Source organism: Sciscionella marina DSM 45152 (assembly GCF_000379465.1).
GTDB classification, from domain to species: Bacteria; Actinomycetota; Actinomycetes; order Mycobacteriales; family Pseudonocardiaceae; genus Sciscionella; species Sciscionella marina.
This window is the reverse complement of record NZ_KB905381.1, coordinates 573442-804127: the sequence shown is the minus strand read 5'-3', so window position 1 is coordinate 804127 and position 230686 is coordinate 573442. Positions and strand designations below refer to the sequence as shown.

Sequence of the window (230686 nt, the reverse complement as noted above, 5' to 3'; positions counted from 1 at the left end):
AGGCGCCACAGCGTTTGGCGCGCAGCATGGCCGCTCCGATCCCCCGCTGCGCGCGCACCTTCTCGTACAGCGTGACCAGTTCCGCGGGCAGTTCACCGAGCAGCTGCTCGCGGTCCTCGTCGCGGCGCGCCTGTTTGGTGTCCAGTTCCTCGAGCGCGGTGTCCCTGCGTTCGTTCGCCTTGCCGATGTCCTCCTCGGTCGCGGTCAGCTGGGCCTGGCTGTGCTTGACGTCGGCTTCGACGGCCTCGCGGCGTTCCATGAGCTCGAGCAGATCGTCCTCGAGCGCGGACTGGCGGCGGTGCAACGTTTCCAGTTCGTGTTCCAGATCCGTCTGCTGTTTTCCGGGAAGCCCGGAATCGAGCAGTTTGCGGTCCCGTTCCTCGCGGGCGCGCACGCTGTCGATGTCCTTCTCCTGCCGGGCAGAATCCGCGTCGAGATCGGAAAGCGCCGTCTCAGCCTTGATCACGGCATCCCGGCGCTCGCGCAGGGTCGTCTCCAGTTCGCTGAGCGCCTCGAGCTCGGGCAGGTTTCGCCTGCGGTGCTCGATACGGCCGAGTTCGGCGTCGGTCTCGGCCAGATCAAGCAGCCGGGCCTGCACCGCTGGGTCAACCTTCACCGTGTCGCCTCCTGTATGCCGTGTGTCGTCCATGGGTCCGTCCGCAGTCCGGACACCAGGGTCTCGACCGTACCCGCCGCAGCGTCGCGGATGACGTCGGCCGCCTGTGCGCACCACGGCCACTCGCTGGCCCAGTGCGCCACGTCGACGAGCGCGGGCGCCCCGGGAACCGCGAGGTGCTCGGCGACCGGGTGGTGACGCAGGTCCGCGGTCACATAGGCGTCCACCCCGAGCTTGCTGGCCAGCCCGAGATACGAGTCCCCTGCGCCACCGGAGACCGCGACGGTGCGGATGGGCCGTTCCGGGTCCCCCGCCCCGCGCACGCCCCAGGCGGTGGCGGGCAGGGCGGCTCCGATCCGCCGCACGAAGGCGGCGAACGGCTCCGGTTCGGCGAGCGTGCCGATCCGCCCGATCCCGGTGCGGCCGTTCTCCTGCGCGGCGAGCGGACCGGTCACCCGCAGCCCGAGCGCGGCGGCGAGCGCGTCCGAGACACCGGGATCGGCCGCGTCGGCGTTCGTGTGCGCGCAGTAGAGCGCGACACCCGCACGGATCAACCGGTGCACCAGCGCGCCCTTGGGGTCGTCCGCGGGCACCCCGTGCACCCCGCGCAGCAGCAGCGGATGATGCGCCACGAGCAGTCCGGCCCCGCGCTCGATCGCCTCCTCGACGGTCTCGGCGACCGGATCCACGCAAACCAGGGCGCGCTCGATCTCGGCGCCCGGATCACCGCACACCAGCCCGACCGCGTCCCAGGATTCGGCGAGTTCGGGCGGATAGGCCCGTTCGAGCGCGCTGATCACCTCGGCGAGTAACGGCACAGTTCCTCCTCCATGGCCTCGAGAAGCCGGGACGCGAGTGCCCGCTCGCGCACGGCGATACGCAGGTGATCCGGGCCGAGACCCGGGAAGGTGTCGCAGCGGCGCACCGCGATCCCCTTGTCCCGCAAGGAAAGCCGCATCCGTTCCCCGTCCGGGACGCGTAGTAGCAGGAAGGGGGCCACACCGGGCTCGCAGACCTGCACTCCGAGTTCGGTCAGCCGGGCGGTGAGCCATTCCCGCTCCGCGGTGATCTCCCGTGCCTCGAGCTCGGCCGCGCGGACCGCCCGTTCGCTCGCGCATTCGGCGATGGCGGCCAGGCCCAGCGTTCCGACCGGCCACTGTGGACGGTGCGCGTGCAACCGGGCGAGCAGTTCCGATTCGCCGAGCAGATACCCGGCCCGCAGCCCGGCGATGGCGAAGGTCTTGGTGAGGCTGCGCACCACGAGCACCCCGGGAATGCCTTGCGCGGCAACCGATCCCGGTTCCCCTTCGACGGCGTCCGCGAACGCCTCGTCCACCACGAGCAGCCTCCCGGGCCGGGCGAGCTCGGCCACGTCGTGGTGCAGCCGCCCGGTCGGATTGGTCGGGTTGCCGAGTATGACCAGGTCGGCCTCGTCCGGGATCAGGTCGGGACGCAGCGCGAAGCCCTCGGACTCCTCGAGCACGACCCGGTGCACCGGGATGTCCGCGGCCCGCAGGGCCGCCTCCGGTTCGGTGAACGAGGGATGCACGACCACGGCGTGCCGCGGATGCAGCCGGGGCAGCAGCGCGAAGGCCTCCGCCGCCCCGGACAGCGGCAGCACCTCCTCCGGTTCCCTGCCGTGCCGCGCGGCCACCGCGACACGGGCCGCTTCCTCGTACCGCGCCGAGGGGTAGCGCGCGAGACCGGGCAGTTCGGCGGCGAGCCGGTCGAGCAGCCAGCGCGGCGGTTCGGTGGCACGCACATTGACCGCGAAATCGAGCAGGCCGGGCTCGGCCTCGGCATCCCCGTGGTGCCGCAGTGGGTCGGCGGGCGCGGATTCCCGGATTTCGCGAGTCATAGGAGCCTCAGTCTAGGTAACCCCGCACCATCCGCTGAGACGGCGGCGGCGCGAACGCGGAGACGGCTACCGTGACTGCCATGACGACACCATTCGACGAAGCCACCCGTACGCTGCTCGACGGCCGGATCTTCCCGAGCGTGGCCACCCTCGGACCCGATGGCGCGCCCCGGTCCTCGGTGGTGTGGGCGCGCCGTGACGGCGACACGGTCGTGTTCGTCACCGGCCGCGACGCGCGCAAGGGCCGCGATCTCGCCCGCGATCCGCGGATCAGCCTCGCGGTCACCGATGCCGAGGATCCGTACAAGGCGGTGGAGATCCGCGGAACGGCGAAGCTGACCGAACAAGGAGCCGATCAGCTGATCGCCGAGCTGGCGCACAGCTACACCGGCAAGGACTATCCGACCGACGGCGCCGCGCTGGTCACGGTGCGCATCTTCCCGGAGAAAGTCGTCAAGTTCGGGTTCTAGGCGGGACACCGCACACTCACGGTTCCGCGACCGCGGTCGGGGCGAGCTCCTCGAGCATCTCCACGGCGGCCGCGACTCCCGGGTGCCCGCGCGCTCCCCTGCGGGTGGCGGTGAGCAGTTTGCGGCTGGGGTTGCCCGCGCACGGCACGCGAACCACGGGCAGGTGCGGCGGGATGTGCACCATGCGCGGTACGAGCGCCACACCGAGACCGTTCGCGACCAGTGCCCCGGTGGCGAACCATTCCACGGCCTCGTGCGCGATCGTCGGGGTGAACCCGGCCGCCGTGCACGCCGCGAGCGTCTGGGCCCGGCACGGCACGACCTCGGGCGGCACGATCCAGTCCTCGTCGGCCAACTCGATCAGGTCGATCCGGTCCCGCCCGGCCACCGCGTGATCGGCGCGCACCACGAGGTCGAACGGGTCGTCGAGCAGCGGGCGCTGATCGAACCGCGGATCCCCCAGCGTGGGATTGTCCGGGGTCATCTCCACCACACCGAGCTCGACCACACCCTCGAAGAGCAGGTTGAAGGTCTCGTGCACCGGGTCCTCACGCAGCCGCACCTGCAGCCGCGGATGCCGTTCGCGCAGCCGCGCGCAGGCGGGCGCGAGCAGGCTGGACAGCGCGGTGGGAAACGCGGAGAGCCGCAGCAGTCCGGCCGCCTCCTGCCATTCGGAGTGCAGTTCGATCTCCGCCCGTTCCCACCGTTCGTGGATCGCATCGGCGTGCGCGAGCAGGCTGAGCGCGCTCGGGGTGAGCCGGACCTTGCGCCCCGCGGGCTCCAGCAGGGTCACCCCGAGCTCCCTGCCGAGCTGGCGGATCTGCTGCGAGGCAGCCGAGGGCGTGAAGTGCAAGGCATGCGCGGCCGCGGTCACCGAGCCGTAGTGGTCGACCGCGCGCAGCACGTGCAACCTGCGCAAATCGATCATGTAGCCGATGCTTCACGGTACTGACAAAAAAGTCAACCTGGACGTTCACGGTCTGCGGGCACAGTCTGAAGGCATGAGTACCGTCCTCGCCGTCTTCGCGATCGAAACACTGCTCGGCCTCGCGCTCGCCGCCCTCGCGGTCCGCTGGGCACGGGCCTGGGCGGACAAACCGACGCGCGCGCAGCGCAGGCTGGCTCGTGCGGCCCGGATCCGCCCGGGCGTGGACCTGGTCGAGCCCTGCATGATGGGCGATCGCCGGTAGCGGAGCCGAGCGTCCGTGCGCTCCCGCCGGTATCCATCCGGTGCCTCCGTACCCGGCAAGTGCCTTCTTCACACGAGAAGCCGGGGCGAGCAGGATCGGAGTCATGATCCTGGTCACCGGAGCGACCGGAAAAGTCGGCGCGGAAGCGGTCCGGATGCTCGCCGCGCGGCAGCACCCCACGCGTGCGCTGGTCCGCGATCCGTCCCGCGCGAGCTACGAGGAGGCGGCGGAGGTCGACATCGCCGTCGGTGACTTCGACCGGCCCGAGACCCTCGACGCGGCCATGCGCGGCGTCGACACCGTCCTGCTCGTCACCCCGTCCCGGCCGGATCAGGAGATCGCGGTCATCGACAGCGCCGTCGGCAACGGGGTGACGCACCTGGTCAAGGTCACCAATCACAAGGCCGCGGCCGACTCCCCGGTCGAGCGCCGCCGCGACCACGCGCGGATCGAGGCACACCTGGCCTCGACCGGGCTCGCGTACACGCTGCTCGCCCCGAACCTGTTCATGCAGAACCTGTTCGCCATCGCACCGACGATCGGGCAGACGGCCGGATTCACGATGTCGGCAGGCGACGGCCGGTTCGCGATGGTCGACGCCCGCGATGTCGGTGCCACCGCGGCGGCGTGCGCCGCCACGCCGGAAAAGCACGCGGGCCGGACCTATCTGCTCACCGGCCCCGAACTGATCGGCTACACCGAGGTCGCCGAGGAGCTGACCCACGCGCTGGGCCGGGAGATCGAGTACCGCCGCATCTCCCCCGCGCAGCACCGCGAGGCGATGATCGAGGCGGGCGTTCCCGAGGCCGTCGCGAGCTCCAACGCTCAGGTGTTCGGCCTGATCGCCGACGGCGATGCGGCGTGGCGCACCGATGACGTCGCCGCCATCACCGGAACCCCGCCACGCAGCCTGCGCGCCTTCCTCACCGAGAACCTCGCCGCCTTCCGCTGAGCGGTTCCCGGATCCCGGTGCTCAGTGGAAGAAGTGCCGGGTTCCGGTGAAGTACATCGTGATCCCCGCCTTGCGCGCGGCCTCGATGACCGCCTCATCGCGTACCGAGCCGCCCGGCTGCACCACCGCGCGCACCCCGGCCTCGGTGAGCACCTCGAGCCCATCCGGGAAGGGGAAGAACGCGTCCGAGGCGGCGACCGAGCCGTTGACCCGTTCCCCCGCGCGCTGCACCGCGAGCCGCGCGGAGTCGACGCGGTTGACCTGTCCCATGCCGACACCGACGGTGGCCCGGTCGGCGGCGAGCAGGATGGCGTTCGACTTCACCGCACGCACCCCGCGCCAGGCGAACTCGAGATCGGCAAGGGTGGCCGCGTCCACGGCCTCCCCACAGGCGAGCGTCCAGTCCTTCGCCGTGTCCCCCTCCGCGTCGATCGCGTCGGCCGACTGCACGAGCAGCCCACCGGAGATGCGCCGCTGCTCGGCGGCCAGCGGGCTCCGGGTGGCGCGCAGTATGCGGATGTTCTTCTTGCGGGACAACACATCCACCGCACCCTCGGCATAGGAAGGCGCGACGATGACCTCGGTGAAGATCTCGGCGACCTGTTCGGCGAGCGCCACGCTCACCTCGCCGTTGACCGCGATCACTCCGCCGAAGGCCGAGGTCGGATCGCAGGCGTGCGCCTTGCGGTGCGCCTCGGCGAGGTCCTCGGCGACGGCGATACCGCACGGGTTGGCGTGCTTGATGATCGCCACGCACGGGTCCGCGTGGTCGAAGGCGGCGCGCCAGGCGGCGTCGGCGTCCACGTAGTTGTTGTAGGACATCTCTTTGCCGTGCCACTGTTCCGCACCGGCGAGACCGGACCCGCTGCCATCGGTGTAGAGCGCGGCAGCCTGGTGCGGGTTCTCCCCGTACCGCAGTTCGGCGCTGCGCTGCCAGGTCGCCCCGGTCCACGAGTCGTCCTCGAGGACCTGGCCGAACCAGTTCGCGACCGCCACGTCATAGGAGGCGGTGTGCCGGTACGCGTCCGCGGCCAGCGCCCGGCGCTCCTCGAAGGAGAATCCGCCCGCGCGCACCCGGTCCAGCACCCAGTCGTAGCGCCCCGGATCGACCACGACGGCGACGTTGCGGTGGTTCTTCGCGGCGGCGCGCACCATGGCCGGACCACCGATGTCGATCTGCTCCACGCAGTCCTGCTCGCCCGCCCCGGAGGCCACGGTCTCGGCGAACGGGTAGAGGTTCACCACGAGCAGTTCGAAGGCGGCGATGTCCAGGCGCTCGAGCTGTTCGCGGTGCGCGGCCTCGGTGGTGTCGGCGAGCAGCCCGGCGTGCACCCGCGGATGCAGGGTCTTGACCCGGCCGTCGAAGCTCTCCGGGAAACCGGTCAGCTCCTCGACCTTGGTGACCGGGACGCCCGCGTCGGCGATGGTGCGCGCGGTGCCCCCGGTCGAGACGATCTCCACACCGGCGGCGTGCAGTCCGGTCGCCAGCTCGAGCAGTCCGCGCTTGTCGGAGACCCCGATCAGCGCGCGCCGTACTTCGGTCACGGGAATTCCACCCTTCGTCCCTTGATCGTGCAGCCTTCGTGCACGAGTCGTGTCACGGTCGCCACGAGCAGCCGCCGTTCGGCGGCCTTGATCCGGTCGTGCAAGGTCTGTTCGTCATCGCCGGGTGCGATCGGGACGGGTTCCTGCGCGAGGATCGGACCGGTGTCGGTTCCGCCGTCGACGAGGTGCACCGTCGAGCCCGTCACCCGCACACCGTAGTCGAGCGCCTCGCGCACCGCGTGCGCACCGGGGAAGGCGGGCAGCAGCGCCGGATGCGTGTTGATCACCCGTGGCGCGAACCGGTCGAGGAACACCGACCCGAGGATCTTCATGAACCCGGCCGAGACGATCAGGTCGGGTTCGTGCGCGGCGACCGCCTCGGCCAGCGCGGTGTCCCACCCTTCCCGGCCGTCATGATCGCGGAGCCGGGTCACGAACGTGGGCACCTCCGCCCGCCGCGCCCGCTCCAGGCCCTCGATCCCGGGCCGGTCCGCACCGACCGCGACCACGCGCACCGGAAGGGAGGGGTCGTCGAGCAGCGCCTGCAGCAGAGTTCCCGAACCGGAGACCAGCACGACGACCCGAGCGGTCGGCGGCAGCACGATGGTGCCGTCGGCCAACTGGGTCTGCACGTACCTAACCCTATGTGGTGACCGGGACCGAGCCGAACCGGGTGGCCAGCGCGGCCTCGAGTCCCGCGCGCTCACCCGCCCAGTGCACGTATCCGTCCGGGCGCACAAGCACCGCCTCGGCCTCCAGTTTCGGAGCCTCCTGCGCGGTGAGGGCGACCCATTCTCCGCTCCGCATTCGTTCGAAGGTGCGCCCACCGTCGGCGAGGTCGTAGTCGATCAGCCGCTGCCCGGCGAGTTCGTGCCCGCAGTCGCTCGGGTACCGGATGTCCAGCCCGGAAACCATCCCGGCCAGGTACCGGTTCACCTCGGGGAACTCCATCAGGGTCGTGAAGGTCTCGCGCAGCGCCGTGCCGTCCGGATCCCTGGCGAGCCCGATGAGGATGCCCTGCGCCCTGGTGTTCTGCAGTACTCGCGCACCGACCGGGTGCCGCTCGGCGTGGTAGCTGTCCAGCAGGGTTTCCGGAGCTTCCCCGCGCAGCACCGCGGCGAGCTTCCAGCCGAGATTGACCGCGTCCTGCACGCCGAGGTTGAGCCCCTGACCACCGGCGGGCAGGTGGATGTGGGCCGCGTCGCCCGCGTAGAACACCCGGCCCTCACGGTAGTTCCGCACCTGGCGGTTGGCGTCGGTGAACCGCGAACCGATGAGCAGCTCACCGAGGGTGACCTGATCGCCGTGCACCGCGGCGAGCCCTTCCCGGATCTCCTCCTCGGTGACCGGATCGTCCTTGGCCGCCCGCTGCTGGCGTTCGCCGATGAGCATGATGCGGTACTTGCCGCCGCCGATCGGGTACAGCGGCGTCCAGGTCTCCACGGTTCCGGTGAACGCGCGCATCGACCGGAACTCGCTCGGCAACGTCTCGGCACCACTGGCAAGCGTGATGTCCGCGACCACCGCGCAGGTCCGGGCGTCGCGGCCGTCGAACGGGGTGCCGAGCAGTTTGCGCACCGTGCTGCGCCCGCCGTCCGCGGCGACCAGCCAGCGCGCGGTCACCTCCTCGCCATCGGCCAGCTGCACGGTCACCTCGTCCGGCCCCTGGTCCAGCCCGGTCAGCTCGCGGCCGCGCCGGACCACCTCGGCCACGGCCGCCTCGAGTGCCCGCTCGGTGTCGGTCTGGGCGATGCCGACCTGGTGATCGTGCCGGGTCCGCCAGCCCCCGTACCGCAGCGGTTCGGGCAGCGCGGCGAAGTGCCCGTCCGCGATGTTGCCGAACGACCGCTCCAGCAGCGAATCGAGCAGCCCGCGCATATCGAGCACCTCGGCGGTGCGCGGCTGCAGGTTCAGCGCCTTCGACTGGCTGCTGCGCTCGGTGCTCCGCTCCAGCACGGCCACCGAAACCCCGGCCAGCCGCAGCTCATGGGCGAGCATCAAACCGGTCGGCCCCGCCCCGATGATCGCGACATCCACCTGCATTGCCCCTCCAACATGCCGAACTTAACGTTGTTAAATACACCTTAACGCCGTTAAAGTGGGATCGTCAACCACGATCGGAGTCGGAAGTCATGTCCAGTTCGGCGGCGAAACTCACCCGCGAGCAGATCGTGCGCACGGCACTGCGCCTGCTCGACGAGGTCGGGCTCGAAGGCCTCACCCTGCGCCGCATCGCGACCGAACTCGGCGTGCAGGCGCCCGCCCTGTACTGGCACGTGAAGAACAAGGAGCAGTTGATCGACGAGCTCGCGAGCGCGGTCCTCGACGAAGCGGCCGAGCAGGTCGAATTCGACGCCCCGCACCGGGACTGGCGCACCGAACTGCGGGAGGCCGCGCGGTTCCTGCGCGCGCTGATGCTCGCGCACCGGGACGGGGCCAAGCTGGTCTCCGGCACCTTCTACACCGGAAAGACCTTCACGAGCGCGCCGGACAAACGGATCCTGCCGATCCTGCGGGCCGCCGGATTCGGCACCGAGGACGCCACGGACCTGATCATGGCGATCTACCACTACACGGTCGGCTTCGTCATCGAGGAGCAGGAGGTTTTCCCCACGCCCGGGCAGCGGGATCCGCGCTATGCCATGGAAAAACTCCTCGCCCGCGCCAAACGCGATCCCGCGGCGGTCGAACGGCAATTCTCCGGGGACTCGCTGGAGCACCAGTTCCACTCCGGGATCCGGTTCCTCATCGACGGCGCCGCGGCGCGTATCGCCGAGAATCCGCTACCGCCGGACGCCGAGGCATGATCGGATAGCGCGGTGCGCGTCCTGTTCCTGTGCCTGCTGCTGTGCGCGGCCTCCCTCGCCGCCGGGCCCGCCGCCGGTTCCCCGCGGATCGCCTGCCCGCAGCTCGCGGGCACCGGATTCCCGCAGGCACGCGTGAGCTCGGCGGAGACCGAGGGTTCGTACTGCGTGCTGCGCGGTGTGCTGGAACCGGGCACCCACTTCGAGATCCGGCTGCCCACACACGGCTGGCGTGGCCAGTATCTGCAGCGCGGTTGCGGCGGGCTGTGCGGGCAGATCCCGCTCGAACCGGCGCAGTGTGCGGCACCGGCGAATTCCGGCTTCGCGGTCGCGGCCGATGATCAGGGACACCGTTCGGCGGACCCGTCCGACGGCCGCTGGGGCGCGCACGATCCGGAACTGCGCCGGGTGTTCGGGCTGACCTCGGAGCACAGCACGGCGCGACTGGCCAAAGCGGTGATCGCGCGCTTCTACGGCCGCGCGCCCGCGTACTCCTACTACGAAGGCTGTTCCGGTGGCGGGCGCGAGGCGATGATGCTCGCCCAGCGTTATCCCGATGACTTCGACGGGATCGTGGCCGGTGCCCCGGCGAACAACTGGGCCCCGCTGCTCGGGCTCTACCAGCCCTGGCTGGCCAGGGTGAACACCGACGCGAACGGGCGGGACATCCTCGGCGCGGAGCAACTGCCCGCGCTGCACCGGGCGGTACTCGAAGCCTGCGGGAACGGCAACGGCGGGCTCGGCGTGATCACCGATCCGCGGCACTGCGGCTTCGATCCGGCGAGCCTGGCCTGCGCGCGGGGCACCGACTCCCCCGGCTGCCTCACCCCGGCCCAGGTGCACACGGTGCGCGAGCTCTACCGGGGACCGCGGGACGCGGCCGGGCGGAACCTGTTCGACGGCGGCGAACCCTACGGTTCCGAGCTCGCCTGGCGCGAATGGCTCATCGGTGGCGCGCACAGCACCGCGGCCCGGCTCGGCCTCAACTACCTGAAATACCTTGCCTACCAACACAATCCGCCCGCCGGTTTCGGACTCGCGGACGTGCGGTTCACCGCGGCGGAGTTCACCGCGCTCAACCGGCTCGGCGACCGGATCTACAACGCTAACGACCCGGACCTGTCCCGGTTCCGCGCCCACGGCGGCAAACTGCTGCTCTACCACGGCTGGGCGGACCAGGCGATATCCCCGTGGTCGAGCATCGACTACTACGCCGCACTCGAACGCTCGGCGGGCGGATTCGCCGCGAGTCAACGGTTCTCCCGGTTCTACCTCGTGCCCGGGGCACACCACTGCCTCACCGGGGCGGGCACCAAGGTCGATACGGACTTCCTCAACCCGGTCGTCGACTGGGTACAGCACGCCAAGGCCCCGGAGGCGATCCGCACCCCGATCGTGCGCGACTCGGACGGGGCGCAGCTGGTGGACCAGACGATCCGCCCGCACGACGCGCTCGCCCCCACCTATCCGAACAGGGCGAGCCTGAACACCGGCTACGACTACGTGGGCACCTACCGATAACCGGTGACCTCGGCCGGTCTGCCCGCGTCCTGCGCCTCCGTGACATCACGCCGGCAATCCGGGCTGCTCCCGTCCGGATCGGTGAATCCGTAGACCGTGGCGAGCCCGCCGCTGGACAGCGAATGCCGTTCCACCGCGCGCGATCGGGGTCGGCGGCGAGCGCGGCCACGGCCCTGCCGACGAACGCCGGGGTCTCCGAGATCCCGAAGTGCGGGGACCGTTTCGTGACCTCGACGACCAGTCCGCCCGGCTGCCGCAGCAGCAGCAGAATGGCGCAGTGGCTGGTGATCGCGTGCGCGTCCGCGGCGAGCCGCAGCAGGTGCGGGCCGGCCTCGAGCGAGCACTCCCAGGGCGGTTTGCCCCACTCCATATGGGTCGGCCCGGCGATGTCGTTCACCGGAAGGTGCGGCGCGTCCTGTTCACGTTCGATCCGGGCCACGAGCGCGCGGTCTGCTCGATCGTCCGCGGCCGGTTCATCTCCGAGACGCAACCCTGTCCGGACCGGTGACGTACACGGTCGCGCCCGCGGCACCGCGCCGCACCGCGATCCCCCGCCCCCGCCATGGGCTACTCCGGCCCGGAGTCCGGTTCCTCCTGCACTGGCTCGGCGGGCTCCCCGGCCTCGGCGGACTCCTCGATGTCGTCGAACTCACCGGGGAGATCCGGCTCCTGCTCGTCCTCGGCATCCGGCACGGGACCGGGCACGAGACTCGGGCCCGCGAACCAGGTCACGGCACCACCGACGAGCCCTATCCAGCCGAAAACGGCGAGCGCGAGCCCACCGGCGGGCACCACGACCGGACCGACCGCGCCCGCGCCGAGCGCGCCGCCCGCGAGTGCCGCGAGGACGAGCACGACGACCGCAGCGACGAGCGCGGCGATGGCGATGATGCGCAGCCGCTGTATCGGGGACTCGTCGAGCGTGCGGGCCAGCCAGCCGATCGCGGCACCCGCCGTCAGGGGGAGCGCGAGAAAGACCAGCCACCAGACGGAAAAGTGTTCGGGCAGCGCGGCGAGCAGCGGGATCGGGGGAACCGCGCCACCGTGGAATCCGACCGGGCTCGCGGAATACGTGCCGAGCGAGAATCCGGGCCCCGCGGCGAAGGACAGTCCCCCGATCGCCGCGTTGGGCAGATATCCAAGGCACAGCAGCAGCATGCCGAAGCCGCTTCCCGCGCCAGGTGCGGCGAGTTCGAACAGGCTCTTCCCGGTCCCCGCGCACACCAGGGAAGCGAGCGCGAAGGTCACCGCGCCCGTGGCGAACAGCCCGAACACCGCGAGGATGCCCAGCCGCACCCCGTGGGTGCCCAGCGGGCCGAGCCGGTCCCGGATCAGGTCCAGGATCCCGCTGTCCCACAGCACCCCGAACAGCGCGGCGAGGCCACCGAGCACGGCACAGGCGAGGAAGGCCGCCACCGGGGAGGCACCGCCGACGCATCCGGCGATCACCGCGCCGACGATCGCGTTCGCCCCGGCCATCGTCGCGCATACCACGCCACCGTGCGCGGGATCGCGGGTTTCCCTGCGGCGCACCGTGGTCCGGGCCGCCCGGGCGAGGAACCAGCCGAACAGCAGGGTCAGGGCGAGCGGGAGGACGCCGAGCTCGGCGCCGGAGAGGGTGAGCGGGACGTGGTTCGCGCCGAGCCAGACCAGTAGCGCGGACCCGAAGCTCAACCCGGCCGAGAACGGGGCGTTCGGCGCGGCCGCGAGCACCACCGCGACGATCGCGGCGCACACCGCGTACCCGGCGAGCAGGGCACCGAGGTAGGCGAGCCCCGCGGAACGGATCAGCACCGGGATCGAGGGACGCGGGGCGCGCAACAGCTCATCGGGCCGGTTCGCCGTGCGGCGTGCCCGCGCTACTCCGGTTTCTCGCTCGATGGTCGCCCGTGACATGGGTCAACTATGCCCGCGGACCGTCAGTGGCCCGCCGTGCCACGCCGGGCACGGCGGCGCCGCATCGGGTGAACCTGTGACCGAGGATCAACCGTTCGTGTTCGGCGGGCTGAACTGCTTGGTGCCGCTGTCCCCCGCGACCGGTGGGAAGGCACCCGATTCGAACAGGTTCGGGTCGAAGTTCCCGACTCCCTGCTGCTGGGCCGGCTGCTGCTGGGGCTGTGCGGTTGCGGGCGGCTGCTGGCCGGCCTGCGGCTGCTGGTATGCGGCGTTCGGCTGGGTCGTGCCCTGCCACGGCTGGGCCTGCTGGGCGGCGGGCGCGACCGGCTGGGCGGGCCGGGCCGGGCGCGGCGGCGGCATCGTGACCAGGCCGTACTCGAAGAGCACCGCGCCGACCCCGGCGAAGAGCTGGAGCACGACCAGGATGAACGAGACCACGCCGATCGCGTCTCCGCCGAAACCGGTGTTCACCGCGGCAGTGATGGCGAGCAGGCCACCGACCGCGGCAGCGGAACCGGCGAACGGCAACACCTTCGGGGCCTTGTCCTCACCGGGCAGCAGCACGAGCAGGCCGAGCACCGCCGCGCCGAGGGTGAACGCGAGGCTGATCGGCGCACCGCCGAACAGCGAGAGGATCCAGGCGAGCAGCCCGGTCACGACCGTGGCCAGCGCGAGCCAGGTGGACATCTGCAGCGAGGCGAACGGGCTCGGCGCCGCGGGCTTGCGGTAGTCGGCGGGCTGCGGCGGAACCCGCGGCGACTGCTGTTGCTGCTGTTGCTGTTGTGGCTGCTGTTGTGGCTGCTGTTGCGGTTGCTGTTGTGGCTGCTGTTGCCATGGCGGCACCTGGCCGGACTGTCCCGGCGGGAAACCGGGCTGCTGCTGGAACGGGCCGGAAGCCGACTGGTTCTGCGGGTACTGGCCCTGCCCCTGCTCGGCCGGGTTGAAGGTCATGGTCTCTGCTCCGGTTTTCGGCTCGATCGCCTGTCGTTTACGGGTGACACGGTAGCTGGCCCGGCGGCATTCGTGCTCGGGCGCGCCACAATCGCCCGAACGGCCATGGGTCCGTACGACACAACGGCCGGGCACCGCTGTGGGTGCCCGGCCGCCGCGGAAAATTCCGGGAATTCCCAGACGCGTTCTTTACTTGCCCTGCATGATCTCGCGCATGAGCAGCGCGGTCTCGGACGGCGTCTTGCCGACCTTGACCCCGGCCTCCTCCAGCGCTTCTTTCTTCGCCTGGGCGGTACCGGAGGAACCGGACACGATCGCGCCCGCGTGCCCCATGGTCTTGCCCTCCGGAGCGGTGAACCCGGCGACGTAACCGACGACCGGCTTGCTCACGTTGGCCTTGATGTACTCACCGGCGCGCTCCTCGGCGTCCCCGCCGATCTCGCCGATCATCACGATGGCTTCGGTCTCCGGGTCGTTCTGGAAGGCCTCGAGCGCGTCGATGTGCGTGGTCCCGATGACCGGGTCCCCGCCGATGCCGATCGCGGTGGAGAAGCCGATGTCCCGCAGCTCGTACATCATCTGGTAGGTCAGGGTGCCGGACTTGGAGACGAGCCCGATCTTGCCGCCGCCGGTGATGTCCGAGGGGATGATGCCCGCGTTGGACTCGCCGGGGGTGATGATGCCGGGGCAGTTCGGGCCGATGATCCGGGTTTTGTTGCCCTTCGCCACCGCGTGCGCCCAGAAGTAGGCGGAGTCGTGCACCGGGACGCCCTCGGTGATCACCACGGCGAGCGGGATCTCCGCGTCGATCGCCTCGATGACCGCGTCCTTGGTGAACTTCGCGGGCACGAACAGCACCGAGACGTTCGCCCCGGTCTCCTTCATGGCCTCTTCCACGGTGCCGAACACCGGGAGATCCTTGCCCTCGATGGTGACGCTGGTGCCCGCCTTGCGCGCGTTCACCCCGCCGACCACGTTGGAGCCCGAGCGCAGCATCTTGGTGGCGTGCTTGGTGCCCTCCGAGCCGGTCAGGCCCTGGACGATGATCTTGGAGTCTTCGTTGAGGAAAATAGACATGTTCACGCACCTGCCGCGGCGAGCTCGGCGGCCTTGTCGGCCGCGTTGTCCATGGTGTCGACGACGGTGACGAGCGGGTGGTTGGCCTCGGCGAGGATGCGCCGGCCCTCCTCCACGTTGTTCCCGTCGAGCCGGACGACGAGCGGCTTGGTCGCCTCGTCGCCGAGGATCTTCAGCGCTTCGACGATGCCGTTGGCGACCGCGTCACAGGCGGTGATGCCGCCGAACACGTTCACGAACACCGAGCGCACGTCCTGGTCGCCGAGGATGACGTCCAGACCGGCCGCCATGACCTCGGCCGAGGCCCCGCCGCCGATGTCGAGGAAGTTCGCCGGCTTGACCCCGGAGTGCTTCTCCCCCGCGTACGCGACGACATCCAGGGTGGACATGACCAGCCCCGCGCCGTTGCCGATGATCCCGACCTGGCCCTCGAGCTTGACGTAGTTGAGGTCCTTCGCCTTGGCCTTGGCCTCCAGCGGGTCCTCGGCCTGCTTGTCCACGAGCTCGCCGTGCGCCTCGTGCCGGAATCCGGCGTTCTCGTCCAGGGTGACCTTGCCGTCCAGGGCGATCACCTTGTCCTGCGGGTCCCGCACCAGCGGGTTCACCTCGACCAGGCTCGCGTCCTCCGCGGTGAAGGTGTCCCACAGCTTGACGACGACCTCGGCGGCCTCGTCCAGCACGGCCGCCGGGAACTTGCCCTGCTTGAGGATCTCGGTCGCCTTGGCCTTGTCCACGCCCTCGATCGGGTCGACGGCCACCCTGGCGAGCGCATCCGGGCGCTCGACGGCGAGCTGCTCGATCTCCACGCCGCCCTCGGCCGAGGCCATCGCCAGGAAGGTGCGGTTCGACCTGTCGAGCAAGAACGAGAAGTAGTACTCCTCGGAGATGTCCGAGGCCGCGGTCACCAGCACCCGGTGCACGGTGTGGCCCTTGATGTCCATACCGAGGATGGCCTTGGCCTTCTCCTCGGCCTCCGCCGGGTTCTCGGCGAGCTTCACACCGCCCGCCTTGCCCCGGCCACCGGTTTTGACCTGCGCCTTCACCACGACCTGGCCGCCGATACGCTCGGCGACCGCCCGCGCCTCGGCCGGCGTGGTCGCTACCTCGCCCGGAAGGACCGGGACCTGATGCGCGGCGAAGAGGTCCTTCGCCTGGTACTCATAAAGATCCACTGATGAGTCTCCTGCTCTGAGTCGTCTGCTCGAAGCTCAGGGTTCACTGATCGTCAGGCCCACGCTTGGGCATGGATTCCGGCGATCTGCTGACAGACGGCTTCGACCCTAGTCACTGCGAGGTCATCGGCGCACATCAGGGCTGGTGAACTCGATCACGGGAAGGGTTAAGAGCCAGTGAGGATTCTCTCAGCGAGGCGTTCAGCGGCTTCCGAAGGCGTGCAACGACGCGCGAACGGCGCTCAGGCCTGCGCGCCCGCCTCCGCACCGCGCACGTTCTCCCGCACCCAGTCCACGATCTCGGCGGTGGGCGCGCCCGGGGTGAACACCTTCGCCACACCGAGTTCGGCGAGCTGCGGCAGATCGTCGTCCGGGATGATCCCGCCGCCGAACACCACCACGTCCTCGGCGCCCTGTTCCTTGAGCAGTTCCACGACCTTGGCGAACTGGGTCATGTGCGCCCCGGAGAGCACCGAGAGCCCGACCGCGTCCGCGTCCTCCTGCAGTGCGGTGGCCACGACCTGCTCCGGGGTCTGGTGCAGCCCGGTGTAGACGACCTCCATACCGGCGTCCCGCAGCGCACGGGCGACCACCTTGGCGCCCCTGTCATGGCCGTCGAGGCCGGGTTTGGCGACGACGACGCGAATCCGACCAGTCATGCCGGGGAGCTTACCCGTCCGCGCACCGGCGCGGCGACCGTACTCAGCAGCGCACCGACGGCGAACACGAGCACCGCGAGCAGGCAGGCCCAGAAACCGAAGCCGATCGCCGGGTCGTTCACGATGCCCTCGCCCATCGGGTATTCGAGCGCCCGCACCACGAACACCAGCGCGGAACCGGTCAGCAGCGCGGCGGCCCGCTGCGGCCTGCCGTACCCGGCCAGGATCACCGCGACGAGCACCGCGAGCAGGGCGAGGACCATCCCCCATGAGCTGATCCGGAAATCGGTGACCAGACCGGCGGGCAGATAGTCGCGCCCGGTGAGCACCGGGAACGCGAAGCCGAGCAGGCCCGCGAGGAATCCGAGGATCCCGGTGCCGAGCACGAGCGGATTGACCGAACGCCTGCTCATGTCCACGTCATCGCGCTCGATCCCGCCGACGAAGGCCGCCGCGATGACCGCGACCACGATCGCGAGCAGCGCGACCACCAGCAGCCACACCCAGCCGGTGACCCCGATGCCGAGGTCGACCACGCTGGTCGCGGTGGAGATCCCGTCCGCGGCCGCGGCGAGGGCGAGCGGCAGCGCGACGGCCGCCACCTCGAAGACGGGCCGGGCCCAGGCCGCGCACGCCGGGATGAGCAGGGCCAGCGAGGCGAGCGCGACCACGATGGCCGCGGGCAGCAGGATGGTGTGCGCGGTCGTGTCCAGCTCGGCGAACATCGGCGGCAGATCGAGCACCGGGACCGCCGTGGCCAGCGCGGCGCACGCCGCGGCGAGCAGTCCGCCGATCCCCGCCGTGACCAGCAGCCTGCGCTGGCCGGGCAGTTCGGCCCCGCGCCCCGGCGCACGCTCCGCGCGCGGGGTGCGCAGTCCACGAATCCCGATCGAGAGCAGCGCCAGCACGCACAGCAGGTAGACGAACTGGTACCACTCCGGGCTCAGCCCGTCCACCGCGAAACCGGCCACGAACTGGGGCACGGCGAACTGCGCGAACCCGAGCGCCGCACCGAAGGCCATCCCCGCGCCGAACAGCCGCGATCGCGCGAACGCACCGAGGATCGGGGCCAGCGTCACCCCGAGCACGAGCACGACGATGCCGGCCGCTTCCAGTGCCGGCCGGTCCAGCAGCGTGTTCGCCGGGATACGCGGATCGGTCGAGGCGAACGGGGCGGCGAGCAGGAACCCGCCGAGAATGACCAGGCCGAGGATCACCGCCTGTACGGTGACCCGTTGCGGCGAATCGCGGCCGTCCGGTTCCCGGTCGTTCTCCTGCCCGGCGAGCGGGACCAGCATCAGCCCGGCGATGATCGCGAGCACCGAGCCGCCGAGCAGCAGCCAGCTGCCCGCCGTGGGATGCAGGATGACCAGGCTTTCCTCGCGCAGCAGTTCCGGGCGCAGCGTCGCGTTCGGCGCGGTGAGCAGCTGCGCCCCGCTGATCAGCTGACCGAAGGCGAGCATCCCGGCCCCGGTCAGCAGGCCGGCCGCAACAGCCGGTCTGCCCGTCGCGAGGAACCCGAGCGCGGTGAGCGCGGGCAGCGCGAACAGCACCACGAGCAGCACCGACGAGGCGAACCCCGGCGGGGCGGCCGGCGTGGTGAGCCCACTGCCGAGTCCGACGGCCGCGAGGACCACCCCGGCGACGGAGAGTACGAGCGCGAACACCACTCGCGCGGGCACGGCGCGCGGCGGGGCGCTCATCGGGTATTTCACGGAACGGGACACCGTGCAAGACGGTAGCAACCCCGGCAGCCGCCCGCGGCCGCTGCCGGTTTCCGACACGCTCGGAGGTGGGGGGTGTTGGCGGGTACGTCCGGTTTCCGCTACTGTGCCCTCCGTCCGTTGTCACGGCTTGATCACTTGTACCGCTGCGGGAATGGGTCACCTCCCCGAACAGGACCCACCGAGTTCCCCGACTCGGTTCCCGAGGCACGACGCGGTCGCGATCAGGCTCCCCGAACACGGAGGAACGTGTTGGCCAGGCACAGTAGCTCTGGTGAACGCGGCGCTGCCTGCCCCGAGGCCGCGCCGCTCGGATTGACAGCGCCGCTTGGCACAGAAGAGGCGCTCACTCCCGCACCACGCCGATCCACGAGCACCACCAAGGGGCGGATCATGATCGCCGCCTTCGCCGCGGGCGCGTTCGCCGCGGCGGGCGCCGGCCAGGCATGGCAGTCCGGATCCGAGGACGCCCAGGCCGGTAAGGCGAGCATGAACCTCTCGCCCCGCGCACTGCACCAGCCCCTCGCCGAGGGCGCGAACGCCATGGGCGGCGGTGAACCGACCTCCCCGGACCTGCTGCTCACCGCGCGGGACACCAGCGCATCCGCGGCGGCCGCGCAGGTCCGGGACAACCAGCGCGCCATCTCCGCGGTCGAGGCCGAGCATGCAGAGGCGAACCGGCCGAAGTACGTCAAGCCCGCCGACGGCCGGTTCACCTCCGGTTTCGAGGCGCGCTGGGGCACCTTCCACTACGGCATCGATCTCGCCGCCGCCCCGCATTCGCCGATCTACGCCGCCGCGGACGGCGAGGTCATCGAAGCCGGCCCGGCGAGCGGTTTCGGCCTCTGGGTGCGCGAGCGGCTCGACGACGGCACGATCCTCGTCTACGGGCACATGTACGACTTCTCGGTGCACCCCGGCCACCGGGTCAAGGCCGGGGAACAGATCGCCCGGGTCGGTATGCGCGGCGAGTCCACCGGATACCACTGCCACTTCGAGGTGTGGAACCCGAGCGGGAAGAAGATCGACCCGCGGCCTTGGCTCGCCGAGCACGGCGTGCACGTCTGAGCCAGGGCAGCACTGAGCACGCCGCTCAGTGCCGGGCCGGTGGTTGCCGGTTCCCGTGTTTGCCCGGTGCCGCGCTTCCGGTGTATTCGCCGAGGTCGGAGACGAGTCCGGCGATGTCGGGTTGGGCTTCGAACCGGCGCCGGTGAATCTCGGCGATCTTGGCGCCGATCTCCGGATCCGGGTCGTCGGTGATGTCGTAGGAGACGAAGGTGTCGATGAGGGGCAACCCGGCGCGATCCATCGCGAGGTGCGCGGGGTGGTTCATGTATTCCGCGTAGCCTTCGATGTCTTCGAGCACGGTGACCGCGCCGTAGTCGTATTCCCCGCCGAACTCGGCGCCGACGATACGGGATCTGATGGCCGGGATGGCCTGGCTGTGCCTGCCCATTTGGTCGAGTGCGGCTGCCTTGGCCTGCTCGGAGATTCCGGGTTTCGTGGTGAACCGGATGCAGTGGTAGATCATGGACGGACCCTTCGGTGCGGGTTGTTCGTGCCGGTATTCAGGCGGGGAGGAAGGCGCTGGCGTAGTCGCGGGCGAACTCGGTGACATCGCGGGCGGGGTGCCCGGTGAGTTCGGGGACGGCGGTGTGCACCTGGTCGGCTTCGCCGCGGGCGTAGTGCGCGTAGTCCTCGACGAGGCCCTCGAGCTGCCATGCCGGGAGCACCCCGGCGAGCGCTGCGGTGAACTGCTCGGCGGGGGCATCGAGGAAGGTGATGTCCCTGCCGGTCTCCGCGGAGAGCGCGGCGGCGATCTCGTCGTGGGTCACGGCGCGGGGCCCGGTCAGCGTGTAGGTGCGGCCGGTGTGTCCTGGGCTGGTCAGTACGGTCGCGGCGGCGTCGGCGATGTCTCTGGTGTCGATGGCGCTGACGGCGGCCTCGCCGATGGGCGCGGCGAACCAGCCCGCGGCGATGGTGCCCGCGAAGCCGAGCAGCGCCTGCAGGTAGAGGTTGGGGCGCAGCACGGAGTGGTCGAGACCGATCTCGGCCAGGTGTGCTTCGACTTCGGCGTGCCAGCGCAGGAACCGCACCGGCGAGTCGGCGCGCGCCGCGTACTGGGAGAGCAGCACGAGCCGGTCCACCCCGGCCTGCCGCGCCAGGTCGGCGAACCGTATCTGCAGCGCGGCCGCGTCGGGTTCCGATGGGCTGTTGAGAAAAGCGGCGTCGACACCGTTCAACGCGGCGGCTACCGATTCCGGGTCCCGCAGGTCGGCTATGACGTTCTGCAGGCCGGGGATACCGCGATCGGCTTCGCGGGTCATGGCGCGGACGGTGACACCGCGTGCTTGCAGCGCGGGGACGAGTGCGGACCCGACGGTTCCGGTCGCACCGGTGACGAGCACGGTGAAGTCGTTCATGGGACGTCCTTTCGGAGTTGTTCCAGGGTTGTCGCTGCCGGGGTTGTCACTGCCAGGGTTTGTCGCCGGGCCGGTCCCCGGCGGGGTCTTCTCGGGGCAGCGCGTGGTGACCGGGGCCGGTGCCGTCCTGGCGGAAGGGATGAGGGACAGCAGGAGGGCGATGAGGATGAAGGCGGACTCGCCGAGGAACGCGGTGGTGAACCCGATGCCGCCGCTCGTACCCGCGGTGCCGATGGCGATCCCGGCCAGCGCGGCGAGCCCGACCGCGCCACCGAGCTGCTGTGCGGCGTTGATCAGCCCGCTGAGCAGTCCCGATTCACCTTCGGCGCTGTTGCGCACGCCCATGGCGGTAGCGTTCACGAGGCCGAGCCCCATACCGGCGCCGATCAGCAGGAACGCGCCGAGCAGGCTGACCGAGAACCCGCTCGTGGTCGGGTCGAGCACCAACCACACGAACCCGGCCAGCAGGATGATCAGCGCGAGCGGAAGCGCGCGGGTCAGGCCGATGCGCTTGGCCACCAGTGGCGCGACGACGCTGCCCACGATGATCATCCCGGCCAGGGGCAGCTGGGCCATCCCCGTCCCGAGCGGGCTCATCCCGAGCACATCCTGCTGATATTGCGGCAGGAAGAAGAACAGACCGGTCAGCGTGCCACCGATCAGCAGGACCACGAGATTCGACGTGACCACGGGCTTCTCGGCGAACACGCCGAGCGGAACGAGGGGATGCGCGCAACGCCGCTCGACGAGCACGAACGCGAGCAGGCACACCAGACCGGCCGGGAGGCCGATGAGCGTGACCGGCGAATCCCAGCCGGAATCGGAGGCGGACACCATGCCGAGCGCGAGCGCGGAGATGCCCGCGGTGATGGTGAGCGCACCGAGCGCGTCGAACCGGCCGCCCCGGCCCACGGTCGGCGCGGCCCCGCGCCACGCGATGAGCGCCCCGATGAGACCGAACGGCACGGGGGTCAGGAACAACGCCTGCCAGCCGAGCAACTGGGTCAGCGTGCCACCGAGGAAGACGCCGACGAGGCTGCCCGCTCCCGCGACCGCACCCCAGACACCCATGGCGCGAGTGCGTTCGGCAGGCGTGGGATACAACGTCAGCACGAGCGCGAGCGCGGCGGGCACCACGGCCGCGGCCCCGATCCCCTGCCCGATTCGCCCGGTGATCAACAACCCGCCACTGGTGGCCAGCGCACAGAACGCCGATGCCGCGAGATAGACGGCCATGCCACCGAGGAACACCTTCCGGGCACCGAGCACATCGGCGAGGCGGCCGCCGAGCAACAGCAGACCGGCGAAGGCCACCAGATAGCTGTCCACCACGACCGTGAGGCCGGTGGCCGTGATCCCGAGGCTTGCCCGGATCGTCGGCCCGGCGAGATTCACCATCGAACTGTCGAGGATGACCAGGAACATGGCGGTCGCCAGCCCGCCCATGGTCACCCCGCGCGGCAAACTGGTTCGGACCGTTTCCGACACCGCTTGATCACTCATCACGTCGTCCTGGTCTTGTTGGCATCGGCCGGTTTCCTCATGCCACGAGGATCGCGGGCAGCGGCCGTCCTTCGCGTCCGGAACGACTACGTAGTTCGGGCGTTTCCGGCTACGTAGGCGCAGTAGGGTTCCGGGCATGACCGCAGCGGCGCCGCATTCGCTTGTCGGCAGACACGAGGAAATCGAGCACCTCCGCGCGCTGCTCGATTCCGCCGCCGACGGTGCGGGCGGCGTGCTCGTGCTGCACGGTGAACCGGGCATCGGCAAGAGCGCACTGCTCGAGCAGGCGGCTCGGGCGGCAGGCGAGAAATTCCGGATCATCCGCGCTTCCGGGGCGGAATTCGAGGGCGAGCTGCCGTTCGCGGCGCTGCATCAGCTGTGTGTGCCGGTGCTCGCGCACCTGGACGCGGTGTCGGACCCGTACCGCGACGCACTGCTCGTCGCGTTCGGCTTGGCCGACGGCGCACCGGACAAGTTCCGGGTCGGCCTTGCCGCCCTGGCGCTGCTCGCGGAGGCCGCGGCGCAGCGACCGCTGGTGTGCCTTGTCGATGACGCGCACTGGATGGACACCGCCTCGGCGACAGCGCTGACTTTCCTGACCAGACGCATCGCGGCCGAGCCGATCGCGATGATCTTCGCGGCCCGCGAACAGGACGGCGCTGCGTGGCTCGACGAGCTGCCCGGACTGACCGTCGGCGGCCTGAGCCCGGAGCACGCCCGTGCGCTGCTCGCCGAGGAACGCACCGGGACGATGGACGAGCGGGTGCGCGATCGCCTGCTCGCCGAGGCACGCGGAAACCCGCTCGCGCTCATCGAGTTGCCCAAAGCCGGGGGTTTCGCGCTGCCGACGCCGTCACCGGTCGCCGGGCGGATCGAGCGGAGCTTCCAGACCAGGATGGCGGGACTGCCCGGGGACGCACGACTGTTGCTGATCCTCGCGAGCGCCGATCCGACCGGCGACTCCGGTCTGCTCTGGGCCGCCGCGCGAGGACTGGACATCGATGTCGCCTCGGCGAGCGCCGCCGCCGAGGCCTCCGGGCTCGCGCGGTTCGACATCCGCGTGCGGTTCTGTCACCCGCTGGCGCGCGCGGCCGCCTACCGCAGCGCCGAGCCGGAACTACAACGCGCCGCGCACCGGGCGCTCGCCGAGGTCACCGATCCGGTCACCGCGGGCGACCGGCTGGCCTGGCACCACGCCCAGGCCAGCACCGGTCCGGACGAGCGGGTCGCCGCGGAGCTGGAGTCCTCGGCCTCGCGTGCGCAGGCGCGTGGTGGTGTCGCCGCGGCCGCCGCGTTCCTCGAACGCGCCGCAGCACTGTCACTCGACCGGCACGAGAAGATCGAGCGCACACTCGCGGCCGCGCGGGCGACCCTGGACACCGGCCGGGCACACGCCGCGGCGGACCTGCTCGCCAGCATCGACACCGAGATCCTGGACAACCCCGAGCACGCCCGGGTCGAGCTGCTCCGCGGACAGATCGCGTTCGCCGAAGGCGCGGACGGATTCGTCCGCGGACCCGAACTCATCCTGCGGGCGGCGAACCGGATCGCGGACGAGGACCCGGACCGCTCGCGGGCCTGTTTCGTGACGGCACTGGAGATGGGGCTCGTGGTCGGCAGGGCGGCGGGCGTGCTGGACCGGGTGCTCGACGCGGCCCGCTCGGCCCCACGGCCATCCTCGCGCATCCCCGACCTGCTCGACGCGCTGGTGCTGCTGAACACCGAGGGACACCGCGCCGGTGTGCCCGCGCTGCGCCGGGCGCTCACCGGCGATGGGGCGGGCTGGATTCAGGCACCTGCCTTGGCCACCGTGCTCGCCGGTGAACTGTGGGATCCCGAGCTGCATGGAACCGTCGTCGACTGGCTGGAGCGCACCGGCCGGGAAACGGGGGCACCGATGACGATCCGGCTCGGCCTGTCCCAGGTGGCGTTGTCCGCGGTGTTCAGCGGCGAACTCGGCAAGGCGATCGCCGCGATCGCCGAGGAGGAAGCGATCGCCGATGCCCTCGGGGACGAACCACAGCTGTACCCGAGGGTGCATCTGGCCGCCATGCGCGGCCGCCGAGCGGAAGTGCACGAGCTGTTCACCGAGGTGATGGGCCGGCGCACCGGTCCGTTGACCGCGAACATCCACTGGGCCACGGCCGTGTTGGGCAACGGCATGGGCGACTACCGGGCCGCGTTCGAGGCTGCGACGACGGCCGTGGCCAGTGGCGATCTCTTCCTGACCGGTATCGCGCTGCCCGAACTGGTGGAGGCCGCGGTGCGCTGTGGCGAGCGCGCGGCAGCGGAATCGGCACTGGAGTCCCTCCTCGAACGCACCGAATCCGCGGGAACCAGCTTCGCCCTCGGCGTCGCGGCAGGGGCGCGGGCACAGATCAACGACACCGAACAGGACTACCTGGCGGCACTCGAACACCTGACACCGAGCCCGTTCACCCCGTACCTCGCACGGGCGCACCTGCGGTACGGGGAATGGTTACGCCGCGCGGACCGCCGTCGGGAAGCCCGCGAGCAGCTGCGCATCGCGCACGAACAGCTCTCCGGGATCGGGATGGAAGCGTTCGCGAAACGGACCGCGGACGAGATCCGCGCGACCGGAGAGGTAGCTCGCAGCCGCTCCGAACACACCTTCGACCGCCTGACCATGCAGGAGATGCACGTCGCACGCCGAGTCGCGGCCGGAGCGACCTCGAAAGAAGTCGCCGAAACCCTGTTCCTCAGCCCCCGCACCGTCGAAACCCACCTGCGCAACATCTTCCGCAAACTCGGTATCACCTCCCGCAGGCAACTGCGGGACACGCCCGGTCTCGGCTGAGAGTGGATCCGATGACTCTCGTCCGTCGTGGGCAGGTGCGAGCGTGGGTGCCGATGTCCCGCAGGACACCGGCACCCGAGGCACAGGGCTCAGCCCATCGTCTTCTGCCCGTCGATGGTCTCCCGGATGATGTCCGCGTGCCCCGAGTGCTGCGCGGTCTCGGCCAGGATGTGCAGCAGCGTGGTGCGTGCCGACTGTTCACCGGGCTCGTTCCAGGGAGCCTTGGGCAGCTGGTGAGCGAGCTCCAGATCCGGCAGCGCGCGCACGACCTGCTCGGTGCGCTCCGCGACCCGCTCGTACTCGGCGAGGATCCCGTCCAGGGTCTCCCCCGCGAGCAGCCGGAACCCGTCCGCGAACTCCTGCATCTGCGGTGAGTCGAAGCCCTGGAAGTCGTCCTCCGGGGAGGAGCCCTCCTGGATGAACCGCGCCCACGTGTCCTCCACCGCCGTGACGTGCTTGATCAGCCCGCCGACGCAGCATTCGCTGGCGGTGGGGGTGAGCTTGGCCTGTTCATCGGTGAGTTCGCGCGCGGTGTGGCGCAGGAAGCCCCGCTGCTTGGCGAGCTCGGCGAGCAGCGCGGTCTTCTCGGTCTCCTGGTGTTCGATCGTGGTCATCTCGGTCCTGCCTCTCTCTGCGAATCGGTTGGCTCCGACACTAGAAGGCACAGCGGCCAGTTTTTGACCGCTTTGCCGACTAATCTGGAAACATGGCGAACACCAGCTCACGGACGCTCCGGCTGCTGTCCCTGCTGCAGACGCACCGCTTCTGGCCGGGCACCGAACTCGCCGCGCGGCTCGGGGTCTCGCCGCGCACCCTGCGCCGCGATGTGGACCGGCTGCGCGAGCTCGGTTACCCGGTCGAGGCCTCCCGCGGGGTGGACGGCGGATACCAGCTCGCGCCCGGTGCGGTGCTGCCGCCGCTGGTGGTGGACGACGAGGAGGCGGTGGCCATCGCGGTCGCGCTGCAGGACGCCGCGGTGTCCGGGGGACTCACCGGGATCGCCGAGTCGAGCGTGCGCGCGCTGAGCAAGGTGATCCAGGTGCTGCCCGGGCGGCTGCGGCGCCGGGTGGACGCGCTGCGCACGATGACCGTGTCCACCAGCCTCGGATCGGTGGCAGCGGCCGTGGACACCGATGCGCTGACCACGCTCGCCCAGGCCTGCCGGGACACCGAACGGGTGCGGTTCGAGTACACCGCGCCCAACCGGGAGCCGGGCACCCGCAGCGTCGAACCGTACCGGCTGGTCTCCATCGACCATCGCTGGTATCTGGTCGGCTACGACCTGGACCGGGGCGACTGGCGCAGCTTCCGGATCGACCGGCTCACCGGGCCACGGCGCACCGGGGCCCGGTTCCGGCAGCGCGAACTGCCTGCCGGGGACGCGGCGGAGTTCGTGCGCGCGGGCCTGCGCAAGCGGCCTGGCACCTACGCGGTCCACGCCACCGTGTCCGCGCCGCGGGAGTCGGTGCAGTCCAGGATCGGCCGCTGGTGGGAGGTCGGCCCGGACGACTCGGGCGATCCCGGCCGGTGCACGGTGCACATGGAAAGCGACTGGCTCGACTGGCCCGCGATGGCACTCGGCACGCTCGGGGCGGAGTTCGAGGTACACTCCCCCGCCGAGCTGCGCGAGCTGCTGCGGGACTGGGGCGAGCGGTTCACCCGGGCCGGTACCCGTCCGGGCGGCTGAGCAACACCCCTTCCCCGCCGGTGCAGCCGGGCAGCCTGCGCCGGAACCCGGCGAGCTCGGCGACCGGGATCGTGCCGGTCACCCGGGTGATCCCGGCCGCGACCCCGGTGTCCTCGATGATCCCGTCCGCCTTCGCGAGCGCGGCGAGTGTCCGGCTCGCCGCCGCCTCCGGGAACTCGAGCTCGAAACGGTGCACCGGCCGGTACACCACGAGACCGGCCTGTTCGATCGCCTCCCCGAACAGTTTCCTGGTCAGCGCGCGGAAATCCCCCGCGGTGCTCACCGGGCTCGCGTACCCGGCCGCGGTCAGCGTGATCCGGCAGTCGGTGATCCGCAGTTCCGCGGCCGCCTCGTGCACCGTTTCCTCGATCGCGGTGTAGAAGGCACGCGGCAACAGGCCGCGCTGCACGCCGATCCGGTAATCGACGCCCGTTCCGGGTTCCACCTCGAGTCCGATGGTCGCCCAGTACTCGTTGCGTTCCCGGGAGTCGATGCTGCGCCGCGCGCTCCCGGTCCCGCGTGGGCGGTGCACGAGTACCGGGGTGACCGGGGCGAACCACGCCCGGACACCGAACTCCTCGCGCAGCCGCGCTTCGAGCACCTCCTGCTGCACCTCGCCGTGGATGCGCACCGAACCGCTCCCCCGGTCGAACCCGATCAGCGGGTCCGCGTCGGCCAGTTCGGTGAGCGCGGCGAACAACCGTGACCGCGCGCCCGCGCGCACCGGAGTCACCACACTCTCCAGCGGGGGCGGGGGAAAAGCGGGCTGGGCATCCAGACCGGCCGCGCTGCCGAGCTGATCGCCGACCCTGGCTTCACCGAGTCCGCGCACCCAGCCGATCGCGCCCGCGCCGAGCACCCCGGCCGGTTCGGTCCCGCGCGGGCTGATCCGGCGCAGCCCGGTGATCCGCGCCTTGTGCTCGCCGATCCCCTGCCCGGTACGCCGGTACACGGTGACCATCGCGCGTTCGGCGAATTCCCCGGCATGGACCCGCACGAGCGCCTCGCGGGGCTTGCCCTCGATCTGGAACACCGTGGCGCGCGGTGGTTCCGCGCCCGGTTCCGGGACCGGGATCAGCTCGCGGATCGCGGTGACCAGTCCGGGGATCCCGGCACCGCTCGTCGCCGAACCGAACAGCACCGGGTGCGCCTGCGCCCGCGCGGTCTGCTCCCGCAGCGCACGCGCGAACCGGTCCCGGTCGGGCACGCCCGCCAGGTAGTCGGCGAGCACCCTGTCGTCCCGTTCGGCGAGCACTTCGAGGCTGCGCTCCTCCTCCGGCCCGGTGACCGCGGTCGCGGTGAGCCGGGCGCGCACGGCGGTGAGCAGTTCGGTGGCCGAGTACGGCGAGCTGTCCATCTTGTTCACGAACAGCAGCGTCGGCACCCGCATCCGGTGCAGCGCGCGCAGCAGGATCGTGGTCTGCGCCTGCACGCCCGAGGTCCCGGAGACCACGAGCACCGCGCCGTCCAGCACCCGCAGCGCGCGCTCCACCTCCGCGATGAAATCCGGGTGCCCGGGGGTGTCGAGGATGGTGATCGCGCACCCGCCCGCTTCGAAGGCGGCGACGCCCGCGCGGATGGTGATGCCGCGGGCGCGTTCCAGTTCGGAGGAATCGGTGCGGGTGGTGCCTTCGTCCACGCTGCCGAGCCGCCGGGTCGCGCCCGCATCGAAGAGCAGGCGCTCGGTCAGGCTGGTCTTACCGGCGTCGACATGCGCGAGAATACCGATATTGATCGTTTCCACGGGAATGCGTTCCCATCGTCGGGGCGGCCTTGGTCACGAGGACTTCGGACGCCCGGCGCATGCGGAAACTCCCTCGAACAGAAACGATCAGTACGGCAACCAGCCTAGCACCGTTCGGGTTCCGGCCAATCCCAACCGAGCTGGGCGAACATGCCGAGGCGGTCGGAGACCGCGCGGATCTCGGTGACCCGCCCGCCGGTGACAGTGAAGATCCAGATCTGCTCCACGTCGAAGCGCCGTCCGGTCGGCTCCGGCATACGCGGATGCGGGCCGGTGTGCCGACCGGAGACGCGCAGCCGCGCCACCACCCGGTCCCCCTCGGCGATCAGCTCCTCCGCGCGGAACGCGGTCTCGGTCAGCGCATCGAGCTGACGGCGGAACCCCTCGAAGGCCGCGCCGGGCTCCTCCGGCTCCCCGAAGATGATCTTGTTGTGATCGCGCACATCCGCGGCGAGGAAGTCCCCCAATGCCGCGATCCGGCGTTCGTCCAGCGCGGCGATCAGTCCGCGCACCACGTTCTTGTGTTCCTCGGCGGTCATGCCCGGCAGCTTACTCTTACACTGTAAGAATGAGTCGTTCCCAGGGCGAGCGGGCCGGACTGAGCAGGGTGGGGATCCTCGACGCGGCGCTGCGGATCGTGGACGAGCAGGGGCTGTCCGCCCTGACCATGCGCAGGCTCGCCACCGCGCTCGGGGTGGAGGCGATGACCCTCTACCACCACGTGCCGGGCAAGGACGCGCTGCTCGACGGCCTCGTGGAACGCGTGTGCGCCCCGCTGGCCGAGTCGGTTCCCCGGCGCGCACCCGCCGAGTGGGCGCGGGCGCTGCGGGAGTACGCCTGCGCACTGCGCGCCGCCCTGCTCGCCCATCCCGCGCTGATCGGGCTCATCGCCGAGCGTCCGGCGAGCACCCCCGCGCTGCTGCGCGCCGTCGAGCAGGGGCTCGGGTTGCTGCGTGCCGCGGGTTTTCCGCTCGGGCGGGCACTGCACCTGCTGAACGCGCTGACCTCGTTCGTGCTCGGGCACACCCGCAGCGAGGTGGCCACCGCGGAGCTGACCGGACCCGGTTCCCGTACCCGGCTGGCCGAGCTCGACGAGGCGGAGTTCCCCTTGCTGGTGACCGCGGCACGCACCGGGGACGGGACCGCGGACGAGGAACGGTTCACGCTCGCGGTCGAGGCCATGCTCACCGGGTTCGCCGGGTGACCGAGCCCAGCACGGCACCCGCGGTGACGGCGAGGCACAGCCAGGCGAACCAGTCACCGAGCGCGGTGTACGGCGTGGCGCCCGGTCCTTCGGGAACCTCGGTGACCACCCGGCGCAACGCCCCCGCCCCGCCGGTCACGGTATCGGTGCGCACCCGTCCGTAGCCGTCCGCGGCGAGCAGCCTGCTCGCCCGCCCGGACCAGGCGATCGCGAACCCGTTCTCCACTCCGCGCAGTACCCCGTTCCTGCTGTGCTGCCAACCGTTCTCACCCTCGTCGGAAGCGGGAACCGCGAGCAGCCGCGCACCCGCGCCCGCGTATTTCCCGCTCGGATTCGGGTGGTCGAGGTCGGCACAGATCGCCACCCCGGTCCTGCTGGCAGGCACGAAGGTCAGCGAGTGACCGGGCGCGCCGACCGCGTCGTGCTGTTTGCGGTAATCACGCGTGGTGCCGTCCGGGGCGACCACGACCGCCAGCTGATAGGTCGGGTTCTTGTGCGCGAGGCCGACCACGACGCTCACCCCCTTGGCGCGCGCCACCCCGGCAAGCGGTCCGGTCAGCGCACCGCGGTTCGCCTCGGTCGAGCCGAAGGCCCCTTCGGGGAGCACCGCGGTGCGCACCCCGGCGGGGAGTGCGGCGATCTCGGCGGTGTAGTCCCGGATCAGCGCACGCCCCTCGGCACTGGCCACATCGATCCCCCAGCCCGCGTGGTTGTGCACGATGAGGGCGATCCGCTGCCGTTGACCGTCCGGCTTGGCGAACGGCCCCGTCCCGGAGAGCCGCAGTGCCCCGAAGCCGAGCACCAGCCCGAAAACGAGCACCGCCACGACCCCGGTGCGCAGCCGCGCACCTTTGGCGACCCCGGGAGCGCACAGCGCCGCGAGCGCGGCGGAGGCGAACACGACCAGGAAATCCGTCCCCCAGGCGCCGGTCACCGAGGCGATCTGCAGCAGTACCGGGGAGCCAGCCTGGGTGGTGGCGAGCGTGCCGACGATCCCGAACGGGTTCAGCGAGATGAGATACACCGCGCCGGTCCAGAGCGCAGGCGCGGCGAACGCGGCGAACATCGCCTTGCCGCGCAGCACGAGCGCGCGGAACACCAGCACCGCGAGCGCGAAGGTCACCGCGAACGAGGCGCTGATCAACAGGCCCATCGGCAGCGGAACATCGTAGGAGCGGGTGTAGAAGCCCCAGCTGTTCGTGCTGCCGATCATCGAGGCGAGAAAGGCGATCCCGAACACCGGAACGGCCCGTTCGGCGGGCGCGAGCAACAGCACCGGAAGCGGAGCGAGCCAGGTCAGTGCGGCGATGGGCGCGAAACCGGTGCCCAGGTACCAGAGCAGCGCGGAGGCGGCCAGCGCGGCGAGGGCCAGCACGATTCGGCGAGCGCGGAAATCCATGCCCCCGATCCTTCGCGGCCCGCGTCCGCGCCGAAACGGGGAACGCCCCCGGTTTCTCCCTGCGGATATCCCTAGGTGGGGGCCTTCACCCTTACCGATTCAACGACCACGGTAGGCGTGCGCGGTGATCGACGCGGACAATGAGCACGCTACGTTCTTCCTCATCGAGTCGAACGAAAACACGGTAATCGCCCCTTCGTGCGCTGCGATAATCCGCGAGCTCATTGCGCAACGGTTTAGTGAGTCTTGCCGGGTTGTCTGCCAGTTGCCCGGTGATGAACTCGACGATAGCTATGGCGATTCTGTCCGGAAGCCTGCGTAAGTCCCGGTGGGCAGCGCTACTGACAACAACGTGCCATGCTGCACCGGTCACGCCGGAGGCAACCCATACTCGGCACGCAATTCGTCACCACTCGCGACCTCGCCATTGGCATATTCACGCTCCGCGTCAGCAATAGAATCGTGAACCCCGGGCTGCGACAGCCAATACAGTGTTTCGTGTAGCGACGCGAGGTCATCCGCGGACATCATCACCGCAGCAGGACGACCATGCCTCGTGATCGTGATGATCTCGTGCGTCTGCTCGGCCTCGTCGACCAAGCCGGCCAGCTTGTCCTTGGCTTCGGTGAATGGAACAGTCCGCATGAGTCCACTAGCCAGATTTATGGCCATCCACTAGCCGGTTTTCTGGCCAGTCGAACTAGGTGCGCCTCACAGCTTCTGCATCGGAACCCCACCGATCAGCATGAGCTTGATCGTGGAGCCGCCGCCGAAGTCGATCGTGGCGGTCGCGTGCGGGCCCGATCCGGCCGTGGCGACGACGGTGCCGAGCCCGTACTTGTCGTGGTTGACCCGGTCGCCGACGTCGAGCTTGAGCGGGGGCAGTTTGCTCGCCGCCGCCTGTTTCGGGGACTCGCGCCGTCCGAAGCCGAGCCCGCCGCCACGCGAACCGCCGCCCCAGGTGGTCGCCGAGGACGGGCCGGAGCGTTCGGGTTCGCTGCGCCGCCAGTCGAGCAGTTCGGCGGGAATCTCGTCGAGGAACCGGGATGCGGGGTTGCTCACCGGCTGTCCCCACGCCGAGCGCACGAGGGCCCGGGATACGTAGAGCCGCTGGCGGGCGCGGGTGATCCCGACATAGGCGAGCCGCCGTTCCTCGGCGAGCTCGACCGGATCGGACAGCGCGCGCAGGTGCGGGAAGGAACCGTCCTCCATACCGGACAGGAACACCACGGGGAACTCCAGGCCCTTCGCGGTGTGCAGGGTCATCAGGGTGACCACGCCCTCGCCGGAGTCGGGCACCTGGTCGGTGTCCGCGACCAGCGAGACCCGTTCGAGGAAGGCGGGCAGCGAGCCCTGCTCATCCTCGGGCAGTTCCTCGGTGAACTCCCGGGCCACGGTGATCAGCTCGTTGATGTTCTCCAGCCGGGTCGCGTCCTGCGGATCGTCGGAGTCCTCGAGCTCGGCGCGGTACCCGGTGCGCGCGCAGACCGCCTCGGCGATCTCGGCGACCTCGGCCCCCTCCTCGACGAGCTCGGCCAGCCCGTCCCACAGCTCGACGAACCCGGTGATCGCGCGCACCGAGCGGGTGTTCAGCAGCGGGACCTTGCCCTCCACCGCGGCACGCAGGGCCGCGGCGAACGAGATCCGCTGCTGCTCGGCGTAGCTCGCCACGCAGGATTCGGCGCGTTCCCCGATCCCCCGCTTGGGCACGTTGAGGATCCGCCGCAGCGAGACGGTGTCCTCCGGGTTCGCCAGCACCCGCAGATAGGCGAGCACATCGCGCACCTCGCGCCGTTCGTAGAAGCGGACCCCGCCGACGACCCGGTACGGCAACCCGAGGCGGATGAAAATTTCCTCGAACACCCGGGAGGCGGCGTTGGTGCGGTAGAACACCGCGACGTCCCCGTAGGTCGCCGCGCCCTCGTCGTGCAGCTTGTCGATCTCCCCGGCGACGAACGCGGCCTCGTCGTGGTCGTTGTCGGCGACATAGCCCACGATCGGCTCGCCCTCGCCGAGATCGGTCCACAGCCGCTTGTCCCTGCGCCCCGCGTTGCGCGCGATCACCGAGTTCGCCGCGGACAGGATGGTCTGCGTCGAGCGATAGTTCTGCTCGAGCATGATCGTGCGCGCGTCCGGATAGTCCCGCTCGAACTCGGTGATGTTGCGGATCGTGGCACCGCGGAAGGCGTAGATGGACTGGTCCGCGTCACCGACGACGCACAGTTCGGCCGGTTCCACCCCGGACTCGGTGGTCTCGGTGCCGACCAGCTCGCGCACCAGCACGTACTGGGCGTGGTTGGTGTCCTGGTACTCGTCCACGAGCACGTGCCGGAATCGCCGCCGGTAGTGCTCGGCAACCGCAGGATAGGTCTGCAGGATCTGCACGGTGCGCATGATCAGGTCGTCGAAGTCGAGCGCGTTCGCCTCGATCAGCCGCCGCGCGTACTCCTCGTACACCTCGGCGACCCGGCGCTCCAGATCGTTGCCCGCGCGGGACTTGGCCTCCTCCGGCCCGAGCAGCTCGTTCTTCAGGTTGGACACCTTCGCCGCGAGCATCCGCGCCGGATAGCGCTTCGCGTCGATCTCCAGATCCCGCGCGACCAGGGTGATCAGCCTGCGCGAGTCGTCCGCGTCGTAGATGGAGAAGTTCGAGTTGAACCGGCCTGCCTCACCCGTCTCGGCCAGCATCGCCGACAGGGTCTTCGCCTCGTAGCGCAGCAGCCGCACGCACATCGAGTGGAACGTGGAGACCCACATGACCTTGGCCCGGGACCCGACGAGCTCGGTGACCCGTTCCTTCATCTCCGCGGCGGCCTTGTTGGTGAACGTGATCGCCAGGATCTGGCCGGGCTGCACCCCCCGTTCCCCGAGTAGATAGGCGATCCTGCGGGTGAGCACCCGCGTCTTGCCCGAGCCCGCGCCCGCGACCACGAGCAACGGGCCACCGCTGTGCGCGACCGCGTCCGCCTGGGCGTGATTGAGCCCGGAGAGCAGGTCGTCCTCGCTGCCCGGCTGTTCGGACACCACCTCGAACAAGGTACTCATCGCCTGCCCTCCTCGCGGAGGTTCGGCGCGACGCGGAGATACAGTGTCGATGATTCACTCGCAAGCTCGCTCATTGTGGAGTCACGGTACTCGCCATGCCCGACATGGCGGCGAAGGCCGGACCGTGGCAAGATGAAGGGCGTGCGAGTACATGCTTACGTATTTTTCTACGGGAACCGGACTCCGGCTCCCGTGAATCGTTAGCACCGCACGCGACCACGAAGCCCCGGAGTCGGCCGACCCGGGGTTTTTTCAGGTCCGGGCGAGTCGGCACCGCACGAAACGCTAGGGAGCAACGCAGTGACCACGAACCCGGACGAAACCGCGGCGCACGACAACCCCCCGGCCGCCGCCGAGGAAGTCGACCAGTTGCGCCAGGAGATCGACTGGCTCGACGCCGAGATACTCCGCCTGGTCAAACGCAGGACCGAGGTGTCCAAGAAGGTCGGCGCCGCACGCATGGCGGCCGGCGGAACGCGGATCGTGGTGAACCGCGAGATGAAGGTGCTCGACCGGTTCCGCGAGCTCGGTCCGGAGGGCCGCCAGCTCGCCATCACCCTGCTGAATCTCGGCCGCGGCCGGCTGGGCCACCGCTGAGGCCGACTCCCTGAGTCCGCTGGCGACCGGATGACCCCGGCCGCCGGGAAAATCAGGGATGTCACCGATGCGCGTTCGTAGCCGACTTCGTGGACACTGGACATATGGAATGGATCTTCGGTCTCGTGGCGTTCATCGCGGCCCTCGGCGGCCTGGTCGCCGCACTCGGCCACGGCGGCTACGTCTACATGCTCGGCTCGGTGGCCAAGAAGAAGGGCGCCGGCGGTGAGCCGATCGCGAAGTTCGCCCGCGGCAGGTACGGCATCGCCGCGGCGGGAGTCGGCGCGGGCATCATCGGATTGCTGTTCACCCTCGGCGACAGCTTCGGCGTCGACCTCGTCGGGCTGCTCATCGGGCTGGGCACCATCGGCGCTTCCACCAAGGCACTGCAGACGTCCAAGGAAGGGCTCCGGCTGGGCGGGCGCACACGGTAGCGACACACCTACGGTGCCGCGCCACATCGTTGCCGGGTCAACTATCCTGAGGCGATGGTTCCCGAGTCGGACGTCAGCAGGGTGCTCGTGGTCGCCGCGCATCCCGACGACGTCGACTTCGGCGCTGCGGGCACGGTAGCCCGCTGGACCTCGACCGGCTCCGAGGTGGCGTACTGCATCTGCACCAGCGGCGACGCGGTCGGAATCAGCGGGCTCGGGCGCGAACAGGTCGGCCAGGCCCGCCGCAGGGAGCAACTCGCCGCGGCGGGCGAGGTCGGGGTGGCCGACGTGACCTTTCTCGGTTATCCGGACGGCCGGGTGGAGCCGAGCCTCGCGCTGCGCCGCGACATCACCAGGGTGATCCGCAAGCTGCGCCCCGAACGCGTACTCACCTGGTCGCCGGAGATCAACTGGCAGCATTTCGTGACCGCGCACCCGGACCACCGGGCGGTCGGCGAGGCGACCATCGCCGCGGTCTACCCGGACGCGCGCAACCCGTACGCGCATCCCGAGTTGCTCGCGGAGGAAAGCCTCCGCCCCTGGGTGGTCCCGGAGCTGTGGATCGCCGACCCGCCTGCGCACCTCCGCACCCAAGCGGTGGATGTGACTGACACTTTCGGGGCAAAATTGGCCGCTTTACGGGCGCACCGCTCGCAGACCGGCCACCTCGACTCACTCGAGAGCTCACTGCGCGGGTACCTTGAACAGACCGCACAACGACATGGGTTGCCCGCCGGGCGGCTCGCGGAGGCGTTCCAAGTGGTGCAAACGGGTTAATCTGATGGACCCAGGCGTCACCGGGCGGGAAGGAAACGGTCTCCCCACCATGGACGGTGGAACGGACATCATCGGTCAGACAGGCGACGAGCACGGTCGGCACAGCAGGGCCGCCGACCGTGCCGATACCAGTGCGTGGACACCCGCCGTCGACCGCCCCGCCGAGACCCCCGCCAACTACGGAAGACACGCCGCGCAGAACGTCCCCGCCCAGCGCGGACCGGGCACCCCGATGCGCGGCGAGGATTACCTGCCGAACCTGCGGCCGAGCAAGCACGAGGCCGGGCCCGAACCGGTTCCGGTACTCGAACCGGTGGAGTACGACCGCCCGCCGGAGGTGGATCCGCTCGCCGATACCGACTCGTTCGGCCTGCGCAAGTTCAACCTCGGCAGCGTGCCCGCCTCGGTGACCCCGCCGCGCACCTGGCGCAAGGCCGCCTGGTTCTCGGTCGCCGCCTCCGGTGCCGCGCTGACCGCGCTCGTGGCCGTGGCCAGCGCTTTCGTCGGCAAGGGCGAGCGGACCACGATCGACGCGCTGCCCGGGCTGCCGAGCGCCCCGCTGTCCACCGAGCAGCAGCCCGACCAGGGCACCGGCAAGCACACGCTGCGCGAGACCGCGCGGACCACCGAACGCACCGGGCCGGACCGGCGCACCACCACGATGGTGGACGCCAACCACGACGGGGTGTTCGACTCCTCGGTGGTCAACGGGCCCGTCGCGGCAGGCAACCCGGTCTCCTCGGCGAACCCGGACAGCGCGAGCAACGGCTCCGGATCGAGCAGTGGGTCCACGAACTCGAGTTCCTCCACGATCACCGCCAAGCCGCTGCCGCCACCTCAGGAGAACACCGAGGTGGAGATGGCGCAGCCGGAGATGTGGAAGGCGGCCGCCGGGGACACCACCGACCCGAAACAATCCAACAGGGTGACCCAGTCCTTCTACGAGACGGTGGCCGACAATCCGAGCGGGGCGCTGAGTTCCTACGCCGCCGACTCGATGAGCAGTGCGCAGCGCAAGGCGATCAAGCAGCGGTACGCCGATGTCCGGTACATCCGGGTCTCCTACCGCTATGTCGATCCGAACGCGCACACCACGACGAACACCATGAAGCTCTACTACAAGGACGGCACGGTCCGCGTCGTACGGCACACCCTGACCTTCACCACGGGCGATCATCCCAAGATCATTTCCGAATCCTGATCACGAAGGGGCTGACGATCGCGACCGCGGGTGAACCAATAACCTAGAGTCGTGACGAATACCGAGACGGGTGGCACAGCAGCGTCGCTCGCGAAGCCGACGGGCGTCATGACCGAGCTCGCGGGGTCACCATTGAGCACAGCAGCGTCGCTCGCGAAGCCGGTGGGCGTCAGCGAGGAGGATTCGTGACCGAGCTCGCGAGGTCACCGATAAACACAGCAGCGTCGCTCGCGAAGCCGACGAGCGTCAGCGAGGAGGATTCGTGAGCGGTCAGGGCACGCTCATCGCCGGCCGGTACCGGCTCGAACGCAAGATCGGCAGCGGCGCCATGGGGGTCGTGTGGGAGTCGCTCGATGAGCGGCTGAACCGCACCGTCGCGGTGAAGCAGCTGTTGCTGCAGCCCGCGCTCGAGCCGAACGAGCGGGACGAGGCCGTGGAGCGCACGCTGCGCGAGGGCCGGATCGCCGCGCGCCTGCACCATCCGAACGCGATCTCGGTGTTCGATGTCGTGGACAACGACGGGGTGCCCTGCCTCGTCATGGAGTATCTGCCCTCGCGCAGCCTGGACGACGTCATCCGGGAGCGCGGCTCCATCTCCCCCGGCGATGTGGCCACCATCGGCGCCCAGGTCGCCGCCGCGCTGGCCGCCGCGCACGATGCCGGAATCGTGCACCGCGACATCAAGCCGGGCAATGTGCTGCTCGGCAGGGGCGGCCAGGTCAAGATCACCGACTTCGGCATCTCCCGGGCCACCGACGACATCACCGTCACCAAGACCGGGCTGATCGCGGGAACCCCCGCCTATCTGGCCCCCGAGGTCGCGGTGGGCCGGGAACCACTTCCGCCCTCGGATGTGTTCTCCCTCGGTTCCACGCTGTATGCCGCGGTCGAGGGCGAGCCGCCGTTCGGGCTCTCCGACAACACGCTTTCCCTGTTGCACGTGGTCGCGCGCGGGCAGATCAACCCGCCGCGCCAGGCGGGCCCGCTCACCGAGGTGCTCGAGGCCCTGCTGCGCGCCGATCCGGATTCCCGGCCGACCGCGCGGGAGGCCTCCGGCATGCTGCGCGCGGTCTCCCAGGGCCAGGCCCCGGACGTTCCGCCGGACCCGAACGGGGGCACGACCGCGGTGATGGCCGGCCAGAACCCGGCGACCCGCGCGATGACCTCCGCCCTCCCGGCGCAGGGCACCCAGGTCCGCCCGGCCGCCGAGGAGGAGCAGGTCGGCCCGCCGCCGCGCAAATCGCGCAAGGGTCTGTGGCTGAGCCTGCTCGGCCTGATCGTGCTCGCCGCGATCGTGCTCGGGCTCTGGGCCGGGGGTGTGTTCAACGCGGGCGACAAGAAGCCGCAGCTACCTGCACCGTCCGCCCCGTCGAACACGGTCGAGCTGCCGACGACGACACCCGAGGACACCACGGTGGAGAACACCACGCCGCAGGAGCCGACGCGGACCCGCGAGCACCGGGAGACGGTCGCGCCGACCACCACCCGGGAACGGCAGACCACGACCACCGAGGCACCCACGACCACCGAGGCACCGACCACCACGCCGAACCAGACGCTGCTACCCGGCGGGGGCGGCGACAACAACGGCGGCGGAGGCGGCGCCCAGGGCGGCCCCGTTCCCGGCGGGCACAATCGCGGCGGGAACAGCCAGTAGGCGTGGCTACTCAGGGAGTGCTGATCGCCGGTCGGTACCGGCTCGGCGAGCGGATCGGGAGCGGCGCGATGGGCGTCGTGTGGCAGGCGACCGATGAGCGGTTGCAGCGCACCGTCGCGCTCAAACACGTGTACATCTCGCCGGGGCTGTCCGCCGACGACCGGGAGACCGCCAACGCGCGAGTACTCCGGGAGGGCCGGATCGCCGCGCGGCTGCACCATCACTGCGCGATCACCGTGCACGATGTCGTCGAACACGAGGGCGATCCCTGGCTGGTGCAGGAGTACCTGCCCTCGCGCAGCCTCGCCCAGTGGCTCGCGGAGAGCGGCCCACTGGACGCGCGGGACGCGGCGACCGCGGGGGCAAGTGTGGCCAGCGCGCTCGCCGTCGCGCACGCGGCCGGAGTGGTGCACCGGGACGTGAAACCGGCCAACATCCTGCTCGGCGACGACGGTTCGGTGAAGATCACCGACTTCGGCATCTCCCGGGCGAGCGGGGATGTCACGCTCACCTCCACCGGGCTGATCGCGGGCACCCCCGCCTACCTGTCGCCCGAGATGGCGCGCGGACAGACCCCGGCGCCGCCCTCCGATGTGTTCTCCCTCGGCTCCACGCTGTACGCGGCCGTCGAGGGGCGGGCACCGTTCGGTTCCGGTGGTTCGGAGAACCCGATCGCGCTGCTGCACACCGTCGCGGCCGCCGAGTTCGAACCGCCGCGCAACGCGGGCCTGCTCACCGCGCTGATCATGCGCCTGATGCGGGCCGACCCCGCGGAACGCCCGACGATGTCCCAGGTCGTCGACGCGCTCAACGAGATACGCCAGGGCCATACCGTGTCCGCCGAGGCACTCGAGCCCCCGCCGCTGTCACCGGAACCGAGCACCCCGCCGTCCGGGCAGCCGACCCAGCGCATCCAGCCGATGCCACAACGCCCCGCCGCGCCGCAGCCGACCACCCAGCAGGCAGGCACCCAGCCGCCGAGCCCCCAGCAACCGAGCACTCCGCCGCGCAGCGTTCCGCAGCAGAGTGCCGTCCCACAGCAGAGCGCCGTCCCGCAGCCGACCCGCCAGCACCTGCCCGCCGTGGCCACGCGCAGGCCCGGTTCCGGGCTCGACACGCGCACCGTGGTGCTCTCGGTGCTCGCGGTGCTGGTGGCGATCGCCGTCGGGATCGGTGTCTCCAGCCTGCTCATGCAGCTCGCCGGTTGACGCTGGGCCGGACATCCTCGGCACGTGCCCGGACGCGTCAGTTCCCGATCCCGGCGTCCGCCTCGCCCGCGACCTTGTGCAGTGCCCGCAACATCTCCTGCACGGCGGGCCGGTCGGCGACGGCATCGCGCACCACGGCGTAGATGGAGCGCACCGGCGCGGGCCTGCGCACGTGCCGTACGACGATTCCGTTGTGCACGGCGCCGAGCGCGATCTCCGGAACGAGGGTGACACCGAGCCCGGCTGCGACGAATCCTTGCGCGGTAGGGAAATCGTCACCCTCGACGACGAAGTTCGGGGTGAACCCGGCCGCGGTACAGGCTTTCATCATGATCTGGCGGCACAGCCCGTGCGGCGCCTCGGTGTCCACCCAGGGTTCCTCGGCGAGCGCGGCGAGGTCGAGGATGTCCCGGTCGGCGAGCGGATGATCCTTGGGCAGCACCGCCCGGTACGGATCGTCGAGCAGGTGCACCGGGGTGAATCCGGGCTGGGCGCTCGCGAAGTCCTCGTGCAGCACGACGATCTCGATATCGGCCGGATCATCGGCGGCCCCGCGCACGACATAGGCGGGCTCGTTGAGCTTGAGGTCCACCCGGACATCGGTGATGTGCCTGCGGAATTCGGCGACGGCCGGTGGGACGAGGGTGGCACCGGCGGTGGTGAAGTAGGTCATCCGCAGCGGCCCGAAGTGTCCCTCGCGCAGATCGATGAGCGCACGCTCGGCCTCGACCAGTTTGGCCATGATCTCCTCGGCGTATCCGGCGAGCAGGGTTCCCGCCGGGGTGGGGCGCACCCCGCGCCCGTCCTTCTCCAGCAGTTCGGCACCGGCCTCCCGGGTCAGGGCGGCGATCTGCTGGCTCACCGCGGACGGGGTGTAGCCCAGATTGACCGCGGCGGCGCTGATCGAACCACTGGTGAGCACCGAGGAGAGCACGCGTAACCGGCGAACGTCGAGCATACGGTGATCTTACAGTCTGACTTAAGCGTCATGAAGCAGATTTCGATTGTGCTAACGAATAACCGGCCGGATCATCGGTGCGGGAAGGAGATGTCGATGACTCGGTCGCACGGACTGCGCAGCCTCGCGCGGATGGGTTTGCTCGCTTGTCTCTTCGGGTCCAGTTTCCTCTGGATCAAGCTGGCGCTCGGTGGTTTCGAGCCGCTGCAGCTGGTGTTCGGGCGGCTGGTGCTCGGCGCGCTCGTGCTGTTCGCGATCGTCAAGGCGACCGGGAAGCGGCTGCCTCGCACGCCGGGGATGTGGCTGCGCATCCTGGTGCCCGCCGTGGTGGGGAACGCGATCCCGTTCTGCATGTTCGCCTTCGGGGAGCGCACGGTCGATTCCGGGCTCGCCGGGGTGCTGAACGCGACCACCCCGCTGTGGGCGCTGCTGATCGGGTTCCTGCTGGGCAGCGAACGCCTCTCGAACATCACCAAGACGATCGGGCTGCTGCTCGGTTTCGGCGGGGTGCTGGTGATCTTCGCGCCCTGGCAGGCGAGCGGGATCGCCTCCTGGGGAGCCGCGGCCTGCCTGCTCGCCGCGGCGAGTTACGCGGTCAGCTACACCTACATCGCCCGGGTGCTCAGTGGAAAGATCGCGCCGACGGTGCTCGCAACCGGTCAGCTCGGCATGGCCGCGGTGCTCATCGCGGTGACCCTGCCGATCGGCGGCGAGCTGAAGGTGCACCTGTCCCTTGGGCCCTCGATCGCGCTGGCCGTGCTCGGTATCGCGGGCACCGGGCTGGCCTTCTGGCTGAACAACGTGATCCTCGTGGAGGAGGGCGCGGTCGCCGTGGCCAGTGTCGGCTACCTGCTGCCCATCGTGTCGGTGCTGCTCGGCGCCATCGCGCTCGGCGAGCCATTGAACTGGCGGGTGGTCATCGGCATGGTGATCGTGCTCGCCGGGATCCTGCTCACCCGGCTCGACCAGCTGCTGCCCGGCCGGGCACTCACACGAGGCGCCGGTCGGTCGCCCAGCGGGACAGCTCGTACCGGTTCGACAGCTGAGTCTTGCGCAGCACGCTCGACACATGCGTCTCCACGGTCTTGACGGAGATGAACAGCTCCGAAGCGATCTCCTTGTAGGCGTACCCGCGGGCGAGCAGCCGGAGCACATCGCGCTCCCTCGGGGTGAGCAGGTCCAGCTCCGGATCGGAGATCGGGGCCGCGCCCGGCCGGTCGGCGAACGCGTCGAGCACGAATCCGGCCAGCCGCGGGGAGAACACCGCGTCCCCGTCCGCGACCCGCTTGATGGCGCCGACCAGATCGCTCGAGGAGATCGTCTTGGTGACATAGCCCCGCGCGCCCGCCCGGATCACGGCGATCACATCCTCGGCGGCGTCCGAGACCGAGAGCGCGAGGAACACGACGTCCGGCTGCTCGGTGTGCACCCGGCGCAGTACCTCGGCCCCGCCCCCATCGGGCATGTGCACATCGAGCAGCACCACCGCGGGTGCGAGCTTGGCGATCCCGGCGACCGCCTCGGCCACCGAACCGGCCTCCCCGATGATCTCGACCTCGCCACCGGAGATCGACTCGAGCTCGGCGCGCACCCCGGCGCGGAACAGCGCGTGGTCGTCGACCAGGAATACCCGCACAGCGTCAGTCATGCACCGTACTGTACCGCCCGGCGTGCGGCGCCCGGGGAAATTCACCTCCCCGCGACGACGGCGCGCGGCATGCGCAACTGCACCTCGGTGCCCTCGCCGAGACCGGTGCGAATGCGCACCTCACCCCCATTGCGCGCCATCCGGCCCTTGATGGAGTCGGCGACCCCGTGCCGGTCCTCGCTCACCGCGTCCGGATCGAAACCGGCACCACGGTCGCGCACGAACAGGGCCACTGCATCGTCCTCCACCTCCGCGTACAGGCTCACCTGGCGCACCCCGGCGTGTTTGGCGGCGTTGACCATGGCTTCCCTGGTCGCCTGCACCGCGGCCCGCAACCGGTCGTCGAGCTCGCAGTCCCCGACCGCGACCTGTTCGACCTCGATCGCAAAGGTGTCCTCGACCTCGCTGACCGCCTGCTCGAGCGCGGCGCCCAACGTGTCCGGCTCGGCGCCCTCGGCGGCACCCGGTTCGGTCGGCACCGATTTGCGCCCGTAACCGTCCGGCCCGTAGAGCCAGGTGCGCAGTTGCCGCTCCTGTCCCCTGGCCAGCCGGGCCACCTCGCGCGGGGACTCCGACTGCTTCTGGATGAGCGCGAGCGTCTGCAGCACCGAATCGTGCAGATGCGCGGCGATCTCGGCGCGTTCCTCGGTGCGAATACGGGCCCGGCGTTCCTCGCCCAGTTCCCGGACCATGCGCAGCCACCACGGCAGAGTCAGCACCGCAACCCCGAGCAGCGCCACGACCACGGCGAGCACGACGAACTGCGTCAGCCCGAGGCTGCGCCCGTTGATCAGCACGAGCACCAGTCCGCCGAGCACCAGCAGGGTGCCGAACGCGACCCGTAGGGCCCCGCTCGTCCCGCCCTTGCCGACGACCCCGCTCGCCCACCGTTTGCGCTGCGCGGCATCCGCCTCACGCCAGACGACGGCGGCACCGGCGAGCACGATGATCAGTGGCGCGCCGTATCTGCTCACCGCGGGACCGGCGAAGTTGCTCAGCGCGAAGGCCAGCGCGCAGGCGAGCACGAGCAGCGCGATCGCCTGCTGGCGGCCGCGCCCGGAGTCCTCGTGCACCGGGGCGTCCTGGCTCTCCTGGCGCACGAACAGCCACAGCATCGCGTAGGCGGCGATCCCCGCTCCGCCGAGCGCGACCAGGACCGCGAACACCGCGCGCACCCACAGCACGCGCACCCCGAGGTGCTCGGCGATCCCACCGGCGACCCCGCCGACGATGCGCCCGGTGCGGTGCCGGTACAGCTTCGGCGGGCCGGTGTTCTCCTCCTCCTCGCGGCGCGCCGGTGGCGGCACACGCAGGTCATCGGCTCCCGGACTCACGATCGCATCGTCCCACGTGATCGACGGGTGTTTCATCGGGGAATAACCCGGAGCCGCGATTTCAGGGGCGTCCCCGATACCGCGGCCGAGCGGTCTTCCCGCATGCTGGAGGCCATGGAATCCAGCAAGCCGGTCGGGCGCCGCCTCGAGGAGAGCCTGCGCGACTTCTGGGCGACACGACCCGAACGGCCGCTGGTCGGGCGCCGGTTCGCCGGGGTCGCCGCCGCCCTCGGCAATCGGTACTCCATCGATCCGACGCTGATCCGCGTGGTCTTCGTGACCTGCACCGTGTTCGGCGGTTCCGGGCTGGTCTGCTATCTGCTCGGCTGGTTGCTGCTGCGCAAACAGGGCGACCGGGCCTCGGCCTTCGGTTCCATGGTCGGCCGCGGGACGAGCTCGGTGTCCAGCCTGTTCACCGTGCTGCTGTGCCTGGCCCTGATTCCCGCCAGCGGGGTCATGCTCGGCGGGAACTTTCTGCTCGGCGGGCCGCTCGGGGGCCCGATCGGGTTCGCCGGGCTGCTCGTGGCGCTCTATCTGCTGCACGGTTCGCGCGCGCAACTCGCCGTGGCACCGCAACCGGTCGGCCGGGCCGAGGAGACCGCCGCGCGCCGGGGCACCGCCACCGCCCCGGTCACCGATCCGGCGTCCTGGGACGCGTTCGGGGCGGCCCCGTTCGCCTGGGACCTGCCCGAACCCGCGCGGGCCCCGCAGCAAGCGCCCCCGCCGCCGCGCAAGCCGCGCAAATCCAAGAAGGTCGGGCTCATCGGGCTCCTCGTCACGCTGCTCGCGATCGCCGGGTGCGTGCTGTTCGCCGCTGCCACGGACGGCTGGATGACCCCGGCGCACGCGGCGGCCATCGTGCTCGCAGCGGTGGGCACCACGATGATCCTCGGTTCCTTCGCCGGTGGCGGGCGCGGGCTCATCGTGCTCGCCGTGCTGTTCGCGGCCGGTTCACTGCTGGCCATGCGCGCCGACCTGGGCGGAACGCAGAACGAACGGTTCACCCCGGCGCGGACCGACCAGGTCCAGGCCGAGTACCGCAACGATCTGGGTTCGCTGCACCTCGACCTGACCCGGCTCCCGGAAAGCGGAACGGTGCACACCTCGGTGACGACCAGACTCGGCGCCGCGACGGTGATCGTGCCGCGCACCGCGGACGTCACCGTCAACTGCGAGACGCGGCTGGGCAAACTCGACTGCCTCGGCACCAAGAGCAGCGGCACCGGCCCCAGCCCGGTGTCCAAAGTGGACAACGGAACGAACGGAAAGGGCGGCCTGGTGATCGACCTCGACGCGAACACCGACCTCGGCACCGTGGAGGTGCGCCGTGGCTGACCGGAACTCCCCGGAACACGCACCGGAGCGCGGGCGAAAGCTGGACCCGGTGACCCTGGTCGCGGGGATCGCCTCGGTGCTGATCGCGGCCTATGTGCTCACCGACGAGCAGTTCGGGGTGCCGTTCCTCGAAGGCCGCTGGCTACTCGCCGGTGGAACAGCGGTCGTCGGCGCGCTGCTGCTGCTCAGCTCCCTGCGCCGGAAACGTTGATCACTCCCACTCGATGGTGCCCGGCGGCTTGCTCGTCACGTCCAGCACCACCCGGTTGACCTCGGCGACCTCGTTGGTGATCCGGGTGGAGATGCGTTCGAGCACCTCGTAGGGCAGCCGTGTCCAGTCCGCGGTCATCGCGTCCTCACTGGACACCGGCCGCAGCACGATCGGGTGGCCGTAGGTGCGCCCATCGCCCTGCACCCCGACCGAACGCACCTCGGCGAGCAGCACGACCGGGCACTGCCAGATGCTCCCGTCCAGTCCTGCGGCGGTGAGCTCCTCACGGGCGATCGCGTCCGCACTGCGCAGCACCTCGAGCCGGGACTCGGTGACCTCGCCGATGATGCGGATCCCCAGCCCGGGACCGGGAAACGGCTGGCGGTTGACCATCGGTTCGGGCAGGCCGAGTTCCACACCCACCTTGCGCACCTCGTCCTTGAACAGCGCGCGCAACGGTTCGACGAGGGAGAACTGCAGATCCTCGGGCAGCCCGCCGACATTGTGGTGGCTCTTGATGTTCGCGGTCCCGGAACCACCACCGGACTCGACCACATCCGGGTAGAGCGTGCCCTGCACCAGGAACTCCGCCCCTACTCCCACGCCGACGTCGTTGCGCAATTCGCGCGCCGCGGCCTCGAAGACCCGGATGAACTCCCGGCCGATGATCTTGCGCTTCTGCTCCGGATCCGTGACCCCGGAAAGCGCGGTGAGGAAACGCTCGCGCGCGTCGATGGTGCGCACCTCGACCCCGGTCGCGGCGACGAAGTCCCGCTCGACCTGGGTGCGCTCCTCGGCCCGCAGCAGGCCGTGATCGACGAACACACAGGTGAGCCGGTCCCCGATGGCCCGCTGCACCAGCGCGGCGGCCACGGCGGAGTCCACCCCGCCGGAGAGCGCGCAGATCGCGCGGGCATCCCCGATCTGCTCGGTGATCCGCGCGACCTGTTCGTCCACAATGGACGCAACCGTCCACTGTGGACGGATACCGGCGACCTCGTAGAGGAAGCGGTGCAGCACCTGCTGACCGTGCGGCGAGTGGTGCACCTCCGGGTGGTACTGCACCCCGGCGAACCGGCGCGCGGTGTCCTCGAAGGCGGCGACCGGGGCACCCTCGCTGGCCGCGGTCACGGTGAATCCCTCGGGTGCCTCGGTGACCGAGTCCCCGTGACTCATCCAGACCGGCTGACGTTCGGGGAGCCCGGCGTGCAGTACCCCGGTGTCCGCGCCCGTCTCACCATCCGTACCGACGTGGCAGCGCAGTTCGGTGCGGCCGAACTCCCGCGCCCCGGTGGGCGCGACGGTACCGCCGAGTGCGCGCGCCATCACCTGGAAGCCGTAGCAGATGCCGAGCACCGGAACACCGAGCTCGAACAACTTCGGGTCCAGCGAGGGCGCGCCGTCCTCGTAGACGCTCGACGGGCCACCGGACAGGATCAGGGCGAGCGGTTCCCGTTCGGCGATCTCGGCGACGCTTGCCGTGTGCGGCACCACTTCCGAGTAAACCTGCGCCTCGCGCACCCGGCGCGCGATGAGCTGGGCGTACTGGGCACCGAAGTCGACAACGAGCACTGGCCGCATGCTGGTATCCGTCACGCGCCCAGCTTAAAGCAGCGATTACCTGCCCGTTCACCTCGGCACCCGGTCCACGAACCGCGTCGTGTAGGTCTTGGCCAGATCGATCCGGTCCTTGCGTGGTTTGACGTTCACCGAGAACTCGGAGAGCACGTTCAGCACATTGCGCGCTCCCTCGGGGTTCATCCGCCCGTCGCCGTTGAACATCCGCACCGAATCGGCGATCGAGCGCTCGTAGAGCTCCTTGCCGCCGGAGGCGAACGAGGGCGGCATCTTCGCGGCGATCTGTTCCGGGGTGTGCGTCTTCATCCAGCGCAGCGTGCCGACCAGGGCGTTCGTCAGCTTCTGGGCGATGTCCGGATAGCGCTGCACGATCTGGCAGCTCATGTACAGCGAACTCGCCGGGTAGAGTCCGCCGAGCGCGGCCCTCGTGCCCTGCTCGGTGCGCAGATCGGTGAGGATCCGGCCCTTTCCGGTGCTGGTCAGCCTGGCCACCGTCGGATCGGTGGTCATCCCCGCGTCGATCGCCTGGTTGTCCATATTGGCGATGAACGTCTGCCCCGCCCCGACCTTGACCGGGGTGAACTCGTCCGGATGCACCCCGGCCCGGTTGGCCAGCGCCTTGCTGAGGAAATCGGTCGAGGAACCGAGCGAGGTGATGCCGAGATTGTGCCCGCGCACATCCCGCCAGCCGCGGATCCGGCCGGCCTTGTTCGCGGCGACCATCTCCACCTCGCCCGGCACGTTCGCGAACTGCACCACGCTCTTCAGGCACTGATCCTTGGCCTGCAGGTCGATCGTGTGGTCGTAGAAACCGACCACCCCGGCCACCTCACCGGCGAGCAGGGAGGTCTCCGCGGTGGCCCCGTCCGGCTGGGACAGCAGGCTCACATCGATTCCCTGGGCGCGGAATCCACCGAGCCGTTCGGTGAGCATCGCGGGCAGGTAGATGACCTTGTCCAGGCCGCCGACCATGATGGTGATCTTCGGTTTGCCGTCCGCGCCCATGGGCAGGGTGCGCGAATCCCGGCAGCCGGCCACGCTCGCGCACAGGGCGAGCAGCACGGCACACAGTGCGATGGTCCGTTTCATGTCACAACTCCGATACCGCGCTGCCGGAAACCTTGGGACGCCAGCGCAACAGCCGGTTCTCCGCGGTACCGATGAGCCATTCGGCGAGCAGGGCCACCACGGTGATCACGATCATCCCCGCGTAGATGCCCGGGGTGTCGAAGGTGCCCTGCGCGTTGGCGATCAGGAAGCCCATCCCGGATTTCGCACCCGCGTACTCCCCGACCACCGCGCCGATGAGCGCGAAGCCGAACGCGATGTGCAGCGAGGAGAGGATCCAGGATGTCGCGCTGGGCACCACGATGGTGCGCAGCACGGCGATCCGGCTCGCGCCCAGGATGCGGGCGTTGTCGATCAGGTTGCGTTCCACCTCGCGGGCCCCGGTGAAGGCGTTGAAGAACACCGCGAAGAACACCAGCACCACCACGGTCGCGACCTTGGAGCCGAGCCCGAGGCCGAACCACACGATGAACAGCGAGGCGAGCACGATCCGCGGTACCGCGTTGGCCGCCTTGATGAACGGATTGAGCACCTCGGCGAGATAGGTGCTCCGGCCGAGGATCACCCCGAGCAGCACCCCGAGTACGGCTCCGATGAAGAAACCGAGCACCGATTCCTCGACGGTGGTGAGCAGATTCGCCCAGATCGAACCGAAATCGGTGCCGATGGTGAACCATTCGTAGAGCCGGTTCGCGATCGCCGAGGGTTTCGAATAGAAGAACGGGTCGATCCAGTATGTCGCGGCCAGTTCCCAGCTGCCGAGCCAGACCACGATGATCGTGAGCCGCAGTCCCCACACCCTGACGGCTCGTTTACGTTTGGCGGCACGTACCGAATGAGTGAGGAATTCTTCGCTCTGCACGGTTTCGATCGTCATTTCCGATCCCCCATTTTCCGGGTCTTGTCCACTTCCTCGGAAAGCGAGGACCACACCTTGCGATAGATGGCGAGGAATTCCTCGGTGATGCGCAACTGCTCGACATCCCGCGGGCGGTCCAGCTCGATCCGGAATTCGGCTTTCACGGTTGCCGGTGCCGCCGTCATCACCACGACCTTGTCCGCGAGCGCGATCGCCTCGTCCAGGTCGTGGGTGACGAAGACGACCGCCGCGCCCGTACCCTCCCACAGGCGCAGCAGCTCGCCCTGCATCAGCGCCCTGGTCTGCACGTCGAGCGCGGAGAACGGCTCGTCCATCAGCATGATGGACGGGGAGGTCACCAGCACCTGGGCGAGCGCCACGCGTTTGCGCATCCCACCGGAGAGCTGATGCGGGTAATAGTTCTCGAATCCGGCGAGCCCGACCCTGGCCACCCAGTCCCGCGCCTGTTCGCGGGCCTCACGTTTGCCCGTCCCCCGGTAGCGCGGACCGGTGGCAACATTGTCCAGCACCGAACGCCAGGGAAGCACCGCGTCGGTTTGGAACATGTAACCGATCCCGTCCGGGATACCGGTCACCGGGGCACCGCGCACCGAGACCGCGCCTGCCGAGGCGGGTTCGAGTCCGGAAACCAGGGAGAGGGTCGTGGATTTCCCGCAGCCGGTCGGCCCGACGACGGCGACGAACTCACCGGAGTCGACGGACATGCTCAGCTCGCGGACCACGGTGTGGATCCCACCGGTCCCGGTGGGGAACCGTTTGGTCGCACCGCGCAACTCGATCAACATCTCGCTCTCCTCATTGAGGGCACTGCGGGCATCGGCGCCGCTGCGGGCCGCTGGTCACCGGCGACCGTAGGGAACCGGGGCGAGGGAGCCAAGTTTGTGTGCGATCTTCGCGGACAACTGAGCATTACCCGCGTTCTGCGCATTTCGCTCGGGAACGGGTACGGTTCGCCCGTGGCAGGACTGCAGGCGCGGAAACCGGTGCGGTTCACCTGGCAGATCCTGCTTCTGCAACTGCTCGTAGTCCTGGTATTACTCGGCGCAGGGATCGGGTTCGCCTTCCTGCTGCTCGGTTCGGAGGCTTCGCACGAGGCGGGCAGCAAGGCGCTGGCGATCGCGCGCACCGTGGCGAGCGCGCCCGGGGTGCCCGCCGCGGTGGCCGAACGCCGCTCCGCCGGTCCGTTGCAGCACTATGTCGCCGCGCTGCGCGACCGGTCGAACGTGCTGTTCGTGGTGATCACCGACGACAAGGGCATCCGGCTGGCCCACCCGGACCCGGAGCGGATCGGCGAACCGGTGAGCACCGACCCCTGGCAGGCGCTGGCGGGCAAGGAAGTCGTGAACGTGCACCAGACCGGGACGCTCGGCGCCTCCATCCGCAGCAAGGTTCCGGTGCGCTGGCAGGGCCGGGTGGTCGGCGAGGTCAGTGTGGGATTCGACAACGACGTACCCCAGGAAGTGCTCTCCCGCAGGCTCGGCGTGTTCCTCGCGTTCAGCGCGGCGGCCCTCGGCCTCGGTCTCGGCGTGGCCGCGCTGCTGACCTGGCGATTGCGCCGCCAGACGCTCGGTCTCGAACCCTACGAGCTGACCGGACTGGTCAGCGAGCACGAGGCCGTGCTGCACGGGATCGGCGAGGGGGTGCTCGCGCTGGACCCGGCGATGCGGGTGACGGTGCACAACGCCGAGGCGGCCGAGCTGCTCGGAATCACACCGCGGGACGGCGCCCCGTACCGCGAACTGGAACTGCCTACCAGGCTCGCCGCGGCGATCGAGGAAGGCCAGGAGGTCGACAATCTGGTCACCATCGCGGGAGCCCGGGTGCTGCTCGCCCGGCTGCGCACCGTTCGCCGGGGCACCCGCGATCTCGGCATGGTGATCACCCTACGGGACCGCACCGAGGTCGAAACGCTGACCAGGGAACTGGATTCGGTGCGCGGGCTCACCGACGCGTTGCGCGCGCAACGGCACGAGTTCACCAACCGGCTGCACACCCTTTCCGGGCTGCTCCAGATCGGACACACCGAGGAGGCCGCGGCCTATCTCGGCACCCTCACCGAAGGCGCCCCCGCGGGCGAGGTGGTCGAGGCCGAACGGGTCGCCGATCCGCATCTGCGCGCCCTGCTGTACGCAAAAACCGTTGCCGCGCAAGAGAAGGGCGTCGAGCTCGGAATCGGTGACGCGAGCCTGGTACTCGGCCGGGTCACCGATCCGCTCCGGGTGACCACGGTGCTCGGCAACCTGGTGGACAACGCGATCCGCGCGGCCGCGCTCGGACACCGCCGCCCGCGCCGGGTCGAGGTGGATGTGCTCTCCGAGGGGGAGACCCTGCATCTCGCGGTCGCCGATTCCGGAGACGGGGTGCCGGAATCCTTGCGAGCGCGGATCTTCGAGGAGGGAACGTCCACAAAGGACGGTCCGGGTCACGGTATCGGGCTGACCATCGCGGCGCGCGCGGCCGCCGTGCACGGGGGAGCACTGCGGCTGGCCGAGCCCGATTCCGCAAACGAACCGGGTGGCGCGCTCTTTCTCGCTGTACTGCCGCATATCCTGGCACCGGAGGTACCGAAATGATCAGGGTGCTCGTGGTCGACGACGATTTCCGGGTCGCCGGCCTGCATGCCGAGTTCACCGCGAGCGTGACCGGATTCCACGTCGAGGGTGTGGCGCACAGCGCGGCCCAGGCGTGGGCCCGGATCACGGAGACCCGCCCGGACCTGCTGCTGGTGGACATTTATCTGCCGGACGGTTCCGGGCTCGAACTGGTGCGCACCCACCAGGGCGACACGATCGTGGCCTCCGCCGCCGACGATGCCGACACGGTGCGCGCCGCGCTGCGCGCCGGTGCCCTTGGCTACCTGATCAAGCCGTTCGCTGCCGAAGCGCTCACCGCGCGGCTGCGCGGTTATCGTGCGTTCCACGAACAACTCACCGGCCCGCGCCTCGGGCAGCAGGCCGTGGACGCCGCCCTGCGCTCCCTGCACGCGAGCGAGACCGGCGCCCGGCGGGCCTCCCCCGCGACGACCGGACTGGTCGCGGAACTGCTCGAACGCGCCGGGGCGGCCCTTTCCGCGGCCGAGGTGGCCAGGGAACTCGGCATCGCCCGGGCCACCGCACAGCGCCACCTCGGCTCGCTCACCGAACAGGGCACGGTCCGCATGGGGCTGCGCTACGGTTCCACCGGCCGCCCCGAACACGAATACACCTGGGCCGGTGCGCATGGGTGAGTCCAGCGATGTGCCCGCACTGCGCAGGGGTCTGGCCATCCTGCGCCTGCTCGGCAGCCACGTGAACCCGATGACCGCCTCGGCCATCGCGGGCACCCTCGAACTGCCCCGGTCCACGACCTACCACCTGCTCGCCGAACTCACCGAGGCCGGATTCGTGACCCACCTCCCCGAGGAGAACCGCTACGGGCTCGGCCTGGCCACCTTCGAACTCGGTTCCGCCTACGTGCGCCGCGATCCCCTCGAACGGCTCGCCCGGCCCCTGCTCCGCGGGCTCGTCGAACGCACCGGGTACACCGCGCACCTCGGCATCCTGCACGGCGCCGAGGCGCTGTACCTCGCCCGCGAACAGCCGGCCACCACCCAGGGGCTGGTCACCGCCGTCGGGGTGCGCCTGCCCGCCGCGCTGCCCGCATCCGGTCGCGCCGTGCTCGCCGGGATGCCCGCCGCGCAAGTGCGCGCCCTGTTCCCGAACGCCGATGCCTTCGTGGACCGCACCGGGCGAGGCCCCAAGAACCTGCCCGCACTGCGCGCCCTGCTCACCGAGGAGGCCAGGCTCGGCTGGTCCATCGAGGACGGCTTCGTCAGCGAAGGTTACGCCTCCGTCGCCGCGCGGGTGCACGACCACGACGGGCGCCCGGTCGCCGCGATCAGCGTGACCTTCCGGCACGTCTGCGCCGGGGACTGCGCGAACACCTGGCCGGAACTGGCCGCCGAGGTCCGCGCCGCGGCCGGTGAGCTCACCGCGCGGATTGGGGGGCGCGGTTGAATTCTATCCAGTCGGTGTGATTCCCGTTCCACCGATCATACGACCGCACATAATACACTACGTGATACAATTTATGTTATGACTGGAGCTACAGTGAGTTTCCGGGCCGACGAATCCACTGTCGAAGCAATCGAATGGCTGCTGGAGAACACGGATGGCAGCGACCGCTCCGAGGTGATCCGGCGTGCGATCCTCGATGAGGCACGCCAGCTCCAGCGCGACCGCATTCGCGCCCAGGCCGAGGCAATCGCGGCTGACGAGGACGACCGGGCCGAAATGCGTGCGGCCCGCGCTGACCTGGACGCCATCCGTGCGTGGTGACGTCTACCGGCTGAGGGCACCCAAGAACACCCGAGGACATGAACAGCGCGGCCGGCGGTACGCGGTCGTGCTGCAATCCGACCTCCTGCCGTTGTCGACGTGGTTGGTCGCACCGACATCGACCAGCGCACGCGCAGCTGACTTTCGGCCCGAAATCGAGATCAGCGGAAAATCCGCTCGCGTACTCGTCGAGCAGACGACCGCGGTCGATCCCGAGCGGCTCGGTGACATGGCCGGGCACCTCACAACCGGGGAACTGCTCGCGATCGATCGCGCCGTCCGAATCGTGTTCTCCCTGACCTGATCGCGCCTCGGCCGGTGAACTCACCGCGCGGATTGCGGGGCGCGGTCGGGTTTCTCTTCCCGGGCGAAGAAGGCGCGCGCCGGGCGGCGGCGCAACAGGACCAGCAGCGTCAGGGCGACCAGGGCCTGCGCCGCGAACAGCACCGTCACCCAGGCCGGGTACTGGCCGGAGAAGACGAGGTAGCCGTAGACGACCACGCCGATGGCGGCGACCACGTGCGCCCGGATGTAGGCGCGGCGCTTGCCCCGGTACAGGTCGCGCACCACGAAGGCGTACACGAGCGTCATGACCGCGATCGTGCCCGGCCGGGACCACAGCTGGCCGGAGAGCATGTCATGGGTCTGCTGCCATTGCGCGGGTGGCACGGCGAGTGCGTGCAGCTGGTGGTTCAGGATCTGCTCGCGGAACAGGATCGTGAGCACCGCGACGAGGGCGCCGATACCGAGGTTGACGAACAGCACGCGGACGATCGCGTGCGCGGGATTCGATCGTGTTGACATGCCACCATTGCACAGCAGCGTCCCCCTGCCGCGACACGGCGAAAAGCAGCCGCAGCCCCCTGCGAAAGTCGAACCCCCGCGACACTTTCGCCGCTGTCACACGAGGCCGTCACATGAGTTTGTTGGCGCGCAGGAATTCCTCGGCGATGTCCACCGGATCGCGTTTGGCCACGGTGTACTCGTCGTCGAGCTTGGCGAGCTTGTCGGTGGTGAGTGCGGCGGAAAGCCGGTTCAGGATGCCCCGTTCCCGTTCGGTCAGCGCGCCCTTGGCCACCAGCGGGACGATGTGCTGGGCCGGGAACAGGTGTTTCGGATCGGCGAGCGGAACGAATCCGTTGCCGGCGATCCGCGAGTCGGTGGAGAACATGTCCACCACCTGCGCCTTGCCGGATTTCAGTGCGGCCACGGTGACCGGTCCCCCGGTGTCGGTGGTGGTGAGCTGGCGGAAGGTGCAGCCGTAGCGCTTCTTGATCTTGGCCTCCCACCGGTCCGGCCACTGCCCGGGCCCGCCGAACACGAAGTCCCCGCAACGCGGCCCGAGGTCGGCCAGCGAACGGATCCCGGTGTCCGCGGTCTCCTTCTTCACCACCAGGACATCCTTGTCCTCGGCGGGCGCCTGTTCGAGCACGTCGAGCGAGGGCGGAAGCGCCTTGCGCAGTTCGCGGTAGACCTGGCCGGATTCGGTGGCCTGATTGGGTTTGTCGAAGTACTGCAACAGGTTTCCGCTGTAGTCGGGGGTCAGCGAGAGCGACTTGTCCTGCAGCGCCTTGACCACGACCTCGCGGCCGCCGACCGGTGGGCGGATGACCACGTTGCGCGCCCCGCCCTTGGTCAGCGCGGTCGCGTAGAGCTGCGCGATGACCAGGTTCTCCGGGACATCGGAGGAGCCGATGATGATCTCCCCCCGGTTGCCGCCCTCGCCGCCGCCCTTGAGCGGATCACCGCAACCGGCGAGCAGGGCGGCCGCGCACAGCACGACGAACAGTTTGCGCTTCATGCGGGCGCCTCCGCGGTGGCCGGCTTGGTCTCCATGCTGCGTCCCGCGGCGACGGCTGCGGCGACCCGCAGCCCGTACGGCACGATGATGCGCTGGATCCCGGCGAGCACGAGATCGGCTGCCATCGCCAGCAGCGCGGTGAACAGGGCCCCGCGACGACCTTGGGATAGTCGAGCACCGCCAGCCCGTCCAGCAGCAGCCGTCCGAGGCCGCCGAGCCCGACGTAGGCGGCGACCGCGGTGGTCGCGACCAGTTGCAGCATGGCGTTGCGGATCCCGCCGAGCAGCAGCGGAATCGCGATCGGGAACTCCACCTGGAACAACCGCTGCCAGCCGGTCATGCCGACCCCGGTCGCCGCGTCCAGCGCGCGCTCGTCCGCGGAGGCGATCCCGGAGTAGGTTCCGGCCAGGATCGGCGGAATGGCCAGCACCACGAGCCCGATGATCGTGGCCGGCTTGCTCTCGGTGAAGATCAGGAACAGGAAGGTCACCAGGCCGAGGGTCGGCAGCGCACGCACGATGTTCGCCAGGCCGACCAGCACCACGCCGCCGCGCCCGGTGTGCCCGACGAAGGCACCGAGCGGAACCGCGATCACGGTCGCGATGCCGAGCGCGAGCAGGCAGAACCCGAGATGCTCCCAGAGCCGGGGCCAGATCCCGTTCGGCCCGGTCCAGTGCGCCGGATCGCCGAGCCAGGAAACGATATCGCCGATCATGTGCTCACACCTCGCTGCCAGGGGGTCAGGAATTTGCGCATGGCGACGAGCACCAGGTCCACGACGAGCGCGAGCAGCAGGGTCAGCACGATGCCCACGATGATCGGGGCGAAGTACTCCCGCGCGAACCCGTCGGTGAACAGCACCCCGAGCCCGCCGGTTCCGATGATCGCGCCGACCGTGACCAGGCTGATGTTGCTCACCGACGCGACCCGGACCCCCGCGGCGAGCACCGGGACGGCGAGCGGGAGCTGGATCGCGAAGAATCGGCGCAGCGGGCGGTACCCCATCGCGGTGGCCGCGGCGACCACGCTCGCGTCGATCGAGTCGAGCGCTTCGATCACCGGGCGGATCAGCAGCGCGGTCGTGTAGAGCGAGAGCGCCACGATCACGTTCACCGGGTCGAGGATCCTGGTGCCGATGATGCCCGGGATCACCACGAACAGCGCCAGCGAAGGCAGTGTGTAGATCAGGTTCGCCGGTACCAGGAAGAATCCGCGCAGCCGCCGGGTCCGGTGCGCGACCGCGCCGATCGCGATGGCCAGCACCACCCCGACCACGAGCGGAAGCAGTGCCAGGTACACGTGCTGGCCGAGGTCACCGAGAATGGCGGCGCGGGTGTTCGCGCTGCCCAGGAATTCGCCCAGTTCGTCAAACATCGGCTGCTCGTTCCGGTTTGCTGCCCTCGATGGTCTCCAGCACCGTCTGCGAGGGCACCACGCCCCGGAAGGTCCCTTCCCCGTCCACGACGACCGCGAAGTTCGCCGGGCTGGACAGTGCCGAGTCCAGCGCCCCGCGCAGCGGGGATCCCTCCAGATACAACGAACCGTTCGGGCTCAGCGCGGACTGGGTGACCACGCCGTCCGGCACCGTTCCCGGGGCCAGCCAGCCGCGCGGGCGGTCCTGCTCGTCGAGCGCGAGCGTCCAGTCCCGGGTCGGCCCGTCGAGTGGTTCGCCGAACCGGGTGGTCGGCACGGTCTGCAGTGTGAACGCGCCCGGTTCCACGAAGGACAGCCCGCGATAGCCGCGGTCCCGGCCGACGAATCCGGCGACGAACTCGTCCGCGGGCTGGCGCAATACCTTCGAGGGCTCGTCGTACTGCGCGAGCTTGCCACCCTCCCGGAACACCGCGACCTTCTCGCCGAGCTTGACCGCCTCGTCGATGTCGTGGGTGACGAACACGATCGTCTTGTCCAGCTCCGCCTGCAGCCGGAGCAGCTCGTCCTGCAGCTCGTCGCGCACCACGGGGTCGACCGCGGAGAACGGTTCGTCCATGAGCAGGATCGGCGGATCGGCGGCGAGCGCGCGGGCCACCCCGACCCGCTGCTGCTGCCCGCCGGACAGCTGCGCGGGATAGCGCTCGGCGAGCTCCTCGGAGAGGCCGACGACGTCGAGCAGCTCGCGGGCCCTCGCGCGCGCCCTGGGTTTCTTCTCCCCGGAGAGCATGGGCACGGTCGCGATGTTGTCCAGCACGTTGCGATGCGGGAACAGCCCCGAATGCTGGATGACGTAGCCGATCCCCCTGCGCAGCAGCGCGGGATCGGACTCCATCACATCCTTGCCGTCGACAAGGATCCGGCCCGAGGTCGGATCGAGCATGCGGTTCACCATCCGCAGCGAGGTGGTCTTCCCACAGCCGGACGGGCCGACGAACACGGTGATGCTGCCTGTTTCGACGCGCAGGTCGAGATCATCGACCGCCGTCGCGCCATCGTCATAGCGTTTCGTGACGGATTGGAATTCGATCACTGGTGCCGTCCGAGGTCACGACGGCCTCCCTACAGCCGCCTGCGCTTCTTTTCCCGACCCTAACCCGAGCCGCCGACAAACCGGGCCGATTCCACTATGTTGAGACCGGCTATTCCTGGATGAGGGCCCGGAACTCGGCCGCGGGCAGCGGCCGGGAGAACAGCCAGCCCTGATATTCGTCGACTCCCTCGGCACGCAGTGTCTCGAACTGCTCCACCAGTTCGACACCCTCCGCGACGCACCGGCGCCCCATCGCGTTCGCCAGGTCCACCACCGCGCGCACTACCGCGGTGTCCGAGGTGTCGTGGTTGACCCCGGCGACGAATTTCCGGTCCACCTTGATGATCTGCACCGGCAGATCCTTGAGCCGGGCCAGCGAGGAATATCCGGTGCCGAAGTCGTCCACGGCGAACTGCACCCCGTCCGCGACGAGTTCGCGCATCACCGCGATGCCCTCCGCGGGCAGCGTGACGAGCGAGGTCTCCACGAGCTCGAGCACCACCCGCGACGGATCGATCCCGGTCTCGGCGAGCACCGCGCGCACCGTCTCGTCGAATTCCTGGGTTCCGGGCAGCAGTGCGGAGAGGTTCACCGCGACCCGCACCGGGCGCCCGCTGTCCGGCCAGCGGCTCGCCTCGGCGAGCGCGCTGCGCAGCACCCAGTTGTCCAGCGCCCGCAACAGATCCGCCTCCGCGGCGACGGTCAGGAATTTGTCCGGGGACAGCATTCCGCGCTCCGGGTGGTTCCAGCGCACCAGTGCCTCGGCACCGACGACGACGCCCTGAGTGTCCACAATGGACTGGAAGTGCAGCACCAGTCCGGAATCCGGGTCCGCGCCCGCCAATGCCTGGCGCAGCTGGGATTCCAGTTGCAGTTTGCCGCCCATCGACTCGATCAGCGCGACGCCCGCGACCGAGAAACTGCCGCTGCCCCCGCGCTTGCTCTCGAACATGGCCGCGTCGGCGAAACGCAGCAGATCGACCTCGTTGTCCAGGCCATCGCTCGGTACCGCGGCCCCGATGGACACCGAGACCTGCACCTGCTGGCCGTGCACGACCGCGGGCTGCCCGAGCAGTTCGCTGATCCGCTCGGCGAGCCGGTCGAGCCCGCCGACCGCGCGCACATCCGAGCACACCACCACGAACTCGTCCCCGGAGTGCCGCGCGGCGGCACAGTGCGGGGGCAGTTCGGTGCGCAGCCGCTCGGCGAGCGCGATGAGTACGTCGTCGCCGAAATCGTGACCGAGCGAATCGTTGATCCGGGCGAAATTGTCCACATCGCAGAACAGCACGGCCAATTGCGCGGCGTGCCCGTTCGCGAGCAGTGCCCGCAGCTCGGCCTGTACCCCGGCACGATTGAGCAGCCCGGTCAGCTCGTCCACCCCGCGCGGCTTCGCGTCCGCTCCCTGCTCGCCGACGCCGGTGTACATCATCACCCAGAACGTGCGCCCGTCGTCCTGCACCGAGGCCGCGGTGCGCACCTCGCACGGCACCCCGGAACCATCCGCCCTGCGCACCGTGTACCGGCGGGGCTGACCGCTGGAAGCCTCCGCGTACTCGAAGAAGGACTCGTAGGAGCAGGGCTGGTCGTCATCGTGGGCCAGTTCGGTGACCGCCGTGCCGACCACCTGCTCGCGGGCGGTACCGAGCAGTTCGCACAGCGCCTCGTTCACATCGGCGATCCGTGCCTGGTCGTCCACCAGCGCGATCCCCATCGGGCTCGCCGCGACCAGGTCGGCGTAGCGCTGCCCGGACCGTTCCACCTTCGTCTCGGCCAGCCACTGCTCGGTGAGGTCGTAGGCGGAGCCGACCAGCCGCCGGTTGCCCTCGGCATCGGTCTTGCGCTCGGCGAACACGTGGATCTTGTGCGGATTCCCGTGCATATCAGAGAACCGGGTCTCGAACTCGGCGGCCCTTCCGGTCCGCAGCACCGTCCGGCACTGCTGCCAGACCCGCCTGCGGTCCTCCTCGTGCAACCGCTCGATGAGGTCCTCGGTTCCCGGCTGGTCCTCCACGGCGAACCGCCACAATTCCCGCAGCCGCGCGGACAACTCCACCGTGTTCGCCCCGGCGTCCCAGGACCAGGTGCCGATCTCCAGCACCCGGTTGAGCCCGGCGAGGCGGGTCTCGCCCTCCTCGACCGCCTGCTCGAGTTCGCGCAGCCGGGTCAGGTCGTGCACGTTCCCGACCAGCCACTGCTCGCCGTTCTCGTCGGTGATGCGTTCCCCGTAGACGTACACCCGCTTGTAGTGATCCTCACCGTCCCGGTAGCGCAGCTCCACCTCGCCGCTGCCGACCGGCCCGAGCACCCGGGAGATCGCCGCCTCGAGCTTGGCCTTGTCGTCGGCGTGGATCCGTTCGAGTGCCCGCTCGAAGGTACCGACCCGCTCGGCGTCCAGACCGAACACCTCGTAGGCCTCCGCGCCGATCTCCAGTTCGGACGAACCGACCCGCCAGGCCCAGCTGCCGATCCGCGCGGTCCGGCGCGCCTCGGCCAGCTGCACCCGGTCGTGCGCGACCTCCCGCTCCAGTTCGCGCAGCCGGGTCAGGTCGTGCACGGTGCCGATGATCCGCCGGTAGGTGGCCTCCGGATTGCTGGCCACCTCGCCGTATACGCGCAGCACCCGGATCGCGCCACCGGGCTGCACCACGCGGCATTCCACATCGGCGCGCAGCGGTCCGTCGGTGTAGCTGAGCCTGCCGAGGCTGTTCGCCACCGCGAGCCGGTCGTGCCGGTGCACGACGTGGTTGAGCCGTTCCCTGGTGATCGGGTTGCCGTCGTTCGCGATGCCGAGCAGGTCCCGCAGCGCGGGGCTGCAGTCGACGGCTCCCGTCGCGCCGTCCCAGGACCAGGTCGCGACCCCGGTCACCTTGCCGGCCCCGGAAAGCAGCGCCTCGTGTTCGGCGAGCTGGCGTTCCAGGACCCGCTGCTCGGTCACGTCGTGGGTGGTCCCGATGAACCGGCGGGCACCACCCGGCCCGATGGTGACCTCGGCGTGCATCCGCAGCACCCGCCACTGCCCGTCCGGCAGCGCGGCGCGGAACTCCAGATCGGTGACCACCGACTGATCCGGATCGGTCGCGTTCGCCATGTACAGCGCGATCCGGTCCCGGTCGTCGGGATGGATCACGTCGAGCACATCCCGGGTGCGCACCGGTCCCGGCCGGTCCGGGAAGAACAGCCCGCGGAATCCGACCGAGAACGTGATGAGCTCGGCGATCGGATCCCATTCCCAGGTGCCCAGGTCCATGATCCGGCCCGCGCCGGGAGCCCGCAGCTCGTCCGCGATCGCGCGCTGGCGCAGTTCGCGCAGGCTCGTCACGTCGTAGACGGTGCCGACCATCCGCATCGGCCCGCCCATGTTGTCGGTGACGATCGTGAGGTAGTTGCGCAGGGTCCGTACCTCGTCGCCGAGCAGGATGCGGAACTCCGTCTCCGGGGCCACGACGCGGCCCTCCCGCACACTCTGCGCGTACTGCGCGGCGACCGTCTCACGGTCCTCGGGGTGCAGGATCCGCAGCACCCGTTCGAGGGTGATCTCCTCCGCGCGGCCGAAACCGAACATGTCCCGCAGGGTGTCGCTCGGCTCGATGCGGGCGGTGGTGGTGTCCAGCGTCCAGGCCCCGATCCCGGGAGCGCGGTCGAGGGAGAGCAGCGCGTCCTCGTCGGCCAGCCTGCGCTCCAGGGTCCGCTGCCTGGTGATGTCCCTGGCCAGGCCGAACACGATCCGGTGGCCCTGGTGCTCGAACCAGTCGATGTGCACGGCGAGGATCAGTTCCTCGCCGTCCGGGGTGACCATCGGGAACTCGACATCGGTCTTCGGCGGCCGACCCCCCTCGAGCTGTTCGACGAGGCGGAACAGGCCCTCCCGCTCGGCTTCGGGCACCCGCTCGCCGAGGAACTGGTCGATGTAGAGCACATCCCCGCCCAGTTTGAGCAGCGCGCGCAGCTCGGGGGAGACCATGATCTCGCGCTGCGTGGTGTCCCACTGGAAGGAGCCGACATCGCCGAAACTGACCACGCCGCGCCAGCGCGCCTGGTCCTCGCCGACCTTGCGCTCGAGCTTGCGCAGATTGGTCAGGTCCCGGCACACCCCGCGGACCACCCGGGTGCCGTCTTCGCGCGCGATCGCCTGGATGCTCGACTCGATTACCCGCTGCGCCTCGCCCGCACCGATGCGCAGCTCGATGTGCGTCGGTGTGGTCACCGAAGGATCGGCCCACCGCCGGATGGTGTTGTCCAGCGTGTTCCGGTCGTCCTCGTCGAGCAGCGCGTAGAAATCGCTGATCGGCAGTGGCCCGCCCTCCGCGACCCCGGTGATCATGCTGATCATGCCCCAGGTGTGGCAGACCTCGCTGCCCGGCACCCACTCCCAAACCCCGGCCTCGATGTGGCTGGCCAGCCCGCGCAGCCGCTCCTGGTCCTGAGCGTGTTCGCGCTCCAGCTCGCGTACCTCGGTCACGTCCCGCACGGTCGCCCTGGCCAGCGGGATCCGGCCGGGACGCTCGAGCACGCTCACCCGCACCTCGAGGGTCCGGTACCGCTGCCCGTCCCAGACCCGCATCTCGGTGTGTTCCACGGTCGGGATTCCCGGCTCCGGCCACCAGTCGAATTCCGCGGCCAGTCGCGAACGGTCCTCCGGATGCACCGCCTCGAGCAGATCGCGGATGCTGGTGCGGCCCTTCTCGTCCGAGCCGAGCAGCTCGTGCAGGATCCCCCAGCAGGTGAAGGTGTCCGAACCGCCCTCGCGCTCCCAGAACCCAATCCGCGCGCCGGCCGTGAGCTCACGCAACCGTTCCCGGTCCTGGGCGTGTTCGCGCTCGAGCGCGCGCACCTCGGTGACATCCCGCACCGTGCCGCGCAGCAGCAGCACACCGTCGGCGCGCCTGCGGGCCTCGATGCGTGACTCGATGATCCGGTAGTCCCCGCGCTCCCGGATCCGGAGATCGAGCTGGCCGGTCGCGGGTGGTTCCCGGCCGCTCAGGTCCCCGACCAGTTCGGCGAGCGCGGCCCGGTCCTTGGGGTGCACGAGCGCGTAGTACACGTCGACCGCGGCGACCCCGTTCTCGTCCGCGCCGGTGACCTCGCGGGCGAGCCCCCAGCAGCTGAAGGTCTCCGCGCCGGGAACCCATTCCCAGACCCCGATCCCCTCGCGGCTGGTGATCTCGCGCAGCCGCTCCCGGTCGTCGGCGATCTCGCGCTCCAGTGCGCGCATCTTCGTCACGTCCCGGCAGGTCGCCCGGACGAAGCAGGGACCGTCCGGGGGCTCGTTGAACTCCAGATGGGTCTCGATCACATAGGTCCGGCCGTCGAGCACGCTCCGGAAATCGAAGGGGCCCGGGATGCGCTGGCCCTCGCGGATCCGCCGGAAGATCTCCCACGCGGTGTCCCGCTCCCCCTCGGGAATGAAGCCGAGCAGGGTCGCCATGGGGACCACGCCGCTGCCGTCGGCGGTACCGCTGGCGCGCTCGCGCAGGATCCCATAGAGCACGCAGTGGTCCTTGTCGATCTCCCATTCCCAGCCGCCGACCTCGGAGTAGCGGGCGATATCGCGCAACCGCTCCCGATCGTCCCCGATGTGCTCGCGTTCCCGCACGGAGCCGGTGATGTCGCGTACCGTGCCGACCAGCCTCGGCGGGCCGTTCTCGTCCACGAACCGGCCGATGACCCGCAGCAGCCGCGTCGATCCGTCCTCGGCGAACGCCCGGAAGTCCAGTTCCTTGTCGTCGTTGCTGCCCTTGACCAGTCCGGCGCCGAATTTCCGTACCCGTTCGGTGTCCTCGGGATGGATCCGCCCCTGGGTCACGGTGATGTCCAGCGGCCCGGACGGCAGCCCGAACGCTTCGAAGACCCCACCGGTGAGTTCCACCAGTTCGCTGTCGAAATTGACGGTCCAGGTACCCGTGTCCGATGCGCTGCCGAGGCCACCGGCGCGCGCCCGCTCATCGGTGAGCTCGCGCTCCAGTTCCCGCAGCTCGGTCATGTCCTGCACGGTGCCGAACACCTGGTACCCGCCCTCGGCGGTCTGCCCGCCGAACTGGCTGTTCCAGCGCAGCCAGCGCACCGCGCCGTCCGGGCGCACCAGCCGGCACTCCACCTCGGGCGCCAGCACCTCCAGGTCCTCGTCCGTCCGGTCGACCACCTGGGCCACGGCTTCCCGGTCGTCCGGGTGGATCATGGCCCGCAGCACCGACCTGTCCAGCGCCCCGGCCGGCTCGATCCCGAGCAGCGCGCAGGCCTGCGGGGAAAGGTGCACCACATCGCCCCCGGTCACCCGCTGCCAGGTGCCGATCCCGGTGGACTGGCTGAGCCCGCGCAACTGCATCCGCTGCTCGGCGACCTGGCGCTCGAGCGCGCGCAGCCGGCTCACGTCCTGCACCGTCCCCCCGATACCGACCACCTCGCCGGTGTCGTCGAGTTCCGGGTAGGTGTGCACGAGCATGCACCTGTCGGCCTCGATCGAGCGCAGTTCCATCCGGTGCGGACCGGGCAGTTCCCCGGCGACGATCGCGTCGAGCTGGCGCTGCGCGGCCGGGCGGTCCTCCGGATGTACCGCTTCCAGCATGTGCGCGGCGTCCCGGTGCGCCGGTTCGAGCGCCTTCGCCGCGCGACCGCTCGTGCTCAGCGTGCCGGTGCGCAGGTCGATGTGCCAGTGCCCGATCTCGGCGGCCTCCTGCGCGCGCCGCAACAGCTCGCTGTCCTGCTCGGGCTTGCCGTAGAACTCGTCGATCTCGGAGACGTAGCCGACCGTCAACCCCTGCTCGACCCGTTCGGCGACGCAGCACACCCGGGTGATGCCGCCGTCGAAAGCGAGGCAGCGGGCCACGAACAGCATCCGTTCATGGGTACGCAGATGCCCGCGCCAGGCATCGCGGGCACGAGCCACATCGTCCGGGTGCAGCAGTTGCACCAGCGCGTCGAGCCCGGTGGAGAGCATGCCCGGCATGAGCCCGAGTACCGGGTAACCACTCGGCAGCCACTGGGTGGTTCGGGTGCCCGGCTCGTAGGTGAAGGCCGCGGTGTGCGAGATCCTTAGCAGCTCGAGATACCGCCGGACCAGGGCGGCCCGGGCCGCGACCCGCTTGGACCGGTCGGTGAAGCAGACGTGGAACAGCTCACCGCTCTCGGCGGGCAGCCGGGTCGCGCGTACCGGGATCCGGGCCCCGTGGGCGAGCCGGAGCAGCGGCGCACCGCGATCGTCGGCGCTGAGCAGATCTTCGAGGTGCTTGCCGCGAACCGTGTCCTCGTCCGCCTGGTAGAGATCGGTGAACGCCGCATTACAGCGCACGACCCGCCCATCGGCCGCGCAGGTGAGCGCGGCCTGTTCCGGCAGATCAACGGGTGCGGAGACCCGAGTGGGAACATGCGCTCGCGTATCGGTCACCGTCACCTCGCTCTCGGCGCGCACACCCACGCACGTCGTCGGTCGATTAGAGCAGTTTGCCCCGCTCAGGGCTCCGATCGGGGGACAACACGTTAACTATGTCTCACTCGACTCGGTGATACCGTAGCGTCTTCATCGACGCCGCGCAGCTCTGATCGCCGGTCTCGACATGCATCTTGCGCGCACCGAGAGCTTAGTGACCGGTCACCGCTGGTGTGGGATCGCCCCATCCTCCTCCGCCGCCTCCGCGACCGCGCGCGCCACTTCGACCGACACCCGCGGGTCGAGCACACTCGGCACGATCCGGTCGGCGGCGAGATCCTCCTCGGCGATGGCCGCGATGGCCTTCGCCGCGGCCAGGTTCATGCCGTCGGTGATCCGCCGCGCTCCCACGTCCAGCGCACCGCGGAAAATCCCCGGGAAGGCGAGCACATTGTTGATCTGGTTCGGGAAATCGCTCCGCCCGGTCGCGACCACCGAGGCATAGCGCCCGGCGATCTCCGGGTGCAGCTCCGGGTCCGGGTTCGACAAGGCGAACACGATCGGATCGGCGCCCATCCGGGCCAGGCAGCGCTCGTCGATGGTGCTCCCGGACAGGCCGAGGAACACGTCGGCACCGTCCAGGGCTTCCTCGAGGCCCCCGGTGAGCCCCCGCGGATTGGTCTCGGCCGCCAGCTTGGCCTTGACCTCGGTGAGCCCGTCCCGGCCGAGGTGCAGCACGCCCTTGGAGTCGAGCACCACGACCTCGGCCACCCCGGCCGCGGCGAGGATCCGCGCACAGGCGACCCCCGCGGCACCCGCGCCGTGGATCACCACGCGCAGATCCCCGATGCGCTTGCCGACCACACCGGCGGCCCCGCGCAGCGCGGCGAGCGTGACCACGGCCGTCCCGTGCTGGTCATCGTGCATGACCGGGCAGTCGAGCGCCTCCACGAGCCTGCGCTCGAGTTCGAAGCAGCGGGGCGCGGAGATGTCCTCCAGGTTCACCGCGCCGAACGAGGGGCGCAGCCGCACCAGCGTCTCGACGATCTGGTCCACATCGTTGGTGTCGAGCACCAGCGGGATCGAGTCGAGCCCGCCGAAGGTCTTGAACAGGGCCGACTTGCCCTCCATGACCGGAAGCGAGGCCGATGCGCCGATGTCCCCGAGACCGAGGACCGCGGAGCCGTCGCTGACCACGGCGACTACCCGGGAAGCCCACGTGTAGCGCTGCGCGAGCCCGGGCTCCTCGGCGATCGCGGTGCACACCTTGGCGACACCGGGGGTATAGGCGATCGAGAGCGCGCGGGCGTCCGCGAGCGGGGCCGTTACCGAAACGCCGAGCTTGCCGCCCTCGTGCGCGGCGAAGATCTCGGAGTCGTCGGGCTGAGCCTTGGCGTGTTCTTCCATCGTGGTCATAGCGTCCCTCCCAGGGGAGCGAAATTCCTTCCGGCGCGCTTAGTGGCGGGAAAATACGCCGACGGTGGCGCCGAACAGCGGTTTCCGGGCGGATTCCCCTCGCGCCCGATCGGCGCGTGACCCGTCTCCGGCCGGCCGTGGGCACCGGTCGGGCACCACGACCATGGACGCATGGATCGCATCAGTGTGCCACCTCACGGCCGCACTGTCTCGCCCCGGGGGTGCACGTCACACCTCGCAGCCGATCGCCCCCCACCGGACCGGCCCCATTACGCTCTCCGATCGTGGCACGTCAGCTGAGCATCCCCGAAGCGTACGAGTTCACCCCGAAGGTCTTCCCGGACCAGCGGGGCGCGTTCACCTGCCCGTACATCGCGGCCGAGTTCGCCGAGGTGACCGGGTACGAGCTCAGTCTCGCCCAGGTCAACCACAGCCGCTCGGCGCGCGGGGTGATCCGTGGGCTGCACTTCGCACAGCTGCCACCGAGCCAGGCGAAGTTCGTCTACTGCTCGCGCGGCTCCGGACTGGATGTGGTGGTCGACATCCGGCTCGGCTCCCCCACCTTCGGCCAGCACGACGCCGCACTCATCGACGCGGAACGGTGCAATGCCGTGTTCGTCCCCGAGGGCCTCGGGCACGCCTTCTTCGCGCTCGAGGAGGACACGGTGCTCACCTACCTCTGCTCGACCGGGTACGCACCCGAGCGCGAGCACGGCATCGATCCGCTCGACCCCGCGCTCGGGCTGCCCTGGCCTTCGGACATTCCGATGATCCGCTCGGCCAAGGACGCCGAGGCGCCGAGCCTGGAGCAGGTCCGCGAGCAGGGCGTGCTCCCGGACTACCAGGCCTGCCTCGACTGGTACTCCTCGCTGCGCAGCTGAACTACGCGGCCCGGCGCACGTCCTCGGCGAGCACCCGCTCGATATCGCGTTCGGCCGGCGCGGTGATCGTGACGAAGGGGTTCACCCCGAGGTAGCCGGGAACGAGCGCGCCATCGGTGGCCGAACCGAGCACGCAGCCACCGAGCGGGTGGTAGCAGAAGTCGTCCGCGAAGGCCCTGTTCTGCCCGAACAGGTCATGCCGGTACACGGTGCGGTTCACCGCGTTGAGCGAGTCGAACAGTGCCGTGGCCTTGGCCACGTGCACCTGACTCTGTTCCTGCCGCCAGCCGGGCCACAGCCCGTCGCTCGTCCGGTCGTAGCCGAACGCGGCGCGGTCCTCGCCTGTTCCCTTGCCATATAAGAGAAGTCGTAGGTGCTCGGGACGAAGGTAGTGGACAGTCCCGCCTTGCGCGCGGCCTTCCGGGAGACCCCGGCGTGCTGGTAGCACTCGGCGTCCTCGAACCAGTCCGGGGCGATGTGGTGCACCCCGAGTCCGGCCCGGGCGCGCGGCACACGGCGAGCGTAGAACTCGTCCGCGTCGATTCCCCGGAATACGGCCTCGAAGTTCTCCCGCTTCGGGGCCACCGCCATGGCCCCGTTCACCAGAGCCCCGTTCACCAGGGAGCTGCCGCCGACGCCCCCGGCCGACGTAGACATCCATGTGGTCGAAATGCACCCCGGCCTCCCCGAGCCGCAGCGCGGTGGCCGCCGCTCCATAACCGGTGCCGACGACGGCGGCGGGAACCCACTCCCGTCCCACCGCCGCTACCGGTTCCGCGGACACCAGGCTGAAGCCGGTCGCGGCCGCCGCGCTCATCGCCGCCATTCCCGGCGCCGCTCTGCCGAGGAAGCCGCGCCGTGTGCAATTGTCGATCACGAACGGAGAGGTTTCCCAGGTGAGGCCGCATTGCCCAGTCCCTGAATGCGGCAACCCGGCCACCCGTTCGATGCAGCGCGTACCACCGAGACGTGACGCCGCTATTTCTTCTCCGTCACATAGATCGTGATCGTCGCGCGCACCACCTCGGTCCCGGCGGTGTCGTAGACCCGCACCATAACCGGGATGTCCTGTGCCGCACCGAAAACCGGCGGCTCGGCCGGTTCGGCGACCGCGCGCAGGCTCGTCTTGGCCTTGGCGAGGTATTCCACGGTCATCCCGCGCGGCAGCCAGCGATGCGTACCGGGAACCGTCGCCTCGGCGAGCATGCCCATGGCGACCTCCGCGAGATTGCACGCGGCGATCGCATGGAAGGTGCCGATGTGGTTGTGCACGCCCCACCATTTCGGTGCGCGCACCTCCGCGTGTCCCGGGCGCAGTTCGGTGACCGTGGGCAGCACCGTGCCGAAATACGGGGCGCGCAGCGAAATGGCCGCGGAGAACAGCCGGTTGCCGAGCGGAAGGGCGGACAGCCGCTCCCACAGGCGAAGCGTCGATACCATGCCCTCGAGATTACCCTACTCGCTAGTAACCGGACTTATCCCACAACACACTGCGCGGCCGCCCCGACGCTCGTACGATGCGCCGCATGTCGCACGAATCGGCGGTCTACCTGCTCCGGCACGGGGAGACCGAATGGTCGCGGTCCGGCAAGCACACCGGGCGCACCGATATCGCACTCACATCCGAAGGCGAGCAGCAGGCGCGCAGGGCTGGCGGTGTCCTCTCCGCACTGCGCGCGACGAGTGTGCCGCCCGCGCTCGTGTGCAGCAGCCCCCGCTCGCGGGCGGTGCGCACCGCGGAGCTCGCCGGGCTCGAGGTGGACAACCAGACCGAACTGCTCGCCGAATGGGACTACGGCGAGTACGAAGGCCGCACCACCGAGGAGATCCGGGAAAAGGTGCCGCACTGGACCGTCTGGTCGCATCCCGTCCCGGGCGGAGAGAGCGCCCAGGACGTGCACAAGCGTGCACTGTCCATTGTGGACAAGGCCAGGGCGATCCTGCCGCGCGGGGACGTGGTACTCATCGCGCACGGTCATTTCCTTCGGGTGCTGATCGCGACCTGGCTCGGCGGGCAGCCCGAGGACGGGGTGCACTACGGACTCGAGCCGGCCGCGGTGAGCGTGCTCGGCTACGAGCGCGGGATCGAGCAGATCAAGGCGCTCAGCGTGCCGCCACTGGAGACCGTGGACTAGAAGCCGGTCTGGACGGCGGAGCCGTCGATCCCCGGCCGTCGACGCGCACCGCGGCGGGTTCTCCGGTGTTTCCTCGCGAGGACAGCGCCGAAGGTTCCGCCACCGGACCCACCACGCGAGCCGGTTCGAACAGCTCCTATTCCTGCTCGTCCTCGTGCGAGTCCTGGTTCGGTGTCTCCCGGCTCGGTGTCCCCCAGACCCAGTCGCGCGAGGCGCGCACGAACAGCAGCACGATCACCGCGATCGCGACGGCGACGACCGGAAACGCGATCTCCGGCCGGGACGCGCCGTTGAGCGCGTAGTAGGCGACGCCGACCAGCAGGATCTGCAGCACCACCGCGGGGGTACGGGCCCAGCGCGCGCCGCGCAGCAAGCCGATCGCGACGGCGATCACACCCGCCGAGAGCAGCGTGAAATATCCGGCCTCGGCGAGCCGGTTGGTGATCGACTGCGCCCCGCCGGCGAGCACCCCGACGATGAACGCGATCCCGGCCAGCCCCTCCACGGCGACGAGCACGCCCGCGAGGCGCACCGTCCTCGGCACGGCTGGTGCGGACTCGGCGCTGGCCACCACATCTCCTCCTAGCAATGCAATTACGCTGCTTCCATCGTAGGTGAGAGCACACATGGGGGTTCCATGTCCTGCTGCGCTGTAGCTTTGGCGGCGTACCGCCGCGAGACAACCTTGGCGGCATATCGCCGCAAGACGTCGGCGAAGTACCTTCGCAGGCGATATCGGCACCTCGCCGCGAGAGCACCACAGCTGGCGTCATGGCTCAGTCCTCCGCCTTGCCGATCTCGGGCGCGGGCGTTTCCCGGCAAGGCACCCGCCGATCTGGCTCCCGCTCGTGACGGCTGGGAGGCCTCCAGCGCGCTCCCAGCCGATCCGGCGGCCGCCGCGTACCGTATAGCTCATGCGCGCGCTGCTCATCGTCAACCCGAAGGCGACCTCGACCAGTCGTGGCGGCCGGGATGTGCTCCGCCACGCGCTCGCCTCGGACACGAAGCTGGAGGTCGTGGAGACCTCGCATCGCGGGCACGCGATCGCGGCCGCCGAGTACGCCAAGGGCAACGGAACCGAGCTCGTGGTGGTGCACGGCGGGGACGGCACGGTCAACGAAGTGGTCAACGGGCTGCTCGCCACGGGCCCCGGCCCGGATGTGCCGACGCTCGCGGTCGTCCCCGGCGGCCAGGCCAATGTGTTCGCCCGCGCGCTCGGCCTGCCCAGTGATCCGATCGAAGCGACGGCGCGCCTGCTCACCTCGATCGAGGAGGGCGGCCGCCGCCGGATCGGGCTCGGCAGGGCGGGCGAGCGCTGGTTCACCTTCAACGCCGGGCTCGGTTACGACGCCGATGTGATCGCTCGCGTGGAACAGCGCCGGAGCAAGCGGGCCAGCCAGCTGCTCTATCTCCAGTCCGGATTCGCCAACTATCTGCGCGAGTCGCTCGGCGGCCGGGCGAGCCTCGAGGTGCGGCTGCCGGGCAGTGAACCGGTGCCCGATCAGCGGCTGGTCTTCGTTTCCAACACCGATCCGTGGACCTATCTCGGTCCGCGGCCCGTTCGGCTGAATCCGGGCGCCTCGTTCGAGACCGGGCTCGCGGTGTTCGCCACTTCCCGGCTCGGCCCGATCGATATCACGCGCACCGTGACGCAGGCCTTCCTCACCAAGAATGGTGTGGCCGGCAGGAACTTTTTACGTACCGATGACGTTGATTGGGTACGTGTGAGTTCGCGGACTCCTGTTCGTCTCCAGGTCGATGGCGACCTCGTCGGGGAACGGACCGAGGTGCGCTTCGAATCGATGCCGGACGCACTGACGGTAGCGGTATAGCGCGGACTCACCGGCGCAGAACCGAATAGGTGGCTAATTCGCGACCCCGGCCGCGGCTATTACCCGGAGCTGACACGCGCACTGGTAACTGGGTGAAACCGCTGGTCAGCGATCGTCTCCCGAATGGGTGAGTTCGCTCACCGATCTTTGGAAACCCCCTTGACATCCTGCGCAATCGTGAAAGTATTCACGGGCACCCCGAATGACTGTAGTAACGACTGGCGCACTCGCGCGCCTATTGAGGAGCATGTAGCAATGGACTGGCGCCACGACGCGGCCTGCCGTGACGAGGACCCGGAACTGTTCTTTCCCGTTGGAACCACTGGGCCCGCACTGTTGCAAGTCGCCGAAGCGAAAGCCGTTTGCCACCGCTGCCCGGTCGCTTCCTCCTGCCTGAGCTGGGCATTGGACAGCGGCCAGGACTCCGGTGTGTGGGGCGGTATGGACGAGGACGAGCGGCGCGCGCTCAAACGTCGCACCCGGATGCGCACCTCGGCGAGCGCCTGAGCGCACTCGCCGAATAGGCACAAAGAAAGGGAACCCGGCCGGGTTCCCTTTTTTGTGTGCCAGCATTAGTCAATGTGACCGATACCGTTGTGAGCGCGATCGCTGTGGTCGCGCTCAACCGAATCGGCACACCGCTCAGTTCGACCGTAAAGGAATGCGCAAGCTCGCTTCGGTTCCCTTGTTTTCCTTGCGCCCCAAGGAGATCGAGCCGGACAGCTCCGACTCGACGAGAATGCGGACGATCTGCAGACCCAGCCGGTCGGTGCGTTCGATGCTGAATCCCTCCGGCAATCCGATTCCCTCGTCGGACACCGCGATGTTGAGCCATTTCGCGCTGCGGTTCACCGCGACCGTGACCACACCGCCCGCCCCCGGCGGGTAAGCGTGCTCGAAACAGTTCTGCACGAGTTCGGAGAGCACGAGCACCAGTGGAGTGGCCACCTCGGCGCGCACGATTCCGAATTCGCCTTCCCGGCGCACCGTCACCACGGTCTCGGTGGTGGACACGTCCCCGAGGATCGGGAGCACCTTGTCCAGCACCTCGTCGAGGTTGACCTCCTCGTTGACCGACATGGCCAGGGTCTCGTGCACGGTGGCGATCGCGTCCACTCGGCGCACCGATTCGGCCAGCGCCTCGCGGGCCGGTTCGGTGTCCATCCGCCTCGACTGCAGCCGCAGCAACGCGGCCACGGTCTGCAGGTTGTTCTTGACCCGGTGGTGGATCTCGCGGATCGTGGCGTCCTTGGACATCAGCGCCCGGTCCCGGCGCTTGACCTCGGTGACGTCCCTGATCAGCACGAGCGCCCCGGAGGGCTTGCCGTACGGGGTGAGGGCGAGCGCGCGGAACAGCACGGCCGCTCCCCGGCCCGCGTCGGTCTCGAAGCGGTTGCTGGGTTCCCCCGCGAGCGCGCTGGTGATGCGCTCGGCAACCTCGGCCGCGTCGAACGGGTCCGGGATGAGGCTGCGGGTCAGCGGGATCAGCTCCGCGCCCAGCAGATCGGCGGCCGAGCCCATGCGGTGATAAGCCGACTGCGCGTTCGGGCTCGCGAACACCACGAAGCCGCGCTCGTCCACCCGGATCAGCCCGTCGCCGACCCGCGGGCTGGTGTGCACATCCGCGGCCAGTGCCTCCGAGGGGAAGGTCCCGTCCACCACCATCTGGCACAGGTCGGTCGCGCAGCCGAGGTAGGAGATCTCCAGCTTGCCCGGCACCCGAGGGGTACCGAGGTGGGTGTCCCTGCCGAGCACCGCGATCAGCTCGCCGCGCCAGCACACCGGGATCCCCTCCCTGCGCACCGGCACCGTGTCGTGCCACTGCGGGCTGTCGTCCTGGCTGATCGTGCGCTCCGTGCAGGCCCGGTAGAGCTGTGGTTCGTCGACCACGAGGGCGCGCTTGCCGACCATGTCCCTCGGGTGCGCCGTGGCCGCGGTCGTCGGGCGCGCCTGCGCCACACAGATGAATTCGGAGCGTTCGCTGAGCTCTTCGACCCCGCCGACCGGGATCCACATCAGGAAGTCCGCGAAGGACAGGTCGGCGAGCAGCTGCCACTCCCCGACGACCCGCTGCAGCTGGCCGACCTGAGCCCCGGACAGCGTCGTGTACTCGTCGAGCAGATCCGCGAGTGTGGACATGACTACCCGCGCACCTCCGCCCCTGTCTGCCCGGTCTCCCTGGTCAAGGCCGCCCTCCCAGACGCACTCTGGCTCGATTCCGATCGGCCTCCATCCAACCATGACCGGGGGTGCGCATCATCGCCAGGAGAGCGCGTGCGACACTCAATCTGCGGAAGCTGTGGCCGACCGGTCTTCGTGGGTGCGCACGTCAGAACGTTCGTTGGCCACAGCTGCCGCGTATGTAGCCGGGGACGGCTGAACGACCAAGGAGCGAGCATGTCCAAGCGCGCACGCAAGCGCCGCAGCAGGAAGAAGAACGGCGCCAACCACGGCAAGAAGCCGAACTGCTGACCTGAAAGAACCCGGCAAGGCGATCCGCCCGGCCGGGTTCTTTTTCGTGCTCGAAGCACTACGGAAGGTAGCTCAGCCCTCACGCTCGATTTCGATCGAGGTGAACGAGGTGTATTCGCGGATCGAGGCCTTCAGCCGGTCCCGCAGCTCGCTCGGCGCGTGATCCCCACCGCATTTGCGGTGCAGCAGCTCCTTGAGCTGGCGTTCGATGCCATACCGCTCCAGGCAGGAGCCGCAGTCGTCCAGGTGACGCTGCACCACCTCCTTGCGCTGGCCGTCGCACTCATGGTCGAGATAGACATAGATATCGGCGAGCACCTCGGCGCAATCGGCCTCGGTCGGCTTGCGTTCCTCGTTCATGAGCCGGCCACCTCCTTGGCTTTGCCCCGGCGGATGACGCCGCGTTCCACCGCCACATCGGCGAGCAGGTCACGCAGCTGCCGCCGCCCGCGGTGCAGGCGCGACATCACGGTGCCGATCGGCGTCTCCATGATGTCGGCGATGTCCTTGTAGGCGAAGCCCTCCACATCGGCGAGGTACACCGCGAGGCGGAACTCCTCGGGCAGCTGCTGCAGCGCCTGTTTCACATCGGTGTCCGGCAGGTGGTCCATCGCCTCGACCTCGGCCGAGCGCAGGCCACGCGAGGTGTGCCCGGCGGCCTGGGCGAGCTGCCAGTCGGTGATCTCCTCGGTCGGCGACTGCTGCGGCTGCCGCTGCCGTTTGCGGTAGCCGTTGATGTAGGTGTTGGTCAGGATGCGGTACAGCCACGCCTTGAGGTTGGTACCGCGGCGGAACGAGGCGAACGCGGAGTACGCCTTCAGATAGGTCTCCTGCACGAGGTCCTCGGCGTCCGCTGGATTGCGGGTCATCCGCAGCGCGGCCGAGTAGAGCTGATCGAGCAGCGGCATCGCGTCGCGTTCGAACCGCGCCACGCGCTCCTCGGGTGACTCCTGCGGCTCCTCCTCGGACACCGCCTCATCGGTCACGGCTGTCTCGGTGACCGCCGTCGCCTCATGTTCTTCGGCACTAGCGCCAGGCACCTGGCTCCCTCCGATTGCACTCCCTGTGCTCGTTTCGGGGCCTGCCTCGGCCCTCGCGGCCAAGGATACTCGCCGTGGACGCGGTGCCGTGCACGTGCGCGATCCGCTCGCCAGTTCGGTCATCACGTCTGCGGAAACACCCGACCGGCCACGCGCATTCCCACTCCCACCGGCTGGCATGCACGTCTTACAGTACGGACATGGCGGGAAAGGCTACGCAGGCCACGAAGGTGCTCGACCGCGCGCGGCTGCGCTATACGCTGCACGGCTACCCGGTCGAGCAGGACGGCGAGTCCTATGGGGCGAAAGCGGCGACCGCACTGGGCATCGAACCGGAGCGGATGTTCAAGACCCTGGTCGCCGAGGTGGACGGGGCGCTGCGGATCGGGGTCGTCCCGGTCTCCGGCAAGCTCGACCTCAAGGCGCTCGCCGCCGCGGCCGGGGGCAAGCGCGCGCGGATGGCCGAGGTCCCGGACGCACAGCGGGCCACCGGCTCTGTGGCGGGCGGGATCGCCCCGCTCGGGCATCGCCAGCGCATCCCGGTGACCGTCGACGAGTCCGCGCTGGCCTTCCCCACGATCTACTGCAGCGCGGGCCGGCGGGGGCTGTCCATGGAACTGGCCCCCGCCGACCTGGTGCACGCCGCCGGGGCGAGCACCGCCCCGATCGCCGGCTGACGGAACTACAGCGCTTTGGCGAGCCGCTCGGCCAGGATGTTGGCGAACCTGGCCGGTTCCCGCACCTCACCGCCCTCGGCGAGCAGCGCCATGCCGTAGAGCAGTTCGGCGGTCTCGGCGAGGCCCTCGGCGCCGTTGTCCTCCTCGTACGCCTTGCGCAGCCCGGTGACCAGCGCGTGCTTCGGGTTGAGCTCGAGGATGCGCTTCACGGTGGGGATCTCCTGGCCCATCGCGCGGTACATCTTCTCCAGGGTCGGCGAGACGTCGAAGGTGTCCCCGACGATGCAGGCGGGCGAGCTGGTCAGCCGGGAGGACAGCCGGACCTCCTTCACCTCGGCGTCCAGCTTGCCCTGCATCCAGGTGAGCAGATCGGCGTACTCCGCACGCTCGCTCTCGGTGTCCGAGTCCTCGGAGTCCTCCAGGTCCACCTCGCCCTTGGCGATCGACTGGAACTGTTTTCCGTCGAATTCACCGACCGAACCGACCCACATCTCATCGACCGGATCGGTGAGCAGCAGCACCTCACGGCCCTTTTCCCGGAACGCCTCCATGTGCGGGGAGTTCTCGATCTTGGCGCGCGACTCACCGGTGATGTAGTAGATCTGTTCCTGGCCTTCGGGCATGCGCTCGATGTATTCCCGGAGCGTCGTCTGCTTTTCGGCGTCGTCGGTGGAGTCGAACGAGGAGCATTCCAGGATCAGCTCGCGGTTCTCGGTGTCGTCGAGCAGCCCTTCCTTGAGCGCTTTCCCGAACTGCTCCCAGAACGTGGTGTAGCGCTCCGGATTCTCGGTCATCATCTCTTTGATGGTGCCGAGAACCTTTTTCACCAGGCGCCTGCGCACCGCGCGGATCTGGCGGTCCTGTTGGAGAATCTCCCGCGACACGTTGAGCGAGAGATCCTGCGCGTCCACGACGCCCTTGATGAACCGGAGGTATTCCGGCATCAGCGCCTCGCAGTCGTCCATGATGAACACGCGCTTGACGTAGAGCTGCACACCGCGTTTGCGTTCCCGCATGAAAAGGTCGAACGGCGCCTGCGCGGGAATGAACAGCAGCGCCTGGTATTCGAAGGTCCCCTCCGCCTTCATGTGAATGGTCTCGAGCGGATCGAGGAAATCGTGGCTGATGTGCTTGTAGAATTCCTTGTATTCGCTTTCCTCGACCTCGTCGCGGGACCGGGCCCACAGCGCCTTCATCGAGTTGAGCGTTTCGACCTCGGTCGATTTCTCACCTTCGGAGTCGGTCTTCTCGACCGTCATGCGGATCGGCCAGGAGATGAAGTCCGAGTACTTCTTGACGATATCGCGCAGCACCCGTTCCTGGGTGTAGTCGCGCATCTGGTCTTCCTCGTCGGCCGCCTTCAGGTGCAGCGTGACCGAGGTCCCCTGGGAGGCGGACTCCACCGTCTCCACGGTGTAGGTGCCCTCCCCGGAGGACTCCCATCGGGTCGCCTCGGTTTCCCCCGCCTTGCAGGTGACCAGGGTCACCTTGTCCGCGACCATGAAGCTCGAGTAGAAGCCGAGGCCGAACTGCCCGATCAGCTCCTGCGCGGCCGCCTCGGTCGTGCCCGAGTCCTGCGCGGCGCGCAGCTCGGCGAGCAGTTCCGCGGTCCCGGACTTCGCGATCGTGCCGATCAGGTCCACGACCTCGGCACGGGACATCCCGACGCCGTTGTCGGTGACGGTCAGGGTGCGCGCCTCCGCATCCGCGGACAGCTCGATGTGCGGATCACTCGTGTCCACCTCGAGGTCCTTGTCCTGATACGAGGCGAGGCGCAGTTTGTCGATCGCGTCCGAGGCGTTGGAGACCAGCTCACGGAGAAAGGTGTCCTTGTTCGAGTAAATCGAATGGATCATCAACTGCAGCAGCTGCCGCGACTCCGCCTGGAATTCGATCGTCTCTGCCTGCGGGCTCACTTGAGGTTCCCTCCATTGACTTGCGGAAAAATCGTGACCACCAGTGTCGCCGATTATAGGACGGGCAGGATCCGCTCGAGCCATTCACCGATGACCCTGCCGACCCCCGCGGTGTCCGCCTTGAGCGAATGATCCCCGGCAAGGGTCACCAGCTCGGTCCGTCCGCTCGCCGCCGGACGGCCGAACGGGTCCCGCTCACCCTGCACGACGAGGGCGGGCACCTCGACACCGTCCAGCTCCTCCTGCCTGCTGCGCTCCGGTTTCCCCGGCGGGTGCTCGGGAAACGCGAGGCAGAGCACCGCGCCGGCCCCGCCGTCACCCGCCGTGCGGCAGGCCACCCGGGCGCCGGAGGACCGCCCGCCGAACAGCATCGGCAGCCCTTCGTCACGCAGCCGCCCGGCCACGGCGAGCCAGGCGGTATCGAGCTGACGTGCCGGAGCCGGTGCGCGCCGTCCCGCGACCCGATAGGGCTGCTCCACCTGCGCGACGCTCACCCCGGCGGCCAGCGCCGCCTCGGTGGCCGCGATCAGATCGGGCGCGCCGAAGCCGCCGCCCGCCCCGTGGCCGAGCTGGAGCAGGGCGCGCGGGCGCTCGGCCTGGTGCCGGTAGACCCGCGCCGGTCCGTGCGGGGTCTCGATCTCGATAGCGGTCATCGCTCTCGCTCCCCGGGGGAGCTCGGCGCTTCCTGCGGGCGCTGTATCGATGATTCGCTCACCAGACCACTCATAGCTGCTCGAACAAGCTCGCCGGTGCTTCCGGCTCGTGCCGCTCGACCAGCGTGGTGTCGTTGTTGCGCACGCTGTTCACCCGCGCGCTCACCGGGCGCAGCTCGAGCTGTTCGGCATAGCCGGTGTCCGGGTGCCGCAGCAGCTCGGTCACCTCGCTGGTGTCCGGATCGAGCCAGTGCGCGAGCGCGTCCGGCCCGAGCACGAGCGGCATCCGCTCGTGGATCTCGGTGAGCGCCCCGGTGGCCGCGGTGGTGAGCACGGCCGCGGTCAGCAACAGGCCACCGTCGGGGGCGTGCCAGGTGGACCAGATCCCGGCCATGGCCAGGCTCGCGCCGTCCTGGCGGGTCAGGAAATAGGGCTGTTTGACGAGCTTGCCGTGCTCGTCGAGGTCCTTGCGCCACTCGTACCAGCCGTCCGCGGGCAGTACGCAGCGCCTGCTGGCCAGGGATGCCTTGAACGCCGCCTTCTCGTGCACCGATTCGGCGCGCGCGTTGATCATCCGCGCGGCACCCTTCGCGTCCTTGGCCCAGTGCGGGACCAGTCCCCAGCGCAGCACCCGCAGCGAGCGCTGCACCGCGGACGGATCCGCGACCCCGTGCTCATCGCGCGGATGCCGGTCGACCACCGCGACGACCGGATCGGTCGGGGCGATGTTGTAGTTCTCCGAAGGCCCCTGTTCCCCGGTCCGGTCCACCGCGGCGAACTCGTTCGCCAACATCGCCGGGCTCTTCGCGGCCGCGTACCTGCCACACACATTTCCATCGTGGCACGTGGCACCCTATGGCGGCGAGCATGGGATCATGTGCCCATGCAGACCGCATGGCCAGCCCCGACCGCACCGGCACCGGTACGCGCGACGGTGACCGTCCCCGGTTCGAAGTCGATCACCAACCGGGCGCTGCTGCTCGCCGCCGCCACCGCGGGCACCTCCACCGTCTCCGGGGCGCTGCGCAGCAGGGACACCGAGCTGATGCTCGACGCCCTGCGCGGGCTCGGGGTGGATTGCGCGGGCGCGGACACCGAGCTGACCGTGACATCCACCGGCAGCCCTTCGGCACCGGCCGCCGTCGACTGCGGGCTGGCTGGAACCGTGATGCGGTTCGTTCCGCCGTTCGCCGCGCTCGCCGAGGGCGCGGTGACCTTCGACGGGGACCCCTACGCGCGGCAGCGCCCGCTCGGCACGGTGCTCGGCGCGCTGCGCGAACTCGGCGCCCGGGTCGAGGGCTCGGCACTGCCGTTCACCATCACCGGTGCGGGCACCCTGGCCGGCGGCGAGGTCACCATCGACGCCTCGGCCTCCTCCCAGTTCGTCTCCGGGCTGCTGCTGTCCGCACCCCGGTTCGAGAAGGGCATCGTGGTGCGCCACGACGGCAAACCGGTCCCCTCGCTGCCGCACATCGATATGACGGTGGCGATGCTGCGCGAGGCCGGGGCCGAGGTGGACGACGGCGAGCCGAACACCTGGCGGGTGGAACCCGGAGCGCTGCGCCCACGGGACTGGGTGATCGAGCCGGACCTGTCCAACGCGACACCGTTCCTCGCCGCGGCGGCCGCGACCGGGGGCAGCGTCACCGTTCCCGGCTGGCCAGCGGAGACCACGCAACCGGGCCAGGGCATCCGGGCGATCCTGGAACAGATGGGGGCGAGCGTGCGGTTCGCCGACGGCGCGCTCACCGTGACCGGTCCGCGCGCGCTGTCCGGGGTGGATGTCGACCTGCACGAGATCGGCGAGCTCACCCCGACCGTCGCCGCGCTCGCCGCGCTCGCCCGAACCCCGTCCGAACTGCGCGGGATCGCGCATCTGCGCGGGCACGAGACCGACCGTCTCGCCGCGCTCGCCGCCGAGATCCGCGGGCTCGGTGGCGTGGTGCACGAGCGCGAGGACGGGCTGCGCGTGGAGCCCGCCCCGCTGCACGGCGGCGCCTGGCACGCCTACGACGACCACCGTATGGCCACGGCGGGGGCGATCCTCGGGCTGGTGGTGCCCCGGGTGGACATCGACGACATCGGTTCCACGGCCAAGACGATGCCCGAGTTCCCGAAGCTGTGGCGGGGCATGCTCGCGTGAAGAACCGGGACTGGCGCTCGATCGACGAGTCCGATGTACGGGTTCGCCCCTCCCGGGGCACCCGTCCCCGCTCCAAGCGCCGTCCCGAGCACGCCGATGCGGTGCCCGCACTGGTCACCACGGTCGACAGGGGCCGCTGGTCCTGCGCCGTGGACGCGCAGCAGGACCGGGAGGTCGCCGCGATGCGGGCCCGTGAGCTCGGCAGGACCCCGATCGTGGTCGGCGACCGGGTGGACCTGGTCGGTGACACCTCCGGACGCCCGGGCACCCTGGCCAGGATCGTGCGGGTGGCCGAACGGTCCAGCGTGCTGCGCCGCACCGCCGATGACACCGATCCCTACGAACGGGTCGTGGTGGCCAATGCCGAGCAGCTGGTGATCGTCACCGCGCTGGCCGATCCACCACCGCGCACCGGGTTCATCGATCGCTGCCTCGTGGCCGCCTACGCGGGCGGGCTGCGGCCGCTGCTCTGCCTGACCAAATCCGACCTCGCCGACCCGTCCGAGCTGCGCAGTGCCTATGCCGAGCTCGAGGTGCCCACCGTGGTCACCCGCGCCGACCGGGCGAACACCGAGCTGGCCGAGGCACTGCACGGCACCGTCTCCGCACTCGTCGGGCATTCCGGGGTGGGCAAGTCCACCCTGGTCAACCAGCTCGTGCCGGACGCCGATCAGCGCATCGGGGCGGTCAGCGCGGTCGGCAAGGGGCGGCACACCTCGGTGGCCGCGCTCGCACTCCCGCTGCCCGGCGGCGGATGGGTCGTGGACACCCCGGGCGTGCGCTCCTTCGGGCTCGCGCACGTCACCCCGGAGGACATTCTCACCGCCTTCGAGGAGTTCGCCGAGGCCGCCGAGGAGTGTCCGCGCGGCTGCGGCCACCTCGGCCCGCCCGGCGATCCCGGCTGCGCGCTCGACTCGATCGTCACCGAGGGCAACGGCAGTCACGGACGGTTGCTTTCTCTGCGCAGGCTGCTCGCGTCCCGGGCGGGCATTGCCGGATAATGGTAGGGTCCGGCTCGGTTGTCTTTGGTTAATCGGCAATTCTCGAACACTGTCATAGCGGAGCCGATAGGAAGATAAATGGTGCGCAAACAGGGACTCACGATCGGCGCGGGAATAGCCACGCTCGCCCTGCTCGCCGGCTGCGGCTCGGCGAATGAAAACGCCATGCAACATCCGGGAAACAATGCCGCGAACGCCGATCTCAGTAACACGTTCCGGGATGTGGCGACGTTGGTCGACACGGTTTCCTACAAGCAGAACACCGCGAAGACGAGCAAGGTGAAGCTGTCCGGGAACGTGATGGGCCAGCAGCTCACCGGGCAGGGCGCGATCGACCTGTCGAACATCGGTTCCCCGGCGATGAACATGACCGTGAACGCCATCGGCAAGCAGATGAGCATGGTCTTCAAGAACAAGGCCATGTACGTGCACCTGCCCAAACCCGAGCGCGCGGCCGCGGACAAGTCCTGGGCGAAGATCGATGCGAATGGCAATGATCCGCTTTCCAAGACCATGGGCAAGATCTTCACACAAATGGGCGATTCCGCGGATCCTTCGAAAACACTCGAACGGATTAAATCAACCGGGCGCCTCATGGGTGCCAAGCAGGAAAGCGTTAACGGCCAGCGAACCACGCATTACACCATTCGGATGGATACGCGTAAACTTTTCAAACAGCAGGTCGACGAGTTGAGCAAATCGCTCGGAAGCGGCATGCCGAAGCAGGCGGAACAGGAACTGAACAAATCCACCGCGCGCATGCCGAAAACCATGCCCGCCGATCTGTGGCTCAACGAGGGACAGCTGCCGGTCAAGTTCACCATGACGCTGCCCTCGGCAAATACGGTCGGCGGCCACGCCACACCGGTAAAAGTGAACGCGAATTACTCCGACTGGGGTAAGCCGGTCAGCATCCAGGCGCCCGCCCGGAATCAGGTGACGGACTTCGGCGCGATGCTGCGCGCCGAGCTCGGCAAGCTGTCGATGGCCATGCCGCGCGGCGGCAAATAACCTGGCAAACGGCCGGGAAGAGCACGGCCCCTCAGGACGGGCCGTGCTCGAACAGTTCGAGGAAGAACGGGAGCTCCTGCGGGGCGTACCAGGACAGCTCGTGGCCCTCGGTGGAGCCGACCGCGAACTCGGCGTCCCCGTCCCCGAGATCGGCCGCGTCGATGACCTCGGCGGCCTTCGTCACATCCCCTTCGGCCTCCGCATCGTCCACGTGCACCGCGGCCACCGTGCTCAGCGCGACCGGGCCGGCGAGCCGGACCGCGGCGAGGTCCAGATCGGCGCGCGGGGTGGCGTCCTCGACATCCGCGGCGATCACCGCCCGGCGCCGGGGCGTCTCCTCCTCGGCGGACAGCAGCCGCAGCGCGGCCCGCGCCGCCTCGAGCAGCGCGGCGTACTCCAGCTCTTCGGTGTTCCCCGAGGTGTAGGACTCGCGCAGCGCCGGGGTGAGCGCGAAGGCGGTGCCGCCGACCGCGGTCAGCTCGGTCTTGTCCACCAGTTCGCGCAGCATCGGGATGGTCGCCGGCAGGTAGATTCGCATTTCGGTCCTGTCCTTCGTCGGTATCAGTTCGTCAGTTCCGCGGATTCCAGCTCGGCCGTCCACCGGTGCAGCTCGCCGAGTTCCGTCTCGATCAGCCCGGCCAGCTCGCCCACATCGGCCAGCGCGGCGCGATCGGCGTTGAGCCCGAAGTAGACACCGCCGTCGTAGGAGCTCACCCCGATCGCGAGGGCCTGGTTGCGCAGTAGCGGGACGACCGGGTACATCTCCACCATCCGTGCCCCCGCGGCGTAGAGCGGGACCTGCGGGCCCGGGACGTTGGTGATCACCAGATTGAACACGTGCCTGGTGAACCCGCTCGCGGTGCGCGAACCGAGCGCGTGCAGGGTCGCCGGCGCGAGGCCGTGCGCGTGCAACAGCACCCGAGCCGCCACCGAGTGCCCCGATTCGGTGTGCGCCCGCAGCTGGTTGCGCACCTGGCGCAGCCGCCCGAGCGGATCCGGTTCACCGACCGGGAGATCGACCAGATACGGAGTCACCGTCTCGTCCTGGTCCTCGTTCGTGGACAGCGGGACGAGCGCGCGCACCAGGCTGCCCTGGTCCAGCGGTTCCCCGCGCCCGGTGAACCAGCTCCGCAGCGCCCCGGCGACCACGGCGAGCACCACATCGTTGACGGTGGCGCCGACCCGTTCGGCGATGTCCCGGTAGGCACTCAGTTCCGTGGCCCCGCCGACGAACCTGCGGTGCGGGCCGAGGGTGGTGTTCAGCGGCGAACCGGGCGCGGGGCGGGTCAGCGCGCTGGTGAGCGCACCGAGCGCGTCCCGGCATCTGCGCACGCTCGTGGCGAGGTCCCCGACCGCGAGCCGGGCGGTGTCCAGCAGCTCGACCGGGCTGGCCAGTGCCTCGCGCAGGGCGTCGAGCAGCAACCGGGGACCGCTCGGCGCCGCCCGGGGTGACCAGGACCAGCGCGCCTCGGCGCCTTCACGCGGACCGGGATCGAGGATGGCCTGGCCGATCTCGATCGCGTCGATCCCGTCCACGAGGGCGTTGTGCGTCTTGGTGATGATCGCCAGCCGGTCCTCGGCGAGGCCTTCGACGAGATAGACCTCCCACAGCGGGCGTTCCCGGTCCAGCGGCCGGGACATGAGCCGTCCGGTGAGCTCGCGCAGCTGCTCGGCCGAGCCCGGTTCGGGCAGCGCGGAACGGCGCACGTGGTAGGTGATGTCGAACCGCTCGTCGTCCACCCACACCGGGCGGGCCAGCTGCAGCGGAACCTCCAGGACCCGCTGCCGGTAGCGCGGGATCAGGGCGAGCCGCCGTTCCACCAGATCGACGAGCGATTCGTAGTCGAAGCCGGTGCGCGGGCGCACGAACACCGCGACACTGCCGATGTGCATCGGGGTCGCCGTATCCTCGGCGAAAAGCAGCGAGGCGTCGAACGCGCTGAGCCGGTCGGGCATGGGACCGATCGTCGCACATCCGCGCGGCACAGCGCCCCGAGCCACCTGGGGCGCCGCCTGGGAGACTGACCGGCGTGACCGACAAGCAGCGCTCGCCCCGGGACCGGTTCCTGACCGTCTACGGGCGCAAACCCGTGCTCGAAGCACTCGGCGATCCGGAACTGACCGTGGACAAGGTGGTGCTGGCCGAGACCGCGCGCGGGGAACCGGTGCGCACCATCCGCGCGGCCGCCCGCGCGCGCGGCGTCCCGGTGCACAGCGCGAGCGAACACCGGGTCAAGGTGCTGGCCGGGAACGGAAAACAGGACCAGGGCGTCCTCGCCGATGTGCTCGCGCCGCGCATGCGCCCGCTCGCCGAAGCGCTCGAGTCCGGAACCGGGCGGCTGGGCCCGGTGCTGCTGCTGGACGGGATCACCACCCCGGCGAACGTCGGCATGATCCTGCGCACCGCGACCGCGGCGGGCATCGCGGGGATCGTGGTGCCGCACAAGGGCGTTGCCTCGCTCGATCCGCTCGTGGTGAAGTCCTCGGCCGGGATCGCCTTCCACGCGCCGATCCTGCGCGCCCCGACCGCGGCCGATGCCGCAGAACAGCTCTCCGAGGCCGGGTACCGGCTGTTCGGGCTCGCCTCGGACGGACCGGAAGGACTGTTCGAGGCCCGGTTCCCGGATCGCGCGGCGTTCGTGCTCGGCGGCGAGACCTCCGGGGTTTCGGCTGCCGTGCGCGCACACATCGGCGACTGGCTCTCGATTCCGATGCCCGGCGAGGCCGAATCGCTGAACGTCTCCGCGGCCGCCGCCGTGCTGTGCTTCGAACTGGTGCGCCGCGATCACACCGGCGGGTGAGTTCTGTCCGGACCGGGGCCGCGATCCGCACTGTGCATGCGTACCGGATCGCGCCACGGGACAGGGAGGTTCACCGTGTTCGCCATACCCCGACCACGACCACGACCACGAAGACTGCTCGCCGAGGCACCCGACGGCGAGCCCGAGACCGGTCGCCTCGGCGTGGCCGACCCGCCCGGTGCGGACGGGCCCGGTGTCCCGGCCGCGGTCCGCCCGCTCGACCGCCGCTTTCCGGGGCAGCGCACCCTGGCCGCGCTGCTGCGGGCGCTGCTCGAAGTGCTCGACGGCCGCCGCCCGCTCGGCGCGCTGGGGAACCGGGCCTTCGACGGGCTGCTCGCCCCCGCGGTGACCGCGGGAATCACGAACCGCATCCGCACCAGGGGGTTCAGCGCGGAGCGGATGCTCACCGGGCTCGCCTTCGCCATGACTCACCGGGCGAACGCGCTGGAGATCTGGGGCAGCGCGCGGGAACCCGGTTCCGGGCGCACGGTCGCGCTCGCCGCGCGCGTCGAACTGTGCGGCGACCACCTGCCCTGGTGGTGCACCGCCTTCACGGTGCTGGACTGAGCGGCACCAGAACGACCAAAGCGGCACCGCGGGAGCGTGTCCCGCGGTGCCGCCCTGTCCGAGCCGGATCGGCCCGGCTCAGCCGCGCTTGGCGGCCTTCTTCTGCTTTTTCGCCCGCTCGCGCTCGGCGGCCCGCCGTTCCCGCCGGGTGACACCGCCCTGCTCGTCCTCATCCTCATCGCGGCTGTGCCGTGCCTCGGCTTGCCCGTCCTCGTTCGGCCCGGACAGGGTCAGCTGCGATTCGGCGGGCTCGTCGAGGCCCTTGCCGCGCAGCGCGGGCGGCACCTGGCTCTCCTCCGCGGCGGGCGCCGCGTCCTGCTGCGCGGCCTGGCCCTCTTCGCCCTCGGCGGCCTCGACCTGCAGGTTGAACAGGAAGCCGACCGATTCCTCCTTGAGGCCGTCGAGCATGCCGTTGAACATGTCGTAGCCTTCGCGCTGGTACTCGATCAGCGGATCGCGCTGGGCCATCGCGCGCAGGCCGATGCCCTCCTTGAGGTAGTCCATCTCGTAGAGGTGTTCCCGCCATTTGCGGTCCAGCACGGAGAGCAGCACCCGGCGTTCGAGTTCGCGCATCGCGCCCTCGCCGACCATGCCGTCGATCTCGGTCTCGCGCCGCTCGTAGGCCGTCCGCGCATCGGCGACGAGCACCTCGCGCAGCGACTCCGGGGTGAGGTCGTCCACGTTGCCGGTCTCTTCGTCGGCGATGCCCTCGGTCAGCTTCTCGTGGTCGAGGGCGACCGGGTACAGGGTGCGCAGCGCGGACCACAGCTGCTCGAGATCCCAGTCCTCGGCGTACCCGTCGCTGGTCGCGCCCGTCACGTAGGCGGTGACCACATCGGTGATCATGTGCCGGATCTGCTCCTGCAGATCCTCGCCCTCGAGGACCCGGCGGCGCTCGGTGTAGATGACCTTGCGCTGCTCGTTCATCACCTCGTCGTACTTGAGCACGTTCTTGCGGATCTCCATGTTCTGCGCCTCGACCTGGGTCTGCGCGCTCTGGATGGCCTTGGAGACCCGCTTGGAGGTGATGGCCATGTCGTCCGGGGTGTTCAGCCAGTTCATGATGCTCTCGACCAGCTGCGCGTTGAATCGGCGCATGAGCTCGTCGGTCAGCGAGAGGTAGAACCTCGACTCGCCGGGGTCGCCCTGACGCCCGGAGCGGCCGCGCAGCTGGTTGTCGATGCGCCGGGACTCGTGGCGCTCGGTGCCCAGCACGTACAGCCCACCGGCCTCGCGGACCTCATCGGCCTCGGCCTGCACCGACTCCTTGGCCTTCTCCAGTTCCGCGGGGTAGGCCTGCTGCCACTGGTCGAGGTGCTCGACCGGGTCGAGACCGCGTTCGCGCAGCGCCCGTTCGGCGATCGTCTCGGGGTTGCCGCCGAGCATGATGTCGGTACCGCGGCCGGCCATGTTGGTGGCCACGGTGACCGCTCCCCTGCGTCCGGCCTCGGCCACGATCAGCGCCTCGCGGTCGTGGTGCTTCGCGTTGAGCACCTCGTGCGGCACCTTGCGCTCCACGAGCAGCTTGGACAGGTACTCGGAGCGCTCGACCGAGGTGGTGCCGATCAGTACCGGCTGGCCCTTCTCGTAGCGCTCGGCGATGTCGTCGGCAACCGCGGCGAACTTGACCTCCTCGGTCTTGTACACCACGTCCTTGCCGTCCATGCGGACCATCGGCCGGTTGGTCGGGATGCTGACCACGCCGAGCTTGTAGGTCTGGTGGAATTCGGCGGCCTCGGTCTGCGCGGTACCGGTCATCCCGGAGAGCTTGTCGTAGAGCCGGAAGAAGTTCTGCAGGGTGATCGTGGCCAGCGTCTGGTTCTCGGCCTTGATCTCCACGTGCTCCTTGGCCTCGATGGCCTGGTGCATTCCCTCGTTGAACCGCCGCCCGGCGAGCACCCGGCCGGTGAATTCGTCCACGATGAGCACTTCGCCGTTGCGGACGATGTACTCCTTGTCCTTCTTGAACAGCTCCTTGGCCTTGAGCGCGTTGTTCAGGTAACCGACGAGCGGGGTGTTCGCGGACTCGTAGAGGTTCTCGATGCCGAGTTGGTCCTCGACGAAGGTCACCCCGGCCTCGGTGACACCCACGGTCCGCTTGCGCTCGTCGACCTCGTAGTGCAGGTCCTTGCTCATCAGCGGGGCCAGCCTGGCGAACTCGGTGTACCAGCGCGCGGACTGCTCGGCGGGCCCGGAGATGATCAACGGGGTCCGCGCCTCGTCGATGAGGATCGAGTCGACCTCGTCCACGATCGCGAAGTTGTGCCCGCGCTGCACGCACTCGTCGATGCTCCAGGCCATGTTGTCGCGCAGGTAGTCGAAGCCGAACTCGTTGTTCGTGCCGTAGGTGATGTCGGCCTGGTAGGCGGCGCGCCGCTCCTCGGGCTGCTGCTCGGCCACAATCACGCCGACGGTCAGGCCGAGGAAGCGGTGGATGCGGCCCATCCACTCGGCGTCCCTGGAGGCCAGGTAGTCGTTCACGGTGACGACGTGCACGCCCTTGCCGGCGATGGCGTTGAGGTAGCAGGGCAACACCGCGGTCAGCGTCTTGCCCTCACCGGTCTTCATCTCGGCGACGTTGCCCAGGTGCAACGCGGCACCACCCATGAGCTGCACATCGAACGGCCGCTGGCCGAGCACCCGCTTACCGGCCTCCCGGGCCGTGGCGAAGGCCTCGGGCAGCAGCTGGTCGAGGGTCTCCCCCTCGGCGTAGCGCTCGCGGAACTCCTGGGTCTTCGCGGTGAGCTCGGCATCGCTGAGTCCGGTGAAGTCCTCCTCGATGCTGTTGATGTGCTTCGCGATATTGCTCAGCCGATTGAGCATCCTGCCTTCGCCCGCGCGAAGTACCTTCGAAAGGACCATCAGGTCGACCTCACTCGCTTTCGCCTGTTCACCAGTACAGCCATGCAGCCTTCTCTCGAGCAGTCATGGTAGGCGTCCGGGCAGACCGGAGCCCCCACGGCCCGCAAGGACAACGTGGGGGCTCCGGAAATCGTTCCTCGGGGCGGCTCAGCTCAGCCTGATCACCCCGTAGTCGAAGCCTCGCCTGCGGTAGACGACGCTCGGCCTTCCGGACGTCACATCCGAGAACAGGTAGAAGTCGTGACCGACAAGTTCCATCTCGTAAAGTGCCTGGTCAACGGTCATCGGCTCGGCGGAATGCTGCTTCTCGCGCACGATCCGGCCGGGCAGGTTCTCCTCGTCACCGGCTTCGAGGCGTTGCTGGGGGATCTCCCCGTTCACCTCCTGCTCCCGCGCCGGCGCCTCGAGCACGGCCGTGGCCAGCGCCCCGGCCCGGCCGTCGAACTTGGCGACATCGGGAACCATGCGCGGCATCTCGCCGTTCGTCGCGGCCGCGACCGAGGCCGGGGTGCGCCTGCCGTGATGCACCTTCCGGCGGTCGTGCGCCTTGCGCAACCGCGACTCCAGCTTGGCCACCGACGCGTCGAGCGCGGCGTAGAAATCGCCTGCACACGCCTCGGCGCGAACGATCGGCCCTTTCCCCCTTGCGGTGATCTGCACTCGCTGACAGTTCTTCGCCTGCCTGCGGTTGGGCTCGTGAATCAGTTCGACATCGCACCGGATGAACTTCTTGTCGTACCGCTCGAGTCGATCCAGCTTCTCCGCTACGTGCACCCGGTAATGCTCGGGGACCTCCACGTTGCGGCCCTTCACGATGATGTCCATACACGACCTCCATCACTTGGTGCAGGGGCTTTCGAACACCACGCGCTGCGCCTCGGCCGGCTCGGTGGGTTCGAAATCGAATCGGTATGGCGCCGGACCCGTCAGCTCATCGCGGCGTCGGCGCCAGGAACATGGCGGTTCGCCTCCCTCCCGTCGCTGACTTCAGCGATTGCGGTGCACGGTAGTCGGATCGCGACGGTTTCGACAGCCCCCTGGGAGGCTGAACCACCGTCGATACGCAGCGTGGTTCGCTACTGGGAGAACTTCGGCCGGTCCGGATTCCGGCACCCGTTCGTGCGTAGCCGAGCGCCCTCGAGACCATCGATCGGGTGCCCGTTTCGCCTCGCACATCCGACCAACGGACGAGTAACAGGATGGGTTCCCACCTCGCATTTCACCCGACAGAGTGACACGTTCACGGTCGTGCCGGGGAGGTCAACGCGAGCGCGGCGACCGGGCGGACTCCGTGTGAACGCAGCGCCCTGGCACATGCGGTCACCGTGGCCCCGGTGGTCACCACGTCGTCGAGCAGCACGACCGCCTCGTCACCGCCGGGCAGGTCCTCCCCGGTCAGCCGGAGGTGCCCGGTGAGGTTCGCCAGCCGGGCGCCCCGGTCGAGCCCTACCGAGTCGCGCACTCCCCTGGTCAGCGCGAACGGCTCGGCGACCCGTGCACCCTCGCCGAGCAGTACGGCCACCTCCCGTGCGATCCGGCTCATGTGCGCCCCGCCGCGGGCCACCGAGGCCTGCCGCGCCGAGGGCGCGGGCACCAGGCACACGCTGCGCCGGTCGGTTCCGTGCTCGGCACCGCGCACCCCGGGCACCGCGGCGGCGAACACCCCGGCGAGCTCGCGGGCCAGGTCGCGACGGTTGCGCTCCTTGTAGGCGAGCACGGCGGCCCGGGCACTGCCGGTGTGCCCGGTGATCGCGTACACGCCGAGCCGGGCGAGCCTGCTCGGGCCGGGCAACCGCGCCGGGCGCGCGCATCCGGCCCGGCAGCGCGCGCACCAGCCGTGCCCCCGCGCCGCGCAGCCGACGCAGGTGCGCGGTAGGACGAGGTCGACGAGTTCGGCGAACGGCATGCGGTCATGGTGCACCGCGGCACCGACAGTTCCGGCCCGCTGCGCGCTCCGGTCAGCCGGGATAGAAGGGGTCGGCGCCCTTGCTCGAGGAACCGAGTGGCACCCAGGAATCCCCGCCCTGGGTCGAGCTGAACGTGGACCCGCTGGCGACCGCGAGGAACTGCTGGCCGGGGGCGGCCGCGATCCGCTGCACCGGCGGCGACATGTTCGTGGTGGACAGGTTGTGCACGTAGAGCCCGTCCGCGCTCACCGTGGTCAGCGAGTCCGCATTGCGCCCGGAGACCACGACCAGCTGGGTCTGGCTCACCCAGTCCAGATCGCTGACGTTCGCCAGGTTGTAGCCGATCTGGGTGGGCGCGGACAGCTGCGCCTGCCCGTCGGCGTTGCGCAGCACCGTGCTCACCACGAGCTTGCCGTCCACGATCGCGGCCGCGTGGATGCCGTCTCTGGACAGCCGCAGATCGCTGATGGCCGCGCCCTGGCCGAACTGGTCGAACAGCTGGCCCGCGTCGACCTCGGTGACCTGCCAGCTCTCCCCGTCCCGGTGCAGGCGCAGGATCCGGTGCCCGTCCGCCACGGTCCACACCTCGTAGCCGACCTGGCTCTGTGGGCTGCCTGCGGTCCAGGTCGGCCTGGTGAACTCGGTCTCGGCGAGATCGGGCACCTCGCGCACGCTCTTGCCGAAGGTGCCGATCCGGATCCGTTCGCGCTTGTCCCGCCCGGCACACACCATGGCGAGCTGGTCCCCGTCGAGCGAACGGGCCCCGGAGACGGCTTGGCAGTCGGAGAGCCCGGCCGTCGCATCGATCTTGCTCGCGTCGTCCTTGCCACCGGCACCCGAATCGGAGGAGGGGGTGAACGCCTTGAGCACCCCACCGGCCACGTACAGCGGTCCCGCGTCCTGTGAGGGAGAGAACAGCGAGTACGAGGGCAGGTCCGAGTACTTGTAGTACTGCTTCTTCGGATCCAGTGGCGCGCCGTCACTGCGCACCTCGACCTGGCCGCCGACCACCCCGCGCAGCGAGCGCACGATCTGCTCGGCCATGCCCCTGCGCTGCGCCTCGCTCGCCGTGCCGACCGGCGGGAGGTTCACCGTGACCGAGTCCGGATTGGTCGCCTGCACGGTGGCCTGCTGTTCGGAGTCGATGGTGGTGAAGTTGTTGCGCACGGCGGGCTGCAGCGCGGTCGATGGCCCCTGGATGAGGTCGTTCACGATCCGGCTCGCGATCTCGGGGGCCTGGCCACGCGGCAGATAGCGCACATCCGGAATCGGGGCCTGCAGCTTCGGCTCCATGAAGTCGAGCGTGACCTGCTGGAAGGCGCGCTGGAAATCCGAGACCCGGATGATCAGCCCGTCCGCGACGGTCCGGATCCGCCATTCGTTGTCCCGGTCCTTCGCGACGGTCATGTTCTGTTCGTAGCTCTGGTCGTTGCCCTGCGCGGCGAGGAAGCTGCCGTCCGCGGCGAGGGTGCCGATCTTGCGGGCGCGCAGCAGCACGCTCTGCTGATCGGGATCGCCGGGCACCTCACCGGGGTTCGGATTGGTGCTGAAGTCGTCGGCGATCACGGTGATCCGCCTGCCCGGGTTCCAGGTCTTGGCGCGCTCCCCGGCGATGAACGAGCGCGGCACCGTGTGCCCCTTCGCGGTCTGCGCGTTGGCCCGGACGAAGGAGCGCACGAGGGCCCATTGGTCCTCGCCGGGCTTGGGCCCGTCGATGGTGGGACCGGAATCCCCGATCGGTTGGTTCTGCACCGCGACCGGCTGGCTCTGGTCCTGGATGCTCGCGCAGCCGGCCAACAGCAGCGCGACGAGCAGCACCGGAAGCGCCGAACGCACACCACGTCTCACTGCTCGGTCACCTCCTCGCCCCCGGAACGCGCGGTCACCCGCTCGGGTTCGGTCTCGGGCGCGTCGGGGTGCCCGGATCCGGCCGGTGGCAGCCCCACCGGGCTCGCGGTCAGTTCCGCCTCCGGAGTGCGGGGCAGGGTGAGCCGGAAGCAGGCGCCCTGATCGGGGCGGCCCCATGCCTCGAGCCAGCCACCGTGCAGCCGCGCGTCCTCCAGGCTGATGGCCAGCCCGAGACCGGTCCCCCCGGTGCGCCGGTTCCTGGACGGATCGGCGCGCCAGAACCGGTTGAACACCCGCTCCTCCTCCCCTTCGCGCAGGCCGACCCCGTAGTCACGCACGGCGATCGCGACCGCGTCCCGGTCGGCGCGCACCACCACGCGCACCGGTTTGCCCTCGCCGTGGTCGACCGCGTTGGCCAGCAGATTGCGCAGGATCCGTTCCACCCGGCGCGCGTCGATCGAGGCCAGGGTCTCGTTCTCCGGGACATCCTGCACGATCTCGGTCGTGGTGATCCCGGCTATTCCGCGCACCGAATCGACGGCGCTGCGCACCACGCCGAGCACGTCGACCGATTCGATGGACAGTTCCTCGACCCCCGCGTCCAGCCGGGAGATCTCCAGCAGGTCGGTGAGCAGGGCCTCGAACCGGTCCAGCTCGTCGACCATCAGCTCGGTGGAGCGCGCGAGCCCGCTCGGGAACTGTTCCCGCGAGGCGTAGAGCACGTCGGCGGCCATCCGCACCGTGGTCAGCGGGGTGCGCAGCTCGTGGCTGACGTCCGAGGTGAACCGGCGCTGCAGCTGACTGAACTCCTCGAGCCGATGGATCTGCTCGGCGATGTTGTCCGCCATGGAGTTGTAGGACTCGCCGAGCCGGGCGACATCGTCCTCTCCGACCACGCGCATCCGCTCGGAGAAGTCCCCGGTCGCGAACCGGTCGGCGATCTCGGCGGCCTGGCGTACCGGGCGCACGACCTGGCGCAGCACCAGGTTCACGATGCCCGCGAGCAGCAGCACCAGTACGAGCCCGGCCACGAGCACCGCGACCTGCACGATGCTCAGCGTCTGTTTCTCCGAGGTGAGCGGGAACAGCAGATACAGCTGCACCGGGCTGCTCGCACTGGTCAGCGAGGTACCGACGACAAGGAAGGTGGTCGGCCCGCTGCGCCCGCTCAGGGTGATGATCTGGGTGGCAGTCGTCCCGCCCTCCACCAGCTGGCGCAGTTTGGCGGGCACCTGCTTGGCGTAGGTGCCGACCGGGTCGATCCCGGTCGCCGAGATCACCGGCTCGAACTCACCCGCCCCGGAGCGCCCGTCGTGCAGGCTGCCGCCCCGGGCGGACACCAGCTGATCGAGCGCGTCGGAAAGAGACGGGCCGAGGGTGTCCTGGCCCGGGCTGGTCTTGGCGAGGATGTCGCGCAGTTCGCCCGCCGAGGACGCGGTCTGATCGATCGCCGCCTTACGCTTGGTGGTGACCAGCTGGTCGGTGATCTGCACCTGCAACAGCATGCCGAGCACGAACACGACCGCGGCGGAGAGTGCGAGACAGCTGGTGACCACGCGTACCTGCAGCGAGCGCCGCCAAGCGGTCCCGAACCGCGCCGAGCACCTGCGCACCCAGGCGGCGAACCGTTTCGCCCGCTCCGTCACCGTCGTCGCCACGATCCCTCTCGGGCCAGCTCGCTCACGGCCTCACCTCACCGGCGCTCGGCTCGGCCGTGCCCGGACGCTGCATCCATGGTTCGCTCGCAAGCTCGCTCACGGTGGCCCGGCCTTGTACCCGACCCCGCGCACGGTCAACACCACCTCGGGATGCTCCGGATCGCGCTCGACCTTGGACCGCAGCCGCTGCACGTGCACGTTGACCAGCCGGGTGTCCGCGGCGTGCCGGTAACCCCAGACCTGTTCGAGCAGCACCTCTCTGGTGAACACCTGCCTCGGCTTGCGGGCCAGGGCCACCAGCAGATCGAACTCCAGCGGGGTCAGCGAGATCGGTTCCTCGCCCCTGGTCACCTGGTGACCGGGCACGTCGATGCTGAGGTCACCGATCACCAGCGACTCGGCCGGTTCGGCATCCAGCCTGCGCAACCGGGCCCGCACCCGGGCAACCAGTTCCTTGGGCTTGAACGGCTTGACGATGTAGTCGTCGGCGCCGGACTCGAGCCCGAGCACCACGTCCACCGTGTCGCTCTTGGCGGTGAGCATCACGATCGGCACGCCGGACTCCGCCCGGATGGCCTTGGCCACATCGATCCCGTTCATCCCGGGCAGCATCAGATCGAGCAGCACGAGGTCGGGCCGCATCTCACGCATCGCGGGCAGGGCCTTGGTGCCGTCCCCGACGACCGCCGTCTCGAACCCCTCCCCGCGCAGCACGATGGTGAGCATCTCGGCGAGCGCCGGATCATCGTCAACGACGAGCACACGTGCCTTCATGTGTCCATCGTCCCATCACACGTGTGGTTCTCGACGTGCGGCCCGACCGTTACCGCGTGATTCACCCGGATGTCGCACCTTCGGGGACCACCCGTTCGGCCTGTGCCTGCACCGGGATGGTCGGCCCTTCGGAGACCGGGACGAACCGCCGGGTTTCCTCGTCCATAGTGAGCAGCCGCCCGCTCGGGATGTCCAGGAACATGCCGACCAGCTGCAGCTTCCCGGTGGCGACCGCGTCCGCGACCACGGCATGGGTGTGCAGGTTGCGCAGCCCCTCGGCCACGTTGATCATCGCGAGCTGGTCGAGCTCGCCGAAGCCGTCCTCGGCCGCCGCCTTGGCGATCGGATCGCCGTCCCGCCAGCGCGCCACGGTGGGAGCGGCGGTGGCCAGCCAGTCACCGAGCGGGCCGTCCGCGGGCCGGCCCGTGCTCAGTACCTGCATGGCACCGCAACCGGAGTGCCCGCACACCACGAGCACCGGTACCTCCAGCACTCCGACGGCGAACTCGAGCGAGGCGGCGACCGAGGCATCCGTCCCGGAATCCCGCGCGGGCACGACGTTTCCGATGTTGCGCACGGTGAACAGGTCCCCGGGGCCGCTCGAGGTCAGCACATTGGGCACCACCCTGCTGTCCCCGCAGCCGATCCACATCGCCCGCGGGCGCTGCCCCTCGGCGAGCTTGGCCATGTGCGGGCGCATCAGTTCCCGCGAGCGGATCTGGTACTCCCGGATGCCGTTGAGCACCACATCGAGCGACCGCGAATGTTCCGCGGTCCCGGCGCGCTGTTCCTCGGGGTGTTCGATGCGCTGCCAGTGCGACCACGGGGTGAACCAGCGCGGCAGATGCCTCGTCCGGGCCTCCCGGCCGCGCTGGAGGGAGGACTCCAGACCGGCCTGGCCGATCTCGTCAACGAGCACGGTACCGCCGGCCGCCTCGTGCCGGGTGACCCAGCCGTGCAGATACTCGTAGGCGGCGTGGTCGAGGTACTCGGTGATCAGCTCCACGACCACGTGCGAGTTCGCCGGGATCCGCCCCAGCTCGTGCGCCAGCCGTGGGATGGAGAGGAAGGAGAGCTTTCCGTGCACCGCGAGCCGCCAGGTGTTGTCATCGGCCTGCTGCGCGCGGATCGAGGCGATCACCACCCGGTACACCACGAGCAACAGGGACAGCGCCAGCCCGATGAGCACTCCCTCGAGCAGATTGAGCAGTACCACCGCGACCACGGTGACCGCGTACACCAGCGATTCACCGTGCCGGTGCAGCCGTTTGATCTGGCCGAGGTTGACCAGTTTCGCGCCCACGTGCACCAGCAGTCCGGCCAGCGCGGCCAGCGGGATCAGTTCGACGACCGAGAACAGCAGCGAGGAGAACAGCAGCACCCAGACCCCGTGCAGGATCGCCGAAGCACGGGTCTTCGCCCCGGCCGTCACGTTCGTGGAGCTGCGCACGATCACGCCGGTGATGGGCAGCCCGCCGATCGCTCCGGAGACCGTGTTCGCCGCGCCCTGGCCGATCAGCTCACGGTTGAGGTTCGCGCGCTTGCCGGTGTGCATCCCGTCCACCGCAACCGCCGAGGCGAGGCTTTCCACACTGGCGATCAGGGTGATGGTCAGTATCGCGACGATGAGCGCGCCGAGGTCCCCGGTCGGCAGCACCGGAGCGGTCAGCGAGGACAGGATGGAGCCGGGCAGGTCCACCCGGGGCGCGTCCGATCCGGCGAGCACCGCGATCAGCGTGGCCCCCGCGATGGCCACCAGCGGGCCGGGCACCACCCGCACCTTCTTCGGCAGCAATGGCCAGAGCAGCAGTACCGCGATCACCCCGAGACCGAGCAGGGTCGCGTCCCCGTGCAGGTTCGCGATCTGGCCGGGCAGCTCGGTGAGGTTGTCCACGAAGCTGCTGCCCGCCGTGCCGCCGAGTACCACGTGCAGCTGGCTGAACACGATGGTCAGCCCGATTCCGGCGAGCATCCCGTGCACCACCGAGGGCGAGATGGCCAGCGCGGCCCGCGCGGTGCGGGACAGGCCGAGCAGGATCTGCAGCAGACCGGCGGCGAGCGTGATCGCACAGGTCGCCTGCCAGCCGAACCGGTTGATCAGATCGGCGACGACGACCGTGAGCCCGGCGGCGGGCCCGGAGACCTGCAGGGGTGATCCGCCGAGTGCCCCGGCGACGATCCCGCCGATCACGGCGGCGATCAGGCCGGCGATCACCGGCGCTCCGGAGGCGACCGCGATCCCGAGGGAGAGCGGTACCGCGATGAGGAACACGACCAGCGAGGCGGGTACATCGTGTTTCAGGAATCTGGTGGCAGCGGCCAAAGCCGTCCCCTCTCGTACGTCGAGCCGGAAATGCGCGATTCAGGCATACGAGACGGGAACGAACCCGCGTTTTAGTAAAGTTCCGTTTACTTAGCGAGTTCACCCGTTGTTAACCGAATGTCACCGATCGGTAGCGTGAATCAACTGTCCGAGACGTTCCGCTTCCGCTTCGGTGCCCTCCGTGATCCCCGCGACCACGCGCCAGGGCGAGACCCAGTTCCGCGCGGCGAGGTCCCGGTACACCTCGAGGCACCGGCGCTGCAGGCCGCCATCGGATTCGTAGCTGTCCCGCACGCGGTCGCTCTCCACCGATTCGCGGTGCTCCGCCCGCCCCTGCGCGGTCTCCGCGTCCACGTCCAGCAGCACCTGCAGGTCCGGGGCACGCAGACCGAAGCGGTCGAGTTCCAGTGCGCGCAGCCACTCCACGAACTCACCGTCCGCGCCCTGGCCGAGTCGCGCCGCCGAGTAGGCGGCGTTGGAGGCGAGGTACCGGTCCGCGAGCACCACGTCGTGGGTGGTCAGCGACTTCTCGATCGCTTCCCGCGCGCCCCTGCGGTCGAGGGCGAACAGCAGCGTCATCGCGTACACCGAGTCGGCCAGATCCCCCAGCCGCCCGTGCAGCGCGTCCGCGGCGAGCTCGGCATGGATGTCCTCGCCGTAGCGCGGGAAGGTCAGGTGGGTCACCCGCGCCCCACGCCGTTCGAGTTCGGCGGTCAGTGCGGTGGTCAGCGTCCGCTTCCCCGCCCCGTCCAGCCCTTCGATGGCCACCAGTCTGTGCATGCCTGCAGGTTATCGGGCGCGAAACGCACCGAGCCCTGGCACGCTCATGGCGTACCAGGGCTCGGTAGTCAGTGCCTCAGTTCGGCGATCCGGCTCAGTACCGGTAGTGCTCCGGCTTGAACGGGCCCTCCACGTCCACGCCGATGTACTCGGCCTGGTCCTTGGTGAGCTTGGTGATCTCACCGCCGAGCGCGTCGACGTGGATCTTGGCGACCTTCTCGTCGAGCGCCTTGGGCAGCCGGTAGACCTCCTTGTCGTACTCCGCGTTCTTGGTGAACAGCTCGATCTGCGCGATCACCTGGTTGGAGAAGGAGTTCGACATGACGAAGCTCGGGTGCCCGGTCGCGTTGCCGAGGTTGAGCAGCCGTCCCTCGGAAAGCACGATGATCGAGTGCCCGTCCGGGAAGATCCACTGGTCGACCTGCGGCTTGATGTTGACCTGCCGGATACCGGGAATGCGGGAGAGCCCGAGAATGTCGAGCTCGTTGTCGAAGTGGCCGATGTTGCCGATGATGGCCTGGTTCTTCATCAGCTGCATGTGCTCGGCCATCACCACGTCCTTGTTCCCGGTCGTGGTGATCACGATGTCGGCCTCGCCGATGGCGTTCTCCAGCTTCTTGACCGGGTAACCGTCCATCAGCGCCTGCAGCGCGTTGATCGGGTCGATCTCGGTGACCGTGACCCGCGCGCCCTGCCCGCCGAGCGATTCGGCCGCACCCTTGCCGACGTCACCGTAGCCGCAGATCAGCGCGCTCTTGCCGCCGATCATGACGTCGGTGCCGCGGTTGATGCCGTCGATGAGCGAGTGCCGGATGCCGTACTTGTTGTCGAACTTCGACTTGGTGACCGAGTCGTTCACGTTGATCGCCGGGAACAGCAGTTCACCGGCGGCGGCGAGCTGGTAGAGCCGCAGCACGCCGGTGGTGGTCTCCTCGGTGACACCCTTGACGGACTTGCCGATCCCGGTCCACTTGGCCTTGTCCTTGGCCAGGGACTCGCGCAGCACCGAGAGCACGACCTTGAACTCGTCCGGGTCGTCGTCCTCGGCGTTCGGCACGACTCCGGCCGCCTCGTACTGGGTGCCCTTCTGCACCAGCATCGTGGCGTCCCCGCCGTCGTCCAGGATCATGTTCGGCAGCTTGTCACCGGGCCAGGTGAGCATCTGCTCGGTGCACCACCAGTACTCCTCGAGCGTCTCGCCCTTCCAGGCGTAGACGGCGACACCCTGCGGGTCCTCCGGGGTGCCGTGCGGGCCGACGACGACCGCGGCGGCCGCCTCGTCCTGGGTCGAGAAGATGTTGCACGAGCACCAGCGCACCTCGGCGCCGAGCGCGACAAGCGTCTCGATCAGGACCGCGGTCTGCACGGTCATGTGCAGCGAACCGGAGATCCGTGCGCCCTTGAGCGGCAGGGCTTCGGCGTACTCCCGCCGCAGCGCCATCAATCCGGGCATCTCGTGCTCTGCGAGCCGGATTTCCTTACGGCCGTATTCGGCGGCCGCAAGATCGGCCACCGCGAAATCAAGGCCGCCGATGTTACGTGCGTACTTGCTAGCGGTGTCGTTCGAGATGTCCTTGACGGTCATCGCGTTTTATCCTCCACTGGATCTCGATGGGCATCCCTACCCTAGGGCCATTGCGGTGCCGGGTGGAACCGCCAAGATGCCCTGTAACTGTCGAATCCGTCACCGCTCGCGGCTTGTGGAAGACGCAGAGTAGCGGCACGTTTACCCGTCTTCGGGTGTTTTTCGCGGCGAGCCGGACAATTCGGTACGCAACAGATCCGGTTCGAGGTAGATCCACCGCGCGGTCGGCACTCGTTCCCGCAGCCGTGCCTCGGCGTCGTCGATCGCCGCGGCGACTTCCGCCATTCCCGGTTCGCCGTGCAGCGCGATCTTGGCCGCGACCAGCAATTCGTCCGGGGCGAGGTACTCGGTACGCAGGTGGATCACGGTGCGCACCGCACCGGATTCGAGCTCGGCCACGATGGTCCGGTACAGCGCCCGGTCCACGCCCTCCCCGATGAGCAGGCTCTTCATCTCGACGATCAGCACGATCGCGATCACCGCGAGCAACGCCCCGATGGCCAGGGTACCGATCCCGTCCCACACCGGATCACCCGTGAGCACCGAGAGCCCCACCCCGGCGAGCGCGAACACCAGACCGAGCAGCGCGCCGCTGTCCTCGAGCAGCACGACGGGCAGATCGGGGTCCTTGGCCGTGGTGATGAATCGCCACCAGCCGCGCCCGCCACGCACCTTCGCGGTCTCCCGCATCGCCGTGGTGAAGCTGTAGCCCTCCAGCGCGAGCGCCACGACCAGGATGATCACCGCGACCAGCGGGCTCTCCAGCTCGTGCGGCTCGGCGATCTTCTCCACGCCCTCGTAGATGGCGAACAGCGCGCCCAGGCTGAACAGCAGCAGGGCGACCACGAAGGCGTAGAAGTAGCGGTTGCGCCCATAGCCGAAGGGGTGCTCGGCGTCCGCTTCCCGGTCCGCCGCCTTCCTGCCGAGCAGCAGCAGTCCCTGGTTGGCGGTATCGGCGAGAGAGTGCACACCCTCGGAGAGCATCGAGGAGGAACCGGTCACCGCGAATCCGGCGAACTTCGCGACCGCGATCCCCGCATTGGCACTGAGCGCGGCGATGATCGCTTTGGTACCCCCCTCGGCCGACATGCCGTGCTCCTCTCACTGAACGCTTGGCAGGCTCGCACGGTAGACGGTGGTGCGAATGTTCTCCTCGACCGGGGTGACCGAAATGTCCCCGTCCTTGGCGGGCGACCACACCGCCTCTCCCTTGCTCAGTACCCGCTCGTGCCCGCTCGCCGCGCGCAGCAGCGCGGTCCCCTCGGTGCACAGCAGGATCTGCGGGCCGCATGCGGTGAGCACCGCCCTGGCCGCGGCGCCGTCCAGCTCGGCGACGGTGAGCTCGAACTCCTCGGCGGAGGTCTGGTAGCGGCGCACCGCACCGTGCTGTTCCCCCTTGAGCACGGGCATCTCGTCCGCGGCGAAGTCGAGCACCCGGAGCAGTTCGGGCACATCCACGTGCTTCGGGGTCAGCCCGCAGCGCAGCACGTTGTCCGAGGCGGCGAGGATCTCGATGGCGGTCCCGCGCAGATAGGCGTGCAGGTTCCCGGCCGCGATGTGGATGGCCTCGCCCGGTTGCAGCACCAGCCGGTTGAGCAGCAGCGCGGCGAGGATCCCGGCGTCACCGGGATAGCGTTCGGCGAGCTCCAGCGCGGTACGGCACTCCAGATCGAACTCCCCGCGCTCGCGCACGTGCCGCACGCAGGCGTCGACGACCGCGGGAAGCAACTGTTCCAGCGCGCTGGAGGGCAGCGTGACGAAGGTGGTGAACAGCGCGCGCAGCCCGTCCTCGTCCGGCTGCCCGGCGAGCAGTTCGGTGTAGGGCCGCAGCGGCTCGCAGTCGAGCGCGCGCAGCAGTTCGGTGCTGCGGCGCGGTCCGCGGAACCCGGCGAGCGCGTGGAACTCGGAGAGCGCGCACAGTAGCTCGGGCTTCGCGGTCGGGTCGGGGTAGTTCCGCTCCGGCGCGTCCCGCGGGATCCCGGCGGCCTCCTCCCGCGCGTACCCCTCAGCGGCGAGCCCGGCGGAGGGATGCGCCTGCAGAGAGAGCGGTTCGTCGGCGGCGAGCACCTTGATCAGGAACGGCAGCCTGCCCGCCCAGCGTTCGGTGATCCGGGTGCCGAGGTGCCCGTGCGCGTCGAGTTCGAGCAGTTCGGTCAGCGCCGTGCCGTCCACGGTCGAGGGGCTGGCCGGGTGGGCGCCGAACCACAGTTCGGCCTCCGGGTGCGGGGCAGGCGATGGGTTGCCGGTCAGCTCGGCGATCGCGGTTCGCGAGCCCCATGCGTACGGCCGCACGGTACCCCGCAGCAGTTCCAACGTCAGCTCCAACTCGTCCGATCAGACCCGCGACGGCGCGAGCGTGCCCTCACCACCGAGCACACCGGTGGCGAGCCCGAGGTAGATGGCGGCGAATTCCAGGCGCACGGTGAGCACCATCGCGGCACAGGCACCCACGTGCCGGCCTGCCTGAGCGGTCAGTTCCTCCGCGCTGGAGAGCACGTCGATACCGGTGAACGTGCGCTCCGCGGCCTGCGACACCTGCTGGGTCGCCTCGTCCTCGGCCACCGTGAACAACAACGGACGAACCGGCGGCGCGGTTCCGATCTCATCGAATTCGGGGTCGGCGAAGATGTCCGTATCGCTGCTGTCCCGCAGCGCGGCGGCGCGCAGCGCGGGGCGTTCGACCACCGCGCGCACATCGCAGACATCGGCGACCACTCCGGCGTGCGCGGCCAGCGCGGAACCGGCGTGCGCGGCGACCGCGGTCGCGACCGGATCGGTGCCCCACAGCAGCGGGGTGCGCCCGGCGAGGCGCTGGGCGAGCAGTTTCGCCGGGTTGACGAAGGATTCGGCGCCCGGCTGATCGCGTTCGGCCTCCCCGTCGAGCGCGTCCGCGAGCACGGCGAGCAGGTCGGGTTCCCCGGTGCCGAACAGGCCGAGTGCCCGCACCGTGGCCAGGGCGGCCGCGACCGCCCTCGGGAAGGCGAAACCGTGCGGCATCGGCACCCGGGCGGGCAGCAGCCGCGCCTTGCCCGCGGCAGCGGCCGCGACCGGTCCCTCGTCCGGGGCGGCGAGCACCACGCTCGCGCCGCGGCGGGCCGCGAGGTCGATCGAGAGCGCGAGTTCCCGGTCCCCGGGGTCGTCGGTGCTGGCCAGCACCACATCCAGCGGGCCGATCCAGGAAGGCGCCTGCTCGGCGGCCACCACCGGAATCGGACAGGCCGCGCCGAGCAGCGCGGCCACCAGGCGGGCGGTGTCCGTGCTCGCCCCGGGCCGGGTGAGCAGCACGAGCGCGCGCGGGCTCGAACCGTGCAGGTCTTCGATCCCGGTCTCCGCGGCGGCCTCGGCGGTCGCCCGTACCTGGGCACCGGCACCCGCGGCGGCACGCAGCAGCCCGCCCCGGTCGACCTCGGCGAGCTTGGCCGGATCGTCGAGCAGCGCGTCGTCGAGCAAGGCCATCACTCCCGCGCTCATCTAGACTCCGTCCGTCCCACCGCTCGCCTCATCGAGGAGCAGCACCGGGATTCCGTCCCGGACCGGATAGCTGCGTCCGCACCCGGTGCAGGTCAGCGCCTCGGCCCCGGGATCGCCCGGCGCACCGGGACGCAGTGGCGCGTGGTCCGGCGCCGGGCAGGCCAGGACTTCGAGCAGCCCATCGTCGAGCCGTACCGTCATCCTCGCTCCCTCCTCAGCCGCGCACGATGGCGAGCACATCGTCGCGCAGGATCTCCATCGCCTCGGTAGTCGGCGCCTCGACATTGCACCGCAGCAGCGGCTCGGTGTTCGAGGCACGCAGGTTGAACCACGACCCGTCGGACAGGCTCACGGTGAGCCCGTCCATCTCATCGATGCGCACACCCTCGCGCGCGCCGAAGCTCTCCTTGATCGCGGCGAGCTTGGCGTCCTGGTCCACGACCGTCGAGTTGATCTCCCCGGAGGCGGCGTAGCGGACGTATTCGCTGGTCAGTTCGGACAGCGGACCCTGCTGTCCGCCGAGCGCGGCGAGCACGTGCAGCGCAGCGAGCATCCCGGTGTCCGCGCGCCAGAAGTCCCGGAAGTAGTAGTGCGCGGAGTGTTCCCCGCCGAAGATCGCGTTCGTGCGCGCCATCTCGGCCTTGATGAAGGAGTGCCCGACCCGGGTGCGCACCGGCTTGCCGCCGTGCTCGGTCACGATCTCCGGGACCGCCTTCGAGGTGATCAGATTGTGGATGATCGTGGAACCCGGGGCCTTGCCCAACTCACGCACCGCGACGAGGGCGGTGACCGCCGAGGGCGCGACCGGTTCGCCTCGCTCGTCGACCACGAAACAGCGGTCCGCGTCCCCGTCGAAGGCCAGCCCCGCGTCCGCGCCGAGCTCGCGCACCTTGACCTGCAGGTCGACGATGTTGGCCGGATCGAGCGGATTGGCCTCGTGGTTCGGGAAGCTGCCGTCCAGTTCGAAGTACATCGGCACGACCTCGACCGGGAGGCCGTCGAACACCCGCGGCACCGTGTGACCGGCCATGCCGTTGCCCGCGTCCACGACCACCTTCATCGGGCGCACCCCGGAGAGGTCCACCAGATTGCGCAGGTAGTCGGCGTAGGCACCGAGCAGATCGCGCTCGCTGACCGTGCCGCGCCCGGCACCTTCCCGGGTGACCCCGCGCTCGACCTCGGCGCGGATCTCGGCGAGCCCGCTCTCCTGGCCCACCGGGGCGGCGCCCGCACGGCAGAGCTTGATGCCGTTGTACTCGGCCGGGTTGTGGCTCGCGGTGAACATCGCGCCGGGCATGTTCAGGTACCCGGAACCGAAGTAGAGCATGTCGGTGGAGCACAACCCGATGCTGACCACGTCGAGCCCGGCCTCGGTCACCCCGCGCGCGAAGGCCTCGGCCAGGCCAGGCGAGGACTCGCGCATGTCGTGGCCGACGACCACGCTCGCCGATTCGCGCCGGACCAGATTCGCGAACGCCGTACCGAACTCGGCTACGAGCTCGGCGTCCAGCTCCGTACCGACCACGCCACGGATGTCGTAGGCCTTGACGATGCCGGAGAGGTCACGGCTTGACGCTTCCTGCTGTGGCAATGCTCGTGTCCTCACTTGTCCGAACCCGTCCGGCCCGCTCGATCGATCCTCGCCTTTCACGCGGAAAGCCTACCGTCGGGGGTTCGGTCAGTCACCCGGCGGCGTCGGCAGGGCGCGCAGGTGGCCCCGCCGACCACCCGAGCGATCCGCGGGGTTCGCGGGCGGATCCGCCCTGTCGTCGAGCCTTTCGGCCATCCCCGCCTCGCGCACCGCCTCGGCGAGCGCGGTCAGGTCGTCCTCGGACGTCTGGTCCGGACCGAACTCACCCTCGTAGCGGACCACTTCCCAGCCACGGGGGACGGTCAGCTTGACCGCGTGCTCCTCGCAGAGGTCGTAGCTGTGCGGTTCGGACGCGGTCGCCAGAGGCCCGAGCACCGCGGTCGAATCGGCGTACGCGTAGGTCAGCGTCGCTACCGCCGGGCGCTGACACCCGGCCCTTGAACACGTTCGCTGGCTTCGCACGGGAAGCGACGATAGCCCCACGGTCCTGGCCCGCACATCCCGACACGCTCGAACCACCCGTGTGGTCGTGTCTCGCCGAGGTCCGCGACCCGTCCAGGCGTGGCGAACTACAGTGGACTGATGGCACGCGCGCACAGCACAACGGCACGGCCGGCACGACGGCGACGCAGGGACCGCAGGGGACGGGGCGTGCGCGGCCCGCTGTTCCCCTCGAGCCTGCCCGCGGCAAGCAGCCGCTCGGAACGGTTCGACACGCTCGTGCTCGACGCACTGGAGCCCATCGAGCGGCGCTGGCGCACCCAGCTCGCCGACCTGGACATCGCCGTGGACGAGGTGCCCGAACCGACCAGGCCGGGGGCGGACGGGGTGATCACCGACCGGGATGTCCCGCTGGCCAGGCTGGTGCCCGCGGGCATCGACGGGCGGGGCATGCCCACCAAGGCGCGCATCGTGCTCTACCGGCGCCCGCTCGAATCGCGCACCAAGGACGCGATGGAGCTCGCCGAGCTGGTCGGCGAGATGCTGGTCGAACAGATCGCCGCGTACCTGGGTATCGATCCGGACTCGGTGGTCGGCGAATAAGCCCGGGCAGGCGCCTTTACCGCCCACGCGACCACCGTCGGCGCCACCACGAAGGCCGGTACGACGAGTCCCTCAGCGGCGCCGGATGGGGATCGCGGTGAGCAGGGTCAGCAACACGGCGGCACCCTGCACCAGTAGCAACACGTTGCGCAGCGCCGAGGAGTAGCTGATCCGTACATCGGCCCCGTTCTCCGGGACCGAGACGCTGACCTGGTGTTCCCACGCCCTGGTCAGCGGTGCCTCACGGCCGCCGATCGTGGCCCGCCAGCCCGGTTCGAGCTCCGCGGCGACCACGAGCAGGCGGCCCCTGGATCCTTCGGCCACCCGCACCGCCACCTCGGGCGGCCGGGAGGCGACCGTGGTCACCGCGTTCTGCTCCGGCCGGGCGGGCGGTTCTCCCCCGGTCACGGCCAGCTTGGCCAGCGCCGGGGCGATCAGCGTGGCCGGCGCGCTCGCCTGGCGCAGCCGCAGCACCGGGCGGCCGTCGCTGCTCGGGCGCACCCGGTCGAGCAGTTCCGGTGCGGCCTGCCGGATCTGCCCGGCCTGCTGCCGATCCGCCGTGACCACGTAGCCGACCCCGGACTGCGCGGCCTCACCGACGAAGGCGCGCACCGTGCCCGGTTCGGGGGTGCGCAGGGTGTGGCTCCACTCCGCGAGCCGCTGCCGCGCGCTCGGCACCGCGGGCAGATCGTCGTCGCCGAACCAGGGGGTGTCCCCGGCGCGCAACCGGGTCGGTTGCCCGTGTGTACCGAGCACGAGCACGGAGGTGTCGGTCGCGGCGAGCTCGGCCTGCTGGGCTTCGGCGAGCCGGGTGCCCCCGCCTTCGCGCACCGGTCCCTGCGCGCCGGAGGTGAGCGCGGAGGCGGCGAGCGCGGCCACCCCGAGCGCCCCCACGGCGGCGAACACGATCCGGAAACTCGCCGCCCAGTGCATCCGGCCCGGGGCACTGGCCCGGGCGATCATCAGGATCGCGCCCGCCCCGGCGAGCAGCAGCGGACCACCGGCCCAGGCGCGCACCGGTGCGCCACCGTCGATGCCGGGCACCGGGAAGACCACCGTGGCGATCGTGCCGAGCGCACCGAACACCAGCACCACGAACCCGCTCGCCAGCCACTTCCCCGGCCGCAGCACGATCGCGAGCAGCGCGGCGAACAGCACGAGCGCGCCGACGAGCGGGAAGCTGCCCGGCCCGCCTGGATCGAGCGTGGCCAGTCCGGTGATCGTGGCATGCGCACCGCCGAGGTCGGCACCGATGCCGTGCAGCAGCACCCCGGGATGCTGCACCAGCACCGCGGGCCAGGGCAGCAGCAGAGCGACCGGCAGGAGCACGAGCACGATCAGCGAACCCACTCGGCGCCGGGCGTCACCGTGCGCGGCGGGCACCACGACGAAACCGACGAGCCCGAGCGCCAGCAGCAGCAGATAGACCAGCGGGGAGAACGCGCCGAGCACGGCGAGCCCGAGCGCGCACAGTGCCGTTGCAGGCAGCCAGTTCGCCCGACCGGCGATGCGCGCCTCCGGGAGCAGTACGGTGCGCAGCCCGGCGAGCACCAGGGGCAGCAGGATGTGCACCCCGACCGCGTCGAGTCTGCCCTGAGCGACCGCGGTGGTCGCGGCGGGCAGCAGGGCGTACCCGGCGGCGAGCAGCGCGCGGATCCAGCGCTTCGCGGGCAGCTTGCGCATCGCGAAGTAGGCGGTCAGCCCGGCCAGCGGGAAATCGAGCAGCAGCAGGAGCGAGACCGCGACCGCGGGCCCGCCCGCGAACCAGAACGGCGCACCGAGCACCCCGAGCACCGCGAGCACGGCCGGTGCCTGCCCGCCGGTTCCACCCGCGACGGGATGCCAGCCGCTGAAGTACTCCTGCCAGGTGGCCGCGAGATCGGGTACCGGGAGCAGCCGCCCGCCCGCGAGGTCGATACCGAGCCGGTCCCGGTTCGCCAGCAGGGCCACCGCGAGCAGGCCGACGCTCAGCAGCAGTACCGGGGCGAGCAGCACATGCCGCAGTACCTGGGCCCGGGAGAGCTCCACGAGCACCAGGTCCTCGCGGGGTGCGGGCGCGTCCCGCGGATGCGGGGAGGGCCGCCCTTCGCGGGGAACCACCACGGTGTTCACGGGCAGCCTCGGTCCCCGGCGCGCGGCGAGTTTGCCGTAGTTCACCGAGGAAGCGGGGATCGCCTGGCGGCGCGGTTCGGCGGGGATCACGGTCGGCGCCGCGGTATGGGGCTGTTCGGTGACCCGGCCCAGTGCCCCGGGTTCGGCGAGCCCACGGCGTACCAGGGCGGCCACGATCCCCCGCAGCCCGGCACGCAACCGCCTGCGCCGGGTGGTCAGCAGCCCGCGGGGGTCCCCGTGGACACGTGCGGCGCGCGCGGCACGCAGGCCACCGCCGAGCGCTCCGCGCAGCGCACGCAATTCCGCGCCCGCGTCGGCGAACCTGGCCAGCAGGGTGAACGCGAGCGCGCGCAGTACCGCGAGCACCGCGAGCCTGGGCACCCCGAGCAGATATCCGAAAGTCCCGATGTTGGCCAGGAAGGTGCGCATCCCCGAGGCCCGGTCGGCCAGCCGGGCATCACGGATGCGGCGCGGCGCGGCGCGCGCGTGCCGCAGCCGGGCGGCGGGCACCACCAGCACCAGGTGACCGGCGGCGTTCGCCCGCCAGCCGAGGTCGATGTCCTCCCCGAACAGCCGGTAGTACTCGTCGAATCCGCCGAGCTCGTCCCACACCGCGGTGCGCACGAGCAGCCCGGCACTCGATACCGCCAGTACTTCGGTATCGCGCTCGAATCCGGCGTCCCCGCCGCTCGCCCAGCCCGGATCGGCGGCCAGTACCCCGCTCTGCCGGTGTCCCGAGGCATCCGTGGACAGCCCGGCCTCGACGATCAGCCTCCGGTCGGTCCAGTCCAGCTGCAGCGGACCGAGTACAGCGGCCGAGCGGGCCGGTTCGGCGGACGCGAGCAGCGCGCCGAGACAACCGGGATCGGGCGCGGTGTCGTCGTGCAGCAGCCAGATCCACTCGGATGCGTCACTCCAGCGTTCCCGCGCGTGCCCCACCCCGGCATGGACCGCGGCCGCGTAACCGGTCTCCCGATCGAGCGTGAGTACCTCGTCCACGACCGCGGACGTCTCGAGCAGCCCGGCGGTGTCGTCCACCGAGCCGGTGTCGACGGCGAGTACCCGCAGTGGGCGGGGGCGCGACCGCGCGATCGCCTCGAGAACCTCGGGCAGCCATTCCTGTCCGTCGTGGCATACGAGGACACAGAGCACGCTCGCGGTATTCGCCGGTCTCGGCCGAGGCTTCGTCGCGCGGTCGGAATTCACGCCCTTACCCTACTGAGCGGTAATCGTCATACGGCGCGGCGCTTGAGCTTTCTCCGCTCCCGTTCGGAGAGACCGCCCCAAATGCCGAACCGCTCGTCCTGGGCGAGCGCGTACTCCAGGCACTCGGCGCGCACTTCGCACACCGAGCAGATCCGTTTCGCCTCGCGGGTCGACCCACCCTTCTCCGGAAAGAACGCTTCCGGATCCGTTTGCGCGCACAGGGCGCGCTCCTGCCATGTTTGCTCTTCAGCTTCATCGAACAGCTCGGAAAAGCCATCCAACGCGTCGACCGGAGTCAGGAACTCCTCGTCCCGCACTGGCTCGTTCTCCTCCATGCCCGTCCGCCTCCTACGCAATCCGCACTCCCGGGCTGGCTGACGGACGCCATTCCCCCGACAACCGAGTCGGAACCGATACTCGACACGACGACGAGAATGACACCGATGTGATTACACATGTGTTATCCGCCTCGGTCAAGTTGGGGCCCCGCGAACGAGTGGTCCACTCACCCCGAACTCACACCTGCGGGTTCCCACGACGGCCCGTTCGCGCCCCGAGAGCACCGCGAGCCGGACTACTGGGACACTAACCCGGTGAGCGCAACCAGCAAGATCAGCCCGGTCTTTCTCGCCCTGCTCGGCGTGACCGTCCTCGGTGGGCTGCTGTGTGCCTTCGGCACCGCGAACAAGTTCCTGCTCGGCCTCGGCGCGATTCTGCTCGTGTTCGGCGGCTACGTGGTCACCCTGTGCCTGCACGAGTTCGGCCACGCGATCACCGCCTTCCGCGGCGGCGACTGGGCGGTGCGCGGCAAGGGCTACCTCAACCTGGATCCACGCCGGTACACCGATCCGGTGCTGTCCCTGCTGCTTCCGCTGCTGATCCTGGCGATCGGCGGCATCCCCCTTCCGGGTGGCGCCGTGTGGATCAATCACCACGCGCTGCGCAACAAGAAGGTCGAGTCCGCGGTATCGGTCGCCGGGCCCGCAGCGAACCTCGTCGTGGCGATCGTGCTCACCCTTGCCGTCGCGCTCGGGTTCCGCAGCACCACCCTGAGCTTCGGCAGCATCTCGCTCGGCGCCGCGCTGAGTTATCTGGCGATGCTGCAGATCCTGACCTTCATCATCAACATCCTGCCCATCCCCGGACTGGACGGCTGGGGCGCCATCGAACCGTGGTTGCCTTACCAGGCTCAGGAATTCGGCCGGAAGGTCCGCCCCTGGGCGCCGCTTGGCCTGTTCGTCATCCTGATCGCCATCCCGCCCGCGGTCGGCGTGCTCTACCAGATCGTGGGCTTCATCCTGCAGGCCTTCGGCGGCAGCTACGAGCTGGCGCTGATCGGTCAGCAGCTGGCCATGCCCTGGCGCTAGTCAGCGCGATTTCCGCGATTTCCCGGTCGGTGCGGTCCCCCGTCAGCCCGGTTTCCTGGCGAAGAACCGCACCCGCCGCTTCGGCACGTGCTGCACGTGCACATCGGTGAATCCGGCCGCCCGCAGCCGCATCGGCAGCCGCTGCGGATCGAGCACCACCATCGTGTCGCCCAGGTGCAGCAGCCGGAATCCGAGGTTCGCGAGGCTGTCCACGCCCGCGAACACGCCACCGGGCTCGACCACCCGGAAGGCCTGCGCGAACAGTTCGTCCTGGGCCGCGACAGACGGCACGTGATGCAGCATCGTGAAGCATACGACCGAGCTGAACCGGCCGTCGGTGAACGGCAGCCGCGCCCCGTCCCCGTGCACGATCTCCGCGCGCCCGGCGAACTTCCGCTCGAGCAGCCGCGCGCTGGCCTGGTCCACCTCGACCGCGGTCAGTTCCGGTACCCGCCCCGCGAGCACCTCGGTCGTCGCCCCGAACCCCGGGCCGATCTCCAGCACCCGCTCACCGAGCGGGAGCGGATCGAGCACCTGCGGAAGTTCGCGGGCCACGGCCTTGGCCCACAGCCGGGAGGAGCAGAGCGTGCGGTGCACCCGATTCATCATGGCTCGACGCTAACCGGGTGTGCGCCTGTCTCACAGTCGCTAGGCTGCCATTCGATGTCGGGATTCGGACAGCCATCCGGGGCCTTCGTGGCCAGTTTCGAACTGCGCGGCGGACAGTGGTTCGACTGGCACGAGCACCCCGCGCACCAGCTCGCGTGGGCCGAGCACGGCGTACTCCAGGTGCACACCGCCGAGGGCACCTGGGTGCTTCCGCCGAGCCTCGGGCTGTGGCTGCCCGCGCAGACCAGGCACACCACCGGTGCCACCGCGAACGCCCGGCTGCGCAGCCCGTACTTCTGGCCGGAGCACACGCCCGCCACCCCCGCGCACACCACGGTGGTGGCCATCGACGGCCTGTCCAGGGAACTGATCAACTACCTCGCCGAGGGCGCACCGGAGACCGAGACCCGGTCCTGTGCCGAACACCTGCTGCTCGCCCGCCTCGCCCCGGTCCGGGTCCCGGTGCTGCGGGTGCCGGTGCCGCGCGACGAACGGGCCCGCGTGGTCGCCGAGGCGCTGCTCGCCGATCCGGCACGCGCGGAAAGCCAGCAGCAGTGGGGCCGGATCGCCGGGGCGAGCGCGCGCACCCTCGCCCGGCTCTGGCTCGCCGAGACCGGGCTGAGCTTCGAACAGTGGCGCACCCAGGCCCGGATCCAGGCCGCGCTGTCGCTGCTCGCCGAGGGACACCCGGTCGCCACCGTCGCGCACCGAACCGGGTACGCCACCGCGAGCGCGTTCACCGCTGCGTTCCGCCGCCACCTCGGTGTCCCGCCGAGTTCCCTGTTCCCCGGTCGGCAGCGATGAGGACTGCGCAGCGGTGAGGACTGCTTCGCCGGCCGGACGGGGCGAGTGCGAGGATCGGGTACGTGAAGGTTGTGGTTGTGGTCGGCGGGGTCGGCGGCGCGCGGTTCCTGCTCGGGGTCAAGGCGGCACTCGGTCTGCCGCCGATCGGCGAGGGCACCGGGGAGCACGAGATCACCGCGCTGGTGAACACCGGTGACGATGTCTGGATGCACGGGCTGCGGATCTGTCCGGACCTGGACACCTGCATGTACACGCTCGGCGGGGGCATCGACACCGAACGCGGCTGGGGGCAGTCCGGGGAGACCTGGGCGGTCTCCGAAGGGCTGAAGGCCTATGGCGCGGATCCGGACTGGTTCGGGCTCGGGGACAAGGACATCGCCACCCATCTGGTGCGCTCCCGGATGCTGCGCGCGGGTTATCCGCTCTCCGCGGTGACCGAGGCGCTGTGCGATCGCTGGCGTCCCGGGGTGCGGCTGCTCCCGATGACCGACGATCGGGTGGAGACCCACGTCGTGATCGACGATCCGGACGGCGGTGAGGGGCGCAAGGCGATCCACTTCCAGGAGTGGTGGGTGCGCTATCGCGCCGAGCTGCCCGCGCACCGAATCCTCGGGGTCGGCGCGGAGGAGGCGAGCCCGGCACCGGGTGTGCTGGACGCGATCGCCGACGCCGATCTGGTGCTGCTCGCCCCCTCCAACCCGGTCGTCTCGGTCGGCGCGGTGCTCGGGGTGCCCGGCATCCGGGACGCGCTCGTCGCGGGCCCCGCCCCGGTGATCGGGGTTTCCCCGGTGATCGGCGGGAAACCGGTGCGCGGCATGGCCGATGCCTGCCTGCAGAGCATCGGGGTGGAGACCACGGCCGAAGCGGTCGGCACGTTCTTCGGCGCCCGGACGGACGGCGGGCTGCTCGACGGCTGGCTCGTCGCCGAGGGCGACGAAGCCGAAGTGGCCGGGGCGCGCACCCGCGCGATCCCGCTGCTGATGCACGATCCGGAAACCACCGCGGCTATGGTGCGCGCGGCGTTCGAACTCGCGGAGGTTGGTCTTGGCTGAGATCTTCGAGCATGCGGCAAGCGGCCCGGTCCAGCTGTTCGGTGTGCACGGGATCGGTGAACTCCGTCCCGGAGATGATCTGGCCGAGGCGATCTGCACGGCTGCGGACTGGCTCGCCGACGGGGACATCCTCGTCGTCACGAGCAAGGTCGTGTCCAAAGTGGAGGGACGACTGGTCACCGCGCCGGAGGATCCGGAGGAACGCGAGGAACTGCGCAGGCAACTGGTCACCGAGGAATCCACCCGGGTGGTCGCGCAGATCAAGAACACCCGCATCACCCAGAACAAGCTCGGTATCGTGCAGGCGGCGGCCGGAGTGGACGCGTCCAATGTGGACTCCCGTGAGATCGCGCTGCTGCCGCGGGATCCGGACGCCTCGGCCGCACTGCTGCGCACCGCGATCGCCGAACGGCTCGGGGTCCGGGTCGGCGTGGTCGTCACCGACACCATGGGCCGCACCTGGCGGGTCGGGCAGACCGACGCGGCGATCGGCTCGGCGGGCCTCGAGGTGTTGCACCGCTACGCGGGCCAGGTGGACAAGCACGGCAACGAACTCGCGGTCACCGAGGTCGCGATCGCCGACGAACTGGCGGCGGCCGGGGATCTGGTCAAGGGCAAACTGCACGGGGTACCGGTCGCGGTGGTGCGCGGACTCGCGCTGCCGGACGACGGATCGAGCGCGCGCGAGCTGGTCCGGCCGGTGGACGAGGACCTGTTCTCGCTCGGCACCGCGGAGGCGATCGCCACGGGCCGCAAGGAGGCCGTGCTCACCCGGCGTTCGGTGCGCTCCTTCGCGCCGGATCCGGTTCCCGAGGCCGACATCCGGACCGCGATCGGTTCCGCGTTGTCCGCACCTGCACCACACCACACCTTCCCCGCACGGTTCGTGTGGCTGCGCTCGGCCGAGAAACGCGTGCGGCTGCTGGACGCGATGCGCGAGGCCTGGGTCACCGATCTCGTCGAACAGGACGGGCGCGATCCGGGGTGGGCGCGGCGGCGCACCGAACGCGGCCGGCTGCTCTACGAGGCCCCGGAACTCGTGCTGCCCTTCTGGGTCCCCGATGGCGCGCACGCCTATCCCGACGAGCGCCGCCAGGGTGCCGAGGCGAACATGTTCTCGGTCGCGGGTGCCGCCGCGGTGCAAGGACTGCTCGTTTCCCTTGCCGCGCACGACATCGGCTCCTGCTGGGTCTCCTCGACGATCTTCGCCCCGGAGGTGGTGCGTGAGGTGCTCGAGCTGCCGGAGGACTGGACCCCGCTCGGCGCGGTCGCGATCGGGTATCCGGCCGATGGGCCGCTCGAACCACGGCCACCGAAGGACACCACGAAGGGGCTGGTGGAGCTGTGAACGTGCACGCCGACGCACTGGCTACCCTGCGCGATTGGCGTCCGGAGTCACGCGGCCAGGAATCGCTACGCGAGGCGTTTCTCGGGTTCCTCGAGGCACGCGAGGACTCCTGCTCCCGCGAGTGCGCGGCGGGGCACGTCACGGCATCGGCGCTCGTGGTGGACGCCGGGGGCAGCGACACGCTGCTCACCCTGCACCCGAGGGTCGGCGCCTGGCTGCAGCTCGGCGGGCACTGTGAGCCCGGGGACGAGAACCTGCGCACGGCCGCACTGCGCGAGGCGAGCGAGGAATCCTCGATCACCGGGCTGGAGATCTCCAAGGAGCCGGTGCACATCGACGTGCATCCGGTCACCTGCTCGCTCGGGGTGCCGACACGGCACTTCGATGTGCGCTATCTGGTGCGTGCCCCGTCCGGAGCGCAGGCGGTGCGCAGCGAGGAGTCCGACGACCTCCGCTGGTGGCCGCTGGACGCGCTGCCCGGCACCGAGGTGAGCGCCCTCGCGGAGGCCGCCCGTTCGGCCATGTGGTGGTAGACGCCCGCAAACGCGCTGGACAGAATTACCCCGGAACGAAGGGGTGAGGACATGAATCCGGTGAGTAGGCGGCGATTTCTCGCCACGAGTGGTGCGGCGGCCGCGGCGCTGGCCTTCGGGGGCACCGCAGGGGCGACGGGCCTGGACCGGGCGCTGCGGGAGACGCGCCGCCGGGCGATCGCTCCGGCGGGCACCACCCTGGAGACGGTCGCGGCCCAGCAGGGGAGCTCCGGCTACCGCAAGCTGACCGCGGGCCCGGGCTGGCCGCTGGTCACCCGCACCGAGCTGAGCACCGGCGCCACGGGACGCGATGACCGCCGCCGGGCGCTGGCCAGTTTCGTGCAGTTCACCGACATCCACATCGTGGACGCGCAGAGCCCGATGCGGTTCGAGTACCTGCATCCGTTCACCGGATCCGCGCACCGTCCACACGAGACGCTGACGGCCCAGGGCGGAATGTCCCTGGTGCGCAGGGTCAATTCGCTGACCACGGGTCCGTTCACCGGGCGGGCACCCGATTTCGTGGTGTGCACCGGAGACAACACCGACAATCACGAGCGGATCGAGCTCGACTGGTATCTGACCATGCTCTCCGGTGGGACCATCGTGCCGAACACCGGGAACGCCGGCGAATACGAGGGCGTCCAGAATTCCGGAGCCACGCTGTACTGGAATCCCGGGAATTCCATGAAGGACATGTACAAGGACAAGGGATTCCCGTATCTCCCGCACCTGCTTTCCACGGCCATCCAGCAGTTCGACAGTCCGGGACTGCGCATTCCGTGGTACGCGGTGTTCGGAAACCACGACGACAGCGTCTCCGGAACCCTTCCGCCGGGACTCCCCTTCGTGGACGCGATCTACACCGGAACGCTGAAACTCGAAGGACTCTCCTCGAGCAGCGAGGCCGAGAAGCTCGCCGGGGCCATGCGGGACGATCCGCGCGCCGCAGCGGACGCCCTGCCGCATCTGGACGGGCCGGTTCGGGTGGTCGCCGCCGATGAGCGCAGGAAACCGTTCACCCCGAAGGAATTCGTCAGCGCACACCTCGCGGAGGGGGTCACCGGAAAAGGACCGTTCGGGCACGGTTTCAGCGAGCGCAATGTCGAGGAGAATTCCGGTTACTACACCTTCCCCATCGCCGAAGGCGTGGTCGGGATCAGTATGGATTCCACCTGCCGCGCCGGATTCGTGGACGGCGCCATCGGAACCGCGCAATTCGAATGGATCGAGCGGGTGCTCACCAAGGGCAGCTCACGCTATTACGATTCCGAAGGGAAACTCGTCAAACAGGACGCGAGCGATACGTACTTCCTGTTGTTCAGCCACCATACCTCGGACACCATGGACAACGGCGTTCCCGATCCCGAGCGGCTGTTCGAGAAACGACACACCGGGGCCGAGCTCGTCGCCCTGTTGCACCGATTCCCGAACGTGCTGGCCTGGGTCAACGGGCACACCCACCGCAACGAGATCAGCCCGCGCCCCGGAGACCGGCCGGAGCAGGGATTCTGGGAGATCAACACCGCCTCGCACGTGGACTACCCGCACCACGCGCGGATCATCGAGCTCGCCGACAACGGTGACGGCACCCTCTCGCTGTTCACCACGCTGATCGAGGCGGAGAGCCCGTACGAGACGAATTACGCGGACACCAGCCCCCGTGGGCTCGCCTCCCTGTACCGCGAACTCGCCTACAACGACATCCACCGCGATCAGGACTTCCTCGGCGCCGCGAAGGACCACAACACCGAGCTGCTGCTGACCGATCCACTGGGCGCGCGACAGTCCGGCCGCTGATCGGTGTTCGTCGGCGGCGCAACCGCTCTTACCACTCGCACCGCGGCGGGTTCTCCGGTGTTTCCTCGTGAGGACAGCGCCGGAGGTTCCGCCACCGCACCCGCTCGGCCCCTAATCCTTGTGCAGGCCGTCCAGGACCAGGCCGGAGGACCAGGCCTGGTCGATGAGCCTGCCGACATCGATCCGCATCAGCGCCGCGGCCCGCTCGGAGCGCACCAGCCGGTCGATGTAGCCCTTGGTGTGCTCGCGCACCTCGGCGTCCACATTGCCCACCCGCTGCAGGGTGCGTGCCACCATGCCGGGCAGCGCCAGCTGCAGGGAGATGTCCTCCTCGGCCATGTCCGCGATGTCGATGACGATCAGCAGCGGGGCGACCAGCCGCAGGGTGATCCGGTTCGTGTTGAGCATCAGCGCCTCGAACCGCACGGTGCGCCCGGCCACCCGCACGCTGATGTGCACATCCACCTCGGTGTGCACATCGACCCGCGTCCCGTCGCCGCCGCGTGGCTCGCCGTGCACGAACCGCACCTTCCCGGTCGCCTTCGCGGTGGCGATCCCACCGGGACCCACCGGAACCGGGCCGAACTCGATGTGGTCACCGACGAGGTCGCGCACGATCGCGGCGATCCGGTCCGGGCTCGCCGCTCGGCGCAGGAACTCCGCGGCGAACCCATCGGGCGACAACGCGGTGTCGGGCTCCATACGCACTACGGTAATGACCGGCACCCCGCCCGTGTGTCACCCCCACCCGTTCAAGGAGGCGTCATGGACCAGATCGATGCGCAGGCAACCGAGGCGCTGCACCAGCTCATCCCCTTCGCGGGGCACCTCGGTATCGAGGTGATCGTCAACACACCGGAGCAGGTGCGCGCCCAGTTGCCCTGGCAGGAGCGGCTGTGCACGGCGGGCGGCATCTTCCACGGCGGCGCGCTGATGGCGCTCGCGGACACCGTCGGCGCGATGTGCGCGATGACGAACATCGAGACCAGGTCCCCGGGCTCGGGAACCGCGACCGTGGAGTCCAAGACGAACTTCCTGCGCCCGGGAAAATCGGCGAACGCGACCGCCAGGACACTGCACACGGGGAAACGCTTCGTGGTCGTGGAAACCGAAATCCGTGACGATGACGGGAAACTCGTGGCGAAGGTGACGCAAACCCAGGCCGTCTTGTAGGCGAACTGTTTACACCGCGCGCGTGCTGGGTGAAAATCACCCGCATGCGTGCGAGAAGGATCCTGCTCACCCTGCTCGGTGCGGTACTGCTCGCCACGAGCACCACGACCGGCCAGGCCCTCGCACAGCAGCGAACGGTCGACTACCACCAGTGGGCCTCGGCTCGGGGTTTCGCGCAGGGGCACGCCGACGGGGTGCGCGCCGAGGGAGGGGGGATCGCGTTCGCGAAGCCGACCGGCAGCCGGGACTACGAGGGGCACCGCTACGAGTCCGCGAACTGGACCTCGCCGCGCTACTCCCCCGGTGTTTCCGCCGACCAGATCGTCACTTCGTGGAACGCGCACACGCCGAAGGGCACCTGGCTGGAGGTCGGGCTGCGGGTCACCGGTACCGATGGGCGCAGCAGCGGCTGGTACTCGATGGGCCGCTGGGCCTCCGGGGACACCGACATCAAGCGCACCAGCGTCAAGGATCAGTCCGACCCGGTCGGTTCGGTGGACACCGACACCTTCTCCACCGCGGACGGGGTGCGGGTCGGCTCGTACCAGTTGCGGGTCTCGCTCTATCGCGCCGCGGACACCACGGCGAAGCCCAGCGTGTCCCTGCTCGGCGCGATGGCTTCGGCGGTCCCGCCGCGGTTCGAGGTTCCGCCGTCGAAACCGGGCGTCGCGCGCGGTGTCGAGCTGAAGGTGCCGCGCTACTCGCAGGACGTACACAAGGGCGATTTCCCGCAGTACGACGGCGGTGGCGAGGCCTGGTGCAGCCCGACCTCGACGGAGATGGTCGTCGAGTACTGGGGTCACCGCCCGTCTCCCGCCGAGATGCGCTGGATTCCGCGCCCGCACCCGGATCCGAGCGTGGACTACGCTGCGCGCTACACCTACGACACCGCGTATCAGGGCACCGGGAACTGGTCGTTCAACGCCGCCTACGCGGGCCGTTACGGGCTTTCCGCGCACGTGACCCGGTTGCGCTCGCTCGACGAACTCGAACGGTATGTGCGCGCCGGGGTCCCGGTGATCACCTCACAGTCCTTCCTGGAGTCCGAGCTGCCCGGGGCGGGCTACGGCACCGCGGGGCACCTGATGGTCGTCATCGGCTTCACCGAGAACGGCGATGTGATCGCCAACGACCCGGCGAGCCCGAACGACAAGGCGGTGCGCCACGTGTACCCGAGGCACGCCTTCGAGAACATCTGGCTGCGCACCAAGCGCCATGACGCGGACGGCAAGCTCGCTTCCGGAAGCGGCGGAACCGCCTACCTCTACACGCCGAAGGGATGGTCGATTCCCTAGAGACTCCCCGGCCGGGTGCTGCCCCCCGAACCGCCTGGCCGGGACGATTCGGTGGCCGGGCAAATCCGTGGCTTTCACGGGTTGCCCGGTCACCGGTGTGTCGGTGATCATATGCGGGCATGCGTACCTGCTAATCAAGGAGCTGGTCATCGTTGTCCCAACACGTCAAGGGTGTCGTAGTACGGGAAAAAGACGCCCCGGCAACCGTCGAAACGATCGAGATTCCTGATCCCGGTCCCGGTGAGGCGGTCGTCAAAATCTCCGCCTGCGGGGTCTGCCATACCGACCTGCACTACAAACTGGGCGGTATCTCCGACGAGTACCCATTCCTGCTCGGACACGAAGCCGCGGGTGTCGTCGAGCAGGTCGGTGCGGGGGTCGCCGACCTGGAACCCGGTGACTACGTCATCCTGAACTGGCGTGCGGTCTGCGGTGTCTGCCGGGCCTGCAAACGCGGCAGGCCGTGGTATTGCTTCGACACCTTCAACGCGGCCGAGCCGATGAAGCTCGCCGATGGCACGGCGCTCTCCCCGGCACTCGGGATCGGTGCGTTCGCCGAGAAGACTTTGGTCCATAGTGGACAGTGCACGAAGGTGGACCGGCGCGCCGAGCCGGAAGTGGCCGGGCTGCTCGGCTGTGGCGTGATGGCCGGGCTGGGTGCGGCCATCAACACCGGCGGGGTCGGCCGCGGCGATTCGGTCGCGGTGATCGGCTGCGGCGGGGTCGGCAACGCCGCGATCGCGGGTGCCCGGCTCGCCGGCTCGAATCCGATCATCGCGGTCGATCTGGACGAGCGGAAGCTCGGCTGGGCCCGCGAACTCGGCGCGACCCACACGGTCAACCCGAAGACCGATGGCGATCCGGTCGAGGCGATCCGGGAACTCACCGGTGGTTTCGGTGCGGACGTGGTCATCGACGCGGTCGGCCGCCCGGAGACCTACAAACAGGCCTTCCATGCTCGTGACCTCGCGGGAACCGTGGTACTCGTCGGCGTCCCCACCCCGGAGATGCAGCTCGAGATGCCGCTGCTCGGTTTCTTCGAACGCGGTGGTTCGCTGAAATCCTCGTGGTACGGCGACTGCCTTCCCTCGCGCGATTTCCCGATGCTCGTGGATCTGTATCTCGAGGGGCGGCTGCCGCTCGACAAGTTCGTCACCGAAAAGATCGGGATCGACGATGTGGAATCGGCCTTCGAGAAAATGCATTCCGGCGAAGTACTGCGCAGCGTCGTGATGTTCTGATCGGTGTGGTGTCCGTGCGGGGCCGCCCGCACGGACACCACCCTCAGCGCGGAACGGTCAGGCCGTAATCGGCCAGCGTGATCGTCTCGGCGGCCTCGGCGATCCCTCCGGTGAACCGCTCCTTTCCGGGCAGGTACGGCATTGCCCTGATGAACAGCGTGCGCAGGCCGATCTCGATGCGGTTCGGCGGCAGGAATCCGCGCACCCCACCGGGCGGATCGGTCGTCGCGGCCTGGACGAAGGGCCGCATGATCCGCTCGTACTCGGCGAACGCTCGCCGGTGCTCTCCCTCGGCCCGCGCGAGCTCCCCGGCGAGCACGTAGGCGCCCACCAGCGAGGTACTCGTGCCAAGCCCGAAGGAACCAGCGAAGGCCGAATCGCCGAGCAGCACGGTCCGGCCGCGCGAGTAGGAATCGATGCGTACCCGGCCCGCCCTGGCCAGGTAGATGTCCTCTCCTGCGTCCAGCCGGCCGAGCAGATCGGGAACCTCCCAGCCCGCACCGGCATAGACCCGGCGCAGCAGGGCCAGGCGTTGCTCCGCATTCTCCGGCAGGTGCGGCAACGGCGGCCCGGCGAAGGCGAACATGGCACGCGCCTCGCCCTGTTCGCCAACCGGATAGAGCACCGCGTTCCGCCCACGGAAACCGTTGCCCGCGGGCAGGCTGTAGAACAGCTCCCAACCGTGCAGCGGCTGCCGTAGCCGGGCGGGGAAATAGCAGGTGTGATACCCGCGATCGGCGACGAATTCCCGGTACGGGCCGAAGGCAAGCGACCGCACCCGCGAACCGGTCCCGTCCGCGCCCACCACGAGGTCGAAGGTCTGCGCGGGGGCGTTCGCGAACTCCACCTCGACCCCGTGGGCCCGCTCGGTGAGCGCGGTGATCGTGTCCCCGTAGCGGTATTCCACCCCATCCTGCGCGGCCTCGGTGAGCAGCCGGACCAGATCGCCGCGCACGATCTCCAGGTCCGCGATCACCCCACTGTCCCCGAAGTCCGCGTTGGTCATCCGCGCCTGGTGCCGCCCACGGGAGTCCACATAGGCGATGCCGTGCACCCCGGTGTGGTGTGCACGCACCGCGTCGAGCAGGCCCATTCGCTGGATCACCGTGCGTGCCGTTCCCCGGATGTCGATCGCCTGGCCGCCGAGCCGCGGTTCCGGGGCACGTTCCACCACGGTCACCGCGAAGCCGTGCTCACGAAGCCAGTACGCCAGAGCGGGACCGGCCACACCGGCCCCGGAGATCAGTATCGTTCTGCTCTTCATGAGAACAGCGTACGAACGGATAAGCCATCCTGGCCGGTAAAGCTAGTACACTTATCCCGTAACCACGGATATTGGCCGAACTGTACTAGTACGGAGTCGATAATGCGCGAACCGCCACCGTATCTGCGCATCGCCACCGACATCCGGGCACGCATCGAGAGCGGTGTACTGGTCACCGGCGACCGGGTGCCCTCGACGAGGCAGCTGACCCGGCAGTACGGCGTGGCCATGGCCACTGCGACCAAAGCGCTCGATGCCCTGCGCGCCGAGGGAATCCTGGAGTCGAAGCCCGGATCGGGCACCGTGGTGCGCTCCGTCCCGCACCGGAAACCGGAAACCGGACCCGCGACCGGACGGGAGGCAATCGTGCGCGCCGCGGTCGAGCTCGCCGATTCCGACGGGCTCGACGCACTGTCCATGCGCCGGGTGGCCGCCCGGCTCGGCGTCGCCACGATGACCGTGTACCGGCATGTGCGCGGCAAGGAGGACATGCACCTGGCCATGCTCGATGCCGCGTTCGCCGAATTCCCGCTGCCCGCGGCGTTCTCCGGTGGCTGGCGGCCACGGCTCGAGTTCGCGGCCCGCCGGATGTGGGAGGCGCTGCACGCCCATCCCTGGGCCGCCTCGCTGGTCTCCATGGCCCGCCCGCAGATGGCCCCGCATCTGGTCGGCTACACCGATTTCGTCATGCGCGCCCTGCTCGAGCACGGCGTCAGCGCCGAAACCGCGATGTACGTGCAATACAACCTGTTCAACCAGGTGCGCGCTTACGGGCTGACGCTCATCGACGAGTCGGCGCACCATCTGGACACCGGGATGGACACCGACACCTGGGCCGAACACAGCAAGCTCGCCGACTCCGTGGATCTGGATCGCCTTCCCGGTCTCGGCGCCCTCGTCTCGGCGGGGTTCGACTTCGATCTGGACCGGCTCTTCGAGTTCGGTCTGCGAAGGTTGCTCGACGGCGTGGAGATCTACCTCGCATGAACCGGGTCCCTCTCGGCGCGTCTTTCCGGTTGGGAGATCGAAAGGGGTGCCAGGGATGGGAATCAGCCGCAGAGGAGCACTGACCGCGTTCGGGGCGGGAATGGCGGGCGTGACCGTCGGCGGATGCGCGAGCGCGCAGGGCCGGGCGGCCGCGCCACAGGCAACGTCCGCACCGGTGCGGACCGCGGCCACGTCGACGGCCGCGTCCACACCGGATCTCGGCGCTCTCGCCACCTCGCTCGGCGCGCGGCTGGTCCAGCCGGGTGCGCGCACCTACGAAGCTGCGCACCAGCTGTTCAACCCGCTGTTCGACAACCGGAAACCCCGTGCCGTGGCCCAGATCGCGAACGAATCCGAGGTGGCCGCCTGTGTGCGCACGGCCGCGGCGGCACGGCTGCCGATCGCCGCGCGCTCCGGTGGGCACAGCTACGCCGGATACTCCGCACCGAACGGGGCCCTTGTCGTCGATCTGGCCCGGCTCGCCGGGGTGCGGGTGCACCCGGACGGCACCGCGGTGATCGGGGCGGGCGCGCGGCTGGGTTCGGTGTACTCCGCGCTGGCCAAAGCGGGGCGCGCACTGCCCGCGGGATCCTGTCCGACCGTGGGGATCTCCGGGCTCACCCTCGGCGGCGGGGTCGGCGTGCTCACCCGCAAGTACGGACTGACCTGTGACCGGTTGCGCTCGCTGCGCATCGTCACCGCGGACGGCACCGTGCGCACCGCCTCCGCCGAGCGGGAACCGGATCTGTTCTGGGCGCTGCGCGGTGCTGGCGGGGGCAATCTGGGCATCGTCACCGAACTCACCTTCGACACCGTGCCCGCGCCCCGGCTCACCGTGCTCACCATGAGCTTCCCGCCGGGCAGCGCCGCGAAGGTGTTCGACGCCTGGCAGCGCTGGCTGCCCGGCGCACCGGCCGAATTCTGGACCAAGTGCACCGTGACCAGTGCTGCCGAACCGGCCGCCCGGATCGCCGGATGCTTCACCGGGAACGCCAAGGCATTCGCCCCGCTACTCGCCGAACTGCGCAAGCGAATCGGGATCGCCCCGAAAACCGTGCACACCGAGGAAAAGGACTACGGCGCCGCGATGCGGTTTTTCGCCGGATCGAGTGCGCGAGAAACCTTCCACGCCACGTCGGCCGTGCTCACCGCACCGCTGGACGCCGCGCGGCTGACCCGGCTCGCGAGCGGAAAACCCGGGGTCGCGGTGATGTTCGACGCGCTCGGTGGGGCCGTTTCCGCGATCGGTGCCTCGGAAACCGCCTTCCCGCACCGCACCGCGCTGGCCACCGTGCAGATCTACAGCGGGACCGACCAGGCTCGGGTACGCGCCGTCCGGGACGGACTTGGCCTGCCCGGGAGCTACGTCAACTACATCGACCCCGGCCAGCCGAACTGGGCGCAGGCCTATTACGGCGGCAATGCCGGGCGGCTGCGGACGATCGCCGCGCACTACGACCCGCACCGATTGTTCGACTTCGCCCAGGGGCTCGGCAGAATCTGAGCTGCACCGGCAAGACTGTCTGGGATCCCAGACAGAACGCGGCACACCCCGCTCGCGGTACCCGCCGCGAAGGGGTGGAATGACCGCATGGCAATCATCACCCTCGACGCCGGCCGCCCGCTCGCGGCGAGCGAGGTGGCCGCGGTCGCCCGTGGCGGCGCGTCCATCGAGCTCAGCGAGGCCGCGCGCACCGCGGTCGGCGAGACCCGCGAACACATCGACAAACTCGCCGACGCCACGGAACCGACCTACGGGGTCTCCACCGGGTTCGGCGCGCTCGCCGTGCGCCACATCCCCACCGAACGGCGCGCCGCACTGCAGCGTTCGCTGATCCGCTCGCACGCCGCGGGCGCCGGGGAACCGGTCGAGCGCGAGGTGGTCCGTGCCCTGATGCTGCTGCGGCTGCGCACCCTCGCCTCCGGGCGCACCGGGGTGCGGGTGTCGACCGTGGACAAGCTCGCCGCGATGCTCAACGCGGGGATCACCCCGGTGGTGCACGAGTACGGATCGCTGGGCTGTTCCGGGGATCTCGCCCCGTTGTCTGCGGTCGCGCTCGCGCTCTGCGGTGAAGGCGAGGTGCACGACGCCGAAGGCGACCGGGTCGCCGCCGCCGATGCGCTCGCGCAGGCCGGGATCGAACCGGCGCGCCTCGCCGAGAAGGAAGGGCTCGCGCTGATCAACGGCACCGACGGGATGCTCGGCATGCTCGTGCTCGCGGCCGCCGATCTGCGCCGCTGCCTGGACATCGCCGACGTGACCGCGGCGATGAGCGTGGAGGCACTGCTCGGCACCGACCGGGTGTTCGCCCCGGAGCTGCACGAACTGCGCCCGCAGCTCGGCCAGGCCGAGTCCGCGCGCCGGATGCTGGCGCTGCTCGCCGGTTCACCCATCGTGGCCAGCCATCGCGGACCGGACTGCACCCGGGTGCAGGACGCCTATTCACTGCGCTGCGCGCCCCAGGTGCACGGCGGAGCACGGGACACCCTGGCGCACGCCGAATCGGTCGCCGAACGCGAACTCGCGTCTACAGTGGACAACCCGGTCGTGCTCCCGGACGGACGGGTGGAGTCGAACGGGAACTTCCACGGCGCCCCGATCGCCTATGTGCTCGACTTCCTCGCCATCCCGCTGGCGGACCTGGCCTCCATGGCCGAGCGGCGCACCGACCGGATGCTGGATGTGTCCCGCTCGCATGGGCTTCCGCCGTTCCTCGCCGAGGATCCCGGGGTGGACTCCGGGCTGATGATCGCCCAGTACACCCAGGCCGCGGTGGTCTCCGAGCTCAAACGCCTCGCGGTGCCCTCCTCCGTCGACTCGATTCCCTCCTCCGCGATGCAGGAGGACCACGTGTCCATGGGCTGGTCGGCAGCCCGCAAACTCCGCAACGCCGTGCGCGGACTGGAGACCGTGCTCGCCGTCGAGCTGCTCACCGCGGCGCGCGCCCTCGACCTGCGCGCCCCGCTCGAACCCGGCCCGGCGACCGGGGCAGCGCGTGCCCTGCTCCGCGAGCGGGTCGAGGGCCCCGGACCGGACCGGCACCTCGCCCCGGACATCGCCGCCGCCGAGGATCTCGTGCGCTCGAACGCCATCCCGGAAACCGTCTCGACCTACCTGGAGAAGCGATGACCATGCCAGCCCGATCCGGCCCATCCTGCGCTCCTCAGTCGCTAACGCTCCCTACGATGCTCGGAAAGGACCGGCTCTCATGACCATCCGCTCCGCCCGCGGCACCACGCTGACCGCCAAGAGCTGGGAAACCGAAGCACCGCTTCGGATGCTGCACAACAATCTGGATCCCGAGGTCGCCGAGCGGCCCGAGGACCTCGTGGTCTACGGCGGCACCGCACGCGCCGCGCGGGACTGGCCGAGCTTCCACGCCATCGGCCGTGAGCTGTCCACTTTGGATGGTGACGAGACGCTGCTCGTGCAGTCCGGAAGGCCGGTCGGCGTGCTGCGCACTCACGAATGGGCACCGCGGGTGCTCATCGCGAACTCGAACCTGGTCCCGGACTGGGCGAACTGGCCGGAGTTCCGCAGGCTCGAATCGCTCGGCCTGACCATGTACGGGCAGATGACCGCGGGTTCCTGGATCTACATCGGCACCCAGGGCATCCTGCAGGGCACCTACGAGACCTTCGCCGCGGTCGCCGAGAAGCGTTTCGGCGGCAGCCTGCGCGGCACGCTCACCGTCACCGCGGGGCTCGGCGGGATGGGCGGGGCGCAGCCGCTCGCGGTCACCATGAACGACGGTGTCGCGCTGTGCATCGAATGCGACCCCTCCCGGGCGAAGCGCCGAGTGGAGCACCGCTACCTCGACGAGCTCGCCGACGACCTGGACGACGCCATCGCGCGGGTGACCAAAGCCAAGGCCGGGCGGCGCCCGCTCTCGGTCGGGGTGATCGGGAACGCCGCCGAGGTGTTGCCGGAACTCCTTCGCCGCAACGTGGATGTCGACATCGTCACCGACCAGACCTCCGCGCACGACCCGCTTTCCTACCTGCCGCGCGGGGTGGACCTCGGCGACTGGGGCGACTACGCGGAGAAGAAGCCCGACGAGTTCACCGATCGTTCGCGCGAATCCATGGCCGAGCACGTGGACGCGATGCTCGGTTTCCTCGACCGGGGCGCCGAGGTCTTCGACTACGGCAACTCGCTGCGCGGGGAAGCGAAGCTCGGCGGTTGCGAACGCGCCTTCGACTACCCCGGTTTCGTGCCCGCCTACATCCGGCCGCTGTTCTGCGAGGGCAAGGGCCCGTTCCGGTGGGCGGCGCTCTCCGGGGATCCCGCGGACATCGCCGCGACCGATCGCGCGATCCTGGACCTGTTCGGAGACAACGAATCCGTCTCGCGCTGGATCAAGATGGCCGGGGAGCGCGTCGCCTTCCAGGGCCTGCCCTCGCGCATCTGCTGGCTCGGCTACGGGGAACGCAACCTCGCCGGGCAGCGGTTCAACGAGATGGTGGCCTCCGGGGAACTGTCCGCTCCGGTGGTCATCGGCCGCGACCACCTGGACTGCGGATCGGTGGCCTCCCCGTACCGCGAGACCGAGGGCATGGCCGATGGTTCGGATGCGATCGCCGACTGGCCGCTGCTCAACGCCCTGGTGAACACCGCCTCCGGGGCGACCTGGGTGTCCCTGCACCACGGCGGCGGGGTCGGCATCGGGCGCTCCATCCACGCGGGCCAGGTCACCGTCGCCGACGGCACGAAGCTGGCCGGGCAGAAGCTCGAGCGGGTGCTCACCAACGATCCCGGCATGGGTGTGCTGCGGCATGTGGACGCCGGATACCCGGAGGCCGAGCGGGTCGCCGAGGAACGCGGCGTGCACATTCCGATGCGGGACGGCCAGTGATGCTCGACCAGATCGCCGATATCGGCGCCGATCCGGTTCGCGGCGGCTATTCCCGGCACGTGTTCGACGCGACCGAGATGAGCCTGCGCGAGTGGTTCACCGAACGGGCCGGTCGTGCCGGGCTCGAGGTGGAGACCGACCGCAACGGCGCGATCTGGGCCTGGTGGGGCGAACCCGGACCGGACGCGGTGGTGACCGGAAGCCATCTGGATTCGGTCCCCGGCGGCGGGGCCTTCGACGGTCCGCTCGGCGTCGCCTGCGCGCTCGAAGCCGTGGAATCCCTGCGCGGCAAGGGATTCACCCCGAACAAACCGCTCGCGGTCACCGTGTTCCCGGAGGAGGAGGGCGGCCGGTTCGGGGTCGCCTGCCTCGGTTCCCGGTTGCTCACCGGAGCGATCGATCCGGCCACCGCGCTCGCGCTGCGCGACCGGGACGGGATCAGTTTCGCCGAGGCCGCGAGCGCGCGCGGATTCGATCCGGATCGCTTCGGCCGCGATGACCGGCTACTCTCCCGGATCGGCCGGTTCGTGGAACTGCATGTGGAACAGGGACGTGGACTTGTCGATATGGGGCTGCCCGTCGGCGTGGCCAGCGACATCCTCGCCCACGGGCGCTGGCGGTTCTCCCTTGCCGGGCAGGGAAACCACGCGGGAACCACCGTGATCGCCGATCGCAGGGACCCGATGGTTCCCGCCGCGGCCGCGGTACTCGCGGCCCGCGAGGTCGCGGCGGGACACCCCGGGGCACGGGCCACCGTCGGCCGGCTGAATCCAGTTCCCGGCGGCGCCAACGTGATCGCTTCCTCCGTGGAGTTCTGGCTCGACGCCCGCGTACCGTCCACATTGGACACTAGGGAGATCGTCGCGGAGATCGAGGCCGCGACTCGGAGCGCCGCCGAACGCGAGGGCTGCACCCTGAGCGTGCGCGAGGAATCCTATGGAGACCGCGTGGTCTTCGATCCGCAACTGCGCGATGATCTCGCCGGATTGCTCGGCGGGGTTCCCGCGCTGGAGACCGGGGCCGGACACGATGCGGGCATCCTCGCCTCGCGGGTACCGGCCGGGATGCTGTTCGTGCGCAATCCGAGCGGAGTCTCGCACGCCCCGGAGGAGTTCGCCGAACCAGAGGACTGCACGGCCGGAACCGAGGCGCTGGCACGGGTATTGGAGCAGCTCGCAGGATGAGGACACTGTGGTGCGAACGGGCCTGGCTGCCCTCCGGAATCACCGAGGGCGTGCTCCTGCGCACCGAACACGGCCGGATCACCGAGGTGACCACCGGCGCGCCGCGTTCTGGAGAATCTCTTTCCGGGCTGGTGTTTCCCGGTTTCGCCAACACCCATTCGCACGCCTTCCACCGGGCGCTGCGCGGGCACGTGCACGGAACCGGGACGTTCTGGAGCTGGCGCGAGACCATGTACGCGCTGGCGAACCGGCTCGATCCGGACAGCTACTACGCGCTCGCCCGCGCCGTGTACGCGGAGATGGTGCTCGCCGGATTCACCGCGGTCGGCGAATTCCATTACCTGCACCACGATCGCTACGGCCGCCGGTATGCGGACCCGAACGCGATGGGTGAGGCACTGCGCGCCGCGGCCGCCGAAGCGGGAATCCGGCTCACCCTGCTCGACACCTGTTATCTCGCGGGCGGAATCGGCGCGGAGCTCTCCCCGGAACAGGCCCGGTTCGGCGACGGGGACGCCCAGACCTGGGCGCAGCGGGTCGCGGAACTGCGCCCGGACGCCAACACCCGGATCGGCGCGGCGATCCACTCGGTGCGCGCCGTACCGCGCGAACAACTCGGGGCGGTGCGCGGGGTTCCGCTGCACGTGCACCTTTCCGAACAACCGGCGGAGAACGAGCAGGCACTCGCCACCTACGGCCGCACACCCACCGAACTGCTCGCCGAGGCCGGTGCGCTCGGCCCGGAAACGACCACGGTACACGCCACCCACCTGAGCGAAACCGACCTTGCCCTGCTCGGCGAAGCCGGAGTGTTCGCCTCGATCTGCCCGACCACCGAGGCCGACCTCGCCGACGGGATCGGCCCGGCACGCGAACTCGCCGACGCCGGGGCGACCCTGGTACTCGGCACCGACCAGCACGTGCGCGTCGACCCGTTCGCCGAACTGCGCGGGCTCGAATACGGCGAGCGACTGCGCACCGGCGAACGCGGCCGGTTCACCGTCGAAGCGCTCCTGCGCGCCGCCACGGTGGACGGACACGCCGCCATCGGCTGGGACACCGGCGGAATCGCGATCGGCTCGCCGTGCGATCTGGTCGCCGTGGACACCGCGAGCCGGCGCACCGCGGGCAGTTCACCGCAGGGAATCCCGCTCACTGCATCGGCCGCGGACGTGCACACCGTGATCGTAGGCGGGGAAACCATGGCGAGCAAAGGAAAGCACGAACGGCTCGGCGAGATCGGCCCGCTGCTCGCCGAACAGATCGGGAGGCTCTCATGACCTCGACCGTGCTGGCCCGATACGGCCTTCCTTGCGCGCCTCACTCGCCGGCGCTCGCTACGATGCTCAGGAAGGACCGCCTCTCATGACCTCGACCCTGATCACCGGCATCGGTGAGCTCACCACCCAGGACCCCGAGCTGGGCTCGCGCGCCGATGCCGCGCTCGTGCTCGACGGGGAACGGATCGCGTGGGCCGGTGCGGCGAACGCGGCGCCCGCGGCCGATACACGCGTGGACGTCGAGGGAAGGGCCGTACTGCCCGGCTGGGTGGACAGCCACTCGCACATGGTGTTCGCCGGGGACCGCACCGCGGAGTTCGGCGCGCGCATGGCCGGGCAGTCCTACAGCGCGGGCGGGATCCTCACCACCGTCGCGGCCACCCGCGCGGCGAGCGATGCGGAACTCACCGCAAACCTGCGCAGGCTCGTCACCGAAGCTGTCAGCCAGGGGACCACCTGCATCGAGACCAAAACCGGCTACGGACTCACCACCGAGGAAGAGGAACGGGAAGCCCGGCTCGCCGCCGGGGTCGTCGACGAGCTGACCTACCTCGGCGCCCACCTCGTGCCCGCGGAGACCGAAACCGAGTCCTATGTGGACACCGTGACCGGGCCGATGCTCGACGCGGTCGCCCCGTACGCGCGGTGGGCGGACGTGTTCTGTGAGCGCGGAGCGTTCGACGAGGACCAGTCCCGGCGGATTCTGCTTGCCGCACAACGAAAAGGGCTCGGCCTGCGGGTGCACGGCAACCAGCTCGGCGAAGGCCCCGGAGCGCGGCTCGCCGTGGAGCTCGGTGCCGCGAGCGTCGACCACTGCACCTACCTCGCACAGTCCGATGTGGACGCTCTGGCCTCGAGTGACACCGTGGCCACCATCCTGCCCGCCTGCGATCTGTCCACTCGGCAGGCCCACGCTCCGGCGCGGGCCCTGCTCGACGCAGGAGCCACCGTCGCGCTCGCCGCCAACTGCAACCCCGGATCCAGCTACACCACGTCCATGGCCTTCTGCGTCACCACCGCCGTGCTCCAGCTGCGGATGAGCGTCGCCGAGGCGGTGTGGTCCGCCACTGCGGGCGGGGCGCGGGCGCTGCGGCGCACCGACGTCGGCGTGCTCCGCCCGGGCGCGCGGGCCGATGTGCACGTACTCGACGCGCCCTCGGTCACCCACCTCGCTTACCGTCCCGGAGTTCCGCTGACCTGGGCGGTGTGGCGCACCGGAACCCGCGAGCGCTAAGGGCCGAGCAACGCCGCCGGTACGACCGCGATGCCATCTCGGCGCCGATAGGCTTCCTGGCCAGTGGTGACGACAACAGCATCGAGCAGGTTCTCGCCGAGTTGTTCCCGCAGCCACTTCAGGTGCTTCAGCTCGCCGTCCGAAGGCTCCTTACCAAGTTTGACCTCGATCGCGACGACCTTCCCATCGCCTCGTTCCACGATCAGGTCGATCTCGTGCTCGCCGCGCCAAGTCCGCAAATGCGCGACATTTGCCTCCAAGGCCTGCGCGAATACGCGAACGTTCAGGGTGACAAGAGATTCGAAGAGCGCACCGATCAGCCGGGCATCACCGAGAAGCGCGGTTTCATCAGAACCGCACAGTCGAGCCGCAAGGGCGGGATCCGCCAGGTGATGTTTGACGGGCGACGACATCCGTGCGATCTGATTGTGGTGTGGTACCCACGCGGGCAACGGATCGACGATCCACAACTGTTGCAGCGTGTCGCGATACGGGATCGTGGTGGATTTCGACGGCTTTTCTGCATGCCCTCCGGAAGCAGCGTCCCTGATCGTCTCATACGATGCGGTCGTGGCCGTCGCCGCGGCGTATGCGGCCAACCAGGCGTGCAACATCGCCGGACGACGAACAACTTTCCCGAGCTCCGCGAAGTCGCGATCCACAATGCGGTGAATGTAGCCGTCCAACTGGGCGCGCAGCGGGCGTCCCGGCAAATTTCGCAACCCAGGAAAACCCGAAGCGACGATCTCGTTCGCATAGTCGGCGAGTTTCAAACCAGTCCGCCCCTCGACGGGATCCCCGAGACCGCTGAGCAGCCGGCGCAGACTGACTGTCGGCTCCGCCACTCCACGTTCGGGCAAACTCAACGGTCGCATACGTAATGTGACGATACGGCCGGCTCCCGAGTGAGTCCGAGTATCGGTATTCGACGCCGATCCCGTCAGCAAGAACCGTCCCGGTTCCGCACCATCATCGACAGCTCGGCGCACCAGCTCCCATGAATCCGGGACACGCTGCCACTCGTCGAGCAAGATCGGGCCGTCGCCGACGACAAGGCGCTCGGGGGCAGCCTCGAGGATGGCGCGCTCGGCCTGGTCATCGAGACGGTGCACCGTCCGCGCTCTGCGTAAGGCCGTCGCGGTCTTCCCGACGGCCTTCGTGCCCTCCAAAGCGATAGCGGGCAGACCCGCCAGCAACTCGTCGAGCTCGGCATCGACGATGCGGGAGACGTATTCCCTGTTCACCAAGCTGACTATACCGTTACGCGAACTCAAACGCTACCGTTACGCGAACTCAAACGCTACCGGTTCGCGGGGTCCGTGGTGACCAGGACCGTGTGCCAGCCGGTCGCCCCGTCCGGCACCGGATCGGCGCGTGCCTCGGTCTGGGTGTATCCGGACCGGTCGGTGGCCCGGCACTGGACGGTGTGTTCCCCGCGGCCCAGTTCGACCGGGATCCGCCACATCCGCCAGGTGTCCGCACTGACCTCGGTGGAGAGTTGCGCGCGCTGCCACGGCCCGCCGTCCACCCGCACCTCGACGGCCTCGATCCCGGTGTGCTGGGCCCAGGCGATCCCGGCCAGCATGATCCGGCCTTCGGGAACCCGCTCCCCCGCGCGCGGGCGGTCGATCCGCGATTCTGTCTTGATCGGCCCCCATTTTCCCCAGCCGACCTGTTCCCAGTAGGCCTGTTTGGCGAACGTGGTGACCTCCAGGTCGACGAGCCATTTGGTCGCCGAGACGTAGCCGTACAGGCCCGGGGTGACCATCCGCACCGGGAAACCGTGCTCGGCGGGCAGCGGTTCCCCGTTCATGCCGAGCGCGAGCAGCGCACCCCGCCGCGGATCGTGCAGCACATCCAAGGGAGTGCCCGCGGTGAATCCATCGGCACTGGTGCTGAACACCTGCTGGGCACCGGTCCGGATCCCCGCTTCGGTCAGCACCTCGTGGATGGGTACCCCGACGAAGGTCGCGGTGGAGAGGTAATCGCCGCCGACCTCGTTGGAAACACAGGTCATGGTGATCGTCTTCGCGACGAGCCCACGCTCGCGCAGATCCTCGTAGCCGAGTTCGAGTTCACGGTCCACCATGCCGTGCACCCGGAGCCGGTAGTCCTCGGCACGCATGGCGGGCACGGAAAGCGCGGTGTCTATCCGGTAGAACTCCGGATTCGGCGTGATGAACCGCGGGGTTCCGGAACCGGCGAAGTCCGCGCCTGCGGGGATCGGCGGCGCGGGTGTCCGCGGCCGCAGCGAGCCGACCGCGAGCCGGGAACGCTGGATATCGCCCGCCCCGGCCAGTGAGTCACCGACGAACCAGGCCACGGCGGCACCCGCGCCGACCCCGACCGAGCCGAGCAGGAACCGCCTGCGCCCGATGCTGGGTTCCACCCGGTTCGACACCGCCGCGGCGCGCAACAGGCTGAACGCGGCGAGCCCGACGATCACGGCGACCAGTGGCGCGATCGCCCCGCGCGCCCCGCGTTCGGCGATCCCCGCGGCGAAACCGGCCATCCCGAGCAGCCCGATGACCGCGAAGCCGAAATCGGGCCAGCGCCGTGACCCCAGGCCCGCGATCCCCGCGGCTGCGGCGAGCACCACGGCCGCACCGGCGAGCAGCACCGTCTTGTCGGATTCACCGAACGCGCGGATCGCCCATTCCTTGAGCGGTTGCGGGCTCAGGCCGATCGCCGCGTCACCGACCACGGTCAACGGCCCGTACCCGGGCCCCAGAAAACCGGCGACCAGCTGGCCGGCCCCGAGCGCGGCGGCCGCGGAGACCAGGCCGAGCAGGGCGAACCGTATACGGCCGGTTGGGGAATCCACGGGGCAAGCGTAAGCCCGTTTCCCGATGACCAGCCGGGAAACGGGCTTACGAGTGCCTTACGAGAGGCGGCTATTCCTCGATGTCCTCGTCCTCGCGGGCGAGGAAGGTCGCGAGGCGTTCCACCGCGGTCTCGAACTCCGGGTTCGCGTCGACGAAGGCGCGCAACCGTTCGGCCAGCCAGGCGAGGCTGACCTCCTCGGCACCGCGCCGCGCCTCGAGCTCCTCGATTCCTCGATCGGTGAAGTACACGACCCGTCCCAGATCAGGAGAACGCCTGCTCGATGATCTTGGCCTGCTCCACCTCGTGCACCTTGACCGAACCGGAGGCCGGAGCGGACATGGGCCGCCGCGACACCCGCTGGATCCCGCCGCACTGCTCGGGCAGCTTCTCGGGAAGGTGCAGGCCGAGGAACGGCCAGGCGCCCTGGTTGGCGGGCTCCTCCTGGGCCCACGCGACCGCCTGCCGGTTCGGGTAGCGGTCGATGGCCGCGGCGAGCTTGCGCCCGGGCAGCGGGTAGTACTGCTCGAGGCGCAGGATCGCCACATCGGTGATGCCGCGCGAGGCGCGCTCCTTGGCCAGCTCGTAGTAGAGCTTGCCGGAGGTGAGCACCACCTTGCGCACACCGGCCGGATCGGGCGCGGTCGGGTCGTCGAGCACCGAGTGGAACTTCGAGCCGCCGGTGAAGTCGTCCACCGCGGACACGCAGGCCTTGTTGCGCAGCAGCTGCTTCGGGGTGAACACGACGAGCGGGCGGGAGACCCCGTCGAGCACGTGGCGGCGCAGCAGGTGGAAGTAGTTCGCCGGGCTGGACGGCATGGACACCGTCATCGATCCCTCGGCGCACAGCTGCAGGTACCGCTCGATGCGCCCGGAGGAGTGGTCCGGCCCCTGTCCCTCGGCACCGTGCGGGAGCAGCAGCACCACATCGGAGCGCTGGCCCCACTTGGCCTCGGATGAGGAGATGAACTCGTCGATGACCGCCTGCGCGGTGTTGGCGAAGTCGCCGAACTGCGCCTCCCAGAGCACCATGGCATCCGGGTTCGCCACCGAGTAGCCGTATTCGAAGCCCATCGCGGCGTACTCGGAAAGCGCCGAGTCGTAGGCGAGGAACTTGCCGCCGTTGTCCCCGTGCATGGTGGCCAGCGGGTTGTACTCGGCACCGGTCTTGCGGTCGATGGCGATGGCGTGCCGCTGGGTGAACGTGCCGCGCCGCGAGTCCTGACCGGCCAGCCGCACGAACCGGCCCTCGGCCACGATCGAGCCGAACGCGAGCAGTTCCGCGAAGGCCCAGTCGATGTCGCCCTCCTGGGCCATCTTCGCCCGCCGCTCCATCACCGGTTTCACCCTGCTGTGCAAGCTGAACCCCTCGGGCACGTTGATGAAGCTGTCCCCGATCGCGGTGAGCAGATCGCGGGAGACCGCGGTCGGCACCTTGCTCGGCACCGCCTGCTCGGACTCCACCGAGGGCGAGATCTCGGCCGGATGCCGTTCGAGCTCACGCACCTCGTTGAACACGTGCTCGAGCTGCGAGGAGAAGTCCTTGAGGGCGTTCTCCGCGTCCTGCACGGTGATGTCGCCGCGGCCGATGAGCGCCTCGGTGTAGGTCTTCCGCACGCTGCGCTTGGCGTCGATGATGTCGTACATCGCCGGCTGGGTCATCGAGGGGTCGTCGCCCTCGTTGTGCCCGCGGCGGCGGTAGCACACCATGTCGATCACGACGTCCTTGTTGAACGCCTTGCGGTACTCCACGGCGAGCTTGGCGACCCAGTAGCAGGCCTCCGGGTCGTCCCCGTTGACGTGGAAGACCGGCGCACCGATCATCTTGGCCACATCGGTGCAGTACTGCGAGGAACGGCCGGACTCCGGGGTCGTGGTGTAGCCGACCTGGTTGTTGATGATCACGTGCACGGTGCCACCGGTGCGGTATCCGCGCAGCAGCGCCAGGTTCAGCGTCTCGGCGACCACGCCCTGACCGGCGAACGCGGCGTCACCGTGGATCGCGACCGGCATGACGGTGAACGCGCCCTGGCCCTTGTCCAGGTAGTCCTGCTTGGCGCGGGCGATGCCCTCGAGCACCGGGTCCACGGTCTCCAGGTGCGAGGGGTTCGAGGCGAGCGAGACGCGCACCTCGCCGTCGCCGAACATCCGGAAATACTTGCCCTCGGCGCCCAGGTGGTACTTCACGTCACCGGAACCGTGCGCCTGCCCGGGATCCAGGTTGCCCTCGAACTCCTGGAAGATCTGCGCGACCGGTTTGCCGACGATGTTCGCCAGCACGTTGAGCCTGCCGCGGTGGGCCATGCCGATGACGACCTCGTCGTAGTCGTAATCGGCCGCCGAGTCGAGCACCGCGTCCAGCAGCGCGATCACGGTCTCCCCGCCTTCCAGGGAGAACCGCTTCTGCCCGACGTACTTGGTCTGCAGGAAGGTCTCGAAGGCCTCGGCCGCGTTCAGCTTGGACAGGATGTACTTCTGGACCGCGGTTTCCGGCTTGTCGTGGGTGACCTCGACCCGGTCCTGCAACCAGCGCCGCTCGCTCGGCGAGAGGATGTGCATGTACTCCACGCCGATGGTGCGGCAGTAGGAGTTGCGCAGCACCCCGAGGATGTCGCGCAGCGGCATGAACTCCTTGCCCGCGAACCCGCCGACCGGGAACTCCCGGTCCAGGTCCCACAGAGTCAGCCCGTGCTGGAGGATGTCCAGGTCCTCGTGGTGCCGCTGCCGGTAGTTGAGCGGGTCGATGTCGGCCATCAGGTGCCCACGGGTCCGGTAGGCGTCGATCAGCTCGAGCACCCGCGCGGTCTTGTCCACCGCGCCTTCCGGGATGTCCTGCACCCAGCGCACCGGCTCGTAGGGCAGCCGCAGCGAGGTGAAGATGTCGTCGTAGAAATTGTCCCCGCCGAGCAGCAGCTCGTGGATCAGCTTCAGGTACTCACCGGACTCGGCACCCTGGATGATGCGGTGGTCGTAGGTCGAGGTGAGCGTGATGATCTTGGAGACGCCCATCTCGACGAGCGCCTTCTCGCTCGAGCCCTGGAAGTGCGCCGGGTACTCCATCGCGCCGACACCGATGATCGCGCCCTGGCCGACGGACAGCCGTGGCACCGAGTGGTTGGTGCCGATACCGCCCGGGTTGGTCAGCGAGATCGTGGTGCCCGCGAAGTCGTCGGCGCCGAGCTTGCCGTCCCGCGCCTTGCGCACGATCTCCTCGTAGGCCTGCCAGAACTGCACGAAGGTCTTGTTCTCGCAGTTCTTGATCGAGGCGACGACGAGGTTGCGGCCGCCGTCCTTGGCCGGGAGGTCGATGGCGAGCCCGAGGTTGATGTTCTCGGGAGTGATCGCGACCGGCTTGCCTTTTTCGTCGGTGCCGTAGTGCCGGTTCATGTTCGGGTAGCTGGCCAGCGCACGGACCATCGCGTACCCGATGAGATGGGTGAACGAGACCTTGCCGCCACGGGTGCGCTTGAGGTGATTGTTGATCACGATGCGGTTGTCCGCGAGTAGTTTCGCGGGCACCGCGCGCACACTCGTCGCGGTCGGCAGCTCGAGCGAGGCCTCCATGTTCTTGGCGATCGCGGCGGCCGGTCCACGCAGCGGCTTGCGCTCTTCGCCCTTGCTCTCCTTGACCGGAGCGGCCTTGGCGGCCTCGGCCGGAGCGGGCTTGGCCGGCTTGCTCGGTTCAGGCTTGCTCGGCGCTGCCTGACGCGGCGCCTTGTTCGGCGGCTGTTCCTCCGGCTTGGGCGCGGCCGGAGCCTGCTGCTGCTTCGGTTGCGGCGGGGCTGCCTGCCCGTTCGCCGGAGCCTGCTGCGCAGCGCTCGCACCGTTCTGGTTTGGCTTGTAGTCCGCGAAGAATTCGTGCCAAGCGGGGTCTACCGACGCGGGGTCGGCAAGGAACCGGTCGTACATTTCCTCGACCAGCCACTCATTGGGGCCGAACTGGGACGCAGTACCGCTGGTGGTCACGGCTGACGCTCGCCTCGATCCATCTATTCGTACGTGATTGACACACCGTGTCCCAGGTTAGACGCTTCTGTCCGCGCTTTCATACCTGGTCGGATTACTCCGTAGCGTGATATCTCACAACCTTACCGCTACGGGAACTTCACTCTTTCCCTCCTACTGACCGGTACAGAGCGTCCACGATGCGAACCGTCGCCGCCGTCTCGCTCAGCGCCACGAGCGCCTCGGGTTCCGCCGTGTTCGCCGCGCGCGCGAACGCGTCCAGCTGATAGCTGTAGGCGGTTCTGCGCGGGAAATGCCGCACCGTCCTGGTGTCCCCGAGCAGCACCGCGAGCTGGTGACCGAGGTGCGGGGCGAACGGATTGATCAGCCGCAGCTCGCCTTCGGTCGCGTACACGTGGGTGACCGGCCGCGGCAGCGCGAGCCGCCAGTTCGCCGCGCGCAGCACGGCGCGCCCGCCACCGGCGAGCCGCAGCCGCGCGTGCATCGAGCGGTTCCCGCCGCGCGCCGAAAGCGGTTCCGGCTCACCCTCGGTCTCCGCACGAGCGAGTACCCGCAACAGGTCCACCGCCTCGTACCCGAGGCCGTGCACCACCGGACCGCGCCGTTCTCCCGGAACCCCGGCCGAGAGCACGATCTTGCGCACCGCACCGAGTTCACCGGAGTCGAGCACCGTGCGGGCCGCGCGCACCAGCGGGTGGTAGCGCTGCGGCAGATTCTCGGTGAGCACGAGACCGTTGTCGGCGGCGAACTTCGCCAGCTCGCGCACGGTGTCTTCCCCGGTGGCCAGCGGCCGCTCGCACAGCACGTGTTTGCCCGCCTCGAGCGCGGCACGCACCCACTCCGGATGCCGATCGTCCGGCAGCGGCAGGTACACCGCGTCGATCTCGTCATCGGCGAGCAACGCCCGGTAGTCCCCGGCCACGTGCGGTATCCCGTGTTTCGCCGCGAAGGCCCCGGCCCGCGCACGATCCCGGGCGGCGACCGCGTGCACCTGCACATCCGGGCAGGCCTTGGCCGGTTCGATCAGGGTGCGCCGCGCGAACGGGGCGGCGCCGAGTATTCCGAACCTCACCGTGGTCTGCTCGCCGTCAACAGTTGACTCACCATGTGCGAACTCCCCCGTACCTCGCTCAGCCCGGCCTCCCGCGCCAGTTCGACGAGTTCCGCCGCCGGCCGCAGCCACAGTTTCCCACTCCGTTCGAGACCGCCGCGCACTCGTTCGTTCGGCCGCGCGACACCGGGCGCGAGCACGCAGAGCCGTCCGCCGGGACGTAGTACCCGGGTCATTTCCGCGAGCATCGCGGCGCCCTCACGCACCAACTGGATCGTGTAAGCCGAGTGCACCGCGTCGAACACCGCGTCCCGGAACGGCAACTCGGTCGCGTCCGCACGCACGAAGGCGGTGTTGGGCGCGGCGGTTCCGGCCGCGCGCCGCAGCATCGGGACCGAGAGGTCCAGCCCGGCCACGAGTCCCCGGGGACCGACCAGTCGCGCCAGCTCCCCGGTCACCTGGCCGGGCCCGGTGCCGATGTCGAGCACCCGTTGCCCTTCGGTGAGCCGCAGTTCCCCGATACGCGGCCGTACCGCGGGGAACGCCGTGCGCACCAGCGCGGCCAGCCGTTCGTATCCCGAAGCGCCCGGCCCCGACTCCCACAATCGCTGTACCGGTCCAGCCGCCGCTTCGGTGGTGCCGAGCAGATCGAGATATCCGGAACCGGTGTCCGGTTCCGCGGGCGGCTCGCGCAGCAGTTCGAGCACGGTCGCCATCGCGTCATCGGGCCTGGCTGTCATGTGCCAAGGCTACGGCTGCATTACGGTGTCCGCTATGCACGTCTCCGTCGTCGACCATCCGCTCGCCAAGGCCCGGCTGACCACCATGCGCGATGCGCGCACCGGCAGCTCTGCCTTCCGGCACGCGCTGCACGAGCTGACCATGATGCTGATCTACGAGGCGATGCGGGAAGCTCCGATCACCACGGAACGCATCCACACCCCCGTCGCGCGCACCGAGGGACAACGGCTGAGCACCCCGCCGCTGCTGGTGCCCATCCTGCGTGCCGGGCTCGGCATGGCCGACGAGGCACACAAACTCATTCCCGGTGCGCGGATGGGGTTCGTCGGGCTCGCCCGCGACGAGACCACGCTGAATCCGGTGCCCTACCTGGAATCCCTGCCACAGGACCTCGCCGCCACCCCGGTGCTCGTACTCGACCCGATGCTGGCCACCGGTGGCTCCATGCGGCACACCCTCGAACTGCTCGCCAAGCGCGGGGCCACCGACATCACCGCCGTGTGCGCGGTCGCCGCCCCCGAGGGCATCGCGGTGCTCGAGGAGACCCGGCTCCCGGTCCGCCTGGTCACGGCGAGCGTGGACGAACGGCTCAACGAGTCCGGATTCATCGTTCCTGGGCTGGGGGACGCGGGGGACCGCCAGTACGGCGAGCGTTAGACCAGCGGCAGGCGCAGGGCTCCGGGTGCCGCTTCCGGAACGGCCGGGTGGTTCGGCGCGACCGGGGCGATGCGCAGGTATCCGCTCGCCTGCTCCGGCCGGGGATCCACCTCGCCCTTGTTGGGCCAGTACGCGAAGGCGCGCTCGGCCTGCGCGGCGATCGTCAGCGAGGGGTTCACGCCAAGGTTGGCGGAGATCGTCGAACCGTCCACAATGGACATATCGGGGTAGCCGTACGCGCGGTGATAGGCGTCGATCACCCCGTGCTCGGCGTCGGTTCCGATCGGGCAGCCGCCGATGAAATGCGCGGTGAGCGGAATGTCGAACAATTCTCCCCAGGTACCGCCCGCGAATCCGCCGATGTGTTCCGCGGTGCGCAGATTCGCCTGATGTCCTTCCGAAATGAAAGTGGGATTGGGTTCGCCGTGCCCCTGTTTCGAGGTGTACACCTTTTTACCGAACCAGCTGCGTTTCAGATACGTGGTGATGGAATTGTCCAGGCTCTGCATCACGAGCAGGATGATGGTGCGCTCACTCCAGTGCCTGGGCTGCAACAACCGCAGCACCTTCGAGGGTTCGGCGATCGCCGTGCGCAATGCCTGGCGCCAGCGCGGTTCGTCGAGATCCCCGTCGGTGGCCAGGGTCTGCAGCAGCGCCATCGCGTTGCTTCCCTTGCCATAGCGGACCGGTTCGATGTGCGTGCGATCGTCGGGATGGATCGAGGACGTAATCGCCACCCCGTTGCTGTAATCGTGTTCGGGGTCCACGTCCATGCGCCCGGCCCCGATGATCGCCTCGGAATTCGTCCTGGTCAGTTCGCCGAGTTTGCGGGAGAGCCGGGGAAGCCTGCCCTCGTCGGCCATGGTGTGCAGCAGCCGCTGGGTTCCCCAGGTTCCCGCGGCGAGCACGACCTGGCCCGCGCTGATAGTGGTGCGGAACCGTTTCGTATAGGTCCCGGTCTTGCGCACGTCGATTTCCCAGCCACCGCCCTCGCGATGATTCAATCCGGTTACGGTGGTCATCGGAATGATCCTCGCGCCGCGCTGCTCGGCGAGATGCAGATAGTTCTTCATCAGGGTGTTCTTCGCGCCGACCCGGCACCCGGTCATGCACGAGCCGCATTCGGTGCAGCCGGTGCGTTCCGGGCCTTCCCCACCGAAGTACGGGTCACTCGCGGGTTTGCCCGGTTCCCCGAAGAACACCCCGACCGGGGTGGAGTGGAAGGTGTCCGCGATCCCCATGTCCGCCGCGACCTTGCGCATGACCTCATCGGAGGGGGTGATGGTCGGGTTCGTGACCACTCCGAGCATGCGCGAGGCCTGGTCGTAGTACGGCTCGAGTTCCGCGCGCCAGTCGGTGATGTGCGCCCACTGCCGGTCCGCGTAGAACTGCTCGAGCGGCCGGTAGAGGGTGTTCGCGTAGACCAGCGAGCCACCGCCGACCCCGGCGCCCGCGAGCACCATCACGTCCTTGAGCAGGTGGATGCGCTGGATGCCGTAGCACCCGAGCCGGGGTGCGTAGAGGTAGTCCCGCAGCTGCCAGGAGGTCTTGGCGAAGTCGGCGTCCGAGAACCGCCTGCCCGCCTCGAGTACGGCGACCCGGTACCCCTTCTCGGTCAACCGCAGCGCGGCGACGCTCCCGCCGAACCCCGAACCCACGACGACCACGTCATAGTCGTGCCCAGCTTCTGTGGTGGTGCGCGCAGTCATGCGCCGATACTAAACCATGTTTCTGACTAGTAGTAAGTTCTTGGCCGCCGCTACTCCCCCGCGATGGCGGGGTCATCCCGAAGCACGGCGTAAAGCACCACGTCACGACGCATTCCGGCGCGCAGCTGGGCACCGCGCAGCACACCCTCGCGGCGCATCCCGATCCGCTCCAGGCAGCGCTGTTCGGCGAGGTTGTCCACATCGGTACTGGCTTCGACCCGGTACACGTCGGTATAGGCGAACAGGTACTCCAGGAGCAGCCGTTGCGCGGCGGTACCGACCCCGCGGCCACGCGCGTCAGGAGCGAGCACGATCCCGATGTTGTAGGCGAGGCAGGGATAGCTGGGCCCGTGCAGCATCGCCACCCAGCTGACCGCGCCGAGCGGTTCCCGCACGTCGTCGCGCCGGACGGTGAACGCTCCTCCCTCCGCGCCGACCGGAAGCGGGCGCGGATCGTTGTCCACGTCGAACAGGCCGTCACCGACCGCCCGCAGATACCCACGATCCTCGTCGGTGTACTCGGTGAACCGCAGCCCGTACCCCTCGATGGCTGCGGTGGTCAACCACGGACCGCCAGACCGACCTTCTGGAACTCCTTGAGGTCGGAGTACCCGGTCTTGGCCATGGCCCTGCGCAGGGCGCCGAACAGGTTGGAGTCCCCGCTCGGATCCGTGGTCGGCCCGTAGAGCAGCTGCTCGAGCGGGGCGAGCCGGTCCGTCCGGCACACCCCGCTGCGCGGCATGGACGGGTGCGCGGCGGACGGGGTCCAGTACCACCCGCTCGCGGGCGCCTCATCCGCCGCGGCGAGCTGCGCGCCGAGCATGACCGCGTCGGCGCCGCAGGCGATGGCCTTGGCGATGTCCCCGCTGCTGTCCATGGAACCGTCCGCGAGCACGTGCACGTAGCGCCCGCCGGTCTCGTCGAGGTAGTCCCGGCGCGCCGCGGCGGCCTCGGCGACGGCGGTGGCCATCGGGATACCGATGCCGAGCACGTCTCCGGTCGTGGTGACCCCGGTGAGCTCGCCGTAGCCGACGATCACCCCGGCGGCCCCGGTCCGCATCAGGTGCATAGCGGTGCGGTAGTCGCTGACCCCGCCCGCGATCACCGGGACATCGAGGTCACCGATGAAGTCCTTGAGGTTGAGCGGCTGGCGCCCGGCGGAGACGTGTTCCGCGGAGACGATGGTGCCCTGCACGACGAGCAGCTCGACCCCGGCGGCGAGCAGCATCGGGGTGACCTCAGCGGCGTGCTGCGGGGAGACCCGGGCGGCCACGGTGACCCCCGCCTCGCGCACCGTGCGCACGGCCTCGGTCAGCAGATTCTCCTGGATCGGGGCGGCGTGCAGCTCCTGGAGCAGCCCGACGGCCTTGGCTGGGTCCTCGGTGGCGGCCTCCGCCAGCCGCGCGATGGCCTTCTCCGGCTCCGCGTGCCGCGCCCAGATGCCTTCGGCGTTGAGCACGCCGAGCCCGCCGAGCCGGCCGATGCGGATCGCCGTCTCCGGGGACACCGTGGCATCGGTGGGGTGCGTGACCAGTGGGATGTCGAAGCGGTAGGCATCGATCTGCCACGCCGTCGACACATCCCGCGAGGAGCGGGTGCGCCGCGAGGGCACGATGTCGAGGTCGTAGAACTCGTACGCGCGGGTCGCGGTGCGGCCCGCGCCGATTTCCACTTGATCCCGCATGCGGGCTGTCCTTTCGTCATTGGCCGGCCCGGATCTTGCCAACCGGCGGCCCCGCGGCAGTGTACGCGCCCAGCCGGGCTCAGCCGCGCGAGTAGTTGGGCGCTTCCACGGTCATGGACACATCGTGCGGGTGCGACTCCTTCAGCCCCGCCGCGGTGATCCGCACCAGCTTCGCCTGCTGCAACGCGGCGATGGTGTCCGAACCGGTGTAGCCCATGCCCGAGCGCAGCCCGCCGACGAGCTGGTGCACCACCTGGGCGAGCGGCCCGCGGAACGGGGTGCGGCCCTCGATGCCCTCGGGGACCAATTTGTCCTCGGAGAGCACGTCGTCCTGGAAGTAGCGGTCCTTGGAGTAGGACTTGCCCTGGCCCCTGCCCTGCATCGCGCCGAGCGAGCCCATCCCCCGGTAGGTCTTGTACTGCTTGCCGTTGTGCAGGATCAGCTCACCAGGGGATTCCTCAGTGCCCGCGAGCAGGCTGCCGAGCATCACCGAGGAGGCCCCGGCCACGATGGCCTTGGCGATGTCCCCGGAGAACTGGATGCCACCGTCGGCGATCACCGGGACATCCGCGGCCGCGCAGACCTGGTTCGCCTCGTAGATGGCGCTGATCTGCGGCACCCCGACCCCGGAGACGACCCGGGTGGTGCAGATGGAGCCCGGTCCGACGCCGACCTTCACCCCGTCCGCGCCCGCGGCGACCAGTGCCGCGGCCCCGGCCCGGGTGCCGACGTTGCCGCCGACGATGTCCACGCTGTCCCCGAACTCGTGCTTGAGCTTGGCCACCATGTCGCACACCGCCCGCGAGTGCCCGTGCGCGGTGTCCACGACCAGCACGTCCGCCCCGGCGTCCATCAGCGCCATCGCCCGCGAGTGGGCGTCCGCGCCGACCCCGACCGCGGCGCCGCACAGCAGCCTGCCGTCCGGGTCCTTGGTCGCGTTCGGGTACTGCTCGGTCTTGACGAAGTCCTTGACGGTGATCAGCCCGCGGATCTTGTTGTCCCCGTCGACGATCGGCAGCTTCTCCACCTTGTGCCTGCGCAGCAGCCCGAGCGCCACGTCGGCGGTCACCCCGACCTGCGCGGTGACCAGCGGGGCCCTGGTCATCACCTCGGCGACCGGCCGGGTGTAGTCCACCTCGAAGCGCATGTCCCGGTTGGTGACGATGCCGACCAGGGTGCCGTCCGGATCGGTGACCGGGAGCCCGGAGATGCGGTACTGGGCGCAGAGCGCGTCGACCTCGGCCAGGGTCTGGGTCGGCGAGCAGGTGACCGGATCGGTGACCATGCCCGCCTCGGAGCGCTTCACCGTCTCCACCTGGCGGGCCTGTTCCTCGGCGGCCAGGTTGCGCTGCAGGATGCCGATCCCGCCGAGCCGCGCCATCGCGATGGCCATCCGCCCCTCGGTCACCGTGTCCATCGCCGCGGAGGCGATCGGCACACCGAGCCGGACGTTGCGGGAGAACCGGGTCGAGGTGTCGGCCTGACTCGGGATGAGGTCCGATTCGTCCGGGAGCAGCAGCACGTCGTCGAAAGTGAGCCCGAGCATGGCGAACTTCGCGCTCGGATCGTTCGCGACGAGGGCCGATCCCGGCTCCTCGACACCCGTCGGTGCGGTGTTGACGTTCGACGCCACGTGGGTCATGACCGGTGTGCCCGCCTTCGGAGTAGTCACGGTGTCTGCGGTGGTTCCCATCGTATTCGACCCGGCTCACCGAAAACCGGACGGCGTGTCATTGGCAACTCGGTGCGGGCACGCCTCGGGTCACCGAGTACCGTGAACCTCGTGCCGTATGATGCGATGCCCCCTGACCCGTTCTCCGACGATCCCGAGGATCCGGCGAACGAACTCGGTGCCGTGGACCACGGTGAGGAGCGGACCGAGCCGCTATCCGAGACCGAGCGGGCCGAACTGCTCGAGGATCTCGCCGATCTGACCGTGTACCAGGCGCTGCTCGAACCGCGCGGAGTGCGGGGCATCGTGGTCGACTGCGGTGACTGTGCCGAACCGCACTACCACGACTGGGAGCTGCTGCGGGCCAGCCTGGAACAGTTCCTCGAGGCCGGGCAGATGCGCCCGCACGAGCCGGCCTTCGATCCGGACCCGGTGCACTACGTGACCTGGGACTACTGTCGCGGATTCGCGGACGCGGTGCGCACCGTCCCGGAGAATTCGGACGCGCACTGAGCCGCGCCACTCCCTGACGAAACTCCCTGACGAACGAGAAGGGCCCGGACCAGCCGCATGGCTGTCCGGGCCCTTCTTGACGTGGTGTCTCAGGTCGCCGGGGCGGCGGGTTCCTGCGCGGTCCGCCCGCCCTCGGTCGCCCCGCTCGGCGAGTGGTCGTCCGGGCTGCTCGGATTGTGCCCGCCACCACTCGAGTTCGGCGTGGTCGTGGTCGGTGGCGGGGTGGTGGTCTCCGACGGCTTGGTGCTCGTGCTGTCCGGCGGCGTGGTCGGCCGATCCGGATTGCTCGTGCTCTGCGCGGGGTTCGACGCGCTGGTCGGTTTGCCGGTCTGCCCGTTGCTCGGCGGTCCCTGTGGCGGCCGCGCCGGGGAACCGTTCCCGTTCGGCTTGTTCGTCTGCGCGCCGTCGAGCTGATCGGACAGCTGTTCACGACTGTCCGAGAGCTGCTTGCGCCCGTCCTCGTCGCGCACATCCCGCAGCGAGTCGCCGACCTGGTTGAGCATCACGCGGCACCGGTCCGAGTTGCCGCTGTGCAGCGCCACCTTGGCCTGGGCGAGGTCCTTGCGCACGTTCGCGGCCGCTTCGACCGAGGTCGCGTGGTCGGAGTAGAGCACCTGGGTGACTCCCCACAGCGTGTCCCCCGGCATCGCGGAGCGAGCGGCGATCCCGACCACGGTGAACCCGATGAGCAACACCGCGGCCGCGCTGGTGAGCGGGACGAGGAAGCGGCGCTTGCGCCGGCCTCTTCCGGTGAGCTCCTCGTTCGCCTCGGTGACCACGCGGGCGGCGGTCTCGGTGTCGACGAGTTCACCGATCGGTTCCGCGTCGACCTCCCGCCGCCAGGCGAGCAGCAGCGCGTCCACCCGGTGCCGGGACATCGGCCCGGACAACTCCGAGTCACCGCTGCCGAGCGCGTCCAGCAGTGCGTCGTCGGCCTGCAGCGCGGAGAGGTCGACCGTGGATCCGGCCTCGTCCGCGCCCGTCATGCCGGTGCGATCGGCGGCTCTCGGGTCCGGTTCGGGGTCTCTTCGCCCGCTGTTGTCCCTGCGTTTCACCATCAGGCGACCTCCTCCGCAGCGACGAGCTTGCGCAACCGCGCAAGCGCCCTGTGTTGTGCCACGCGCACGGCACCGGGCGTCGACCCGACCGCATCCGCGGTCTCCTCGGCGGAAAGCCCAACCACCACGCGCAACACGACGATCTCCCGTTGCTTGTCCGGAAGGGCGGCCAGGAGCTCACCCATCCTCGCGGACAGCTCTTCGGCGAGTACCGCCGCCTCCGGCTGCCCGATGTCCGTTTCCTGTTCGTCCGGTACGTCTTCTACCGGATCGGCGCGGTTGCGCGCTACGGATCGATGGGCATCGGCCACCTTGTGAGCGGCGATGCCGTAGACGAAGGCAAGAAAGGGCCGCCCCTGGTCCTGATAGCTCGGCAAGGCCTTCAGCACCGCGAGGCACACCTCCTGTGCCACGTCGTCCGCGGACACGAACGACCGTTCGGAACGGCCGACCCGCGCCCGGCAATAGCGCACGACCAGGGGACGAATCGTCGCCAACAGACGCTCGAGCGCCGCCTTGTCGCCGCCGATGGCAGCGCCGACGACCGAGTCGAGTTCGTCCCCCGCGGTGGTCATCGCTGATTACTGTCCCGGTGTTACCGAATGAGCCCTGACATGTGCCGGTGCGAACGATCGACAATTTGCACCGGCCTCACGCCACCGTACCCGCTCACGCTGGGTACACGGCGCCTCAACGCCGATTTTGTGGCGTTGTCGGCGCTGGGGCAACCAGGGAGCGGGTACGGGCGTCTGTCGAGTCAGGCCACCAGACCACGCCGGAATCCGTGTGCGACGGCCTGTGCACGGTCTTTGACGCCGAGCTTGCGGAACAGCCTGCGGGCGTGGGTCTTCACGGTGTCCTCGGAAAGGAACAGTTCCCTGCCGATCTGGCCGTTGCTCTTGCCCTGGCTCATGCCGCGGAGCACCTGGAGCTCACGGTCGGTGAGCGCGACGCCCGGATCGGACTGCTGGCGCTGCGTCGGCACCGGCGCGGAGGACAGGGTGTGCGCGAGCGCGGCGACCAGTTCCGGGCGCGAGGCGTCCCAGCGCAGGTAGCCACGGGCGCCACCGGCAATGGCGGCGGCGATGCTGCTCGCGTCGTCCGGCGCGCCGAACACGATGACGTTCGCCTGCGGGCTCGCGGACACGAGCCGACGGGTGGCCTCGACCCCGGTCGGCACCGCCCGCTGCGTGCCGACGAGCACGACGTCCACGGGCTGCCGCGAGAACCGGGTCAACAGTTCATCACCGTGCGCGACGCAATCGATACGACTCACCCCGGGTACCGCGGACATGACTCGCGTGAGTCCCTCGCGCACGCTACGTCGATCGTCGCAGATGAGGACCGTTGTCACGGGTGCTCCTTCCAACTGGCTTACCCGAACCCGCACGCGAGGCCTACCGACCGGTACGCCAGATCGCTTGCTAGTTCAAGCATCAAGTGAGTGACCTTCCTACTCCCCCTATCGGCCATCCGAGTCCGCACCTTGACACGATCTGGTTCTTTATCCTTCAAGTAACAGAACTAAGTTCCTGAGCTGTGGAAGTCACCTGCTTGGAGCAGCGCGTTCGGCATCCAGGGGGATCGCCTGACCATACGCCTCCCCGCCGCGTCGGTAGCGGAGACAACGCTGGTCAGTGCCTCCCGCGCGAGTTCGATCGCGCGATCGGCAAGCGGTGAGGGGACCGATTCGGCCGTACCGCTGAGTAGCAAGGCAATAGGCCAAACAAGGGACACGATGCCCCGATCAAGCGATGCGCGGAGCACCGCCTCCGCAAGCCTGGCTCCGCGAAGCAGACCACCCTCGGTTTTTTGCATCGACGAACATACGGCCAATTGCATGGCGGATTTGACGGCATGTCGCCCGGATGGCGCCGAGCAGGCATACTCATGCGTTTCCTCCGCCACCACGAGGGCATCCCCCGCGCGATCGCAGGCGAGCAGCCATTCGGTCCGCACCCATCCGTACCGGATACGTGATCGCCAACCGCTCAGTGGGACGTAGTCGTGCACATACCGTAGCAGTTCATCGCATCGCCCCAAACGGCCGCTGCCGATCGCATCAGCGGCCAAGCCGATCAGCGCATCCGCACGCGCACCGTCGGTGTCCGGCTCTGCTGCTGGCGCCAGCAAGCGCAACGCCGAGGCGTCCGCGCGATACCCGTCCGCGTGGCCGCCGATCTGGCGCCGGTGCGAGGCGAGCGTACTCGCGGCGAGCGAGGCGGAGACCGGATCGGCGTGCGCCACCTCGCCCCGGGTCAGTGGTTCGAGCACGCACCGCGCCGCCGCGTACCGTCCCGCGGCGCCGAGCGCGACCCCTTGGCACCACGCCTCACGCGGCCCGTCCGGGACCCCGCTCGCGAGCGAGCACACTCCGAGTGTGTGTGGGGCACCGAAGGCGAGCGCGCGATAGCGGCCAACCGGGTCGTCGCACACTGTGTCGGTATGCATCGTGCTTGTCATAATCGCTGGCCCACCCGCTGGAGTGACGACTCTTGCCCCTCGAGGTCATACGCCATACGGTGATCAACATTACGCCAAATGGAGTCAAACTCGCCGTTTCAGGAGGCGGTGGAGATGTCCGATACGCGTAGGCTCCCAGGGCCGAACGCCGAAGTATGGGAATGGCAAATGTACGGCGCGTGCCGGGGGATGGAGAGTGCGACCTTCTTCCACCCCGACGGTGAACGTGGTCCGGCCCGAGCCCGAAGGGAGCAACTGGCCAAGCAGGTGTGCGCACACTGCCCCGTGCTCGAACTGTGCAGAACACACGCACTGCGCTCACGCGAACCGTACGGCGTGTGGGGCGGAATGTCGGAATCCGAGCGGGAGAGCGTGTTGCGCACCAAGGGCAAACGACTGGCCGCGGTCTAGCGGGAACCGATCACGCGCCCCGTCCGTCAGAGGACCACCGAGGGCAGGGAGGCAACTGGCCCGGGACATCAGGAGATGTCCCGGGCCAGTCTGTTGTCCGGCAGCCCGCGGAGCTTGTTCAGCCCACGCGCGCGAATTCCGGTCAGTGTCCGTGGCCGTGCCCGTGACCGGCCGCGTCCTGCTCTTCCTCCTCCGGCTTCTCCACGATGGAGCTCTCTGTGGTGAGCACCATCCTGGCGATGGAGGCCGCGTTGGTCACCGCGGAACGGGTCACCTTGACCGGATCCACGACGCCCTGCGCGATCAGATCGCCGTACTCGTGGGTGCCGGCGTTGAAGCCGGAGCCCCACGCGGCCTCGGCGACCCTGGTCACCACGACGGCGCCCTCGTCACCGGCATTGCTGGAGATCCAGTACAGCGGGGCGCTCAGCGCGTCGGCGACGATCTTGACGCCGGTCGCCTCGTCACCGCTGAGGCCGAGGCCGTCCTTGAGCACCTTCGCCGCGTGGATCAGCGAGGAACCGCCGCCGGGCACGATGCCCTCCTCGACGGCCGCCTTGGTGGCTGCCACCGCGTCCTCGATGCGGTGCTTGCGCTCCTTGAGCTCGGTCTCGGTGGCCGCGCCGACCCGGACGACCGCGATGCCGCCGGCCAGCTTGGCCAGCCGCTCCTGGAGCTTCTCGCGGTCCCAGTCGGAGTCGCTGGCCTCGATCTCCTTGCGGATGAGACCGACCCGGTCGGTGATCGCGCCCTTGCTGCCGCCACCGTCCACGAGGGTGGTGGTGTCCTTGGTGATCACCGCGCGGCGCACGGTGCCGAGCACCTCGATGCCCGCCTCGGACAGCTTGGTGCCGACCTCCTCGGCGATGACCTGGCCGCCGGTGACGGTGGCGAGGTCGTCCATGAAGGCCTTGCGCCGGTCACCGAAGTACGGTGCCTTCACCGCGACCGCCTTGATCGTCTTCCGCAGCGAGTTCACCACCAGGGTGGAAAGCGCCTCGCCCTCGACGTCCTCGGCGATGATCAGCAGCGGCTTGCTCGCCTGCATGACCTGCTCGAGCAGCGGGAGCAGATCGTTGAGCGAGGAGATCTTCTCCCGGTGCAGCAGGACGAAGGCGTCCTCGAGAACCGCTTCCTGCGCCTCCTCGTCGGTGGCGAAGTAGCTGGAGAGGTAGCCCTTGTCGAACTGCACGCCCTCGGTGACGTCGAGTTCGGTGGCCATCGTCGAGGACTCCTCGACGGTGATCACGCCGTCCTCGCCGACCCGCTCGAGGGCTTCGCCGAGCAGCGCGCCGATCGACTCGTCACGGGAGACGACGGTGCCGACCTGGGTGACGTTGTCCCGCCCCTTGACCGGGGTGGCCTTGTTCTTGAGCTCCTCGACGACCGCCGCGGCCGCCGCGGCGATGCCCGTGCCGAGCTGGCTCGGGTTCGCCCCGGCCGCGACGTTGCGCAGGCCGTGCTTCACCAGCGACTGGGCGAGCACGGTCGCGGTCGTGGTGCCGTCACCGGCGACGTCGTTGGTCTTGGTCGCGACGTTTTTGGCGAGCTGGGCACCGAGGTTCTCGAACGGGTCGTCCAGCTCGACCTCGCGCGCGACGGTCACGCCGTCGAGGGTGATGGTCGGGCCGCCGAACTTCTTGTCGAGCACCACATGGCGGCCCCGCGGGCCGAGCGTGACCTTGACCGTGTCGGCCAGCTGGTTCACGCCGCGCTCGAGCGACCGACGAGCGTCGTCGTCGAAGCTGAGTTGCTTTGGCATGCTTTGCCTTTCTCAGGAGTGTGGAACGCAGGAGCCCCGGCGACCCCGGAGTGGGGCCACCGGGGCTCCTGTATTGCCTGTGACCGTGTGGTCAGTTGACCACGGCAAGCACGTCGCGCGCGGAGAGGATGAGGTACTCCTCGCCGTTGTACTTGACCTCGGTCCCGCCGTACTTCGAGTAGATGACGACGTCGCCCTCGTTGACGTCGACGGGAACCCGGTTCCCCTTTTCGTCGACGCGGCCGGGGCCGACGGCGAGGACCTTGCCCTCCTGGGGCTTCTCCTTCGCCGTGTCCGGGATGACGAGACCGGACGCGGTCGTCGCCTCGGCTTCGCTCGCCTGGACAACGATCTTGTCCTCGAGCGGTTTGATGTTCACGCTCACCGCTAGGACCTCCATGGGTCGAATGAAAGCGTTGGGTAGGTACAAGTTAATGTGGTCCGGGACACGTGTTCCCGAGCCACGAGTGACGGCTCGCACCACCCCGTCGTCGCGGGTGCCGAGGCGGCTTGCTCCGTTCGTTTAGCACTCTACCCGCCCGAGTGCTAAACCTTCAAGCGGCTTCGTTTCTCCTCCGATGCTGTCCGGTTGTTCACCGCGCGATCACTTCCACGCCGGACCGCCGACACCTTCCCTCGTTTGGGTTGTTCGCGAAGAAACTCCCGAACCATCCCGAGGTGAACCGCCATGACCACCACCCGCCGCGCCCTGCTGCGCGGGGCCGCGCTGACCGCGGCCGCCTCCGCCGTCGCCGCCGTTCCCGCGAGTGCCCAGTCCCCGGTGCGCCCGCGGACCCGGGCCGGTGACCCATTCACCCTCGGCGTGGCCTCCGGGGAGCCGGACGCGCACAGCGTGGTGCTCTGGACCAGGTTCGCGCAGGATCCGCTCGCCGAGGACGGGTTCGGGGGTATGCCCGCGAAGGCCACCGATGTGGACTGGGAACTGGCCGAGGACGAGCGGTTCACCAAGATCGTGCGCCGTGGGACCGCGAAAGCCGAGCCCGCGTCCGGGCACTCGGTGCACGTCGAGGCGAGCGGACTCAAACCGGGAGCCGAGTACTTCTACCGGTTCCGCGCGAACGGGCACCTCTCCCCGCACGGGCGCACCCGCACCGCGCCCGCGGCCGGGGTACTGAGCACTCCGCTGCTGCTGTGCTTCGCCTCCTGCGCGCACTATGAGTACGGCTACTACACCGCCTATCGTCACCTGGCCGCCGAGGAACCCGATCTGGTCGCGTTCCTCGGCGACTACCAGTACGAGAACGGCGGCTCGAGCAACAAGGTGCGCAAGCACGCCGGACCGGAGACGGTCTCGCTGGCCAACTACCGGCAGCGGTACGCCCAGTACAAGGCGGACGCGGATCTGCAGGCCGCGCACGCGATCGCGCCGTGGACCCCGGTCTTCGACGACCACGAGGTGGAGAACAACTGGGCGGGGGAAGTGCCCGAGGAGTCCGATCACGCCTCCCGCAAGGAATTCCTCGCCCGGAGGGCGCGGGCTTTCCAGGCCTACTACGAAAACATGCCGCTGCGGTCGGCCCAGCGCCCGGACGGTTCGGCGATCCAGCTCTACCGGGAGCGCGGCTGGGGCGGGCTGGTGAACCTGCACATGCTCGACACCCGGCAGTTCCGGGATGACCAGCTCTCCGGGGACGGGATCAAGTACGACCCGCACCGCACGGAAACGCAGCGCACGATCATGGGCGCGGACCAGGAGCGCTGGCTCGGCGACCGGCTGCGGTCCTCGACCGCGCGCTGGGATGTACTCGGCCAGCAGGTTTTCTTCTCCCAGCTGGATTTCACTCCGGGCGCGGGCGAGACGAACAACATGGACGCCTGGGACGGTTACGCCGCGAACCGGGACCGGATCGTGGACGCCTGGGTCGCCGCCAAGACCCGCAATGTCGTCGTGCTCACCGGGGATGTGCACGCGAATTGGGCCGCGGACATCAAGAAGCGGTTCACCGAGCCGGAATCCCCTGTCGTGGGCACCGAACTGGTGACCACCTCGATCACCAGCAACGGGGATGGCTCGGACACCGACAAGGACACCGCGGCGATCCTGAAGGAGAACCCGCACGTGAAGTTCTACAACGGCCAGCGCGGTTATGTGCGGGCGAAGTTCACCCCGTCCGAGGTGCATGCCGACTACCGGGTGGTGCCCTATGTGAGCCGCACGGGCGCACCGGTCTCCACCCGGGCGAGCTTCACGATCGCCGACCGTGAGCCGGGACTGCACCGGAACTAGAGACTGATCAGTTCCACCGGCATGGCCGGGTCCGCGCCGAAATCCATCGCGGTCGGCGCGACCCCGGCGTGCACCAGCGCGGCACCGAGCGCGGCGATCATCGCGCCGTTGTCGGTGCACAGCCGGGGCCGGGGCACCCGCAGTTCGATCCCGGCCCCGGCGCACCGCTGGGCGGCCAGCCCGGAGATGCGGGAGTTCGCCGCGACCCCGCCGGAGATGAGCAGGGTCCCGATGCCGTATTCCCTGGCGGCGCGCACGGCTTTCATGGTCAGCACATCGGCGACGGCTTCTTGGAACGAGGCCGCGACGTCCGCGGCGGGAACGGTCTCCCCCGCCACCTCGGCGCGCTCCACCCACCGCGCGACGGCCGTCTTGAGCCCGGAGAAGGAGAAGTCGTGCCGGGCGTCCCGCGGTCCGGTCATGCCACGGGGAAAGGCGATCGCCTCCGGGTTCCCCTCCGCGGCGAGCTTGTCGATCGGCGGGCCACCCGGATACGGCAGTTCGAGCAGCCGCGCCACCTTGTCGTAGGCCTCCCCCGCCGCGTCGTCGATGGTGGAGCCGAGTTCGGTGATCTTGCCCGCGAGGTCCTCGACGAGCAGCAGCTGGGTGTGCCCGCCGGAGACGAGCAGGGCCAGGCACGGACTGGGCAAGGGGCCGTGCTGCAGCGTGTCCGCGGCGACGTGCCCGGCGAGGTGGTTCACCCCGTAACAGGGTTTGCCGAGCGCGAGCGCGTACGCCTTGGCCGCGCCGACCCCCACCATGAGCGCACCGGCGAGGCCGGGGCCCCTGGTGACCGCGAACGCGTCCACATCGGAGAGCGCGAGCCTCGATTCGGCGAGCGCGCGGTCCATGGTCGGGCGCATCGCCTCCAAGTGCGCACGGCTGGCGATCTCGGGGACCACCCCGCCGAACCGGGCGTGCTGCCCGACACTCGAGGCCACCTGGTCGGCGAGCAGGCGCACCGAACCGTCCGCGTCCAGCTCGGCGATGCCGACACCGGTCTCATCGCAGGAGCTCTCGATCCCGAGGATGATCATGACTTGTCCCTCATCATCGTGTACGCGTCCGCGCCCGAGGGCTGGTAGTAGCCCTTGCGCCGATCGAGTATCCGGAACCCGCGCCGCTCGTAGAGCCGCTGTGCCGCCTCGTTGTCGGTGCGCACCTCGAGGAACACCGCAGCCGAGTGCGCGTCCGCGTGCGCGAGCAGCGCGTCCAGCAGCAGCGCGCCGATTCCCTTGCCCTGCGCGGATTCCGTGACCGCGATGGTGTGTACCTCGGCCTCCAGGTCGCCGGGCCTGCCGAGCAGCGCGAGCCCGCCGTAGCCGAGCAGTTCCCCGGAACCGGTGTAGGCACCGAGGTAGTGGTGCCCCGCGTCGAGTTCGGCCCGGAAGGCCCGCGCGCTCCACGGATCGTCCCCGGCGAACAATTCGCGTTCCAGTTCCGCGCACCGGTCCGCGTCGGTGTGCCGCAACGGGGCGAGCGTGACATCGCCCGCCGCCTGTTCGATGCCGTCGGGGATCACCGGCTCACCCGTTTCCGTCCGGCCGGCTCTTTCGCATCCGGGCGGCGCAGATACAGCGGGGTGAGCGCGGCGGGTTCGGTGTTCGCGCGCACCGCGGATTCGGCGGCACGGACCAGGCCGAGCGGATCGCAGGCGAGAACCTCGCCGTCGAGCACCCCGTCACCGAGGATCCGGGTGATGCCGTGCTCGGCGGCCACTGCGCGCACCGCGTCCGGGGCACCCACGTCCGGCCCGGCGACCCGCGCCCCGTCCACGCCGTAGACCGCCCAGTAGAGCTCCTTGCGCCGCGCGTCGGTGGCCGCCAGGAACGGGCCGGGACCGGCGAGCGCCGCGATCGCGTCCAGGGTGCACACCGGGTACACGGGGACGTCGAGCGCGTGCCCGAGCGCCGCCGCGGTGACCATGCCGACCCGGAGCCCGGTGAACGCGCCGGGGCCGATGCCACAGACGATCGCGGCGATCCCGGCGGGTGCCCGGCGCAGCAGGTTCTGCACCTCGGGCGCGAGCAGTTCGGCGTGCGCCCGGGTCCGGCTCGCGGTGCTGGCGGCCGTGACCCGTACCGCGTCCGTGGTCAGCTCGACGATCCCGGCCGTGACCACGGGGGTCGAGGTGTCGATTGCGAGGACGTGCACAATCGCCGAGGATACGTGGCTTGCCAACGCAGGCCCGCACGTGTTCAGTCTCGGGTCATGACGTTGTCTGATCTCGGCGCGGCCGGCAGCAGGCTCGCGCTGCGTTTCCCCGAACTGACCCTCGACTACGCCGGGCTCGCCGCCGCCTCCGGCGCGGTCGCCGAGGCCGTGGCGGGCAAGCGGCGGGTCGCGGTGTACGCGAGCGCGCGCCCGCACACCGCCATCGCGGTACTCGGCGCGACCGCGGCCGGGGTGCCCGTCGTCCCGCTCAACCCGAAACTCGGAGAACGCGAACTCGAACACATCCTCACCGACTCCGCGCCCGACCTGCTGCTGTGCGCCCCGGACGAGGGCGCCCACATCGCGCTCGACCGGCACGAGGTCGACCCGGCGGCGCGGGCCTCGTTCACCGAACCGGCGACGGATTCCGAGGACCCGCTGTTCATCGTGTACACCTCCGGCACGACGGGGGCACCCAAGGGCGTGGTCCAGCCGCGGCGTTCGCTCGAGGCGACCATTTCCGGGCTCGCCGATGCCTGGGCCTGGACCGCCGAGGACGTCGTCGTACACGGGCTCCCGCTGTTCCACGTGCACGGGCTGGTGCTCGGCACGCTCGGGCCGATTCTGCTCGGCGGGAGCGTGCACCATCTGGGGCGCTTCGAAGCCGAGGCGGCCGCCGATGCGCTCACCGCCTACCCGAGCACCATGCTGTTCGGCGTGCCGACCATGTACTCCCGCGTCGCGGAGGCCGTCGAGGCGGACACCGGGCTCGCCGGGCGGTTCGGCGCGGCCCGGCTGCTCGTCTCCGGTTCGGCTCCCCTTCCGGCGAGCGTGCACAAGCGGATCACCGCGGCCACCGGGCAGCAGATCATCGAGCGCTACGGGCTCACCGAGACCTTCATGAACACCAGCGTGCGCATCGACGCGGAACGCAGGCCGGGCACCGTGGGCGTGCCACTGGCCGGTGTGGACCTGCGGATCACCGATGACGCGGGCACCGAGATCGGCGAGCCCGGACTCGTCGGCGAGGTCGAGGTGCGCGGGCCCAATGTGTTCCGGGAATACCTCAACCGGGCCGATGCCACCGCGGAGGCCTTCCGGGACGGCTGGTTCCGCACCGGGGACATGGCCACCCGGGATCCGGACGGCTATCTGCGCCTTGTCGGGCGGCGCTCGACCGACCTGATCAAGTCCGGCGGCTACCGGATCGGCGCCGGCGAGATCGAGAACGCGCTGCTCGAACATCCCGGGGTCACCGAGGCCGCGGTGACCAGTGAACCGGACGAGGATCTCGGTGAGCGCATCATCGCCTGGATCGTCTCTTCGGCGAGCCCGGCGAGCGAGACCGAGCTGATCGAACACGTCGCGAGCATCCTGACCCCGCACAAGCGCCCGCGTGTCGTCCGGTTCCGGGAATCCTTGCCCCGCAACGATATGGGCAAGATCCTCAAGCGCTCACTCGGCTGATCGAGGCTGTCGCGGCCGGGGCCGTTCGGGTAGCGTCGGGCATCGCGGAATTTTCTTTGCAGAATTTTTTCTGCAAAAAGGACTCTGGAACATGGGGTTTCCCGGCGGTCCTTCATGGCCGGTGCGTCCTCCCGCGATACCGGGCCCCAGCCCGGCTGGCTCGCGGGCGCGGTGCTCTACCAGATCTATCCGCAGAGTTTCGCGGATTCGCATGGCGACGGCCCCGCGCTACGACACCAACGAGGATCCGGCGCAACTCGTGGCCGTCGCGAGGAAACACAGCATCCGGGTGCTCCTCGATCTGGTCGCCGGGCACACATCCGATCAGCATCCGTGGTTCCGAAACCCGCCGCGGGACCACACGGATCGCCGCTATAGCCGGGCGAGCCCGGAGCAGCTTCCCGGCGGGGAGCTCCGGAGGATTTCGCGGAAGGGCGCGTTCGGGAAGAATTCGCGCCCCAGCCCGCGATCAATGTCGGCTACGCGCGGCCCGAGAACGACGAACCGCGGCGGGAACCGGCCGACGCGGAGGGACCGAAATCGGGCTCGCCGGATTCCGCTGCGATATGGCCTTCGCACTCGTCGAGAACGATCCCGGATACGTCGAGACCGGCGGATTCACCCCCGATTTCCTGTTCCATTCCGGCGTCCCGGCGACGACGCGCCGTGGCAATCCCGGTGGAAACAGCACCCGCGAACTCGGCTAGATTTCGCTGCCGACCGCCGAACACGAGGAAGCCGACCGGCTGGACGATGAGGTGCGCACCCGCGCGGAGCTGCCCGCCGCCTTCGCTTTCCGGCTGGTCTGGCCGACCCATGCCCGTCACCTACCAGGGCAAGGAGATCGGCATGCGGATGCAGTCAACGCAACCGCGCCCGATGCCGTGGAACGCCGGGCGACACGCATCCGGCCTATCCGCGCAGGGAGACCGCACGGTCTCGGTTGCGCGATCCTGGACCTGAACGGCTGAGCGGATCCCGGTTCAACTCGCGAGCGCCTCCGCAACGAACCGGACCTCGGCGTCCATGGTGGCGCCGTCGCCGTGGCCCGCGCCGCCGTCGTGCCGGGCCATGGAATGCCGGAAACTCAGTGCCTGCGCCAGCAGCGCGGCGGCCGCGGCGATCCGTTCGGCCACGATCCGGTTCCTGCTCGACGCGGTGATCACCTCGCCGATCTGCGCGACCATCTTCCGGTACCGGGCCTGGAGCGCGTCCCGCACCACCTCATGGGTGTCGGCCTCACGCCAGAGCAGATGGGACAACAGCGAGGAACCGTCCAGACTCCGGTCCAGCCGGTCGACGAACCGGCACAGGCTCGTGCACACATCCCCGTCGACCACGATCTCGTCCAGCTCCACGTGTTCGCTCGGCAGTTTGTCGACCAGGGCGGTGAGCAGATCGGGTTTGCGATTGAAGTAATAGTGCACGAGCCCCTTGGGTACCTGTGCCTCGGTGGCGATCTTCGAGGTGGGGGTGGCATCGAAACCGCGGCGCGCGAACAGTTCCTGCGCGGCCGTGAGAATGCGTTCGCGGGTGGAGTCCTCGGTCTCGGCCATGGCAGTCATCCTTACTGACAGAAGTGGGGCCCACAACGGATGTTGTGGGCCCCAGATACCGGATCGGATCAGTGCTGGCCTGCGGCACGGTGCGCCGAGGAAGCCATCGGCAGGGCGAGCACCCCGGCGATGACGGTGACTCCGCCGAGCACCCACGCCCACCAGGACGTGGTGTACAGGTCCGTGGTGAAGCCGAGCACCCACGGCGAGATGAACAGCAGCGCACCGAGCACGATCTGAATGCCCTCACTGGCCAGTGCGCCCGGTTGAACGAGCGACCACAGACCGTCGATGGCAATCAGCGCACCGAGCACGATCATCGTCCACATCGCGGCCGTCGAGGTCGTCAGCCAAATCGGCGACAGCGCGGCGACCACACCGGCGGCGAGTTCGACCCAATCTTGCGGACGGCTCCATGACCTGGTTGTCATCGTGGCCATCTCGATCACCTCCTGTGTGAAGTACGATTCTGATCATTCTCTTGATTGGGCGCCCGGTCAAGATTTTGCGCCACCACTCGCAGTGACCTCCATCTCACCGTGCCCCTGAGCGATGCAGAAGGGGTAGCCAGCACGATTACCCGTCGGTAACGTCCCAGAGCAATCCACAATGTCCACGACAGTCCGTCCCCGGAGGCCCACTGCCATGGAGAAGATCCGCGACGCGATCCTCAACGACCGCCTTGCCGATGTCGCCGGCCTCGAGGTGCCGGAGAGCTACACCGCGGTGACGGTGCATGCCGACGAAACGGGAATGTTCGACGGGCTCGACACGCAGGACAAGGACCCGCGCCAGTCGCTGCACGTCGAGGAGGTCGCGACGCCGGAACTGGGTCCCGGCGAGGCGATCGTCGCGGTGATGGCCTCGGCGATCAACTACAACACGGTGTGGACCTCGATCTTCGAGCCGCTGCCCACCTTCGGGTTCCTGAACAAGCTGGGCAAGACCTCCCCGCTCGGCGCTCGCCACGACCTGCCCTACCACGTCGTGGGCTCCGACCTGTCCGGTGTCGTGCTGCGCACCGGCCCCGGGGTGCACGCCTGGCAGCCCGGCGACGAGGTGGTCGCGCACTGCCTGGATGTGCAGCTCGAGCACGCCGATGGGCACAATGACACGATGCTCGACCCGGAGCAGCGCATCTGGGGCTTCGAGACGAACTTCGGCGGGCTCGCGCACCTCGCGCTGGTCAAGTCCAACCAGCTGATGCCGAAGCCGAAACACCTCACCTGGGAGGAGGCCGCCTCGCCCGGCCTGGTGAACTCCACCGCCTACCGCCAGCTCGTCTCGCGCAACGGGGCGGACATGAAGCAGGGCGATGTGGTGCTGATCTGGGGCGCTTCCGGTGGCCTCGGCTCGTACGCCACCCAGTTCGCGCTCAACGGCGGCGCCACCCCGGTGTGCGTGGTGTCCAGCCCGGAGAAGGCGGAGATCTGCCGCTCCATGGGCGCCGAACTGATCATCGACCGCAACGCGGAGGGGTACCAGTTCTGGAAGGACGAGGAGAACCAGGACCCCAAGGAGTGGAAGCGGTTCGGCAAGAAGATCCGCGAACTCACCGGCGGTGAGGACGTGGACATCGTGTTCGAGCACCCGGGCCGGGAGACCTTCGGGGCCTCGGTGTACGCCACCCGCAAGGGCGGAACCATCGTGACCTGCGCGTCCACCAGCGGATACATGCACCAGTACGACAATCGGTACCTGTGGATGAACCTGAAGCGGATCATCGGCTCGCACTTCGCCAACTACCGCGAGGCCTGGGAGGCGAACCGGCTGATCGCCAAGGGCAAGGTCCACCCGACCCTGTCCCGGGTCTACCCGCTCGACCAGGTCGGGCAGGCCGCCTACGACGTGCAGCGCAACCTGCACCAGGGCAAGGTCGGCGTGCTGGCGCTGGCCCCCGAGGAAGGGCTCGGCGTCCGGGATCAGGAGCTGCGCGCCCGCCATCTGAACGAAATCAACCGGTTCAGGGGCGTCTGATCCCGGCTCGGTTACCCGGGTTGCCGGATTCGGGCGGTACCGTATTGCCCATGGGACTCTCCGACGGCGATCTCGTCCCCCTCGGGACCGGATTCGACATCGTGAAACGCGGGTACAGCCGTACCCAGGTCGAGGAGCACCTCGAACGACTCGACGGCGACCTGCGCCTGCTGGCCGCCGATCGGGACGCCGCGGTTTCCCAGGCGACCGAGCTCGCCCGTCAGCTCGAGTCGGCGCGCGCGGACCTGGACGAGAAGAGCCAGCAGATCGATCGGCTCTCGCTGCCGCCGACCACGCTGGAAGGGCTCTCCGAGCGGCTGCAGCGGATGCTGCGGCTCGCCCAGGACGAGGCCGCGGAGACCAGGGCCCGCGCCGAGGCCGAGGCGGGCCACATCCGGGGCCGGGCGGAGGCGGACGCGAACGCGTTGCGGGCCCGCTATGAGCAGCTGATCGGTGAGCTGGACAAGCGGCGCGCGGACATGGAGGCTGAGCACCGCGGCGTGCTCGGCAAGGCGAACGCCGAGGCCGAGCAGATCGTCAAGGACGCGGAGACCGCGCGGCAAAAGGCCGATACCGAGGCCGAGGCGGCCCGGGTCCAGGTCGAGGAGGACTTCGAGATCGCCATGGCCTCCCGGCGCACCGAGGCGATGCGCGAGCTCGCCGAGTCCGAGGCCACCTCGAAGGCGGAGTCGGAGCGCCGGGTGCGCGAGGCGGGCGAGGAAGCCGCGAGCATCCGCGCCAAGGTGAACGAAGAGGTCACCGCGCTGCGTGCGAAGGTCGCGGAGGAACAGCGGGTCAGCAAGGCCGACGCCACCCAGCGCATCACCGAAGCAAACGAAGAAGCCGCCACGATCCGCAACCAGGTCAACGAAGAGGTCACCGCGCTGCGTGCGAAGGTCGCGGAGGAACAGCGGGTCAGCAAGGCCGACGCCACCCAGCGCATCACCGAAGCAAACGAAGAAGCCGCCACGATCCGCAACCAGGTCAACGAGGAAGTCACCGCGCTGCGCGCCCAGGTCGCCGAGGAACAGCGCGCGGGCCAGGCCGAGGCCGAGCAGCGGCTGCGCGAGGCCGATCAGGAGTGCAAGCAGCGCCTGGACGAGGCCACCAGCGAGGCCCACCGCAGGGTGGACGAGGCCACGACGGAGGCGAACAGCCGGATCGACCAGGCCAACGAACGCGTCGACGTGCTGCGCTCGGTGCGGGCCAAGGTCGCCGAGCAGCTGGCCTCGGCGCGGGAGCTGCTCGCCAGCTCCACGCCGTCGCTCGAGGAACTGCCCGCCGAACGCGGCGCGGGCGAAGACCCGGAGTTCGCCGATTTCACCGGCGCCACCGAAGCCGAGCAGCCGGAGAACGAACAGCTCGCCGAGGACAGCCAGGAGACCCACGAGGCCGAGGTGGAGGATCTGGAGCACGACCGCCCGACCGAGAGCCTGCCCGCCCCCGGGCACCTCGGCCAGCGCGGCGCCTGAGTACGGCGGTGCCCGAAGCGACAGAGTCCGAGAGAGACTCGCCGCCCTGGCTGGTGCGCACCGAACGGCTCGTGCTGCGCGCCCCGACCACGCGGGACCTCGCGGCCTGTGTGGCGGTGCACTGCGATCCGGAGGCCCATCGGCACACTCCGCGCGGACCGCGCACCGAGAAACAGGCGGGTGAACTGCTCGACATGCTCCTGCGCGACTGGTCCGAACACGGAATCGGCTACTGGGTGATCGAGCACGAGGACGAGCTCATCGGTTTCGGCGGGATCCGGCACGCGTGCGAGGACGGGGAACCGGTACTCAACGTCTACTACCGGTTCCTGCCGAAGGCCTGGGGGAAAGGATTCGCGCAGGAGATGGCCGGGGCCGCGCTCGACTACGCGCGGCGCGCGCTTCCCATGGTGCCGCCCTCGATCGTCACCGATCCGGACAACGCCGCCGCACTACGGCTGGCGCACCGGCTGGGGTTCGCCGAGCACCGCAAGCGGATCCGGGACGGGCACCTGGAGGTCATCCTGCGGCCTGCCGGTACGCGGCGACCGTCTCCTCGGCACACCGGCGCCAGGTGAACCCGGCCGCGTGATTGCGCCGCGCCATCCAGGTCCCGGGTTCCGGTTCGGCATCCAGCACCTCGGCCAGCGCCGCGCCGAGCGCTTCCGGTTCGCCATAGGGCACCAGGGTGGCGTGCCCGCCCGCGACCTCGCGCAGTGCGGGCACATCGGTGCACACCACGGGTACATTGCAGGCCAGCGCTTCCAGCACGGGAAGGCCGAAGCCCTCATCGCGAGAGGGAAGCACCAGCGCCGCGGCACCGGCGACCACACTGCGCAGGTCCACATCGGACAGATATCCGGTGCGCAGCACCCGGCCCTCAGTACCCGCCCGGTGCGGACCGGCGAGCACCAGCGGGGGCAGCTCCGGACGTGCGGCATGCGCGGCGATCAGATGCTCGATTCCCTTACGTGGCCCGTGATCCCCGACGTGCAGCAGGTACTGGGCGGGCAGCGCGAGCTTGCCGCGCAGCACCTCGGTCGGCGGGCGCGCGGCGAACCAGGCCGGGTCCACGCCGAGCGGGGTCACCCGCACCCGGTCCTCGGGCACCCCGAGCCGTGCCACGACCTGCTCGGCGACCGCCTTCGTCGGGGTACACACCACCGCGGCCAGTTCGGCGCCCTTGCGCACGAGCGCGGGCAGTCGGGAGTCCGCGGGCGGCAGATCCTCGGGGTGATCGAGGAAGGCGAGGTCGTGCACGGTGAGCACGCCACCGGCGGCCAGCGAGCGGGGCAGCACGAAATTGGTCCCGTGCACCACATCGGTTGGCCCGGCGAACAGTTCGATCGGTGGCATCCGCCCGCGTTCCCAGCAGCGGCGCAGCAACCGCGCCGAGACCGGCATCCCGCGCGCGGTGACCTCGTGCGGCAGCGCCGAACGCAGCCTGCGCCAGCCGCGCAGGGTGAAGGCGACCGCGCGCACCCGGACATCCGAGCGCGAGGCCAGTTCCTCGGCCAGCGCCGCCGTGTAGTGCCCGACACCGGTGCGGTTGCCGAGCAACGGGGTGCCGTCGAGCAGGACCCGGACGCGATCAGCTGCCACGGCGGCTCCGAACGTTCGAGGCGAGTTTGCGCACCCGGCCACCGGCCCGCCTGCCGAGTTCGCGCACCCCGCCCGCGGCGAGGTATTCGCGCACCAGGCCGATGTCCCGGAGCACCCCCTGCGCGAGGGTCGCCCGCGCGGGTTCGGTCAGCGGTGCCGCACCGGCGAGCCGGTCCGCGGCGGGTCGCGGGTTGCGGCAGAACGCCAGCAGCGGGGCGAGGGCGTGTTCCCAGGTGAACCGTTCCCGGACGGCGGCGATATTGCGCACGCAGTCCTCGGCGAAGGATTCGTCGTAGAGCACCGAGGCCAGCGCCGCCGCGAGCGCCTCGGCGTCCTCGGCGGGAACCACGGAACCCAATCGCTCGGCACGGACCAGATCGGCGAAGGAGTCCCCGTCGGTGGTCACGATCGGCAGCCCGGACCACAGGTAGTCGAGCACTCTGGTGCGGAACGCGAATTCGGTTTCCACGTGCTGGAAATGCGTCGTGACCCCGGCATCCGCGTCGAGCAGCCAGTTCTGCCGCTCGGTGTAGGGCACCCAGCCCTCGTTGAAGAAGACGTGTTTCCCGGTGAGGCCGCGCGAACCGGCAAGCTGCCTGGTGCGCACCGCGATCTCCATGTCCGGGACATCCGGATTGGGGTGGCGCATGCCCAGGAACACCAGCCGCACATCGGGGTGGTCGGCACGCAGCCGGTCCACCGCCCGGATCAGGGTGAGCGGATCGAACCAGGAATAGACCCCGCCCGCCCACAGGATCACCTTGTCCCGCTCCCCGATCGCGGGAAAGGCGTCCCGGATTCCCGGGCCGTTCCGGTGTGGCTGCGCGGCGGGCAGCCCGAACGGAACCTCCGCGATCAGTGAGCGCATCGTCGGATCGGTGTCGTAGATCCCCGGGCCGATCCGGCCGAGCGCGGCGAGATGCCCCAGCCAGAAATGCCGCTGCCGTTCCGAGGCGCAGAGGAAGAAGTCCCCGCGGCGCAACTGGATGTTGAGCACCTCGGTCACCCCGGCCACATCCGCGCCGCGTTGCGCCTCCGGGGCCTGCTTGCTCTGTTCGAGCAGTTCCAGATGCATCGGATCGTAGACATCGCAGACCAGGATCTTGCGGGAGTCCATGCGCGCGAGTTCGGGCACCATCTGCAGGGTGTGCCCCTGCAGCACCACCACATCCGCCCAGTCCACGTGCGCGTGCAGTTCCTTCGGCGTGCACGCGTGCACCTCGAAGCTCGCGTCCGGGGGCGCGTTGTTCGGGTTCACCGACACCAGCCGGACCGTGTGCTCGACCGAGAGCACTTCCGCGGTGTGCCAGGCCCGGATCGCGGGACCGGCCATCCGCTCGGCGACCGCGTCCCCGGTGAGCACCGCGATCCGGCGTGGACGGCCGAACACCTCACCGATCCCGAAGACCTCGGTGAGAATGTCGTGCGCGGCGAGGTAGCGCGGCAAGGGATAGGCCGGCTCCAGCGCCTTGCGCATCAGGGTGACCAGATCGGCATCGGTGCGGGTGCGCTCGCGCTGCTCGAGTTCACGGGATTCGCGCAGCCGCGGCAGCAGCTCCACGAACTGGTCGATGGCGAACACCCCGGCCATCGTGGGGCGCGGCACCGAGAGCAGCGGGGCTTCCTCGCCCGCCCGGTTCATCTCCAGCTGCGTGGCATCGAGGTCACCGCGCGCGGTCGCCCGGCGCACCGCGAGCGCGAGCGCGGCGGGCAGCACCCTGGCCAGCGTCTCGTCCTCGAGGTTCTTGTACAGCGCGCACAGCGCGTTGCGCTCGAGCAGGTACAGCTCGCGTGCGGAGTCCTTGCCGTCCACATCGGAGACCGCGGCGTGGTGCCGGTGGTAGGCCACCGATCCGGGTTCGAAGCGGAACCGCCAGCCGCGGTTGTTCAGCCGCCAGCCGAGGTCCACGTCCTCGTAGAACATGAAGAACCGTTCGTCGAAACCCTCGAGCTCGGCGAACAGGCCCGCGCGCACGAACATCGCCGCCCCGGTGCCGAACAGCACATCGCGCGCGGTGTCCCGTTCCGGGGCGTCCGGCCGGCCGCCGCCGTGCGAGTACCCCATGCCGAACCAGGTGAGCCCGGCGTCGGTGAAGTCCACCCGCTCGCCGTCCCAGTCGAGCACCTTGCTCGCCACCGCGCCGATCCCCGGCTGGGTGGCGAGCACCTCGACCGCGGCGCTGACCCAGCGCGGATGCGGGCGGGCATCGGAGTTGAGGAACGCCAGCACCGAACCGTTCGCGCGCCGCGCGCCGAGATTGCAGCCGCCGGCGAACCCGGTGTTCTGCGGGGATTCGATGAGCGTCACCCGCTCGCCGAGCGCCGCGCGGATCCGTTCCGCACTGCCGTCCCCGGATGCGTTGTCCACGCAGATCAGCTCGAGCAGCTCGGCCGGGTAGTCCAGCTCGGCGGCGAGCGCGCGCAGACACGTGATGGTGTGCTCGGCGCCGCGATAGTTCACCACGACAACCGAGACGAGTGGCAGTACAGCGTCAGTCAATGCGATCCCCTCGGGCGTCCGCGCCGATCCTAGCCAAAGCACCGGAGCTCGCCGCGCGCCACACCCGGACCCGCCCGCGGCGCGCGATCCGGCCGACCGCCCTGCGCTCGGCGAGCAACCGCGGCGTGGCGAGCAGTAGTTCCCCGAGCACCCGCAGCCGCAGCCGCACCGCGAAGTTCGGGGTCACCGGGAGCCCGGGCTTGAGCAGCAGCAGGGCGAACTTCGCCAGCTGCGCGCCGACGACCGGGGCCGGGGCACAGCGGGCGAGCATGAACAGCCGGTTGCGCTCGTTCCAGTGGTGGAACCGCCAGGAACCCGGCCGGGTCGATGCGCCGTGCCGGTGCCGGGCACGCGCCCCGTTCGCGTGCCGGATCCCGTACCCGGCAAGGCGCAGCCGCCACGCCGTGTCGGTGTCCTCGTAGTAGCAGAAGAACTCCGCGGGCACCCCGCCGACCGCGCGCAGTGCCCCGGTGCGCAGCAGCACCGCACCACCGCAGAACCCGAACGGCTCCGCCGCCTCGGTGAGGTCCCGCCCGTACCCGTCCGGGTCCAGCGCCGTGCCCGCCGAGGTGACCGCTCCCCCGGCGTCCACGAGCACCGAAGAGACCGCGGCGGCATCGGGATGGGCGTCCAGTTCGTCCTCGAGCGCGGTGAGCCAGCCCGGTTCGGGGGCGGCGTCGTCGTTGAGCCAGGCGAGGTATTCGGTGCGCACCTGCCCGAGCGCGGCCGCGATCCCGCCGGCGTAGCCGGAGTTCACCGGCAGCCGCAGTACCTCCTGCCCGGCGAGCAGTTCCGCGGTGCCGTCGTCCGAGGCGTTGTCCACCACGAGCGTCCGATGTGGACGTTCCTGGGCGGCGAGGGCGGCCAGGCAGTCCCGGACGTGGTCGCGCCCGCGCCAGGTCACCACCACCACGGTCGTCCGGGTCCGCATAGGGTGCCATTGTGCCTGAGCTCGTCCTGCTTGCCGATCAGCTGCTCGCCCCGGTCCCCGGCGGCACCGGGCGCTACACGCGCGAGCTCGGGGCGGCACTGGCCGCGACGGCGCCACCCGGGTGGACGGTGCGCTCGGTGGTGCCGCGCTGCGCGGATCCCGCGGTGGCCGCGATCGAAGGGGTCGCGGGCCCGGGCATGCTCGCTTTGCCCCGCAGGGCCCTGATCGCGGCCTGGGAGCGGCGGATCCCGCTGTGGCCGGGCGGCGATTCGGTGCACGCCCCCACCCCGCTCGCCCCGCCCGCGCGACGCGGCAAGGGGCTGGTGGTGACGGTGCACGACACCGTCCCGTTCACCCATCCGGACACGCTGACCCCGCGCGGTGCGCGCTGGCATCGGAAGGCGATCGCGCAGGCGGCGCGCGCGGCGGACACGATCCTGGTGCCCACCGCCGCGGTCGGCGCGCAGCTGCGCCCGCGGATCGGCGGCGCACCGCTCACCGTGGTCGGCCACGGCAGGACCACGGCACTCGAGAAGCCACCCGAGGACGCCGGAGCCATCGCGGCGCGGTTGCGGCTGCCACCCGAATACCTGCTGATGATCGGCACCGTGGAACCGCGCAAGGGCGCCGAGGTGCTGCTGCGCGCGCTCGCCGAACCGGGTGCGCCCACGCTGCCGCTGGTGCTAGCCGGGCCCCGCGGCTGGGGGCAGGTCGAACCGGATCGGCTCGCCGCCGGGCTCGGGCTGCCCGCCCCGCTGGAACTCGGCGCGGTCACCGATGCCGAACTGGCCACCGTGCTGCACCGGGCCGCCGCCCTGGTGGCGCCGAGCCGTTCGGAGGGGTTCGGCCTCCCGGTGCTCGAGGCGATGGCCGCCGAGGTCCCCGTGGTGCATTCGAACGCGCCCGCCCTCGTCGAACTCGCGAACGGCACCGGGCTCGGTTTCCCGGTCGGCGATGCCCGCGCCCTGGCCGCCGTACTACGCGATGTGTTCGAGAACACGGCGGCCACCGCGGCCAGGGTCACCGCGGCCAGGGCCCGCGCGAAGGCGTTCACCTGGGCGGATTCCGCGGCACGGGTGTGGGCCGCGCACCTGGAGGCGCATCACGTTCGGTGCCCGCGGTGAGAGAATCTCGCCGTAGCCGACCACCGAGGGTTGTCCACGTCGTACCCTGCTGCACGTGACGGTGTCAGATCCACGTGTGCTCATCGACGCCACCGCGGTCCCCGCTGATCGAGGTGGCGTCGGCCGTTATGTGGATTCCCTCGTCGCCGCACTGGACGCGGACGGTGCCCGGCTCGCCGTCGTCTGCCAGCCGCGGGACACCGAGCTCTACGCCGGCCTCGCCCCGCACGCCGAGGTGGTCACCGCGGCCGAGTCGGTCGCGACGCGCACCGCCCGGCTGGTGTGGGAGCAGATGCAGCTGCCCAGGCTGGTGCGCTCGCTCGGCGCGGAGGTGCTGCACTCCCCGCACTACACGATGCCGCTGGCCAAACAGGCCGCCTCGGTGGTGACCATTCACGACGCGACCTTCTTCACCGGCGCCGCGATGCACTCCACGGTCAAGGCGATGTTCTTCCGCACCTGGACCCGCCGTTCGCTGGCCGCCGCCGAACTGTGCGTGGTGCCCTCGGAGGCGACGGCGAACGAGCTGGTCCAGGTCGCCGGGGCGAACCGGGAGATGCTGCCGGTGAGCCCGCACGGGGTGGACACCGCGACCTTCCACCCGCCGTCCCCGGAGGAGGTCGCCGAGGTCCGTGCGCTGCTCGATCTCGGGGACGCCGAGTTCATCGCGTTCCTCGGCGCGCTCGAACCGCGCAAGAACGTGCCCGCGCTCATCCGCGGGTTCACCGAGGCGAGCGCGCATCGCGCGGAACCGCCGGTGCTGGTGCTCGCCGGGCAGCCGGGGTGGGACGGACAGGTCGAGCGGGCGCTGGCCTCGGTGCCGCGGCGGCTGCGGGTCCTGCGCGCCGGTTACCTGCCGCTGGACCTGCTCTCCGGATTCCTCGGCGGGGCGGGCATCGTGGCCTATCCGAGTTTCGGTGAGGGCTTCGGTCTTCCCGTGCTCGAGGCGATGAGCTGCGGCGGCTGCGTGCTCACCACCGACCGGCTGGCGATCGGCGAGGTCGGCGGGGACGCGGTGCACTACCGGGGAGTCGGCGCCGGAGACATCGCGGCCGGCCTGGACGAGCTGCTCGACGATCCCTCCCAGCGCGCCCAGCTCGGTGCGGCCGCGCAGCGAAGAGCCAAGGAGTTCTCCTGGGCGACGGCGGCCGTGCAGCACCGCGAGGCCTACGCGCGCGCCGCCGCCCGCTACCGCCGACGGTGACCGGCGCACGGCTGCGCGACGAGTTCGGGCACAATAACCAGCCGTGAACGGCTCTCAGAGTACGTCTGAGAGCTCTCGTCCGTCGCGAGCGGGAGTCAGCGTGGATGCATCGCCAGGCGGAGGAATGAGCCGTAGCGGGGCTCTACGGCGATTGACGACAACGAAGCGAGGCGCCGCGCTGGCCCCGCGCAGTAGGACATGGAGTTCTCAGATGTGCTCTCGGTATCGCGACCAGTACGGCGAGGAACTCGCCGTTGTCACGGTGACCTACTCGCCGGGCGAAACCCTCGACGCGATGTGCGAATCGGTGAGCAAGGCGACCGAACGCGAAGTGCGGATCATCGTCGCGGACAACGGGTCCACCGACGGCGCACCGGAAAAGGTGGCCGCGGCGCGGGACAACGTGACGCTGGTGCCGACCGGGAGCAACCTCGGCTACGGCGGCGGAATGAACCGCGGAGTCGCCGAACTCGGCACGGAATACGGCTGGGTGGTCATCTGCAACGCCGACCTCTTCTTCGCCGAGGGCAGCATCGACGAACTGCTCGCCGCGACCGAGCGCTGGCCACGCGGCGGCGCCTTCGGCCCGCTGGTGCGCGAGGTGGACGGCAGCGTCTATCCCTCGGCCCGGCTGCAGCCCTCGCTGTGGCGTGGCACGCTGCACGCGGCGCTCGGCGCGGTGTGGCCGAGCAACCCCGCCAGCCGGGGTTACCGGCAATCCGACACGGCGGTGACCGAGCGGAACGCGGGGTGGCTTTCCGGTTCCTGCATGCTGCTGCGCCGCGAGGCGTTCGAGCAGATCGGCGGATTCGACACCCGGTATTTCATGTACTTCGAGGATGTGGATCTCGGCGACCGGCTCACCTGCGCGGGCTGGCTGAACGTCTACGTGCCCAGCGCGGAGATCACCCACATCGGCGGGCACTCCACCAAACAGGCATCGGCGCGCATGGTGCGGGCCCACCACGACAGCGCCTACCGCTACCTCGCCGACCGGCACCCCGGTCCGCGCTGGCTACCGCTGCGCCTGGTGATCAAGGCAGGACTCGCGGCCCGCGCGGCCCTGCAGATCCGCGCGGAACGATAACTCGTTCGAACAGCTGTCAGTCCAAACCGGAGAGACGGTCGGAAAGCGAGCGCGGCTTCTTCGGCTGCTGTGCCACGGTCGGGATGAGCCCGCCGAGGTCGGTGGTGGGCTCATCCTCGGCGACCCGCTGCTCGGCGCGCGGTGCCGCGGCCTGCGGGCGGTGCACAGGCTGGGTGGCGCCTTCGCGCACCGGCTGGGTGGTCTCCTCGCCCTCGTGCGGCGCACCCGGTGCGGGAATCGACTGGGTGTCCTGTTCCTCGACCCTGCGCTGTGCCTCTTCCACGACCGAACGGCGGATTCTGGAGGTCGCGGAGGCATCCATCGGGGAGGTGGCATTGATGGGGGTGACGACACCGCGCCGCAGAGCACTGGCGCGTTCGAGCACCGCATCCGCCCGATCGCGGGGGTCCATGGCGACCTCCCTTTTCACGCCGCGCATGCTGACGGCGATACGGTTGACTCCTCTGCACAAAGCGTATCGCCACCAGGGCCCGGTGTCAGGACAAGGAGCGGAATTCGGCATGTCGTCAGGGACAACCGTCAGTGACGTCGACGCGGTCGTGCTCGTCGGCGGCAAGGGCACCCGGTTGCGGCCGCTCACCCTCGCCACTCCGAAACCGATGCTGCCGACCGCGGGGGTGCCGTTCCTGCGCCATCTGCTCTCCCGCATCGCCGCGGCCGGGGTGCGCCACGTGGTGCTCGGCACCTCCTACAAGGCCGAGGTGTTCACCGAGTACTTCGGTGACGGCGAGGAACTGGGTATCGAGCTGGAGTACGTGGTCGAGTCCGAGCCGCTGGACACCGCGGGCGCCATCCGCAATGTCGCCGATCGCTTGCGGCACAAGGATGTGCTCGTGTTCAACGGGGACATCCTCTCCGGGGTGGATCCGCGCGCGGTACTCGCCACGCACCGGGAGAATTCCGCGGACGCGACACTGCATCTGGTGAAGGTGCACGATCCGCGCCCGTTCGGCTGTGTGCCCACCGACGACGAGGGCTGGGTGACCGCGTTCCTGGAGAAGTCCGCCGATCCGCCCACCGATCAGATCAACGCGGGCTGTTACGCGTTCCGCCGCGAGGTGATCGAGGACATCCCGGCGGGGCGGCGGGTCTCGGTGGAGCGCGAGACCTTTCCCGGGCTGCTCTCCTCGGGTGCCCGGGTGCACGGTCACGTGGATTCCTCCTACTGGCTGGATCTCGGTACGCCCTCGGCATTCGTGCAGGGCTCGGTGGACCTGGCGACCGGGCTCGCCCCGTCCGCCGCACTGCCCTCCGCACCCGGCGAGGCGATCCTGCTCGAGGACGCGGTGGTGTACGGCACGGTCACCGGTGGCTCCACGATCGGGGCACGCACCGAGATCGGCGCCGAAGCCCAGGTGACCGCTTCGGTGGTGTTCGACGACACCCAGGTCGGTGCCGGGGCGCTGGTGCGCCGTTCGGTGATCGGCGCGGGTGCGCGGATCGGCACCGGTGCGGTGCTCGACGGGGCGGTCATCGGGGACGGCGCCGAGGTGGGCCCGAACTGCGAACTGCTCTGCGGGGCGCGGGTGTGGCCGGGCGTGCATCTTCCGGAAACGGGGATCCGGTTCTCCAGTGACGAGTGAGCGCCGCTGGCGGCCGGGGTACCCGCTCGATGTGCACGCGGTGCTCGCCCCGCTGCGCAGGGGAGCCGGGGATCCGGCGTTCCGCACCGAACCGGCCGGGGAGGTGCTGCTGGCCCGCAACACCCCGCACGGCCCGGCACTGCAACGGATCGCGCAGGCCGGTGGCGAGGTCGCGGTACGGGCGAGCGGGCCGGGCGCGGACTGGTGCCTGGAGACGGTGCCCGCGCTGCTCGGCGCGGGCGATGACGATTCGGCGTTCACCGCGCACCACGGTCCGGTCGCCGAGGCGCGGAAACGGTTGCCCGGGCTGCGGCTCGGCGCCACCGGGCACCTCTGGGATGTGCTGCTCGCCGCGATCCTCGAGCAGCTGGTGACCGGGTACGAGGCGCGCCGTTCCTGGCGGGAGCTCGCCCGCGGGCACGGCACCCCGCTCGGCGAGCGGATGCACACTGCCCCCGCCCCGGCCACCGTGCGCGGGCTGCGCGACTGGGAATGGCACCGCTGCGGGGTGGACGGGGCGCGACGCCGCGCCATCCAGCGCGCGGCCGTGGTCGCCGACCGGCTGGAGCAGGCGGTGCGGTTGCGCGGCGCCCCCGGGAGGGCGCTGTTGTGCAAGGTTCCCGGGATCGGAGTGTGGACCGCGGCCGAGGTCGCCCAGCGTGCCTGGGGCGATCCGGACGCGGTGAGCTTCGGGGACTTCCACATTCCGAACGTGATCGGGCACGCCCTGCTCGGGCACGATCTGGACGACGACGGCCTCGCCGAGCTGCTCGAACCGTATGCCCCGCAGCGCCATCGGGTGGTGCGCTACCTCGAGGCCGCCGGGTGGCGACGCCCCCGCTTCGGTCCGCGCAGTCCGGCGCGCAACTACCGTGATCGCTGATGGACATCGAATACCGGTGGCGGGACACGGTCACCGGACCCGAGCTCGTGGAACTGACCCTCGCGCACGGCGGGAACGCCGAAACCGGCTGGTGGGAGCGGATCCGCCCGCACAGCCTCGGCTGGGTGAGCGGGCGTACCGGGCCGGGCCGCCTCGTCGGTTTCGTGAACGTGGCCTGGGACGGCGGTGATCACGCCTTCCTGCTGGACACCAAGACCCATCCGGAGCACCAGCATCGGGGGATCGGCACCGCGCTGTGCGGGCACGCGGCCCAGGGCGCGCACCGGGCCGGCTGCACGTGGCTGCACGTGGACTTCCGCGCCGAACTCGGCTCGTTCTACTTCGACTCCTGCGGGTTCACCCCGACGAGCGCGGGGCTGATCGATCTGACCCAGTTCCGGGTGTGAGTTCCGCGCAAAGCACAATGGGCCGGATGGAGGAACAAACCGAGCACGTCGCGTTCGATGAGATCGGCGAGCGCTACGACGAAGCATTCACCCAGCGCTCGGCTCAGATCGCGGCGGGGGCCTGGCTCACCGACCGCACTGGTCCTCGCTCCCGGGTGCTCGACCTCGGCTGCGGCAGCGGTTGGCCGACCGCGCAGCAGCTCGCCGAGGGTGGACTGGACATCGTCGGCGTGGACACCTCCGCACGCATGCTGGAGAAGGCCCGCGAACGGGTGCCCTCCGGCGAGTTCGTCCACGCCGATATGCGCGAACTGCCCGAGGACATCGGCCGTTTCGACGCGGTGACCGCCTTCTTCTCCCTGCTCATGCTGCCGCGCGCGGACATCGACCGGGTGCTGGCCACGGTGCGCTCGCTGCTGCACCCGGGCGCCCCGTTCGCGCTCGGCATGGTGGACGGCGACCTGGACGACGCCCCCGGCGAGTTCTTCGGGGTCCAGGTCCGGTTCAGCGCCTACCCCGAGGACGAACTGATCGCCGTGGTGCGCCGAGCCGGGTTCACCGTGGAAACCGTGCAGCGCCAGGAGATCGAGCTCAGCCCCGGCGAGTTCGAGGACCAGCTGTATCTGTACGCGGTGGCCGAATGACCCACGTCTGCTTCGTGTGCACCGGCAACATCTGCCGGTCCCCGATGGCCGAGTCGGTGCTGCGCGCGAAGCTCGCCGAGGAGGGCATCGAGGGCGTCACGGTCAGCAGCGCGGGTATCGGGCCCTGGCACGCGGGTGAGCCGATGGACGAACGGGCCGCGGCCGTGCTCGCCGAGGCCGGATACGACGACGAGCACCGGGCGGCTCAGGTCAACCCGAACCACATCGAGGCCGATCTCCTGCTCGCCATGGATTCCGGGCACCGCCGCGCGCTGCTGCGGGCCACCGATCCGGGGCGGGTGCGGCTGTTCCGCAGCTTCGACCCGCTTGCCGGGGAAACCGCCGCCGAGGTGCCCGATCCCTACTACGGCGGCGAGCACGGATTCACCGAACTGCTCGCGTGCATCGAGCGCTGCATGCCAGGCTTGCTGGAGTGGATCAGGACGGCGTGAACATCCAGGCCCTGCTCGGTGAGCGCTACGCGAACGGGCGCGGGGCCGGCGAGCTGCGGCTTCCCGATGGCCGGCTCGCGGTCGCGAAACGGGCGCACGCGCGCGGGGCGAGCCTGGTCGAGGCTGCCGGGCTGGACTGGCTGCGTTCCTCCGGAACGGTCCGGGTGCCCGAGGTGTACGCGGCCGACGAACAGTGGCTGCTCACCGAGCGGATCACGGCGGGTTCGGCGGGTGCGCCCGCCGAGTTCGGCGCGGCACTGGCCGGGCTGCACGCCAGCGGGGCGCCCGCGTTCGGAGCCGTGGCCAGTGCGCAGGAACTCGGTGGGTGGGTCGGCACCGCCCCGCTGCCGCTCGCGGAATCCGATTCCTGGGCGCGGTGGTACGCCGAGCACCGGGTGCTGTTCTACCTGCGCATGGCCGCGGACCAGGGCAGCATCGATGCCGAGGGCGCCCGGCTGATCGAACGGGTGACCGAGCGGCTTCCCGAACTCGGCGGCCCGCCCGAACCGCCCGCCCGGTTGCACGGGGACCTGTGGAACGGCAATGTGCTCTGGGACGGCGCCGGGCAGGCCTGGCTGATCGACCCGAGCGCGCACGGCGGGCACCGGGAAACCGACCTGGCGATGCTCGCCCTGTTCGGCTGCCCGCGGTTGCCCGAGATCCTGGACGGGTACACCGATCGGTGGCCGCTCGCGGACGGCTGGCGCGAGCGGATCCCGCTGCACCAGTTGTTCCCGCTGCTCGTGCACACCGTGCTGTTCGGCGGTGGGTACGCCGGATCGGCCCGCAGGGCGGCACTGGCCGCACTGCGAATCGGCTGAGGGGCTACCGTGAAAGGGTGCGGTTGCGGTTTCTGCTTCGCCCCGGATGGCTGGCCACGGTACTCGGCGTACTCGTGTTCGCCGGCGCGTGCTTCTGGATCCTCTCCCCGTGGCAGTTCGGCCGCAATTCCGAGCGCGAACAGCAGAACGCCGCCATCACCAGGGCTCTCGATTCCGATCCGGTCGCGCTGAGCTCGCTGCACGGGGACCCGCAGAGCAATGCCTGGCGCGCGGTCACCGTGCGCGGGCACTACCTGCCCGGTGAAGAGGTACTGGCCAGGCTGCGTTCGGTGGACGGGGATCCCGCCTACGAGGTGCTCACCCCGTTCCGCCCGGACGGCGGCGCCCCGCTGCTGATCAACCGCGGCTACGTCAAGCAGGAGAACGGCAAACCCCCGGCCTATCCCGCCGCACCCGGTGGCGCGGTCACGGTCACCGCGCGGGTGCATCCGGACGAGACCGGGGAACGCAGCGGGCAGACCATGCGCGCGGACGGGCGCACCCAGGTCTACGCGGTCAACTCGGGCACCGTCGGCAAGACCACCGGGGTCGCACTGCGCTCCGGTTCCTATACCCTCACCGAGGACCAGCCGGGTGTGCTCGGCGTGATACCGCTCCCCCAGCGCGATTCCGGGCCGTTCCTCTCCTACGCCCTGCAGTGGATCGCGTTCGGCGCGATGGCCCTGTGCGGGCTCGGCTACTTCACCTGGCGCGAGCTCAAACCGGGCGGCGCGCTCTCCCCGGAGCGGCGGGCCCAGCGCGCTCAGGACGGTCAGCGCGGCCGCCCGCACGGGCGCAAGGCGGTGGCCGCCGCCATCGCCGAGGAGGAACGGGCCGAGGAGCTGTCCTCGCGCTGATTCAGTGGGCGCGCCTGCCCACGGCGAGCCCCAGCAGCCCGCACAGCGCGGCGGCGGCCCAGCCGGTCACCCTGGACAGTTCCACCGCGCGGGTCACGTGCCCGGCATCCGGGTTGCGGCCGTCCCCGAGCACCGGGCGGTCCTCCACGCCGTGCCGGTACACGGTTCGCCCGCCGAGCCGAATCTGCAGCGCCCCGGCGAAGGCGGCCTCGACCTGGCCCGCGTTCGGGCTCGGATGCGCGCCCGCGTCCAGGCGCCAGGCGCGCAACGCCGAAGCCGAGGAGCCGCCGACCACCGGCGCGCAGAACGCGGTCAGCGCGGCGGCGAGCCGGGCCGGGATCAGGTTCGCCACATCGTCGGCGCGCGCGGCGACCATGCCGAACCGCCGGTAGCGCTCGCTGCGGTGCCCGATCATCGCGTCCAGGGTGTTCACCGCGCGGTAGGCGAGCAGCCCGGGGATCCCGGCGACCGCGCCCCAGAACAGTGGGGCGACCACGGCATCGGAGGTGTTCTCCGCGACGGATTCCACGGTGGCACGGGCGAGCTCGGTGCCGTCGAGCAGCTCCGGATCGCGTCCGCACAGGTGCGGCAGCCGGGCGCGGGCGGCCTCGATCTCCCCCGCGTCGAGCGAGCGGCCCATGGCGGTGCCCTCGGCGGCGAGCGTGGAACCGCCGACCGTGGCCCAGGTGGCCGCCGCGGTGCCGAGCACGCGCAGCAGCGGGTGCCGCTTGCCCAGTCGTTCGGTGAGCAGGCCGATACCGGCGGCACCGCCGAGGAGCACGAGCGTGTGCGCCGCGCCGGGAAGCACGCTGTCCCGGTAGGTCAGCCGCTCGGTCTTCGCCGCGGCCGTACCGAACAGCGCGACCGGATGGCCGCGCCGCGGATCCGCGAGCACCTCGTCCACGGCGACGCCGAGCACGATCCCGAACGCACGCGCCATGCTCACAGCAAATCCTCGCCTCGTCTAGCCGCAACCCTGGTCGCGCGCAGCCTACCGGGAGATGATCAGCACCGGCCCGGCGCTCTCGGTGTGAAAGTTAACAACCATGCTGCGAAATGCTCAGGGCACCGGAACCCGGATCACGTCGGTGTGTTCCCCGAGCGCATCCAGGATCGCCTCGTCCACCTCGCCCGCGATGAGCACGTGGTCGAAGTCCACGACCGGGGTGAACCGGTGCAGGGCGGTCCTTCCCACCTTGCTCCCGTCCATGAGCAGGATCCTCAGCGAGGCCGATGCCATGAGCGCGCGCTTGACCAGGACGATCTCCTGCTCCTGGTGGAAGGTCATCGACTCGGTCATCGCGGAGGTGGACTGGAACATCACGTCCAGGGAAAGCCGCCCGATCGCCTCCTGACAGGACAGCCCGATGAACGAGTCGTGGGTGCGCGAGTACTCCCCGCCGAGCCCGAGCAGCCGCACATCCTCGGCCTCGCGGAACACCTCGATCGCGCGCAGATAGTTCGTGGCGACGGTGAGCGGGCCGACGTCCACGAGCAGCCTGGCGAGCGCGAGCACGGTCGTGGAATCGTCCAGGATCACCGACATTCCCGGGTGCACGAACCGCAGCGCGGCCTTGGCGAGCGCCTCCTTCTCCTGGACCGCTGCGTGCATCCGGAAATCCGAACTGCTCTCGAAAACCGTGGAGGGCTGCGCGGAGACCCCGCCGTGGTACTTGCGCAGCACCCCGCGCACGACGAGCTCGTCGATATCGCGGTGCACCGTCATCAGGCTCACCGCGGTGAGCCCGGCCAGATCCGCGGCGGAGGCGAACCCGTTGGTGACGACGTGGTCCACGATGGTGCGCTGGCGCGACTGCCGTGCCGTCTGGCGTGACTTCCCACTCATGCGGCCATCGTGCACCATCCGGGCGCCGACATCCGTCATAACCGGGATTATTAACATCTAAAACGTGACTATTAACGTCGGCAGAGTTATATTCGACGTGCCGGGTAGGGTCGGATTTGACCGGAGGAGTACATGTCCAACGCCAGTCCCCCGTCGGCCGCGACGGCGGTCGTCTTCGACATGGACGGGGTGATCGTGGAGAGCGAACACCTCTGGGAAGAACTGTGGACGGCGTTCGCCGCCGAGCGCGGGGCGGACTGGGGAAGCGAACAGACCAGGGCGGTGCAGGGCATGAGCGCCCCGGAATGGGCGCGCTACCTCGCCGACTTCGCCGGAACAGGGGAATCCGCGGAGGCCACCGAGAAAGCCGTGGTCGACGGCATGGTCCGGGCACTCGGGCAGGGCCGGATCGATCCGCTCGACGGGGCACCCGAGATGGTGCGCGAGGTCAGCGCCAGTGTCCCGATCGCGATGGCCTCCTCCGCGCCGCGCCGGGTGATCGACGCGGTGCTCGCACACCACGGCCTGCTCGCGCACTTCACCGCGACCGTGTCCAGCGCCGAGGTGCCGCGCGGGAAACCGAACCCGGACGTCTACCTGGCCGCGGCGCGCAGACTCGGCGCGGATCCGGAGCGCTGCCTCGCGGTCGAGGACTCCAGCAACGGGCTGCGCGCCGCCGCCGCCGCGGGCATGCGCGTGGTCGCGCTGCCCAATCCCACCTATCCACCGGCCGCGGACGCGCTGGACAAAGCGGTGTTCGCCGCGAAGGACCTCTATCAGGTGCGCGATTACCTGGTGCGCGGGCTGAGCACGAAGGAGAACCGCTGATGGCCAAGATCCTCGCCGCGGGTGACGGGTTCGTCGCCCCGGAACTGTTCGTCGACGCGCTGCGCCACGAACAGACACTGGGCGGCGAACAGACCGGGACCGAACTGGAGTTCCGCACCCTGCGCGCACCGTGGCCGCACGAACCGTTCGGCACGATCGGCACCGTGGACGAGGCCAGCGGATCCGAGCCGGAACTGATCGCCGCGCTCGACGGGGTCTCGGTCACGCTGACCCAGATGGCCCCGTTCACCGATACGGTGCTCGCCGCCGCACCGGAGCTGAAGTTCATCGGCGTGTGCCGGGGTGGTCCGGTGAACGTGGACCTCCCCGCGGCCACTGCCCGCGGGGTGCTCGTCGGGTTCGCCCCCGGCCGCAATGCCGCGGCCGCCGCGGAGTTCGCGATCGGGCTAATGCTCGCCGCGCTGCGCCGGATCCCGGCCGGCGACGGGGAACTCAAGCAGGGCACCTGGCGCGGGGACTACTACGCCTACCCGAACGCGGGCATCGAACTGGACCGGACCACGGTCGGCCTCGTCGGCTACGGCGCGATCGGGCGCATCGTGGCGCGGGTGCTGCGGGCCTTCGGATCCCGGGTGCTCGTCGCGGATCCGTACGCGGACGCGGCAGCGCTGCACACGGACGGCGTCGAGCTGGTGGACCTGGAAACCTTGCTGCGCAACAGTTCCGTGCTGAGCCTGCACGCACGGCTCACCGAGGAGACCCGGCATCTGATCGGGCGCGAGCAGCTCGAGCTGCTCCCCGAGGGCGCGGTGCTGGTGAACTCGGCGCGCGGTGGACTACTGGACTACGAACCGCTCCCCAGCCTGCTGCACAGCGGGAAACTCGGTGCGCTCGCCCTGGATGTGTACGACATCGAGCCGCCGCCCGCCGACTGGCCGCTGTACTCGGCGCCGAACGTGATCACCACGCCGCACCTGGCCGGGGCCACGCGGCAGACCGCCCACCGGGCCGCGCACATCGTCGCGCGCGACGCGGCCCGCTTCCTGCGTGGCGAGCGTCCTGAGCACCTCGCCAATCCGGATGTGCTCGCCCGATGAGGGTTCGCGGCAAGGAGGCTGCGCGATGATCCTCGGCGTCGACATCGGAACGTCCATGACGAAGGCGTTCCTGCTTGACCGCGCGGGGAAAGCGGTTGTCACGCACACCAAACCCAGCACGCTGAACGTGCTGGAACACGGGCATGTGGAGCAGGATTTCGAGGAGGTACTGACCAGTGCGGTCGAGGTGATCCGGGCGACCGCGGCCGAGGCGCCCGCTCCGGTCACCGCGCTCGCACTCACCGGTCAGGGCGACGGGCTCTGGCTGCGCGACGCCGATGGCGCCGCGGTCGGGCCCGCGATCTCCTGGCTGGACGGGCGGGCGAACCCGACCCTGGAACGCTGGCGCGCGGACGGCACGGTGCGCGCGGTGCACCGGCTGACCGGTTCCGGGATGTTCCCGGGCAGCGCGGGACCGCTGCTGGCCCATCTCGCCAAGCACGAACCCGAACGCCTCGAGCGCGCCGCCGTCGCCGGGTACTGCCTCGACTGGGTGGTGCAGCGGCTGACCGGAGCGGTGACCGTGGACGCCTCCGATGCCTCGCTGCCGTTCCTGCACGTGCCGAGCCGCTCCTACTCCGCCGAGGCCATCGAGGCGTGCGGGCTCGGCGACTACCGGCGGCTGCTGATCGATCCCGCCCCGCGCGGCACCCTGTTCTCGCTGACCAGGGAAGCGGCCACGGCGCTCGGGCTGCCCTCGGGGCTCCCGGTCTCCGCCGGTCCGTTCGACCTGCCGGCCTGCTCGCTCGGCGCCGGGGTGAACGCGCCGGGCGACGGGACCATCGTGGTCGGCACCACGCTCGGCGCCGAGGTATTGACCGACCGGGTGGACCTCGATCCCGAGAGCGAACCCGCGGGCATGTGGATCGCGCTGCCGAGCCAGCCGAACGACGGGCAGTATCTGCGCGCGATGCCCTCCATGGTCGGCACCGCGAGCCTGGACTGGGTGCTGCGGATGGTCGGCGCGGACACCGGCGAACTCGACGCGCTGCTGGAGGCCAGCCCATCGGGAGCGAACGGGGTCTCGGCGCTGTCCTTCCTCTCCCCCGCGGGCGAACGCGCCCCGTTCGTGGCTCCCGCGGCACGCGGCCAGTTCACCGGGCTGCGCATCGACACCAGCCGCGCGGATCTGGTGCGCGCGCTGTGCGAGGGTCTCGCCTACGCGGCACGGCACAGCATCGAGGCGGCCGGGCTCACCGGGGAACTGTCCGCCTGTGGCGGCGGGATGCGCTCGCGGGCCTGGCGGCAGATCTTCGTGGACGTGCTCGGCAGGGATGTGCACATCCCCAACGAGGCCGGGGTCGGCGCCCGGGGTGCCGCGCTCACCGCATGGGACAGTGTCGGTGCACCGGTCGATCGGGAGATCTGGCGCGCCGACCGTACGGTGATCCGCCCGGACGAGCGGGCGATGACGTTCTACGAAAAGGGTTTCCGGCACTACCTGGACAGCGTCGAACACGCCCGGCCCACCTGGAAGGAGTCCTGAATGGACACGAGCGAACACATCGTCGCGGTGTGTCTGCGGATGCTCGAGGAGCGACTGGTCATCGGCACCTCGGGCAATGTCTCGGTGCGCGAGGGCGAGCGCATCCACATCACCCCGACCGGAGTGGACTACCGGAGCCTGAAACCCGAGGATATTCCGGTGGTGGACCCGCAAGGCGTGCAGCTGCAGGGAAAGCTCGCGCCCACCAGTGAACTTCCGCTGCATCTCGCGGTGTACGCGGCGCGCCCGGACGCCTCGGCGATCGTGCACACGCACGCCCTGCACGCCACCGCGGTGTCCACGCTGTGCGAGACGGTGCCCGCGATCCACTACATGCTCGCCACCAGCGGGACCCCGGTGCGGGTGGCCGAGTACGCGACCTACGGCACCGATGAGCTCGCCCGCAACGCGGTGCGCGCGCTCGAGGGTTCGAGTTCCGTGCTGCTGCGCAATCACGGCACCCTGAGCCTGGCCGGGGACCTGGAATCGGCCGTCGGCAAGGCGAGCACCCTGGAATGGTGCGCCCAGCTGTGGCTCACCGCGAAGGCCGCCGGTGAGCCGAATCTGCTCGAGGACAAGGAAATGACCGCCGTGGCCGAGAAGATCCGCGGCTACGGACAGCCAAAGGAGGCTTTGTGAGCGAGCTTGCGAGCGAACGAGAAAGCACGGCACTCATAGGCATGACGGCGACGAGCGCCAGCGAGGAGACAGCATGACTCGGTTGTACGACGATCCGGCGCGGTTCGCCGAGGACATGGTGCGCGGATTCGCCGAGGCGAACGCGAAATACGTGCGGCAGGTCCCCGGTGGCGTGGTGCGCGCGCAGCCCGGTGCCGACGGCAAGGTCGCGGTCATCACCGGCGGCGGTTCCGGGCACTACCCCGCGTTCTGCGGCGTGGTCGGTCCCGGTTTCGCCGACGGTTCGGTGATCGGCAACATCTTCACCTCGCCGTCCGCGGAACAGGCCTACTCGGTCGCACTGGAGGCCGAGTGCGGTGGCGGGGTGCTGTTCGCCTTCGGCAACTACGCGGGCGACAACATGAACTTCGGGCTCGCCGTGCAACGCCTGCAGGCCGAGGGGATCCCGGCGGCGAACATCGTGATCACCGACGACATCGCCAGCGCCCCGGCCGCCGAGCAGGAGAAGCGGCGCGGGATCGCGGGCGGGTTCACCGTGTTCAAACTGGCCAGCGGGGCGGCCGAGGCAGGGTACTCCTTCGACGAGGTGCGCCGGGTCGCCGAGACCACCAATGCCCGCACCCGCAGCCTCGGGGTGGCCTTCGACGGATGCACGATGCCCGGCCAGCAGGAGCCGCTGTTCACCGTTCCGGACGGGAAAATGGGTGTGGGTCTCGGAATCCACGGCGAGCCGGGCATTTCCGAGACGGAGCTGCCCTCAGCGAGCGAACTGGCGGAGCGGCTCGTGGAAGGGGTGCTCGCGGAAGCCCCGCAGGGCGCGGGAAACCGGATCGCGGTACTGCTGAACGGCTTGGGGCGCACCAAATACGAGGAACTGTTCGTGCTGTGGTCCCGGATGACCCCGCTGTTCGCCGAGGCCGGACTGGAGCTGGTGGAGCCGGAGGTCGGCGAACTGGTCACCAGCCTGGACATGGCGGGCTGCTCGCTCACCGTGACCTGGCTGGACGAGGAACTCGAACGGTTCTGGTCCACCGGAGTGGACACCCCGGCCTACCGCAAGGGGGTCGCGGTCGCCGCCTCATCGGGGACCCACACGCACCGGCACGCGGCCGCCCGCAAAACCGAGCTCGCGGTGGCCCCGGAGGCCGGGCAGCGCTGTGCGGGCACCGTGTCCGCCGCACTCGGTGCCCTCTCCGCCGCCATCGTGCAGGCCAGCGAGGAACTGGGCAGGCTGGACGCGATCGCCGGGGACGGGGACCACGGCCGGGGTATGAGCAAGGGCGCCACCGCGGCGGACCAGGCCGCGCGCCGCACCGCGCAGGCACAGGCCGGTCCCGCGGATGTGCTTGCCGCGGCCGGGGACGCCTGGGCCGCGGACGCGGGCGGGACATCCGGGGTGCTGTGGGGCGCCGCGCTGCGCGCCTTCGGCACCGCGCTGCCCGCGGACCGCGCGGCGAGCACCGCCGATGTGGCCGCGGGAGCGGAAAAGGCGCTGGAAACACTCGTCAGCCTCGGCAAGGCCGAGCTCGGGGACAAGACGATGCTGGACGCCGTCGACCCGTTCGTCACCGCGCTGCGCGAGGCGAGCGGGGACGACCTCGCGACGGCGTGGCGGAAGGCGGCGCAGGCGGCCACCGAGGCCGGTACCGCGACCGCCTCGCTGTCCCCGAAGGTGGGCAGGGCGCGCCCGCTCGCCGAACGCAGTGTCGGAACCCCGGACCCTGGGGCGGTTTCATTCGCGATCGCGGTCACCGCGATCGCGGAAGTATTGGAGGAGAACGCATGACGGACAAGGCTTGGCGGATCGTCGTCGGCGGGGATGACGCCGGATTCGGACTCAAGGAGACGCTCAAGGCCGATTTCGCGGCCGATCCCCGGGTCGCCGAGGTGACCGATGTCGGGGTGGCCGCCGAGGAACACACCGACTACCCGCACATCGGGGTGGCCGCCGCCCGCCTGGTCGCCGAAGGGAAGGCCGACCGCGCACTGCTGGTCTGCGGCACCGGGCTCGGAGTGGCGATCAGCGCGAACAAGGTGCCCGGGATCCGCGCGGTCACCGCACACGACTCCTACTCGGTACAGCGTTCGGTGCTGTCCAACAACGCCCAGGTGCTCTGCTTCGGGCAGCGGGTCATCGGGGTGGAACTGGCCAGGATGCTGGCCGGCCAGTGGCTGGACTACACCTTCGACGAGACCTCGAATTCGGCCGAGAAGGTCGCCGCCATCGATTCCTACGATCTCGGCGACTCGTGATCTGGCTCGGTGTCGACCTCGGTACGCAGAGCGCGCGAGCGGTCGCCGTGGACGAGGACGGCACCCAGCTCGCGGTCGGCTCGGCCCCGTTGCACGGCGAGCGCGAAGGGGCCCGCCACGTGCAGGATCCCGCGCACTGGCGCGCGGGAGCGCGCACCGCGCTGCGGGCGCTCGCCGGGGAACTGAGCCCGGCGCAGCGCTCGGCGGTCGGCGGGATCGCGGTGGACAGCACCTCCGGTACGTTCACGATCCTCGGCGCGGACGGGGATCCGCGCAGCCCCGGCCTGATGTACGACGACAACCGCGCGGCCGACCGGGTCGGCGCGGTGCGTGAGGCGGGATCGGCGCTGTGGGAGAAACTCGGCTACACCGCGAGCCCGAGCTGGGCGCTCACGAAACTGTCCGGGATGGCACTCACCGATCCGGATCTCCTTGCCACACGGGGAAACCGGCTCGCCCATCAGGCCGATGTGGTCACCGGGATGCTCACCGGGAATCCGTGGGTGGCCACGGATTCCAGCCATGCCTTGAAATCCGGTTTCGACATCGTGCACCTGAGCTGGCCGCACACGCTGTTCGACCGGCTCGGCATCCCGGAAGCCGTACTGCCCGATGTGGTCACCCCGGGAACCCGGATCGGCGAACTGTGCGCGGGCGAAGCAGATGAAATCGGCCTGCCGCAGGGGATTCCGGTGTTCGCCGGGATGACCGACGGCTGCGCGGCACAGCTCGGCTCCGGAGCGCTGGCCCCCGGGGACTGGAACAGCGTGCTCGGCACCACCCTGGTACTCAAGGGCGTCAGCACCGAACTGCGCGGCGAGCCGACCGGTGCCGTCTATTCGCACCGCGGGCCGGAACCGGGAACCTGGCTGCCCGGCGGGGCGAGCGGGGCCGGGGCCGGTGTGCTCAGCGAACTGTTCGCCGGTGCGGAGCTGAATTCCCTGACCGCGCAAGCGGAATCGGCCGAACCACTGGATTGTTATCCGCTCGCCGCACCGGGCGAGCGGTTCCCGTTCATCGCCCCCGAGGCGTACGGCTTCCTCGGTGACCGGTCGCTCGACGCACAGGCGGTCACCGAGTTCGGTGCGGCCCGGGTGTTCTCCTCGGTGCTGCACGCGGTCGCCTTCGCCGAACGGCTGTGTTTCGAACTGCTCGCCATCGCGGGCTTCCCGGTACACGGCCGGATACGGATCGGTGGTGGTGGCACGAAGAACGAGTGGTGGAACCAGTTGCGCGCCGATGTGCTCGGGCGCGGGCTCGAACGCACGGTCAACACCGAGACCGGGGCCGGTATGGCGGTGCTCGCGGCCTGGGCCGCCGGGGACCGTGGCCTCGCCGAGGTGGCCGAGACCATGAGCGGGGTGGCCCGCGTCTACGAACCCGGCGGCGACCGTCATGATGATCAGTACGCGGCATTCCGCGCGGCACTGCAGAACCGAGGATGGCTCCGATCATGACCACGTTCACCTTCGTACGGCACGGGGAAACCGTGTGGCACAAGGAAAACCGCTACGCGGGCGGCACCGATGTCGACCTGACCGAGCTCGGCGAATCGCAGGCCGAGAAGCTGGCCGCCTGGTCCGCGAGCGCCGGGTTGGACGCGATCGTGGTCACCGACCTGCGACGCTCCCAGTTGACCGCGGCACCTTCGGTCGAGGCGACCGGGCTGGTGCCGCGTGTCGAACCGCGGCTGCGGGAGATCTCCTTCGGCTCCGGCGAAGGCCTGACCAAGGCGGAGATGCTCGAGCGGTTTCCCGAGGATGTGCGCCGGTTCCATGCCGCGCCCTCGACGAATCCGCTGCCCGGCGGGGAACCCGGCGCCCGGGTGATCGCCCGGGCCCTGCCCGCGATCCGCGAACTGGTGCACGAATTCCCGGACGGGCACCTGCTCGTCGTCGGACACTCCACCACGAATCGCCTGCTGCTGTGCGAATTCCTCGGCATCGCCCCGGACCGCTACCGCGAGCTGTTCCCCGAGATGCGCAACGTGGCCCGCACGACCCTGCGTGTCAGCCGGGACTCGATCGCGCTGATCGAGTTCAACGCAGAGGTGTGATCCGCCCGCCGACCGCCGAGCGGATCCTCGTGTACGGGGTGACCGGCAGCGGGAAAAGCGCCACCGCGAGCCGTATCGCCGCGGCGACCGGTCTTCCGTTCATCCCGGCCGATGAGCTGGCCTGGCGGCCCGGCTGGGTCCAGCTGGATCAGCAGACCCAGCGCAAGCACATCCACGCCGCGGTCAGCGCGGACTCCTGGGTGATCGACAATGCCTACGGGAAATGGGCGGATATCGTACTCGACCGCGTGGACCTGATCGTCTGCCTGGACTTTCCGCGGCTGGTCTCCCTGGGGCGGCTGGTGCGCAGAACGGCGCGCCGCATCCGCACCAGGGAGCTCGTCTGCAATCAGAACATCGAGACGATCGGCACCACGCTGCGCCCGGACTCGATCCTGGTCTGGCATTTCCGCTCGTTTCGCCGCAAACGCCGCCGGATGCGCACCTGGGCCGCCGCGCAGGACGGTCCCGAGGTGCTGCTGTTCCGTTCCACCCGCGAACTCGAGGCCTGGCTCAGACGGTGGTGACGACGTCCTCATAGGACAGTCGCGGCAGGCGGCCGAACCAGGCGTTCTCCCCCGGCTTGCCGATGTTGATCGCGACCAGCGGGTGGTGGGCCCCGCCGGGGAAGAACTCCTCGGCGATTCCGGCCCCGTCGAATCCGGTCATCGGGCCCGCGGCGAGCCCGGCGGCACGCACTCCGATGATGAAGTAGGCCACCTGCAGGGAGGCGTTCAGCTTCGCGTTGGTGTGCCGGAATTCTTCGTTGTCCGCGAACAGGTTCTTGGCGCCCGGGTTGTGCGGGAAGACCTCGGGCAGCCGCTCGTGGAATTCGGTGTCCGCGGCCAGCAGCGCGGTCAGCGGCGCGCGCTCGGTCTTGGCCCGGTTGCCCTCCATCAGATGCGGCAACAGGCGCTGCCTGGCTTCCTCGCTGCGCACCAGCACCACGCGCAGTGGCTGCTGGTTCATCGAGGTCGGGCCCCACTTGACGAGGTCGTAGATCGCGCGCAGCTGCTCCTCGCTCACCGGCTCTTCGGTGAACGTGTTCGCCGTGCGTGCCTCACGGAACAGCAGGTCCTGGACCTCGGCGGGGATCGAGAGCAGCTCGGTTGCGGTCGTCATCGGGTGTCTCCTTCTCACTCGGCTTGCCCACCCGTACAACGTAGTTGAACCTTCAACGATTCCGCCGGCCGGGTTTCCACTGGCGTGGCACCCGTCACAACCTCAGCCTGCCTGCGCCCAGGAGCGCAACATCGAGGCGGCGATGGAGGAATTGCCCGGCATGACGAGGCCGTCCACCACCTCACCGGGCGCCTCGATCGCCGCGCGCAGCGCGTCCCGGGATACCCAGCGCGCCTCGGCGATCTCCCCGTCCGCGGGCCGCAGCGGCGCGGACCGATCGGCGACGGCGGTGAATCCGAGCATCAGGGACCGCGGGAACGGCCAGGGCTGACTGCCCAGGTAGCGCACCGAATCCACCTCGATGCCGACTTCCTCGCAGATCTCCCGGTGCACGCAGGCTTCGAGTGCTTCGCCCGCCTCGACGAACCCGGCGAGCACCGAGAAGAAGGTCTCCGGCCAGCTCGGCTGGCGCGCCAGCAGCACGTGCTCGCCGTTTTCACCTTCGCCGTCGTGCACGAGGCAGATCACCGCCGGATCGGTGCGCGGATAGTCCTCGACCTCGCAGTGCGCGCACCAGCTCGCCCAGCCGGAGCGGATGATCCGCACGGGATTGCCGCAGCGCACGCAGAATCGCGTGCTCCGCTGCCAGTTCAGGGTGGCGACCGCGGTGACGAACAGGCCCGCGCCGGTGTCGTCCAGCAGCGCCCCACCGAGCCGCAGGTCGGTGTGCCGCGCGTCCTCGGGCAGTTCGGCGCGCACCGCCCAGTAGGCGAGATCGTCCTGTTCACCGAGCAGCACCGCGCCGTCCGGGGGCAGTTCGCCGAGTTCTTCGGCCGGCTGGAAAACCAGGGCGCCACCGTCCTCGGTGACCTGCGCGCGCCCCTTGCTGTCGACGCTGAGCACCCGCGCGTCCGCCCAGCCGGACCGCAGCCGCTGCACCTCGTCGCGCAACGGTTCGGTCCTGTCCACAGTGGACCGCGAAAGCCTCGGCAGTCCGTCGAGGGTGAACTTCACGGGATCACCACGCCGCCGAGCACGCGCAGCTTCGCCGACAGCAGTGCGGCATCCCCGACGACCACTCCGGTGAACCTGGCCGGGGCGAAGAACTCGGCTGCCGTCTCGGCGATCTGCTCCCGGGTGACCGCCTCGAGCCGGGCCTGGTGCCCGGAAAGCCACTCCACGCCGAGCCCGACCGCCACCAGTGCGGCCAGCTGGCTGGCCAGCCCGGCCTGCGCGGAGCGCGCGGTCAGCAGCGAACCGATGGCGTACTGGCGAACCGATTCGGTCTCCGCCTCGCTCGGTTCCACGATGGCAAGGCGCGCGAGCTCGTACCGGGTCTCGAGCAGGGCAGCCGCGGTTACCTCGCTCGCGGTGTCCGCGCCGACCAGCACCGAGCAGCCCGCCGGGGTGAACTCGAGCCTGCTGCTCGCCCCGTAGGTGTAGCCCTTGTCCTCGCGAATGTTCTCCACCAGCCGGGAGGAGAAGTATCCGCCGTAGATCATGTTCGCCAGCTGCAGTGCGGCATAACGCTCATCGGTGCGCGCGATCCCCTGCGCGGAAAGGCGAATCTGCGACTGCACCGCGCCTTCCCGGTGCACGAGCGCGATATCGCCGCCGGTGAGTTCGGGAAGCGGCGGCATTTCCTGCGCGGTCTGCTCCCCGGTCCAGCCACCGAGCGCGTCCGCGAGCCGGCCGGTCACCTCGGCCGGGTCGAAATCGCCGACCAGCACCAGGCTCGATCCGCGCGGCAGCACCGATTCCGCGTGCATGGCGCGGACTTCTTCACCGGTGACGGTGGTGACGTCCGAAGCCTGCGGAACCTCGAGCGCGTACGGGTGATCGGCGTAGCGATGCCGTTGCAGCGCCGCGCGGGCGATGATGCTCGGCTGGGACCAGGCGACCGAGAGCCGTTCCACCAGTCGCGCCCGCTCGTTGTCCACTTCGGACGGGACATAGCTCGCCGAGGTGAGCGCGTCGGCAAGCACCTCGAGCAGTTTGTCCAGTCCCCCGGCGAGACAGCTGCCCTCGATGAGCAGTTTCTCCGGATCCACGACCGCGTCGAGTTCGCCGCCGACCAGCGCCAGATCGGTGTCCATGGCGATCCGGTCCCGGTGGCTCGTTCCGGTCAGGATCGTGCCGGCGAGTACCTCGGCGCGCGCGGCGTAGGCGGGGTCTCCGGTGCCCGCCCCGCGTTTGGCGAACGGGATGCGCAACCGCAGCTCCACCAACGGCACTCCGCGCGAGGCCACCGCGAGCACCCGTAATCCGTTCGGCAGCACCGTGTCCACGTGTTCGAGACCGGCGGCGGGCGGCTGGACGCCGAGCGGGGGAAGCTCGCGCGGTCCGCGCTCGGTGCTCGCGATCTCCGCTGCGGTTCGGCTCACTGCTGTCCTCCTGGGGTCACGGTCTGCACGGCACGGGCCGTGGTTCGTTTCGCGGCGGCTGCCTCGGCGACCTGGTTCGCGGTCACGGCGCCGATGCGCTCGGGCAGTTCGGCGACGAGTTCGGCGCTCCCGTGCAGCAGCTCGGTCGCACCGTAGTCCAGCGCGCGGGAGACGAGCCGGTCATGGTTGCCGTGCAGCGCGGCGGCCCAGCGCGCGGACACCCGGGCCAGTTCGGTCTCGTCCGGGCCGGTCTCGGCGAGGCGTTCCAGTTCCTCGTCCACGACCGCGAGCACCTTCTCGCTCGCCACCTCATCGGTGTGGATCGCGGTGAACACGAAGGTGTCCGGATCACGGGAATCCAGCGGGGCGCCCATCAGCCCGCAGCGCGCGTTCACCTCCACCACCAGCGGTTCGGTGTGCACCATCCGCTGTTGCAGCCGCGAGGCATCGCCCTCGGTGAGCACCGCGCCGAGCACGTGGCTGGCGAGGTAACCGTCCAGATCGCTCACCGGGTCGGGCAGCCGGTAGCCGACCGCGAGGGCGGGAAGCGGGGCGTGCGCGTCGACCACGTTCCCGGTGCGCTGGCTCTCGGGTGCCGGCTCCCCGAAGTCCGGGCGGACCGGGCGCGGGCGGGCCGGAACGTCCCCGAAGTGCTTCTCCACCAAGGCAATCGCGGTGTCCACTTCGAACTCCCCGGCGATGGTGAGCACTGCGTTCGACGGAGCGTAGTAAGTGTCGAAGAAGGAGGCACAGTCCTCCACGGTCGCGCTCTCCAGCTCGGAGAAGTCGCCGTAACCGTTGTGCGCGTTCGGGAACGTCTGGTAGAGCACCGGCGGCAGGGTGATCCACGGGAACCCGCCGTAGGGCCGGTTGAGCACGTTGAGCCGGATTTCCTCCTTGACCACGTCGACCTGGTTGCGCAGGTTCTCCTCGGTGATCCGGGGCGCGCGCATCCGGTCCGCCTCGAGGAAGAGAGCCCGCTCGAGCGCGGCGGAGGGCAGCACCTCGAAGTAATCGGTGTAGTCCGGGTGCGTGGACCCGTTGAACGAGCCGCCGGAACCCTGGACATGCCGGAAATGCGCGAGTTTCTCCAGCGATTCGCTTCCCTGGAACATCAGGTGCTCGAACAGGTGCGCGAACCCGGTCCGGCCTTCCGGTTCGGAGCGGAAACCGACGTCGTAGTGCACGCTCACCGCGACGAGGCCGAGCCCGCTGTCCGGGGCGAGCAGCACCCGAAGGCCGTTCGAACACGTGAACCGATGGATGTCCGGGCTGATCATGCTCCCCACAGTAGCCGCCGGGCGCACGGGCTCGTCGTGACCCGGTCCACACCGGCCGCGACCACCGCCGCATGCAGAGTGACCTTTGCAGAGAAAATTCTGCAAAGGTCACTCCGCAAAGAAAGATCGGCGCGGTTGAGAATCGGGGCAGGTAGGGATCAGAGCGCGTGCGGGCGCCGGACGACCGGACTGAATCCGACGAACAGCCCACCGCAGATCCCGGCGAGCGCGAGGCCGGCGAACGCGAGCCGCTTGGACCCCACTCCGCTGCCCGCGTTGTTCGCCAGGCTGGCGTACTGCTCCCCGGGCCCGGGGAGCACGACCCGCACCTGCTGGCCGACCTCACTCCCGCAGCCGTCGAGCTTGGCGTTGCGCGACTCGCCGGAGACCGTGTAACTGACCGTATCGTGCGGATCCGCTCCGGTGCACTGCGCGCTCGACTTGACCATCGCGTCCACAGCGTTCTGCTGCCCGGCAGCGGTGTCCCCGCCGAGCACACCTGGGAGCAGCCACAGCACGAGCGCGGCGAAGCCGACGCCGAGTACGGCGGCGATCGCGATCGGGAGCAGCCGGGTCCTGCGCGAGCTTGTCACCCTTCGATACTGACAGATTCACCGGCGTATCGCTGCCCGCCCCGCATCCGATCACTCGGTAGCGGGGGTCACCTTGCGCACGTACAACAGCCGGTCACCTCGTTCGATGGTGTCCGCCTCCGGTGCGTCCACCCGATAGAGCCGGCCGCCGCGCACCACGCCGAGCACCAGATCGGGCAGATACCGCGGTGAACCGCCGATCTCGGCGCGCTCCACGTCCCGTTCCGCGATGGCCAGGCCCGCGTCCGGGGTGAGCAGGTCCTCGACCATGTCGACCACGTTCGGCGTGGAGGTCGCCATGCCGAGCAGCCGCCCGGCGGTCTCGCTGGACACCACGACCGAATCGGCCCCCGACTGGCGCAGCAGGTGCACGTTCTCGGTTTCCCTGATGGACGCGGCGATCTGCGCCTTCGGGGCGAGTTCGCGCGCGGTGAGCGTGACGAGCACGGCGGTGTCGTCCCTGCTCGGCGCGACGACGATGGCCCGCGCCCGGTTGGTCCCGGCCACCCGGAGCACATCGGAACGGGTCCCCGAGCCGTGCACGGTCACACAGCCGAGCCCGGATGCGGCCTCCAGCGCCCATTGGTCGGTGTCCACGACGACCACCTGACCCGGATCGGTGCCCTCGCCGAGCAGCGCACCGACCGCCGAGCGGCCCTTGGTCCCGTAGCCGATGACCACCACATGGTCGCGCACCTTGGTCCTCCAACGCTGAATGCGGAATACCTGCCTGGAACGTTCGGTGAGCACGGAAAGTGTCGTACCGACCAGGACCACCAGGAACAGCACCCGCAGCGGGGTGATCAGCACGATGTTCACCAGCCGGGCGGTCGCGGTGACCGGTGTGATGTCCCCGTATCCGGTGGTGGAGAGCGAGACGGTCGCGTAGTAGAGGCAGTCGAGCCAGGACAACGGTCCCTGCTTGGACGAGTCCCGGTAGCCGCCCCGGTCGACGTAGACGATCACCACGGCCGCGGCGAGCGCGAGCAGCGCCCACAGCACCCGCCTGCCGATCGACCGGGCCGGGCTGACCTTGATCTCCGGCATCGTCACGACACCCACGAGCGAATGGTCCGGCTGATCGGACAGTTCCTCGCGCGAGCGCAGTTTGGTGAAGATGCCGCCTCGCTGCTTCCCGGTCACGATCGGGCAGCGTACTGGGCGCGCACCGGGAGTACACCCGCGACACGGACGAACCGCCGCTATTCGCGAACCCGCATCCGAGCAGCGCCCGAACGGAGGGTTTCCCCGCACGCACGGGCGTTTACCGTGGTGTCTATGACACGGATCACAGACTTGGCGCGAATCACCGGCGGACGCTCGCGTTCGATCTCTCCGGAGAACTTCACCGGGGACAAGGGCGCGGGCGGGGCCGCGACCGAAGGCACCGGCGCGCACCCGGCACGCGACCTCGGACAGGGCTGGAAGGTCTCACCGAGTGTGGACATCCCCGCGGGCACCGGGTTCACCATGGCCGAGATCTCCGGGCCCGCCGTGATCCGGCACATCTGGCTGACCACCGACGCGAAGAACTGGCGCAGCATGGTGTTGCGCATGTACTGGGAACACGACGAGCAGCCCGCCGTCGAGGTCCCGCTCGGGGATTTCTTCTGCCAGGGCTGGGGTGAATTCGCGCAGGTGAATTCGATACCGATCGCGGTGAATCCCAAGGGGGGATTCAACAGCTACTGGGAAATGCCGTTCGCCGAACACGCGCTGCTCACCCTCACCAATCTCGGCCCCGAACAGGCTCGCGTCTACTACCAGGTCGACTACGAGCTCACCGAGGTTCCCGAGGGTTCGGGTTATCTGCACGCGCACTGGCGGCGGAACAATCCCCTGCCGTACAAGGAAGTGCACACGGTGCTCGAAGGCGTCGAGGGAGCAGGGCACTACGTGGGCACCTATCTGGCGACCGGAACGCACAATTCCGAATGGTGGGGCGAAGGGGAGTTCAAGTTCTACCTGGACGGGGACGAAGAATTCCCCACCATCTGCGGAACGGGAACCGAGGACTACTTCGGCGGCGCGTGGAATTTCGACCTGCCCGGAGCGGGCTACACCGCTTACAGCACCCCGTACCTCGGCCTGCCGCAGATACTCCGCCCGGATGGGCTCTACCGCAGCCAGCAGCGCTTCGGCATGTACCGCTGGCACATCCCGGATCCGCTCCGGTTCCACGAGAACCTGCGGATCACCGTGCAGGCGCTCGGCTGGCGCTCGCTGGACCGGTATCTCCCGCTCCAGGACGACATGGCCTCGACCGCGCTGTTCTACCTGGACCGGACGAGCACCCACCGCCCGCCGGAACCGGACTACGACCGCATGGAGGTGCTGTGACGTTGGCAGTGCTGTGAGCGCGGGTCACTCGCTCGGCACGGTGCGCAGCAGCTCGCGCAGCCCGTCCACGTCGAGCAGGTCCGCGGGGGCGACGGTGCGGTCGGCGCGCACGTAGTAGAAGGCCGCCCGCACCCGCTCCACCCCGGCATCGGCGATCGCGGCCCAGGCCAGCCGGTAGATCGCCAGCTGCACGGAAACGGCGCGCATGTGTTCCTCGTCCGGGACCATGCCGGTCTTCCAGTCCACGACGGTCCAGCCGCCGTCGGCATCGGCGAACACGGCATCCATCCGCCCGCGCACCACGATTCCCTCGACCTCGGTTTCGAAGCCGACCTCGACCTCCTGCGGCACCCGGTTTCCCCATTGGCCGCCAAGGAAAGCGGCGCGCAGCCGGTCGAGATCGGCCTCCGGGGTGTCGTCCCCGTCCGCGGCACCGGGCAGTTCGTCGAATTCGAGCAGCGCGTTGGAGGCGAACCGGTGCTCGAGCCAGGCGTGGAAGGCGGTACCGCGCCGGGTGGCCGGGTTCGGTTCGAACGGGAGCGGGCGACGCAACCGGGTGGCCAGCGCGCCGGGGTCCTCGGCGAGTTCCACGAGCTGGCTCACCGAGAGCTGGGCGGGAAGCGCGACCCGTTCGGCGCGCTCGGCCCGCGCGGCCCGTTCGGCGAGCAGCACGTCGACCTCGGCGGCCCAGCCCTCGGGGTCGTCCTCGGTTTCGGTGTCCTCGACGTCTTCGGCTTCGAGTGCGGCACGCACCAGGGCCGCTCCCTCGGCGACCGCGTCCCGGCGTTCGCCGAGCGGATCGGCGGGCCAGTCGGCGCTGTGCTGGCGGGCCGCGACCGGGTTCTCCTCGTCCGGTTCGGGTTCCGGTGCCCAGCAGGCGATCTCGCCGAGCTCGGGATCGGCCTCGAGCAGTTCGCGCACTTCTCGGAGCAGCACCGAGGGGTGGCGCGGTTTCTTCCCGGTGGCTCCCCACCAGTGCGCGGAGGCGAGCAGCGTGTGCTCGGTCCTGGTGAACGCGACATAGCACAGCCGCCGTTCCTCGGTCAGCCGCCGGTCGTCGAAGTCCTCTTCGTGTTTGGCGAGCGCTTCTTCGAGTTCCTTGCGGTCCCCGCCCGCGGGCAGCCGCAGCTCCGGCAGGTCGATGGAATCCCCGCGCAGTTCGGCGGGTAGTTCGGCGACGTTCCCGAGCCAGCTCGACGCCTGTTTGCGGGCCGGGAACACCCCTTCGACCAGGTGCGGCACCGCGACCAGCTGCCATTCGAGGCCCTTCGCGGCGTGCACGGTGAGCACCTGTACCCGGTCCTCGGCAACGACCACCTCACCCGGTTCGAGTCCGTCCTCGGCGTCCTCGGCGGTGGCCAGGTAGTCGAGCAGGGCGCGCAGGTTCGCGTTCGGACTGGACGCCGCGTAGTCGGCGACCACCTCGGCGAACCGGTCGAGCTGGGTGCGCCCGACCGGACCCGGCCGGGACAGGGTCTCGATGTCCAGCCGCATGGTGCGTTCCACATCGGCGACCAGTTCGGCCAGCGGCTGGTCCATCCGGGAACGCACCATGCCGAGTTCCCTGCCCAGCGCCCGGATCCGGGCATAGCCCAGCTCGGTGTAGCGCTCCGGCGGGCCGGGATCGTCGATCGCGTCCACCAGCCCGGCCTGCTCGGCGAGCTCACCGGGCAGCGCGCCGCGCACATCCACTCCGGCGAGCAGTTCGGGGCTGGACTGCCCGGCTTCGCCGGCCTCCGCGAGTTCCCGGCAGCGGGCCCACAACGCGGAAAGGTCGGCGGCCCCGATCCGCCAGCGCGCCCCGGTGAGCAGACGCGCGGCAGCGGTGCCCGCGAGCGGATCGATGAGCACGCGCAGGGTGCTGACCAGATCGCGCACCTCGGGTTCGCGCAGCAGCCCGCCGAGCCCGACCACCTCGACCGGCAGTCCGCGCGCCCGCAGTGCCGCGGCCAGTTCGGCCATGTCCGCGCGCCTGCGCACGAGCACCGCGGCGGTCGGCGCGCTTCCGGTGCGCTCCACATGGGCGTGCCAGCGCGCGGCGAGTTCTCCTGCGACCCATTCGCGCTCGGTCTCCACATCGGGGTGCAGGGCGGCGCGCACTTCGGCGGGCTCGGCGCCCGTGCGGGCGCGCAGCTCACCGACCCGCAGCCCGGCGTCGCGCAGTTCCTTCGCGGTCCGGTTGGCGATCGCGAGCACCTGCGGCGGATTGCGGAAACTGGTCAGCAGCGAGTACTCCCCCGCGGGCCGCCCACCGTTGGGGAAATCGGTGGTGAACCGGGGCAGGTTCGCCGCGCTCGCCCCGCGCCAGCCGTAGATCGACTGCGCGGGATCGCCGACCGCGGTCACCGGGACGCTTTCCCGCGCCCCCTTGCCGAACAGGGTGCGCAGCAGCACCCGCTGGGCGTGCCCGGTGTCCTGGTACTCGTCGAGCAGCACGGCACGGTAGCGCCCGCGTTCGGTCTCCCCCACCTCGGGATGCTCGGCGGCCAGCCTTGCGGCGAGCGCCATCTGGTCGGCGAAATCGATCGCGCCCTCGGCCCGTTTGCGCCGCTGGTACTCGGCGACCAACGGGAGCAGGGCGACCCGCAGCCGCTGCACGTCCAGGCGTTTGCGGGTCTCCTCCTTGATCGCGGTGCCCTGTCCCTTGGCCCGCGGCGCGTGCTCCACCGCCTGGCAGATCCGTTCGGCGTGCGCGGCGAGGGTTTCGGTGTCCACGAGGTGTTCGGCCAGCTCCCCGGCCAGGGCGAGCAGATGCGCGGTGACCGTGGCGGGCACGTAGCTCGTCTCCAGTTCACCGTCCCATGTGGACACCACGCTGCTGGCCAGCTGCCAGGCCGCGGTCTCGGTGAGCACCCGCGCGCCCGGTTCCACGGGCAGCCGCAGGCCGTGCTCGGCGACCAGCCGTCCCGCGTACGCGTTGTAGGTCAGCACGGTCGGCTCGCTGGCCAGCACCTCGGCCCGCAGCGCCCCGCTGGGGTCGGTCTGTTCGAGCAGCGGCGAACCGGCCAGCCGCCGCAACCGGGCCCGCACCCGTTCGGCGAGCTGGCGCGCGGCCTTGCGGGTGAAGGTCAGGCCGAGCACGTGTTCCGGGGTGACGAAGCCGTTCGCCACCAGGTACACCACGCGGGCGGCCATGGTCTCGGTCTTGCCCGCGCCCGCACCGGCGACGACCAGTGCCGGTTCGATCGGGGCGCCGATGACCTCGGCCTGTTCCCCGGTCGGCGCGGGCAGGCCGAGCGCGGCGGAGATGTGCAACGGCGAGAGCGGTTCCCTCATCCGGTCACCTGCCTGCCGTCCTCGTGTGCCGGGCAGCTGATGCGCGCCGGGCAGGTCGGGCACTGGTCGTTGGCCACCGCCAGATAGCCGGGGCCCGCCGCGGTCTCGGCGGCCTCGATGACCATGCGCGCCCAGTCGGCGAGGCGTTCGGCGTCCGGTGCGTCCTGGCCGCGTTCGGTGACCCCGGTGCGTTTCTTCGGCGCGGCGACGTAGAGCAGCCTCGCCCCGCCCGGCTGCCGGGACACGCCCTCGAAGGCACCGAGCGCAGCCGCGAGCTGATACACGGCCAGCTGCGCGTGTTCGGCGGCCTGCTCGGCGGAGACCGCTGTCTTGCTGGTCTTGATGTCCACGATCACCGGCCGGCCCTCGCCGTCCACCTCGAGCCGGTCCACCCGGCCGCGCAACCGCACCCGGGAGTCTTCCAGCTGAACCGAGAGCGGCGCCTCGAGCGCGCGCTGGGTGAGTTCGGCGCGGCTGCCCTTGAGCCAGGTCTCGAAGGCACGCAGCATCCCGCGCAACCGGTCCTGCTCGCGGCGGGAGAACCAGGGCGCGGCGATGTCCAGCTGAGACCAGGCCTTGTCCAGCTCGGCGTCGACCTCCTCGGTGCTCGCGCCCTCGGCCGCGGCCTGAGCGAGCGCGTGAATCAGGCTCCCGGTGGTCGCGGGCAGCTCGGCGGGATCGGTGCCGCCGACCCGCTGCACGAGCCAGCGCAGCGGGCAGGTGGTGAGCACATCCACGGTGGAGGGGCTCAGGTCGACGGTTTCCTCCGGGCCCCAGAGCGGGGCGGTGCTCGACGGTTCGGCCAGCGCGTACCAGGTGTCCGGATGCGCCCCGGGAACCCCGGCGCGGGCGAGCCTGGCCAGCTGACGGGCGGCCCGCGCGCGCCGATCGGCCGGGGTACCCGGATCGGCGAGTGCCTTGCGCAGTTCCCCGATCAGTTCCGCGAGCACGAGCCCGCGTTCGGGTTTGCTCGCCTGCTGTGGCTCCGGTACCGGGTCCTCCTGCTCGGTGACCAGTTCGTCGAGGAACCGCGAGGGTTGCTCCTCCTCCCCGCGCACCGCGCTGACCAGCAGGGTGTTCCGTGCCCTGCTCGCCGCGACCACGAACAGCCTGCGCTCCTCGGCGAGCAGTTCGGAGGTGGTGGATGTGGTGTCGGTCTGGATCCCGGACAGCGTGTCGACCAGCCGCTCCACGCCGAGCAGGGTGCCCCTGGTGCGCAGGTCCGGCCAGCTCCCCTCGGCGACTCCGGCGACCGCGACCAGATCCCATTCCCGCCCGCACGCGGCGTGCGCACTGGTCACGGTGACCGACTCGGAGTCCGGAGCGGTCGGGGCGAGCGAATCCCCCGCGATCTGCTGACCGGCCAGGTACTCCACGAATCCGGCTGGCGAGGCGCCGGGCAGCCGGTCCACATAGCTGGCCGCCGCGTCGAACAGGGCGACCATCGCGTCCAGGTCCCGGTCGGCCATCCGGCCCAGGTGCCCGCCCCGCGCCGCGGCTTCGGTCCAGCGCCGTTGCAGCCCGCTGCGTTCCCACACCCGCCACAGCATCCGTTCGACGCCCTCGTCGAGCGCGTCCACGGCAGTGTGCAGCAGATCGGCGACCCGGCGCACCGGGGCGGCCGCGTCCGGTTCGAGCGCGGTGAGCGGGTCGTCGTCCCGCAACACCTCGGCGAGGACCTCCCCGCTCGGCCGGTCCCCGCCACCGGCGAGCTCCAGCCTGCGCAGACCGCGGCGCACCCGGCGCATGGCGAGCGCATCGGCCCCGCCCAGCTGCGAGGACAGTAGCGCCGCCGCGGTCTCCGCATCGAGTTCACGCAGGTCGGCGGCGCAGCGCAGCAGGGTGAGGAAACCGCGCACCGCCTCGTGGGTGGGCAGCGGGATCTCCCTGGCCGGGATCGAGACGGGTACCCCGGCGGCGAGCAGGGCGCGGCGCAGCGCGGCGAGTGAACGGGGCACCGACCTGGTCACGATCGCCATCCGGGCCCACGGAACGCCCTCCATCAGGTGCGCACGGCGCAACCGGCCCGCGATCCAGTTCGCCTCCGCCGCCTGGCTGGGCAGCAGCCGCACCTCGATCGAACCCTCCGCGCGTTCCCCTTCCGGGACCGGTAACCGGGTACCCGGCAGCCGGGAGCAGACTCGCCCGACCGCGCTCGCGATCGGTTTCGCCATCCGGTGCTGCTCGCCGAGGCGCACCTCGTAGTCCGGTTCCGCGCCGGTGAACAGGCCCGCGTCCGCACCGCGGAAGGAGAACACGCTCTGGTCCGCGTCCCCGGCGAGCACGAACTCCGCCCCGGTCTCCCCGAGCAGCTTCGCGAACGCGAAAGCCTGCGGATCCAGGTGCTGGGCATCGTCCACCAGCAGGTGCCGGATCCGTGCGCGTTCCGCGGAGAGCAGCACCTCGTCGGTGTCGAAGGCGAGCAGTGCCGCCGCGACCAGTTCGGCGGCGTCCAGCGCGGGCGCGGTCGCCTGCGGATGCTGCGCGCCCACCGTGCCCTGCAACAGGGTGACCTGCTCGTAGGTGCGGCCGAACTTGCCAGCGGCCACCCATTCCGGGCGTTTGTGCGCGCGGCCGAGCTTGATCAGGTGCTCGGGGCCGAGCCCGCGTTCGGAGGCGCGCAGCAGCAGATCGCGCACCTCGCTGGCGAACCCCGGCAGTCCGATCGCCGGGCGCAGGCTCGCCGGCCAGTAGTCGGCATCGTCCTCGATGTCCCCGGCGAGCAGCACCCGCACCATCGCGTCCTGCTCCGGACCGGGAAGCAGCCGCGGCGAGGGCTGCTCGTGCATGGCCGCGTGCCTGCGCAGCACACCGAAGGCATAGGAGTGCACCGTGCGCACCAGCGGCTCGCGCCGCGTGCGCACCCCCTCGTCCGCGAGCAGCGCCGAGATCCGGATCCGCATCGCGTTCGCCGCACGGCGATCGGGTGCCAGCACCAGCACCTGCTCGCCGTCCCCGGCCAGGATGCGCGCCGCGGCCAGTTCAGCGAGCAGCGTGGTCTTGCCGGTTCCCGGTCCACCCCGCACCCGGACGAAGCCGTGCGCACCATCCAGGAGGGCGCGCGCGGACTCGTCCCACCGGGTCCGTTCACCACGCCGTTGCTGGCGCACGAGTCGGGGTGTCACGCCAACATGCAACCACGCGGGGCCGACAATGGCGGATGTGGACGAGGAACTGCACGAGCGGGTGCGCGAGATCGTGCGCACCATCCCCGAGGGCAAGGTGGCCAGCTACGGCGATATCGCGGCGCGCGCGGGCGCACCGTCACCCCGGCTCGTGGGCCGCATACTCGCCGAGGACGGGCAGGACATCCCATGGCACCGGGTGTTGCGCACCAGCGGATACCCGGCCCCGCACATCGCGCGCGAGCAGCTGGCCCGGTTGCGCGCGGAGGGTGTGCTCGCCGATGGGGAGCGAATCCCGATGCGCCGTTACCGGTGGGCGGACTGAACGATTCAGCGAAGCGGTCCGGTGGCTCGCTGCCGGGTGACCTCGGCGATGCCTGCCCAGTCGAGGTCCGTGCCGAGCTGCTCGGCGGCGGTGCTGAACACTTCGTGCAGCACCGGCCCGGTCGGCAGCTCGACGCCGTGCTCACCGGCCGTGCGCAGCGCGAGGTTCAGATCCTTGAGCGCGAGCGGCGCGGTGAATCCCACCGGCGTGTAGGTGCGGGTGGCGATCGCGTTGCCGTAACCGCCGTATATCGCCCCGGGGAAGACCGAGTCGGTGATCATCCCGACGAACCGCTCGGCGTCCAGTCCGGCGTGCTGGAGCAGGGTGACCGATTCGGAAAGCGCCTGTATCGCGTGCGCCATCAGGTAATTGATCGAGATCTTGGCGATCGGGGCGGCATCCGGTTCCGTGCCGAAGTCCCAGACCCGCTTGCCTATCGCGGCGAGCATCGGCGCCGTGGCCTCGTGGACACCCGCATCCCCGGAAGCCAGCACCGTCAGCTTGCCCGCGGTGATCGCGTCCGGACGGCCGACGACCGGGGCACTGAGGTAACCGCCACCGAGCGCGGCGAACTCGCGGGCCGCTGCCGGGCTGATCGTCGCGTGGTCGACGTGCACGAAGCCCTCCGGCGCCGCGGCCACTCGTTCGGCGGTGAAGACCGCGCGCACCGCTTCCTCGTTGCTGAGCATCGAGAAGACGGTCCCGGTCGCGATCGCGTCCTCCGGCCGGTCACCGAGCCGCGCGCCGCGGGCCACCAGTTCATCCGCCTTGCCCGCGCTGCGGCTCCAGACGGTGACTTCGTAACCGGCGTCGAGCAGGCGGCCCACCATCGCGGTTCCCATCCTGCCGAGCCCGATGAAGCCGACGTGCTGATTCGTCATGATCGTTCCTCCGTTCTCCGCGTGGATCGCGGTCTACCGGCTCAGCTGGAGTGCCCCGGTCAGCTGTTCGTCGATCCGGCGCAACAGATCCCGGTTCGGCTCGAGCGTGGCCCCGGGGTCCCGCAGCTGCCAGTTCTCGTCGACATCCCGGTCCGTGATGACGGCTTCGACGTGCGTGTCGAGCACGTCCATGTGCAGTCCGTGCAACACGCCGATGAACTGTTCGGCGGCCTTGTCGCCGCCGCGGGTGCCGTAGGTGACAAGGCTCGCGGGCCGGTCGCGCCATTCGTGGTAGAGGTAGTCGAGCGCGTTCTTCAGCACGCCCGGGTAGCCCCAGTTGTACTGCGGGAACACGAACAGGAATCCGTGGTAGCTCTGTACGAGCCGACTCCAGGCCCGGGTGTGCTCGTGCTCGTACTGCTGCAGCGCGGCCTTGAGCGGTTCGTCCAGGAAAGGCAGCCCCACCGCGGCGAGATCGACCACCTCATAGACCAGCTCGCTGTCCTCGCCCAGGACCTCGCGCACCCAGGCGGCGACGGCACCGCAGATCCGGGTGGGGCGAGTGCTGCCGATGAGCACGGCGATGCGCTTCTTGCCTGCCATAGGAGTACCGCTTCCGCAGTATGGTTCGTTGCACACACTGTTGGTGTCACGAATCAAAATAGTTGGTGTCACGAACTCGGTCAAGCTACGCTCCCGCACCGTGGACACTCACTCACCCGACCGTGCACCCGCGCCGGAGCTTGGCCTGGTCGACGGGCTGATCCAGCTCTCGTTCATCCTGCAGGCGATTCTCGGGCGTCTCGCCAGCCAGGAAGGGCTGTCGGTCACCCAGTTACGGATGCTCGCCGTACTCGACGATCGGGAAATCGGCATGCGGGCACTGGCCGGGATCCTGGAACTGGAGAAGTCCAGTGTCACCGGCCTCGTCGATCGGGCCGAGCGGCGTGGCCTGGTGCAACGGGTCGCCGTTCCCGGCAACCGGCGCGCGGTCCATGTCACCGTCACCGACTCCGGCCGGTCCATCGTGCACCTGGTGCACGACGCGGTCCGATCCGAGATCGGGCATCTGGCGGACACGTTGAGTGAGCGGCAACAGAGCTCGTTCCGTCGCTGTCTCGAAACCCTGATCCACCACTACGTCACCCATCGCGCCATCCCACGGTGAGCCGGGACTGCGCGACGCGGGTATCAGGCGTGGGTGCGGGCCGGCTCCACCAGCTCCACGAGCACCCCGCCGGCGTCCTTGGGGTGGATGAAGTTCACCCTGGAGTCCGCGGTTCCGCGCTTGGCCTCGGGGTAGAGCACCCGCAGTCCGGCTTCCTTGAGCGCCGCGGTCGCCGCGTCCACGTCACTGACCCGGTAGGCGAGCTGCTGCAGGCCCGGCCCATTGCGGTCGAGGAACTTCGCGATGGTGGAGTCCTCCGAGACGGGCGCGAGCAGCTGCACCGCGGTGCCCTCGTCGCCGGGCACCCGCAGCATCGCCTCACGCACGCCCTGCTCGTCGTTCTCCTCGACGTGGTACGCGTCGAGCCCGAAGTGTGCCCGGTAGAACTCGATGGCCTCGTCGAGGTCCGCTACCGCGACACCGACATGGTCGATCGCGACAACGTAGGGGCTGATGGCGTTGTCCATGCCCCAACGGTAGGGGGAAGAACCGATTCCGTGTTGTGGCGTGCGTGACATCGTGGTCACATCAACTGTCAACTCGTGACCAAGATGGTGCAACTTCCGACCTCGAAGCCCTGCCGGACCAGTTTCAGGAGGCTTGACGCATGACCGAATCAGTGATCGTCGCGGGCGCACGAACCCCGATGGGCAGGCTGCTCGGCTCGCTTGACCAGTTTTCCGGCGCTGACCTCGGTGGATTCGCCATCAAGGCCGCGCTGGAGCGTTCCGGGGTCGCCCCGGACGCGGTGGACTACGTGATCATGGGCCAGGTGCTCACCGCGGGGGCGGGCCAGATCCCGGCGCGCCAGGCCGCGAACAAGGCCGGGATCCCGATGGATGTGCCCGCGCTCACCGTCAACAAGGTGTGCCTTTCCGGCCTGGACGCGATCGCGCTCGCCGACCAGCAGATCCGGGCCGGGGAGTTCGACGTGGTCGTCGCCGGTGGCCAGGAGTCGATGACCCAGGCGCCGCACCTGCTCACCAAGTCCCGTTCCGGATTCAAGTACGGCGACACCACGCTGACCGATCACATGGCCTACGACGGGCTGCACGACGCGTTCACCGACCAGGCCATGGGCCTGCTCACCGAGCAGCGCAACGACAGCGACGGGCTCAGCCGCGAGGCGCAGGACGCGTTCGCCGCCCGCTCGCACCAGCGTGCCGCGCGGGCCTGGAAGGACGGCCTGTTCGCCGATGAGGTGGTGCCGGTGGAGATCCCGCAGCGCAAGGGTGACCCGGTGGTGTTCAACGAGGACGAGGGCATCCGCGCGGACACCACCGCCGAATCGCTGGCCAAGCTCAAGCCCGCCTTCCGCAAGGACGGCACCATCACCGCGGGCACCGCATCGCAGATCTCCGACGGGGCCGCCGCGGTCGTGGTGATGAGCAAGGCCAAGGCCACCGAGCTCGGCCTCGAATGGCTCGCCGAGATCGGCCCGCACGGAGTGGTCGCCGGTCCGGACTCCACCCTGCAGGAGCAGCCGGCGAACGCGATCGCCAAGGCCTGCGCCAAGAACGGCACCGATCCGGGCAAGCTCGACGTGATCGAGATCAACGAGGCCTTCGCCGCGGTCGGGCTCGCCTCGGCCCGCAAGCTGGGTTACGCCGAGGACGACGAGCGGATCAACCCGAACGGCGGCGCGATCGCCATGGGTCACCCGATCGGTATGTCCGGTGCCCGGCTCGCGCTCACCCTCGCGCACGAACTGCGCCGCCGGGGCGGCGGAACCGGGGCGGCCGCGCTGTGCGGTGGCGGCGGCCAGGGTGACGCACTGCTGCTCACCGTGCCGCGCTGAACGAGGCCCGACGCAATTAGAGTGATCACGTGGCCAAACAGAGCATTCCGGAGCTGATCGAGCAGGCCCGTGACGGTCGTCCGCGCGCGGTGGCGCGGCTGATCTCGATGGTGGAGGACGCGAGCCCGGCACTACGCGAGGTCGCCGCCGGGCTCGCCCCGCTCACCGGGAACGCGGCGGTCATCGGGATCACCGGTTCACCGGGTGTCGGCAAGTCCACCTCCACCTCGGCGCTGGTCTCGCTGCTGCGCAAGCAGGGCAAGCGGGTCGGGGTGCTCGCCGTGGACCCCTCGTCGCCGTTCTCCGGCGGCGCCCTGCTCGGGGACCGGATCCGGATGCAGGACCACGCCCTCGACGACGGCGTGTACATCCGCTCCATGGCGACCCGCGGTCATCTCGGCGGGGTGGCCTCGGCGACCGGTCAGGCGCTGCGGGTGCTCGACGCGGCCGGCTGCGATGTGGTGCTCATCGAGACGGTCGGCGTCGGCCAGTCCGAGGTGGATGTGGTGAGCCTCGCCGACACCACCCTGGTGCTGCTCGCCCCCGGTATGGGCGACGGTGTCCAGGCGGCGAAGGCGGGCATCCTGGAGGTCGCGGATGTGTTCGTGGTGAACAAGGCCGACCGGGACGGCGCCGATCAGGTGGTGCGCGATCTCAAGCACATGATCTCGCTCGGCCGCAGGGAGCGCGAGGGCCCGAGCTGGCGCCCGGAGATCGTGCCGACCGTGGCCAACCGTGCCGACGGGGTCGGCGATGTGCTCACCGCGATTGAATCGCACCGGAGCTGGCTGACCGAGCACGGTGAGCTCGAGGCGCGGCGGCGGCACCGCGCCGAGCGCGAGATCGAGGCCATCGCGCTGGCCGCGCTGCGCGCCGAGATGGGCGATCTGCGCGGCGGGGACACGCTCGGTGAGCTCGCGGCCGAGGTGGCGGGCGGCAAGACCGACCCGTACGCGGCCGCCGACCGGCTGATCGCTACCTTGCGGAACACATGACGGTGCTGTTCCGATCGCCTCGCTGCTGCGCTCCTCGGGCCGCTGGCGGCCCTTCGATACTCAGGGTGGATGCGCTCTCATGAATCCCGACCCAGCAACGGCCCGCCGCGCGATCGGCGGACTCGTCCGGACTACCCCGGTGCTGCACGCCCGCGCGGATCTGCTGTTCAAACTCGAGCAGCACCAGGTGTCCGGGACCTTCAAGGCACGCGGGGCGTTCACCGCGCTCACCCTCGCCAGGGAGCAGGGCACCCTGCCCGCTGCCGGGGTGGTCGCGGCCTCCGGCGGGAATCACGGGATCGCCGTGGCGACCGCGGCGACCACGCTCGGTATCCCGGCGCACGTCTTCATTCCGGAGGCCGCCTCCTCCGCCAAACGTGCCCTGCTGGAGGCGAGCGGGGCGAAGGTGACCGTGGCCGGCGCGCTCTACGCCGATGCGCTGGAGGCCAGCCGCACCGAGATCGAGCGGACCGGCGCGATGCAGATCCACGCCTACGACCAGCCGGAGGTGGTGGCCGGTCAGGCGACGCTCGGGCTGGAACTGCTGGAGCAGGCGGAGTTCGACACGGTGCTCGTGGCGGTCGGCGGTGGCGGACTGCTCGGCGGGATCGTCACCGGGCTGGCCGGTTCGCTGGCCCGGATCGTCGCGGTCGAGCCGGAACTGATCCCCTCCATGCACGCGGCACTCGCCGCGGGCGGCCCGGTCCAGATCGAGGTCTCCGGGCTCACCAAGGATTCCCTCGGCGCGAGCAAGGTCGGCGCGCTGCCGTACCGGCTGGCCGCCGAGGCCGGGGTGCACAGCGTGCTGGTGCCCGAGGCGGAGATCCAGGCCGCGCACACTGCGCTGTGGCAGGAATTCCGGATCGCCGCCGAGTACAGCGCCGCGACCGCCTATGCCGCCCTGCGCTGCGGTGCCTACCGGCCCCGCGATGGCGAGCGGATCGTGGTGCTCATCTGCGGGGCCAATGTCGAATCCCCCCGGGTGTAACCGTGTCCCGCCCGGTGATCGTCGATCCGGCCGCCGCGACCCGGCGGCTGCTCCGGTTCGCCGCGCTGATCTGCGCACTGGTGGGTCTCGGTGGCATCGCGGGCGCGATCGCCGGGGGCAGCCTGGCGACCTTCCTGCTCGTCGGCGTGTTCTTCCTGCTGTTCGCGGTGTTCCTGGCGATCGGGAGCACCCGGGCGCGCACCGGGGAACGGCTCGTGTTCGACGAGCACGGCATCAGCGGATCCGGCGGGGAGCGCGATTGGTCCATCGGCTGGGCCCAGCTGCGCACCGCGCGCACCACGACCGCGCGGGTGTCCACGGGTTCCGGTACCGCGCTCGGGGTTCCCTGTCTGGAACTCACACCCTCCGATGTGGACAGTGCGGGCGAGCACGCGGATCTCGCCCACCTCTGGGACGCCGAGGCCGGGGCGTGGCGCTGCCCGGTCAGCCCCGCGGGCAACGCGCTGCGCCGCACCGCCCGCGGGATCCGCCGGTTCCGCCGCCGCTGACGGCAGCAGCGGAACCGGACGTTACGCGGGTTCCCCGGGCGCCGGTGGCCTGCAGTGGATCGAGGTGGCCTCGCCGATCGCCTCGATCGCCCCGGCCGCATAGGGGATCACCGCGGTGTTTCCCTTGCTCAGCACCATTTCCTCACCGTTCTCCGGGATGAGCCGCAGCTCCCCCTCGAGTACGATCAGCACCGAGTACCCGGCGCGCAGCAGCACGCCGCGCGCGGTGGAGAGCCGGTGCGCGCGGAAATACCGTTCCTGTTCCCCATCGAGCAGCCAGCGGCACGGTGCGTCCGCCTCTGCGCGGTGCACGATCGCGCCGAGGCGGCGTTCCTCCCAGCCGGTCCGGTCGACGCAGAACATCGCGAGATCGAAGCCCATTCCGAGCGATCCGGTTTCGGCATCGGCCAGAAACCCTTTCCACTCAAGGGTTATGGACAGGTCGGTGGGCTGCTGCAGTTCGGCGATGAACACGCCCTCGCCGATCGCGTGCGGCAGACCGGCCGGGATGAACACGGTGTCCCCCGGCGCCACTTCGAGCCGGTTGAGCGCGCCGAGCATGGCCGCGCTGTCCTGGTTCTCCACCCAGGTTCGCAGCGTCTCCTCGTCGACGTCCTCGCGGAATCCCGCGTACACACAGGGATCCTCACCGTTGGTCTCGAGCACCACCCAGGCCTCGGTCTTGCCGAAGCTGCTGTCCAGGTGCCGCTGCGCGAACCCGTCCGAGGGGTGGCAGTGCACCGGGAGCCGCTGCCCCGCATCGAGCAGTTTCACCAGCAGCGCGGGATCCGAACCGAACCGCGCGGTGTGCGCGGGCCCCAGCCAGCTGTACGGGTCGAGCTTGATCGCCTCGCGCAGCAGGGTGCCGTCCGGCAGCCTGGAGAGCCCGGATTCCTCGTGCCCGAACCGGGTGGTCGTCGAGGCGACCCAGTCCTCCGGGCCGTATTCCGCGCTCGCGGGCATCCCGCGCAACCGGGCGATCGCCGCGCCCCCTCGATAGAACTGCTCGGGCTGATTGGCCGCGAGCACCGCCGGTGCCGGCCCGTTGACATTCATGGTGCCACCTCTCCTGATCCTCGTGGAACGAGTCGTGCGGGGAGGACGAGATCGCGATGCGGCGAGTCATCCCCCTGGATTCTCGCGAACAGCCGCCCGGCCGCCGCGTGCCCGAGCGCCTTGGCGTCGTGCGCGATCACGGTGACGGGCGGATCGAGCAGATCGGCGAGTTCGAAATCATCGAATCCGATCAGCGCGGGCCGCTCGGGCATTCCGGCGAGCACCCGCAGCAGGCCGATCGTGATCCGGTTGTTCCCGCCGATCAACGCGGTCACCGAACGGTCGAACATGGCGCGCAGCGCGGAGCCGATGCTGTGCTCATCGTGCGGGCCCATGGCGGCAAACTCCGCTCCGCGCTCGATCCCGGCCCGCGCGCATCCCCTGCGGAATCCGCGCAGCCGCTCGGCCGCGGTGAAGATCTCCGGGTCGTCACCGAGGAATCCGATGCGCCGGTGCCCGTGCCCGGCAAGATGCGCCACCGCCATCATGGTCCCGCCGACGTTGTCCATCAGCACGGTGTCCGCCGTGACATCGCCGCCCGGCCGGTCGATGAACACCACAGGTGTGCCCGCGCGGATCTCGGCGGCGAGGTATCCCTGCTCGCGCCCGGCGGGCACGATCAGCAGTCCGTCCACTCGCCGCGCGCAGAAATCCAGTGCGAGTTCGCGGGCCTGTACCGGATCCTCGTCCGAGGACGCGGAGAGCACCCGCCTGCCGAACTGGCGCGCCACCTCTTCCACACCGCGGGTGAGCCCCGAGTAGAAGGGGTTCGACACATCCTCGAGCAGCAGCCCCACCGTCGCGGTCGTGACGCCCTGGCGCAGATTGCGCGCGCCCATATTGCGCCGGAAACCGAGGCTCTCGATCGCCGCGAGCACCTGCCGCGCGGTCTGCTCGTGCACCCCCGGTTCGTCGTTGACCACCCGGGAGACCGTCTTGATGGACACGCCCGCCAACCGCGCGACATCGTTCATCGTCGCGCGCCGCGCCCGTTTCTCCCGTGTCCCTGACAACGTTGTCATCGTAGCCGATTCAACACGTGCGCCGAAGGTGCGTCAACATGTCCCGCGAATGTGAGCCCCCGGCGTGCTCCGGATGGCGCATTCCTTCCGGGGCTGCCGCTGTACATCGTGGAGAACGGTATGCCGACCGACGACGGGACGCCGCGCGCCGGTGGCTACACCCGCTCGGCGGCACCGCGCAAAGGCCGATGAGATGAACGTGGTCGGCAACAACTACCGGAGTATCACCGACAATCACGAATGGGGCAGCTACCGGCCCAGGTTCGGGCTGTACACGGTGGACGCCCGCGCCGATCCCCTGCTCGGCGGGAGACCGACCGATGCGGTGGACGCCATCGGGATGCGATCGCCCGCGGCGGGGTTCCCGGCGACTACCGCCTCGCGCGCGGACCGGCCTTCTGCTCGCTCAACGATCCCCGGTCGGCTGCCTGCACCCGGCCGACCCGAACGGTCCGCACACCCGGCTCGGCGCCGCCGGGGTCAGCGCAGCACGTGCCGGGGCCGGCTGGGTCCGGCCAGGAGCGAGGCCGCGATCGCGCCCGCTCGCCACAGCGCGCCCGGGCTGCCGTTCAGCCCGCTGTGCACCGTCGCGCCTTCGAGTAGCAGGAACAGGTGCTCGGCGAGTTCGGCCGGTTCGGCGATGTCCGGGTGATCCTCGATGCTCAGCCTGGCCAGCAGCTGCTGCACCTGGTTCTTGTGGTCCTCGATGACCGCCCTGCCCTCGTGCCCAGGCGGCAGCTCGGCTGCGGCGTTGAGAAAGGCGCATCCGCGCGAGAGGTCCACCCCGGGGTGTTCGAGGTAGGTGTCGAAGACCACGAGCACCCGCGGCGGCGCGGCCTCGGCCAGTTGCGCCTGCAAGTATTCCCACCAGTCCAGGTGCCGGTGCCGCAAATACGCCACCACGAGCGCATCTTTGGAGCCGAAGCAGTCATACAGGGTTTTCTTGGTCACGGCCGCGGTTTCCGCGATCGAGGCGACTCCGACGGCGTTGATCCCCTTGCGATAGAACAACTCGGCCGCCGCGGCGAGCACCCGGGAACCCGCATCCGTGAGCACCGCTCGTTCCGTCATGCCCCGACTATACCGACCGGTGGGTTGACCTCGCCGGTGACCCTCTGGCATCGTGAGTGATGTATACCAGTCGGTATAGCTCAGGTGAACCCGAGGATGGATCATGCGAACGATGACCGCTGCCGTGCTGACCAGGCACGGCGAGGAGGACGCGCTCGAGGTGCGCCGCGATCAGCCGGTGCCCTCGCCGGGCGAGGGCGAGGTGCTGGTACGGGTCCGGGCGGCCGCGATGAACAACACCGACCTCTGGACCCGCAAGGGCGCCTACGGCGTACCCGGCGATCCGGAGGCGCGCACCGGCTGGCGCGGCCCGATCGACTTCCCGCGAATCCAGGGCGGGGACATCGCCGGGATCGTCGAGCAGACCGGTCCGGGTGTACCGGCCGGACTGCGCGGCAAGCGGGCGCTCGTCGATCCGGCGCTCTATCGCGATGCGGGCGCACACGCACCGCCGGTCGGCTTGCTCGGCAGCGAGGCGGACGGCGGCTTCGCCGAATACGTCGTGACGCGGGCGGAGCGGGTGCACGATGTCACCGGCTCACCGCTGTCCGATGAGCAGCTGGCCAGTCTCCCGGTCGCCTATGGGACGGCGATGGGCATGCTCGAACGCGCGGAGATCGGCACCGGGGAAACCGTGCTGGTGACCGGCGCATCCGGCGGAGTGGGGCTCGCCCTTGTCCAGCTCGCGGCCGCGCGCGGTGCCGAGGTCGTCGCGGTGACCACGGCCGCCAAGCGGGAGGCCGTGCTCGCCGCGGGTGCGACCCGCGCCGTATCCCGTGAGGACAGTCCGCTCACCATCACCGACCGGCTCGACGCGGTGGCCGATGTCGTCGCCGGGCCGCTGGTCGAGCAGTTTCTTCCGCTGCTGCGCGATGACGGGCGCTGGGTGATCGCGGGCGCGGTGGCCGGTGCGGTGCTCCCGATCGATGTGCGCCGGCTCTACCTGCACAACCTGCGGATGATCGGTTCCGCGATGCACACCAGGGCGCACTTCGCGAAACTGGTGCAGGAGGCACGCGCGGGCTCGATCCGGCCGCTGATCGCGGAACGGTTCCCGCTCAGCGAGATCCACGCGGCACAGCGCCGGTTCCTCGAATACCGGCACATCGGCAAGATCCTGCTCGACCCGGCGGGCTGACCGGCCCGTCCGGCGACTGCACCGGCATACTTCCCGGCATGCCCGAGATATCCCCGAAGGCCGTGCTGATCGCCGGGACGCACAGCGGTGCGGGCAAGACGACCGTGACCGCGATCCTGCTGACGGCCCTGCGCGCACGGGGACTGCGGGTACGGGCCTTCAAGCTCGGACCGGATTTCATCGATCCGGGCTATCACGCCGAAATCACCGGTGAACCCTCGATCAATCTCGATCCGTGGCTGATGGGCGAGGACGGAGTGCGCCGCAGCTTCGGCCACTGGTCGCGGGACGCGGACATCTGCGTCATCGAATCCATGGGCGCCCTCTACGACGGGGCGGACGGCACCGAGCGGGGCAGCGCGGCACAGCTGGCGAAGCTGCTCGGTGTCCCCGTGGTCGTGGTGCTCGACGTGTGGGGCATGACCAGGACAGCGGGCGCGATCCTGGACGGACTGCGCACCTTCGACCCGGAGGTGCGCATCGCCGGATGTGTGCTCAACCGGACCGGAAGCCCGGCGCACGCGCGCATGGTGCTCGATTCCTTTCCGGAACGGCTGCGCGGACTGGTGCTCGGGAACGTGCCGCGCTCGGCCGAGCTGGACATTCCCGAACGGCACCTCGGCCTGCTCACCGTGCAGGAAAATCCCGGCGAACGCGCGCACCGCTGGAAGCGGGCGGGCGAACACATCGAGACCGGGCGCCTGCCCGCGATCGCCGGCGGTGCCCCGGTTCCCGCACCTGCCGCGGAACCCGTTCGCGAACCGCTGGCCCGCCTGGCGATCGCACGGGACCGGGCGTTCTGCTTCTACTATGCGGAAAACCTGCACGCATTGCGCGCGGCGGGGTTCGAACTCGTCCCCTTCGCCCCTACCGAACAGGAACACCTGCCCGAGGGCATCGACGGAGTGTATCTGGGCGGTGGTTATCCGGAGAGTTTCGCCGAGCAGCTCGCCCGTAATACCGCGCTCGCCACGGAATTGCGCGGCCGGGCGGCGAACGGCCTGCCGGTCTACGCCGAGTGCGGTGGCCTGCTCTATCTTGCCCGCTCGCTGACCGGGTTCGACGGGCGGAAACACCCGATGACCGGGGTGCTGCCGATCGATACCGTCATGGATCCGGAACATCTGGTGATCCGTTACACCGAATCGCGCACCACGGAAGCGAGTGTGCTCGGGCCACGCGGAACCGTGTTGCGCGGTCAGGAATTCCACCAATCCCGAGTGGCTGGAGGCGATCTCGAACCGGACTTTTTCACGGTCACCACGAGTACCGGTGACTCCTTTCTCGCAGGCTACCGGCGCGGAAATGTGGTGGCGAGCTATATCCACCAGCATTTCGGCGGGCGGCCGGATATCGCGGAAAGCCTGCTGCGGTCCGCGCTCGAGAACCGTCCGGAACAATCGACTTCGGCAGCATGTCAATAAGCAGCCGGTAATTGTCCTGATCACCAGTTGGTGACCATTCTCGACCGGTCACCGGGCAAGGACGCATTTCGGGCACAGCTGGCCGGGGATTGCGCCATTCAGGTCATTCCGGTGCGCGTCGCGACTGTGCTGCAATCGATATGACGCAAAGATTCCGTACCGAGGATGGTCACATGGGTCTGCTTCGTCGTATCGGTCTGCTCGCCACCGCCGCCGCGCTGACTGCGGGAACGGTGGCCACTCCGGCGCTCGCCGCGGGTGGATCGGACTGGCCACCGCAGACCGGCCGCGGTCCCTGTTCGGTGAGCAAGACGGACAATGCCGGTGTTCCGATGCGGGACGGAACCACGCTGCGCGCCGATGTGTACCGCCCGGAGACCACGAAGAAAGTGCCGGTGATCCTCTACCGTACGCAGTACGACAAGGTGCAGGCGCAGATGTCCCCGTACCGGTACCAGAGCCCGGATTGGTTCGCCTCACACTGCTATCTGGTCGTCACCGAGGACATCCGCGGGCAGTACGCCTCGAACGGCACCTTCTCCGAATTCACCCACGACCAGAAAGACGGCTACGACAGCGTGGAATGGGCCGCGCGGTTGCCCGGATCGAACGGCAAGGTCGGCATGTACGGCTCCTCGTACGTCGGCGCGACGCAGTGGCTGGCCGCCGAGACCGCACCGCCGCATCTGAAGACGATCATCCCGGCGAACACCGCTGCCGACTACTACGACAACTGGACCTATGAGGACGGTGCCTTCCGGCTGGCCTTCGTCGAGCCGTGGACCATGGGCGATCTCGCCCTTTCCGCGGCGCAGAACCGGGGCGATATGGCGCTCGCGGACCAGCTCAAGAAGGCGAGCGGGAACGCCCAGCGCTGGCTCGCCTACCGGCCCTATACCAAGCTTCCACCGCTGCGGCCCCAGGATCCCAAGGTCGCACCGTATTTCTTCGACTGGCTCCGGCACCGTACCGACGGCCCCTACTGGCAGAAATGGGCGCCACAGCGGTACTACCACAAGATCGGTATCCCGGTGCTCGACTTCGAGGGCTGGTACGACGCCTTCCTTCCCGGCGGTATCCAGAACTTCACCGGGATGACGCAGTCGGCCGGATCCGCGTACGCCCGCGCGAACCAGCACATCGTCATCGGGCCGTGGGACCACGTCGGCTGGGGCAGGCCGCAGAGCACCGAGGCGCCGCTGCTCAAACAGATCGGCCCGGTCGGCAATTCGCCGATCAACGAGATGATGCTGGACTGGTGGGATCACTACCTCAAGGGCAAGGACAACGGCATCGACGAACAGCCCAAGGTCCGCTACTTCGAAATGGGCGCCGACAAGTGGAAGACCGCCGCGCAGTGGCCGATCCCCGGCACCCGGTGGACCGACTACTACCTGGCCAGCACCGGAAACGCGGGCGGCTCGGGCGGAACGCTCGGATCGGCCCCGCCCGCACGGAACGCGGCCGACCACTACCGCTATGACCCGCGTGACCCGGTGCCGAGCGTCGGCGGCCACTCCTGCTGTTCGGCGACCACCGGACCGCAGGGACCCTACGATCAGTCCATTGTGGAGCGCCGCCCGGATGTGCTCGGCTACACCTCGAAACCGCTCACGAAGGACACCGAGGTCACCGGGCCGATGACGGTCACCCTCTACGCGAAGTCCTCGGCACCGAACACCGACTGGACGGCCAAGGTGAGCGATGTGCACCCGGACGGCAGCGCGGTGAACCTCAACAACGGGATCGTGCGGGCCAGTTTCCGCGAGTCACACACGAGTCCGACCCCGATCGTGCCCGGTAAGGTCTACCGGTACACGATCAAGGTCTGGCCGTCGAGCAACCTGTTCAAGGCCGGGCACCGGATCCGGCTGGATATCTCCTCCAGCGACTACCCGCAGTTCGACCCGAATCCGAACAACGGTTCCTGGGCCGGGGAAACGGATCGGACCACGATCGCGCGGCAGACGGTGCTGCACGATGCGGCGCACCCGTCCAAGCTCACCCTGCCCGTCATCCGCTGACCAGGCCGAGATCAGGCGTATCGCGCAGGTCGATCGCGGCACCCGCCTCGTGGAGTTCCAGCACGATCAGCTCGTTACGCCCCGAACGCCACAGCGGGGCGGGCGCGTACAGGGTCTGCTGCGGGCCCACGTTCCAGTACCGGCCGAGCAGAAACCCATTCAGCCACACCAGACCCTTCGTCCACCCCGGCAAGCCGATGAACCCGTCCGCGGGCGAACCCACCCTGGCGTGCGCGCGATGAAACACCGGCCCCGCGGCATCGGTGCCGCCGCGCCGGAACCGCAGTCCGGAGAGGTCGTCCAGCGGAAGCGGGCGCATCTCCCAGCCGAACAGTGTCTGCCCGGCGAGCTTGACCCGGTCGGTGATCCCCTTCGGATCGGCCAGCTTGTCGGTGAAGTTGACCCGTCCCCCGGTGTCCACGAGGATGTCCAGGGTGCTCGACGGCCCGGCGATCGCGGTTTCCATACCCTGATCCGGCTTGTTGCGGTCCAGCGTGCCGAGCGGTTTCCCGTCCAGCCAGAGCAGCGCGCGGTCGGCGAGCCCGGAGATCGTGATCGGGGATTTCTCCTGTGGCCCCCGGATTTTCGTGCGGTAGTGCACCAATCCGTTGGCCTGGCCCAGTTTCTCCATGGTCAGCGGACTCGGCCCGGTCTTCGGCGTGCTGAGCGCGCCGAGTGAGTCCAGCAGTCCGGCCGATTCCGCCGGGCGCACGGTCTGCGGGGCCATCCGCTTCGGCGTCGGCGGCAACGGTTCGTCGGGTACCGGGGCGTGCTTGCCGATCGCCGCGCGGAAAACGTGGAACTTCTCGGTCAGCTCCCCGGATTCGCCGACCGGGGCGTCGTAGTCGTAACTGGTCACGGTCGGCTGATAGGTGGTGCCGTCGTGGTTCGCGCCCGCGCCCCAGCCGAAGTTGGTCGAGCCCGCGGCCATGTACAGATTGATCGAGGCACCCTGGGCCAGGATCTTCTCGATATTCGCCGCATGCCCGGCCGGGTCGGTCCGGTGGTGTTTCTCGCCCCAGTGATCGAACCAGCCGTCCCAGAACTCGGTGCACCACAACGGTCCCTGCGGCTGGATCTTCCGCAGCTTGGCGAAGTTGCCGTCCGGATCCTCGGCACCGTCGAAGTTCACCGTGTTGAAGGTGCCCGGCAGGCTTCCCCCGCGCAGCATGTAGTCGGAAGAACCGTTGCAGCAGAACAGCAAGCTGTCGATGCCGCCGCGTTCGAGCATCGAGCGGATGTGGGCGAGATGGGTCTGGTCGTCACCGTAGCTGCCGTACTCGTTCTCCACTTGCACGGCGATGATCGGCCCGCCCCGCGTCGCCTGCAGCCCGGCGATCCTGGGCAGCAGGGCATCGAAGAATTCCCGGACATGGCGTTCGTAGACCGGATCCGCACAGCGCAGTTCGATCTCCGGTTCGGCGAGCAGCCACGGGGGCAGCCCGCCGAAGTCCCATTCGGCGCAGATGTATGGGCCGGGGCGCAGCACCACCTTCAGGCCGAGCCTGCCAGCGGTCTCGATGAACCGGGCGAGATCGGCCGGACCGCTGAAGTCGAACTTCCCCTTGCTGGGTTCGTGCATGTTCCACGCGACATAGGTCTCGACCGTGTTGAGCCCCATCAGCCGCAGCCGGTCGAGCCGGTCCTCCCACTGCTCGGGGCGGATCCGGAAGTAGTGGATCGCCCCGGAGATCACCTGGAACGGCTTGCCGTCCAGCAGGAACCGGTCCCCCTCGATGGTCAGCCCCGCGGAGGACCGCGCCGAGGCGAGCACCGTCCGGGGAGCGGCATCCGAGGCCACGCTCGCGGCGACGGTACTTTCCGTGCCCGCCACCGCTCCGACCGCGGCGGCCCAGCCGAGGAACCCGCGACGCCCGATCGCACCCATTGCTCGCTCCTTTGCGAAGTCACGCATAACCAATCAACTTCGCACAAGTTAGAACATGGCAGGCGTGCTGACAAGCCCCCGGCTGGACCGGAATCACCCGAGGTCAGGCGTATCGCGCAGGTCGATCGTGGCACCGGCCTGGTGCAGTTCGAGCACGATCAGTTCGTTACGCCCCGAACGCCACAGCGGGGCGGGCGCGTACAGGGTCTGCTGCGGCCCCACGTTCCAGTACCGGCCGAGCAGAAACCCATTCAGCCACACCAGACCCTTCGTCCAGCCCGGCAATCCGACGAACCCGTCCGCGGGCGACCCCACCCTGGCGTGCGCACGATGGAACGTAGGCCCCACCCCGCTCACGGCACCGCGGCGGAACCGCACCCTGGACAGATCGTCCAAGGCGAGTGGCCACGCCTGCCAGTCCATCAGGATCTGGTCCCCGAAGAGCACATCCCCGAAGATCCCCTTGGGATCGAGCAGTTTGTGCGTGAAGTTGAGCCGCCCGTTCGCATCCACGAGGATGTCCAGAGTGCTGGACGGGGACCCGACCGCGGTCTCCAGCGTCTGCCCCGGCTTGTTGCGATCCAGGACGCCGAGCGGTTTCCCGTCGCAGAACACCAGCGCACGGTCGCCGAACCCCTCGATCGCGATCGGGGTTTTTCGTTGCGGTCCCTGGATTTTCGTGCGGTAGTGCACGAGCCCGTTCGTCTGGCCGAGCCGTTCCATGGCCAGCGGGGTGGGCAGTTCGCGCCTCTCGGCGAGGGAATCGAGCTGGTCGAACAGGTTCGCCGATTCGGCGACGCGCACGGTCTGCGGCGCCATCCGTTTCGGCGTTGGCGGCAATGGTTCGTTCGGCACCGGGGCGTGCTTGGCGATCGCGGCGCGGAAGGCGTGGAATTTCGCCGTGATCTCACCGGATTCGCTGACCGGGGCCGCGTAGTCGTAGCTGGTGACCACTGCCCGGTATGCCTTCTCCGGATTGTCCGCATCGGCGCCGGCACCCCAGCCGAAGTTGGTCGAGCCCGCGGCCATGTACAGGTTGACCGAAGCTCCCTGGGCCAGGATCCGCTCGATATTGTCCGCGAACTTCTGCGGATCGCCCTGCTCGCGCGGTTGCCCCCAGGAGTCGAACCAGCCGTCCCAGAATTCGCTGCACCACAGCGGTCCGTGCGGCTGGATCTCGCGCAGCTTGGCGAACTTCGCCGCCACATCGGCGGTACCGTCGAAGTTCACCGTGTTGAAGGTGCCCGGCAGGTGGCCCCCGCGCAGCATGTAGTCCTCGCTGGCACTGTTGCAGCAGAACAGCAGGCAGTCGATCCCCGCGGCCTCGTACCGTTCCCGCAGATGTGCGAGGTATCCGGTGTCGTTGCCGTAGCTGCCGTACTCGTTCTCGATCTGCATCGCGAGCACCGGACCGCCCCTGCTGGACTGCAGCTCGGCCAACCGCGGCAGCAGCACCCCGAAGTATTCGTCGACATGACGCAGATAGCGCGGATCGGAGCAGCGCACGCGCGTTTCCGGCTCTGCGAGCAGCCACGAGGGCAACCCACCGAAATCCCATTCCGAGCCGATGTACGGGCCCGGCCGCAGCACCACGTTGAGCCCGAGCTCGCCCGCCGTGCGCACGAACCTGGCCACATCGGTGAACCCGGAGAACTCGAACCGCCCCTTCTCCGGTTCGTGCAGGTTCCAGGGCACATAGGTCTCGACGGTGTTCAACCCCATCAGCCGCATCCGGTTCAGCCGGTCCCGCCATTGCTCAGGGTGGATCCGGAAATAGTGGATCGCACCCGAGATCACCTGGAACGGCTTGCCGTCGAGCAAGAATCGGTCCCCGTCGACGGTCAGTCCGGAACCGCGCCGCGCCCCCGTGAGCACGGTACGCGGGGCGACCTCCCCGGCCGGGGCACCGCCCGCCGTTCCGGCGATCGCTCCCGTCGCCGCGGCCAAGCCGAGGAATCCCCGCCGCCCGATGGCACTCATGGCCAACTCCTTCACAAGTTCGCGCAAAATCGATCAACAGCGAACAAGTTAGGGTGCACAACGGTCCTTCGGCAAGTACCGGTTCGAGGGTCGCGTGCGCACGAGCGGTGAGCGGGCGCTCGCGCGAGCGTGACCGTATTCCCGCTTGTCCAGGCAGCAGTACCGGAGCGTCGGCAACTATTCGGGAACCGGTAACCCGGCAAGCGGTCCCGCTCCACCTGACGCTCAGCGGTCGGTGCCCGGAAACCACCGGCCCGCATCCCGGGCCGGTGCTGACGGGTCACCGTCAGCGGCAGCTACCGCAGCAGCCGCAACCCTTTCCGGTGCAGTTCGAACAGCAACCACAGCCAGGGGGCACCGGAGTCTGTTCGTTCATGACACGCCTCCTCAGGTCGCGTTATGCGCATACGACCATAAAGTGCGCCCTATGAGCCAGAAACCGCCATTCGTGTGCCGGTGTTCTCCGTGCGCGCGACATCATCCGGTCCGATGTGGAACTCCCCGGTGCGCACACCGTCACGAAATGCCGCCCATTCCCGGGCCGTGTAGCGCAATTCCACGCCGTTCCCGCGCAGCAACGCGCCCCCGTCCGCGGTGTGCTCGATCCCGATCGCCCCGTTGTCCGCGGTACCGCGCAGCACATCGGCGAGCAGCCGCTCCCAGTGCCGCTCGGACACGGTGATGACCGCCGAATCCGCGCCGAACTTGCTGTCCCGCACCGAGACCTGCCCTCTCGCCGCGAAGGTGACCTCGACGCAGGCGTTCGCGTTCGAGGAGAACGAGGACTTGAACCAGCCGGTGAGACGGGATGTTTCGGCGGAAACCTGGACAGTCATGCCGGTCATGATAACGCCCGGATTCGCTCCGCCACGAGCTCAAAGGATTCCCGCGTACTCAGGGTACGGGCGACGGCCTCGGCGTAGGTCAGGCTCAGATCCCGCACCTGGGCCTCGTCGTCGATGATCCCGACCGCGGTGACGGTCTCCTGCCAGGCCAGGGTCGGCAGCCGTGCGCTGGCGAAATCGAGCAGATGGAAGGTGGAGGCGCCGAACGCCCCGCAGCCGGTCGCGGTGAACGGGATGATCCGCAGTTCGAGCACATCCGGATGCGCCTCGATCATCCGTGCCAGATGGGTCAGCTGCTCGCGCAGTACCCGTTTTCCCCCGGTCTGCTGCATCAGCGCCGCCTCGCTCACCACCGCGGTCAGCGTGACCGGATCGGCGCCGGTGACCCGCAGCTGGCGCTGCCTGCGCGCGGCGACCCGCTGATCCACTTCGACCTGGCGGATCGTCGGGATCTCCGGGCTCATCAGGGCCCGCGCGTACTCCGGGGTCTGCAGCAGGCCGGGGATCAGCAGGCTCTCGTAGGTGCGGATACCGCAGGCCCCGTATTCCAGGCCGTACAGGCGCAGCACCTGTTCGCTGAACACCCCGGAGTAGTCCGCCCACCAACCGCGCCGCTTCGCGACCTCGCGCAGCGCGAACAGTTCCGCGCGCTCGGTCCGATCGAGCTCGAACAGGTCGGCCAGCGTGCCGAGTTTGTCCTCGGCGAGGATCTTGCGCTCGTTCTCCACCGCTGACCAGTAGTTTCTGCTGAACCCGAGCTTCGCGGTGAGGCTCGCGACGTCCACGCCCAGTTCCTCGCGGCGCCTGCGCAACCGCAGTGCGAGCTCCCATCCGGCGACGGTGGGCGAGGTGGGCGAACCCGGTGAGGTCGTGGTCATGACAGCCCCCTCCGCTCGTTTCCGGCGGAAAGCCTACCCGAATCTTGACAAGTTACCTCCATCGGTTACGGTAACTTACAGCATGCAGGCCCCTCAGGAGGTTCCGATGAGTTCCGGTTCGCCGCTGCGCTTCGCGGCGGGGGCACTGCTGGTCATCCTGCTGCTCGCGGCGGGAAGCCTGCTCGTGACAATGGCTTCCTGAACCGAGCACCCGAATTCCGAGCGTGACCAGAACCGTTCGTGCATACCGGGAATAGCAACCGTCACGGTTCCGCGGCAACGCGCGAGTTGGTAGACAGAAAACACCGAAATGTGAACGGGAACACAACGGAAACCGTCCCTTACATTCCGGTGAACAACCTACCAAATGCGCGGCCGGCGAGCAGCACGAGAGGCAACCATGACTCGGTCAACGGGGCCAGGCAGGACAGCGGACACCAGCAAAGAATCCTTGTTCAGCAAGGACAACAAGGGTACTCAGGTTCGAATATTCCTCATCACCTGGATCGCGTACGCCGCCTATTACTTCACCCGCCAGGCATTCTCGGCGGCTAAAGTCGGAATTCTCGCCGACCCTTCGGTCAACAAAACCCTCGACCAGCACATGCTCGGAAATCTGGACGCGCTCTATCTGTTCGGTTACGCGGCGGGGCAGTTCACCTGGGGGCATTTCGCCGACCGTTACGGGCCACGGGTCGTCGTACTCGGCGGGATGACACTCTCCGTGGTGGCCACGGCGTTCCTCGGCCTGACCACGGCGGTGTTCTTCTTCATCCCGCTCATGCTGGTGCAGGGCCTCGCCCAGGCGACCGGCTGGGCACCGCTGTGCAAGAACGTGAGTGCCTTCTTCCCCGCGCGGGTGCGTGGCCGGTTGCTCGGCGTGTGGAGCACCAACTACGCCTTCGGCGGGCTCGCCGCGGCACCGTTCGCCGGGTGGATCGCCTACAGCATCGCGCACAGCTGGCGGGCCGCGTTCTTCGCCGGTGCCGCGGTGCTCGTGCTCGCCACGGTGCTGGTTTTCCTGTTCCAGCGCGATTCCCCCGCCGATGCCGAACGGGAGCGCGCACCGAGACCGGAACGGGCCGGGATCGCCGCGATGTTCCGGGCCGCGTTCGCCGACCGGATGGTGCTCACCATCGGTTTCTGCTACTTCTTCGTCAAACCGGCGCGGTACGCGATCCTGTTGTGGGGGCCGGTTCTCGTCGCCGAGAGCGTGCCCGGGGTCAGCGCGGTCACCGCGGTCTTCGTGCCGGTCGCGTTCGGGATCGCCGGGGTGCTCGCGCCCATCCTGATCGGCTATGCCTCGGACAAACTGTTCGGCGCGCGCCGGGTTCCGCCGTGTGTGCTCGCGCTCGGCGGCCTCGTCGTGATCCTCACACTCACCAGCGGAATCACCGCCACCGGCTCGATCCCGCTCATCACCGGGGCACTGGCACTCATCGGGCTCACCGCCTACGGAGCGGACGCGATGCTCTCCTCGGTGGCGGCCGTGGACTTCGGCACCAGCGAGCACGCCGCGGGCGCCACCGGTTTCGTCAACGGCTGCGGTTCGGTCGGCGCGATCCTCGGTGGCCTGCTTCCCGGCTACCTGTCCACGAACGGACTCTTCTACGTCTTCGCCGCAGCGGCGCTGCTCGCCGCGCTGCTGCTCTGTCCCCAGTGGAACCGCCGGCCGGCGGCCGCGTGATCGAAAGGTGGAAAACCCATGCACAGCAACGATGTCGATGTGCTCATCGTCGGCGGCGGGGTCGCCGGGCTGGCCCACGCACTCGCCGCGGCCAAGGCGGGCGATCGGGTCGCCGTGCTCGAACGCGATCAGCGCGCGGTCGGCGCCTCGGTGCGCAATTTCGGCCTGATCTGGCCGATCGGTTTGGCCACGGGCACCGAGACCTTCTTCTACGAGCGGGCACTGCGCAGCACCGAACTGTGGCGGGAAGTCGTGCGGGACACCGGGATGTGGCACTCGGACCGGGGCAGCCTGCACCTGGCCCACCGGTCCGAGGAGCTCGCCGTGCTGGAGGAATTCCTCGACCGGACCCCGGCCGCGGTCGCGAACGGGGTCCGGCTGATCGGCGCACAGGAGACGTTGCGGCGAAGCGATTGGGTGCGCGGGGACGGTTTGCTCGGTGCCCTGGAGAGCCCGGCCGAGCTGAACATCGATCCACGGGTGGCGATCCCCGCGCTCACCGAGCTGCTGCGCGAACGCTACGCCGTGCGGATCGAATTCGGCGCACTGGTGACCGGGATCGACCATCCGGTCGTGCACACCAGTGCGGGAGACTGGCATGCCGAACGAATCTTCGTGTGCAGTGGCAACGAATTCCAGGCGCTCTATCCGGAGGTCTTCGCCGAGTCCGGGCTGCGGCACTGCAAGCTGCAGATGATGCGCACCCTCCCCCAGCCGGACGGTTTCGAGCTCGGTCCCGCGCTGTGTGCCGGGCTGACCCTGTTGCACTATCCGTGTTTCGCCGAGTGCCCGAGCCTGCCCGCGCTGCGTACCCTGCTCACCGAGCGGCATCCGTTCTGCCTGGCCGGCGGGATCCACGTGCTCGTCTCCCAGGCGAGCACCGGGCAGATCGCCATCGGGGACAGTCATCACTACGAGCTGACCCAGGATCCGTTCCAGTACGCCGAGATCGATGAGGCCATTCTGGAGTATTTCGACGGATTCGCCCGCCTCCCGCGCAGGCGGATCGCCGAGCACTGGCACGGGATCTACCCCTCACCCAGCGACGGCTCGAAGGTGCTGCTCGCGCAGCCGGAACCCGGGGTGACCGTGGTGAACGGGTTCGGCGGTGCGGGCATGACGCTCTCGCTCGGCGTCGCGGAGCACATCCTGGAGCACGGCACGTTGCGCGATCAAGGGTTCGCCAGGTTATAGCCGCTATTGGGATCGCGGATGTTGACCCTCCCGCGCCATCCGGACAAGGCTGGTAACCGAGTCGATCGGAGTCACAGGTGAGCAACACGCAAAGCCCGGAACACACCGGGAATTTCATCGAAGGCCGGTGGCGCGAGCCGGAAAGCGGACGGCTGCGCCCGAATCTCGATCCCGCCGATCCCGCCCGGGTCATCGGTGAGTTCGCCGAGTCCGGGGCGGCGGACGCGGAACTCGCCGTGGACGCCGCGCGCCGGGCGTTCCCCGCCTGGCGGGCGGTGGGTTCGGTGCGCCGTGGCGAGATCCTGTCCACGGCGGCCCGGCTGCTGACCGAGCGGGCCGAGACGATCAGCGCCGCGATCACCGCGGAGAACGGCAAGCGGCTGGACGAGGCGCGCGGCGAGGTGCGCAGGGCCGCGGCCATCCTCGAGTTCACCGCAGGGGAGGGGCGCAGGCTCGGCGGCCAGACCCTGCCGAGCGAGGAGCCGAACACCATGGCGTTCACCTGGCGGCGCCCGCTCGGGGTCGTCGGGCTGATCACGCCGTGGAATTTCCCGCTCGCGATTCCATTGTGGAAGCTGGCCCCCGCGCTGCTCGCCGGTTGTACGGCGGTGCTCAAGCCCTCCCCGCTGACCCCGCTGACCGCGGCGCTGCTGGTGGAAGTGTTCGCCGAGGCCGGGGTCCCCGAGGGCGCGGTGAACCTGGTGCAGGGCGACCGGCCGGTCGGCGAGGCACTGGTCGCCGATCCGCGCATCGCCGGGATCTCGTTCACCGGTTCGCTTCCGGTCGGCGTGGCCATCCAGCAGGCCTGCGCCTCCCGGCTGGTGCGTACCCAGCTCGAGCTCGGCGGGAAGAACGCCGTGCTGGTGCTCGCCGATGCCGATCTGGACGCGGCGACCAAGGCGATCGTGCACGGCGCGTTCGGCCAGTCCGGTCAACGGTGCAGCGCGACGAGCCGGGTGATCGTGGACCGCGCGGTACGCGAGGAACTACTCGAGCGCCTGCTGCCCGCGGTCGCGGGGATGCGGATCGGGCCGGGAACCGACCCGGAAAGCGATATCGGTCCGGTGATCGACGAATCCGCACAGCGGCGCCTGCTCGCCGCGGTCGAACGGGCCAGGAACGAAGGCGCCACGGTCGCGGCCGGTGGGAAACCGGTGGAACTGCCCGGTTATTACGTCACACCGACCGTACTCACCGACCTCGCCCCGGACGCCGAGATCGCCACCGAGGAGATCTTCGGACCAGTACTGTCCGTTGTGGACTGTTCGGGTTACGAGGAGGCCATGCGTATCTCGAACTCGGTGCGCTACGGCATGTCCGGCACCGTGTTCACCCGGGACTACGGCCTCGCCATGCGCGCGCTCGACGAGTTCGAGGCCGGCATGCTGCACGTGAACCGCCCCGGCGTCGGCGCGCAGGCGCACCACCCGCACATGGGCGCGAAACTCTCCCAGTACGGGGCACCGGAATGCGCGCAACAGGTCTGGGACTTCTACACCGAGTGGAGGTCGGCGTGCGTCAGCTTCTAGGCGGCAAGGTCCGTACCGCCGCCGCGGCGATCGCCGAATTCGCCTGGCACGGCGCGACGATCGGGATGGGCGGGCAGAACATCAACCGCTGCCCGATGGCCCTGACCCACGAGCTGATCCGGCAGGGAATCGGCGGGCTGACCGTGCTCGGCTGCAATCTCTCCCTTCCACTCGACCAGCTCGCCGCGGCGGGCCTGGTCACGCGCACCGAGCAGGGCAGCGGAAACCTGGAGCGCTACGGGGTGTTGTTCACCTGGCGCAGGGCGGTGGAGCGCGGCGAGATCACGGTGCGCGACTACAGCCATCTCGCGATGGCCAGCCGGTTCCTCGCCGCCACGCTCGGCCTGCCCTTCCTTCCGGTACGCAGCCTGCTCGGCACGGATCTCGGCCGCGATCTGCAGCGCAGCGGGGACGTCTCGGCGACCACGGATCCGTGGACCGGGCAACCGGTGCTGCTGGTGCGCGCCTGCGCCCCCGATCTCGCCCTGGTGCACGCCAGCCTCGCGGACGCGGACGGGAACGTGATCATCGAGGGGGTTTCCAGTCACGAGGTCGACATGGTGACGGCGTCGAAAGCCGCGATCGTGTCCGCGGAGAAGGTTCTGCCCTCCGGGGCCTTCGCCGAACATCCGGAGCAGGTGACCATCTCCGGGGCCCATGTGGACGCGGTCGTCGAGCAGCCCTTCGGTGCGTACCCGACCTCGGTGTACCGGCACTACGACTTCGACGAACCGGCCATCGAGCGGTACCAGTCGCTGGCCCGCTCCGGGATCGGGCTCGCCGCGTATCTGCGTGATTCGGTGACCACGCACCCGGATTTCACCGCCGAGCTGGCCGGTCTGCGAACACGGTGCGCCGAACTCGAGGCCTCGATGCTGGAGCTGACATGACGACGATCCAGGCCCCGGTCACCCCGCGCGAGCTGCTCGTGTTCGAGGGAGCCAGGCAGATCGGCGCGGACGAGCGGATCATCGCCGGAACCGGGCTCCCGCTGCTCGCCGCGCTGCTGGCCCAGCGCACCACCGCACCGGGGCTGAAGCTGATCATCGAGAGTGGAGTGGTCTTCCCTGAGGTGGTGCCCACCCCGATTTCGGTGGTGGATCCGCGGATCATGCACTCGCCGAGCAGGCTGGGCTCACTGCTCGAAGTGCTCGGCGGATTCGTCCAGCGCGGGCTGGTCACCACCGGATTCCTCGGTGGCGCCCAGATCGACGCGCGGGCGAACCTGAACTCGAGCTGGATACGCCGGGGCGCGGAGTGGGTGCGGTTGCCGGGCAGCGGTGGGGCCAACGACATCGGCTCGCACTGCGCGAAGGTCGTCGTGCTCACCACGCACGAGAAACGCCGATTCCCCCAGCACTGCGATTACGTGACCACACCGGGATTCCTCGATGGTCCGGGAGGACGCGAACGCGCCGGGCTCGGTCCGCTCTCGGTCCGGGTGATCACCGATCTGTGCGTGTTCTCCGGCGACGAGACGACCGGGGAACTCGAGCTCACCGCGCTCATGCCCGGCGTAGAAGTCGAGGATGTACTGGAGAATACCGGATTCCGTCCGAGGATCGCCGCGCATCCGCGTGCGGTGACCGAACCGGAGGAACCCGAACTCCGCCTGCTGCGCGAGGAACTCGACCCACGGGCCAAATACTTCCCCGAACGCAGGACCCCCTGAACGGCCCTTCCTGAACGGCACCGAGAAAAGGAGCACGGCATGTCTGAGAACCCCTTCGCCTGGCGAACCGGGATCGCGTGGAAGAACAAGGATCGCATCGTCATCCGCGGTTATGACGTGAACGAGCTGACCGGGAACCTGGACTTCGGCCAGATGCTGTTCCTGGTGCTGCGCGGGGAACTGCCGAACAAGGCGCAGGGCGAGATCACCAATGCGCTCATGGTGAACCTCGCCGAGCACGCCATGTCACCGTCCTCGGCGACGGTCCGGTTCGCCACATCCGGGGGCGCCGAACTCAACAGCGCCGTCGCCGCCGGTGTCTCCGCGATCGGGCGGCTGCACGGCACATCCGATCGCCCCGCGCAGTTGTTCCGGGAGGTGGCCGCGCGCGCCGAACGTGAGTCGATCGCCGAGGACGAGGCCGCACGCGCGACCGTGGCCGAGATGCGTTCGGCCGGGGAGCGCATGGCGGGATTCCACCACCCGCAGCACATCCAGGATCCGCGCACCGTCCGGCTGCTCGAACTCTCCGACAAACTCGGAATCTCCGGCCGGTACGTCCGGATCGCGCGCGCCATGCAGGACGCGACCGAGGCGGTCTTCGGGCGCACCGTGTTCCTCAACGGGCCCGGCGCGATGGGCTGCATCGGCCTGGACGCGGGCTACGAACCGCCCGAGCTGAAGGCGATGTTCATCGTGTGCCGTTCGCTTTCCCTTTCCGCGCACGCGATCGAGGAATCCAGCAGGGAGAAGGGCTGGCGGGCCTCCTCGAACGCGGACATGGTGCAGCCGCTCTCCCTGGAGATGCAGGGCCCGCACAATTACGACGGACCGGCCGATCGCGTTCTGCCGGATCCACGGTAGCGCTCTGCCAGGATGGGCTCATGGAGCTGAACACCCACCGGTTGTCCATCTTCCTCCGGGTTCTCGAACACGGCGGATTCTCCGCGGCCGCCGAGAAGCTGTACATGAGCCAGCCCTCGGTGTCCAACCAGGTGCGTGCGCTGGAGACGACGCTGCGTACTCAGCTGGTCGACCGTTCCGGGGCACGGATCCGCCCGACCGAGGAGGGCAGGGTGCTCGCCGACTACGCGCGCCGCATCCTGCTGCTGATGGACGAGGCGGTCACCGCGGTGGAGCGGGTGCGCGGACTGCACCAGGGCAGCCTTGCCATCGGTGGCACCACCACCATCGGCACCTATCTGCTGCCCGGTCTCGTCGCGCGGTTCCACGCCGTGGCCCCGGACATCGCCTGCGATATCCGGGTCGGGAACGAACACCAGGTCGTGAAATGGTTGCTGGACGGGGAGATCGGGCTCGGGGTGTTCGCCGGTGAGCCCGCGGCCGAGCAGCTGAGCACCCGGCGCATCGGGACCGACGAGATGGTGCTCATCGGCGCGCCTGGAGACACCCAATCGCTTGCCGAGCAACGCTTCCTGTTGCGCGAGCGCGGATCCTCCACGCGGGAGCGGCAGGAGGCCGCGATGCGCGCGCTGGGCATCGATCCGGGTTCGGCCTCCGAGCTGTGGGGTTCGGAAACACTGAAACGCGGGGTGCGCGCCGGGCTCGGGATCGCCGTCGTCTCCGCGCACACGGTGGCGGACGAACTGCGCGAGGGGACCCTGTGCACGATCCCGGCCGACCCGCCGCTTCCCGCGCGCCCGGTGACCATGGCCCGCCGCACCGACCGGCTGCTCTCCCCCGCCGAACGCGCCTTCACCGAACTGCTCGGTGACATCGGAACTGAATCGGGAGGACACGAATGAACGGTCGACGGCGTGCGGTCCGCATCGTCTGCCTGGACCGCACGGAGCGGGTGTTGTTGTTGTGCTGGGACCGCCCGGATCGGGGCCATTACTGGGAACCACCCGGCGGCGGCATCGAGGACGGCGAGACCCCGATCGCGGCCGCGCGGCGGGAACTGCGCGAGGAGACCGGGATCCCCGGGGACCATCTCACGGGGCGCTTTGTCGACGTAGAGCGGGATTTCCGGTGGTTCGGCGCCCCGAAGCGACGGGTCGAGCGGTTCTTCCTCGCCGAGGTACCGCACGCGCCCGTGCTGCGACCGGCCGCGCTGACCGAGGCCGAGACCGCCGCGCTGCGCGGGCACGGCTGGTTCACCGCGCAGGAGTGCGCGCGCCTTCCCGAGCGGGTGGAACCGGAGAACCTGGCCGCGATCCTCGACGAACTCAGCAGTCGGCGCGCACCCTCGGGGTGATCGCGGCGTCCCCGTGTTCGCCGTGCAGGAACCAGTCGGTCAGCTGCGTACCGAGCTCGGCGAGGCGATCCGCTGCGTAGTGGGTACCCTGCCAGATCGCGTAGTAGGTCACGAAAATCGGCTCACCGGCGTCCACCAGGCGGCGCATGGTCACCCCGTACTGCGGGGTGCCGAGGGTGAGTCCGACACCGTGCCCCGACCAGGCGAGGGCATGGGACATCGAGACCGAACTGGTCTCGGCGACCACCCGCGGGGCGTGCCCCAGTTTGGCGAGCGCCCGGTCGCAGGCCACGCGGATCGCGTTTCCCGGCTCCCGCATGATCACCTCGCACCCGGCGAGATCGGTGATGTCGATCGTCTCCGAACCGGCGAGCGGGTGATCGGGGCGCAGATAGGCGGTCACCCCGATCCGCCCGATCGGCGCGGCGACCAGATCCACCGGTGGGGCGAGCGCGCAGATGCCGAAATCCGCGTCCTGTCGCCGGATCCGGTCGTAGACCTCGTCGTCCGCACACGTGAACGCATCCTTGATCGGCCCGGAGGTCTCGGCGAGAAACGGGGCCACGATGAGCCGCACCGTGGATTCCGGGCAGATGACCCGGAATTCCATTTCCGTTCCCGTTGTATAGGAATGAATCAATCGCTGCCCGAGTTGCGCGCGCTCCACGAGATCCCGGGCGATGGGCTGAATGAGTTTTCCGGCCGCACTGATCCGCAGGCCCTCACTGCTCCGCTCGAACAAACGTGTACCGAATTCACGTTCGAGCGAGGCGATCGCCCTGGACAGTGCGGGCTGGGTCATGTGCAGCCGACGCGCGGCGCCATTGATCGAGCTCGATTCACAGACGGCAAGAAAATACCGCAGAGACCGTAGCTCCAAATTTCTACCTCCATGTATGCATGGTGCGCATAGCGGCGCGACCTAAACGGCGTTACACGATATAGCGGTGCACAATGCTGCATGATTGCGCATCGACCGATCGACGTAACACCGGGTCCCCGAAAAATCTCGGACAACGGTACCGGAGGCTGATGTCCGAGCAATACGAAAAAGGGCCGGGCGGTGCGGTGCACCACCCGGCCCGGGAAAAGCGGTGATCAGGCGAGCTTGGTCAGGGCGGAAAGGTTCGCCCAGTGCAGATCCTCGATCACGTTGCGGGTCCGCGAATCACCCGAGTACTTGTACGAGCCCGATTCGAAGACCACATACGCCCGGCCACCGTAGGCCGCGATGCCCTCGCTCATGCTGGGCCCGCGGAAGCAGTGCAGCTTGGCCTTGTCCAGATCGGTGGTTCCCCTGCGGACGACGTAGATGTTGCCGCGCTTCGTGCGCCCGTACGAGGTGCTGTAGATGAAGTGCTTCCCGGTGACCAGCACACCCTGGGTCTTGGTCGGGGTCTCCCACGGTTTCTTGATCGTGGTCAGCGAACCGTTGCTGTTGATCGTGTAGGAGTACATCTTGCCGCGGCCCTTGGAGGTGAACTTCCCCGCGTAGAGCTTGCTGCCGTCGGTCGACAGGTAGGAGGCGCCGTAGACCTTGCGGGCCTTGCCCGTCTGCTTGACGTACGGGACACCCTTCTCCTTGATCGCCTTCTTCAGCGTGGAGAGCTTGTACTTGCGGACGGTCGCCCACTTCCCGGAGGCCCGGCCCGAGACGAAGGCCCAGCCCTTGGCCACCGCGATCCCGCCGACATGCGATTCCGCGATCGCGACCGTGCCGACGACCTTGTTGCGCTGCGCGGGATCCAGCGCCACGATATGCGCCTTCTGGCCCTTCTTGCCGTAG

General features: G+C 69.7%; 212 protein-coding genes and 2 pseudogenes (2 of these 214 running past the window's edge). 99 read left to right on the top strand and 115 right to left on the bottom strand.

The window, feature by feature from the left end; all coding sequences use genetic code 11:
* The 3 genes in view from A37U_RS0109745 to cobC are tightly spaced (each overlapping or abutting the next) and all read right to left on the bottom strand, a layout consistent with a single transcriptional unit that may run on beyond the window.
* Window positions 1–616, bottom strand: partial view of a zinc ribbon domain-containing protein gene (locus A37U_RS0109745; RefSeq protein WP_020496447.1) — the 5' portion only. It extends 119 nt beyond the left edge of the window; 616 of the gene's 735 nt are visible here — the first part of the coding sequence; it begins with the start codon at window positions 614–616; the stop codon falls past the left edge of the window.
* Window positions 613–1434, bottom strand: a complete 822-nt coding sequence (locus A37U_RS0109740; RefSeq protein WP_020496446.1) for a Nif3-like dinuclear metal center hexameric protein — start codon at window positions 1432–1434, stop codon at window positions 613–615. Before A37U_RS0109740 ends, A37U_RS0109745 begins: the two co-directional genes overlap by 4 nt.
* A complete protein-coding gene (gene cobC, locus A37U_RS0109735; RefSeq protein ID WP_020496445.1) occupies window positions 1413–2474 on the bottom strand; it encodes an Rv2231c family histidinol phosphate aminotransferase CobC in 1062 nt (353 codons plus the stop codon). The genes A37U_RS0109740 and cobC overlap by 22 nt, the downstream gene beginning before the upstream one ends.
* An 80-nt stretch (window positions 2475–2554) precedes the next feature.
* Here cobC and A37U_RS0109730 point away from each other — a divergent pair, with 80 nt between their 5' ends.
* Window positions 2555–2944, top strand: a complete 390-nt coding sequence (locus A37U_RS0109730; RefSeq protein ID WP_020496444.1) for a PPOX class F420-dependent oxidoreductase — start codon at window positions 2555–2557, stop codon at window positions 2942–2944.
* A gap of 16 nt (window positions 2945–2960) precedes the next feature.
* On the opposite strand, the gene A37U_RS0109725 is transcribed toward A37U_RS0109730, so the two are convergent.
* Complete coding sequence (locus A37U_RS0109725; RefSeq protein ID WP_020496443.1) at window positions 2961–3872, bottom strand: LysR family transcriptional regulator; 912 nt, start codon at window positions 3870–3872, stop codon at window positions 2961–2963.
* Between the two features lie 73 nt (window positions 3873–3945).
* Between A37U_RS0109725 and A37U_RS0109720 the strand changes: the two genes are divergently transcribed.
* Together A37U_RS0109720 and A37U_RS0109715 are read left to right on the top strand one after the other, a co-directional pair.
* Complete coding sequence (locus A37U_RS0109720) at window positions 3946–4134, top strand: hypothetical protein (protein WP_020496442.1); 189 nt, start codon at window positions 3946–3948, stop codon at window positions 4132–4134.
* A gap of 103 nt (window positions 4135–4237) precedes the next feature.
* Complete coding sequence (locus A37U_RS0109715; RefSeq protein ID WP_020496441.1) at window positions 4238–5086, top strand: SDR family oxidoreductase; 849 nt, start codon at window positions 4238–4240, stop codon at window positions 5084–5086.
* A gap of 21 nt (window positions 5087–5107) precedes the next feature.
* Here A37U_RS0109715 and purH read toward each other — a convergent pair whose 3' ends face one another.
* From purH to A37U_RS0109700, 3 genes are read right to left on the bottom strand one after another with little or no spacing between them, the layout of a single operon-like run.
* The gene (gene purH / locus A37U_RS0109710) at window positions 5108–6631 is read right to left on the bottom strand and encodes a bifunctional phosphoribosylaminoimidazolecarboxamide formyltransferase/IMP cyclohydrolase (protein WP_020496440.1); all 1524 of its coding nucleotides are present in this window, start codon (window positions 6629–6631) and stop codon (window positions 5108–5110) included.
* A complete protein-coding gene (gene purN, locus A37U_RS0109705) occupies window positions 6628–7263 on the bottom strand; it encodes a phosphoribosylglycinamide formyltransferase (protein ID WP_020496439.1) in 636 nt (211 codons plus the stop codon). Before purN ends, purH begins: the two co-directional genes overlap by 4 nt.
* A gap of 10 nt (window positions 7264–7273) precedes the next feature.
* Window positions 7274–8674, bottom strand: coding sequence for an FAD-dependent oxidoreductase (locus A37U_RS0109700; RefSeq protein ID WP_020496438.1), 1401 nt, complete (start codon window positions 8672–8674; stop codon window positions 7274–7276).
* A gap of 89 nt (window positions 8675–8763) precedes the next feature.
* Here A37U_RS0109700 and A37U_RS0109695 point away from each other — a divergent pair, with 89 nt between their 5' ends.
* Together A37U_RS0109695 and A37U_RS42995 are read left to right on the top strand one after the other, a co-directional pair.
* Window positions 8764–9438 carry a TetR/AcrR family transcriptional regulator C-terminal domain-containing protein gene (locus A37U_RS0109695; protein ID WP_020496437.1) on the top strand — a complete coding sequence of 225 codons (675 nt, stop codon included), beginning with the start codon at window positions 8764–8766 and terminating at the stop codon, window positions 9436–9438.
* A 12-nt stretch (window positions 9439–9450) separates the two neighbouring features.
* Window positions 9451–10956 (top strand): tannase/feruloyl esterase family alpha/beta hydrolase, encoded by a 1506-nt coding sequence (locus A37U_RS42995; RefSeq protein WP_020496436.1) that lies wholly within the window; start codon window positions 9451–9453, stop codon window positions 10954–10956.
* Here the strand turns inward: A37U_RS42995 and A37U_RS53495 are convergent.
* From A37U_RS53495 to A37U_RS0109650, 7 genes are all read right to left on the bottom strand, one after another.
* The gene (locus tag A37U_RS53495; RefSeq protein ID WP_020496435.1) at window positions 10947–11090 is read right to left on the bottom strand and encodes a hypothetical protein; all 144 of its coding nucleotides are present in this window, start codon (window positions 11088–11090) and stop codon (window positions 10947–10949) included. The genes A37U_RS42995 and A37U_RS53495 overlap by 10 nt on opposite strands.
* Before the next feature lie 433 nt (window positions 11091–11523).
* Complete coding sequence (locus A37U_RS42985) at window positions 11524–12852, bottom strand: cell division protein PerM (protein ID WP_020496433.1); 1329 nt, start codon at window positions 12850–12852, stop codon at window positions 11524–11526.
* 87 nt (window positions 12853–12939) lie between these two features.
* Window positions 12940–13803: a DUF5336 domain-containing protein gene (locus A37U_RS50900; RefSeq protein ID WP_020496432.1), complete on the bottom strand. Its 864-nt coding sequence runs from the start codon at window positions 13801–13803 to the stop codon at window positions 12940–12942.
* A gap of 189 nt (window positions 13804–13992) precedes the next feature.
* Window positions 13993–14880, bottom strand: a complete 888-nt coding sequence (gene sucD / locus A37U_RS0109665) for a succinate--CoA ligase subunit alpha (protein ID WP_026197043.1) — start codon at window positions 14878–14880, stop codon at window positions 13993–13995.
* Window positions 14881–14882: 2 nt separating this feature from the next.
* Window positions 14883–16052 (bottom strand): ADP-forming succinate--CoA ligase subunit beta, encoded by a 1170-nt coding sequence (sucC, locus tag A37U_RS0109660; protein ID WP_020496430.1) that lies wholly within the window; start codon window positions 16050–16052, stop codon window positions 14883–14885.
* A 242-nt stretch (window positions 16053–16294) separates the two neighbouring features.
* A complete protein-coding gene (locus A37U_RS0109655; protein ID WP_020496429.1) occupies window positions 16295–16711 on the bottom strand; it encodes a coenzyme B12-dependent isobutyryl CoA mutase small subunit in 417 nt (138 codons plus the stop codon).
* Window positions 16708–18438 (bottom strand): hypothetical protein, encoded by a 1731-nt coding sequence (locus A37U_RS0109650; RefSeq protein WP_157182709.1) that lies wholly within the window; start codon window positions 18436–18438, stop codon window positions 16708–16710. The genes A37U_RS0109655 and A37U_RS0109650 overlap by 4 nt, the downstream gene beginning before the upstream one ends.
* 390 nt (window positions 18439–18828) lie before the next feature.
* Between A37U_RS0109650 and A37U_RS0109645 the strand changes: the two genes are divergently transcribed.
* On the top strand, window positions 18829–19503 hold the full coding sequence (locus tag A37U_RS0109645; protein WP_020496427.1) for a M23 family metallopeptidase: 675 nt from the start codon (window positions 18829–18831) through the stop codon (window positions 19501–19503).
* A 25-nt stretch (window positions 19504–19528) separates the two neighbouring features.
* On the opposite strand, the gene A37U_RS0109640 is transcribed toward A37U_RS0109645, so the two are convergent.
* Window positions 19529–19966 carry a Dabb family protein gene (locus tag A37U_RS0109640; RefSeq protein ID WP_020496426.1) on the bottom strand — a complete coding sequence of 146 codons (438 nt, stop codon included), beginning with the start codon at window positions 19964–19966 and terminating at the stop codon, window positions 19529–19531.
* A 37-nt stretch (window positions 19967–20003) separates the two neighbouring features.
* The gene (locus A37U_RS53490) at window positions 20004–22361 is read right to left on the bottom strand and encodes an MFS transporter (RefSeq protein ID WP_020496425.1); all 2358 of its coding nucleotides are present in this window, start codon (window positions 22359–22361) and stop codon (window positions 20004–20006) included.
* Between the two features lie 136 nt (window positions 22362–22497).
* Between A37U_RS53490 and A37U_RS0109625 the strand changes: the two genes are divergently transcribed.
* Window positions 22498–25179 carry a helix-turn-helix transcriptional regulator gene (locus A37U_RS0109625; RefSeq protein ID WP_020496424.1) on the top strand — a complete coding sequence of 894 codons (2682 nt, stop codon included), beginning with the start codon at window positions 22498–22500 and terminating at the stop codon, window positions 25177–25179.
* Between the two features lie 89 nt (window positions 25180–25268).
* Here the strand turns inward: A37U_RS0109625 and A37U_RS0109620 are convergent, their stop codons facing one another.
* Window positions 25269–25793 (bottom strand): DinB family protein, encoded by a 525-nt coding sequence (locus A37U_RS0109620; protein ID WP_020496423.1) that lies wholly within the window; start codon window positions 25791–25793, stop codon window positions 25269–25271.
* A gap of 92 nt (window positions 25794–25885) precedes the next feature.
* On the opposite strand from A37U_RS0109620, the gene A37U_RS0109615 reads away from it, so the two are divergent.
* Window positions 25886–26866: a helix-turn-helix transcriptional regulator gene (locus A37U_RS0109615; protein ID WP_020496422.1), complete on the top strand. Its 981-nt coding sequence runs from the start codon at window positions 25886–25888 to the stop codon at window positions 26864–26866.
* Here A37U_RS0109615 and A37U_RS0109610 read toward each other — a convergent pair.
* Together A37U_RS0109610 and A37U_RS0109605 are read right to left on the bottom strand one after the other, a co-directional pair.
* Window positions 26835–28610, bottom strand: coding sequence for an elongation factor G (locus tag A37U_RS0109610; RefSeq protein ID WP_020496421.1), 1776 nt, complete (start codon window positions 28608–28610; stop codon window positions 26835–26837). The genes A37U_RS0109615 and A37U_RS0109610 overlap by 32 nt on opposite strands.
* Window positions 28611–28714: 104 nt before the next feature.
* Complete coding sequence (locus tag A37U_RS0109605) at window positions 28715–29149, bottom strand: ester cyclase (protein ID WP_020496420.1); 435 nt, start codon at window positions 29147–29149, stop codon at window positions 28715–28717.
* 29 nt (window positions 29150–29178) lie between these two features.
* Here A37U_RS0109605 and A37U_RS0109600 point away from each other — a divergent pair, with 29 nt between their 5' ends.
* Window positions 29179–29814 carry a TetR/AcrR family transcriptional regulator C-terminal domain-containing protein gene (locus A37U_RS0109600; protein ID WP_026197041.1) on the top strand — a complete coding sequence of 212 codons (636 nt, stop codon included), beginning with the start codon at window positions 29179–29181 and terminating at the stop codon, window positions 29812–29814.
* Here A37U_RS0109600 and A37U_RS0109595 read toward each other — a convergent pair.
* The 4 genes from A37U_RS0109595 to pcrA form a co-directional block, all read right to left on the bottom strand.
* Window positions 29795–31213: a nitrilase-related carbon-nitrogen hydrolase gene (locus A37U_RS0109595; protein ID WP_020496418.1), complete on the bottom strand. Its 1419-nt coding sequence runs from the start codon at window positions 31211–31213 to the stop codon at window positions 29795–29797. The genes A37U_RS0109600 and A37U_RS0109595 overlap by 20 nt on opposite strands.
* Before the next feature lie 91 nt (window positions 31214–31304).
* The gene (locus A37U_RS54820) at window positions 31305–31586 is read right to left on the bottom strand and encodes a type II toxin-antitoxin system RelE family toxin (protein WP_086010777.1); all 282 of its coding nucleotides are present in this window, start codon (window positions 31584–31586) and stop codon (window positions 31305–31307) included.
* On the bottom strand, window positions 31583–31858 hold the full coding sequence (locus A37U_RS0109585) for a type II toxin-antitoxin system Phd/YefM family antitoxin (protein WP_020496416.1): 276 nt from the start codon (window positions 31856–31858) through the stop codon (window positions 31583–31585). Before A37U_RS0109585 ends, A37U_RS54820 begins: the two co-directional genes overlap by 4 nt.
* A 66-nt stretch (window positions 31859–31924) precedes the next feature.
* On the bottom strand, window positions 31925–34258 hold the full coding sequence (gene pcrA / locus A37U_RS0109580) for a DNA helicase PcrA (protein ID WP_020496415.1): 2334 nt from the start codon (window positions 34256–34258) through the stop codon (window positions 31925–31927).
* 300 nt (window positions 34259–34558) lie between these two features.
* On the opposite strand from pcrA, the gene A37U_RS0109575 reads away from it, so the two are divergent.
* The 7 genes from A37U_RS0109575 to A37U_RS42970 all read left to right on the top strand — a co-directional run bounded on the left by A37U_RS0109575 (window position 34559) and on the right by A37U_RS42970 (window position 40132).
* Window positions 34559–34855 (top strand): chorismate mutase, encoded by a 297-nt coding sequence (locus tag A37U_RS0109575; protein ID WP_020496414.1) that lies wholly within the window; start codon window positions 34559–34561, stop codon window positions 34853–34855.
* Between the two features lie 104 nt (window positions 34856–34959).
* Complete coding sequence (locus A37U_RS0109570) at window positions 34960–35289, top strand: hypothetical protein (protein WP_020496413.1); 330 nt, start codon at window positions 34960–34962, stop codon at window positions 35287–35289.
* Window positions 35290–35343: 54 nt separating this feature from the next.
* Entirely contained in the window at window positions 35344–36066 is a 723-nt protein-coding gene (locus A37U_RS0109565) for a PIG-L deacetylase family protein (protein ID WP_020496412.1), read from the top strand.
* Between the two features lie 49 nt (window positions 36067–36115).
* Window positions 36116–37267 carry a hypothetical protein gene (locus A37U_RS0109560; protein WP_020496411.1) on the top strand — a complete coding sequence of 384 codons (1152 nt, stop codon included), beginning with the start codon at window positions 36116–36118 and terminating at the stop codon, window positions 37265–37267.
* Between the two features lie 51 nt (window positions 37268–37318).
* A complete protein-coding gene (locus tag A37U_RS51370) occupies window positions 37319–37456 on the top strand; it encodes a hypothetical protein (RefSeq protein WP_157182708.1) in 138 nt (45 codons plus the stop codon).
* 73 nt (window positions 37457–37529) lie between these two features.
* Complete coding sequence (locus A37U_RS0109555; protein WP_020496410.1) at window positions 37530–38924, top strand: serine/threonine-protein kinase; 1395 nt, start codon at window positions 37530–37532, stop codon at window positions 38922–38924.
* A gap of 2 nt (window positions 38925–38926) precedes the next feature.
* Window positions 38927–40132, top strand: coding sequence for a serine/threonine-protein kinase (locus A37U_RS42970; protein ID WP_157182707.1), 1206 nt, complete (start codon window positions 38927–38929; stop codon window positions 40130–40132).
* Window positions 40133–40169: 37 nt separating this feature from the next.
* Here A37U_RS42970 and A37U_RS0109545 read toward each other — a convergent pair whose 3' ends face one another.
* Window positions 40170–41090 carry a LysR family transcriptional regulator gene (locus A37U_RS0109545; protein WP_020496408.1) on the bottom strand — a complete coding sequence of 307 codons (921 nt, stop codon included), beginning with the start codon at window positions 41088–41090 and terminating at the stop codon, window positions 40170–40172.
* A gap of 96 nt (window positions 41091–41186) precedes the next feature.
* Here A37U_RS0109545 and A37U_RS42965 point away from each other — a divergent pair, with 96 nt between their 5' ends.
* Window positions 41187–42179 carry an EamA family transporter gene (locus tag A37U_RS42965; protein WP_020496407.1) on the top strand — a complete coding sequence of 331 codons (993 nt, stop codon included), beginning with the start codon at window positions 41187–41189 and terminating at the stop codon, window positions 42177–42179.
* Here A37U_RS42965 and A37U_RS0109535 read toward each other — a convergent pair.
* Together A37U_RS0109535 and A37U_RS0109530 are read right to left on the bottom strand one after the other, a co-directional pair.
* The gene (locus tag A37U_RS0109535; RefSeq protein ID WP_026197039.1) at window positions 42079–42738 is read right to left on the bottom strand and encodes a response regulator; all 660 of its coding nucleotides are present in this window, start codon (window positions 42736–42738) and stop codon (window positions 42079–42081) included. The genes A37U_RS42965 and A37U_RS0109535 overlap by 101 nt on opposite strands.
* Before the next feature lie 41 nt (window positions 42739–42779).
* Entirely contained in the window at window positions 42780–44072 is a 1293-nt protein-coding gene (locus tag A37U_RS0109530; RefSeq protein WP_420806226.1) for an ATP-binding protein, read from the bottom strand.
* A 114-nt stretch (window positions 44073–44186) separates the two neighbouring features.
* Here A37U_RS0109530 and A37U_RS0109525 point away from each other — a divergent pair, with 114 nt between their 5' ends.
* Both A37U_RS0109525 and A37U_RS0109520 read left to right on the top strand, forming a co-directional pair.
* Window positions 44187–45407 (top strand): PspC domain-containing protein, encoded by a 1221-nt coding sequence (locus A37U_RS0109525; protein ID WP_026197038.1) that lies wholly within the window; start codon window positions 44187–44189, stop codon window positions 45405–45407.
* Entirely contained in the window at window positions 45400–45618 is a 219-nt protein-coding gene (locus tag A37U_RS0109520; protein ID WP_020496403.1) for a hypothetical protein, read from the top strand. Before A37U_RS0109525 ends, A37U_RS0109520 begins: the two co-directional genes overlap by 8 nt.
* Here the strand turns inward: A37U_RS0109520 and guaA are convergent, their stop codons facing one another.
* From guaA to A37U_RS0109500, 4 genes are read right to left on the bottom strand one after another with little or no spacing between them, the layout of a single operon-like run.
* On the bottom strand, window positions 45619–47199 hold the full coding sequence (gene guaA, locus A37U_RS0109515) for a glutamine-hydrolyzing GMP synthase (RefSeq protein WP_040586883.1): 1581 nt from the start codon (window positions 47197–47199) through the stop codon (window positions 45619–45621). It lies immediately after the preceding gene.
* A gap of 48 nt (window positions 47200–47247) precedes the next feature.
* Window positions 47248–48285, bottom strand: coding sequence for an ABC transporter substrate-binding protein (locus A37U_RS0109510; RefSeq protein WP_020496401.1), 1038 nt, complete (start codon window positions 48283–48285; stop codon window positions 47248–47250).
* 1 nt (window position 48286) lies between these two features.
* The gene (locus tag A37U_RS0109505; RefSeq protein WP_020496400.1) at window positions 48287–49141 is read right to left on the bottom strand and encodes an ABC transporter permease; all 855 of its coding nucleotides are present in this window, start codon (window positions 49139–49141) and stop codon (window positions 48287–48289) included.
* On the bottom strand, window positions 49138–49929 hold the full coding sequence (locus A37U_RS0109500) for an ABC transporter ATP-binding protein (RefSeq protein WP_020496399.1): 792 nt from the start codon (window positions 49927–49929) through the stop codon (window positions 49138–49140). Before A37U_RS0109500 ends, A37U_RS0109505 begins: the two co-directional genes overlap by 4 nt.
* A gap of 171 nt (window positions 49930–50100) precedes the next feature.
* On the opposite strand from A37U_RS0109500, the gene A37U_RS0109495 reads away from it, so the two are divergent.
* The 5 genes from A37U_RS0109495 to A37U_RS0109475 all read left to right on the top strand — a co-directional run bounded on the left by A37U_RS0109495 (window position 50101) and on the right by A37U_RS0109475 (window position 53764).
* Window positions 50101–51717: a sensor histidine kinase gene (locus A37U_RS0109495; protein WP_240437521.1), complete on the top strand. Its 1617-nt coding sequence runs from the start codon at window positions 50101–50103 to the stop codon at window positions 51715–51717.
* Window positions 51714–52370 (top strand): response regulator transcription factor, encoded by a 657-nt coding sequence (locus tag A37U_RS0109490; protein ID WP_020496397.1) that lies wholly within the window; start codon window positions 51714–51716, stop codon window positions 52368–52370. The genes A37U_RS0109495 and A37U_RS0109490 overlap by 4 nt, the downstream gene beginning before the upstream one ends.
* Window positions 52363–53139: an IclR family transcriptional regulator gene (locus tag A37U_RS0109485; RefSeq protein WP_020496396.1), complete on the top strand. Its 777-nt coding sequence runs from the start codon at window positions 52363–52365 to the stop codon at window positions 53137–53139. Before A37U_RS0109490 ends, A37U_RS0109485 begins: the two co-directional genes overlap by 8 nt.
* Window positions 53140–53232: 93 nt before the next feature.
* A complete protein-coding gene (locus A37U_RS0109480; RefSeq protein WP_020496395.1) occupies window positions 53233–53460 on the top strand; it encodes a ribbon-helix-helix protein, CopG family in 228 nt (75 codons plus the stop codon).
* Complete coding sequence (locus A37U_RS0109475) at window positions 53450–53764, top strand: type II toxin-antitoxin system PemK/MazF family toxin (protein WP_020496394.1); 315 nt, start codon at window positions 53450–53452, stop codon at window positions 53762–53764. The genes A37U_RS0109480 and A37U_RS0109475 overlap by 11 nt, the downstream gene beginning before the upstream one ends.
* Before the next feature lie 20 nt (window positions 53765–53784).
* Here the strand turns inward: A37U_RS0109475 and A37U_RS0109470 are convergent, their stop codons facing one another.
* From A37U_RS0109470 to A37U_RS0109440, 7 genes and pseudogenes are all read right to left on the bottom strand, one after another.
* Window positions 53785–54264: a hypothetical protein gene (locus A37U_RS0109470; protein ID WP_020496393.1), complete on the bottom strand. Its 480-nt coding sequence runs from the start codon at window positions 54262–54264 to the stop codon at window positions 53785–53787.
* Window positions 54265–54373: 109 nt separating this feature from the next.
* Window positions 54374–55261 carry an ABC transporter substrate-binding protein gene (locus A37U_RS0109465; RefSeq protein ID WP_020496392.1) on the bottom strand — a complete coding sequence of 296 codons (888 nt, stop codon included), beginning with the start codon at window positions 55259–55261 and terminating at the stop codon, window positions 54374–54376.
* Window positions 55258–55976, bottom strand: a pseudogene (locus A37U_RS42960) (ABC transporter permease). Before A37U_RS42960 ends, A37U_RS0109465 begins: the two are co-directional and overlap by 4 nt.
* Complete coding sequence (locus A37U_RS0109455; protein ID WP_020496391.1) at window positions 55973–56635, bottom strand: ABC transporter permease; 663 nt, start codon at window positions 56633–56635, stop codon at window positions 55973–55975. The pseudogene A37U_RS42960 and the gene A37U_RS0109455 overlap by 4 nt, the downstream one beginning before the upstream one ends.
* Window positions 56628–57725, bottom strand: a complete 1098-nt coding sequence (locus A37U_RS0109450; RefSeq protein ID WP_020496390.1) for an ABC transporter ATP-binding protein — start codon at window positions 57723–57725, stop codon at window positions 56628–56630. The genes A37U_RS0109455 and A37U_RS0109450 overlap by 8 nt, the downstream gene beginning before the upstream one ends.
* Window positions 57726–57834: 109 nt before the next feature.
* Complete coding sequence (locus A37U_RS42955; protein ID WP_157182705.1) at window positions 57835–65109, bottom strand: PAS domain-containing protein; 7275 nt, start codon at window positions 65107–65109, stop codon at window positions 57835–57837.
* Window positions 65110–65313: 204 nt separating this feature from the next.
* Window positions 65314–66507: an NAD(P)-dependent malic enzyme gene (locus A37U_RS0109440; protein ID WP_020496388.1), complete on the bottom strand. Its 1194-nt coding sequence runs from the start codon at window positions 66505–66507 to the stop codon at window positions 65314–65316.
* A gap of 281 nt (window positions 66508–66788) precedes the next feature.
* On the opposite strand from A37U_RS0109440, the gene A37U_RS0109435 reads away from it, so the two are divergent.
* On the top strand, window positions 66789–67388 hold the full coding sequence (locus A37U_RS0109435) for a dTDP-4-dehydrorhamnose 3,5-epimerase family protein (protein ID WP_026197032.1): 600 nt from the start codon (window positions 66789–66791) through the stop codon (window positions 67386–67388).
* A gap of 1 nt (window position 67389) precedes the next feature.
* On the opposite strand, the gene A37U_RS53485 is transcribed toward A37U_RS0109435, so the two are convergent.
* On the bottom strand, window positions 67390–67836 hold the full coding sequence (locus A37U_RS53485; protein WP_240437520.1) for a hypothetical protein: 447 nt from the start codon (window positions 67834–67836) through the stop codon (window positions 67390–67392).
* A gap of 530 nt (window positions 67837–68366) precedes the next feature.
* On the bottom strand, window positions 68367–68828 hold the full coding sequence (locus A37U_RS0109425; RefSeq protein WP_020496385.1) for a hotdog fold domain-containing protein: 462 nt from the start codon (window positions 68826–68828) through the stop codon (window positions 68367–68369).
* A gap of 86 nt (window positions 68829–68914) precedes the next feature.
* On the opposite strand from A37U_RS0109425, the gene A37U_RS0109420 reads away from it, so the two are divergent.
* On the top strand, window positions 68915–69523 hold the full coding sequence (locus A37U_RS0109420) for a histidine phosphatase family protein (RefSeq protein WP_020496384.1): 609 nt from the start codon (window positions 68915–68917) through the stop codon (window positions 69521–69523).
* Window positions 69524–69659: 136 nt separating this feature from the next.
* Here the strand turns inward: A37U_RS0109420 and A37U_RS42950 are convergent, their stop codons facing one another.
* On the bottom strand, window positions 69660–70094 hold the full coding sequence (locus A37U_RS42950) for a hypothetical protein (protein ID WP_040587187.1): 435 nt from the start codon (window positions 70092–70094) through the stop codon (window positions 69660–69662).
* Between the two features lie 343 nt (window positions 70095–70437).
* Here A37U_RS42950 and A37U_RS0109410 point away from each other — a divergent pair, with 343 nt between their 5' ends.
* Together A37U_RS0109410 and A37U_RS0109405 are read left to right on the top strand one after the other, a co-directional pair.
* On the top strand, window positions 70438–71355 hold the full coding sequence (locus tag A37U_RS0109410) for a diacylglycerol/lipid kinase family protein (protein WP_020496382.1): 918 nt from the start codon (window positions 70438–70440) through the stop codon (window positions 71353–71355).
* 255 nt (window positions 71356–71610) lie between these two features.
* Window positions 71611–71862, top strand: a complete 252-nt coding sequence (locus A37U_RS0109405; protein ID WP_020496381.1) for a WhiB family transcriptional regulator — start codon at window positions 71611–71613, stop codon at window positions 71860–71862.
* Between the two features lie 135 nt (window positions 71863–71997).
* On the opposite strand, the gene A37U_RS0109400 is transcribed toward A37U_RS0109405, so the two are convergent.
* The gene (locus A37U_RS0109400) at window positions 71998–73494 is read right to left on the bottom strand and encodes a sensor histidine kinase (RefSeq protein ID WP_020496380.1); all 1497 of its coding nucleotides are present in this window, start codon (window positions 73492–73494) and stop codon (window positions 71998–72000) included.
* 258 nt (window positions 73495–73752) lie between these two features.
* On the opposite strand from A37U_RS0109400, the gene A37U_RS54815 reads away from it, so the two are divergent.
* Window positions 73753–73827 carry a 50S ribosomal protein bL37 gene (locus tag A37U_RS54815; protein ID WP_420806230.1) on the top strand — a complete coding sequence of 25 codons (75 nt, stop codon included), beginning with the start codon at window positions 73753–73755 and terminating at the stop codon, window positions 73825–73827.
* A gap of 72 nt (window positions 73828–73899) precedes the next feature.
* On the opposite strand, the gene rsrA is transcribed toward A37U_RS54815, so the two are convergent.
* Together rsrA and A37U_RS0109390 are read right to left on the bottom strand one after the other, a co-directional pair.
* Window positions 73900–74187 (bottom strand): mycothiol system anti-sigma-R factor, encoded by a 288-nt coding sequence (gene rsrA / locus A37U_RS42945; RefSeq protein WP_020496379.1) that lies wholly within the window; start codon window positions 74185–74187, stop codon window positions 73900–73902.
* Window positions 74184–74813, bottom strand: coding sequence for a sigma-70 family RNA polymerase sigma factor (locus A37U_RS0109390; protein ID WP_020496378.1), 630 nt, complete (start codon window positions 74811–74813; stop codon window positions 74184–74186). Before A37U_RS0109390 ends, rsrA begins: the two co-directional genes overlap by 4 nt.
* Window positions 74814–75067: 254 nt before the next feature.
* Here A37U_RS0109390 and ybaK point away from each other — a divergent pair, with 254 nt between their 5' ends.
* The gene (gene ybaK / locus A37U_RS0109385; RefSeq protein ID WP_020496377.1) at window positions 75068–75544 is read left to right on the top strand and encodes a Cys-tRNA(Pro) deacylase; all 477 of its coding nucleotides are present in this window, start codon (window positions 75068–75070) and stop codon (window positions 75542–75544) included.
* Between the two features lie 5 nt (window positions 75545–75549).
* On the opposite strand, the gene htpG is transcribed toward ybaK, so the two are convergent.
* The 3 genes from htpG to A37U_RS0109370 form a co-directional block, all read right to left on the bottom strand.
* The gene (gene htpG / locus A37U_RS0109380) at window positions 75550–77460 is read right to left on the bottom strand and encodes a molecular chaperone HtpG (RefSeq protein WP_020496376.1); all 1911 of its coding nucleotides are present in this window, start codon (window positions 77458–77460) and stop codon (window positions 75550–75552) included.
* A gap of 53 nt (window positions 77461–77513) precedes the next feature.
* Window positions 77514–78113 (bottom strand): alpha/beta hydrolase family protein, encoded by a 600-nt coding sequence (locus A37U_RS0109375; protein ID WP_020496375.1) that lies wholly within the window; start codon window positions 78111–78113, stop codon window positions 77514–77516.
* Window positions 78114–78183: 70 nt separating this feature from the next.
* Entirely contained in the window at window positions 78184–78942 is a 759-nt protein-coding gene (locus A37U_RS0109370) for an SOS response-associated peptidase (RefSeq protein ID WP_020496374.1), read from the bottom strand.
* A gap of 54 nt (window positions 78943–78996) precedes the next feature.
* Here A37U_RS0109370 and aroA point away from each other — a divergent pair, with 54 nt between their 5' ends.
* The 3 genes from aroA to A37U_RS0109355 all read left to right on the top strand — a co-directional run bounded on the left by aroA (window position 78997) and on the right by A37U_RS0109355 (window position 82268).
* On the top strand, window positions 78997–80256 hold the full coding sequence (aroA, locus tag A37U_RS50895) for a 3-phosphoshikimate 1-carboxyvinyltransferase (protein ID WP_020496373.1): 1260 nt from the start codon (window positions 78997–78999) through the stop codon (window positions 80254–80256).
* Window positions 80253–81257 (top strand): ribosome small subunit-dependent GTPase A, encoded by a 1005-nt coding sequence (rsgA, locus tag A37U_RS50890; protein ID WP_020496372.1) that lies wholly within the window; start codon window positions 80253–80255, stop codon window positions 81255–81257. The genes aroA and rsgA overlap by 4 nt, the downstream gene beginning before the upstream one ends.
* Window positions 81258–81335: 78 nt before the next feature.
* Window positions 81336–82268, top strand: coding sequence for an SCO4651 family lipoprotein (locus A37U_RS0109355; protein WP_020496371.1), 933 nt, complete (start codon window positions 81336–81338; stop codon window positions 82266–82268).
* Between the two features lie 31 nt (window positions 82269–82299).
* Here A37U_RS0109355 and A37U_RS0109350 read toward each other — a convergent pair whose 3' ends face one another.
* Window positions 82300–82806: a DUF6912 family protein gene (locus A37U_RS0109350; RefSeq protein ID WP_020496370.1), complete on the bottom strand. Its 507-nt coding sequence runs from the start codon at window positions 82804–82806 to the stop codon at window positions 82300–82302.
* Between the two features lie 23 nt (window positions 82807–82829).
* Complete coding sequence (locus tag A37U_RS0109345; RefSeq protein ID WP_020496369.1) at window positions 82830–84224, bottom strand: WS/DGAT/MGAT family O-acyltransferase; 1395 nt, start codon at window positions 84222–84224, stop codon at window positions 82830–82832.
* Window positions 84225–84298: 74 nt separating this feature from the next.
* Between A37U_RS0109345 and A37U_RS0109340 the strand changes: the two genes are divergently transcribed.
* Together A37U_RS0109340 and A37U_RS0109335 are read left to right on the top strand one after the other, a co-directional pair.
* Window positions 84299–85069: a TrmH family RNA methyltransferase gene (locus A37U_RS0109340; protein WP_020496368.1), complete on the top strand. Its 771-nt coding sequence runs from the start codon at window positions 84299–84301 to the stop codon at window positions 85067–85069.
* Window positions 85070–85144: 75 nt separating this feature from the next.
* Window positions 85145–85636 carry an Rv3235 family protein gene (locus A37U_RS0109335; RefSeq protein WP_157182702.1) on the top strand — a complete coding sequence of 164 codons (492 nt, stop codon included), beginning with the start codon at window positions 85145–85147 and terminating at the stop codon, window positions 85634–85636.
* Between the two features lie 78 nt (window positions 85637–85714).
* On the opposite strand, the gene secA is transcribed toward A37U_RS0109335, so the two are convergent.
* The 15 genes from secA to A37U_RS42935 all read right to left on the bottom strand — a co-directional run bounded on the left by secA (window position 85715) and on the right by A37U_RS42935 (window position 104897).
* The gene (secA, locus tag A37U_RS0109330; protein ID WP_020496366.1) at window positions 85715–88498 is read right to left on the bottom strand and encodes a preprotein translocase subunit SecA; all 2784 of its coding nucleotides are present in this window, start codon (window positions 88496–88498) and stop codon (window positions 85715–85717) included.
* Window positions 88499–88645: 147 nt separating this feature from the next.
* A complete protein-coding gene (hpf, locus tag A37U_RS0109325) occupies window positions 88646–89323 on the bottom strand; it encodes a ribosome hibernation-promoting factor, HPF/YfiA family (RefSeq protein WP_020496365.1) in 678 nt (225 codons plus the stop codon).
* Between the two features lie 415 nt (window positions 89324–89738).
* Entirely contained in the window at window positions 89739–90404 is a 666-nt protein-coding gene (locus A37U_RS0109320; protein ID WP_020496364.1) for a ComF family protein, read from the bottom strand.
* 52 nt (window positions 90405–90456) lie between these two features.
* Window positions 90457–92253: an LpqB family beta-propeller domain-containing protein gene (locus A37U_RS0109315; RefSeq protein WP_169526835.1), complete on the bottom strand. Its 1797-nt coding sequence runs from the start codon at window positions 92251–92253 to the stop codon at window positions 90457–90459.
* Entirely contained in the window at window positions 92250–93911 is a 1662-nt protein-coding gene (gene mtrB / locus A37U_RS0109310; protein WP_020496362.1) for an MtrAB system histidine kinase MtrB, read from the bottom strand. The genes A37U_RS0109315 and mtrB overlap by 4 nt, the downstream gene beginning before the upstream one ends.
* A 96-nt stretch (window positions 93912–94007) precedes the next feature.
* Window positions 94008–94685 (bottom strand): MtrAB system response regulator MtrA, encoded by a 678-nt coding sequence (mtrA, locus tag A37U_RS0109305; RefSeq protein WP_020496361.1) that lies wholly within the window; start codon window positions 94683–94685, stop codon window positions 94008–94010.
* 61 nt (window positions 94686–94746) lie between these two features.
* Window positions 94747–97008 (bottom strand): SulP family inorganic anion transporter, encoded by a 2262-nt coding sequence (locus tag A37U_RS42940; RefSeq protein WP_020496360.1) that lies wholly within the window; start codon window positions 97006–97008, stop codon window positions 94747–94749.
* A 120-nt stretch (window positions 97009–97128) separates the two neighbouring features.
* Window positions 97129–97788 (bottom strand): dTMP kinase, encoded by a 660-nt coding sequence (locus A37U_RS0109295; RefSeq protein WP_020496359.1) that lies wholly within the window; start codon window positions 97786–97788, stop codon window positions 97129–97131.
* A gap of 94 nt (window positions 97789–97882) precedes the next feature.
* Entirely contained in the window at window positions 97883–99373 is a 1491-nt protein-coding gene (gene ahcY, locus A37U_RS0109290; protein ID WP_020496358.1) for an adenosylhomocysteinase, read from the bottom strand.
* A gap of 141 nt (window positions 99374–99514) precedes the next feature.
* On the bottom strand, window positions 99515–100462 hold the full coding sequence (locus A37U_RS0109285) for a cation diffusion facilitator family transporter (RefSeq protein ID WP_020496357.1): 948 nt from the start codon (window positions 100460–100462) through the stop codon (window positions 99515–99517).
* Window positions 100463–100474: 12 nt separating this feature from the next.
* On the bottom strand, window positions 100475–101692 hold the full coding sequence (gene manA / locus A37U_RS0109280; RefSeq protein ID WP_040587176.1) for a mannose-6-phosphate isomerase, class I: 1218 nt from the start codon (window positions 101690–101692) through the stop codon (window positions 100475–100477).
* A gap of 15 nt (window positions 101693–101707) precedes the next feature.
* Entirely contained in the window at window positions 101708–102844 is a 1137-nt protein-coding gene (locus A37U_RS0109275) for an SIS domain-containing protein (RefSeq protein ID WP_020496355.1), read from the bottom strand.
* Window positions 102845–103045, bottom strand: a complete 201-nt coding sequence (locus tag A37U_RS0109270) for a Trm112 family protein (RefSeq protein ID WP_020496354.1) — start codon at window positions 103043–103045, stop codon at window positions 102845–102847.
* 13 nt (window positions 103046–103058) lie between these two features.
* The gene (locus A37U_RS0109265; protein ID WP_020496353.1) at window positions 103059–104435 is read right to left on the bottom strand and encodes a phosphomannomutase/phosphoglucomutase; all 1377 of its coding nucleotides are present in this window, start codon (window positions 104433–104435) and stop codon (window positions 103059–103061) included.
* A gap of 87 nt (window positions 104436–104522) precedes the next feature.
* Window positions 104523–104897: a DUF3499 domain-containing protein gene (locus tag A37U_RS42935; protein WP_026197028.1), complete on the bottom strand. Its 375-nt coding sequence runs from the start codon at window positions 104895–104897 to the stop codon at window positions 104523–104525.
* Between the two features lie 120 nt (window positions 104898–105017).
* Here A37U_RS42935 and A37U_RS0109255 point away from each other — a divergent pair, with 120 nt between their 5' ends.
* The gene (locus A37U_RS0109255; protein WP_026197027.1) at window positions 105018–105479 is read left to right on the top strand and encodes a metallopeptidase family protein; all 462 of its coding nucleotides are present in this window, start codon (window positions 105018–105020) and stop codon (window positions 105477–105479) included.
* A 72-nt stretch (window positions 105480–105551) separates the two neighbouring features.
* On the opposite strand, the gene A37U_RS0109250 is transcribed toward A37U_RS0109255, so the two are convergent.
* Together A37U_RS0109250 and A37U_RS0109245 are read right to left on the bottom strand one after the other, a co-directional pair.
* On the bottom strand, window positions 105552–108797 hold the full coding sequence (locus A37U_RS0109250; protein WP_063712760.1) for a glycosyltransferase family 2 protein: 3246 nt from the start codon (window positions 108795–108797) through the stop codon (window positions 105552–105554).
* A gap of 26 nt (window positions 108798–108823) precedes the next feature.
* A complete protein-coding gene (locus tag A37U_RS0109245) occupies window positions 108824–109132 on the bottom strand; it encodes a WhiB family transcriptional regulator (protein WP_020496349.1) in 309 nt (102 codons plus the stop codon).
* 258 nt (window positions 109133–109390) lie between these two features.
* On the opposite strand from A37U_RS0109245, the gene A37U_RS0109240 reads away from it, so the two are divergent.
* On the top strand, window positions 109391–110164 hold the full coding sequence (locus A37U_RS0109240; RefSeq protein ID WP_020496348.1) for a site-2 protease family protein: 774 nt from the start codon (window positions 109391–109393) through the stop codon (window positions 110162–110164).
* 42 nt (window positions 110165–110206) lie between these two features.
* On the opposite strand, the gene A37U_RS0109235 is transcribed toward A37U_RS0109240, so the two are convergent.
* Window positions 110207–110773 (bottom strand): methyltransferase domain-containing protein, encoded by a 567-nt coding sequence (locus tag A37U_RS0109235; protein WP_020496347.1) that lies wholly within the window; start codon window positions 110771–110773, stop codon window positions 110207–110209.
* 54 nt (window positions 110774–110827) lie between these two features.
* Here A37U_RS0109235 and A37U_RS0109230 point away from each other — a divergent pair, with 54 nt between their 5' ends.
* From A37U_RS0109230 to A37U_RS0109210, 5 genes are all read left to right on the top strand, one after another.
* Window positions 110828–111577, top strand: a complete 750-nt coding sequence (locus tag A37U_RS0109230) for an AraC family transcriptional regulator (RefSeq protein WP_026197023.1) — start codon at window positions 110828–110830, stop codon at window positions 111575–111577.
* Window positions 111578–111639: 62 nt separating this feature from the next.
* Complete coding sequence (cofD, locus tag A37U_RS0109225; protein WP_020496345.1) at window positions 111640–112629, top strand: 2-phospho-L-lactate transferase; 990 nt, start codon at window positions 111640–111642, stop codon at window positions 112627–112629.
* A 1-nt stretch (window position 112630) separates the two neighbouring features.
* The gene (locus A37U_RS0109220) at window positions 112631–113977 is read left to right on the top strand and encodes a coenzyme F420-0:L-glutamate ligase (protein ID WP_026197022.1); all 1347 of its coding nucleotides are present in this window, start codon (window positions 112631–112633) and stop codon (window positions 113975–113977) included.
* On the top strand, window positions 113974–114510 hold the full coding sequence (locus tag A37U_RS0109215; protein WP_020496343.1) for an NUDIX hydrolase: 537 nt from the start codon (window positions 113974–113976) through the stop codon (window positions 114508–114510). The genes A37U_RS0109220 and A37U_RS0109215 overlap by 4 nt, the downstream gene beginning before the upstream one ends.
* Window positions 114511–114561: 51 nt before the next feature.
* Window positions 114562–116310, top strand: a complete 1749-nt coding sequence (locus A37U_RS0109210; protein ID WP_020496342.1) for a TIGR03767 family metallophosphoesterase — start codon at window positions 114562–114564, stop codon at window positions 116308–116310.
* Between the two features lie 111 nt (window positions 116311–116421).
* On the opposite strand, the gene A37U_RS0109205 is transcribed toward A37U_RS0109210, so the two are convergent.
* Window positions 116422–117012: a hypothetical protein gene (locus A37U_RS0109205; RefSeq protein WP_020496341.1), complete on the bottom strand. Its 591-nt coding sequence runs from the start codon at window positions 117010–117012 to the stop codon at window positions 116422–116424.
* 63 nt (window positions 117013–117075) lie between these two features.
* Between A37U_RS0109205 and A37U_RS0109200 the strand changes: the two genes are divergently transcribed.
* The 3 genes from A37U_RS0109200 (at window position 117076) to A37U_RS0109190 (ending at window position 120019) form a co-directional block, all read left to right on the top strand.
* Window positions 117076–117483, top strand: coding sequence for a PaaI family thioesterase (locus A37U_RS0109200; RefSeq protein ID WP_020496340.1), 408 nt, complete (start codon window positions 117076–117078; stop codon window positions 117481–117483).
* A 44-nt stretch (window positions 117484–117527) separates the two neighbouring features.
* A complete protein-coding gene (locus A37U_RS0109195) occupies window positions 117528–118778 on the top strand; it encodes a C39 family peptidase (protein ID WP_026197021.1) in 1251 nt (416 codons plus the stop codon).
* A 152-nt stretch (window positions 118779–118930) separates the two neighbouring features.
* Complete coding sequence (locus tag A37U_RS0109190; RefSeq protein ID WP_020496338.1) at window positions 118931–120019, top strand: S-(hydroxymethyl)mycothiol dehydrogenase; 1089 nt, start codon at window positions 118931–118933, stop codon at window positions 120017–120019.
* A 43-nt stretch (window positions 120020–120062) separates the two neighbouring features.
* On the opposite strand, the gene A37U_RS0109185 is transcribed toward A37U_RS0109190, so the two are convergent.
* Window positions 120063–121283 carry an FAD-dependent monooxygenase gene (locus tag A37U_RS0109185; protein WP_020496337.1) on the bottom strand — a complete coding sequence of 407 codons (1221 nt, stop codon included), beginning with the start codon at window positions 121281–121283 and terminating at the stop codon, window positions 120063–120065.
* A 102-nt stretch (window positions 121284–121385) separates the two neighbouring features.
* Here A37U_RS0109185 and A37U_RS0109180 point away from each other — a divergent pair, with 102 nt between their 5' ends.
* From A37U_RS0109180 to hutI, 7 genes are all read left to right on the top strand, one after another.
* Window positions 121386–122270 (top strand): GntR family transcriptional regulator, encoded by an 885-nt coding sequence (locus A37U_RS0109180; RefSeq protein WP_020496336.1) that lies wholly within the window; start codon window positions 121386–121388, stop codon window positions 122268–122270.
* A 55-nt stretch (window positions 122271–122325) separates the two neighbouring features.
* Window positions 122326–123774, top strand: a complete 1449-nt coding sequence (locus tag A37U_RS42930) for an FAD-binding oxidoreductase (protein WP_020496335.1) — start codon at window positions 122326–122328, stop codon at window positions 123772–123774.
* 87 nt (window positions 123775–123861) lie between these two features.
* Entirely contained in the window at window positions 123862–125400 is a 1539-nt protein-coding gene (gene hutH / locus A37U_RS0109170) for a histidine ammonia-lyase (protein WP_020496334.1), read from the top strand.
* A gap of 79 nt (window positions 125401–125479) precedes the next feature.
* Window positions 125480–127126 carry a urocanate hydratase gene (gene hutU / locus A37U_RS0109165; RefSeq protein ID WP_020496333.1) on the top strand — a complete coding sequence of 549 codons (1647 nt, stop codon included), beginning with the start codon at window positions 125480–125482 and terminating at the stop codon, window positions 127124–127126.
* A complete protein-coding gene (locus A37U_RS0109160) occupies window positions 127126–128310 on the top strand; it encodes an allantoate amidohydrolase (RefSeq protein ID WP_040587168.1) in 1185 nt (394 codons plus the stop codon). Before hutU ends, A37U_RS0109160 begins: the two co-directional genes overlap by 1 nt.
* Window positions 128307–129590: a formimidoylglutamate deiminase gene (locus A37U_RS0109155; RefSeq protein ID WP_020496331.1), complete on the top strand. Its 1284-nt coding sequence runs from the start codon at window positions 128307–128309 to the stop codon at window positions 129588–129590. Before A37U_RS0109160 ends, A37U_RS0109155 begins: the two co-directional genes overlap by 4 nt.
* Before the next feature lie 85 nt (window positions 129591–129675).
* On the top strand, window positions 129676–130824 hold the full coding sequence (gene hutI, locus A37U_RS0109150; protein WP_020496330.1) for an imidazolonepropionase: 1149 nt from the start codon (window positions 129676–129678) through the stop codon (window positions 130822–130824).
* On the opposite strand, the gene A37U_RS0109145 is transcribed toward hutI, so the two are convergent.
* From A37U_RS0109145 to A37U_RS42920, 6 genes are all read right to left on the bottom strand, one after another.
* On the bottom strand, window positions 130821–132068 hold the full coding sequence (locus A37U_RS0109145) for an ATP-binding protein (protein WP_020496329.1): 1248 nt from the start codon (window positions 132066–132068) through the stop codon (window positions 130821–130823). The two genes, hutI and A37U_RS0109145, sit on opposite strands and share 4 nt — an antisense overlap.
* A gap of 56 nt (window positions 132069–132124) precedes the next feature.
* Window positions 132125–133648 carry a molybdopterin-dependent oxidoreductase gene (locus tag A37U_RS0109140; protein WP_020496328.1) on the bottom strand — a complete coding sequence of 508 codons (1524 nt, stop codon included), beginning with the start codon at window positions 133646–133648 and terminating at the stop codon, window positions 132125–132127.
* Between the two features lie 70 nt (window positions 133649–133718).
* A complete protein-coding gene (locus A37U_RS0109135) occupies window positions 133719–133898 on the bottom strand; it encodes a DUF6104 family protein (RefSeq protein WP_020496327.1) in 180 nt (59 codons plus the stop codon).
* A gap of 13 nt (window positions 133899–133911) precedes the next feature.
* On the bottom strand, window positions 133912–137613 hold the full coding sequence (locus A37U_RS0109130; RefSeq protein ID WP_020496326.1) for a multifunctional oxoglutarate decarboxylase/oxoglutarate dehydrogenase thiamine pyrophosphate-binding subunit/dihydrolipoyllysine-residue succinyltransferase subunit: 3702 nt from the start codon (window positions 137611–137613) through the stop codon (window positions 133912–133914).
* A 139-nt stretch (window positions 137614–137752) separates the two neighbouring features.
* The gene (locus A37U_RS42925) at window positions 137753–138685 is read right to left on the bottom strand and encodes a Gfo/Idh/MocA family protein (RefSeq protein ID WP_020496325.1); all 933 of its coding nucleotides are present in this window, start codon (window positions 138683–138685) and stop codon (window positions 137753–137755) included.
* A complete protein-coding gene (locus A37U_RS42920) occupies window positions 138682–139404 on the bottom strand; it encodes a class I SAM-dependent methyltransferase (RefSeq protein ID WP_083933353.1) in 723 nt (240 codons plus the stop codon). The genes A37U_RS42925 and A37U_RS42920 overlap by 4 nt, the downstream gene beginning before the upstream one ends.
* Before the next feature lie 34 nt (window positions 139405–139438).
* Here A37U_RS42920 and upp point away from each other — a divergent pair, with 34 nt between their 5' ends.
* Window positions 139439–140062 carry a uracil phosphoribosyltransferase gene (gene upp / locus A37U_RS0109115; protein ID WP_020496323.1) on the top strand — a complete coding sequence of 208 codons (624 nt, stop codon included), beginning with the start codon at window positions 139439–139441 and terminating at the stop codon, window positions 140060–140062.
* Here the strand turns inward: upp and A37U_RS0109110 are convergent.
* From A37U_RS0109110 to guaB, 4 genes are all read right to left on the bottom strand, one after another.
* Window positions 140059–141771: a GMC family oxidoreductase gene (locus A37U_RS0109110; RefSeq protein ID WP_020496322.1), complete on the bottom strand. Its 1713-nt coding sequence runs from the start codon at window positions 141769–141771 to the stop codon at window positions 140059–140061. The genes upp and A37U_RS0109110 overlap by 4 nt on opposite strands.
* A gap of 50 nt (window positions 141772–141821) precedes the next feature.
* Window positions 141822–142334 carry a GNAT family N-acetyltransferase gene (locus A37U_RS48185; RefSeq protein ID WP_020496321.1) on the bottom strand — a complete coding sequence of 171 codons (513 nt, stop codon included), beginning with the start codon at window positions 142332–142334 and terminating at the stop codon, window positions 141822–141824.
* The gene (locus A37U_RS0109100; RefSeq protein ID WP_020496320.1) at window positions 142331–143455 is read right to left on the bottom strand and encodes a GuaB3 family IMP dehydrogenase-related protein; all 1125 of its coding nucleotides are present in this window, start codon (window positions 143453–143455) and stop codon (window positions 142331–142333) included. Before A37U_RS0109100 ends, A37U_RS48185 begins: the two co-directional genes overlap by 4 nt.
* Window positions 143456–143534: 79 nt before the next feature.
* Window positions 143535–145001, bottom strand: a complete 1467-nt coding sequence (gene guaB / locus A37U_RS0109095) for an IMP dehydrogenase (protein WP_240437536.1) — start codon at window positions 144999–145001, stop codon at window positions 143535–143537.
* Between the two features lie 228 nt (window positions 145002–145229).
* On the opposite strand from guaB, the gene A37U_RS0109090 reads away from it, so the two are divergent.
* Window positions 145230–145640 carry a DUF5319 domain-containing protein gene (locus A37U_RS0109090; RefSeq protein WP_020496318.1) on the top strand — a complete coding sequence of 137 codons (411 nt, stop codon included), beginning with the start codon at window positions 145230–145232 and terminating at the stop codon, window positions 145638–145640.
* A gap of 89 nt (window positions 145641–145729) precedes the next feature.
* Here A37U_RS0109090 and A37U_RS42910 read toward each other — a convergent pair whose 3' ends face one another.
* The 4 genes from A37U_RS42910 to A37U_RS42905 form a co-directional block, all read right to left on the bottom strand.
* Complete coding sequence (locus A37U_RS42910; RefSeq protein WP_020496317.1) at window positions 145730–146698, bottom strand: anti-sigma-D factor RsdA; 969 nt, start codon at window positions 146696–146698, stop codon at window positions 145730–145732.
* Window positions 146698–147273, bottom strand: coding sequence for a sigma-70 family RNA polymerase sigma factor (locus tag A37U_RS0109080; protein WP_020496316.1), 576 nt, complete (start codon window positions 147271–147273; stop codon window positions 146698–146700). Before A37U_RS0109080 ends, A37U_RS42910 begins: the two co-directional genes overlap by 1 nt.
* Before the next feature lie 182 nt (window positions 147274–147455).
* Window positions 147456–148052 (bottom strand): response regulator transcription factor, encoded by a 597-nt coding sequence (locus A37U_RS0109075; protein ID WP_026197018.1) that lies wholly within the window; start codon window positions 148050–148052, stop codon window positions 147456–147458.
* 170 nt (window positions 148053–148222) lie between these two features.
* Complete coding sequence (locus A37U_RS42905; protein WP_051111590.1) at window positions 148223–149149, bottom strand: hypothetical protein; 927 nt, start codon at window positions 149147–149149, stop codon at window positions 148223–148225.
* Window positions 149150–149275: 126 nt separating this feature from the next.
* On the opposite strand from A37U_RS42905, the gene A37U_RS0109065 reads away from it, so the two are divergent.
* Window positions 149276–149572 carry a WhiB family transcriptional regulator gene (locus tag A37U_RS0109065; protein WP_026197017.1) on the top strand — a complete coding sequence of 99 codons (297 nt, stop codon included), beginning with the start codon at window positions 149276–149278 and terminating at the stop codon, window positions 149570–149572.
* 142 nt (window positions 149573–149714) lie between these two features.
* On the opposite strand, the gene groL is transcribed toward A37U_RS0109065, so the two are convergent.
* Both groL and groES read right to left on the bottom strand, forming a co-directional pair.
* Window positions 149715–151334 (bottom strand): chaperonin GroEL, encoded by a 1620-nt coding sequence (gene groL / locus A37U_RS0109060; RefSeq protein WP_026197016.1) that lies wholly within the window; start codon window positions 151332–151334, stop codon window positions 149715–149717.
* A 91-nt stretch (window positions 151335–151425) separates the two neighbouring features.
* Complete coding sequence (gene groES / locus A37U_RS0109055; RefSeq protein WP_031465475.1) at window positions 151426–151734, bottom strand: co-chaperone GroES; 309 nt, start codon at window positions 151732–151734, stop codon at window positions 151426–151428.
* 288 nt (window positions 151735–152022) lie between these two features.
* On the opposite strand from groES, the gene A37U_RS0109050 reads away from it, so the two are divergent.
* Window positions 152023–153582: an alkaline phosphatase D family protein gene (locus tag A37U_RS0109050; protein ID WP_020496309.1), complete on the top strand. Its 1560-nt coding sequence runs from the start codon at window positions 152023–152025 to the stop codon at window positions 153580–153582.
* On the opposite strand, the gene tsaD is transcribed toward A37U_RS0109050, so the two are convergent.
* The 3 genes from tsaD to tsaB are packed head-to-tail and all read right to left on the bottom strand — an operon-like array spanning window position 153579 to window position 155736.
* Window positions 153579–154619, bottom strand: coding sequence for a tRNA (adenosine(37)-N6)-threonylcarbamoyltransferase complex transferase subunit TsaD (tsaD, locus tag A37U_RS0109045; protein WP_020496308.1), 1041 nt, complete (start codon window positions 154617–154619; stop codon window positions 153579–153581). The two genes, A37U_RS0109050 and tsaD, sit on opposite strands and share 4 nt — an antisense overlap.
* A complete protein-coding gene (gene rimI, locus A37U_RS0109040; RefSeq protein WP_020496307.1) occupies window positions 154616–155104 on the bottom strand; it encodes a ribosomal protein S18-alanine N-acetyltransferase in 489 nt (162 codons plus the stop codon). The genes tsaD and rimI overlap by 4 nt, the downstream gene beginning before the upstream one ends.
* A complete protein-coding gene (tsaB, locus tag A37U_RS0109035; protein WP_020496306.1) occupies window positions 155101–155736 on the bottom strand; it encodes a tRNA (adenosine(37)-N6)-threonylcarbamoyltransferase complex dimerization subunit type 1 TsaB in 636 nt (211 codons plus the stop codon). The genes rimI and tsaB overlap by 4 nt, the downstream gene beginning before the upstream one ends.
* A 57-nt stretch (window positions 155737–155793) precedes the next feature.
* Between tsaB and A37U_RS0109030 the strand changes: the two genes are divergently transcribed.
* The 3 genes and pseudogenes from A37U_RS0109030 to A37U_RS53475 all read left to right on the top strand — a co-directional run bounded on the left by A37U_RS0109030 (window position 155794) and on the right by A37U_RS53475 (window position 157910).
* Window positions 155794–157203 (top strand): acyl-CoA synthetase, encoded by a 1410-nt coding sequence (locus A37U_RS0109030; RefSeq protein WP_020496305.1) that lies wholly within the window; start codon window positions 155794–155796, stop codon window positions 157201–157203.
* A 91-nt stretch (window positions 157204–157294) separates the two neighbouring features.
* Window positions 157295–157546, top strand: a pseudogene (locus A37U_RS54625) (alpha-amylase family glycosyl hydrolase); the annotation flags it as partial.
* Window positions 157547–157769: 223 nt separating this feature from the next.
* Window positions 157770–157910, top strand: a complete 141-nt coding sequence (locus A37U_RS53475) for a hypothetical protein (RefSeq protein WP_020496304.1) — start codon at window positions 157770–157772, stop codon at window positions 157908–157910.
* Window positions 157911–158186: 276 nt separating this feature from the next.
* Here the strand turns inward: A37U_RS53475 and A37U_RS0109020 are convergent, their stop codons facing one another.
* Window positions 158187–158759 (bottom strand): TetR/AcrR family transcriptional regulator, encoded by a 573-nt coding sequence (locus A37U_RS0109020; RefSeq protein ID WP_020496303.1) that lies wholly within the window; start codon window positions 158757–158759, stop codon window positions 158187–158189.
* Window positions 158760–158827: 68 nt separating this feature from the next.
* Window positions 158828–159199 (bottom strand): SPW repeat domain-containing protein, encoded by a 372-nt coding sequence (locus A37U_RS0109015; protein ID WP_026197014.1) that lies wholly within the window; start codon window positions 159197–159199, stop codon window positions 158828–158830.
* Between the two features lie 205 nt (window positions 159200–159404).
* Between A37U_RS0109015 and ccrA the strand changes: the two genes are divergently transcribed.
* From ccrA to A37U_RS42895, 3 genes are read left to right on the top strand one after another with little or no spacing between them, the layout of a single operon-like run.
* Complete coding sequence (gene ccrA, locus A37U_RS0109010) at window positions 159405–160736, top strand: crotonyl-CoA carboxylase/reductase (protein ID WP_020496301.1); 1332 nt, start codon at window positions 159405–159407, stop codon at window positions 160734–160736.
* Window positions 160737–160786: 50 nt separating this feature from the next.
* A complete protein-coding gene (locus tag A37U_RS48180) occupies window positions 160787–162208 on the top strand; it encodes a coiled-coil domain-containing protein (RefSeq protein ID WP_020496300.1) in 1422 nt (473 codons plus the stop codon).
* An 8-nt stretch (window positions 162209–162216) separates the two neighbouring features.
* Window positions 162217–162786, top strand: a complete 570-nt coding sequence (locus A37U_RS42895) for a GNAT family N-acetyltransferase (protein WP_205622888.1) — start codon at window positions 162217–162219, stop codon at window positions 162784–162786.
* Here A37U_RS42895 and A37U_RS0108995 read toward each other — a convergent pair.
* The 3 genes from A37U_RS0108995 to A37U_RS42890 are packed head-to-tail and all read right to left on the bottom strand — an operon-like array spanning window position 162728 to window position 167241.
* Window positions 162728–163810, bottom strand: a complete 1083-nt coding sequence (locus tag A37U_RS0108995; protein WP_020496298.1) for a glycosyltransferase family 4 protein — start codon at window positions 163808–163810, stop codon at window positions 162728–162730. The two genes, A37U_RS42895 and A37U_RS0108995, sit on opposite strands and share 59 nt — an antisense overlap.
* The gene (locus A37U_RS0108990; protein WP_420806229.1) at window positions 163800–166316 is read right to left on the bottom strand and encodes a glycosyltransferase; all 2517 of its coding nucleotides are present in this window, start codon (window positions 166314–166316) and stop codon (window positions 163800–163802) included. The genes A37U_RS0108995 and A37U_RS0108990 overlap by 11 nt, the downstream gene beginning before the upstream one ends.
* The gene (locus tag A37U_RS42890; protein WP_020496296.1) at window positions 166303–167241 is read right to left on the bottom strand and encodes a glycosyltransferase family 2 protein; all 939 of its coding nucleotides are present in this window, start codon (window positions 167239–167241) and stop codon (window positions 166303–166305) included. Before A37U_RS42890 ends, A37U_RS0108990 begins: the two co-directional genes overlap by 14 nt.
* 11 nt (window positions 167242–167252) lie before the next feature.
* Between A37U_RS42890 and A37U_RS0108980 the strand changes: the two genes are divergently transcribed.
* From A37U_RS0108980 to A37U_RS0108970, 3 genes are all read left to right on the top strand, one after another.
* Window positions 167253–168365 carry a glycosyltransferase family 4 protein gene (locus A37U_RS0108980; RefSeq protein ID WP_020496295.1) on the top strand — a complete coding sequence of 371 codons (1113 nt, stop codon included), beginning with the start codon at window positions 167253–167255 and terminating at the stop codon, window positions 168363–168365.
* Window positions 168366–168441: 76 nt separating this feature from the next.
* Window positions 168442–169569: a glycosyltransferase family 4 protein gene (locus tag A37U_RS0108975; RefSeq protein ID WP_026197012.1), complete on the top strand. Its 1128-nt coding sequence runs from the start codon at window positions 168442–168444 to the stop codon at window positions 169567–169569.
* Between the two features lie 211 nt (window positions 169570–169780).
* Window positions 169781–170656 (top strand): glycosyltransferase family 2 protein, encoded by an 876-nt coding sequence (locus A37U_RS0108970; RefSeq protein ID WP_020496293.1) that lies wholly within the window; start codon window positions 169781–169783, stop codon window positions 170654–170656.
* 16 nt (window positions 170657–170672) lie between these two features.
* Here the strand turns inward: A37U_RS0108970 and A37U_RS0108965 are convergent, their stop codons facing one another.
* Window positions 170673–171068 (bottom strand): hypothetical protein, encoded by a 396-nt coding sequence (locus tag A37U_RS0108965; protein WP_026197011.1) that lies wholly within the window; start codon window positions 171066–171068, stop codon window positions 170673–170675.
* Window positions 171069–171177: 109 nt separating this feature from the next.
* Here A37U_RS0108965 and manB point away from each other — a divergent pair, with 109 nt between their 5' ends.
* From manB to A37U_RS0108930, 7 genes are read left to right on the top strand one after another with little or no spacing between them, the layout of a single operon-like run.
* Window positions 171178–172260 carry a mannose-1-phosphate guanylyltransferase gene (manB, locus tag A37U_RS0108960; RefSeq protein WP_020496291.1) on the top strand — a complete coding sequence of 361 codons (1083 nt, stop codon included), beginning with the start codon at window positions 171178–171180 and terminating at the stop codon, window positions 172258–172260.
* The gene (locus A37U_RS0108955) at window positions 172250–173143 is read left to right on the top strand and encodes a DNA-3-methyladenine glycosylase family protein (protein ID WP_020496290.1); all 894 of its coding nucleotides are present in this window, start codon (window positions 172250–172252) and stop codon (window positions 173141–173143) included. The genes manB and A37U_RS0108955 overlap by 11 nt, the downstream gene beginning before the upstream one ends.
* Window positions 173143–173550 carry a GNAT family N-acetyltransferase gene (locus tag A37U_RS0108950; RefSeq protein WP_020496289.1) on the top strand — a complete coding sequence of 136 codons (408 nt, stop codon included), beginning with the start codon at window positions 173143–173145 and terminating at the stop codon, window positions 173548–173550. Before A37U_RS0108955 ends, A37U_RS0108950 begins: the two co-directional genes overlap by 1 nt.
* Before the next feature lie 26 nt (window positions 173551–173576).
* Complete coding sequence (locus A37U_RS0108945; protein ID WP_157182699.1) at window positions 173577–174194, top strand: class I SAM-dependent DNA methyltransferase; 618 nt, start codon at window positions 173577–173579, stop codon at window positions 174192–174194.
* Window positions 174191–174646 (top strand): low molecular weight protein-tyrosine-phosphatase, encoded by a 456-nt coding sequence (locus A37U_RS0108940; RefSeq protein ID WP_020496287.1) that lies wholly within the window; start codon window positions 174191–174193, stop codon window positions 174644–174646. The genes A37U_RS0108945 and A37U_RS0108940 overlap by 4 nt, the downstream gene beginning before the upstream one ends.
* Complete coding sequence (locus A37U_RS0108935; RefSeq protein WP_020496286.1) at window positions 174628–175467, top strand: fructosamine kinase family protein; 840 nt, start codon at window positions 174628–174630, stop codon at window positions 175465–175467. The genes A37U_RS0108940 and A37U_RS0108935 overlap by 19 nt, the downstream gene beginning before the upstream one ends.
* 17 nt (window positions 175468–175484) lie before the next feature.
* Entirely contained in the window at window positions 175485–176324 is an 840-nt protein-coding gene (locus A37U_RS0108930; protein ID WP_020496285.1) for an SURF1 family cytochrome oxidase biogenesis protein, read from the top strand.
* Between the two features lies 1 nt (window position 176325).
* Here A37U_RS0108930 and A37U_RS0108925 read toward each other — a convergent pair whose 3' ends face one another.
* Together A37U_RS0108925 and A37U_RS0108920 are read right to left on the bottom strand one after the other, a co-directional pair.
* Window positions 176326–177264: a cobalamin biosynthesis protein gene (locus A37U_RS0108925; protein WP_020496284.1), complete on the bottom strand. Its 939-nt coding sequence runs from the start codon at window positions 177262–177264 to the stop codon at window positions 176326–176328.
* Window positions 177265–177384: 120 nt separating this feature from the next.
* Window positions 177385–178170, bottom strand: a complete 786-nt coding sequence (locus tag A37U_RS0108920; RefSeq protein WP_026197009.1) for a DeoR/GlpR family DNA-binding transcription regulator — start codon at window positions 178168–178170, stop codon at window positions 177385–177387.
* Window positions 178171–178302: 132 nt separating this feature from the next.
* On the opposite strand from A37U_RS0108920, the gene A37U_RS0108915 reads away from it, so the two are divergent.
* The 9 genes from A37U_RS0108915 to A37U_RS0108875 all read left to right on the top strand — a co-directional run bounded on the left by A37U_RS0108915 (window position 178303) and on the right by A37U_RS0108875 (window position 187017).
* Window positions 178303–178998, top strand: a complete 696-nt coding sequence (locus A37U_RS0108915) for an HAD family hydrolase (RefSeq protein WP_020496282.1) — start codon at window positions 178303–178305, stop codon at window positions 178996–178998.
* A complete protein-coding gene (locus A37U_RS0108910; RefSeq protein WP_020496281.1) occupies window positions 178998–180056 on the top strand; it encodes a 2-hydroxyacid dehydrogenase in 1059 nt (352 codons plus the stop codon). Before A37U_RS0108915 ends, A37U_RS0108910 begins: the two co-directional genes overlap by 1 nt.
* A gap of 25 nt (window positions 180057–180081) precedes the next feature.
* Window positions 180082–181542 (top strand): FGGY-family carbohydrate kinase, encoded by a 1461-nt coding sequence (locus A37U_RS0108905; RefSeq protein WP_020496280.1) that lies wholly within the window; start codon window positions 180082–180084, stop codon window positions 181540–181542.
* Entirely contained in the window at window positions 181543–182181 is a 639-nt protein-coding gene (locus tag A37U_RS0108900) for a class II aldolase/adducin family protein (protein WP_020496279.1), read from the top strand. It begins immediately after the preceding gene.
* A gap of 73 nt (window positions 182182–182254) precedes the next feature.
* Complete coding sequence (locus tag A37U_RS0108895) at window positions 182255–183967, top strand: dihydroxyacetone kinase family protein (RefSeq protein ID WP_020496278.1); 1713 nt, start codon at window positions 182255–182257, stop codon at window positions 183965–183967.
* Window positions 183964–184434, top strand: a complete 471-nt coding sequence (locus A37U_RS0108890; protein ID WP_020496277.1) for a ribose-5-phosphate isomerase — start codon at window positions 183964–183966, stop codon at window positions 184432–184434. The genes A37U_RS0108895 and A37U_RS0108890 overlap by 4 nt, the downstream gene beginning before the upstream one ends.
* On the top strand, window positions 184431–185891 hold the full coding sequence (locus A37U_RS42885; RefSeq protein ID WP_020496276.1) for an FGGY-family carbohydrate kinase: 1461 nt from the start codon (window positions 184431–184433) through the stop codon (window positions 185889–185891). The genes A37U_RS0108890 and A37U_RS42885 overlap by 4 nt, the downstream gene beginning before the upstream one ends.
* Window positions 185888–186490, top strand: coding sequence for a histidine phosphatase family protein (locus tag A37U_RS0108880; protein WP_020496275.1), 603 nt, complete (start codon window positions 185888–185890; stop codon window positions 186488–186490). Before A37U_RS42885 ends, A37U_RS0108880 begins: the two co-directional genes overlap by 4 nt.
* Entirely contained in the window at window positions 186487–187017 is a 531-nt protein-coding gene (locus tag A37U_RS0108875) for a P-loop NTPase family protein (protein WP_020496274.1), read from the top strand. The genes A37U_RS0108880 and A37U_RS0108875 overlap by 4 nt, the downstream gene beginning before the upstream one ends.
* Here A37U_RS0108875 and A37U_RS0108870 read toward each other — a convergent pair.
* From A37U_RS0108870 to A37U_RS0108845, 6 genes are all read right to left on the bottom strand, one after another.
* Window positions 187004–187612: a malonic semialdehyde reductase gene (locus A37U_RS0108870; protein ID WP_020496273.1), complete on the bottom strand. Its 609-nt coding sequence runs from the start codon at window positions 187610–187612 to the stop codon at window positions 187004–187006. The two genes, A37U_RS0108875 and A37U_RS0108870, sit on opposite strands and share 14 nt — an antisense overlap.
* A gap of 102 nt (window positions 187613–187714) precedes the next feature.
* Window positions 187715–188626: an NAD(+) diphosphatase gene (gene nudC, locus A37U_RS0108865; RefSeq protein ID WP_020496272.1), complete on the bottom strand. Its 912-nt coding sequence runs from the start codon at window positions 188624–188626 to the stop codon at window positions 187715–187717.
* Window positions 188623–189996 (bottom strand): M16 family metallopeptidase, encoded by a 1374-nt coding sequence (locus A37U_RS0108860; RefSeq protein WP_020496271.1) that lies wholly within the window; start codon window positions 189994–189996, stop codon window positions 188623–188625. The genes nudC and A37U_RS0108860 overlap by 4 nt, the downstream gene beginning before the upstream one ends.
* Complete coding sequence (locus tag A37U_RS0108855; protein WP_020496270.1) at window positions 189993–191276, bottom strand: M16 family metallopeptidase; 1284 nt, start codon at window positions 191274–191276, stop codon at window positions 189993–189995. Before A37U_RS0108855 ends, A37U_RS0108860 begins: the two co-directional genes overlap by 4 nt.
* A gap of 158 nt (window positions 191277–191434) precedes the next feature.
* The gene (locus A37U_RS0108850; protein ID WP_020496269.1) at window positions 191435–191869 is read right to left on the bottom strand and encodes a hypothetical protein; all 435 of its coding nucleotides are present in this window, start codon (window positions 191867–191869) and stop codon (window positions 191435–191437) included.
* A 51-nt stretch (window positions 191870–191920) separates the two neighbouring features.
* The gene (locus A37U_RS0108845) at window positions 191921–193012 is read right to left on the bottom strand and encodes a potassium channel family protein (RefSeq protein WP_020496268.1); all 1092 of its coding nucleotides are present in this window, start codon (window positions 193010–193012) and stop codon (window positions 191921–191923) included.
* Between the two features lie 135 nt (window positions 193013–193147).
* Between A37U_RS0108845 and A37U_RS0108840 the strand changes: the two genes are divergently transcribed.
* Window positions 193148–194209, top strand: coding sequence for a glycoside hydrolase family 172 protein (locus A37U_RS0108840; RefSeq protein WP_205622887.1), 1062 nt, complete (start codon window positions 193148–193150; stop codon window positions 194207–194209).
* A gap of 24 nt (window positions 194210–194233) precedes the next feature.
* Here the strand turns inward: A37U_RS0108840 and A37U_RS0108835 are convergent, their stop codons facing one another.
* The gene (locus tag A37U_RS0108835) at window positions 194234–197485 is read right to left on the bottom strand and encodes an ATP-dependent helicase (protein ID WP_020496266.1); all 3252 of its coding nucleotides are present in this window, start codon (window positions 197483–197485) and stop codon (window positions 194234–194236) included.
* Window positions 197482–200610, bottom strand: coding sequence for an ATP-dependent helicase (locus tag A37U_RS0108830; protein ID WP_240437519.1), 3129 nt, complete (start codon window positions 200608–200610; stop codon window positions 197482–197484). Before A37U_RS0108830 ends, A37U_RS0108835 begins: the two co-directional genes overlap by 4 nt.
* Before the next feature lie 37 nt (window positions 200611–200647).
* Between A37U_RS0108830 and A37U_RS0108825 the strand changes: the two genes are divergently transcribed.
* Window positions 200648–200935 (top strand): MGMT family protein, encoded by a 288-nt coding sequence (locus A37U_RS0108825; protein WP_026197006.1) that lies wholly within the window; start codon window positions 200648–200650, stop codon window positions 200933–200935.
* A 5-nt stretch (window positions 200936–200940) separates the two neighbouring features.
* Here A37U_RS0108825 and A37U_RS0108820 read toward each other — a convergent pair whose 3' ends face one another.
* Window positions 200941–201816, bottom strand: a complete 876-nt coding sequence (locus tag A37U_RS0108820) for an NAD(P)-dependent oxidoreductase (RefSeq protein WP_020496263.1) — start codon at window positions 201814–201816, stop codon at window positions 200941–200943.
* A 33-nt stretch (window positions 201817–201849) separates the two neighbouring features.
* Window positions 201850–202419 carry an NADPH-dependent FMN reductase gene (locus A37U_RS0108815; protein ID WP_020496262.1) on the bottom strand — a complete coding sequence of 190 codons (570 nt, stop codon included), beginning with the start codon at window positions 202417–202419 and terminating at the stop codon, window positions 201850–201852.
* Between the two features lie 100 nt (window positions 202420–202519).
* On the opposite strand from A37U_RS0108815, the gene A37U_RS0108810 reads away from it, so the two are divergent.
* Entirely contained in the window at window positions 202520–202984 is a 465-nt protein-coding gene (locus A37U_RS0108810; protein WP_020496261.1) for a MarR family winged helix-turn-helix transcriptional regulator, read from the top strand.
* A 23-nt stretch (window positions 202985–203007) separates the two neighbouring features.
* Here the strand turns inward: A37U_RS0108810 and mce are convergent, their stop codons facing one another.
* Window positions 203008–203451 (bottom strand): methylmalonyl-CoA epimerase, encoded by a 444-nt coding sequence (mce, locus tag A37U_RS0108805; protein WP_020496260.1) that lies wholly within the window; start codon window positions 203449–203451, stop codon window positions 203008–203010.
* Between the two features lie 140 nt (window positions 203452–203591).
* On the opposite strand from mce, the gene A37U_RS0108800 reads away from it, so the two are divergent.
* The 4 genes from A37U_RS0108800 to A37U_RS52835 all read left to right on the top strand — a co-directional run bounded on the left by A37U_RS0108800 (window position 203592) and on the right by A37U_RS52835 (window position 207274).
* Window positions 203592–204782 (top strand): acetyl-CoA C-acetyltransferase, encoded by a 1191-nt coding sequence (locus tag A37U_RS0108800; protein WP_020496259.1) that lies wholly within the window; start codon window positions 203592–203594, stop codon window positions 204780–204782.
* Between the two features lie 29 nt (window positions 204783–204811).
* Complete coding sequence (gene meaB, locus A37U_RS0108795) at window positions 204812–205777, top strand: methylmalonyl Co-A mutase-associated GTPase MeaB (protein WP_020496258.1); 966 nt, start codon at window positions 204812–204814, stop codon at window positions 205775–205777.
* Between the two features lie 79 nt (window positions 205778–205856).
* The gene (locus A37U_RS0108790) at window positions 205857–206765 is read left to right on the top strand and encodes a serine/threonine dehydratase (RefSeq protein ID WP_020496257.1); all 909 of its coding nucleotides are present in this window, start codon (window positions 205857–205859) and stop codon (window positions 206763–206765) included.
* Between the two features lie 2 nt (window positions 206766–206767).
* Window positions 206768–207274 carry a hypothetical protein gene (locus A37U_RS52835; RefSeq protein WP_040586859.1) on the top strand — a complete coding sequence of 169 codons (507 nt, stop codon included), beginning with the start codon at window positions 206768–206770 and terminating at the stop codon, window positions 207272–207274.
* Window positions 207275–207295: 21 nt separating this feature from the next.
* On the opposite strand, the gene A37U_RS0108780 is transcribed toward A37U_RS52835, so the two are convergent.
* From A37U_RS0108780 to A37U_RS0108770, 3 genes are all read right to left on the bottom strand, one after another.
* Window positions 207296–208330: a class I mannose-6-phosphate isomerase gene (locus tag A37U_RS0108780; RefSeq protein ID WP_020496255.1), complete on the bottom strand. Its 1035-nt coding sequence runs from the start codon at window positions 208328–208330 to the stop codon at window positions 207296–207298.
* Window positions 208327–209304, bottom strand: coding sequence for a LacI family DNA-binding transcriptional regulator (locus A37U_RS0108775; RefSeq protein ID WP_026197005.1), 978 nt, complete (start codon window positions 209302–209304; stop codon window positions 208327–208329). Before A37U_RS0108775 ends, A37U_RS0108780 begins: the two co-directional genes overlap by 4 nt.
* A gap of 528 nt (window positions 209305–209832) precedes the next feature.
* Complete coding sequence (locus tag A37U_RS0108770; RefSeq protein ID WP_026197004.1) at window positions 209833–210423, bottom strand: TetR/AcrR family transcriptional regulator; 591 nt, start codon at window positions 210421–210423, stop codon at window positions 209833–209835.
* A gap of 103 nt (window positions 210424–210526) precedes the next feature.
* Here A37U_RS0108770 and A37U_RS0108765 point away from each other — a divergent pair, with 103 nt between their 5' ends.
* The 3 genes from A37U_RS0108765 (at window position 210527) to A37U_RS42880 (ending at window position 215009) form a co-directional block, all read left to right on the top strand.
* Entirely contained in the window at window positions 210527–211561 is a 1035-nt protein-coding gene (locus A37U_RS0108765; RefSeq protein WP_040586856.1) for a zinc-binding dehydrogenase, read from the top strand.
* 38 nt (window positions 211562–211599) lie between these two features.
* The gene (locus A37U_RS0108760) at window positions 211600–212985 is read left to right on the top strand and encodes a cobyrinic acid a,c-diamide synthase CobB (protein ID WP_040586853.1); all 1386 of its coding nucleotides are present in this window, start codon (window positions 211600–211602) and stop codon (window positions 212983–212985) included.
* 173 nt (window positions 212986–213158) lie between these two features.
* On the top strand, window positions 213159–215009 hold the full coding sequence (locus A37U_RS42880) for a CocE/NonD family hydrolase (protein ID WP_020496250.1): 1851 nt from the start codon (window positions 213159–213161) through the stop codon (window positions 215007–215009).
* On the opposite strand, the gene A37U_RS0108750 is transcribed toward A37U_RS42880, so the two are convergent.
* The 4 genes from A37U_RS0108750 to A37U_RS0108735 all read right to left on the bottom strand — a co-directional run bounded on the left by A37U_RS0108750 (window position 214999) and on the right by A37U_RS0108735 (window position 220600).
* Entirely contained in the window at window positions 214999–216897 is a 1899-nt protein-coding gene (locus A37U_RS0108750; RefSeq protein ID WP_020496249.1) for a glycoside hydrolase family 35 protein, read from the bottom strand. The two genes, A37U_RS42880 and A37U_RS0108750, sit on opposite strands and share 11 nt — an antisense overlap.
* 93 nt (window positions 216898–216990) lie before the next feature.
* The gene (locus A37U_RS0108745; RefSeq protein ID WP_020496248.1) at window positions 216991–218877 is read right to left on the bottom strand and encodes a glycoside hydrolase family 35 protein; all 1887 of its coding nucleotides are present in this window, start codon (window positions 218875–218877) and stop codon (window positions 216991–216993) included.
* Window positions 218878–219302: 425 nt separating this feature from the next.
* Window positions 219303–219713, bottom strand: a complete 411-nt coding sequence (locus A37U_RS42875) for a DUF397 domain-containing protein (RefSeq protein WP_063712771.1) — start codon at window positions 219711–219713, stop codon at window positions 219303–219305.
* A gap of 5 nt (window positions 219714–219718) precedes the next feature.
* Entirely contained in the window at window positions 219719–220600 is an 882-nt protein-coding gene (locus A37U_RS0108735; RefSeq protein WP_020496246.1) for a DUF5753 domain-containing protein, read from the bottom strand.
* 400 nt (window positions 220601–221000) lie between these two features.
* Here A37U_RS0108735 and A37U_RS0108725 point away from each other — a divergent pair, with 400 nt between their 5' ends.
* The 8 genes from A37U_RS0108725 (at window position 221001) to A37U_RS0108690 (ending at window position 228900) form a co-directional block, all read left to right on the top strand.
* Window positions 221001–222287 (top strand): MFS transporter, encoded by a 1287-nt coding sequence (locus A37U_RS0108725; RefSeq protein WP_083933309.1) that lies wholly within the window; start codon window positions 221001–221003, stop codon window positions 222285–222287.
* Between the two features lie 18 nt (window positions 222288–222305).
* Window positions 222306–223481 carry a TIGR03364 family FAD-dependent oxidoreductase gene (locus A37U_RS0108720; protein WP_020496243.1) on the top strand — a complete coding sequence of 392 codons (1176 nt, stop codon included), beginning with the start codon at window positions 222306–222308 and terminating at the stop codon, window positions 223479–223481.
* A 77-nt stretch (window positions 223482–223558) separates the two neighbouring features.
* Complete coding sequence (locus A37U_RS0108715) at window positions 223559–225010, top strand: aldehyde dehydrogenase family protein (protein WP_020496242.1); 1452 nt, start codon at window positions 223559–223561, stop codon at window positions 225008–225010.
* Window positions 224995–225900, top strand: coding sequence for a CoA transferase subunit A (locus tag A37U_RS0108710; RefSeq protein ID WP_205622886.1), 906 nt, complete (start codon window positions 224995–224997; stop codon window positions 225898–225900). The genes A37U_RS0108715 and A37U_RS0108710 overlap by 16 nt, the downstream gene beginning before the upstream one ends.
* Window positions 225897–226682: a CoA-transferase subunit beta gene (locus A37U_RS0108705; protein ID WP_020496240.1), complete on the top strand. Its 786-nt coding sequence runs from the start codon at window positions 225897–225899 to the stop codon at window positions 226680–226682. Before A37U_RS0108710 ends, A37U_RS0108705 begins: the two co-directional genes overlap by 4 nt.
* A gap of 39 nt (window positions 226683–226721) precedes the next feature.
* On the top strand, window positions 226722–227546 hold the full coding sequence (locus A37U_RS0108700; protein ID WP_020496239.1) for a citrate/2-methylcitrate synthase: 825 nt from the start codon (window positions 226722–226724) through the stop codon (window positions 227544–227546).
* A gap of 20 nt (window positions 227547–227566) precedes the next feature.
* Window positions 227567–228448 (top strand): LysR family transcriptional regulator, encoded by an 882-nt coding sequence (locus A37U_RS0108695; RefSeq protein ID WP_020496238.1) that lies wholly within the window; start codon window positions 227567–227569, stop codon window positions 228446–228448.
* Window positions 228445–228900 carry an NUDIX domain-containing protein gene (locus A37U_RS0108690; protein ID WP_020496237.1) on the top strand — a complete coding sequence of 152 codons (456 nt, stop codon included), beginning with the start codon at window positions 228445–228447 and terminating at the stop codon, window positions 228898–228900. Before A37U_RS0108695 ends, A37U_RS0108690 begins: the two co-directional genes overlap by 4 nt.
* Here A37U_RS0108690 and A37U_RS0108685 read toward each other — a convergent pair.
* Both A37U_RS0108685 and A37U_RS0108680 read right to left on the bottom strand, forming a co-directional pair.
* Window positions 228872–229780 carry a LysR family transcriptional regulator gene (locus A37U_RS0108685; protein ID WP_083933307.1) on the bottom strand — a complete coding sequence of 303 codons (909 nt, stop codon included), beginning with the start codon at window positions 229778–229780 and terminating at the stop codon, window positions 228872–228874. The two genes, A37U_RS0108690 and A37U_RS0108685, sit on opposite strands and share 29 nt — an antisense overlap.
* 218 nt (window positions 229781–229998) lie before the next feature.
* Window positions 229999–230686 carry the 3' portion of a hypothetical protein gene (locus A37U_RS0108680; RefSeq protein WP_020496235.1) on the bottom strand. It continues 290 nt past the right edge of the window, so the window shows 688 of its 978 coding nt (coding positions 291–978); the start codon falls outside the window, past its right edge; the stop codon is at window positions 229999–230001.

Coding starts and splice junctions, on each gene's coding strand:
- A37U_RS0109485 (WP_020496396.1), top strand. CDS start 52,363: ATGGGTGAGTCCAGCGATGTGCCCGCACTGCGCAGGGGTCTGGCCATC.
- A37U_RS0108855 (WP_020496270.1), bottom strand. CDS start 191,276: ATGATCAGCCCGGACATCCATCGGTTCACGTGTTCGAACGGCCTTCGG.
- A37U_RS0109345 (WP_020496369.1), bottom strand. CDS start 84,224: ATGCCCGACCGGCTCAGCGCGTTCGACGCCTCGCTGCTTTTCGCCGAG.
- A37U_RS0109205 (WP_020496341.1), bottom strand. CDS start 117,012: ATGGAGCCCGACACCGCGTTGTCGCCCGATGGGTTCGCCGCGGAGTTC.
- A37U_RS0109615 (WP_020496422.1), top strand. CDS start 25,886: ATGGCGAACACCAGCTCACGGACGCTCCGGCTGCTGTCCCTGCTGCAG.
- A37U_RS0109350 (WP_020496370.1), bottom strand. CDS start 82,806: ATGCGAATCTACCTGCCGGCGACCATCCCGATGCTGCGCGAACTGGTG.
- A37U_RS0108910 (WP_020496281.1), top strand. CDS start 178,998: ATGGCCAAGATCCTCGCCGCGGGTGACGGGTTCGTCGCCCCGGAACTG.
- A37U_RS0108800 (WP_020496259.1), top strand. CDS start 203,592: ATGACCGAATCAGTGATCGTCGCGGGCGCACGAACCCCGATGGGCAGG.
- rsrA (WP_020496379.1), bottom strand. CDS start 74,187: ATGAACGAGGAACGCAAGCCGACCGAGGCCGATTGCGCCGAGGTGCTC.
- A37U_RS0109725 (WP_020496443.1), bottom strand. CDS start 3,872: ATGATCGATTTGCGCAGGTTGCACGTGCTGCGCGCGGTCGACCACTAC.
- A37U_RS42920 (WP_083933353.1), bottom strand. CDS start 139,404: ATGACAGCCAGGCCCGATGACGCGATGGCGACCGTGCTCGAACTGCTG.
- A37U_RS0109720 (WP_020496442.1), top strand. CDS start 3,946: ATGAGTACCGTCCTCGCCGTCTTCGCGATCGAAACACTGCTCGGCCTC.
- A37U_RS48180 (WP_020496300.1), top strand. CDS start 160,787: ATGGGACTCTCCGACGGCGATCTCGTCCCCCTCGGGACCGGATTCGAC.
- A37U_RS0109715 (WP_020496441.1), top strand. CDS start 4,238: ATGATCCTGGTCACCGGAGCGACCGGAAAAGTCGGCGCGGAAGCGGTC.
- A37U_RS0109065 (WP_026197017.1), top strand. CDS start 149,276: ATGTCCGATACGCGTAGGCTCCCAGGGCCGAACGCCGAAGTATGGGAA.
- A37U_RS53490 (WP_020496425.1), bottom strand. CDS start 22,361: ATGAGTGATCAAGCGGTGTCGGAAACGGTCCGAACCAGTTTGCCGCGC.
- sucD (WP_026197043.1), bottom strand. CDS start 14,880: ATGTCTATTTTCCTCAACGAAGACTCCAAGATCATCGTCCAGGGCCTG.
- A37U_RS0108750 (WP_020496249.1), bottom strand. CDS start 216,897: ATGGGTGCGATCGGGCGTCGCGGGTTCCTCGGCTGGGCCGCCGCGGTC.
- A37U_RS0108815 (WP_020496262.1), bottom strand. CDS start 202,419: ATGGCAGGCAAGAAGCGCATCGCCGTGCTCATCGGCAGCACTCGCCCC.
- A37U_RS42910 (WP_020496317.1), bottom strand. CDS start 146,698: ATGGTGAAACGCAGGGACAACAGCGGGCGAAGAGACCCCGAACCGGAC.
- A37U_RS42985 (WP_020496433.1), bottom strand. CDS start 12,852: ATGTCACGGGCGACCATCGAGCGAGAAACCGGAGTAGCGCGGGCACGC.
- A37U_RS0109295 (WP_020496359.1), bottom strand. CDS start 97,788: ATGCACAGACTGGTGGCCATCGAAGGGCTGGACGGGGCGGGGAAGCGG.
- A37U_RS42930 (WP_020496335.1), top strand. CDS start 122,326: ATGGGAATCAGCCGCAGAGGAGCACTGACCGCGTTCGGGGCGGGAATG.
- A37U_RS50900 (WP_020496432.1), bottom strand. CDS start 13,803: ATGACCTTCAACCCGGCCGAGCAGGGGCAGGGCCAGTACCCGCAGAAC.
- A37U_RS0109230 (WP_026197023.1), top strand. CDS start 110,828: ATGTCGGGATTCGGACAGCCATCCGGGGCCTTCGTGGCCAGTTTCGAA.
- A37U_RS0109500 (WP_020496399.1), bottom strand. CDS start 49,929: ATGTTGATCGAGTTGCGCGGTGCGACCAAACGGTTCCCCACCGGGACC.
- A37U_RS0109490 (WP_020496397.1), top strand. CDS start 51,714: ATGATCAGGGTGCTCGTGGTCGACGACGATTTCCGGGTCGCCGGCCTG.
- A37U_RS0109100 (WP_020496320.1), bottom strand. CDS start 143,455: ATGCGGGATCAAGTGGAAATCGGCGCGGGCCGCACCGCGACCCGCGCG.
- A37U_RS0109730 (WP_020496444.1), top strand. CDS start 2,555: ATGACGACACCATTCGACGAAGCCACCCGTACGCTGCTCGACGGCCGG.
- A37U_RS0109405 (WP_020496381.1), top strand. CDS start 71,611: ATGGACTGGCGCCACGACGCGGCCTGCCGTGACGAGGACCCGGAACTG.
- A37U_RS0109700 (WP_020496438.1), bottom strand. CDS start 8,674: ATGCAGGTGGATGTCGCGATCATCGGGGCGGGGCCGACCGGTTTGATG.
- A37U_RS0109155 (WP_020496331.1), top strand. CDS start 128,307: ATGAGGACACTGTGGTGCGAACGGGCCTGGCTGCCCTCCGGAATCACC.
- mce (WP_020496260.1), bottom strand. CDS start 203,451: ATGGACAACGCCATCAGCCCCTACGTTGTCGCGATCGACCATGTCGGT.
- A37U_RS0109270 (WP_020496354.1), bottom strand. CDS start 103,045: ATGACGGTACGGCTCGACGATGGGCTGCTCGAAGTCCTGGCCTGCCCG.
- hpf (WP_020496365.1), bottom strand. CDS start 89,323: ATGGACATCATCGTGAAGGGCCGCAACGTGGAGGTCCCCGAGCATTAC.
- cobC (WP_020496445.1), bottom strand. CDS start 2,474: ATGACTCGCGAAATCCGGGAATCCGCGCCCGCCGACCCACTGCGGCAC.
- A37U_RS0109620 (WP_020496423.1), bottom strand. CDS start 25,793: ATGACCACGATCGAACACCAGGAGACCGAGAAGACCGCGCTGCTCGCC.
- A37U_RS0109585 (WP_020496416.1), bottom strand. CDS start 31,858: ATGCGGACTGTTCCATTCACCGAAGCCAAGGACAAGCTGGCCGGCTTG.
- A37U_RS0108880 (WP_020496275.1), top strand. CDS start 185,888: ATGACCACGTTCACCTTCGTACGGCACGGGGAAACCGTGTGGCACAAG.
- A37U_RS0109195 (WP_026197021.1), top strand. CDS start 117,528: ATGCGTGCGAGAAGGATCCTGCTCACCCTGCTCGGTGCGGTACTGCTC.
- A37U_RS0109110 (WP_020496322.1), bottom strand. CDS start 141,771: ATGACTGCGCGCACCACCACAGAAGCTGGGCACGACTATGACGTGGTC.
- A37U_RS0108970 (WP_020496293.1), top strand. CDS start 169,781: ATGTGCTCTCGGTATCGCGACCAGTACGGCGAGGAACTCGCCGTTGTC.
- ybaK (WP_020496377.1), top strand. CDS start 75,068: ATGGCGGGAAAGGCTACGCAGGCCACGAAGGTGCTCGACCGCGCGCGG.
- A37U_RS0108835 (WP_020496266.1), bottom strand. CDS start 197,485: ATGAGGGAACCGCTCTCGCCGTTGCACATCTCCGCCGCGCTCGGCCTG.
- A37U_RS0109470 (WP_020496393.1), bottom strand. CDS start 54,264: ATGTCAACACGATCGAATCCCGCGCACGCGATCGTCCGCGTGCTGTTC.
- A37U_RS0109565 (WP_020496412.1), top strand. CDS start 35,344: ATGGTTCCCGAGTCGGACGTCAGCAGGGTGCTCGTGGTCGCCGCGCAT.
- A37U_RS0109655 (WP_020496429.1), bottom strand. CDS start 16,711: ATGACTGGTCGGATTCGCGTCGTCGTCGCCAAACCCGGCCTCGACGGC.
- A37U_RS0109625 (WP_020496424.1), top strand. CDS start 22,498: ATGACCGCAGCGGCGCCGCATTCGCTTGTCGGCAGACACGAGGAAATC.
- A37U_RS0108900 (WP_020496279.1), top strand. CDS start 181,543: ATGGACACGAGCGAACACATCGTCGCGGTGTGTCTGCGGATGCTCGAG.
- A37U_RS42875 (WP_063712771.1), bottom strand. CDS start 219,713: ATGACTGTCCAGGTTTCCGCCGAAACATCCCGTCTCACCGGCTGGTTC.
- A37U_RS0108945 (WP_157182699.1), top strand. CDS start 173,577: ATGGAGGAACAAACCGAGCACGTCGCGTTCGATGAGATCGGCGAGCGC.
- A37U_RS0108720 (WP_020496243.1), top strand. CDS start 222,306: ATGCACAGCAACGATGTCGATGTGCTCATCGTCGGCGGCGGGGTCGCC.
- A37U_RS0109180 (WP_020496336.1), top strand. CDS start 121,386: ATGCGCGAACCGCCACCGTATCTGCGCATCGCCACCGACATCCGGGCA.
- A37U_RS0108780 (WP_020496255.1), bottom strand. CDS start 208,330: ATGAATGTCAACGGGCCGGCACCGGCGGTGCTCGCGGCCAATCAGCCC.
- A37U_RS0109020 (WP_020496303.1), bottom strand. CDS start 158,759: ATGGCCGAGACCGAGGACTCCACCCGCGAACGCATTCTCACGGCCGCG.
- A37U_RS0108765 (WP_040586856.1), top strand. CDS start 210,527: ATGCGAACGATGACCGCTGCCGTGCTGACCAGGCACGGCGAGGAGGAC.
- A37U_RS0108920 (WP_026197009.1), bottom strand. CDS start 178,170: ATGAGTGGGAAGTCACGCCAGACGGCACGGCAGTCGCGCCAGCGCACC.
- A37U_RS0109640 (WP_020496426.1), bottom strand. CDS start 19,966: ATGATCTACCACTGCATCCGGTTCACCACGAAACCCGGAATCTCCGAG.
- upp (WP_020496323.1), top strand. CDS start 139,439: ATGCACGTCTCCGTCGTCGACCATCCGCTCGCCAAGGCCCGGCTGACC.
- A37U_RS42880 (WP_020496250.1), top strand. CDS start 213,159: ATGGGTCTGCTTCGTCGTATCGGTCTGCTCGCCACCGCCGCCGCGCTG.
- A37U_RS0109425 (WP_020496385.1), bottom strand. CDS start 68,828: ATGGTATCGACGCTTCGCCTGTGGGAGCGGCTGTCCGCCCTTCCGCTC.
- A37U_RS0109285 (WP_020496357.1), bottom strand. CDS start 100,462: ATGTCGGCCGAGGGGGGTACCAAAGCGATCATCGCCGCGCTCAGTGCC.
- A37U_RS0108735 (WP_020496246.1), bottom strand. CDS start 220,600: ATGACCACGACCTCACCGGGTTCGCCCACCTCGCCCACCGTCGCCGGA.
- A37U_RS0108760 (WP_040586853.1), top strand. CDS start 211,600: ATGCCCGAGATATCCCCGAAGGCCGTGCTGATCGCCGGGACGCACAGC.
- A37U_RS0109210 (WP_020496342.1), top strand. CDS start 114,562: ATGAATCCGGTGAGTAGGCGGCGATTTCTCGCCACGAGTGGTGCGGCG.
- groES (WP_031465475.1), bottom strand. CDS start 151,734: ATGGAGGTCCTAGCGGTGAGCGTGAACATCAAACCGCTCGAGGACAAG.
- A37U_RS0108775 (WP_026197005.1), bottom strand. CDS start 209,304: ATGAACGATGTCGCGCGGTTGGCGGGCGTGTCCATCAAGACGGTCTCC.
- A37U_RS0109525 (WP_026197038.1), top strand. CDS start 44,187: ATGGAATCCAGCAAGCCGGTCGGGCGCCGCCTCGAGGAGAGCCTGCGC.
- A37U_RS0109015 (WP_026197014.1), bottom strand. CDS start 159,199: ATGGCCACGATGACAACCAGGTCATGGAGCCGTCCGCAAGATTGGGTC.
- A37U_RS53475 (WP_020496304.1), top strand. CDS start 157,770: ATGGCCTTCGCACTCGTCGAGAACGATCCCGGATACGTCGAGACCGGC.
- A37U_RS0109200 (WP_020496340.1), top strand. CDS start 117,076: ATGGACCAGATCGATGCGCAGGCAACCGAGGCGCTGCACCAGCTCATC.
- A37U_RS0108905 (WP_020496280.1), top strand. CDS start 180,082: ATGATCCTCGGCGTCGACATCGGAACGTCCATGACGAAGGCGTTCCTG.
- pcrA (WP_020496415.1), bottom strand. CDS start 34,258: ATGAGTACCTTGTTCGAGGTGGTGTCCGAACAGCCGGGCAGCGAGGAC.
- A37U_RS0109410 (WP_020496382.1), top strand. CDS start 70,438: ATGCGCGCGCTGCTCATCGTCAACCCGAAGGCGACCTCGACCAGTCGT.
- A37U_RS0108770 (WP_026197004.1), bottom strand. CDS start 210,423: ATGACGGAACGAGCGGTGCTCACGGATGCGGGTTCCCGGGTGCTCGCC.
- hutI (WP_020496330.1), top strand. CDS start 129,676: ATGACCTCGACCCTGATCACCGGCATCGGTGAGCTCACCACCCAGGAC.
- A37U_RS0108725 (WP_083933309.1), top strand. CDS start 221,001: ATGACTCGGTCAACGGGGCCAGGCAGGACAGCGGACACCAGCAAAGAA.
- A37U_RS0109645 (WP_020496427.1), top strand. CDS start 18,829: ATGATCGCCGCCTTCGCCGCGGGCGCGTTCGCCGCGGCGGGCGCCGGC.
- A37U_RS0108870 (WP_020496273.1), bottom strand. CDS start 187,612: ATGACGACCGCAACCGAGCTGCTCTCGATCCCCGCCGAGGTCCAGGAC.
- A37U_RS0109505 (WP_020496400.1), bottom strand. CDS start 49,141: ATGACGATCGAAACCGTGCAGAGCGAAGAATTCCTCACTCATTCGGTA.
- A37U_RS0109560 (WP_020496411.1), top strand. CDS start 36,116: ATGGACGGTGGAACGGACATCATCGGTCAGACAGGCGACGAGCACGGT.
- A37U_RS0109600 (WP_026197041.1), top strand. CDS start 29,179: ATGAGTCGTTCCCAGGGCGAGCGGGCCGGACTGAGCAGGGTGGGGATC.
- ahcY (WP_020496358.1), bottom strand. CDS start 99,373: ATGACCGTCAAGGACATCTCGAACGACACCGCTAGCAAGTACGCACGT.
- A37U_RS0109160 (WP_040587168.1), top strand. CDS start 127,126: ATGCTCGACCAGATCGCCGATATCGGCGCCGATCCGGTTCGCGGCGGC.
- A37U_RS0109545 (WP_020496408.1), bottom strand. CDS start 41,090: ATGCTCGACGTTCGCCGGTTACGCGTGCTCTCCTCGGTGCTCACCAGT.
- A37U_RS0109420 (WP_020496384.1), top strand. CDS start 68,915: ATGTCGCACGAATCGGCGGTCTACCTGCTCCGGCACGGGGAGACCGAA.
- manB (WP_020496291.1), top strand. CDS start 171,178: ATGTCGTCAGGGACAACCGTCAGTGACGTCGACGCGGTCGTGCTCGTC.
- A37U_RS0109605 (WP_020496420.1), bottom strand. CDS start 29,149: ATGACCGCCGAGGAACACAAGAACGTGGTGCGCGGACTGATCGCCGCG.
- A37U_RS0109440 (WP_020496388.1), bottom strand. CDS start 66,507: ATGACCACGATGGAAGAACACGCCAAGGCTCAGCCCGACGACTCCGAG.
- A37U_RS0108965 (WP_026197011.1), bottom strand. CDS start 171,068: ATGGACCCCCGCGATCGGGCGGATGCGGTGCTCGAACGCGCCAGTGCT.
- A37U_RS0108840 (WP_205622887.1), top strand. CDS start 193,148: ATGACACGGATCACAGACTTGGCGCGAATCACCGGCGGACGCTCGCGT.
- A37U_RS0108890 (WP_020496277.1), top strand. CDS start 183,964: ATGACGGACAAGGCTTGGCGGATCGTCGTCGGCGGGGATGACGCCGGA.
- A37U_RS0109320 (WP_020496364.1), bottom strand. CDS start 90,404: ATGCCGTTCGCCGAACTCGTCGACCTCGTCCTACCGCGCACCTGCGTC.
- A37U_RS0109255 (WP_026197027.1), top strand. CDS start 105,018: ATGGCACGCGCGCACAGCACAACGGCACGGCCGGCACGACGGCGACGC.
- A37U_RS0108745 (WP_020496248.1), bottom strand. CDS start 218,877: ATGAGTGCCATCGGGCGGCGGGGATTCCTCGGCTTGGCCGCGGCGACG.
- mtrA (WP_020496361.1), bottom strand. CDS start 94,685: ATGAAGGCACGTGTGCTCGTCGTTGACGATGATCCGGCGCTCGCCGAG.
- A37U_RS0109695 (WP_020496437.1), top strand. CDS start 8,764: ATGTCCAGTTCGGCGGCGAAACTCACCCGCGAGCAGATCGTGCGCACG.
- guaB (WP_240437536.1), bottom strand. CDS start 145,001: ATGCTCGGGCTCACTTTCGACGACGTGCTGCTGCTCCCGGACGAATCG.
- tsaD (WP_020496308.1), bottom strand. CDS start 154,619: ATGATCATCCTCGGGATCGAGAGCTCCTGCGATGAGACCGGTGTCGGC.
- A37U_RS0108925 (WP_020496284.1), bottom strand. CDS start 177,264: ATGGCGCGTGCGTTCGGGATCGTGCTCGGCGTCGCCGTGGACGAGGTG.
- A37U_RS0109375 (WP_020496375.1), bottom strand. CDS start 78,113: ATGACCGCTATCGAGATCGAGACCCCGCACGGACCGGCGCGGGTCTAC.
- A37U_RS0109030 (WP_020496305.1), top strand. CDS start 155,794: ATGACGTTGTCTGATCTCGGCGCGGCCGGCAGCAGGCTCGCGCTGCGT.
- A37U_RS0109535 (WP_026197039.1), bottom strand. CDS start 42,738: ATGACTGACGCTGTGCGGGTATTCCTGGTCGACGACCACGCGCTGTTC.
- A37U_RS42965 (WP_020496407.1), top strand. CDS start 41,187: ATGACTCGGTCGCACGGACTGCGCAGCCTCGCGCGGATGGGTTTGCTC.
- A37U_RS0108820 (WP_020496263.1), bottom strand. CDS start 201,816: ATGACGAATCAGCACGTCGGCTTCATCGGGCTCGGCAGGATGGGAACC.
- A37U_RS0108915 (WP_020496282.1), top strand. CDS start 178,303: ATGTCCAACGCCAGTCCCCCGTCGGCCGCGACGGCGGTCGTCTTCGAC.
- A37U_RS0109465 (WP_020496392.1), bottom strand. CDS start 55,261: ATGAAGCGCAAACTGTTCGTCGTGCTGTGCGCGGCCGCCCTGCTCGCC.
- A37U_RS0108690 (WP_020496237.1), top strand. CDS start 228,445: ATGAACGGTCGACGGCGTGCGGTCCGCATCGTCTGCCTGGACCGCACG.
- A37U_RS0108940 (WP_020496287.1), top strand. CDS start 174,191: ATGACCCACGTCTGCTTCGTGTGCACCGGCAACATCTGCCGGTCCCCG.
- A37U_RS0109275 (WP_020496355.1), bottom strand. CDS start 102,844: ATGAGCGCGGGAGTGATGGCCTTGCTCGACGACGCGCTGCTCGACGAT.
- A37U_RS0109235 (WP_020496347.1), bottom strand. CDS start 110,773: ATGATGAATCGGGTGCACCGCACGCTCTGCTCCTCCCGGCTGTGGGCC.
- A37U_RS0109570 (WP_020496413.1), top strand. CDS start 34,960: ATGGAATGGATCTTCGGTCTCGTGGCGTTCATCGCGGCCCTCGGCGGC.
- hutH (WP_020496334.1), top strand. CDS start 123,862: ATGGCAATCATCACCCTCGACGCCGGCCGCCCGCTCGCGGCGAGCGAG.
- A37U_RS0108895 (WP_020496278.1), top strand. CDS start 182,255: ATGACTCGGTTGTACGACGATCCGGCGCGGTTCGCCGAGGACATGGTG.
- secA (WP_020496366.1), bottom strand. CDS start 88,498: ATGGTCCTTTCGAAGGTACTTCGCGCGGGCGAAGGCAGGATGCTCAAT.
- A37U_RS0109080 (WP_020496316.1), bottom strand. CDS start 147,273: ATGACCACCGCGGGGGACGAACTCGACTCGGTCGTCGGCGCTGCCATC.
- A37U_RS0109400 (WP_020496380.1), bottom strand. CDS start 73,494: ATGTCCACACTCGCGGATCTGCTCGACGAGTACACGACGCTGTCCGGG.
- guaA (WP_040586883.1), bottom strand. CDS start 47,199: ATGCGGCCAGTGCTCGTTGTCGACTTCGGTGCCCAGTACGCCCAGCTC.
- ccrA (WP_020496301.1), top strand. CDS start 159,405: ATGGAGAAGATCCGCGACGCGATCCTCAACGACCGCCTTGCCGATGTC.
- A37U_RS0109185 (WP_020496337.1), bottom strand. CDS start 121,283: ATGAAGAGCAGAACGATACTGATCTCCGGGGCCGGTGTGGCCGGTCCC.
- hutU (WP_020496333.1), top strand. CDS start 125,480: ATGACCATCCGCTCCGCCCGCGGCACCACGCTGACCGCCAAGAGCTGG.
- A37U_RS0108700 (WP_020496239.1), top strand. CDS start 226,722: ATGTCTGAGAACCCCTTCGCCTGGCGAACCGGGATCGCGTGGAAGAAC.
- aroA (WP_020496373.1), top strand. CDS start 78,997: ATGCAGACCGCATGGCCAGCCCCGACCGCACCGGCACCGGTACGCGCG.
- A37U_RS0109455 (WP_020496391.1), bottom strand. CDS start 56,635: ATGTTTGACGAACTGGGCGAATTCCTGGGCAGCGCGAACACCCGCGCC.
- A37U_RS0109510 (WP_020496401.1), bottom strand. CDS start 48,285: ATGAAACGGACCATCGCACTGTGTGCCGTGCTGCTCGCCCTGTGCGCG.
- groL (WP_026197016.1), bottom strand. CDS start 151,334: ATGCCAAAGCAACTCAGCTTCGACGACGACGCTCGTCGGTCGCTCGAG.
- A37U_RS42890 (WP_020496296.1), bottom strand. CDS start 167,241: ATGCGGACCCGGACGACCGTGGTGGTGGTGACCTGGCGCGGGCGCGAC.
- A37U_RS0109595 (WP_020496418.1), bottom strand. CDS start 31,213: ATGGATTTCCGCGCTCGCCGAATCGTGCTGGCCCTCGCCGCGCTGGCC.
- A37U_RS0108695 (WP_020496238.1), top strand. CDS start 227,567: ATGGAGCTGAACACCCACCGGTTGTCCATCTTCCTCCGGGTTCTCGAA.
- A37U_RS0109355 (WP_020496371.1), top strand. CDS start 81,336: ATGGTGCGCAAACAGGGACTCACGATCGGCGCGGGAATAGCCACGCTC.
- A37U_RS42905 (WP_051111590.1), bottom strand. CDS start 149,149: ATGCATACCGACACAGTGTGCGACGACCCGGTTGGCCGCTATCGCGCG.
- A37U_RS0109050 (WP_020496309.1), top strand. CDS start 152,023: ATGACCACCACCCGCCGCGCCCTGCTGCGCGGGGCCGCGCTGACCGCG.
- A37U_RS0109245 (WP_020496349.1), bottom strand. CDS start 109,132: ATGGAGGAGAACGAGCCAGTGCGGGACGAGGAGTTCCTGACTCCGGTC.
- A37U_RS0108790 (WP_020496257.1), top strand. CDS start 205,857: ATGAATCCCGACCCAGCAACGGCCCGCCGCGCGATCGGCGGACTCGTC.
- A37U_RS0108705 (WP_020496240.1), top strand. CDS start 225,897: ATGACGACGATCCAGGCCCCGGTCACCCCGCGCGAGCTGCTCGTGTTC.
- A37U_RS0108950 (WP_020496289.1), top strand. CDS start 173,143: ATGGACATCGAATACCGGTGGCGGGACACGGTCACCGGACCCGAGCTC.